General features: G+C 63.9%; 196 protein-coding genes and 3 pseudogenes (1 of these 199 cut by a window edge). 138 read left to right on the top strand and 61 right to left on the bottom strand.

Annotated elements, in window-relative coordinates; translation table 11 throughout:
- Nucleotides 1–203, bottom strand: partial view of a carotenoid oxygenase family protein gene (locus ACFYOW_RS25175; protein WP_387291780.1) — the 5' portion only. 1,237 nt of this gene lie to the left of the window's left edge; 203 of the gene's 1,440 nt are visible here — the first part of the coding sequence; its start codon is at nucleotides 201–203; the stop codon falls past the left edge of the window.
- Nucleotides 204–420: 217 nt separating this feature from the next.
- Between ACFYOW_RS25175 and ACFYOW_RS25170 the strand changes: the two genes are divergently transcribed.
- From ACFYOW_RS25170 to ACFYOW_RS25135, 8 genes are all read left to right on the top strand, one after another.
- Nucleotides 421–1,656 (top strand): aromatic ring-hydroxylating dioxygenase subunit alpha, encoded by a 1,236-nt coding sequence (locus ACFYOW_RS25170; protein ID WP_387291778.1) that lies wholly within the window; start codon nucleotides 421–423, stop codon nucleotides 1,654–1,656.
- Nucleotides 1,656–1,991: a hypothetical protein gene (locus ACFYOW_RS25165; RefSeq protein ID WP_387291776.1), complete on the top strand. Its 336-nt coding sequence runs from the start codon at nucleotides 1,656–1,658 to the stop codon at nucleotides 1,989–1,991. Before ACFYOW_RS25170 ends, ACFYOW_RS25165 begins: the two co-directional genes overlap by 1 nt.
- Nucleotides 1,992–2,032: 41 nt before the next feature.
- Complete coding sequence (locus ACFYOW_RS25160; RefSeq protein WP_387291774.1) at nucleotides 2,033–2,338, top strand: hypothetical protein; 306 nt, start codon at nucleotides 2,033–2,035, stop codon at nucleotides 2,336–2,338.
- A complete protein-coding gene (locus tag ACFYOW_RS25155; protein WP_387291772.1) occupies nucleotides 2,335–3,570 on the top strand; it encodes a M24 family metallopeptidase in 1,236 nt (411 codons plus the stop codon). Before ACFYOW_RS25160 ends, ACFYOW_RS25155 begins: the two co-directional genes overlap by 4 nt.
- 188 nt (nucleotides 3,571–3,758) lie before the next feature.
- A complete protein-coding gene (locus tag ACFYOW_RS25150) occupies nucleotides 3,759–5,180 on the top strand; it encodes an aldehyde dehydrogenase family protein (RefSeq protein WP_387291770.1) in 1,422 nt (473 codons plus the stop codon).
- Between the two features lie 54 nt (nucleotides 5,181–5,234).
- Nucleotides 5,235–5,729 (top strand): VOC family protein, encoded by a 495-nt coding sequence (locus ACFYOW_RS25145; protein ID WP_387291768.1) that lies wholly within the window; start codon nucleotides 5,235–5,237, stop codon nucleotides 5,727–5,729.
- A gap of 24 nt (nucleotides 5,730–5,753) precedes the next feature.
- Nucleotides 5,754–7,445 carry a bifunctional 3-(3-hydroxy-phenyl)propionate/3-hydroxycinnamic acid hydroxylase gene (locus tag ACFYOW_RS25140; protein WP_387291766.1) on the top strand — a complete coding sequence of 564 codons (1,692 nt, stop codon included), beginning with the start codon at nucleotides 5,754–5,756 and terminating at the stop codon, nucleotides 7,443–7,445.
- Nucleotides 7,442–8,302: a fumarylacetoacetate hydrolase family protein gene (locus ACFYOW_RS25135; RefSeq protein ID WP_387291764.1), complete on the top strand. Its 861-nt coding sequence runs from the start codon at nucleotides 7,442–7,444 to the stop codon at nucleotides 8,300–8,302. Before ACFYOW_RS25140 ends, ACFYOW_RS25135 begins: the two co-directional genes overlap by 4 nt.
- A 252-nt stretch (nucleotides 8,303–8,554) precedes the next feature.
- On the opposite strand, the gene ACFYOW_RS25130 is transcribed toward ACFYOW_RS25135, so the two are convergent.
- Together ACFYOW_RS25130 and ACFYOW_RS25125 are read right to left on the bottom strand one after the other, a co-directional pair.
- A complete protein-coding gene (locus ACFYOW_RS25130) occupies nucleotides 8,555–10,018 on the bottom strand; it encodes an aldehyde dehydrogenase family protein (RefSeq protein ID WP_387291762.1) in 1,464 nt (487 codons plus the stop codon).
- 351 nt (nucleotides 10,019–10,369) lie between these two features.
- Complete coding sequence (locus ACFYOW_RS25125; RefSeq protein WP_387291761.1) at nucleotides 10,370–11,158, bottom strand: IclR family transcriptional regulator; 789 nt, start codon at nucleotides 11,156–11,158, stop codon at nucleotides 10,370–10,372.
- Between the two features lie 506 nt (nucleotides 11,159–11,664).
- Between ACFYOW_RS25125 and ACFYOW_RS25120 the strand changes: the two genes are divergently transcribed.
- Together ACFYOW_RS25120 and ACFYOW_RS25115 are read left to right on the top strand one after the other, a co-directional pair.
- Nucleotides 11,665–11,808, top strand: a complete 144-nt coding sequence (locus ACFYOW_RS25120) for a hypothetical protein (protein ID WP_387291759.1) — start codon at nucleotides 11,665–11,667, stop codon at nucleotides 11,806–11,808.
- A gap of 20 nt (nucleotides 11,809–11,828) precedes the next feature.
- Nucleotides 11,829–12,770, top strand: coding sequence for an alpha/beta hydrolase (locus ACFYOW_RS25115; RefSeq protein ID WP_387291757.1), 942 nt, complete (start codon nucleotides 11,829–11,831; stop codon nucleotides 12,768–12,770).
- A gap of 468 nt (nucleotides 12,771–13,238) precedes the next feature.
- Here ACFYOW_RS25115 and ACFYOW_RS25110 read toward each other — a convergent pair whose 3' ends face one another.
- Nucleotides 13,239–13,922, bottom strand: coding sequence for a hypothetical protein (locus tag ACFYOW_RS25110; RefSeq protein ID WP_364477302.1), 684 nt, complete (start codon nucleotides 13,920–13,922; stop codon nucleotides 13,239–13,241).
- 26 nt (nucleotides 13,923–13,948) lie between these two features.
- Nucleotides 13,949–14,485 (bottom strand): hypothetical protein, encoded by a 537-nt coding sequence (locus ACFYOW_RS25105; RefSeq protein ID WP_357474324.1) that lies wholly within the window; start codon nucleotides 14,483–14,485, stop codon nucleotides 13,949–13,951.
- 538 nt (nucleotides 14,486–15,023) lie between these two features.
- Here ACFYOW_RS25105 and ACFYOW_RS25100 point away from each other — a divergent pair.
- Nucleotides 15,024–15,191: a hypothetical protein gene (locus ACFYOW_RS25100; protein WP_387291755.1), complete on the top strand. Its 168-nt coding sequence runs from the start codon at nucleotides 15,024–15,026 to the stop codon at nucleotides 15,189–15,191.
- A 163-nt stretch (nucleotides 15,192–15,354) separates the two neighbouring features.
- Here ACFYOW_RS25100 and ACFYOW_RS25095 read toward each other — a convergent pair whose 3' ends face one another.
- The 3 genes from ACFYOW_RS25095 to ACFYOW_RS25085 form a co-directional block, all read right to left on the bottom strand.
- Nucleotides 15,355–16,611 carry a cytochrome P450 gene (locus ACFYOW_RS25095; RefSeq protein ID WP_387291753.1) on the bottom strand — a complete coding sequence of 419 codons (1,257 nt, stop codon included), beginning with the start codon at nucleotides 16,609–16,611 and terminating at the stop codon, nucleotides 15,355–15,357.
- 22 nt (nucleotides 16,612–16,633) lie between these two features.
- The gene (locus ACFYOW_RS25090) at nucleotides 16,634–17,617 is read right to left on the bottom strand and encodes a PDR/VanB family oxidoreductase (RefSeq protein WP_387291751.1); all 984 of its coding nucleotides are present in this window, start codon (nucleotides 17,615–17,617) and stop codon (nucleotides 16,634–16,636) included.
- A gap of 152 nt (nucleotides 17,618–17,769) precedes the next feature.
- Complete coding sequence (locus tag ACFYOW_RS25085) at nucleotides 17,770–18,537, bottom strand: IclR family transcriptional regulator (RefSeq protein WP_387291749.1); 768 nt, start codon at nucleotides 18,535–18,537, stop codon at nucleotides 17,770–17,772.
- A 2,281-nt stretch (nucleotides 18,538–20,818) separates the two neighbouring features.
- Here ACFYOW_RS25085 and ACFYOW_RS25080 point away from each other — a divergent pair.
- The 13 genes from ACFYOW_RS25080 to ACFYOW_RS25020 all read left to right on the top strand — a co-directional run bounded on the left by ACFYOW_RS25080 (nucleotide 20,819) and on the right by ACFYOW_RS25020 (nucleotide 38,342).
- Entirely contained in the window at nucleotides 20,819–21,352 is a 534-nt protein-coding gene (locus ACFYOW_RS25080) for a hypothetical protein (RefSeq protein WP_387291747.1), read from the top strand.
- 328 nt (nucleotides 21,353–21,680) lie between these two features.
- The gene (locus tag ACFYOW_RS25075) at nucleotides 21,681–22,262 is read left to right on the top strand and encodes a TetR/AcrR family transcriptional regulator (protein WP_387291745.1); all 582 of its coding nucleotides are present in this window, start codon (nucleotides 21,681–21,683) and stop codon (nucleotides 22,260–22,262) included.
- Nucleotides 22,263–22,523: 261 nt separating this feature from the next.
- The gene (locus ACFYOW_RS25070; RefSeq protein ID WP_387291744.1) at nucleotides 22,524–22,667 is read left to right on the top strand and encodes a hypothetical protein; all 144 of its coding nucleotides are present in this window, start codon (nucleotides 22,524–22,526) and stop codon (nucleotides 22,665–22,667) included.
- 514 nt (nucleotides 22,668–23,181) lie between these two features.
- Complete coding sequence (locus ACFYOW_RS25065; protein WP_387291742.1) at nucleotides 23,182–24,231, top strand: AraC family transcriptional regulator ligand-binding domain-containing protein; 1,050 nt, start codon at nucleotides 23,182–23,184, stop codon at nucleotides 24,229–24,231.
- A gap of 668 nt (nucleotides 24,232–24,899) precedes the next feature.
- Nucleotides 24,900–26,102: an MFS transporter gene (locus tag ACFYOW_RS25060; RefSeq protein ID WP_387291740.1), complete on the top strand. Its 1,203-nt coding sequence runs from the start codon at nucleotides 24,900–24,902 to the stop codon at nucleotides 26,100–26,102.
- Between the two features lie 70 nt (nucleotides 26,103–26,172).
- Nucleotides 26,173–27,537, top strand: coding sequence for an L-serine ammonia-lyase (locus tag ACFYOW_RS25055; RefSeq protein WP_387291739.1), 1,365 nt, complete (start codon nucleotides 26,173–26,175; stop codon nucleotides 27,535–27,537).
- A 422-nt stretch (nucleotides 27,538–27,959) separates the two neighbouring features.
- On the top strand, nucleotides 27,960–28,994 hold the full coding sequence (locus ACFYOW_RS25050; protein ID WP_387291738.1) for an AraC family transcriptional regulator: 1,035 nt from the start codon (nucleotides 27,960–27,962) through the stop codon (nucleotides 28,992–28,994).
- A gap of 124 nt (nucleotides 28,995–29,118) precedes the next feature.
- The gene (locus ACFYOW_RS25045) at nucleotides 29,119–30,444 is read left to right on the top strand and encodes a flavin-containing monooxygenase (protein ID WP_387291736.1); all 1,326 of its coding nucleotides are present in this window, start codon (nucleotides 29,119–29,121) and stop codon (nucleotides 30,442–30,444) included.
- Nucleotides 30,441–31,325 carry an SDR family NAD(P)-dependent oxidoreductase gene (locus tag ACFYOW_RS25040; RefSeq protein ID WP_387291734.1) on the top strand — a complete coding sequence of 295 codons (885 nt, stop codon included), beginning with the start codon at nucleotides 30,441–30,443 and terminating at the stop codon, nucleotides 31,323–31,325. The genes ACFYOW_RS25045 and ACFYOW_RS25040 overlap by 4 nt, the downstream gene beginning before the upstream one ends.
- Nucleotides 31,326–31,330: 5 nt before the next feature.
- Nucleotides 31,331–32,728: an aldehyde dehydrogenase family protein gene (locus ACFYOW_RS25035; RefSeq protein WP_387292399.1), complete on the top strand. Its 1,398-nt coding sequence runs from the start codon at nucleotides 31,331–31,333 to the stop codon at nucleotides 32,726–32,728.
- 341 nt (nucleotides 32,729–33,069) lie between these two features.
- Nucleotides 33,070–33,225, top strand: coding sequence for a hypothetical protein (locus tag ACFYOW_RS25030; protein ID WP_387291732.1), 156 nt, complete (start codon nucleotides 33,070–33,072; stop codon nucleotides 33,223–33,225).
- 687 nt (nucleotides 33,226–33,912) lie between these two features.
- Entirely contained in the window at nucleotides 33,913–34,353 is a 441-nt protein-coding gene (locus ACFYOW_RS25025) for an SDR family NAD(P)-dependent oxidoreductase (RefSeq protein WP_387291730.1), read from the top strand.
- Between the two features lie 668 nt (nucleotides 34,354–35,021).
- Nucleotides 35,022–38,342, top strand: a complete 3,321-nt coding sequence (locus ACFYOW_RS25020) for a protein kinase (protein WP_387291728.1) — start codon at nucleotides 35,022–35,024, stop codon at nucleotides 38,340–38,342.
- 744 nt (nucleotides 38,343–39,086) lie between these two features.
- Here ACFYOW_RS25020 and ACFYOW_RS25015 read toward each other — a convergent pair.
- From ACFYOW_RS25015 to ACFYOW_RS24980, 8 genes are read right to left on the bottom strand one after another with little or no spacing between them, the layout of a single operon-like run.
- Complete coding sequence (locus tag ACFYOW_RS25015) at nucleotides 39,087–39,914, bottom strand: SDR family NAD(P)-dependent oxidoreductase (protein ID WP_387291726.1); 828 nt, start codon at nucleotides 39,912–39,914, stop codon at nucleotides 39,087–39,089.
- On the bottom strand, nucleotides 39,857–40,084 hold the full coding sequence (locus ACFYOW_RS25010; RefSeq protein WP_387291724.1) for a hypothetical protein: 228 nt from the start codon (nucleotides 40,082–40,084) through the stop codon (nucleotides 39,857–39,859). Before ACFYOW_RS25010 ends, ACFYOW_RS25015 begins: the two co-directional genes overlap by 58 nt.
- The gene (locus ACFYOW_RS25005) at nucleotides 40,081–41,058 is read right to left on the bottom strand and encodes a cyclase family protein (RefSeq protein ID WP_387291722.1); all 978 of its coding nucleotides are present in this window, start codon (nucleotides 41,056–41,058) and stop codon (nucleotides 40,081–40,083) included. The genes ACFYOW_RS25010 and ACFYOW_RS25005 overlap by 4 nt, the downstream gene beginning before the upstream one ends.
- A complete protein-coding gene (locus ACFYOW_RS25000) occupies nucleotides 41,055–42,224 on the bottom strand; it encodes an alpha/beta hydrolase family protein (RefSeq protein ID WP_387291720.1) in 1,170 nt (389 codons plus the stop codon). The genes ACFYOW_RS25005 and ACFYOW_RS25000 overlap by 4 nt, the downstream gene beginning before the upstream one ends.
- 12 nt (nucleotides 42,225–42,236) lie before the next feature.
- On the bottom strand, nucleotides 42,237–42,986 hold the full coding sequence (locus tag ACFYOW_RS24995) for an SDR family NAD(P)-dependent oxidoreductase (protein WP_387291718.1): 750 nt from the start codon (nucleotides 42,984–42,986) through the stop codon (nucleotides 42,237–42,239).
- Nucleotides 42,983–43,966, bottom strand: coding sequence for a fumarylacetoacetate hydrolase family protein (locus ACFYOW_RS24990; RefSeq protein WP_387291716.1), 984 nt, complete (start codon nucleotides 43,964–43,966; stop codon nucleotides 42,983–42,985). Before ACFYOW_RS24990 ends, ACFYOW_RS24995 begins: the two co-directional genes overlap by 4 nt.
- Nucleotides 43,966–44,904 carry a VOC family protein gene (locus tag ACFYOW_RS24985; protein WP_387291714.1) on the bottom strand — a complete coding sequence of 313 codons (939 nt, stop codon included), beginning with the start codon at nucleotides 44,902–44,904 and terminating at the stop codon, nucleotides 43,966–43,968. The genes ACFYOW_RS24990 and ACFYOW_RS24985 overlap by 1 nt, the downstream gene beginning before the upstream one ends.
- A 46-nt stretch (nucleotides 44,905–44,950) precedes the next feature.
- The gene (locus ACFYOW_RS24980) at nucleotides 44,951–46,081 is read right to left on the bottom strand and encodes an FAD-dependent monooxygenase (RefSeq protein WP_387291712.1); all 1,131 of its coding nucleotides are present in this window, start codon (nucleotides 46,079–46,081) and stop codon (nucleotides 44,951–44,953) included.
- A gap of 134 nt (nucleotides 46,082–46,215) precedes the next feature.
- Here ACFYOW_RS24980 and ACFYOW_RS24975 point away from each other — a divergent pair, with 134 nt between their 5' ends.
- Both ACFYOW_RS24975 and ACFYOW_RS24970 read left to right on the top strand, forming a co-directional pair.
- Entirely contained in the window at nucleotides 46,216–47,136 is a 921-nt protein-coding gene (locus ACFYOW_RS24975; RefSeq protein ID WP_387291710.1) for a LysR family transcriptional regulator, read from the top strand.
- A 465-nt stretch (nucleotides 47,137–47,601) separates the two neighbouring features.
- Nucleotides 47,602–47,808, top strand: a complete 207-nt coding sequence (locus ACFYOW_RS24970) for a hypothetical protein (RefSeq protein ID WP_387291708.1) — start codon at nucleotides 47,602–47,604, stop codon at nucleotides 47,806–47,808.
- A 286-nt stretch (nucleotides 47,809–48,094) separates the two neighbouring features.
- Here ACFYOW_RS24970 and ACFYOW_RS24965 read toward each other — a convergent pair whose 3' ends face one another.
- Together ACFYOW_RS24965 and ACFYOW_RS24960 are read right to left on the bottom strand one after the other, a co-directional pair.
- Nucleotides 48,095–49,357 carry a cytochrome P450 gene (locus ACFYOW_RS24965; RefSeq protein WP_387292397.1) on the bottom strand — a complete coding sequence of 421 codons (1,263 nt, stop codon included), beginning with the start codon at nucleotides 49,355–49,357 and terminating at the stop codon, nucleotides 48,095–48,097.
- 332 nt (nucleotides 49,358–49,689) lie between these two features.
- Nucleotides 49,690–51,204: a cytochrome P450 gene (locus ACFYOW_RS24960; RefSeq protein ID WP_387291706.1), complete on the bottom strand. Its 1,515-nt coding sequence runs from the start codon at nucleotides 51,202–51,204 to the stop codon at nucleotides 49,690–49,692.
- A gap of 1,841 nt (nucleotides 51,205–53,045) precedes the next feature.
- Here ACFYOW_RS24960 and ACFYOW_RS24955 point away from each other — a divergent pair.
- Together ACFYOW_RS24955 and ACFYOW_RS24950 are read left to right on the top strand one after the other, a co-directional pair.
- On the top strand, nucleotides 53,046–54,308 hold the full coding sequence (locus tag ACFYOW_RS24955) for a cytochrome P450 (RefSeq protein ID WP_387291704.1): 1,263 nt from the start codon (nucleotides 53,046–53,048) through the stop codon (nucleotides 54,306–54,308).
- 136 nt (nucleotides 54,309–54,444) lie between these two features.
- Nucleotides 54,445–55,413 (top strand): helix-turn-helix domain-containing protein, encoded by a 969-nt coding sequence (locus ACFYOW_RS24950; RefSeq protein ID WP_387291702.1) that lies wholly within the window; start codon nucleotides 54,445–54,447, stop codon nucleotides 55,411–55,413.
- Between the two features lie 1,624 nt (nucleotides 55,414–57,037).
- On the opposite strand, the gene ACFYOW_RS24945 is transcribed toward ACFYOW_RS24950, so the two are convergent.
- Nucleotides 57,038–57,580, bottom strand: coding sequence for a hypothetical protein (locus ACFYOW_RS24945; protein ID WP_387291700.1), 543 nt, complete (start codon nucleotides 57,578–57,580; stop codon nucleotides 57,038–57,040).
- Between the two features lie 1,219 nt (nucleotides 57,581–58,799).
- Nucleotides 58,800–61,472 carry an ATP-binding protein gene (locus tag ACFYOW_RS24940; protein WP_387291698.1) on the bottom strand — a complete coding sequence of 891 codons (2,673 nt, stop codon included), beginning with the start codon at nucleotides 61,470–61,472 and terminating at the stop codon, nucleotides 58,800–58,802.
- Between the two features lie 560 nt (nucleotides 61,473–62,032).
- Here ACFYOW_RS24940 and ACFYOW_RS24935 point away from each other — a divergent pair.
- The 4 genes from ACFYOW_RS24935 to ACFYOW_RS24920 all read left to right on the top strand — a co-directional run bounded on the left by ACFYOW_RS24935 (nucleotide 62,033) and on the right by ACFYOW_RS24920 (nucleotide 66,854).
- Nucleotides 62,033–64,372: a hypothetical protein gene (locus ACFYOW_RS24935; RefSeq protein WP_387291696.1), complete on the top strand. Its 2,340-nt coding sequence runs from the start codon at nucleotides 62,033–62,035 to the stop codon at nucleotides 64,370–64,372.
- Nucleotides 64,369–65,247, top strand: a complete 879-nt coding sequence (locus ACFYOW_RS24930) for a MurR/RpiR family transcriptional regulator (RefSeq protein WP_387291694.1) — start codon at nucleotides 64,369–64,371, stop codon at nucleotides 65,245–65,247. The genes ACFYOW_RS24935 and ACFYOW_RS24930 overlap by 4 nt, the downstream gene beginning before the upstream one ends.
- Nucleotides 65,248–65,603: 356 nt before the next feature.
- A complete protein-coding gene (locus tag ACFYOW_RS24925) occupies nucleotides 65,604–66,245 on the top strand; it encodes a hypothetical protein (protein WP_387291693.1) in 642 nt (213 codons plus the stop codon).
- 99 nt (nucleotides 66,246–66,344) lie between these two features.
- Entirely contained in the window at nucleotides 66,345–66,854 is a 510-nt protein-coding gene (locus ACFYOW_RS24920) for a hypothetical protein (protein ID WP_387291691.1), read from the top strand.
- A gap of 252 nt (nucleotides 66,855–67,106) precedes the next feature.
- Here the strand turns inward: ACFYOW_RS24920 and ACFYOW_RS24915 are convergent.
- Nucleotides 67,107–67,376 (bottom strand): annotated as a pseudogene (locus tag ACFYOW_RS24915) (helix-turn-helix domain-containing protein); the annotation flags it as partial.
- A gap of 78 nt (nucleotides 67,377–67,454) precedes the next feature.
- Complete coding sequence (locus tag ACFYOW_RS24910; RefSeq protein WP_387291689.1) at nucleotides 67,455–68,114, bottom strand: NADPH-dependent F420 reductase; 660 nt, start codon at nucleotides 68,112–68,114, stop codon at nucleotides 67,455–67,457.
- A 91-nt stretch (nucleotides 68,115–68,205) separates the two neighbouring features.
- Between ACFYOW_RS24910 and ACFYOW_RS24905 the strand changes: the two genes are divergently transcribed.
- Complete coding sequence (locus ACFYOW_RS24905) at nucleotides 68,206–68,565, top strand: winged helix-turn-helix transcriptional regulator (RefSeq protein WP_387291688.1); 360 nt, start codon at nucleotides 68,206–68,208, stop codon at nucleotides 68,563–68,565.
- Nucleotides 68,566–68,756: 191 nt separating this feature from the next.
- On the opposite strand, the gene ACFYOW_RS24900 is transcribed toward ACFYOW_RS24905, so the two are convergent.
- Together ACFYOW_RS24900 and ACFYOW_RS24895 are read right to left on the bottom strand one after the other, a co-directional pair.
- Complete coding sequence (locus tag ACFYOW_RS24900) at nucleotides 68,757–70,664, bottom strand: hypothetical protein (RefSeq protein WP_387291686.1); 1,908 nt, start codon at nucleotides 70,662–70,664, stop codon at nucleotides 68,757–68,759.
- Nucleotides 70,665–71,286: 622 nt separating this feature from the next.
- A complete protein-coding gene (locus ACFYOW_RS24895; RefSeq protein WP_387291684.1) occupies nucleotides 71,287–72,060 on the bottom strand; it encodes a polysaccharide lyase family 7 protein in 774 nt (257 codons plus the stop codon).
- Nucleotides 72,061–73,130: 1,070 nt separating this feature from the next.
- Here ACFYOW_RS24895 and ACFYOW_RS24890 point away from each other — a divergent pair.
- Nucleotides 73,131–73,610, top strand: a complete 480-nt coding sequence (locus tag ACFYOW_RS24890; protein ID WP_387291682.1) for a transposase — start codon at nucleotides 73,131–73,133, stop codon at nucleotides 73,608–73,610.
- Between the two features lie 1,211 nt (nucleotides 73,611–74,821).
- Nucleotides 74,822–76,387, top strand: a complete 1,566-nt coding sequence (locus ACFYOW_RS24885) for a hypothetical protein (protein WP_387291680.1) — start codon at nucleotides 74,822–74,824, stop codon at nucleotides 76,385–76,387.
- Nucleotides 76,388–76,679: 292 nt separating this feature from the next.
- Here ACFYOW_RS24885 and ACFYOW_RS24880 read toward each other — a convergent pair whose 3' ends face one another.
- The gene (locus tag ACFYOW_RS24880; protein WP_387291678.1) at nucleotides 76,680–76,835 is read right to left on the bottom strand and encodes a hypothetical protein; all 156 of its coding nucleotides are present in this window, start codon (nucleotides 76,833–76,835) and stop codon (nucleotides 76,680–76,682) included.
- Nucleotides 76,836–77,600: 765 nt separating this feature from the next.
- A complete protein-coding gene (locus ACFYOW_RS24875) occupies nucleotides 77,601–78,572 on the bottom strand; it encodes a helix-turn-helix domain-containing protein (protein ID WP_387291676.1) in 972 nt (323 codons plus the stop codon).
- A 1,095-nt stretch (nucleotides 78,573–79,667) separates the two neighbouring features.
- Between ACFYOW_RS24875 and ACFYOW_RS24870 the strand changes: the two genes are divergently transcribed.
- Nucleotides 79,668–82,277 carry a LuxR C-terminal-related transcriptional regulator gene (locus ACFYOW_RS24870; protein ID WP_387291674.1) on the top strand — a complete coding sequence of 870 codons (2,610 nt, stop codon included), beginning with the start codon at nucleotides 79,668–79,670 and terminating at the stop codon, nucleotides 82,275–82,277.
- Between the two features lie 297 nt (nucleotides 82,278–82,574).
- Here ACFYOW_RS24870 and ACFYOW_RS24865 read toward each other — a convergent pair whose 3' ends face one another.
- Both ACFYOW_RS24865 and ACFYOW_RS24860 read right to left on the bottom strand, forming a co-directional pair.
- Nucleotides 82,575–83,696: a phosphotransferase gene (locus tag ACFYOW_RS24865; protein ID WP_387291672.1), complete on the bottom strand. Its 1,122-nt coding sequence runs from the start codon at nucleotides 83,694–83,696 to the stop codon at nucleotides 82,575–82,577.
- A 352-nt stretch (nucleotides 83,697–84,048) separates the two neighbouring features.
- Nucleotides 84,049–84,744, bottom strand: coding sequence for a hypothetical protein (locus ACFYOW_RS24860; RefSeq protein WP_387291670.1), 696 nt, complete (start codon nucleotides 84,742–84,744; stop codon nucleotides 84,049–84,051).
- A gap of 333 nt (nucleotides 84,745–85,077) precedes the next feature.
- On the opposite strand from ACFYOW_RS24860, the gene ACFYOW_RS24855 reads away from it, so the two are divergent.
- The 3 genes and pseudogenes from ACFYOW_RS24855 to ACFYOW_RS24845 form a co-directional block, all read left to right on the top strand.
- Nucleotides 85,078–85,248 (top strand): hypothetical protein, encoded by a 171-nt coding sequence (locus ACFYOW_RS24855; protein WP_387291668.1) that lies wholly within the window; start codon nucleotides 85,078–85,080, stop codon nucleotides 85,246–85,248.
- 2 nt (nucleotides 85,249–85,250) lie between these two features.
- Entirely contained in the window at nucleotides 85,251–85,559 is a 309-nt protein-coding gene (locus ACFYOW_RS24850; protein WP_387291666.1) for a hypothetical protein, read from the top strand.
- 612 nt (nucleotides 85,560–86,171) lie between these two features.
- Nucleotides 86,172–86,363: pseudogene (locus ACFYOW_RS24845) on the top strand (DUF1206 domain-containing protein); the annotation flags it as partial.
- Between the two features lie 54 nt (nucleotides 86,364–86,417).
- Here the strand turns inward: ACFYOW_RS24845 and ACFYOW_RS24840 are convergent.
- The 4 genes from ACFYOW_RS24840 to ACFYOW_RS24825 all read right to left on the bottom strand — a co-directional run bounded on the left by ACFYOW_RS24840 (nucleotide 86,418) and on the right by ACFYOW_RS24825 (nucleotide 93,056).
- Complete coding sequence (locus ACFYOW_RS24840) at nucleotides 86,418–88,937, bottom strand: family 16 glycoside hydrolase (protein WP_387291664.1); 2,520 nt, start codon at nucleotides 88,935–88,937, stop codon at nucleotides 86,418–86,420.
- 56 nt (nucleotides 88,938–88,993) lie between these two features.
- Nucleotides 88,994–90,715, bottom strand: coding sequence for a heme peroxidase family protein (locus ACFYOW_RS24835; protein ID WP_387291662.1), 1,722 nt, complete (start codon nucleotides 90,713–90,715; stop codon nucleotides 88,994–88,996).
- 1,040 nt (nucleotides 90,716–91,755) lie between these two features.
- The gene (locus ACFYOW_RS24830) at nucleotides 91,756–92,787 is read right to left on the bottom strand and encodes a tyrosine-type recombinase/integrase (protein WP_387291660.1); all 1,032 of its coding nucleotides are present in this window, start codon (nucleotides 92,785–92,787) and stop codon (nucleotides 91,756–91,758) included.
- Entirely contained in the window at nucleotides 92,784–93,056 is a 273-nt protein-coding gene (locus tag ACFYOW_RS24825) for an AbrB/MazE/SpoVT family DNA-binding domain-containing protein (RefSeq protein WP_387291658.1), read from the bottom strand. The genes ACFYOW_RS24830 and ACFYOW_RS24825 overlap by 4 nt, the downstream gene beginning before the upstream one ends.
- A 623-nt stretch (nucleotides 93,057–93,679) precedes the next feature.
- On the opposite strand from ACFYOW_RS24825, the gene ACFYOW_RS24820 reads away from it, so the two are divergent.
- The 3 genes from ACFYOW_RS24820 (at nucleotide 93,680) to ACFYOW_RS24810 (ending at nucleotide 97,786) form a co-directional block, all read left to right on the top strand.
- Complete coding sequence (locus tag ACFYOW_RS24820; protein ID WP_364346698.1) at nucleotides 93,680–94,936, top strand: tyrosine-type recombinase/integrase; 1,257 nt, start codon at nucleotides 93,680–93,682, stop codon at nucleotides 94,934–94,936.
- A 282-nt stretch (nucleotides 94,937–95,218) separates the two neighbouring features.
- Nucleotides 95,219–95,992 carry a hypothetical protein gene (locus ACFYOW_RS24815; RefSeq protein WP_387291656.1) on the top strand — a complete coding sequence of 258 codons (774 nt, stop codon included), beginning with the start codon at nucleotides 95,219–95,221 and terminating at the stop codon, nucleotides 95,990–95,992.
- A 567-nt stretch (nucleotides 95,993–96,559) separates the two neighbouring features.
- On the top strand, nucleotides 96,560–97,786 hold the full coding sequence (locus ACFYOW_RS24810) for a hypothetical protein (RefSeq protein ID WP_387291654.1): 1,227 nt from the start codon (nucleotides 96,560–96,562) through the stop codon (nucleotides 97,784–97,786).
- A 251-nt stretch (nucleotides 97,787–98,037) separates the two neighbouring features.
- On the opposite strand, the gene ACFYOW_RS24805 is transcribed toward ACFYOW_RS24810, so the two are convergent.
- A complete protein-coding gene (locus tag ACFYOW_RS24805; RefSeq protein WP_387291652.1) occupies nucleotides 98,038–98,673 on the bottom strand; it encodes a hypothetical protein in 636 nt (211 codons plus the stop codon).
- Between ACFYOW_RS24805 and ACFYOW_RS24800 the strand changes: the two genes are divergently transcribed.
- Entirely contained in the window at nucleotides 98,668–100,215 is a 1,548-nt protein-coding gene (locus ACFYOW_RS24800) for an ISL3 family transposase (RefSeq protein WP_387291651.1), read from the top strand. The two genes, ACFYOW_RS24805 and ACFYOW_RS24800, sit on opposite strands and share 6 nt — an antisense overlap.
- Here ACFYOW_RS24800 and ACFYOW_RS24795 read toward each other — a convergent pair.
- The 3 genes from ACFYOW_RS24795 to ACFYOW_RS24785 all read right to left on the bottom strand — a co-directional run bounded on the left by ACFYOW_RS24795 (nucleotide 100,184) and on the right by ACFYOW_RS24785 (nucleotide 103,747).
- Nucleotides 100,184–100,819, bottom strand: coding sequence for an NYN domain-containing protein (locus tag ACFYOW_RS24795; RefSeq protein ID WP_387291649.1), 636 nt, complete (start codon nucleotides 100,817–100,819; stop codon nucleotides 100,184–100,186). The genes ACFYOW_RS24800 and ACFYOW_RS24795 overlap by 32 nt on opposite strands.
- Complete coding sequence (locus tag ACFYOW_RS24790; protein ID WP_387291647.1) at nucleotides 100,816–101,469, bottom strand: hypothetical protein; 654 nt, start codon at nucleotides 101,467–101,469, stop codon at nucleotides 100,816–100,818. The genes ACFYOW_RS24795 and ACFYOW_RS24790 overlap by 4 nt, the downstream gene beginning before the upstream one ends.
- A gap of 1,468 nt (nucleotides 101,470–102,937) precedes the next feature.
- A complete protein-coding gene (locus ACFYOW_RS24785) occupies nucleotides 102,938–103,747 on the bottom strand; it encodes a helix-turn-helix domain-containing protein (protein ID WP_387291645.1) in 810 nt (269 codons plus the stop codon).
- 626 nt (nucleotides 103,748–104,373) lie between these two features.
- Here ACFYOW_RS24785 and ACFYOW_RS24780 point away from each other — a divergent pair.
- From ACFYOW_RS24780 to ACFYOW_RS24635, 30 genes are all read left to right on the top strand, one after another.
- Nucleotides 104,374–105,294 (top strand): hypothetical protein, encoded by a 921-nt coding sequence (locus tag ACFYOW_RS24780; protein ID WP_387291643.1) that lies wholly within the window; start codon nucleotides 104,374–104,376, stop codon nucleotides 105,292–105,294.
- Nucleotides 105,291–106,544 carry a cutinase family protein gene (locus ACFYOW_RS24775; protein ID WP_387291641.1) on the top strand — a complete coding sequence of 418 codons (1,254 nt, stop codon included), beginning with the start codon at nucleotides 105,291–105,293 and terminating at the stop codon, nucleotides 106,542–106,544. The genes ACFYOW_RS24780 and ACFYOW_RS24775 overlap by 4 nt, the downstream gene beginning before the upstream one ends.
- Nucleotide 106,545: 1 nt before the next feature.
- Nucleotides 106,546–107,685, top strand: coding sequence for a lipase family protein (locus ACFYOW_RS24770; protein ID WP_387291639.1), 1,140 nt, complete (start codon nucleotides 106,546–106,548; stop codon nucleotides 107,683–107,685).
- A 77-nt stretch (nucleotides 107,686–107,762) separates the two neighbouring features.
- Nucleotides 107,763–109,259 carry a cutinase family protein gene (locus ACFYOW_RS24765; RefSeq protein WP_387291637.1) on the top strand — a complete coding sequence of 499 codons (1,497 nt, stop codon included), beginning with the start codon at nucleotides 107,763–107,765 and terminating at the stop codon, nucleotides 109,257–109,259.
- A gap of 374 nt (nucleotides 109,260–109,633) precedes the next feature.
- Complete coding sequence (locus tag ACFYOW_RS24760; RefSeq protein WP_387291636.1) at nucleotides 109,634–110,086, top strand: hypothetical protein; 453 nt, start codon at nucleotides 109,634–109,636, stop codon at nucleotides 110,084–110,086.
- A gap of 3 nt (nucleotides 110,087–110,089) precedes the next feature.
- Nucleotides 110,090–110,743, top strand: coding sequence for a hypothetical protein (locus ACFYOW_RS24755; protein ID WP_387291635.1), 654 nt, complete (start codon nucleotides 110,090–110,092; stop codon nucleotides 110,741–110,743).
- Nucleotides 110,740–111,036, top strand: coding sequence for a hypothetical protein (locus tag ACFYOW_RS24750; RefSeq protein ID WP_387291633.1), 297 nt, complete (start codon nucleotides 110,740–110,742; stop codon nucleotides 111,034–111,036). Before ACFYOW_RS24755 ends, ACFYOW_RS24750 begins: the two co-directional genes overlap by 4 nt.
- Nucleotides 111,037–111,198: 162 nt before the next feature.
- A complete protein-coding gene (locus ACFYOW_RS24745; RefSeq protein WP_387291632.1) occupies nucleotides 111,199–112,041 on the top strand; it encodes an alpha/beta fold hydrolase in 843 nt (280 codons plus the stop codon).
- Nucleotides 112,038–112,271: a hypothetical protein gene (locus tag ACFYOW_RS24740; protein ID WP_387291630.1), complete on the top strand. Its 234-nt coding sequence runs from the start codon at nucleotides 112,038–112,040 to the stop codon at nucleotides 112,269–112,271. The genes ACFYOW_RS24745 and ACFYOW_RS24740 overlap by 4 nt, the downstream gene beginning before the upstream one ends.
- Before the next feature lie 22 nt (nucleotides 112,272–112,293).
- The gene (locus ACFYOW_RS24735) at nucleotides 112,294–112,932 is read left to right on the top strand and encodes a hypothetical protein (protein WP_387291628.1); all 639 of its coding nucleotides are present in this window, start codon (nucleotides 112,294–112,296) and stop codon (nucleotides 112,930–112,932) included.
- A 15-nt stretch (nucleotides 112,933–112,947) separates the two neighbouring features.
- A complete protein-coding gene (locus tag ACFYOW_RS24730) occupies nucleotides 112,948–113,748 on the top strand; it encodes a hypothetical protein (RefSeq protein WP_387291626.1) in 801 nt (266 codons plus the stop codon).
- Nucleotides 113,745–115,196, top strand: a complete 1,452-nt coding sequence (locus tag ACFYOW_RS24725; RefSeq protein WP_387291624.1) for a hypothetical protein — start codon at nucleotides 113,745–113,747, stop codon at nucleotides 115,194–115,196. Before ACFYOW_RS24730 ends, ACFYOW_RS24725 begins: the two co-directional genes overlap by 4 nt.
- A complete protein-coding gene (locus ACFYOW_RS24720; RefSeq protein WP_387291622.1) occupies nucleotides 115,193–116,665 on the top strand; it encodes an SCO6880 family protein in 1,473 nt (490 codons plus the stop codon). The genes ACFYOW_RS24725 and ACFYOW_RS24720 overlap by 4 nt, the downstream gene beginning before the upstream one ends.
- Nucleotides 116,662–118,371, top strand: a complete 1,710-nt coding sequence (locus ACFYOW_RS24715) for a hypothetical protein (RefSeq protein WP_387291620.1) — start codon at nucleotides 116,662–116,664, stop codon at nucleotides 118,369–118,371. Before ACFYOW_RS24720 ends, ACFYOW_RS24715 begins: the two co-directional genes overlap by 4 nt.
- A 399-nt stretch (nucleotides 118,372–118,770) precedes the next feature.
- Complete coding sequence (locus ACFYOW_RS24710; RefSeq protein WP_387291619.1) at nucleotides 118,771–120,663, top strand: acyl-CoA dehydrogenase family protein; 1,893 nt, start codon at nucleotides 118,771–118,773, stop codon at nucleotides 120,661–120,663.
- 48 nt (nucleotides 120,664–120,711) lie between these two features.
- On the top strand, nucleotides 120,712–121,866 hold the full coding sequence (locus ACFYOW_RS24705) for a C40 family peptidase (protein WP_387291617.1): 1,155 nt from the start codon (nucleotides 120,712–120,714) through the stop codon (nucleotides 121,864–121,866).
- Nucleotides 121,863–122,534, top strand: coding sequence for a hypothetical protein (locus ACFYOW_RS24700; RefSeq protein ID WP_387291615.1), 672 nt, complete (start codon nucleotides 121,863–121,865; stop codon nucleotides 122,532–122,534). Before ACFYOW_RS24705 ends, ACFYOW_RS24700 begins: the two co-directional genes overlap by 4 nt.
- A 128-nt stretch (nucleotides 122,535–122,662) precedes the next feature.
- On the top strand, nucleotides 122,663–123,064 hold the full coding sequence (locus ACFYOW_RS24695; RefSeq protein WP_387291613.1) for a hypothetical protein: 402 nt from the start codon (nucleotides 122,663–122,665) through the stop codon (nucleotides 123,062–123,064).
- The gene (locus ACFYOW_RS24690) at nucleotides 123,061–124,140 is read left to right on the top strand and encodes a hypothetical protein (protein WP_387291611.1); all 1,080 of its coding nucleotides are present in this window, start codon (nucleotides 123,061–123,063) and stop codon (nucleotides 124,138–124,140) included. Before ACFYOW_RS24695 ends, ACFYOW_RS24690 begins: the two co-directional genes overlap by 4 nt.
- A 54-nt stretch (nucleotides 124,141–124,194) precedes the next feature.
- The gene (locus ACFYOW_RS24685; RefSeq protein ID WP_387291609.1) at nucleotides 124,195–125,103 is read left to right on the top strand and encodes a hypothetical protein; all 909 of its coding nucleotides are present in this window, start codon (nucleotides 124,195–124,197) and stop codon (nucleotides 125,101–125,103) included.
- 83 nt (nucleotides 125,104–125,186) lie between these two features.
- Entirely contained in the window at nucleotides 125,187–126,128 is a 942-nt protein-coding gene (locus ACFYOW_RS24680; RefSeq protein WP_387291607.1) for a hypothetical protein, read from the top strand.
- Nucleotides 126,129–126,141: 13 nt separating this feature from the next.
- A complete protein-coding gene (locus ACFYOW_RS24675) occupies nucleotides 126,142–127,107 on the top strand; it encodes a hypothetical protein (RefSeq protein WP_387291605.1) in 966 nt (321 codons plus the stop codon).
- 281 nt (nucleotides 127,108–127,388) lie between these two features.
- Nucleotides 127,389–128,477: a hypothetical protein gene (locus ACFYOW_RS24670; RefSeq protein ID WP_387291603.1), complete on the top strand. Its 1,089-nt coding sequence runs from the start codon at nucleotides 127,389–127,391 to the stop codon at nucleotides 128,475–128,477.
- A gap of 47 nt (nucleotides 128,478–128,524) precedes the next feature.
- Nucleotides 128,525–130,384 (top strand): type IV secretory system conjugative DNA transfer family protein, encoded by a 1,860-nt coding sequence (locus tag ACFYOW_RS24665; RefSeq protein WP_387291601.1) that lies wholly within the window; start codon nucleotides 128,525–128,527, stop codon nucleotides 130,382–130,384.
- A complete protein-coding gene (locus ACFYOW_RS24660) occupies nucleotides 130,381–131,262 on the top strand; it encodes a DUF4913 domain-containing protein (protein ID WP_387291599.1) in 882 nt (293 codons plus the stop codon). Before ACFYOW_RS24665 ends, ACFYOW_RS24660 begins: the two co-directional genes overlap by 4 nt.
- Complete coding sequence (locus ACFYOW_RS24655) at nucleotides 131,259–132,197, top strand: hypothetical protein (protein ID WP_387291597.1); 939 nt, start codon at nucleotides 131,259–131,261, stop codon at nucleotides 132,195–132,197. Before ACFYOW_RS24660 ends, ACFYOW_RS24655 begins: the two co-directional genes overlap by 4 nt.
- The gene (locus tag ACFYOW_RS24650) at nucleotides 132,194–133,129 is read left to right on the top strand and encodes a hypothetical protein (protein ID WP_387291595.1); all 936 of its coding nucleotides are present in this window, start codon (nucleotides 132,194–132,196) and stop codon (nucleotides 133,127–133,129) included. Before ACFYOW_RS24655 ends, ACFYOW_RS24650 begins: the two co-directional genes overlap by 4 nt.
- Before the next feature lie 267 nt (nucleotides 133,130–133,396).
- Entirely contained in the window at nucleotides 133,397–134,260 is an 864-nt protein-coding gene (locus ACFYOW_RS24645) for an MBL fold metallo-hydrolase (RefSeq protein ID WP_364346774.1), read from the top strand.
- 82 nt (nucleotides 134,261–134,342) lie between these two features.
- The gene (locus tag ACFYOW_RS24640; RefSeq protein WP_387291593.1) at nucleotides 134,343–134,999 is read left to right on the top strand and encodes a GNAT family N-acetyltransferase; all 657 of its coding nucleotides are present in this window, start codon (nucleotides 134,343–134,345) and stop codon (nucleotides 134,997–134,999) included.
- 80 nt (nucleotides 135,000–135,079) lie between these two features.
- On the top strand, nucleotides 135,080–136,552 hold the full coding sequence (locus ACFYOW_RS24635; protein WP_387291591.1) for a flavin-containing monooxygenase: 1,473 nt from the start codon (nucleotides 135,080–135,082) through the stop codon (nucleotides 136,550–136,552).
- Here the strand turns inward: ACFYOW_RS24635 and ACFYOW_RS24630 are convergent, their stop codons facing one another.
- Nucleotides 136,553–137,908 (bottom strand): cytochrome P450, encoded by a 1,356-nt coding sequence (locus ACFYOW_RS24630; protein WP_387291589.1) that lies wholly within the window; start codon nucleotides 137,906–137,908, stop codon nucleotides 136,553–136,555. It lies immediately after the preceding gene.
- Between the two features lie 198 nt (nucleotides 137,909–138,106).
- On the bottom strand, nucleotides 138,107–139,243 hold the full coding sequence (locus ACFYOW_RS24625; RefSeq protein WP_387291587.1) for a helix-turn-helix domain-containing protein: 1,137 nt from the start codon (nucleotides 139,241–139,243) through the stop codon (nucleotides 138,107–138,109).
- Nucleotides 139,244–140,163: 920 nt separating this feature from the next.
- Here ACFYOW_RS24625 and ACFYOW_RS24620 point away from each other — a divergent pair.
- From ACFYOW_RS24620 to ACFYOW_RS24590, 7 genes are all read left to right on the top strand, one after another.
- Nucleotides 140,164–140,742, top strand: coding sequence for a TetR/AcrR family transcriptional regulator (locus tag ACFYOW_RS24620; protein WP_387291585.1), 579 nt, complete (start codon nucleotides 140,164–140,166; stop codon nucleotides 140,740–140,742).
- A 209-nt stretch (nucleotides 140,743–140,951) separates the two neighbouring features.
- Nucleotides 140,952–141,257 carry a hypothetical protein gene (locus ACFYOW_RS24615; RefSeq protein WP_387291583.1) on the top strand — a complete coding sequence of 102 codons (306 nt, stop codon included), beginning with the start codon at nucleotides 140,952–140,954 and terminating at the stop codon, nucleotides 141,255–141,257.
- Nucleotides 141,258–141,997: 740 nt separating this feature from the next.
- A complete protein-coding gene (locus ACFYOW_RS24610) occupies nucleotides 141,998–142,867 on the top strand; it encodes a hypothetical protein (protein WP_387291581.1) in 870 nt (289 codons plus the stop codon).
- 210 nt (nucleotides 142,868–143,077) lie between these two features.
- On the top strand, nucleotides 143,078–143,227 hold the full coding sequence (locus tag ACFYOW_RS24605) for a DUF6959 family protein (protein WP_387291579.1): 150 nt from the start codon (nucleotides 143,078–143,080) through the stop codon (nucleotides 143,225–143,227).
- 84 nt (nucleotides 143,228–143,311) lie between these two features.
- On the top strand, nucleotides 143,312–143,758 hold the full coding sequence (locus tag ACFYOW_RS24600; RefSeq protein WP_387291577.1) for an ankyrin repeat domain-containing protein: 447 nt from the start codon (nucleotides 143,312–143,314) through the stop codon (nucleotides 143,756–143,758).
- 6 nt (nucleotides 143,759–143,764) lie between these two features.
- Nucleotides 143,765–144,046: a DUF6881 domain-containing protein gene (locus ACFYOW_RS24595; protein WP_387291575.1), complete on the top strand. Its 282-nt coding sequence runs from the start codon at nucleotides 143,765–143,767 to the stop codon at nucleotides 144,044–144,046.
- Between the two features lie 426 nt (nucleotides 144,047–144,472).
- Entirely contained in the window at nucleotides 144,473–144,940 is a 468-nt protein-coding gene (locus ACFYOW_RS24590; RefSeq protein WP_387291573.1) for an NUDIX hydrolase, read from the top strand.
- Here ACFYOW_RS24590 and ACFYOW_RS24585 read toward each other — a convergent pair.
- Nucleotides 144,928–145,443 (bottom strand): HD domain-containing protein, encoded by a 516-nt coding sequence (locus tag ACFYOW_RS24585; protein WP_387292395.1) that lies wholly within the window; start codon nucleotides 145,441–145,443, stop codon nucleotides 144,928–144,930. The genes ACFYOW_RS24590 and ACFYOW_RS24585 overlap by 13 nt on opposite strands.
- Nucleotides 145,444–145,808: 365 nt before the next feature.
- Between ACFYOW_RS24585 and ACFYOW_RS24580 the strand changes: the two genes are divergently transcribed.
- Together ACFYOW_RS24580 and ACFYOW_RS24575 are read left to right on the top strand one after the other, a co-directional pair.
- Nucleotides 145,809–146,855: an asparaginase gene (locus ACFYOW_RS24580; RefSeq protein WP_387291571.1), complete on the top strand. Its 1,047-nt coding sequence runs from the start codon at nucleotides 145,809–145,811 to the stop codon at nucleotides 146,853–146,855.
- 2 nt (nucleotides 146,856–146,857) lie between these two features.
- The gene (locus ACFYOW_RS24575; RefSeq protein WP_387291569.1) at nucleotides 146,858–147,352 is read left to right on the top strand and encodes a PPC domain-containing DNA-binding protein; all 495 of its coding nucleotides are present in this window, start codon (nucleotides 146,858–146,860) and stop codon (nucleotides 147,350–147,352) included.
- Nucleotides 147,353–147,445: 93 nt separating this feature from the next.
- Here ACFYOW_RS24575 and ACFYOW_RS24570 read toward each other — a convergent pair whose 3' ends face one another.
- From ACFYOW_RS24570 to ACFYOW_RS24555, 4 genes are all read right to left on the bottom strand, one after another.
- Complete coding sequence (locus ACFYOW_RS24570) at nucleotides 147,446–147,880, bottom strand: NUDIX domain-containing protein (RefSeq protein ID WP_387291567.1); 435 nt, start codon at nucleotides 147,878–147,880, stop codon at nucleotides 147,446–147,448.
- Between the two features lie 244 nt (nucleotides 147,881–148,124).
- Nucleotides 148,125–148,664 (bottom strand): GNAT family N-acetyltransferase, encoded by a 540-nt coding sequence (locus ACFYOW_RS24565; protein ID WP_387291565.1) that lies wholly within the window; start codon nucleotides 148,662–148,664, stop codon nucleotides 148,125–148,127.
- 58 nt (nucleotides 148,665–148,722) lie between these two features.
- Complete coding sequence (locus ACFYOW_RS24560; protein WP_387291563.1) at nucleotides 148,723–149,664, bottom strand: phosphotransferase; 942 nt, start codon at nucleotides 149,662–149,664, stop codon at nucleotides 148,723–148,725.
- A gap of 91 nt (nucleotides 149,665–149,755) precedes the next feature.
- A complete protein-coding gene (locus ACFYOW_RS24555; protein WP_387291561.1) occupies nucleotides 149,756–149,902 on the bottom strand; it encodes a hypothetical protein in 147 nt (48 codons plus the stop codon).
- Between ACFYOW_RS24555 and ACFYOW_RS24550 the strand changes: the two genes are divergently transcribed.
- From ACFYOW_RS24550 to dpdD, 17 genes are all read left to right on the top strand, one after another.
- Nucleotides 149,885–150,019 (top strand): hypothetical protein, encoded by a 135-nt coding sequence (locus ACFYOW_RS24550; protein WP_387292433.1) that lies wholly within the window; start codon nucleotides 149,885–149,887, stop codon nucleotides 150,017–150,019. The two genes, ACFYOW_RS24555 and ACFYOW_RS24550, sit on opposite strands and share 18 nt — an antisense overlap.
- Nucleotides 150,020–150,786: 767 nt before the next feature.
- Nucleotides 150,787–151,497, top strand: a complete 711-nt coding sequence (queC, locus tag ACFYOW_RS24545; protein ID WP_387291560.1) for a 7-cyano-7-deazaguanine synthase QueC — start codon at nucleotides 150,787–150,789, stop codon at nucleotides 151,495–151,497.
- Nucleotides 151,497–152,138, top strand: coding sequence for a 7-carboxy-7-deazaguanine synthase (gene queE / locus ACFYOW_RS24540; protein WP_387291558.1), 642 nt, complete (start codon nucleotides 151,497–151,499; stop codon nucleotides 152,136–152,138). Before queC ends, queE begins: the two co-directional genes overlap by 1 nt.
- The gene (gene queD / locus ACFYOW_RS24535; protein ID WP_387291556.1) at nucleotides 152,138–152,509 is read left to right on the top strand and encodes a 6-carboxytetrahydropterin synthase QueD; all 372 of its coding nucleotides are present in this window, start codon (nucleotides 152,138–152,140) and stop codon (nucleotides 152,507–152,509) included. Before queE ends, queD begins: the two co-directional genes overlap by 1 nt.
- Entirely contained in the window at nucleotides 152,490–153,314 is an 825-nt protein-coding gene (gene folE2 / locus ACFYOW_RS24530) for a GTP cyclohydrolase FolE2 (RefSeq protein WP_387291554.1), read from the top strand. Before queD ends, folE2 begins: the two co-directional genes overlap by 20 nt.
- A gap of 25 nt (nucleotides 153,315–153,339) precedes the next feature.
- The gene (locus ACFYOW_RS24525; RefSeq protein WP_387291552.1) at nucleotides 153,340–154,257 is read left to right on the top strand and encodes a hypothetical protein; all 918 of its coding nucleotides are present in this window, start codon (nucleotides 153,340–153,342) and stop codon (nucleotides 154,255–154,257) included.
- Complete coding sequence (gene dbpB, locus ACFYOW_RS24520) at nucleotides 154,257–155,399, top strand: DGQHR domain-containing protein DpdB (protein ID WP_387291550.1); 1,143 nt, start codon at nucleotides 154,257–154,259, stop codon at nucleotides 155,397–155,399. Before ACFYOW_RS24525 ends, dbpB (ACFYOW_RS24520) begins: the two co-directional genes overlap by 1 nt.
- Complete coding sequence (dpdA, locus tag ACFYOW_RS24515; protein WP_387291548.1) at nucleotides 155,396–156,625, top strand: tRNA-guanine transglycosylase DpdA; 1,230 nt, start codon at nucleotides 155,396–155,398, stop codon at nucleotides 156,623–156,625. Before dbpB (ACFYOW_RS24520) ends, dpdA begins: the two co-directional genes overlap by 4 nt.
- Before the next feature lie 13 nt (nucleotides 156,626–156,638).
- Entirely contained in the window at nucleotides 156,639–157,745 is a 1,107-nt protein-coding gene (dbpB, locus tag ACFYOW_RS24510; protein WP_387291546.1) for a DGQHR domain-containing protein DpdB, read from the top strand.
- 35 nt (nucleotides 157,746–157,780) lie between these two features.
- Nucleotides 157,781–161,095: a protein DpdE gene (dpdE, locus tag ACFYOW_RS24505; protein ID WP_387291544.1), complete on the top strand. Its 3,315-nt coding sequence runs from the start codon at nucleotides 157,781–157,783 to the stop codon at nucleotides 161,093–161,095.
- A complete protein-coding gene (gene dpdF, locus ACFYOW_RS24500) occupies nucleotides 161,092–163,656 on the top strand; it encodes a protein DpdF (protein ID WP_387291542.1) in 2,565 nt (854 codons plus the stop codon). Before dpdE ends, dpdF begins: the two co-directional genes overlap by 4 nt.
- Entirely contained in the window at nucleotides 163,657–164,556 is a 900-nt protein-coding gene (dpdG, locus tag ACFYOW_RS24495) for a protein DpdG (RefSeq protein WP_387291540.1), read from the top strand.
- Nucleotides 164,553–167,615, top strand: coding sequence for a protein DpdH (gene dpdH / locus ACFYOW_RS24490; protein ID WP_387291538.1), 3,063 nt, complete (start codon nucleotides 164,553–164,555; stop codon nucleotides 167,613–167,615). The genes dpdG and dpdH overlap by 4 nt, the downstream gene beginning before the upstream one ends.
- Complete coding sequence (locus ACFYOW_RS24485; protein ID WP_387291537.1) at nucleotides 167,612–168,298, top strand: hypothetical protein; 687 nt, start codon at nucleotides 167,612–167,614, stop codon at nucleotides 168,296–168,298. Before dpdH ends, ACFYOW_RS24485 begins: the two co-directional genes overlap by 4 nt.
- A complete protein-coding gene (gene dpdJ / locus ACFYOW_RS24480) occupies nucleotides 168,295–172,692 on the top strand; it encodes a protein DpdJ (RefSeq protein WP_387291535.1) in 4,398 nt (1,465 codons plus the stop codon). The genes ACFYOW_RS24485 and dpdJ overlap by 4 nt, the downstream gene beginning before the upstream one ends.
- The gene (gene dpdK / locus ACFYOW_RS24475; RefSeq protein WP_387291533.1) at nucleotides 172,689–173,207 is read left to right on the top strand and encodes a phospholipase D-like domain-containing protein DpdK; all 519 of its coding nucleotides are present in this window, start codon (nucleotides 172,689–172,691) and stop codon (nucleotides 173,205–173,207) included. The genes dpdJ and dpdK overlap by 4 nt, the downstream gene beginning before the upstream one ends.
- On the top strand, nucleotides 173,201–175,270 hold the full coding sequence (dpdD, locus tag ACFYOW_RS24470) for a protein DpdD (RefSeq protein ID WP_387291531.1): 2,070 nt from the start codon (nucleotides 173,201–173,203) through the stop codon (nucleotides 175,268–175,270). The genes dpdK and dpdD overlap by 7 nt, the downstream gene beginning before the upstream one ends.
- A 103-nt stretch (nucleotides 175,271–175,373) precedes the next feature.
- On the opposite strand, the gene ACFYOW_RS24465 is transcribed toward dpdD, so the two are convergent.
- Both ACFYOW_RS24465 and ACFYOW_RS24460 read right to left on the bottom strand, forming a co-directional pair.
- Nucleotides 175,374–176,489 (bottom strand): XRE family transcriptional regulator, encoded by a 1,116-nt coding sequence (locus tag ACFYOW_RS24465; protein ID WP_387291529.1) that lies wholly within the window; start codon nucleotides 176,487–176,489, stop codon nucleotides 175,374–175,376.
- Nucleotides 176,486–176,977, bottom strand: coding sequence for a hypothetical protein (locus ACFYOW_RS24460; protein ID WP_387291527.1), 492 nt, complete (start codon nucleotides 176,975–176,977; stop codon nucleotides 176,486–176,488). Before ACFYOW_RS24460 ends, ACFYOW_RS24465 begins: the two co-directional genes overlap by 4 nt.
- 451 nt (nucleotides 176,978–177,428) lie before the next feature.
- Between ACFYOW_RS24460 and ACFYOW_RS24455 the strand changes: the two genes are divergently transcribed.
- From ACFYOW_RS24455 to ACFYOW_RS24440, 4 genes are read left to right on the top strand one after another with little or no spacing between them, the layout of a single operon-like run.
- Entirely contained in the window at nucleotides 177,429–177,824 is a 396-nt protein-coding gene (locus ACFYOW_RS24455) for a hypothetical protein (protein ID WP_387291525.1), read from the top strand.
- On the top strand, nucleotides 177,824–178,417 hold the full coding sequence (locus ACFYOW_RS24450) for a hypothetical protein (protein WP_387291523.1): 594 nt from the start codon (nucleotides 177,824–177,826) through the stop codon (nucleotides 178,415–178,417). The genes ACFYOW_RS24455 and ACFYOW_RS24450 overlap by 1 nt, the downstream gene beginning before the upstream one ends.
- Nucleotides 178,418–178,419: 2 nt before the next feature.
- The gene (locus tag ACFYOW_RS24445) at nucleotides 178,420–183,726 is read left to right on the top strand and encodes a putative T7SS-secreted protein (RefSeq protein ID WP_387291521.1); all 5,307 of its coding nucleotides are present in this window, start codon (nucleotides 178,420–178,422) and stop codon (nucleotides 183,724–183,726) included.
- Nucleotides 183,723–184,121: a hypothetical protein gene (locus ACFYOW_RS24440; protein WP_364346834.1), complete on the top strand. Its 399-nt coding sequence runs from the start codon at nucleotides 183,723–183,725 to the stop codon at nucleotides 184,119–184,121. Before ACFYOW_RS24445 ends, ACFYOW_RS24440 begins: the two co-directional genes overlap by 4 nt.
- A 438-nt stretch (nucleotides 184,122–184,559) precedes the next feature.
- Here the strand turns inward: ACFYOW_RS24440 and ACFYOW_RS24435 are convergent, their stop codons facing one another.
- Nucleotides 184,560–185,483 carry an SUMF1/EgtB/PvdO family nonheme iron enzyme gene (locus ACFYOW_RS24435; RefSeq protein ID WP_364346836.1) on the bottom strand — a complete coding sequence of 308 codons (924 nt, stop codon included), beginning with the start codon at nucleotides 185,481–185,483 and terminating at the stop codon, nucleotides 184,560–184,562.
- A gap of 65 nt (nucleotides 185,484–185,548) precedes the next feature.
- The gene (locus ACFYOW_RS24430) at nucleotides 185,549–186,328 is read right to left on the bottom strand and encodes an aminotransferase class IV family protein (protein ID WP_387291519.1); all 780 of its coding nucleotides are present in this window, start codon (nucleotides 186,326–186,328) and stop codon (nucleotides 185,549–185,551) included.
- Nucleotides 186,329–186,526: 198 nt separating this feature from the next.
- Here ACFYOW_RS24430 and ACFYOW_RS24425 point away from each other — a divergent pair, with 198 nt between their 5' ends.
- From ACFYOW_RS24425 to ACFYOW_RS24360, 14 genes are all read left to right on the top strand, one after another.
- The gene (locus ACFYOW_RS24425) at nucleotides 186,527–186,865 is read left to right on the top strand and encodes a hypothetical protein (RefSeq protein WP_387291517.1); all 339 of its coding nucleotides are present in this window, start codon (nucleotides 186,527–186,529) and stop codon (nucleotides 186,863–186,865) included.
- On the top strand, nucleotides 186,865–187,086 hold the full coding sequence (locus ACFYOW_RS24420; RefSeq protein ID WP_387291515.1) for a hypothetical protein: 222 nt from the start codon (nucleotides 186,865–186,867) through the stop codon (nucleotides 187,084–187,086). Before ACFYOW_RS24425 ends, ACFYOW_RS24420 begins: the two co-directional genes overlap by 1 nt.
- A gap of 508 nt (nucleotides 187,087–187,594) precedes the next feature.
- Nucleotides 187,595–188,716, top strand: a complete 1,122-nt coding sequence (locus tag ACFYOW_RS24415; RefSeq protein WP_387291513.1) for a Gfo/Idh/MocA family protein — start codon at nucleotides 187,595–187,597, stop codon at nucleotides 188,714–188,716.
- Nucleotides 188,700–189,935 (top strand): methionine adenosyltransferase, encoded by a 1,236-nt coding sequence (locus ACFYOW_RS24410; RefSeq protein ID WP_387291511.1) that lies wholly within the window; start codon nucleotides 188,700–188,702, stop codon nucleotides 189,933–189,935. The genes ACFYOW_RS24415 and ACFYOW_RS24410 overlap by 17 nt, the downstream gene beginning before the upstream one ends.
- A complete protein-coding gene (locus ACFYOW_RS24405; protein ID WP_387291509.1) occupies nucleotides 189,929–190,888 on the top strand; it encodes a sugar phosphate isomerase/epimerase family protein in 960 nt (319 codons plus the stop codon). Before ACFYOW_RS24410 ends, ACFYOW_RS24405 begins: the two co-directional genes overlap by 7 nt.
- The gene (locus ACFYOW_RS24400; RefSeq protein WP_387291507.1) at nucleotides 190,885–191,880 is read left to right on the top strand and encodes a Gfo/Idh/MocA family protein; all 996 of its coding nucleotides are present in this window, start codon (nucleotides 190,885–190,887) and stop codon (nucleotides 191,878–191,880) included. The genes ACFYOW_RS24405 and ACFYOW_RS24400 overlap by 4 nt, the downstream gene beginning before the upstream one ends.
- A complete protein-coding gene (locus ACFYOW_RS24395; protein WP_387291505.1) occupies nucleotides 191,877–192,980 on the top strand; it encodes a Gfo/Idh/MocA family protein in 1,104 nt (367 codons plus the stop codon). The genes ACFYOW_RS24400 and ACFYOW_RS24395 overlap by 4 nt, the downstream gene beginning before the upstream one ends.
- Nucleotides 192,977–193,855, top strand: a complete 879-nt coding sequence (locus ACFYOW_RS24390) for an AAA family ATPase (RefSeq protein ID WP_364346856.1) — start codon at nucleotides 192,977–192,979, stop codon at nucleotides 193,853–193,855. The genes ACFYOW_RS24395 and ACFYOW_RS24390 overlap by 4 nt, the downstream gene beginning before the upstream one ends.
- Complete coding sequence (locus ACFYOW_RS24385; RefSeq protein ID WP_364346858.1) at nucleotides 193,852–194,937, top strand: Gfo/Idh/MocA family oxidoreductase; 1,086 nt, start codon at nucleotides 193,852–193,854, stop codon at nucleotides 194,935–194,937. Before ACFYOW_RS24390 ends, ACFYOW_RS24385 begins: the two co-directional genes overlap by 4 nt.
- A gap of 3 nt (nucleotides 194,938–194,940) precedes the next feature.
- On the top strand, nucleotides 194,941–195,969 hold the full coding sequence (add, locus tag ACFYOW_RS24380) for an adenosine deaminase (protein ID WP_387291502.1): 1,029 nt from the start codon (nucleotides 194,941–194,943) through the stop codon (nucleotides 195,967–195,969).
- Nucleotides 195,962–196,408 (top strand): NUDIX hydrolase, encoded by a 447-nt coding sequence (locus ACFYOW_RS24375; protein WP_364346862.1) that lies wholly within the window; start codon nucleotides 195,962–195,964, stop codon nucleotides 196,406–196,408. Before add ends, ACFYOW_RS24375 begins: the two co-directional genes overlap by 8 nt.
- Nucleotides 196,405–197,118, top strand: a complete 714-nt coding sequence (locus ACFYOW_RS24370; protein ID WP_387291500.1) for a hypothetical protein — start codon at nucleotides 196,405–196,407, stop codon at nucleotides 197,116–197,118. The genes ACFYOW_RS24375 and ACFYOW_RS24370 overlap by 4 nt, the downstream gene beginning before the upstream one ends.
- A 226-nt stretch (nucleotides 197,119–197,344) precedes the next feature.
- Nucleotides 197,345–197,533, top strand: coding sequence for a hypothetical protein (locus tag ACFYOW_RS24365; protein ID WP_387291498.1), 189 nt, complete (start codon nucleotides 197,345–197,347; stop codon nucleotides 197,531–197,533).
- A gap of 120 nt (nucleotides 197,534–197,653) precedes the next feature.
- Nucleotides 197,654–198,082 (top strand): hypothetical protein, encoded by a 429-nt coding sequence (locus tag ACFYOW_RS24360; protein ID WP_387291496.1) that lies wholly within the window; start codon nucleotides 197,654–197,656, stop codon nucleotides 198,080–198,082.
- Between the two features lie 221 nt (nucleotides 198,083–198,303).
- Here ACFYOW_RS24360 and ACFYOW_RS24355 read toward each other — a convergent pair whose 3' ends face one another.
- From ACFYOW_RS24355 to ACFYOW_RS24300, 12 genes are all read right to left on the bottom strand, one after another.
- Nucleotides 198,304–198,849, bottom strand: a complete 546-nt coding sequence (locus tag ACFYOW_RS24355) for an NUDIX hydrolase (RefSeq protein WP_364346868.1) — start codon at nucleotides 198,847–198,849, stop codon at nucleotides 198,304–198,306.
- Nucleotides 198,846–200,087, bottom strand: coding sequence for a phosphoribosylamine--glycine ligase (gene purD, locus ACFYOW_RS24350; protein ID WP_387291494.1), 1,242 nt, complete (start codon nucleotides 200,085–200,087; stop codon nucleotides 198,846–198,848). The genes ACFYOW_RS24355 and purD overlap by 4 nt, the downstream gene beginning before the upstream one ends.
- 44 nt (nucleotides 200,088–200,131) lie before the next feature.
- A complete protein-coding gene (locus tag ACFYOW_RS24345; protein ID WP_387291492.1) occupies nucleotides 200,132–201,403 on the bottom strand; it encodes an aspartate aminotransferase family protein in 1,272 nt (423 codons plus the stop codon).
- Nucleotides 201,400–202,605: a hypothetical protein gene (locus ACFYOW_RS24340; protein WP_387291490.1), complete on the bottom strand. Its 1,206-nt coding sequence runs from the start codon at nucleotides 202,603–202,605 to the stop codon at nucleotides 201,400–201,402. Before ACFYOW_RS24340 ends, ACFYOW_RS24345 begins: the two co-directional genes overlap by 4 nt.
- On the bottom strand, nucleotides 202,602–203,093 hold the full coding sequence (locus ACFYOW_RS24335; protein ID WP_387291488.1) for an adenylyl-sulfate kinase: 492 nt from the start codon (nucleotides 203,091–203,093) through the stop codon (nucleotides 202,602–202,604). Before ACFYOW_RS24335 ends, ACFYOW_RS24340 begins: the two co-directional genes overlap by 4 nt.
- A 17-nt stretch (nucleotides 203,094–203,110) precedes the next feature.
- Nucleotides 203,111–203,869: a phosphocholine cytidylyltransferase family protein gene (locus ACFYOW_RS24330; RefSeq protein ID WP_387291486.1), complete on the bottom strand. Its 759-nt coding sequence runs from the start codon at nucleotides 203,867–203,869 to the stop codon at nucleotides 203,111–203,113.
- A complete protein-coding gene (locus tag ACFYOW_RS24325) occupies nucleotides 203,857–204,471 on the bottom strand; it encodes a gamma-glutamyl-gamma-aminobutyrate hydrolase family protein (protein ID WP_387291484.1) in 615 nt (204 codons plus the stop codon). Before ACFYOW_RS24325 ends, ACFYOW_RS24330 begins: the two co-directional genes overlap by 13 nt.
- Nucleotides 204,468–206,834, bottom strand: a complete 2,367-nt coding sequence (locus ACFYOW_RS24320; protein ID WP_387291482.1) for a PEP-utilizing enzyme — start codon at nucleotides 206,832–206,834, stop codon at nucleotides 204,468–204,470. Before ACFYOW_RS24320 ends, ACFYOW_RS24325 begins: the two co-directional genes overlap by 4 nt.
- Nucleotides 206,834–207,631 carry a class I SAM-dependent methyltransferase gene (locus ACFYOW_RS24315; RefSeq protein WP_364346884.1) on the bottom strand — a complete coding sequence of 266 codons (798 nt, stop codon included), beginning with the start codon at nucleotides 207,629–207,631 and terminating at the stop codon, nucleotides 206,834–206,836. Before ACFYOW_RS24315 ends, ACFYOW_RS24320 begins: the two co-directional genes overlap by 1 nt.
- 36 nt (nucleotides 207,632–207,667) lie before the next feature.
- Nucleotides 207,668–208,669, bottom strand: a complete 1,002-nt coding sequence (locus ACFYOW_RS24310; RefSeq protein ID WP_364346886.1) for a TauD/TfdA family dioxygenase — start codon at nucleotides 208,667–208,669, stop codon at nucleotides 207,668–207,670.
- 182 nt (nucleotides 208,670–208,851) lie between these two features.
- Nucleotides 208,852–209,892: a hypothetical protein gene (locus tag ACFYOW_RS24305; RefSeq protein WP_387291480.1), complete on the bottom strand. Its 1,041-nt coding sequence runs from the start codon at nucleotides 209,890–209,892 to the stop codon at nucleotides 208,852–208,854.
- A 23-nt stretch (nucleotides 209,893–209,915) separates the two neighbouring features.
- Nucleotides 209,916–210,431, bottom strand: a complete 516-nt coding sequence (locus tag ACFYOW_RS24300) for an HAD family acid phosphatase (RefSeq protein ID WP_387292393.1) — start codon at nucleotides 210,429–210,431, stop codon at nucleotides 209,916–209,918.
- A gap of 140 nt (nucleotides 210,432–210,571) precedes the next feature.
- On the opposite strand from ACFYOW_RS24300, the gene ACFYOW_RS24295 reads away from it, so the two are divergent.
- The 5 genes from ACFYOW_RS24295 to fxsT all read left to right on the top strand — a co-directional run bounded on the left by ACFYOW_RS24295 (nucleotide 210,572) and on the right by fxsT (nucleotide 217,789).
- Nucleotides 210,572–211,603 carry a hypothetical protein gene (locus tag ACFYOW_RS24295; protein WP_387291478.1) on the top strand — a complete coding sequence of 344 codons (1,032 nt, stop codon included), beginning with the start codon at nucleotides 210,572–210,574 and terminating at the stop codon, nucleotides 211,601–211,603.
- A 13-nt stretch (nucleotides 211,604–211,616) separates the two neighbouring features.
- Nucleotides 211,617–212,747 carry a hypothetical protein gene (locus ACFYOW_RS24290; RefSeq protein ID WP_387291476.1) on the top strand — a complete coding sequence of 377 codons (1,131 nt, stop codon included), beginning with the start codon at nucleotides 211,617–211,619 and terminating at the stop codon, nucleotides 212,745–212,747.
- Entirely contained in the window at nucleotides 212,744–213,682 is a 939-nt protein-coding gene (locus ACFYOW_RS24285; RefSeq protein ID WP_387292391.1) for an alcohol dehydrogenase catalytic domain-containing protein, read from the top strand. Before ACFYOW_RS24290 ends, ACFYOW_RS24285 begins: the two co-directional genes overlap by 4 nt.
- Nucleotides 213,679–215,106, top strand: a complete 1,428-nt coding sequence (tyrS, locus tag ACFYOW_RS24280) for a tyrosine--tRNA ligase (RefSeq protein WP_387291474.1) — start codon at nucleotides 213,679–213,681, stop codon at nucleotides 215,104–215,106. The genes ACFYOW_RS24285 and tyrS overlap by 4 nt, the downstream gene beginning before the upstream one ends.
- 127 nt (nucleotides 215,107–215,233) lie before the next feature.
- Nucleotides 215,234–217,789: an FxSxx-COOH system tetratricopeptide repeat protein gene (fxsT, locus tag ACFYOW_RS24275; protein ID WP_387291472.1), complete on the top strand. Its 2,556-nt coding sequence runs from the start codon at nucleotides 215,234–215,236 to the stop codon at nucleotides 217,787–217,789.
- Between the two features lie 6 nt (nucleotides 217,790–217,795).
- Here fxsT and ACFYOW_RS24270 read toward each other — a convergent pair whose 3' ends face one another.
- Nucleotides 217,796–218,701 (bottom strand): 2-hydroxyacid dehydrogenase, encoded by a 906-nt coding sequence (locus ACFYOW_RS24270; protein ID WP_364346902.1) that lies wholly within the window; start codon nucleotides 218,699–218,701, stop codon nucleotides 217,796–217,798.
- 162 nt (nucleotides 218,702–218,863) lie between these two features.
- Here ACFYOW_RS24270 and ACFYOW_RS24265 point away from each other — a divergent pair, with 162 nt between their 5' ends.
- The 3 genes from ACFYOW_RS24265 to ACFYOW_RS24255 all read left to right on the top strand — a co-directional run bounded on the left by ACFYOW_RS24265 (nucleotide 218,864) and on the right by ACFYOW_RS24255 (nucleotide 220,653).
- Nucleotides 218,864–219,043, top strand: coding sequence for a hypothetical protein (locus ACFYOW_RS24265; RefSeq protein ID WP_364346974.1), 180 nt, complete (start codon nucleotides 218,864–218,866; stop codon nucleotides 219,041–219,043).
- 202 nt (nucleotides 219,044–219,245) lie between these two features.
- Nucleotides 219,246–219,392, top strand: a complete 147-nt coding sequence (locus tag ACFYOW_RS24260; RefSeq protein ID WP_387291470.1) for a hypothetical protein — start codon at nucleotides 219,246–219,248, stop codon at nucleotides 219,390–219,392.
- A 76-nt stretch (nucleotides 219,393–219,468) separates the two neighbouring features.
- Nucleotides 219,469–220,653 carry a helix-turn-helix domain-containing protein gene (locus ACFYOW_RS24255; RefSeq protein ID WP_387291468.1) on the top strand — a complete coding sequence of 395 codons (1,185 nt, stop codon included), beginning with the start codon at nucleotides 219,469–219,471 and terminating at the stop codon, nucleotides 220,651–220,653.
- On the opposite strand, the gene ACFYOW_RS24250 is transcribed toward ACFYOW_RS24255, so the two are convergent.
- Nucleotides 220,634–221,938, bottom strand: coding sequence for a serine hydrolase domain-containing protein (locus tag ACFYOW_RS24250; RefSeq protein ID WP_387291466.1), 1,305 nt, complete (start codon nucleotides 221,936–221,938; stop codon nucleotides 220,634–220,636). The two genes, ACFYOW_RS24255 and ACFYOW_RS24250, sit on opposite strands and share 20 nt — an antisense overlap.
- 495 nt (nucleotides 221,939–222,433) lie before the next feature.
- Here ACFYOW_RS24250 and ACFYOW_RS24245 point away from each other — a divergent pair, with 495 nt between their 5' ends.
- The 13 genes and pseudogenes from ACFYOW_RS24245 to ACFYOW_RS24185 form a co-directional block, all read left to right on the top strand.
- Entirely contained in the window at nucleotides 222,434–222,757 is a 324-nt protein-coding gene (locus ACFYOW_RS24245; protein WP_387291464.1) for a hypothetical protein, read from the top strand.
- Nucleotides 222,754–223,464, top strand: a complete 711-nt coding sequence (locus ACFYOW_RS24240; protein WP_387291462.1) for a hypothetical protein — start codon at nucleotides 222,754–222,756, stop codon at nucleotides 223,462–223,464. The genes ACFYOW_RS24245 and ACFYOW_RS24240 overlap by 4 nt, the downstream gene beginning before the upstream one ends.
- A 7-nt stretch (nucleotides 223,465–223,471) precedes the next feature.
- Nucleotides 223,472–223,858: a hypothetical protein gene (locus ACFYOW_RS24235; RefSeq protein ID WP_364346910.1), complete on the top strand. Its 387-nt coding sequence runs from the start codon at nucleotides 223,472–223,474 to the stop codon at nucleotides 223,856–223,858.
- 63 nt (nucleotides 223,859–223,921) lie between these two features.
- Nucleotides 223,922–224,266, top strand: a complete 345-nt coding sequence (locus ACFYOW_RS24230; RefSeq protein WP_387291460.1) for a hypothetical protein — start codon at nucleotides 223,922–223,924, stop codon at nucleotides 224,264–224,266.
- The gene (locus tag ACFYOW_RS24225) at nucleotides 224,266–224,547 is read left to right on the top strand and encodes a hypothetical protein (RefSeq protein WP_387291459.1); all 282 of its coding nucleotides are present in this window, start codon (nucleotides 224,266–224,268) and stop codon (nucleotides 224,545–224,547) included. The genes ACFYOW_RS24230 and ACFYOW_RS24225 overlap by 1 nt, the downstream gene beginning before the upstream one ends.
- Before the next feature lie 31 nt (nucleotides 224,548–224,578).
- Nucleotides 224,579–225,067: a hypothetical protein gene (locus ACFYOW_RS24220; RefSeq protein ID WP_387291457.1), complete on the top strand. Its 489-nt coding sequence runs from the start codon at nucleotides 224,579–224,581 to the stop codon at nucleotides 225,065–225,067.
- Entirely contained in the window at nucleotides 225,064–225,546 is a 483-nt protein-coding gene (locus ACFYOW_RS24215; RefSeq protein ID WP_387291455.1) for a hypothetical protein, read from the top strand. The genes ACFYOW_RS24220 and ACFYOW_RS24215 overlap by 4 nt, the downstream gene beginning before the upstream one ends.
- A gap of 82 nt (nucleotides 225,547–225,628) precedes the next feature.
- Nucleotides 225,629–225,976 carry a cold shock domain-containing protein gene (locus ACFYOW_RS24210; protein WP_364346920.1) on the top strand — a complete coding sequence of 116 codons (348 nt, stop codon included), beginning with the start codon at nucleotides 225,629–225,631 and terminating at the stop codon, nucleotides 225,974–225,976.
- A complete protein-coding gene (locus tag ACFYOW_RS24205; protein ID WP_387291453.1) occupies nucleotides 225,973–226,710 on the top strand; it encodes a TetR/AcrR family transcriptional regulator in 738 nt (245 codons plus the stop codon). Before ACFYOW_RS24210 ends, ACFYOW_RS24205 begins: the two co-directional genes overlap by 4 nt.
- 94 nt (nucleotides 226,711–226,804) lie before the next feature.
- Nucleotides 226,805–227,920, top strand: a complete 1,116-nt coding sequence (locus ACFYOW_RS24200) for an NAD(P)-dependent oxidoreductase (RefSeq protein ID WP_364346924.1) — start codon at nucleotides 226,805–226,807, stop codon at nucleotides 227,918–227,920.
- Nucleotides 227,908–228,567: a hypothetical protein gene (locus ACFYOW_RS24195; RefSeq protein ID WP_387291452.1), complete on the top strand. Its 660-nt coding sequence runs from the start codon at nucleotides 227,908–227,910 to the stop codon at nucleotides 228,565–228,567. The genes ACFYOW_RS24200 and ACFYOW_RS24195 overlap by 13 nt, the downstream gene beginning before the upstream one ends.
- Before the next feature lie 378 nt (nucleotides 228,568–228,945).
- Nucleotides 228,946–230,361 carry a helix-turn-helix domain-containing protein gene (locus tag ACFYOW_RS24190; RefSeq protein WP_387291450.1) on the top strand — a complete coding sequence of 472 codons (1,416 nt, stop codon included), beginning with the start codon at nucleotides 228,946–228,948 and terminating at the stop codon, nucleotides 230,359–230,361.
- Nucleotides 230,358–230,686 (top strand): annotated as a pseudogene (locus tag ACFYOW_RS24185) (hypothetical protein); the annotation flags it as partial. The gene ACFYOW_RS24190 and the pseudogene ACFYOW_RS24185, both read left to right, overlap by 4 nt.

The raw sequence follows: 230,686 nt of genomic DNA, 5'->3' as shown, positions 1-230,686 counted from the left end.
ACAGCGTGGACCATGCCGTCACCGTCGAACCAGTGATACCGGCTCGGATCACTGGGGCGGTACGCCTGACTGGTGCCGACCCGGTAGAGGGCACCGCTCAGCTCGGGTGGCAGCTCCCCCTCGATTTCCAGGTCGAACGCTTCACCTTCCTCATGCCAAGGCGTGTACGGCCCATTGAGAAACAAGTTCGTGGGGTCCCACATGGACACCCTCCTCACTGCCTGCTGTCCTGAAATTCAGGACTTATATTTGTTATTCGGGACTCTATGGCGACGATATAACCACATCTCAAAGAGGTCAACTATCCCTGTCGCGGGCCGTCGATCGCGAAACCTCTCGTCCGCGCACTATTGCCAGGCGCTCGGTTTGGGATTAGTGTCCCTCATGACAGGACATTCATCCTGATATTTGGAGAACCATATGTCTGAAGCTGTTGTCCGTTCTGTATCCCCGCCCAACGGCGAGAGCCCGGCAGCCCCGCCGAATCCGTTCGCCGGCCTGCAGGACGTCGTGTCTGTCAGGGACAAGTTGACGCAGGAGTATCACGACGCAGTCCTCGAGAAGGTCTTCCGTCCGTCGTGGTTCCTCGTCGGAAACGTCAACGACGTGCCGGAGTCGGGTAGCTACTTTGTCCTGGACGTGCCCACGTTCAATACCTCGGTCCTGGTACAGCGAGGTCGAGACGGGGAGGTACGCGCGTTCCACAACGTGTGTCGCCATCGGGGCAAGAAAGTGATCCCCACGGCCTGTGGTTTCGCTGAAGGGGCGTCGCCCGCGCACACCTGCTGGTTCCACGGCTGGTCGTACACCAGCGAGGGAACTCTGCGCTCGGTGCCCGACGAGGAGCAGTTCCGCTCCGTCGACAAGTCCCGCCTCGGGCTGGTACCGATCCACGTCGAGGTCCGGTCCGGATTGATCTATGCCCACTTCGGTGACAACCCCGAGCCGCTGGCCGAATGGCTGGGGGAAGTCGCCGAGGGCTTCGACGGCTACTACAGCGAGATGGAGAAGATCAGCTGCTTCTCCATCGACGTCCGGGCCAACTGGAACATCGCCATGGACTCCTTCTCAGAGGGTTACCACACCGTCTTCCTACATCGGCGAACCCAGCCGAAGCTGGCAGGCAAGAGCAATCCGATGCGGCACAAGCCCGTGATCGACATGTACAGCCGCCACATCCGCACCAGTAATCCGGCCAACCCCGACTACGTCAGCCCACCCGTCGAGGGCGCGCTGTACGGCCTCGGGCGCAAGCTCGCACCGGCGGTCGAGACCGACTTCTCCATGCTGCCGCCGGGGGTGAACCGCACCCACCACAGTCCGTGGTTCTTCGACATCGTGTGGCAATTCCCCAATGTGGCCATCCTCAACGGCTCGCACTGGTACACCGTCGTCACGGTCTGGCCGATCGACCCCAGCCACACCCGCATCGTCTTCGACGGCTACGCCCGAAAGGCCCGGCACGCCGGCGATCGCCTGGCCCAGGCGTACACGCGGGCCGTGAATTACACGGTCTCCAGGGAGGACCTGGCCGCCATGGAGGACGTGCAGCGCGGCCTCGAGTCGGGTGCCATCGACGATGTCTATCTCTCTATGCAGGAGTTCGCGCTGCAGCACCGCTACGGACTCGTCAACGAGCTGATCGGAGATCGGTAATGGAACTCCCCGCTGAATTCGCCGACTTGGAGCCCTTGCTGGGCCGGTGGCGCCTGCGCAACTCACCGGAGCGGATGGCGGCGATGGCCGCCGCCGACATGGCGGAGCTGAGCGAGCTGTGCGACGTCGTGCTCCCTCGCATCGAGGCGGTCGTGCGCCATCTGAACGCCTTCCCCCTCGACGACATGCCGCCGCAGGAGCAGGCCCTCTACGAGCTGGCCATGACCTTCGCCGAGGTCAGCCACCCGGTCGACCTCGGCTGGGCCACACCAGAGGTCAGCGACCTGTTCCCGGGCGACCGGATGAATCTGATCGGTCCCTCCAGTGCGTGGTGAGCACGCGAACCACCCGATCCCGCACAGAGATGGATGCTTCAATGACTGACACCTTCGCCGAACTGACGCAGGTCGGCGCCGACAGTCCGACCGGAGAGTTCTTTCGCCGGGCCAGGCGGCCGATCGCCAGGTCCGAGGAGTTCTACGCCGCGATCGGGGAGCTTCCGGCTACCGTGGACGACCCCCGGGTCAGCCGCCGCCTCATGGCGGGTGGCGGCTACGTCTGCTCGGGCACCGATCGGGTGCGGTACAACCGGGACGTGGCCGAAGCGGTGGGCGCCGATCGCGGCATCCTGGAGCGCGCCGAGGCCGCCGACAGCGAGTCTGCCGACGGGGACCTGGCATGACCGCGAAGAGTTACCCGATGCTGTCCTTGGCCGCCCGGGACCTGCGCTGGCAGCGCACTCGTGTCTTCATGCAGGAGAAGGACATCGAATGCCTGCTCGTCTTCGGCCTCAAGGGCCGTGAACGGTACGAGGGTTACCTTGCCAACGAGGTCCTCGACGGCGTGGTCGTGTTCTTCGCCGACCGCGACCCCGTCCACCTCACCTGGACCCACCACCGGTACACCCGCCGCCTGGCCGCGAACATGCGGGACGTGCACTTCTGGATCGACGACGTTCGCATCGGCCCGTTCGGCCGCGGGGTCGTCGACGCGATCACCGAATCGGGACTGACGTCGAGCCGTATCGGCGTGGTCAGCCTGACCGGGAGCTCGGCAGGGGAAATGGAGGGGCTGATCACCTACATGATGTGGGACTACGTCCTGAAGAACCTGCCCGCCGCCGAATTCGAGGACGTGTCCCTCGCCTTCGCCCAGACGATGCTGCCGAAGACCCAGCAGGAATTGGAACTGGTCCGCTTCTCCGCCCAAGCGGCCGAGGAAGCGTGCCAGACCATGCTGGAGATCACCCGGCCCGGCGTGCGCGAGGCCGAGATCTACGCGGCCATCGTGGAGGTCCTGCACCGCAACTCGTGCGTCACCACCTACCCACACGTCATCATGAGCGTCGGTGCCGACGACCCGGGCTGGGCGCCACCCCACTGGACCTACGCCGGCGGCCCCTCCCGGATAGTTCAGCCCGGTGACCTGGTCCAAGCCGAGATCATGTCCTGCTACGGCGGATTCGAGACGCAGGTTCAGATGTCGGTCGCCGTCGAGCCGGTGCCGCAAGTGCTGCACATGCTTCACGACGTCGCCCTCGACTGCTACGACGCCGGACTCGCGGCCTTGCGTCCAGGAACCGCTTTCCTCGATGCGGCCAGGGCCATGAGTGAACCGCTCCTGAAGGCCGACCTCTACAACATGACGCCCCTCGTGCATAGTCTCGCCCCGGCGGCCTTCGTGGGACATATTGCCCTGAACGCCGTACAGATCCCAGGTCAGGACGCCAACCGGGTGTTCAACACCATCGAGCCGACGCAGGATCTCGAACTCGTCCCCGGTATGACGTTCGCCTTCGAACCCAATGCGTGCACCGGACAACATCGCGTCAACATCGGAGGCACCGTCGTCGTCGGTGAGAGCGAACCGGAGGAGTTCAACACCCTCCCATGTCGCATGAGCATCGTGTCCTGACGGGCGCTCGCCGCCCTTCGCCGTGGCCAGATCGCGTTGATCTAGCTCGTTCTGCTGCGGCATTCCGTCGTTGCCTACGCCCGTCGGGGGTTCGGGACCGGTCGCCGTGTCTGGTTGTACGCCGGGCCGGAACCACCGTCGGGGCAGCCAGGCCGGAATCGCTGTCATCGCACCAACCAGGAGGCACCGTGACCCAGCACAACTATTCGATGACCGTGAACGGAAAGGATGTCCATACCAGTGACACCTTCGGGGTGGAGAACCCCGCCACCGGCCGAGTCTTCGCCCAGGCGCCCGACTGCTCACCGGCCCAACTGGACGATGCGCTGCAGGCGGCCACCGACGCTTTCCCGCGCTGGCGCGAGGACATCGCCACTCGGCGCACCGCGCTGCTCGCCGCGGCCGCGCGCATAGAAGAGGTCGCCGAGGAAATCGCGTCCCTGCTGACCCTCGAGCAGGGCAAGCCGCTGCCCGATGCCCGGTTCGAGCTCCAAGTGGTCGCGCTGAGCCTGCGCAGCACGGCCGCCCTCGACGTGCCACAGCAGGTGATTTCGGACGACGACGCGCAGCGGATCGAGTTGCTGGCCCAGCCGATGGGGGTGGTTGCGTTGATCACTCCCTGGAACTTCCCGTTGGGCCTCGCCGCGCTCAAACTCGCGCCCGCCCTGCTGGCCGGAAACACGGTGGTACTCAAACCTTCTCCCTACACACCCTTGTCGTCCCTCGCGCTCGGAGTCGCCCTCCGCGATGTGTTGCCGCCGGGCGTGTTCAATGTCATCACCGGTCGTGACCCGCTGGGCGCCCGGCTCGTCGTACACCCCGTCCCCCGCAAGGTGTCGTTCACGGGTTCCATCGCCACCGGTAAGCGTGTCGCGATGGCGGCTGTGTCCGACCTCAAGCGCCTCACCCTGGAGCTGGGCGGCAACGATGCGGCCATCCTCCTCGACGACATCGACCTCGACCTGTACGCCGATCACATCTTCTGGGCTGCGTTCGCCAACAACGGGCAGCTATGTGTGGCGATAAAGCGGCTCTACGTCCCACGTGTCCGGTACGCCGAGGTCGTCGACGCCATGGCGGACCGGGCGCGGTCGGTCAAAGTCGCCGACGGGATGTCGCCTGGTGCGCAGCTGGGGCCGCTCGCGACCGCGCCGCAGTTCGCCCGTGTTCAAGAGTTGGTGGCAGAGGCGCTGGCCAATGGGGCCACTGCGGCAGCCGGTGGGCGGCCTCTGGACGGTGACGGCTACTTCTTCGCGCCGACCATTCTGAGGGACCTCGACGCCGGGGTACGGGTCGTCGACGAGGAGCAGTTCGGGCCCGTCCTGCCGGTGATGCCGTACGACGACGTCGAGGACGCGCTGGCCCGGGCCAACGCAACCTGCTACGGGCTGAACGGCTCGGTGTGGAGCGCGGATCCGGAACGGGCCGCGGCGCTCGCCACACGACTGGAATGCGGTACGTCCTGGGTCAACACGCATGGCGCACTGAGGCCCGACGTGCCCATGGGCGGGCACAAGTTGAGCGGGCTGGGCGTGGAGGGCGGACTACCCGGCTTGTTGTCGTTCACTCAGGCCAAGGTGCTCCACATCATGCGCCCTTCGATGACCTGAACACACCCCAAACGTCTATACCCCCAACCACCGACAGCAGCTACGGAGAAAACCATGGCGATCACCGGACTCGGCCACACCGGCTTCTGGGTCGAAGACCTCGAGAAGATGCGCGACTTCTACACACGTGTACTCGGTCTCACCGTGACCGACGAGGATGAGGAACTCGGCATCGTCTTCCTCTCCGCGCGACCCGAGGAGGAGCACCACGAATTGGTGCTGCAGCGCGGCCGGACCGCGCCTGCGGGAGCCAAACTCACCCACCAGGTCTCCTGGCGGGTCGACTCACTCGAGACCGTCATCGAGTTCCACCACCGTTTCCGCGACGAGGGCATTCCTGTCCAGCAGGAAGTGACCCACGGCAACGCCATCGGGATCTACTTCTTCGACCCCGAAGGCAACCGCAACGAGGTCTACCTCCGCGTGGACCGCGACGTGCGCCAGCCCTTCCGTAAGACGCTCAACCTCGATCAGGAGCCCGAGGCTGTCTTCGCCGACGTGGAGCGACTGCTCACCGAGGGGGGTCCTGCATATCAGCCTGTCCAGTAACCCCGTGCCATCGGAGGCCATTTCATGAGCAACGCATCCGGCCCCCCGGCCAGCATGCTCCCCCAGGTGCTGATCGTGGGGGCCGGCCCGACTGGTCTCACCGCGGCCAACCTACTCGGCGCGTACGGAGTGCGCGTCCTGCTCATCGAGCGCAACCCCGGAACCAGCGACGCCGCCAAAGCCATCAGCATCGACGACGAGTCGTTGCGCACGCTGCAGATCGCCGGGCTCGACGGCCCGCTGTCCGAGATCATCGTCCCCGGCACCGGGACCAAGTACTTCGGCGCTGACGGACGCCCGCTCGTCCATGCCCGGGGCCCTGGTGATCTGCGCCACGGCCACCCCTTCAAGAATCCTTTCGCCCAACCCGACCTGGAGCGCCTGCTGCGCACCGCGCTGGGCCGCTACCCCCACGTGCAGACCAGGTTCAGTACCTCGCTGACCGGCCTGTCGCAGGACGCCGACGGAGTGCGCGCCATCCTCACGCCCGCAGCGGGCAGTGACGAACAGGTCATCGTCGCGTACTTGCTCGGCTGCGACGGCGGGCGCAGCACGGTGCGCGAACTGCTCGGTGTCCCGATGGACGGACGCAGCTTTCCGGAGGACGTCTGGCTGGTCGTCGACACTCTCGGCGACCCGCACGATGAACGCTATGGCATGCACCTGGGCGACCCGGCCCGGCCCACCGTGATCGTCCCCGGCCGCGATGGCAGATGCCGTTACGAATTCCGGCTGAGACCGGGGGAGTGCGCGGCAGGCGCGCCGCCGGGCTTCGACCTCGTCCAGCGGCTGCTGTCGCCGCACCGGGAGGTCGACTCCGACCAGGTGGAGCGTGCGGTGGTGTACACCTTTCACGCATTACTCGCCGAGCGGCTGCGTGAGGGGCGGTGCTTCTTGCTCGGCGACGCCGCGCACATGATGCCTCCGTTCGCTGGGCAGGGCCTCAACTCCGGCCTGCGCGACGCCGTCAACCTCTGCTGGAAGATCGCTCACGCACTGGACGGGCGAGCGGGCGAGGCACTGCTCGACACCTACGAGTGTGAGCGCCGCCCACACGCCCGAGCCTCGATCGAGCTCTCGGTGCGGCTCGGCAGGATCGTCATGACCACCGACGTTCGCCGCGCCCGGCTGCGCGACCTGCTCGTCCGGGCGGCTATGCGCACCAAGTCGGGTCGCCGCTATCTCACCGAGATGCGCTACCGCCCGTCTGCTCGGGTGAGCTCGGGCGCCGTCATCCGTTTTGACGGCCGCGCCCACCTGCTGGTTGGTACTCCACTGCCGCAGCCGCGGGTCCTGCACGGGCCGCACACCAAGATGACCCGGCTGGATGATGTCCTCGGCCCGGGCTGGAGCCTGCTCGGGGTCGGGGTGACCGACGCCGACTGGCGCCGCGCCGACCGCGCCGCGCTGCCCGAAGGCATCCGGGTCGAAGTGGTGCTCGGCGACCGCGTTCCGCGTCCCGGCTCTGGCCGTACCGCTGTCGCCGACTACGACGGCCGCCTCGATGCCCTCTTCGGCGAGCTGGCCGGGAGCTTCGTGCTGGTCCGTCCCGATCGCCTGGTGGCGGCCGTCTTCGCCCCTGCCGAGGCCGAACGCGTCAGTGACCGGCTCGGGCGCTTCGTCGTCCCCGTACCCGCCCCAACGTCCGGCGGGGCGGCTGACACGCCGTTCACTGACTATCTTCCTGCCCTCGACCGCAAAGGAATCCGCCCATGAGGCTCAGTACTATTCGCACCGCAAACAACGGCACCGCAGCTGCCCGCCAGCATGGTAGCGAATTCGTTGTGCTGCCCTATGCCGACGTTCGCGCCTTGCTGGCCTCCGGCGAGGACTGGGCGGAACGGGCCACGGCAGTTGACGGGACACGGATTCCGCTGGCGGCCGCATCCCTCGCCCCCTTGGTCCCGCATCCCAACAAGATTATTTGCCTTGGTCTGAACTATGCGAGCCACATCAAGGAGATGGGCCGCCCTACGCCGCAATACCCGACGCTGTTCGCGAAGTACGACGGGTCGCTCATCGGCGCCCACGACGACATCCACATGCCGACGGTCAGTGACGATGTCGACTGGGAGGCCGAACTAGGCGTTGTGATCGGCCGCCCAGCCCGCAACGTACCCGAATCCGATGCGCTGGCTCACGTCGCCGGTTACACGGTCATCAACGACGTCACCGTCCGCGACTGGCAGCACCGCACCCGGGAGTTCCTCTCCGGCAAGACCTTCGAGGCCACCACCCCCGTTGGTCCCGTCCTGGTCACCCCGGACGAACTCCCGCGCGGTGCCGCGGGGCTGAACATCGAATGCAGTGTCGACGGGTCCACCATGCAGAAGTCCAACACGACCGACCTGCTCTTCGGCGTGGCACGCATCATCGCCTACATCAGCACCATCATCACGCTGCTGCCGGGCGACCTGATCGCCACCGGAACCCCCGGCGGTGTCGGAGCGGGCCGCGACCCCAAGGTCTTCCTGCGGCCGGGTCAGCAACTCGTCACCGTCGTCGAGGGTATCGGCGAGCTACGCAATGGCGTGGTCAAGGATCCCGCCGTGACGACGCAGACCATCGGTTAGTTGCCGGTGTAAGTGCGGCGCGGATCGGGGGCGTCGTGGCTGAGAAGCTCGGTTGGTCCTTGTGAGGCGCCACCACGGGCTCGGCAGGTAGCTGTCGTCCTCCGAGGTGGCACTCTCTCGCGGGCCGCGAAGACGTGTTCGCCGAGGCCGGTGCGAGTCCCGGGACCCTCGACGACGACGTAGCGTCGTGCAGGTGCGTGCTCGGCGAAGTCGTGCACAGCCCGCCCGTGCCGCCCCGAAGGGCGGCTACGTTCAGAACGGATAGCCGGGGATCTCGCTCCGGACCGTGACCCACTGCTGCTCGGTGAACGCCTCGAGATTGGCGGAGGTACCTCCGTGGCGGGAGCCGTTGCCCGAGTCGCCGACTCCGCCGAACGGGACGGTCGCTTCGTCGTTCACGGTCTGGTCGTTGATGTGCACCAGCCCGCTCGGGATACGGTCGGCCAGCGCCAACCCCTTGGCCACGTCGCGGGTCAGGATGCCGAGGGAGAGTCCGTACTCGGTGTCCGAGGCCAGCCGGGCGGCCTCGTCGAGATCGTGGAACGCCACTACAGGCGCGACCGGGCCGAAGATTTCTTCCGCGTAGGCGCGGGCGGTGAGCGGCACGTCGGCTAGGACTGTGGGCCGGTAGAACAGTCCCTCGTAGGTACCACCCGCAGCGAGTCGTGCCCCGGCGGCCAGGCCGTCGGAGACGACGGCATGGGTGGCCTGCAGCTGACGCTGGTCGATCATGGGGCCCATGGCGACCTCGCCTGTCATCGGATCGCCCACGGCCGCCGCGTCGGCACGCTCGGCGAGGCGGGCGGTGTACTCCTCGGCGATCGAGGCGTGCACGAGATGGCGGCTGGCGGCCATGCAGATCTGCCCGGAGTGGTGGAAGGAGCCGAAGGCGCCGGCGGACACGGCCTTGTCCAGATCGGAGTCGTCCAGGACGATCAATGCCGAGTTGCCGCCCAGCTCCAGGTGTACTCGCTTCAGCCGTTGCGCGGCTGCCGTTGCGATCGCCTTTCCCGCCCGGGTCGACCCGGTGAAGGCGATGACGGGGACACGCGGGTCGTCCACCAGCGTCGCACCTACGTCGGCGCCCCCGGACAGGACGTGCAGGAGGTTATCGGGAAGCCCTGCCTCCTCGAAGACACGTGCGATGGTGACTCCGCCGCAGATCGAGGTGCGCGGATCGGGCTTGAGGACCACGGCGTTACCGAGGGCCAGTGCCGGGGCGACCGCCCGCATGGCCAGCATCATCGGCGCATTGAAGGGGGAGATGACCCCCACCACACCCACCGGGCGTCGGCGCGAGAACGAGAGGCGGTCCTCGATCGACCGGAGTACTTCACCGTAGGGAGCCGCGGCGAGCGCTGCGGCCTCGTAGCATTCTTCCGCCGCACCGATCGAGGTCTGGACGTCCGCGAATGGCCGCAGGGCGCCCGACTCGCGCACGATCCATTCCGCTATTTCCGCGTGATGCTTCTCGAACAAGGCGGCTGCGCGCCGCAGGATCTGGGCCCGATCGACGTAGCGGAGCGACGCCCATCCACGCTGGGCCTGTGCTGCTTGCGCGACGGCCCGGTCCACATCGGCAGGCGTGGCTGCGCCGACGCGGCCCAGCGTCTTACCGGTCGCCGGCTCGGTGGAGTCGTGCGGCTCACCTGCGCCCTTGACCCACCCGCCCGAGAAAATCCGCCCTTGCCAGTCGGCTCCGTCCAGAAGAGTCATGAGGTTCCGTTCTTCTATGTGGTTCGAATGGGAGAAGTCAGCGGTGGCTCGGCGCTTACGAGTTGACTGGTGTGTTTGTGCGCAGCGTATTTCCGAGCGGCCCGGCGCCGACACCGCCCCAAGTCGCTCGAGACGGCGGCCACGACGATGCTCGGCGCAGCTGTCCTGGCATATGGGACTTGAGACTTATATTACGGGACGTCGTCAGGGGCGATGTGGCAGTGTCGACACCGATGTGATCGCAGTAGGGAAAGAATCGCCAGCCGATCCACGGCACGGTCGGAGCTGACCGTGAAGGAGGGGGACGGGCGGTCGGGACGTGCTATGGCAGCCGGTGTCTCCGGTCGCCGATCAGTCCGTGACGGAGCTCAACCTGTCGCCTATTTCCTGTGCCGTCTTCAGGAGCTTTTGGGCGATCTCCGTCTCGGCTTCGGAAAACACCCGCGACGATAAGGAGGTGAAGCTCACTGCGGCGACCACCTGTTGTTGGTCGTTGCGGATGGGGGCGGCGATGCCGATGACGTCGGGATCGAGTTCGCCACGGGTGACCGAGTAGCCGGAGCGCCGGATGTGGGCGAGCCGCCTTATGAGGGTGTCGACATCGGTGAGCGTGGCGGGAGTGAAGCGTCGGAGGTCTGCTGTTTCCAGGAGCCGTCGAGCCTCCTCTTCGGGGATCCAGGCGAGCAGGACGAGCGCGGACGCGCCCGCATTGAGGGGGAGTGTGCTGCCGCGCTCATAGGTGATGCGTACGGCGCCCGACGTGGATTCCGCCCGGTCGACGCATACCACGAGCCCTTCGGTGCGCCGGGTCAGCAGAATGGTCCCGCCGATGTCGTCGGCGAGCGCGGTCATCGCCGGCAGCGCCACTTCCGACAGGCCGTAGCTGCGCCGTGCCAGCCTGGCGATCTCCAGGACGCGCAGGCCGAGACGGAAGCCGCCGCCCGGCGCCTCTTCCAGGAACCGGCTGTTCACCAGACTTTGCAGGTAGCGGTACGCGGTGGAGCGGGCCACGCCGAGCCGCTCGGCCACGGCGTTGCCGGAGACGACGAGCTGGGCATCGGTGAACATGAGAAGGATGTCCAACGCCCGGTCGGCCGTGGAGTTGCGCTCACGGTAATTGGGGGACACTGATCCTGACATGCGGACACTCTAATCGGTCGGAGAGCCGCCACGCGCCCACGGGCACGGACTCATGACGGCCAGAATGGTGCGGCCCTCTGGCGAAGACCAGGCTGAATCGTTGAAGGCAGGGCATGGAGTCGGACTCCGTTACGTGTGTCGGGCAGCCAGGTGAGGCGTTCAAGGGGGAATGTCAGCCCGGATCTCCTTGCGCGCTTACACAGACCCAAAGCGGGACGCTGATCGCCACGCTCACCTTGCGGGGGTCACGGGCATCGGTGCTTGACACGGTCGAACGGCTGCGCTTCAATCTGTCCTATATTACAGTATATTGATCCGGAATATCAGGATTTGACGAGAGTTGATAGCGAGGTCGTTTCCAGATGACGCGAGCAATCCGTCGCAGTCGGATCGAGAAGGGGGCCTGAACCCGACCTCCAGCGCCTCGCGGCCGATATTCAGCCGCCCCGCGCCGAGCCGTCGCCGAATTGCTGGACTGAATTATGACTTTCCTGGAAGGAATCGAGATGCACGTGGGAATGGCCACCGGAACTCAGCATTATGGCCCGGATGGCGAGTACGTCGAGCGGGCGAACTGGACGGCGGCCAGCAGGGTCGACGGGGATGTAATGGATGCCACGGCGGTCGCCACCGGTGCGAGGCCGCGATGACAACTTTCGGATCGAATAGTGTGAGCGGCCTTGATGGGACATGGTTCCGGCCGGAAGCGATCGCGCCCGAAACAGTCGAGTTCAACCGGCAGTTTCGCGAGCTGGTGAAGGGCCGGGCTGGTCTCGGCGCGGGCGGCGGCCTTCCGGTGCCTCCCACGCTGCCTTCGGAGCGCGCGTACACGATCCGGATAACGGGACAGGGCGGCCACGAACTGGCCTTGCGGGTCATCGCTCCGGACCACCCCACGGGCGTCTACCTGCACTTCCACGGCGGTGGGTTCGTTCATGGCAGAGAAGGGCAGTCGGATCCGGTGCTGGAGCGGATCGCGCGGAATGCAAATCTCGCCTGCATTGGCGTGGACTACAGGCTCGCGCCGATGCACCCGCACCCGGCGGCATGGGACGATGCCGAATCCGCAGCGATGTGGCTGATCGAGAATGCCGAGTCACTGTTCGGAACCGATGCGCTCGCGATCGGCGGCGAGTCGGCGGGCGCGAACCTCGCGGCAGCCGTTCTGGTCCGGCTGCGCGAGCGGTGTGGATCCACCGGGTTCCAGGCGGCGAACCTCGTCTTCGGAACTTTCGACCTCTCGATGACCCCGAGTCAGACGCTGATCGGCGCCGACGCGATACCGGTTCCGACGGAGGCCATCCGAACCTGTACCGATGCGGTTGCGCCCCGAAGCGAACAACGACAGGACCCGGATCTGTCGCCCCTATACGCGAATCTGCGGGATCTCCCGTCCGCGTTGTTCACGGTGGGCACCCTGGATCCGTTCCTGGACGACTCGTTGTTCATGCACATCCGCTGGGTCGCGGCTGGCAGCCCGGCTGCGTTGGCTGTCTATCCCGGCGGCGTGCATGGCTTCACCTCATACCCCTTCCCCCTCGCGGATCAGGCAAACGATCGCATCGATGCCTTTCTCCAACGGGTTGGGCGGGGCCGGCCGAGCCCCCGATGACGATTGTGAATTCCCACTAATCACAGCTCTTCGAACGATCCCGCTCTCGCCGGATTCGAAATAGGTTGCGCTGCAGCCAAATTCGAAGCCGAAACAGCGCGACGCGCACGCAGAGCGCTGTCGGCATCGCCTGCCGTAGCCGGTAGAGCGTGCTGGTAGGCCGGTGCTCGGCTGTCTTGCCGTGTTGTGACGCGGTGCTATGCGTCTGTTTTCGGCGTCTTTGGGGCGCCCTGGTCCGAGTTTTCTCCAAGGGTGACGCAGATCGGCGGTCAGTCCGCGGGCCAAGCGCAGGCAGCCCGTGCCGTCGCTGGTTCACCCCTGTCGACAGACTCGGTTGCGGTTCCAGGTCGAGCGTGCCCCTTATACCCAACGGCCTGTGCCCGGCCAGTGCGGTCGAGGCCGCCGCCGATCTCGGTTGGAAGCGGAAGCCTCTCCTCGTGTCGCGAGGAGAGGTTTCCGCCAGTACGGTCAGGGCCGCGGTGCCGCCGGAGCGTGGCCACTTTGGATCTCGTTGAACTTCTGCGCGGTCACGGCCAAGCCGACTGGCAGGCCGACGGCGACGGTGCCGATCATGCTGCCGAATGCGGCGGTGGTCGCCGCACCCGCGAGGCAGCCCCCGACCATCCCCGGCACCGTCAGCACTGCCGCGGACATCACGGTTGCCAGGCTGCCGAGAGTGACCGCGCCGAGCGGGCAGCCGACCGCCGCACCGATCAATGCGCCCGCCGTGGCGCCGACGCTCGTGGCCAGCCCGGTGTATGGGCCCGCCGCGCGCCATGCCAGATTCAGATCGCCGACAACGTCCCCGGAGCCGCCGACCGGCACGGGCGCCGCTGCCGTTTCCGCCACCTGGACATTGCCTGCGACCGACTCGATCGGGGTACCGAGCACGTGGCGCTGGTCGGCGTCGCGCACATCGACCTGCCCGGCACGGGTGGTGACAGACCCGGCCGAGGTGACCAGGACCGAAGAACCGTCCACCGTCGACCCGGTGAATGTCACGCCGGGCGCGACCGGAACGGACACCTCGTCGGTGCTGGAAGGCGGCGCCGCGTCTTGGACATTCGAATCGGCGTGCGCTGCGCCGCCGGCGATCGCAAGGGCGACGGCGGTCAGCGCCGTGACCGCAAGGGCCTGAGTGGTGTGCTTCATTGCAGAACTCTTTCGCGGTGGATCGGTTAGCGGTTGTCGGTGTTCAGCGGCGCGGCGATCAGGCCCTGTGCGTGCAGCCGGTTGTATTGCCGGCCTGCGGCGTCGGCGAGAGCCGGGAAGCCGGTGATCGCCCCAGCGAAGATGCCGCCCAGGCCGCCGAGGGTCGTCCCGCCGAGGATGCAGCCGCCGACGACGCCCACCGGAGTCAACATGCCGGCGGAAACCAAGGCCGTCAGAGTGCCGCCGGTGAGCGCGCCCAGTGGGCAGCCGATGACGACGCCGATGGCGGTACCGACCAAGCTGCCGTCGTGGTTGGCGTTGGAGAACGCGCCTGCCATCGCGCCTATCGCCTGGTCGTACTCGGCTTGCGGATCGACCTGCGCCGGAACCGGATTCGGGTCCGCGGCACTGATGTCGGGAACGGCGCGGCCGGGATCGCCGATGGCCGACTGCGTCACCGACGCCGGAGCCTCGACGGGCGCGGCCGAGGCGATACTTACCGCACTTGCAGTGGTGAGCACGGCCAAGGTGGCGATCGCCGTGATTCGGGAGATGCTGTGCATAACTCCTCATCTCTTTCTTTCTGATCCCGGTCCGATACGACCGGGAAGATTCTCGAGTCCCCCCGAATGAGCTGCTGCCGACGGGTTTTCGCCGAAGCGCCGCAGCCTCAGCGGATCAAGCGCCTATGAGGAGCGGGACGTCCAGCCGCTCGCGAAGGTCCTCGACCGAACTCCCGAAGGTCTGGAGAACGCGGAGCCCATGGGGCGTGATGTCGAACAGCGCATGCTTGCGGCGTAGTTGACCACCGAGGCCCGCGACGATCAGCAGTGCGCCTACTTGCGGCGGACGCGTGCGGCCGACCGACCATGCCGGTGGCCGGCTCGAGGACGACCATGGGGATCGCGAAGTCGGCCGTGGTCCAGGCCAGTTGGACGCTGGTGGATCGGAACTCCTGCTGGAGGGTGCCATTCAGCGCGACGAGCAGCTAGTACTCCGGCTCGCGAGAGGAGAACGGCGCAGCAGTTGGCGACCATCGTGGCGAGGTAGCCGTGCTTGTGTTCAGCCGTCTGCGTCATTGCGGACTTTCTTACTTTGTCGATGGGCCGGGCGATTCGGTTCGACCGCTTCGACGCCGTTCTGGACCTGTTTGTGTCGATGAGCTACGCGACAACGACGGTCGACGCCATCGCGTCGGCAGCGGCGGCGACCCGGCAGTTCCGGGGTGTCGTCGCGATGGCCGAGCTGGGTCACGTGTCACGGAACTGACAACCCGGGCTTGGGTGTCGAACGCGACGAGATGCTGGAAGTCCTCGCCGAGAGTTGGTTCGCACGATCGGGCACCACTGAACGCGCCTACATCGACCCGCTCCCTCGGACTCCCCGGGTGACGCGCGGTCAAAGCCTCGCTGCGCCGAGGTCGGTGCCCTTGTCATCGGAGTGCCCGCGCCGGCGGGTCTGTGGTCGTGGGAGCCTCGCTCCTTCGGACCGTTCGTACCCGCACCGGGATGCTCTCCCACGCACGGAGGGTGTTGTTATGGTGCCGTTTCGTCGGACCGGTGAGTTCGATGGTCTGCGCTCGCTCGGCCAAGGCGGTGAGTAGAGCTTCGGCTTCGAGCCGCGCCACATGCTGGCCGACGCACTGATGGAGACCCATCCCGAAGCCGACATGGCCCGAAGGGTCGCGGGTCAGGTCGAAGGAGTCGGGACTGGCCCAGCGCCGGGGGTCGCGGTTGGCGGCGCCGAGGAACATCAGTATCTTGTGCCCGTCCGGGACGATGTGGTCGCCGACCCGGATATCGGTTGTTGCGGTGCGGAAAAAGGTTTGAACAGGCGATTCCCATCGAACCGCCTCGTCGAAGGCGGCGCGGATCGAAGCTGGTTCGCGCCGCAACCGCAGCCACTGGTCGGGGTGGGTGGCGAGGGCGTACAGGACGGCGGAGAGGCCGTGCACTGTGGTGTCGACACCCGCCGACAACAGTGAGCGTACGACGAGGGGCGCTTGCTCGTGGGTGATGTCTCCGCGGTCGGCGGCGGCCCAGATATGTGCACCGAATCCGTTGTCGGTGAGGGCATCACGGGCGCACTGGCCGCTGACCCAGGCAGAGAGTTCACCTACATGTGGGCTCCCTTCCGCGACCAGATCATTCTGGGGGCCGAATGCGTTGAACAGATGGTCTCCGTATGGGAGCAGGTTTTCGCGACCCGTCTCGGGGATACCGACCGCATCGGGGAAGACGCGGAGTGGAAAGGCGGCGGCCAGGGATGGGACAGCGTCGAATTCGTCTCCGTCCATGAGTAGGTGATCGACGAGCTCCTCGGCGTCGGTCAGCCACTGTCTCCGCAGCTTGTGCAGGGATCTCGGGCCGAGCACCTTGCTCAGCACCCGCCGGGGCGCGTCATGCCTGGGTGGGTCGGCTTCCAGGAGCAGACTTGGTGGCCGCCAAGGCTTTTCGAAGCGGAAGTTGGACAGGCCGACACCGGCAGCGGACTGGAATCCTTGCCAATCGACGAGCGCGGCATGTACCTGCTCGTACCTGGCAAAGGCGTAGATGTCGTACTTCGGGAGATATACAACCGGACCGGCGTCCCGGAGTGCGGTGTGCAGCGGCTGGGGGTTTTCCAATACGTCGTGGCTGAAAGGGTCGGTGTCGTTGGTGGGTGTTGTGGACCCGAGAGTCGTTGACATGTTCGGAGCCTTCGTGGGGGTATCAGAGATCGAGGACGAGATAGTCACTGCGCGAACGTGATACGCAGATGAACATGCAGTCGCCAGCTGCACGCTCGTAGTCCTCCAGTACCGCGTCCCGATGGTCCGGGTGTCCGGACAGGACTGTCGTTTCGCAGGTCCCGCAGGTGCCTTGTCGGCAGGAGGACAGTACGTCGACACCGACGGTGCGGACGGCGTCCAGAATCGTTTGGTCGGGCGTGACGCGGACGGTGCGGCCGGTGCGGGCGAGTTCGACCCGAAACGCGGTCTTCGGCGCGGGTTCGCTGGTCTGTCCGATGAAGCGTTCGACTCGTAGCGTGAATGGCGGCCAAGCGGTGCAGGTTTCCGCTATGGCGGCCAGCAGCGGTGCAGGACCGCATGAGTAGATCCGGACGCCGGGACGTGGTGCTCCGAGGAATCCGGTCAGGTCGAGCAATCCGCATTCATCTTGTGGAACCACCTGAATGCGATCGCCGAAGCGAGCCAACCCGTCTAGGAATGCCATGGAAGCGCGGCTGCGGCCGCCGTAGAGCAGTCGCCAGTCGGCGCCCAGCATTTCGGCCTGTTCGATCATCGGGAGGATGGGGGTGATCCCGATTCCGCCTGCGACGAACAGATATTGGTCCGACGGCACCATGGCGAAGTTGTTGCGCGGACCGCCCACGCCGACGACATCCCCGACTTCGAGTTCTTCATGAATGAACGCAGATCCGCCGCGACCGTCCTGTTCGCGCAGTACGCCGATGCGATAGGTGTAGGGATCCCACCGGTCCCCGCATAGCGAGTATTGACGGGTCATGCCGTTCGGAAGAGCAAGATCGATGTGCGAGCCAGGTGTCCAGTCCGGCAATCTTTTTCGATGCGCCGCTGCCAGCTCCAGTGCGATGACGTTGGTCGCCACAAGACGTTTATCGGTGACACAGACCTCAGCGACCTCGCTCGGCGCCGAAATGTGCTGAATATCGGCTGGTGTCGGCGTGTTCATCGGATGGACCTCCTCGTCAAAGGAAGCGTGACGTGATGACACCCCGGCGGTGAAGTGTTCTCTCAATGGATGAGAGCCCGGCCTATCTCCATACGGTCATATTGTTTTTTCGGCGTAGCAGCTGGTGGATTGCGAAAGCCGGGGATGCAGGCTCACCGGCTGAAGTCCATATCGGACGTGCTGAGCATCCGGGAGATCCCGCGTGCCGCCGCCTGCATCGCCGGAATGACTGTCCGGGCTTCGTCGTCATTGGGCACTACTACCGACAAAGCCGCCACGACCTGCCCGCCGCCGGTGCACAGCGGCACCGCCAAACCGGTTGCGCGCTCGTCTAAGAACCCGGGGCAACACGCGACCCGGGTGCGGCGGATCTCGCTCAGCAGCACCCGCAATGCTCGGGGGTCGGTGATCGTTTTCGTGGTGCATCGACGCAGCGGTCCGGTGAGCACTGCCTCCTGTACCTGTGCTGGTGCGTGCGCCAGCAATACCAGTCCGCTCGACGAAACGTGAAGCGGTAATCGACCGGCGATGCGACTGATGTTGTACACCGCGCCCGGCGTGGACAACCGCTCGAGTACCAGGACTTCGCGATCGTGCAGCACTGACAGCTGGACGTGTTGACCTGTGATTGCGTGCAGATCCTCCATGAAGGGCATCGCCGCCTGCCTCAGGCCGACTGCCGGCGCGGCGCGAGACGCCAATTCCCACAACCGCATTCCGATGTGGAGCCGTCGCTGTTCATCACGGTGCAGTAGCCCCTGGGCGATCATTTCGTTGGCCAGCCGCGACACCGTCGGCAACGGCAGACCGCTGGCCCGGGCCAGGTCCGACACAGTTATCGTCGGTGTGTCGGGATCGAACTGCTCCAGAATCCGCAGCACGCGCGACAGCACAGACTCGCCGTTGGAAACACGTGCCATCTACGGCTCCTTCCTCATCGGAGGAGCATCAACGTACACCCATGTGACCAGGCAGTCATGGAGTCTGCATTCTCGGACAGCCTGGATGGCGACAACGTCTCGAACCGGCAGTGTTCCTCGGTTTCGACAAGTTTCTTGGTCGGTCCCAAACCCGGTGCGGTGCAATCAGTCCGCGAAGAACGATTCCCATGCGTGGTGCGATCCGATGCTTTGCCGAAGTGGTCCGACGAGGTGTTTTACAGTGGCTAAGGGGTCGTTGATCAAGTCGACTAGTCGACGCTTCAGTGGCTCGTTCATAGGCAGGTTCGGAGTACGGCGTGGTGTTGCTGGCGAAGATGTCGTTACTGAGCTTGAACGATTTAGCGTCGCGCAGTCCTATGAGCAGCAGGCCGAACCGCCATGAACCGGTAAAGCCGAACGACTGGGAGACGGCGGCGGTGAGGCGCACCAGAAGTTTTGTGTGCCCGAGGATCAACGTCTCGAACACGACCTCGGCCGACGGAGGTGCCGGGACGACGAGGCAAGTCCATGAACAGACGCTACGTTCCGAGGCAAGGAACAGCCTGCCGTTCTCCTTGAACTCGATCTGGCTGTCCGGTGCTCGCCGTCCCAACCTCGGCCGTCGTACGTGCCAGCGGTGACCGCGACACCGTGCGCGCGGCGGCCGAAACCAGGGCTTTAGACCAGCCTTGTGGTCCGGCAACGCAACAGACTGGACCAGATCGAGAACGATGGCTTGCCAACGGCGTCGACGAGTACAGCCCCAGCAGGGCGCTGGTACCGGTGACGATCAAGCCATCCTGCACGAACCGGCCGCACGAACCGGCCGCGGTTCGGCGGCTCGGTGTCGATCCAGCTGGAGGAATTCGGAGGAATCTACGGCCGGAACGCCCGTCTTCGTCGCCCGTGACCATGCTCGTCACCGGATGGCATTCGGGAACAGGAGATGAGCGAATTCAGCTCCGGTCAGCCGTATTCGACCGCTGCGGTGGTGGCGCGGAGTTGGCGGACACGTTCCGTGCGCAGGGCAAACCAGGATGCTGATGCGAGTGACTGGCGACACGGCCATGCCGGAACCGCCCGTGTGGCCGAGGGAGTGCGAGGGATCTCTCAGTTGTGCCGTTCCCTTGTGTTAGAGGGGCGAGCGAACTTCTACTCGCGCACACGGAGGTGTCATCGGTGACGGAAATGTGTGCTGCGAGCGGCTTCGGTGTTCCGCCTGGCCACATCTGACCGCCCGAGCGCGGGGCAACGTGCGCGAGGAGGTGGTCGAACACCGATTTGCGTCATATCTGACGCAAATCGGTGCTCGAGTAATGCGCGAGAGGGGACTTGATCACACGGAGGCAACAATATTGGTGCAGATGTGTGCACGAGTACTTCTATTGTGCGTCGCCAGACTGTAGCACAGGCGGGTTGATCATGTCGCGTGGTCTCAATTCTATTGATTTGCAATAGTTTTCAGTAGTTCGGTGAAAGTAGCTGAATGGGAGAGGTTGGCGTCGGGATCTGTCGTTGGTTCGGCTGCGGGGTTGTCTGCTTCAAACGTGTTGTGGGGTGGGCGAAATTGCTGGTTGAAGGGTGGTCTAACTCTGACCGCTGACCAATGACCCGGCCAACTGGGCGGAAGGCCATCTGCAGTCCTCCACGGCAGAGCGCACTTGTCCGGTCAGCTCCTCCGGCGACGAATTCGGCTGACGCGGAATGGAGGCGAGGACGTGAGATCGCGAGGGAGACCTGGCGTTGGATCTCAGATTCGTGGAGCGGTGCTGCGCTCAGCGCGGCGCAGGCGACATCGTCGCCGATACCGACGCCAGGCAGAATCACCCAGCCGTGTCCGTTGCGCACTAATTCACAGCGAAACATCTTGCTGCACAGATGACTTCGCACATGCCCCGTGCCGGCACGCTGGGCTCGAACCGATCACCACCGGCTCGACCTGCGCTGGTCACGCGCACCGCCTCGGCGCTGGAGCTACCACAGTCGAGCACGGCGCGCGAGCACGGCGGGGTGTGCCTGCGGCGTCTGATCTGCCCACCATGTTGGCGGAGAATCCCCTTCTCCCGTGCGCGTGAGGGCTGCTTTGATGCGCGGAACAGAAAAGAACGATGACCGGCGCCGGAATTGGACCGCACTTTCGGAGAAAGGCCGCACCGGTGAGGAACGGCACCGGAATCGCCTCTGAACCTGTCATTCGATGACCCGCCATCAATATCACCGGAAATCCATGTGAGGGAGAAATTCAATGCGACACACAAGCCGGGCCCGGATCGCTGTTCTCGTGGCAGCAGCAGTAATCACCACCTTGGCGGCCGAAAGCGCAACAGCGAGCGCGGCACCGGCCCCGGGGTCTGTGACACAGGTCCTCGACCCCGCTGCGTCCGCGGCACCGGCCGCCCCCGTGGCGGCGTTGGTCCCGAACCAGGCACCCGAGACATTCGACGTCTCGGCGGCGGCGTTGCCCGAGGCCGTCATCCCCGACGCGTCGCCGGTCGCGGCGCGCAGCATCGACGCTGACGCCGATATTCAGAACGCCCTCAACCAGGCCGGTAACGAGTTCATGCTGGGGGTCACCGCGGGCAGCATGATCGGTGGTGTCGTCGGCCTGATCGGTGGCTGCGTCGTCGGTGCGGTCGTTCTTCTGATCGGTGGTTGCATTCCCGGTCTTGGACTGGGCGCCGCTCTCGGACCGATCATTGGCGGTGTCGTCGTCGGCGTTCCGGCCGGGATCGCCGGGTTGATCCAGGCCTACAACACCCTGCACGCTGCCGGAGAAATCAGCGCACCGACCCCTATCGCCCCGGCGGCCTCCTGACCGTCCGCCTCCCGCGACCAGCCTGATATCCCGGCCGAGCATCAGTGACAGCGATGCTCGGCCGGACGGTGTGCATCAGTTACTCGTGCACGTCCCGCGGACTGCCGGAGCATCGACGAAGTTGCTCCGGACATACGATCGCGAACCCACGATCTCCCTTCGCCGACACTGGTCGGCAGAGGGAGATTGTCGTGAATTCCCCCGTTTTGTCCGGGAAAGCCCTGGGCTGCAATTCCTTGAACTGATGCACTGACAGGCGTCCCGTGGCGGCGGTGATTCCCGGTGCCGTCGCCCGTTCTTTTTCCGCTTGGCGCGCTGGAGGGGATTCATGAGAAGAGCGTTCCCGGAGGTTGGTCGAGCGAAGTTCATCGCCGCCGGTATGCGAGTGGTTGCGCGCGAAGGAATCGACTCGACCACGGCCCGGAAGATCGCACAAGAGGCGGGCACCTCGCTGGGCATGGTGCACCACTTCTTCGCCTCGATGGAGAAGCTCCTGATTTCGATCTTCGAGCACGCGGCTCGGGAACGTATACGAAACGCGTTGCTCGACTACGATTTCTCCGAATCCACACCCACGGCCGGGCAGGTGCTGAAACGGATCGTTCACGCGTATCGCCTCGATCCGTTGCCCTGGGATGTCTACGACGAGCTGGTGAACCGTGTCTCGCGGCTCGACCCGAATCTGGCGCGCAAGTGCACCGACGAGCAGGTCGAACACCTCGCCGAGGTCCTCAACCACGGCACCGATTCCGAGGCGCTCGCTGATGTCTCGACCCGTACTGCGGTGCTGATCCTCGCGATATCGGATTGCATGGTCGAGTACCGTCGAATTTCCCTCGACGAACACACGATTTTCGAGATGATCGATGTGATGGCCAAGCACTTCGACAATACCGAGTCGAAATTCTGACTGCGCGCGTCATTCGGCGTGAAACGCCCAGAAGACAACGGTCCAGGAATGGCACACCTGATCGTCTCGACTATTCCCACGGGGTGGCAGTCCGGACAGCAAAGGGGGCAAGTACCGTCAAGTGAGGAATTCCCACTGCATTCGGTTGGGGACCACCCCACCAGTGTTTCGTCCCTTCAAGGACATCTCCCCGATGACCTTCGCGCGACGAGCCATCATCCGCTGCGACATCACCCTCTACGACCAGAGTTTTGGGTCTCGGTGACACTGCTCGTGCTCGCCATCATCGGCGCGGTCGCCGCCGCCGTGTTCGCGGAACATCTGCGTGCGCGGGCGAATCCGGAACCAGCGTCGGCCACCCATCCCCAGACAAACGGCGAGGTCGGCGTTCCAGCACCGGCGTGATCCCACCCCGATTCCACACGGCCAGTCGACTCGCGAGTGTCATGTCTGTGCGGAAGTACGGGCTGGACTCGTGCGGCGGGCATGCGTGCGGCCCATCCATGGTCGCCACCGGGGCGCTGGCAACGGCGCGCCTCGGTGGCCTGCCCCGTCGGATAATCGATGCCGGCCGCACCAACGGTCGCTGCCGGCGATGATGTTCCTGGGTGTGGCTGTCGTTCGTGATCGAGAGCAGCGCCACACCGCCGACGCCGCAGAGGCGGGGGACGGCGCTGACTGCCGCTCGTGTCGGTGCACCAGTACGCATCGAGCTCTCCGGATCGGCACGTTTGATTGACTGACACCTCCACTTTGCCGCCGCTGGGGCGTGGGAGGTATACGGGGCTGGGGGGTCGGGTGAAGGCGGCGACCGCAAAAATATGGCAACTGCTGGAACAGGGTGCGTCTGCGGGTATACACTCAACTGGTCATTCGACCAGTAGGCGAGGTTTTCGCCGTTGGGAAGCCGATTTATCTCATGAATGATGTGAATAATCTGATCACATACGACTGTGATCTGCAGGATGCGAAGATACCGCCGGTCGCGATCGTAGGTCTGCTCGAGGTCGCCGAGAAATGGCGTCTGAACACCGATTCGTGGTTCGCGGGTACGGCGGTGTCGCCCGGGCACCTGCAACTCCCGGAGACCCGGCTGTCCTACCGGCAGATCGCGACGATCCTCAAGCGTGCGCTGCGGTCCTTGCCCCCGGGGCCGGTCGGGATCCATGTCGGCAGCCGTGACGTGCTCACGAACTGGGGGCTGCTGGGATTCGCGATGCTGGCCAGCGCGACCGTCGCAGACGCCGTGCTGGTGGCAATGAGCTGGCATCAAGCCTCGGGCAGCATCATGGATTACGAGATCGAGTACGGGCGAGACGAGTTCGCGATTCGGCTAGGTGAGCGCAGCCCGGACCTGGAGCTGCGGGCATTTTTGTGCGAAGAGGGATGCAGTGCCATCGTCACCTTGCTGCGGTCGGCGTTCGGTGCCGATGTGGTGCCCGTGCGGTTGGAATTCGCCTACGAGCGTCCGGCTTACGCCGATGCCTACTACCGGTTCTTTCGATGCCCGGTGTATTTCAACGCCGAGGTGAGCCGGGTGTACCTCGATGCCGGGTTGCTCGAACGGCCGCTACCATCGCCCAACCCCGCGCAGTTGGAGTTGGCCGTCGAGGCCGTGAAGCATCTTGCCCAGCCCCTGGAGCACCGTCCCGACATCGTCGCCGCGGTCGAGGGCGTCCTGCGCGAGCACCTTCGCCGACCGGTCACGATGGGGCTGGTCGCCGACCGGCTGGCAATCAGCGAGAGAACGCTGCACCGGAGACTGGCGCAGGCCGGTGTGCGGTTCGGCGATATCCGCGACCGGGTGCGCCTGCAACGGGCCACCACACTACTGCGCGACACGACTCTGCCGATCGGATCGATTGCTGGTGAGGTCGGGTTCAGTGACAGCCGCGAGTTCCGCCGCGCGTACCTGCGCTGGACCGGGACGACGCCGAGCGCCCAGCGAGCCGCGGCGACGCCGGCATAGCGGAGACACCGGTCACCGTCGGCTCGGTGGCCCCGCGGCCACCGCCTTGCCGGTGGCCGCGGGGCGCTGCCGGGGCCGGAGCTGAATACGACCGAGGCGACCCTGGTGTGGTGACCTGTGAGAAGGGGTGAGCGATGCGCACCGTTTCACCATCCCCGGTATGCGACGGCGGGCCGGGTATTTCGATGAAAGACACGATCGTCGACTGTCGCAAGACGCTTTGTGCAGGATGGTCATCCGGGAACGTGATTGAATGTCGTCTTTGCCCCCCTAATTGTCTGTATGCCCCCTGTGTGGGGCGGTCGGACATCTGATTAGCTCTGCGGCGGAAAGCGTAATCGGTCGCGTGATCGATCTGCATCGAATTCTCCAGATGTCGTCCAGTAACGGGTCTTTCCTGTTCGCGGTCAGGGTTATGAAGAGGAATGGCGTTATGTTCGACATGATCAGTGTGTTGTCGGTACGGCCTGGATCGACGGGCAGGCGTTGCGAGTCAGGGCGACATCAGAATGTGTCGGGCATGAGCCTGTTGCGTTGATTCAGTGACCATTTCAGGCTGAGAGAACCCGTTGATGAAGAATTTCGATACCCATCCCTCGCCACTTGCTGATGGCGTTCTGGAGGTGGCTGCTGGCACAGAATCGGTGAAAGGGGATTCGACGCGACCGGTGCCTGTTCGCTGGATCGGCCTGTTCGGTCTGGCATGGCTGGGAATGTGGTTGGCCCAGCTGACGGTATTTCAGCTGGTGTTGCCGCAGCAGGTGAACGACAGCATCGGGATCGGTGATGCGCTGCGGGGGGACAACTGGCGATCCAGTGTCACCGATTTCGGTGTGATATCCGGGATATCGGCAGTCTGTTCGGCCGTTGCCTTTCCCGCGGCCGGTGCGCTCAGTGACCGCACCACCAGCAGATTCGGTCGTCGACGGCCGTGGATCGTGGGCGGGTGTCTGCTGTTGGCGGGGTCGCTGGCCGGGTTGAGCACGCAGACGAGCATCGCAGGCGTCACCGTCTGCTGGTCTCTGGCGATGATCGGGTTCAGTGCGGCGTCTTCCGCGCTGACGGCGCTGATCGGGGACCAGGTGCCGCGCAGCCAACGGGGGGTGGTGTCGAGCTGGATCTCGACTCCCCAGGGGCTGGCTCCGGTCCTGGGGGTGTCGCTCGTGGCGTTCTTCGCGCTGAATGTGGCGCAGTCCTACTGGCTGATCGTGTGCCTGCTGCTGGCGCTGGTGGTGCCGTTCGTGTTGACGACCCCCGACCCTGCGGTGTCGGCTGTGGCGCGGGCCCGCTGGTCGGCGATGCATCTGCTCGGCGATCACGACTTCCGCTGGACGCTGATCGGGCGGGTGCTGGTCAACCTCGGCAATGCCCTGGGCACCGCGCTGACCTTCTACTACCTGCAATTCGGATTGAAGGTCGCCGATGCCGAAGAGTCGATGGTTGTGCTGTCGGTCGGTTACATGGGTGCCGCGATCGCCGCGTCGATATTCAGTGGCTGGTGCTCGGACCGTCTGCAACGACGCAAGCCGTTCGTCCTGGTCGCCGCGATCATGCAAGCGATCTCTGCTGCGGTGATTTTGTGCCTGGGCAATCTGTGGGGCGCCACGATCGCCGCCGCTGTCCTCGGCGCGGGATACGGCTCGTTCATGGCCATCGATCAGGCGCTGGCCGCCGACGTGCTCCCCGACGCCGAACACAACGGGCAAGAACTGGGAATCATGAACATCGCGATGGCCATCCCGCAGGCCCTGGGGCCGCTGGTGGGAGCCGGATTGATCGCAGTCGGCGGTTTCCCGCTGCTGTGGATCGGGGCCGCCGCAGTGACAGTGCTCGGCGGCATTTCGGTCATGGCGGTCGCGCGGGTGAGGTGAAACACGCTGCCGCGCAACAGATTCTGTGCCTGCAAAGAGGCACCACGAGTATCTCTGACAGAGGAAGGAAATGTCGGCATACATTTCTGTGTCTGAACTGTTCACGATCGGAATCGGTCCCTCCAGCTCGCACACCGTTGGCCCGATGCGCGCCGCGCGCGCGTTCACCCAAGACTTGCTCGACCGTGGTGTGCTGAGTCAGGTCACGAAGGTGGCATGTACGTTGTACGGGTCGCTGGCGGCCACCGGCGTCGGTCACGGCACACCGGACGCGGTCGTCGCGGGCCTCAGCGGTCTCACCCCCGAAGACTGTGATCCCGACCGAGTGCGAGGGCGGTGGTCGTCGCTGCGTGTGGACTCACGCTGCCTGCTCGCGGGGGTGCACGAGATCACCTTCACACCTGGCGACATCGTGTTCCAGGCTCGTACCCGCCTGCCCGCACATCCCAATGCCCTCGCCCTCACCGCGTGGGCCGGCGACGGGGGCCGCCCGCTCGCTGCGGAAACCTACTATTCGATCGGTGGCGGATTCATCCGCCGGGAAGGCGAGCAGGTGTCGACCGGCGGCGTGGATCAGCCTTTGCCGTTCGACACCGCCGAGCAGTTGCTCGACATCTGCGCCACCGAAGGCTGCTCCATCAGCGAGGTGGCCCGCCGCAACGAGGCGGCCATCCACGGTGAGGCCGGGATGCGTGAGTCGTTGCAACGCATCTGGGCTGCGATGGTGGCGTGCGTGTCGGCAGGGCTGTCGGCCGAGGGGACGTTGCCGGGCGGCCTGGGTACTGTCCGGCGGGCAGGCGAGCTGAAAAGAGCGCTCGACAGCGCGTCGGACGATCACGACGACTGCCGCGGAGACTGGCTGCTGGCGTTCGCGTTGGCGGTGAACGAGGAGAACGCGGCGGGCGGACGTGTGGTCACCGCACCGACCAATGGCGCGGCAGGCATCGTGCCTGCCGTCGCCCACTACTACCTGCGATTCATTCCTGGCGCCGACGTCGATGGCGTCGAGGACTACCTGCTGACGGCCACCGCTATCGGTGCGCTGGTCAAAGCCAATGCTTCGATCTCCGGTGCAGAGGGCGGCTGTCAGGCCGAGGTCGGTGCCGCGTGCGCGATGGCCGCGGCCGGGCTGTGTGCGGTGCTGGGCGGCTCACCGCCGCAGGTCGAAAACGCTGCGGAGATCGCGATCGAGCACCATCTCGGGCTGACCTGCGACCCGGTCGGCGGGCTGGTGCAGATTCCCTGCATCGAACGCAACGCGGTCGCGTCGTCTACCGCGGTCACCGCGGCGCGTCTGGCCCTTCGCGGCACCGGAGCACATCGCGTCTCCCTCGACACCGCGATCGAGACGATGCGCCAGACCGGCCTGGACATGTCGCACAAATACAAGGAGACCAGCCTCGCCGGACTTGCGGTCAACGTCGTCGAATGCTGAATGTCCCGTCTCGGGTCGGCCGGGGAAAGGTAATGCGACGATCGCCAACCCATCACATAGGACCGGACGCTCAGGTGTCATGAATGTGCCTGTACGGCAACCTATTTAGAAAAACATCAGATGCGGGAGTCAATGGTTGGGCCGCGTGCGACCCGGCGCGGTGTAATCGGTTGTCCTGGGCTTTCGCGAGACGATTTCAACGACGGCGGGACCTGCTGGAGCGTTGCTGTAACGGGTGCGAAGCAACGCGAATTGCCGTGCGCGGCACAGTCTGTCCAGAGGTGGTGCCGGTGCGGTGACCGCGCGAACGCGGGCGCAGGTCACTCACTCACCGTCGCGAACAATCGGGGGCGGCGGGTGTGCACCGATACCCGCGACAGCAGCTCGTGAAAGTACGGGTCGGGCGTGCTTACAGTGGAGCCGTGCAGGGATCTTCGGTACGGCTGGTGTCGTCGGCGACGATCGCGCCGAACATCATCCGGTATCTGCTGCGGGTCGCCGACGAGCACGGGGTGTCGTTGGATCGCGCGATCCACGACGCCGGGTTGTCGCGGGAGACCCTCGACGCACCGGGGCTTCGGGTGTCGTATCGGCAGGGCCGGGTGATCATCGAAGCGGCGCTGGACAGACTCCCTAGGCCGGCGTTGGGGTTGGAAGTGGGTGCCCGCCAGCCGATCACCGCGTCCGGGGTCCTGGGGCTGGCGATGATGTCGAGCCCGACGCTCGCCGACGCGATCGACATCGGAGTGCGCTACCAGAACCTGGCCGGGTCGATGATGCGCTGGTCGACGGTGAGAGAAGGGGATCTGCTTGCGGTGGTCACCATCGTGCTCGACGACGCGGCACCGGTCGACCGGTTCCTGGTCGAGGAGGGGTTCGCCAACATCACGCGGATGGTTCGCGAGTCTGCTGATGCCTCGATCCGTCCGGTGCGGGTCGAGTTCGCCCGGCCCGAGCCAGCTGACCCGGCACCGTTCCAAGCGTGCTTCGACGCACCAGTCGTGTTCGGCGGCCCCCGCAATGCGTGGTTGCTGTGCTCGCAGCAGTGGCGGCGAGCGCTGGACACCTGGGATCCGTGGACTCTGGCCGATGCTACGGCGCTCCTCGCCGTGGCGGCGGAACAGACCGTCGACCGGCAAGAACTCGTGGCCGCGTTGTCGGCGCAGGTCGAGGCCGCGCTGCCGGACGTGCGGCCGCTGGGTGCGCATGCGCGGATGCTCGCGATGAGTGAGCGGACACTTCGGCGGCGGCTGGCCGATGTCGATGCCTCCTATTCCGATGTGCTCGACGAGGTGCGCCGCCGGTTGACCGCGCGGCTTATCACCCGCGCGGATCTGTCGTTCGCCGATATCGCGGCAGAGATCGGATACACCGACGACCGGTCGCTGCGGCGGGCGGTGAAGCGCTGGTTCGGGATCGCTCCCGGGGATCTGCGCCAACGCGCCATAGGCGAGTAAACACCGACCCCAGATCGGCCAGTTGGGTTGGCCGTTGAGGTCCGGACAGATGGCTGTTCATGTCCGCCGACATACCCGCTGGGCTGCCTAACATCGGTGAACTCGTCTTTCAAGGAGCTCTCCCATGACTGTTTCTATCTGCATCATCGGTGCCGGACCAGCAGGTTTGGCAGTCGCTCGCGCACTACGCGAGCGAAACATCGACTACACCCACCTCGAACGCCACACCGATGTCGGCGGGTTGTGGGACATCGAGAATCCGGGCGGCCCCATGTACGAAACGGCCCATTTCATCTCGAGCAAGACCGTGTCGGGATTCAGCGGATACCCGATGCCCGAGGCCTATCCCGACTACCCGGGCCACCGGCAGATCCTGGCGTATCTGCAGTCCTTCGCCGACGCCTACGGACTGAGCGAGCGCATCGAGTTCGGGGTCGAGGTCGCCGATGTGCACCGCGACGGCGACAATTGGGTCGTCGTCCGCGCCGACGGCAGCAGCACCCGTCATGACGCGGTGATCGTGTGCACCGGGTCGCAATGGTTCCCCAACCTCCCGGAGTTGCCGGGTTCGTTCACCGGGGAGGTGCGCCACAGCAGCAGCTACCGCAGCCCGAGTGAGTTCGTGGGCAAACGGGTCCTGGTCGTCGGTGGCGGCAACTCCGGTTGCGATATCGCCTGCGACGCCGCCCGCAACGCCGACTACACCGCGATCAGCCTGCGCCGCGGCTACTGGTTCATACCCAAGCACGTCTTCGGTGTGCCGTCGGACGTGTTCGGCGGGAAAGGCTCGTTCCTGCCCAAACGGCTCGAGCGGGCGATCCTGCAGCCGATACTGCGCCTGTTCAACGGCGACCCCACCCGCATCGGGCTGCAGAAGCCTGACCACAAACTGTTCGAAACCCACCCGGTGATCAACTCGATGCTGCTGCACCACCTGCAGCACGGCGACCTCGTCGCCCGTCCCGGCATCGAGAGCACCGATGGTCGGACAGTGCGGTTCACCGACGGCGGCAGCGACGAGTTCGACCTGGTGCTTTTCGCTACCGGCTACCGGCACCGGATTCCGGTGGCGCAGCAGTACTTCGGCAACGAGCAGCACCCCGACCTATATCTGAACTGTTTCTCCCGGGAACACCCCGGCCTGTTCGGGGTGGGGTTCATCGAAACCAACTCCGGCGCTTACCAACTGTTCGACCAGCAGGCGCACATGATCGCCGGATTCCTCGACGACAGGGGTCACAACCCGGCGCGTGCCGAGGCGTTCGCGCAGCGCATCAGCACCGACCGTCCCGACCTCTCCAACGGGCTGCGTTTCGATGCCTCCCCGCGCCACACCGGCTACGTCGACGCCGACGCCTACGTCCGCTTCATCCGCAAACTCGCCCGCACCTGCGGATGGTCGCTGACCTCCCCGGCGCCGACCCAGACCCCGGTGCAGGTGTCGGCATGAGTTTCGACTACCGCGGCAAGGTCATCGCCATCACCGGCGGAGCCGGTGGCATCGCCGCTGCGTTCATCCGGCCCGCCGCGCGGCTGGGGGCGTCGATCGCCGTCATCGACATCCGCGGTGACCGCGCAGACGCCGTCGCTGCCGCGCTGCCCGGGTCCGGGCATCGCGGATACGCCTGCGACCTCACCGACGAAGCCCAGGTCGCCGCGCTGCTGGACCGCATCGAGGTCGACTACGGACGAATCGACGTGCTGATCAACAACGTGGGAATGACCAGCGCCGAACGGTTCGACGAGCGCAGCGTCGACAGCATCCGCCTCGAACTGAACGTCAATCTGCTCTCCCCACTGATACTCACCCGTTTGGCGCTTCCCCTGCTACGCAACTCCGCTGATCCGCGCGTGGTGACAACGGTATCGCTCGGCGGGATCTTCCCGCTCGGCGAGACCCCGCTCTACACCGCGTCGAAGTTCGGTTTGCGCGGCGCGATGCTCGCGATCGGCCTGGATCTGGCGGCGAAGGGCATCACCGTCGGGTCAGTGCTGCCCTCGGCCACCGACACCCGCATGCTGCGCCAAGAGGCGATCGACGGCGGCAACTCGCTGCAATTCCAGGACTCGCCCCAGCCACCGGAAGCGGTCGCGCACGCCATGATGCGGCTGCTGGACCGTCCCCGCCTCGAGATCTATCCCCGCGTCTCCGAATCGCTGCTCGTCCGGGTGGCAATGCTGGTCCCCAACCTGCTGCCCCGGTTGATGACACTGTTCCGCCGCCGCGGGGAAAAAGGCGTGGCCCGCTACCTCGCTCGACTCGAACACGACGGGCTGGTCATGCGCCGCGACGGGCGGCTGGAACTAGTCGAGGAACCGGTGAGCTCGTGACGACCATGACGTTGACCAACCCTGCAGATGGCTCCGTTCTCGGCGCAGTCGAACAGACAACGCCCGCCGAGGTTTTCGAGCACACGACTGCAGCACGCGACACATACCGCAGTGGTGTCTGGTCGGCACTGCCGCCGCGAGAACGGGCCGCAGCCCTGCTTCGACTTGCTACGTTGATGGAGCGAGACGCGCACTTGCTCGCGACACTCGACAGTGAAGACGCCGGGAAACCGATCACCGAATGCATCACCGGGGATGTCCCCAGCGCCATCGAATCCATCCGTTGGTTCGCCGAAGCACTCGATAAACGCTATGGACGAACCTCTACCACCGGTAGAGACGTGCTCGCCTTCACCGAACGCGAACCTTACGGAGTGACTGCGGCGATCCTGCCCTGGAACTATCCTCTCGCGATGGCCGCATGGAAGATCGGGCCAGCCCTCGCAGTGGGCAACGCACTGATCTTGAAACCCGCCGACGCCACCCCCCGCTCCGCTCAGCACGTCTCCGCTCTGGCCACAGAAGCAGGAATCCCCGACGGTATCCTTCGCGTCCTTCCTGGTACCGGCCCTGTGACCGGCGCAGCGTTGGCCTCGGACCCGCATGTAGGAGCACTTTCGTTCACAGGATCCACGGCCACCGGCCGCAATATCCTCACCGCCGCTGCCCAATCCAACCTGAAACGGGTCAGTCTCGAACTCGGCGGCAAAAGCCCGCAGATCCTGCTCGACGACGCACTCGACTTCGGCACCGCCCTCCTCGAGGGCATGATCGAGGCTGCATTCCTGACCGCAGGCCAGAATTGCACTGCTGGTTCTCGTATCCTGGTGCACGAGCGAATTCACGATGAGGTCGTCGCCTCCCTCACCGCCGCTGCCGACGCGCTGCAGGTCGGGCACCCCGCCGACCCCACGACGAAGATCGGTCCAGTGATCAATGACGTCGCGGCCGACCGGATTCTCGCGACGATCATCCAGGCCACCGCCGACGGTGCCACCATCGCCGTCGGTGGTCGGGAAATCCCCGTCGTCGCAGGTGGTCGCTACATCGCACCCACGGTGCTGACCGATGTACCCGCCGGGACCGCGATCACCCGCACCGAAGTATTCGGACCCGTCGTTACTGTGCAACGATTTCGTACCCACGACGAAGCCATCATGCTGGCCAACGACGTTGACTACGGGCTCGCCGCGTCGGTATGGACCCGCCGCCTCGACGATGCGCTTGTCCTCGCGCGCGGCATCGAAGCTGGACTCGTCTCCGTTGGTTCTTATAGTGAGGGGGACCTCACCGTGCCGTTCGGGGGATGGAAACAGTCCGGATACGGCGGTGCCGAGAAATCGTTGCGCGCGTTCGACCAATGGTCGCGGGAGAAAACTATATGGATACAGCAGCACCCGTGAATAGACATTGATCGGAGGTGTATGCGACTCCGAGGAGTACCGCCGTAGCCTGGAAATAGACGACGAGTGGGCCGTTGGCTGCGACCGGCGATCTTGTTCTCTTGCATCAAGCAGTTGCTGTGACGGTCCCGGTTTCGTGAGGCCGGAGCAACTCGCCGAGGTCGCGGCTACGGCGGTGCAGCTCGACAGCGTGCAGCCGTGATGACCACCGAGGCTTCCGTCGAAAAAGACCGCAGCGCACGATATTTAGCCTGACGCGTGGGTGCCGTTGAACCAGTCGTACCAGCTCTGCCGCTATAGGCGTAGCACGAAAGGTCCCACGATCTGACAACGCTCGGGTTATGGACGATGTCATCCACATACCGGCAAAACGACCGAGATGGTTTCGACAGTGCCGGGCGACGCTCACCGACGAAGTGCCGACACAGGAAGACCACGTCCAAGTTGGCGTCGCGCCGAGCCTTGTTCTGCTCAACTTGATCGGCGAACTGCAGTAGGACCTCCCGCCGGATGGTTGTGGCCAACGCGGAGGTGGAGATTGATGTTGGCTGGCGACGCTTTGGGTGAGTACTTCGGCGAGGTCGTCACGGAGTCCAGCGCGGTGGCACAGACAATGGGTATTTGGTGTCTCGTTGGAAGGCAGGTTTCAGGACGTGTTTTATTCGCCTTTTCGCCGCTACGCTTGGAGAAAGGGGCCCGGTTGCATGGCTCGACCTTGCCGACAGTTCGCAGCGAGGCATCGTGTACCGAGTGGGCGACACAGCCAAGGCCGGGGGCAAATCGGACGAAATCCTGTTCGAGGATGACTGACATCTGCGCCAGAGATAGTCTCTAATCTACTGAATGCACAAATAGCTGTTGACCAACAAATCACGCGCTGCCGTCGGGAATTGCATTCCGTCACTATGCCGATGAAGAAATCGGGTAGCAACAGTGCATAGTTCGGAAACGTTCAAGACCTCTTGTATGCTCGAGGAGGCGATTCGCCTTGACTACCGAAGGACGACCCCTGGGCGAGGGTGACGTGCACCTGCGGATCTGGCTGGCCGATGTGGTATTGGACTACGTTGCCACTACCACGGCGGTGGGTAATTTGATACGCGATTGGCGACGAAACCCGTGGTGGACGATAGAATTAAAATGGGATTTCTTTGAAGACTGTAGATTGAATCCACGTCTCCCCTGTGAGCGACTGTTCCTCGGACCGTGACGGGGTGGCGGCCAAGTTATCGAACGGAGAGAGTTGCATTGAGATCAGGGGAAAGGTGGTCTTGGTAGTAGGCGCTTCATCGGGTATCGGCAGAGCGGTTGCCATAAGACTCGCTGGCAGAGGTGCTTTGATTGCGGCGACGGCGCGGCGCGCAGACCGACTTGCACTGCTTGCGAGCCAGATCGCGAACACCGACGGGCAGTGTCATGTGTTTCCGGCAGATGCCACGGACGCAGGTGAGCGAGCCTTGCACTGGCGACTTGCGAACTCGGGTTATGAATTTGGAGAAATTCGAGACCGGGTACGGATGGAACATGTCACTATGTTTTTGCGTGAATCGAATATTCCGATAGGATCGGTCGCTGCGAGGGTCGGATTCAGTGGCTCGCGAGTTCTGACCAGTCAGGTCGAGTAACGCCTCCGTGCGCATGGCGCTCGAACCGGTCGCTGGAAACCCCATGGGACCAACTATCAGTGAGCCAGTCTCCATTGCGAAGTATGTAACTATAAGTGCGTACTTGTCCGGTTCGTGGAGCATCACGGCGGGCTAGCGCCTCGAGCTCGATGCGGCGCAGCCTCGTCGACGTCGCCTCGAGCCATCGCTGAACTGCGGTCTGCCACGCCGTGATTCGCACAGACTGCCGTTCGCCGAGCGCACTTCGGTCACGCATGATCGGTTGACGCATGCTGGCGGCGATGCCAGCTATCGGCCGTCTCGGGTTGTGCCCGTGGTGATTTGGCCTGAGGGCGCCGGATGCCCGGCACCCTCAGGCACCCTGGCCCGCTGCTTGGCAATGTCGTCGTAGGTGCCCGGGCGGCGGTGTACAAATTGTGATCATCGGTTCGCTCCGGTGTAGTGAAATCGCAGCTGGCGGGGCACAGACAGCGATAGGGACCTGCCACTGGTCTGGGGGGTACTACGGCAGCCCAGCAGCGTCACCACGAGTGTTTTCAGCCGCCAATCGTGGCGAAAGCGGCGCCCTTCGCCGGCGTGGCTGTCATGTAGGAAGCCATCACCACAGGGGAAAACCGCCGCAGCCGACCGGCGGTATCCTGAAGAACATCACGGAGCAGGACCGGCGCATGGGCGACATCGAGCCATTCAAGACCCAGCGCGCCGTGATCCCGGCGGTCACGGCGGAACTGGCAGAAGCAGGATTCACCGACGCCGAGGAGATCGGGCGCGGCGGGTTCGGGGTGGTGTATCGGTGCACCCAAGCGGCGCTGGACCGGACGGTGGCGATCAAGGTGCTCACCGCAGCCCTGGAGGAGGGGAACCGGCAGCGGTTCGTTCGGGAGCAGCGGGCGATGGGCCGGCTGACGGGACACCCGAACATCGTGGGGGTGTTGCAGGTCGGCACCTCCGCGTCCGGACTGCCATATCTGGTGATGCCCTACTATCCGCAGGACTCCCTCGACGCCCGGATCCGCCGGCACGGTCCACTGTCGGTGCAGGAGACGGCGCGCCTGGGTGTGAAGCTCGCGGGGGCCCTCGAGGCCGCGCACCGGCTCGGCATCCTGCACCGCGACGTCAAACCCACTAACATCCTGATCAGCGACTACGGTGAACCCGCACTAACCGACTTCGGGATCGCCCGTATCCCCGATGGATTCCACACCGCCACCGGCACGGTTACAGGTTCACCGGCATTCACCGCGCCGGAGGTACTGGCCGGAGAGGCACCCACCCCCGCAGCCGACGTCTACGGGCTCGGCGCGACGTTGTTCGCCGCGTTGACCGGGCACGCGGCGTTCGAGCGGCGAAGCGGCGAACAAGTCGTAGCCCAGTTTCTGCGGATCACCACACAGCCGGTCCCTCATCTACGCGAGCAAGGCATCGACGAGGACCTTTCGACGGTGATCGAACATGCCATGGCCCGCCCTAGCGAGCAGCGGCCCTCCGCGGCGGCATTGGGCGAGCAGCTGCGGCATCTACAGGCCGGGCGCGGGTGGCCGGTTGACGAGATGGCGGTACGGGCCGCAGCGGGTGCCGAGCGGCAAGAAAGCACCCCGGTTCCTTTGATTCCGCGGGCGACCGGCCCCCCGCCGGTGCGCGAGCCCTTGCCGTGCGGTTCGTCGGTTAGCGCAAGCGGACCGTTTCCCCTCGAGCTGACAAGTTTTATCGGCCGCCGTACCGAATTGGCCGAGGCCAAGAACCTGCTGGCGAACTCCCGGCTGGTGACGTTGACCGGGATCGGCGGGGTGGGCAAGACCCGACTGGCGTTACGAGTGGCGACCGGCCCGCAACGAGAATTCGCCGACGGGGTTTGCTTGGTCGAACTTGGGCAGCTGCACGACGGCGCGCTGCTACCCGGCGTGATCGCCGCCTCTCTAGGGTTGCGCCCACAAGGGCAGCCGGTGCTCGACGTCCTGATCGAATACCTGGCGTCGCGGGAGCTGCTGCTGGTGCTCGACAATTGCGAACAAATCGTGGATACGGCTGCGAAGGTGGCCGAGTCACTGCTGCGGGCGTGCCCGAAGTTGCGGATCCTGGCCACAAGCCGCGAACCTCTCGTTGTCGGCGGGGAATCTGTGCTGCGGGTGCGGCCGCTGACCGTTCCTGACCCGGATCGGCAGCCCTCGCTGCGAAGTGCGGCCCGCTATGACGCGGTCACCTTGTTCGTCGAACGGGCCGCCGCCGCGGTGCCGGGCTTTGTGCTCACCGAGGACAATGTCGCCGCGGTGACCGAGATCTGCCGCCACCTCGACGGGCTGCCGTTGGCGATCGAGCTGGCGGCGGCCCGGCTGCGGGCACTGTCACCAGAACAGATCCTGGCGCGGCTCACCGACCGATACGCACTGCTGACCCGCGGCAGCCGCAGCGCGCCGAGTCGCCAGCAAACCCTGCGGTTGTGCATCGACTGGAGTTACTCGCTGTGCACCCCGGCCGAACAACAGGTGTGGGCACAGTTGTCGGTGTTCGCCGGCAGCTTCGAACTCGACGCCGCCGAACAGGTGTGCCGCAACGATCTCGCAGCGGAGGACCTGCTCGATGTACTCACCGCCCTGGTCGACAAGTCCATCCTGATCCGCGAGCAGTCGGGCCCGGTGGTGCGGTTCCGGCTGCTCGAGACGGTGCGTGACTACGGCCTCGACAAACTCGATGAAGCGGGCCAGTACACGAACCTGCGGCGCCGACATTTGGACTGGTACCGGCAGCTCGCCTTGGACGCCGACGCCGACTGGATCAGCCCCCGCCAACTCGACTGGATCGCCCGCCTCGACCGCGAACAACCCAACCTGCGCCAAGCACTGGACTTCTGCCTGACCGGCACCGAAGCGGAATCCGACGCCGCGTTGTCGATGGCGTCAGCGTTGCAACCGTTCTGGTTCTCCCGAGGCCAGGTCGGCGAGGCGCGGCACTGGCTCGACCTCGCCCTCGCCCTCGCCAGGCGGCCCGCTACCGCTACCGCCGTCCACGCCAAGGGGTTGTGGCGTGCCGTCCTGGTGGCCGAAGCCCAGGACGACCGCACCGCGGCGTCCGCACTGGTCGCACAGGTGCAGGCGCTGGCCGCACGAACCGACCGCCCGATCGTGCACGCATACGCAAATCTTGGTCTTGGCCTCCATGCGCTCCGCAGCGGCGACCCGCCGCAAGCACGCGCACCCCTCGAAGCCGCGTTCGAGTCGTTCACTGCGCAGGACGACGTCTACGGGCAGGTCTTTGCCCTGCTCGGGCTTGGATGGACACACGAATCGCAGGGAGACAGCGCAGCAGCTCTCTCGTACCACGAGAAGGCCCTCGCGATCACCGAATCATATGGCGATTCCGCATATCGGTCATATGCCTTGTGGGGCACGACGGTTGCCGCGTGGCACCACGGTGATCGCGACGGTGCGCTGCGCCTGCTGCGGCAGTGGCTGCCACTGATCAGGCAGCAGAAAGACCTACTCATGGCCACGAACGCCCTGGAAACATTGGCGTGGATTGTGGGAGCCCAGGCCGGCAGCGCGCGGCTCGCCGCCGTGTTGCTGGGCGCCACGAACGCAATGAGGCAGCTGGCAGGCACTTCCGCGGTCTTCTTCCCGAGCTTGGTGGTCCATGGCGAAGACTGCGAACGAGCGGCCCGCCGCACGCTCGGACGGCGATCCTTCGAAGCCGCCTATCACGAAGGCGCCGCAATGGATCTCGACGCCGCGATCGGCTATGCCCTGGGCGAGCAACCGCAGGCTGCGGCTCGCGGTCCGGCTCCGTCCGATCTGACGACTCGGGAGCGGGAGGTGGCCGACCTCGTCGCAGACGGCCTGACCAACAAAGCCATCGCCGCCCGCCTGCACATCTCCCAGCGCACCGCCGACGGACACGTCGAACACATCCTTGCCAAACTCGGATTCACCAGACGCGCCCAGATCGCCGCCTGGGTCGCCGAACCGAGCCGATCGGCACACACTCGAGGGCGCTGACCTCGGCCATTCACGCCAGATGAGCCAGCAGTGGCTCTGAAATGGCGAAAGGTGCTCTGAACTGCGATATGAATCCGCCCGGTGAGTCCGGGGACTCATCTTCTGTGGAGGGTGCAGTCGTGTCGTCGAGGAAGAGGTCCCCGGTCGAGCTGCGTGGCACACGGTCGATCAGTTCGAATTGGCCACCACCGAATGGGTGGACTGGTCGCCACCGCCGACTGGTTCACCGCACTCGCCCGCGACCTCGCCACCATCGGAACTCCTCCGACGACGGCTTGATCGTCGGTCAGCCCGTTGATCCCTTTGAGAAACCACTGAAACCACATGCATAGGCAGCCATGTCGGCGCCATCCATCGTCACGGGTCGCGGTAGAGGGGTTGTCGGAGCAGTGGAAATTCGGGCTACAGCCTGCGTCGCCACTGAGGGCGCCTGCTGCGGAACGGAGGCGAAGGACAAGGCCATGGCCTCCGGCGAGCCCTACGTGGTCAGGGAGCCGTGAATGAGTTCCTGCAGCGGTGACTGGGGCGGGATGACGGGCGTGATCACCGTCGATCACCCCCGCCAGCAAACATTCCCGAGGGTGCCGCAGAGCCGATTTCCGGCAGATGCGCCACATATCGGCGCAGGTCAGAGCATGGAATCACTGGTCAACCTCCGTGTGTGCGAGTGCACTCGCACACACGGCACCGATACCCAACAAAAATGTTGCAGATCCGTGCGCGAGAGGGGACTTGATCACAGATCTACGTCATCAATGACGCCGATTCGTGTTCAAGTGGAGGCTTTTTGGGTTCGCCGCAGCATAGCACAGGGTTATTCCTGGCCTTTCGATATCTGTATTCTGTTGAGCTATAGCAGTTTTCGGTACGTCGTTGGTAGTAGCTGAGTGGGACATCTTCGTCGCGTCCCGTGGTTTGGTTCGATGTCGGTCTGTCGTCTGCTTCAAGTGGGTTGTGGCACCGCGGAATCATTGATCGGAAGCTGGCCGATGCCAACAGTGCGCGCCGCCTGCTGGACCCGACCAACGTGGTCGACCTGCTGCGCCTGGTCAGAGCGCACCGGGCAACATCCTGCGGTGTGCCGATCCGGCCCAGTGGGATGGTGCCGGCGATACCGCGCATCGGGTGGTCGGCGGCGAGCAGGTTCTCTTCCGAGGCGGGTGTGCGGATCATCCCGGGGCTGAGGCAGTTCGCGCGGATGCCGCGGGCCGCGCTCTCGGCTGCCAACTGTTCGGTCATCGCGACGACGCCACCTTTGGTGGTCGTATGCGCGATGCGGGTGTTTGTGAGCGACCCGGTGAGTCCGGCGGTGGAGCCGACCAGCAGCACCGATCCGCCGCCGCGGTCGATCAGGTGTGGCCACGCGGACCTGGTCACCAAGAAGACGGTGTCCAGTTCGTTGCGGACGACGAAAGACCAGTCCTCGTAACTTGTTTCGGTGATCGGCGCGAAGCGGGTGGCGCCCGCGTTGTTGTAGACGATATCTAGTCCGCCGTGGCGTTCGGCGATATCGTTCACCCAGGCGCGGACACCCGCTTCGTCGGCCAGGTCGAGCGGATGGGCGCTGTCCATGACGCCACCTGACGCTCGCACCATTTCCGCTGTGTCGGCAGCGCCTTGGGCGTGATATCGGTGCCGGCCACGATCGCGCCCTCGGCCGCGAACAACAACGCCGCGGCGCACCCCTGCCCGCCTGCGGTTCCGGTGATAAGCGCGATCTTTCCCGCGAGCCGGCCGCTCATCGGACGGCGACCGGGTTCACCGGTGCGCCCACCGCGCCAGTGATCTTGATGGGGGCGGCGGTGAGGAAGAAATCGTAGTTGCCGTCTTCCCGGCAGGCCTGCGCGAGCGCATCGAGATCCCACATCTCCCCGATAAAGAGCCCGATCTGCGGGATCGCTACTTGGTGCAGCGGCTGGAACGCCGTATCGAATTCATTGGGACGGACCTCGAAACCCCACGTGTCCGTGGCGATTGCCGCGATCTCGGTGGTGTGCAGCCAGTCGGCGGTGGTGAAGGACAGTCCAGGCGCGGGCCCGCCCGCGTACTCACCCCATCCGTCACGTCGCGCGCGAGCCAGTTGCCCCGTGCGCACGACGACGATATCGCCGCGGCATATCTGCGAGGTGCTGCCCTGTGCGGCGATGGTCTGCTCGAGATGTGCCTGGGTGATCGCGAAACCGTCCGGCAGTTCACCATTTTCATCGATCGTGTATCCGACATCGAGCAGGACGCCGCGGCCGCAGATCACGTCGGCGACGGTTTCGATACCGGTGACCTGGTCGCCGAGGCTGGTGACGACCCGGTCGGCCGGTCGGCCGTTCCAGGCGTGTCCGTGGTCGAAGATATGGCCGAGGCCGTCCCATTGGGTCGAGCACTGCAGGGGCATGGCGATGACATCGTCGGCGCCGCCGAGTCCGTGCGGGAAGCCCTGGTTTCCGGCGACGGCGTCGGTTCCGGTGTCGAGCATGGTGTGCACGGGGTTGGTGCGGCGCCGCCATCCCTTCTGCGGGCCGCCCATATCGAAGGACTGGGACAGTGAGAAGGACCGGCCGGTGCGGATCGAACCGGCCGCGGCGCGGCGGGTGGCGTCGTCGAGGTGGTTCATGGTGCCCAGGACGTCGTCAGGACCCCAGCGGCCCCAGTTGGATACTCGTCCGGCTGCGGCGGCGATGGCGCCCTCGGGATCGGTGCGGTCCAGTTCTTCGGGGGTCATGACAGCGCGCCTCCGTCGAGTTCGGTGAAGGTATCGCTCACCCAGTCGGCGATGAAGGTGGTGACATGCGGCAGGTGGTCGAGGCCGATATGTTCGGTCGCGCCTTCTTCCGGGGTGAAGAGGCGCAGTTCCCGTTTGGGGCTGTTGACCGCCTGGTCATAGGAGCGGTGCGCGTATTCGAGCCGGATCTGCCGGTCCTTCTCCCCGTGTGCGATCAGGAACGGCACGGTGATCTTCTCGACGATGCCGTCGAGGTGGATATCCTCGGCGAATTCGATGAAGGTCGGGATATCGGGCTGCCCCCACACCCACAGCACATGATCCCAGTAGTGCGGGACCGGGTTCTCGCCCTCGCGGTCGAGCCGCCGTTTCTGCACCGCGCCCCAATTGTGGTTGGCGCCCCAGGCCACGCACAGGGCGAGACGCTTTTCGAAGGCCGCAGCCCGCGGGACGTAGTAGCCGCCGAGTGACCAGCCGGCCAGCCCGATTCGGTCGTTGCGGATATCGGGGCGGGCCTCGAGCCAGTCGACGCAGGCGGCGGCCCACACCTCGGTGTCGATCCGCGCGGTGAGCCCCTGCAACCGCAGCGCCTCACCGCTGCCGGGGCAGTCGACCATGAGGGTGGAGATACCGCGGGCGGCGAGTTCGTGGTGGATACCGGCGCCGACCATCATCTCCTTGGTGGAATCCAGGCCGTTCCACATGATGATCACCGGGGTCGGGGAGCCGTCGGCCGTGGCATTGTGGAAGTACGCCGGAAGAGTGGTGCCCTCGTAGGGGATCGCGACCTTGGTGGTGGCGGGGTCGATCAGCGCGCACGATTTCAGCAGCAGGTCCACACTGCGCTGGTATTCGGCATTGCGGCTCGAATCCTTGGCGCTTTGCATCCGCTCCGCCTGCGCGACATACACCGACGCGCGGAAATACGCGTGCCCGGCAGTGCGCATATGGCCGGCCTTCTCCGCCTCCACGGCCTGCTGTTCGAGCCGGTCGGCCACGGCCCGCCAGGCGGCCATGAATTCGGCGGTGCCGACATCGGAGCCCTGGGCGGCGAGTTCACGGATGGGGCGGCAGGCGCGGTCGACCTCGTCGATCAGACCACCGCTGTTGAGTGTCGCGACGACGCCGAGGTTCCAGATGTAATTGCCCGGAAAGTATTCGAACATGATTTCCTCTGCTCAATGGGTGGTTTGTGGGGGCTGGTAGAGCGGGCGCAGGGCATCCGAGACGGGTTTCGCGCCCGCGTGTGAGGCGACACCGCCGTCGACGGGGATTTCGGCTCCGGTCACATACGAGGCACCGTCGCCGAGCAGGAACACCACGACGGACGCCACCTCCTCCGGACTGCCAGCGCGGCCCAGCGGCGCGGCCGCGATCGAGGCATCCCGGAATTCCGCGGGCGCAGAAGCGGTCATCGGGGTCTCGATGAAACCGGGATGCACGGTATTGACCCGGATTCCGCGTTCACCTAGTTCCATGGCCGCCGTGCGGGTGAGCCCGCGGACCGCCCATTTGCTGGTCGTATAGGCCAGCGGATAGTGACCCTGGTAGCCGGCGAGCGAGCCGATGAGAACAATCGAACCGCCGGCCGGCATCAGCGGTGACAGTGCCTGGATCGCCTGCAACGGACCGCCGATATTCACCGCGTGCGTGTCGGCGAGGGCGTCCGGGGTGACGTCCCCGAGCCGCGCCCGCCAGGTGACGCCCGCACAGTTGACCAGGCCGTGGACCGGTGCTCCGGCGAGGTAGGTGGCCAGCGCCGACCAGTCCCGCGGGTCGCGCACGTCGAGGCGGCGGATACCGGTCCCCGCGACCCGGTCGACCGCGACCGCGCGACCGCCGGCGGCGGTGACCGCGGCCGTTACCGCGGCACCGATCCCCGACCCGGCCCCGGTGACGACCACGGTGCGTCCGGCGAGCGCGCTCATACCGGATCTCGGCGGAACGCCGGATAGTCGCGTTGCCGCACGGGACTCAGCGGTGGTGCGGGGTCGGCAACTCCGACGCGGCCGCTCAGCGCGCCGATGCCCTCGACGGTCAGCGTCACGATATCGCCTGGTTGCAGCGGCGACGGAACTTGCTTGCCGCGCCGGCCCCATAGTTCGCCGAGGCAACCGCCGTTGCCGACGGTGCCCGAGCCGATCACATCACCGGGTACGACCCCGCAGTCGCGGGAGGCGTAGGCGATCATCGATTCGAAGGTCCAGCCCGCGTTGCTCAGCACATCGCGGCCGATTTCGGTCTCGTTCACCGTGACCACGCAGGCGAGATCGAGGAACCCGTCGGCGTCGCGGTACGGGTCGAGTTCGTCGGCGGTGACGATCCACGGACCCAGGCTGGTCGCGAAATCCTTACCTTTGGCGGGCCCCAGCGATACCTGCATCTCCCGGCTCTGCAGGTCCCGCGCCGACCAGTCGTTCATGATCGTGTAGCCGAAGACCGCCTGTCGCGCCTGCTCCTCGGTGAGCGACCGGCCGGCCCGGCCCACCACCACGGCGACCTCGAGCTCGAAATCGCGCACCGCGCAACTCGCCGGGAACAGCGCTTCCTCGTCGGGGCCGAGGACGGCGTGCGGGTTGGTGAAATAGAACGTCGGTGCGTCGTACCAGGCTTCGGGCACCCCCGATTTGCCGTCCACGCTGCGGCGCACGCCTTCGACGTGTTCCTCGAACGCCACGCTGTCGCGGATGGACGCCGGCCGTAGCGGGGCCAGTAGCCGCACCTCGTCCAGCCCTCGCCCGGCCTCCCGGGCGCGGGCGTGGCCGGCCAGCCGGTGCGCTTCGGGCAGGCCGGCGTCGACCACGTCCCGCATGCTCAGTCCCGGGGCGAACGGGTACACCGTGCCACCGTCGGCCACCCCGACGCGGGGTTCTGCGAGGCCGGGCGCGGTGAAGGTCGCGAGCCGCATCAGACCGGAGGTGCGACGAAGCAGCCGCGGTCGGGATCGTTGAACGATTTCTTCGCCACGAATTCCTCCATCGGATTCGCGGTGCCCCACTGGTCGCTCACCGTGGGATCGGAGAAGTCGTAGAGGTGCGGATGCCAGGTGTCCTCGTCGAGTTCCTCCAGTTCGGTGGTGTATTCGACGGTGTTGCCGTGCGGGTCCAGGAAGTAGCTGAAGGTGTTGTTACCCGCCATATGCCGACCCGGTCCCCACACCTTCTCGACCCCGCCGCGCAGCAGCCGGCCGGTGCCGCGCATGTATTCGTCGATCCCGCGCATCTCGAACGAGGCGTGATGCAGCGAGACATGCGGGCAGCGCGCGACGGCGATGCTGTGGTGGAACCGGTTGGTGCGCAGGAACCACATCATCTTGCCCATATGCGGGTGCATGAGAGTGTCGGACAGCGCGAAGGACAGGTGCTTTTGGTAAAAGGCCACGGTCGCTTCGGGATTCGGCGAATTGATCACGACATGCGACAGCTTGACCGGCACCGATTCCCCCTCCTCGACCTTGCGGTGCTGCCGCACGGCCACGTCCGAGGACACCTCGAGCGTGCGGCCGTCATTGTCGAAGAACCGGAAACCGTAACCGCCACCGGGGGTTTGCAGTTCACCGGGTTGGCTGACCAGTTTCACCCCGTCGGCGGCCAGCTGTTCCGCCATGGTGTCCACGTCGGCGGGGGTCGCCGCGCCGAACGCGATGAGGTCGAGCCGCTTCTCCTCGGCCTTGCGTAACCGCACCGAATACTGTTCCGGCGAGCCGGCCGCGGTCAGGAAGGCGATGCCGTTCTCGGTCGTCTCTGGTTCCAGCCCCCACATATTCGTGTAGAACTCGAACTGCTTGTCGTAGTCGGGGACGGCCAGATCGACATGGCGTAAATGGGTGATCAATCGCTCGTTCATGTTCTTGCCCTTCGTTTCGAGTGCCCGAATTGCCGGAGAACGCTGCTCAGACGGGCTCGGCAACCATGTGGGCGATACGGGTCATGAGGCCGACGACATCGCCCTGTACACCGTCGAGCAGCCACTGCCCGAGCTGGACCGAGGATTCGACGACATCCTTCGCCCTGGGCAGCCGGCGGCCCGTGAACTCCCGCCACAGGTCTTCGGATACCGCGTCGTGCGCGATCAGCAGTTCGGCCAGCACTGCGGCGTCTTCCAGCGCCTGCGCGCACCCCTGCGCGAGGGTCGGCGGGCAGCTGTGGGCGGCATCGCCGATCAGCACCACCCGGTCGCGGTTCCACGGCCCGTCGATCACATGGCTTTCGAATTTCGCGTAGTTGATCCGGCCCGGGTCGGTCATCGAGGCACGCACCTCGTCCCACGGACCGTGGTAGGCCGCCGCCAGCTCCAGCATCGCGGCCAGGCCTTGCTCCGGGGTCGGCAGGGCGTCGTCGCGGGCACCTTCCACCAGGTAGGCGTAGAGGGTGTCCGGGCCGGTCGGGCAGTAACCGGCGATATAGGCCGGGCCGCCGTAGTACAGGTCGGTGCGGGTGATCGAGGCCGGGCGCGGAGCGAACAGCCGCCAGATACCCATTCCGGTCGGTCGCGGCTCGATATCGATACCGAGCGTGCGCCTCGTCCACGAATGGATACCGTCCGCGCCGACGACGAGGTCGTAGCGGCCGGTGGATCCGTCGGAGAATTCGATGTCCACGCCCTGCTCGTCGGCCGCCAGGCCGGTGGGTGCGATACCGAAGCGGATCTTCGCGCCCGCCGCCACAGCCCGGTCCACGAGGATGCGGGCCAGATCCGGTCGGAACATTCCCATGTTGGCCGGCAGGTCCGGGCCGCCGGAGCGCAACTCGTCGAGTTCGACCAGCAGGGTGCCCGCGGCGTCCGGTGCGCGCAGGCCCAGGGTGTCGTAGGGGTAGCCCTTCGCACGCACCCGGTCCCAGACCCCTAACTGGCGCAGAATACGTAATGCATTGCCCTGCAGAGTGATACCTGATCCCAGGGCGGCGATATCGGGTTTGGACTCGACGAGATCGACCGATACCCCGGCCTTGGCGAGCAGGATCGCGGCGGCGGTACCGGCGGAACCGGCGCCGATCACCAACACATTCCGGACAGCAGACACAACAGACTCCAGGCTCTCGTGACCTCGCCGAGCCCTCCACGACGAGGTGGTAGAGGCCACTCTGCGACCCAGATCACCATCACGGAAGAGCGGATCGCTTATGTTCACCATCCACGGTGTTTATGGTTCGAGGTATGACCGCCAGCTCGTTGCGAAATCTGGATCTGAATCTCTTGACGACGCTCGATGCGCTGCTCACCGAATGCAATGTGACCCGGGCCGCGGAGAACCTGGGCCTGAGCCAGCCCGCGGTATCGGCCGCACTGCGCCGGCTGCGCCGCCATTTCCACGACGAACTACTGCATCGCAGCGGAAACCGCTACGAACTCACCCCCTTGGCCGAGCAGCTCCGGGAACCGGCCGCCGCAGCGCTCGTCGGAATCCAGCGGGTCTTCGACGCGGTCCCCGTTTTCGACCCCGCCACGTCCAGCCGGGAGTTCACCGTGCTGGTCTCCGACTATGCGGCGACGGTGTTCTGCGACCAGCTCGCGACCGTTCTCGCCGAACAGGCCCCGGGCGTGCGGCTACGCCTGGATCAGCAGACCGGCGCCCATATAGACCAGGCGCCCGAATCGCTGCGCACCGCCGACGGCACCTTCCTGCCGCACGGCTTCCTGTCCGATATGCCGTCCCTCGATGTGTTCACCGACAGCTGGGTGCTCATCGTGTCGGCGGACAACACCGAGGTCGGGGACACGGTCACGCTCGAACAGCTCGCCGAGTTGCCCTGGGTGGTCACCTATCACGCACCGACCGCCTTCACCCCCGCCGCCCGGCAGCTACGAATGATCGGTATCGAACCCGATATCCGGGTGGTGGTGCAGAGTTTCCTCGCGGTGCCGTTCATGGTCACCGGCACCCGCTGCGTCGCACTACTGCAGCGCCGCCTCGCCGACCGGCTGGCCACCGCCGCGAACGTCCGGGTTCTCCCCTGCCCCTGGGAGGTCGTGCCGCTGGTGGAAGCGTTCTGGTGGCATCCCACCCATCGCGCCGACCCCGCCCACCAGTGGTTGCGTTCGGTGCTGACCGAGGTGAGCGCGGAGGTGTCGCGCTGACGGATGTCGGGAACAGCACTGCGCTCCACCGCCCGTGCTGTACGAGCGGTGGAGCGCGGCTGTTCAGTGCGGGAGCATTCGGCCAGGCCTATCGGGCCGACCTGCTCCCGGATCTCACCGGGGCCGGTGGTATTGCAGTATCCGTGGTGTGACGATGCGGTGGATGGTGGAGCGACCGACGCTGTATTCCTCGGCGAGGTCGGCCAGGCTCGGTTGCCGTCGGGGTCGTGGTAGCGGCGGTGGATCGTTTTCCGTGCTGCAAGAGGCAGTCTCGGCTGTTTGCCTTTGAGCCGGCCTCATCTGTTCGATCAATCGGGCCATCAGGGTGGGGGATACCGGCTGCCAGTGCAGGGTTCCGCCCTTGCCGAACAGTCGGGGATCAGGCATTGCTCGGGGTCGAGGTCTTCTTTACGGAGGCTAAGGGCACTTCCGGTGCGGCAGGCGGTTTCGAGGTGCAGTCGCAGTATGAGGGTGTCTAGTTCCGTGGTGCCGGTCGCCTGTTCGCGGCACCTCGAATCCAACACGCTGTCGCCGATATTGCGCCGACTGCAGGCGCTGGGATTGGTGCAGCGAGAACGCGCGGACGCCGACGAACGCGTGACGCGGGTCCACGTCACCGAAGCCTGGCTGGACCTTGGAGCGCATGGTCGAACCAGTCCGGCGCGCCGTTGAGGGATCAACGGGCCTGGCGCCCGACGAGTTTGCCGAACTCCTGCATCAGCTTGCCGCCCGAGTTCGCCGCTGACGCGCATAAGCGATGGACACCGGAAGACGCTGAGCAAAGCCGTACGCGTTCTCGCCGTTCAGGATTGGTCGGTCCGTACTTTTCCCTGCAAGGCCCGTTAGGACTGCGGCTCGTCGGCGCCGATCGCGGCGCAATGACCGTCCTGGCAAGGCCCTTAATGTGGCGAGACACCTGCTCTGTGGCCGGGCAGAGTTCCCGAATACAGTTGCAGTATCAATAACCAGGCAGGGGAGGGGATTTCGGGAACACGACGGGCAGTGACACCAGGGCGCGGTGGAAGGGGCCTGGTCGCCAGACCAAGTTCTGGGCCGCGGTCGCGAGCCGCATCTCGGGCAGGGCATCTAGCAACTGGTCGATGGCGTCCTGGGCGATCAGATATGCGACCGACCTGGCCGGACAGGCGTGCGGTCCGGTACCCCATGCGAGATGAGCTCGGTTGTCGGTGTATTCACCGATGTTGATCTCGGGGTCGTTGTTGCAGCCGGTCATGCTGATCACGACCGGCTGGTGCGCCGGTAGCCACACCCCGTCGATGAGGATGGGTTGCTTTGGGTAGCTGATGCAGTAGTTGGCTCCCGGTGGGTCGTTGAACAGCATTTCGTCGAGGGCGTCGCGTGTCGACAGGCTGCCGCCAAGGATGCCGCCCGCGAATCGGTCGTCGGTGAGCATCAACCGCAGGGTATTGGCGATCAAGTTCTGCGGCGGCTCGATTCCCGCGCCGTACAACGTAACCAGTTGATGGATCATCTCCACGTCGTCGAGGCCAGAGGGGTGCTGCAACAGCCGCGAGGTGATGTCGTCGCCTGGTTCCTTCCTCTTCATCTGCACCAGATGGAACAGCGCGTCGGCGACCATCGCATTGCCCTTCTCCGCGTTGACGCCCTCGAAGATGGCGGCCATGCCTGTCGCGACTTGCTGCCCGATATCCGGCGGGCAGCCGAGCATCGCGTTGAGCACCGCGAAGGTGAGCGGAAACGTGTACTGGCTGATCAGATCCGCCGCGCCGTCACGGCAGAAGGCATTGATCAACAAGATGGCGATCTGCTCGATGGTGGCGTGCAGGGCATGCAGATCGACCTCGGCGATCCCAGCGACGGTAGCCTGCCGGTAGCGCAGGTGTTCCAGTCCTGCGCTGCGCAGCGCGTTGGGTCGCCATTCGAGCATCGGCAGGATCGGGCAGTCGCCGCGAATGCCCTTCTGCCAGGTGCGCGGATCGGCGGGAAAGTGCTCGGGGTCGTGAAGGATGCGCACGGCGGTGTAGTAGCCGATCACCAAAGTGGCGGGCACGTCCGGCGCCAACTCCACCGGAACGAGGGAACCGTACTTGCGGCGCATCTCACGGTAGGCGTGGTGCGGATCCGCCGCGAACGCCTCCGAATACAGTGCGACCCGGGGACCGTCGGTGTCGATCGGCGAACCGTGCTGGGCTGGGTAGCCCTTCGAGGGCGCCGAGGTAGAGGACTGGAAGTGTGGCATGGTCAAAGACGTGACTCCAGAAGGAGAAGTATTCGAGGAAATGATCGATAGGGGCCGTCGTGCGGCTTGGGCACGCGCGCAAAGGTTGTGTGAATGTTGGGTCGGGTAACGGCGGCGCATTGCTCCGCCGCCGCCTTCTGAGAACCGTGTGTGCCACTGGTCGCGGCATATGGCTCGAGCAAGCTTTCAGGGGCGTTGACAGACAGGAGTCCTGCGCCACTGCCGATTTCGATGCTGATGCGTCGCTGTCAGTCTCCGCGTGGAGACGGACACGGGCTTCGGCCAGGCGCGGGTCTGTGGGCTCGCCCGGCGGTGCAGGATGCGGCTCGTAGCTACGGCTGGATGAGGTGCATTCGTACCGGAGACTTGGTTTGGAGCGTTACGGCCGGCGCGGGCTTGATGGTGTCCTCCGTCGCGAGGACGAGTCGGTATCGTTGCAAGGTCATGGCGACAATGAGCGGCATCTCCAGCATCGCCAGCGGTTTTCCTATACAGACGTGACCGCCCTCGCCGAAGGGAATGTAGGAGCCACGGTGGCGCCGTTCGTTGTTGATCGGTAGGAAGCGTTCCGGTCGAAAAAGTTCGGGCTCGGTCCAGAACGACGGATGCCGATGCAGGTGGTAGATGCTGTAGAACACCGTTGTCCCGGCGGGTATCCGGTAGCCGTCGATGACGTCCTCCACGCGTGCGCTTCGATATCCCTGCCAGCCAGGCGGATACAGCCGCAGTGTCTCGTCGATGACCGCGCGGATATATGTGAGCTTGGTGAGGTCTTCCATCTCCGGCAGTCGGTCGCCGAGGAAATTTTGTACCTCGTCGCGCGTCTTCTCCTGAATATCGGGGTGTTTCGCGAGCAGATACCAGATCCAGGTCAGGGTTGTCGCACTCGTCTCGTGTCCGGCGAACATCATGCCGAATACCTCGTCGCGCAACTCCTGCCGGCTCATACGCTCGCCCGTGTCCTGGTCTTCGGCGTCGATCATCATCGTCAGCAGATCAGCCCTGTCGTCGTCCGCACTGACGTACCGGTCGACAATGCTGAAAACGATTTCGTCGATCCGTCGCAGACTGTCCCGGAGGCGACGATGACTAACGGTCGGTACCGCTAGAGGAATGAACGGTGATCGGACGTAGGCGGCGAGTTCGCGATTCGCCTCGCCCACCGCGCCAGTGAATCGAGCGATCGTATCCGGGTCGAGGGCAAGGGAGAACAGCGATCGCATCGTCACGTCGAGGGTCAGGGCGGTCATTTCTGCTCCCATATCCATCGGCCCGGAACCCGCGGTGTGGTGCTCCCACTCGGCGATCCGGGTTGACACAATATTGCGGATGGTGTCGTAGAGCTGAGCGATCTGCTTACGATGAAAGGCGGGCTGCAGCATACGCCGTCGTCTGAGCCAACTCTGGCCACCGATAAGCGCGAACAGTGCGTCACCGAATGTTGATCTGACCAGTCGATGTGGTAGCGAGTCGCGTTCGTAGGTTCCCGCTTCCCCAAGAAGAACACGATGAACGTAATTCGGGTGGTTCAACATCACCACCGGTGAAGAGCCCAGCCGGAACTGGGCGATGTCTCCGTATTGGGAAATCAGTCTGTCGACGAACCGCAGCGGGTCGCGTTGAAACCGCACCGTACTTGTCAGGAAGTTGCTTGGGCCGGGCGGACTCTGAGGCGACGCTTGATACAACGGCCCGGTCGATGAGGAGTTCAAAATGCCATACCTCTCGGAAAGTTCGGGCACGCGGAGGGCACTGCACGACGTTGCCCGATCGGTCCGAGGTGACCACACTCCGCGCTGCTTCGGGCCAACAACGAAACTCTCGCCAGCCAGGCCCTGGTTGTGCATCGGTAGACAGTAGGTAGGGGACCCGTAGCGCGCCCCTCGCTGCGCACAGCCCACGGCCGCCTCGCCATCGAAATCGAATACCCACTGGTTGCTCGGCACCGCTGGCCTCGTGGATGCTGACGACGATTCCACTCTGAACGCTGCCGATGATGCTCACCAAGCCGAGATCGCCGCGGCCGGAACCCCTTTGTGGACGGCGAGCAGGATATCCATTCCAGTACGAATGCGGTTCACGACTACGTCAATCAGGCAGTCGCCTGTCTCGAGAAGTCGCCATGTGACGACTATGGAGACATACATCGCAGAAGACCCTCAGCAGCTGGTACCGACTCGTCCATTTTTTCGGTACCGGCAATACCGGGGGTGGTTCGGCCGTCGAGCAAAACGTCAACGTCTGGCGGTCACCGGTGCTCGATGATCCAGGACGTGCGCTCCCGAGTATGTACGCAGCCGGGCCATCGAGGATGACTCCGACACCAGACCCGATCGAGCCCTTTGCTCCGTTCCATGGGGAAGCACTGCCAGTTAGGTAGCCGCCGTAGGTATGTCTGCCGGTGACTTGCTGATGTGTCGTGCTGCCCGTGAGTCGAGGGTTGTTGATCGTCAGGGGTTTGGGTTTCGTCGCCGGAAGGGGTCGAAAAGGTGCAACGCGTACAAGTCAGGGCGGGAGGTCGTGCCTCAGCGTGACGGTTGCGTGGTGATGGCTGTCTTGGTGCCGCGCCAACCGGGGCTGATCGGAGAACCGCGAATCGCGCCGCCAGTCCCGCTACCCGAAGTGTCGGCATTTCAGGACCGGACGCCTGCGGATATGCCCTACCGGCGCAGGCAATTCCGGTGACCTCTGCTGCGAATCCCGATACAACCTCCGGTGTAGCGTCCGCGATCGCCTCACCGTCACCGTTGTGAATGCACCCAATTCGATGGCGGATATGCAACTGCTGGACGGTTCGACACAGAAGGTGTCGTCGACGTGGCGAAAGCAGGCGGGTGAACAAGGAGTTGAACAATTCGAACGGCAGCGACGCAGGGGCCGCGTAGGAGGGCGCACCTGGGCAGACGCGGCGTGTCAACGGCAGGCGAATCGAGTTGGATCCCGCATAGATCGAAAGGATGAGCAGCATGTTATCGCGGTCGATTCCGCCATTGCCGTCAATGGATGATCGTCCGAGGACTCGCCGAGGGCGGGTGCGAACGACGCCTCCGCCATGCTCCGGAAAGCCGCATAATTGGGATTTAGACGTCGGCTCACCCGCTATGTGGCAGCAATCAGTACAGATCTGCCAACAGTGCCCTCTGCGCGCCCGGTGCGAGCGGTTGGCTGAACACATGGAGAGTGCGGGAGAACCTCCGCGTGCCATGATCTGGGCCGGTGTCGGCTATGACCAGGACGGTCGTCGTATTCCGGACCTCGCCTGTTATCGGCCTCCGGCAGAAAGAATGCGGGTTTTGCGGATTACGCGTATCCAGCAGCTGTACGAGCCGCCTGAGTCGGCATGTGCCGGAGCGGGTACGGCACTGGCTGTGATTCGTGGATGCTCCACGGTGTTCCAAAGCCCGCCTTGAGTTGCCGTCCACCGGCCCAACCTGACGGCCCAACCTGACAGGCCCGGAGTCGTACCCACGGACGCTTTACCTATCGACTACCGATGCCCTGCAGGAAGTCTCGGACAATCGTTGGACCGACCCATTTCGCGGTTGGGGTGTGGTGTTGCGGTCGAAGCCGAAAGACGGAACCTGTCGAAGCTGGAGCGCTTGATGGTTCGCGATAACGGGCCGAGCACACGTCATCCTGCCCCTGATCACCCGTGCCGCATTCCGCTTCGTCCGTTGGAGTCAACTACATGACCACGCCACGGGGCTCCATCCAGCCCGCGACCTGCCCCGTCGCTCACCACACCACGCCTGTCGACATCGGCGACGAGCGAGTTTCGCTGTACCTCCCAGAATTCGCCGAAGATCCGCACCGCGCCTACCGGCAGATGCGCGAGCGATACGGTTCCCTGGTACCGGTGGATCTGGCACCAGGCGTCCCAGCGACGCTGGTCATCGGATACCGCACCGGTGTGCGGATCCTCAACGATCCAGAGCATTTCCCCGCCGATCCCCGCACCTGGCAGAAGGATATCCCCGCTGACTGCCCTGTGCTGCCGATTCTGGAGTGGCGACCCAGCGCGCTGCGCACCAGCGGAATCGAGCACGTTCGCTACCGACAGGCCACAACCGCAAGCATCAAAGAGGTCGACTTGCACGCCCTGCATGCCACGGTCGAGCAGATCGCGATCCCGCTGATCAATGGTTTCTGCGAGGTCGGTACGGCCGAGTTGATCAGCCAGTATGCCTTCCCACTCGTCTTCGGCGTCATGAACGTCCTGATGGGGTGTCCCCCGGCGTTGGGACAACAGATCGCAACCACCGTGGCGGCGCTACTCGACGGCATCGACACCGAACGCAACAACAAGGTACTCGCCGAGACATTGATGGCACTGGTCGCGCTCAAGCGGGCTGAACCGGGTGATGACATCGCCACGCGACTGCTCCAGCACCCCAGCAGGTTCGATGACATCGAGATGCTCCACCAACTCGCGATCATGTACGGCGCCGGCATCGAGCCGATGCGGAATCTGATCGGCAACACCCTGGGGTTGATGTTGACCGACGACCGGTTCGCCGGCGACATTCTCGGCGGATCCCTGTTGACCCGGGACGCTCTCGACGAGGTCTTGTTCACCGACCCACCAATCGCGAACCTCTGCGCCAGCTATCCCCGCCATCCGATCTTGATCGACAATGTATGGCTGCCTGCCCATCAGCCGGTTCTCATCAGTACGACCGGTTGCAACACCGACCCGTCCCTGGAAAACAGCGACCGCACCGGCAATCGGTCGCATCTGGCCTGGAGCGCCGGACCGCACGCCTGCCCGGCCAGAATCCCGGCATACCTGATCGTCCAGGACGCCATCGATCAACTCCTCGACGCGCTCCCCGAGATGCGACTGGCAGTCCTTCCCAGCAAGCTGAGTTGGCGGCCAGGTCCGTTCCATCGGGCCCTCACCGACCTGCCCGTCGTCTTCCCCCCAGGCGTTGCGATGGTTGTCAAGGAGTGATGATGGATTCCCCTTATCCCGTTTCACCGCGTCTGAGCATCGTTGCGATGTTCGACGAGGAAGCCTAGCCTCGCTTCAAGGCTAGGCTCACTGATCAATGAGGCCGCAAGTGTTGCATGCTCTGAACACCGAACAGATGCCTGAGAGAGAACGATTTGCCATCTGGCAGGAGGTCGTCTCCCAGACATTTATGCCCCATTACGTCCGGGTAGACCACGATTCCGACTTTCGTGCCGAACTCGGCGCGATCGCACTCGATGATCTCAACATCGTCCGGATGGCTCAGCCCTCCCTGCAGGTGTGGCGCACCGCCAAGCAAATCCGGCAATGCGATCCGGAAATCTACACGTTGTGGTTCGACTTCCAGGGAACCGCTGAGATGACCCAAGGCCGCCAGAGTAGGGTGGCGGGTCCCGGTGAATTGATGCTGACCGACAGTTCGCACCCGCTGCATGTCGCCGTCGATGCCGGTACCGGCACTCACCGGGGTATCACGTTCGTTTTTCCCCGCTCCGTGCTCCCGTTGCCTGAGCAGCAGGTCCGCAAGTTGATGGTGAGACCGCTGTCGATGCGGTCGGGGGTGGGCTCGATCCTGACTGCCTACATGCGGGAACTGTTCGACAACGCCGGAGCTCTGCGGCCGGCGGACATCCCCCGGTTGAGCTCGATCAGCATGGACCTCGTGTCCGCGACCTTCGCTCATCACCTCGACATCGACACCGCGCTGCCGAGTGAGACTCGCCAGCTGGCTCTGCTGGCCAGCATGCGCACCTTCATCCGACACAACCTCGCCGACCCAGAACTGGGGCCCGAGCAGATCGCCCGTGCTCATGCGGTCTCGACCAGGCATTTGCATCGCATCTTCCGGGCGCAGGGGACAAGCGTGTCAGAGTTGATCCGTGCCCAGCGCTTGGAGAATTGCCGCCGCGACTTGACCGACCCGCAGCTCATCCACCGACCGGTCTACGCTATCGGCGCCCGTTGGGGCTTCGGCAACGCACCCCACTTCAACCGCACCTTCCGGCAAGCATACGGAACCAGCCCCGAGGCCTACCGCCGACAACACCTTGTCGTCCCGACATCAGATACGGCCCCCGAACATTAACCTAGATCGTTCACGGGTCTGAGGATGTGGTTGGAGTGAAGATGCTGGAAATGCCTGCCTGGCGCTGGACTTCTCTGGACTTGCGAGGGCTCCAGGTCTCTGGGCTGTCCGTCGGCGCAGCGCACTTCCTGTGGTCGGAATGCAACAGGCGGTGGGCGAGGATGCATTGTCCGTGATGCCCATTCCGCCGATTGCGGCTCACTAGGTCCAGCACCGGGAGAGGCGACGCCAGCAGTCCCTGACGGTGGGCTGCGAACGCTCGCTACGCGGCTAATGTTTTACGCTCGGATTGCCACTGCACTACCTGTTCGGCCGCAGCTTCCGTGCGTCCACCGACGTGATAGATGAATCTAGGGGACCCAGTCGGATGTATCGATATTTCCACCTCGATGTCGGGCATGTGCTGCAGACGAAACAGGAGGCATGAAAGAGCCTCTTCTATGGTCCGGACCGGGTAAGTAGCCGCTTTGATAATGTCGCGTTCTACATTTTCGGCACCGGGAGGGATGGCTATATGCGCGATGAACCCGGGGTTGCGACCTTGAAGACGGTACCATCTGTGGGCATGCGGCCCGTTCGCCCAATAATCTTCCATATGATTAGCCAGGTTGATTAGGCATGCCATTTCGTATTCATTGGCGGCATGTGCAATTTTCGCGCGGAGCTTACACCAATTCACGAAATCCGACTGCATTGATCTCCGGTGTTTGTGCCCCATTTCTGTTCACTCCTTTGAAACAGCAAGGTGTTTGTTGGTAGGCGAAGGCTGCGATGCTTGGATTGTCGATACGAGTGTCCAGGGCAGACACGAGCAGGGCTTGACGGACCGGGGTGCGCTTGCAACGTGCGCTGGGTACTGTTTTCGGCGCAGCATCGACCTGTTCCCGCTCTCGACCACCTCCTGTGTGGTGGCGATGAGCGAGCCGCCACCACAAACCTCTAACGAACACCCAGCATGCGCGGACGGGTAGCTCTAACGCATCGGTAAGCAGTAGGTAAATGGGAACCCGACTATGCGGCTTCGTGGCAATCCGGATAGCTTCTGCAGTATTCGATCCGAGACAGTGGATGTGCATGCGCCTACGCTGATCCTTTTTCGACCGAAAAACTTTCCCGCACCCTGCACAATGAGTCCTCAGCGTATTCATAGACTACTACGCTCCTGATTTCGCTGCCGGAGCAATTATCTCCGGGTCTGTCACGCTCACGGGTAAACTTGCGCTATCATCGGCCACCACCTCTGAGCATTCGTCCGTCGTGAATCCATTAGTCCTTCTATTCGATTAGCTGGCTTGCAGTGCACGCAGTTTCGTAGTCGTCCGCGGATATCGCTGCGGAACTCATGATTGCGGTTTATCGACCGCAGAGTATTGCGTGCAGGAATATTCCGCCAGCCAGTGAAGAGGAGAAACGGCTCTGCGCCTCTGAAGTATGGTCTCTGCCATAGAACACGGTCATTGACTATCGGTGACTAATGCTTGACGGTCCGGGACCTACGCGCCCGAATGCGTGCGACGTAAGGTCTCGGCTATTGTTTCGAGCAATTCACGCCTCGGGCGAGGACTCGAAGTGCGACTGCGATGATCAACTTGTGGCATAGATGAAGGTCAATAGAATCGCTCGGTTACAGCTTGCCTTCCTGGAGGACAGTGCGGTGTCCCAGCCGTCTGCCGAGCTCGGCGATGAACTCGGGTCGCAGCGGGGGCCAGTTCCAGAACCGGAAACCCAGGTGCCCCCATACGAAGTAGCTCTCGGGCCAGACCCATTCGTCGTAATCGATCAGGTCACTGCAACCAGGGCAAGTCCTTGCCTCCACCCCGGCGTACACCCACACGACCTCGTCTTCGGCGACTGGATCCAACCGGATCTCGGCGGCGCAGCTCGGACACGTAATGGTTTCTGGAAAGGCTCCCTCGCCAGCGTCGAACCCGTGACGGCCCGTAAGGGCCGACATGCCGTTCGTCCGCAGATCGGGTACCGGTGATTCCGCCGCACGCAGGCAGTTCGGGCCGGGTCCATAGCCGGGTTCGGCGTCGAGAACGCAGTCGGTCCGTTCCGAGACGATGATTCCCTCGACGACTAGCCATGCCACGATCTGCTCACTCAGCTCGGCCGCATCGGCGTCGGTCGCCTCGACGTCCACGATGTTCTGGAACCAATCACCCATAGGCTGAAAGGCTACTCCGAGAATTGGAACGCCCAGAGGTGAGAATTATCCTTATCATCTATTCGCGCCTGGGCTGCCCGCTCCGTCGATTACCTATCGGTTACCGATGCATACGCTACCCATCCTAACCATGATGACCAACACAAAAATTCTCACCGTAGTGGAACGAGCAATGCATTGGGTCCAGCTCTACCGATAATGAAACACGCTCCGGGAGGGCCGCCAGTGCCGTACATAAACGCGCCGCCCAACAAACAGAAGATGACATCACTCGGGCAGAAAAATTAGGCAGGGAGTGCAGTCGAAATATTCCGAAGATGCGTTATGTGAGCTGGGCTTGCCGACCTGCGAGGTTCCAGCCATGCCCGTGGATCCCACTGGTATGAGCATCGTCGACGTCGTCGTGACAAAGGTGTGGAGCGGTGTATTCGGCAAACGCGGTGATGTGTTCAGGGAGCGATGATGACCCATCTGGTATTTCTGCTACTGCGACTCGGGAACGGTACATTGTTCGGCGCATTGGCTCTGGCTCAGGTGTTGACCTACCGAAGCTCAGGTGCGTTGAACTTCGGAGTCGGCGCCGTCACATTGCACGCGGCATATGTGTATGGCTTTCTGAGACAAGGCCGGTTGTTGCTCCTGATCCCGGGCCTGCCGACCTCGGTGCCAGTAGGTGGGCCGACGGTGCCGGTGCTGACGGCGGTAGTCTCGAGACCGGCACGATCTAGCCGCCACAGACCCGGTCTTTGTCCACACAGTGCACCGTCGGCATGGTGGACCCCGAACGGCGATGGCAGCATCCGCCACGCGCAGCGGCTGGTCAGCACGCATACACCACTCGCGGTCGTTGGCGCGGTCTCACCCTCTACTGGCGAGGAGTGAACTTCGGCAGCAGCGGCTCCGCCAACTCCCACAACTCGTCGGGAACCAACTACCGTGACGACTCGTCGACCACGACCGAACATCATGCGGCACAACCGATTACGACACGGTGAAACGACATCTACACCGATGCGGAGGTCAGAGCTGCGGCCAGTAGCATCCTTTGGCAAGTCGCGCCAGGCGGCAACACCGCCGCGTGATGCGCATGGTTGAATCCGGGGAGTTCAGGCAAGGGGGCGTAGAGAGCTAGATCGGCCTTCCAGGACCAGCTGGATCACCGTGCTGCGTACTGCTGATCGGAGTGCTGAAGATTATGGATGGTTCGCGGTATGTAGTTCTATAGGACTACCTTTTGGAGCCTGGCCACCTCTGCTCGAATCTGGGAGATCGCACCTTCCGGGACGAATCCGACGATATCTTTGCGCGAATTGATCATCATCTTCTGGAAGATCGACGCCACCTGCGCATCGACGGTTCTGGTGGAATTTCCGCGGCGGGCGGCGATCGCCGTGTTGGTCCATCCGGCCGCAGCCAGGATCGCAACCTCGCGCTCCGCCGTCGTCAGATAGTTCCAGCGTGTCCGATCGTTCGTGTCGGCCCGCCCGAGCGCCGACAATCTGGCTGAGGGCAGTGTACCCAAGGCGAGGCGTTGCACCTCGCCCAGTTCGGGACGCAGCTTGGTGCCTTGGGTTTGTGCTGCTGTGAACGCCTCCGGCCCAAGTACTGTGCGTATAACGCCGATGGCCTTGTCGGTTTCGGTCGCGAATGGTCCGAGCTTGGCGAGGTCGATATCGATCTTCACCTGCATAGAAGCAACTCCCCCCATGAGTTGTGCGGCTTCGGTAGCCAGCGCGACGAGTGTGTCGTGATCGGTGTGTTCGTCAGCGGTCAGGTCGGTGATGATCTGCGCCAAGGTCCATATACGGATCTGCACCGCCCATTGCTGACCCCACTGGTCGTCTATCGCCTGCAGAGACGCCAGTGCGGTCCGTTCGAGGTCCAATGCTTCGGTGGTGTTGCCGTGCTTGGTCATAGCGATCGCCGCGGCCAGTTGCGCCCAGGCTATCGCGCGGGCGCCCCCAGAGGCAGTTGCATGGTCGAGGCAGCGTTGGACGTGTGCGTGAGCTTGCTGTGGCGTGCCGAGCAGTCCCGCTGTCGCGACCGCGAGCAGGTCGGCCAATCCCGCACCGCCGTGGTCGCCGATGGCCTCGAACTTCTCTCGGGCTCGTGTCAGGACGGTGATGGCGGCAGGGTCCTGGTGAACGATCAGTAGTTCCATCCCCCAGCCGAACTCGACGTGGGCGGGGAGACCGTAGTCGGTCGTTGCAGTTTCTCGCCAGTTGTTGGTGTTTTGCAGGGCGGGAAGGCAAGCTGCCACGCAGTCGTCGAGCAACTGCGCCGTGCCATTGTCTTCACCCAGGATCTGGCTGATCGCCGCGATCTGTGCGGTGGTCCTTGTCCGGAGCTCGGTAGGCGGCGGTGTGAGGGAGAGGGTGGCGCGCAGGGCCCGTTCGGTGCATCGTTGTATCTGCCGGAATTTCTTTCCCGAGTAGGCCAATCCCAGGTCGAGTAGTCCAGCGCAGAGTTCTAGACCCACGACAGATGTATCGGGAGTGGCGAGGCTGCTGTCGATCGCGATCAGGATGTTGTCCCACGCACCCCACACCGACTCCAGCAGGTCTTGTTCGCCGGCGCTGAACCAGTTGGCCGCAGGGGCAGTGGCAACGATGTGGTCGCGGTAGTACTGGCGGTGTCGCGCGGCGAGGCGGGCCGGTTCGTCCGATGTTGGCGTGGAGCGTTCGTGCAGACGCTGCTGGGCGAAGACTCGCAGGCTCTCCAGCAGAAAGTAACGCACCGTGGTCGGTGTGATGTGTATGGATACCAACGATCGGTCGACCAGTCGATCGAGCAGGCCCTCGATCTCCTCGACGGTCAACGTCACACCGGGGTGGTGGTCGTTGCTGACGCGGCGCGGGCCCGTGTCGTCGGAGCACACGATTCGGATCGCTTTCAGCTCGGCTCCGCGGGCCGTGTCGTCGGGCGGGTCGTCGGGATTGGTGTCGTACCCTGCGGCGAACACCGACAAGCGTTCGAACAACAGGCGCTCTTTGTCGCTGCACAGGTCATAAGACCAAGCGATGACGTCGCTTACCCCGCTATGACGTGGCTCGGCGCCCAGCCGAGGCCCCTGCGACCACCACATCCGTTTGTCGTCTTCGCCTTCGCCGCTCAACTCCCGCAGAATCACTGCCAAAGGTTGGCGGATCAGTCGAGCCGCAGCCAGCTGGATGTACAGCGGATGGTGATGCAGACGACGACATATGGCATGGGCGGTTGCGATCTGATCGGCGCCGGTCACCGGGTGACCTGTGAGTTCGGATCGCCGCTGAAACAAAGTCAATGCTTGCGCCTGCGAAAGCGGGGGAACCGGGACTCGTTGCTCGTCGACCCAACCGATCGCCTCCCTGCTGGTAGCCACAATGCTGAGTTCCGCCACCTGATCGAGCAACCTGTCGATCACCTGGCCCGCGCCATCCAGAACATGCTCGCAGTTGTCCAGCACCAGCACGACGGGCCGCTGATTGCGGCCCTGCGCAACGGGATCCCCGAGTGCCTCCACCAGCGCCTCCCAGATCGGTCGTCCGCAGGATTCGCCGTCGACGACCGATCTAGCGATCTCTTCCTCGATCGCAGCGATGTCGCAGCCTCTGACCAGCTGTGCCAGTCGCACCCAATACACGTGGGCGCGGGTCGCCTTCTGATAGCGGCGCACCGCCTCGGCGGCGAGGCGGGTCTTCCCGATCCCACCTGAGCCGGTCAACGTGATCAACCGTGCCGCACTCAGCAGCAGCCGAATGATCGTGTCCATCTCCTGGGTGCGGCCGATGAACAGATTCGCCGCCGATGAGGGATCGACTCGCGGCTGTGGTTTACCGACGCCGAGCGTGCCGCGCGAAACACGCGGCTCGTCGGCCGGAGGAAGGAACAGCTCCACACCTCGAAGGTCCATCGTGGCCTCCTACACTTCTGCATGCGATACCTCGTCCGTGCCGAAGTATGTTCCGGGCGCCAGAGCAAGGTCATTGTCTGGCAGTGACCGATGCTTGACGGTCCGGGACACGGGCGTCGTGAACAGCGGCAGGTGCTGTGTCGTCTGTCGTCAGAAGCAGGATGGTGTGGGCGGTGGGGCTCGTCTGCTTCCGTAAGCCGCGGGTCTCATGGGGGCGTTCCGGGCACTGAAAGTCACATTTCAGCGCGGACCACACTTCCTGCCCGCCCAGGTTGATTTCACCCGCTGAGACGCCCTTGCGCCGACAGGTTTGCAGGAGGTGGTCGAGCCCTATGCCGACTTGGTTACCTACGGATCACTGATTCGTGCGCTGAATGCCTCGGCGACAGTGGCTCTCATCGAAGAACCAGAGCGCTGGTGGCCAGGGTGATCCTGGGCCAGGTCCTGCCGAGGCGAACAGACAGGAAGGGCAGCCGATTGTGTGCCGGACATGGGGCAACGAGGCTGCGGAAGAAGTTGCCCAATGCCGGTCACGCGCTCATGCAGGCCGGACAGCGTCATTGGGCATTGCTCAGTATTGCGGTTACCGAGCGTTGCGTCGGATAAACCCGAAGAGTGGTTTCCTGCTCGGCCCAGGGACGGCGCTGTCCCAGGTAATTCGTTGGCGGCGGCGCATCGGCTGGGTGCTGGCCGTCATCTTCGTCCTATTCGTCTTTCCCGGGCTCGTCGGCGCGGTGGCGAGTGCGCAGTCTCTGGCAGCGGCGACCGGCAGCGGTGTCTCCGAAATCGACGGCCTCAGTTGGATGCATATCCGCGATTCGTACGGGGTTCCGCTGGCGAACTATGCCTTCGCGACCGACCACGGCGGGGTGCTGGATCCGGGTTCGACGATCCTGTGGGCGATCCTCGGCTTCGAATTCATCGGCTATATCGCCATCGTGACGACCGCGATCTGGTTGATCGGCAATGCGCTGAGCTTCCAGTGGCTCAATATGTTCGGCTCGGCCTTGACCGGCGTCGCGGACCGGCTGACCGGTCAGATCGCGACGCCGATGCTGCTGATCACCGCCGCTACGATCGGCGCGTTCTGCGTTGCCTGGTTCTGGTTGCGTGGCTATCACGCCAAGGCGATGGTGCAGATCGTCACGATGCTCGGTGTCGCGGTGCTCGGGCCGGTATTCCTGGCCGAGCCGCTCGGCGATGTGCTGTCCTCGGACGGATTGCTCGCCAAGGGAAGGGATTTGGGGATTTCAGTAGCTGCCGGACTGAACGGCAACAACAACCCGAATCCGAACCAACTCGTGACGACCATGCAGCGCGATCTGGCGGACAACTTCGCCCGCCGTCCGGTGCAGGTGTGGAATTTCGGGCATGTGGTCGACGAGCAACCGGCCTGCCGGGCGGCCTGGTCCGCCGGGATGACCGCCGGTGATGACGAACGGGTCCGCAAGGGCATGCAGAGCTGCGGTGATTCCGCCGCGTACGCCAAGGCCCAGAATCCGTCCATGGGGCAGGTCGGTACCGGGCTGATGCTGTTGATCTGCGGCGGCATCCTGTTGGTCTTCGCGGTGGTGCTCGGCGTCAGGGTCATCAAGGCCGCCCTGGACTCGATCTACCACGGCTTCATGTCGATATTCGGTTTCGCCGCAGGCGGATTCGTCTACGGGCCGACGCAGACGTTTCTGGTCCGCAATCTCGTCGACGGCATTGTCGCGGCGGGTCGGATGACCGCCTACACCATCTTCCTCGGCATCTACGTGCTGTTCATGGGCAATCTGTTCGCGCAGGCGAAGGGGCAGACCATGGCGGTGATCGTCATCGCGGGCACCGTCGAGATCGTCGCCATCTCCCAGCTCAAACGCCTGAACCGCAGCCTCAGCCGGGGCAATGACTGGATCGCCAACCGGTTCGCGCTCGCCGTGCAGGGGCGTTCGGCCACCGCGGGCAGTGGTGGCACCGCGTTGGGAATGGGGACCGCGCGTGCCGGGGGGAGTATGGCATCCGGGCTCATCACCGGCTTGGCCGCGATCAATACGGCCAATACCTCGCCGGTGCTGGCCTGGCTTGCGATGAAGACACCCAAACCGCTGGATCCCAATGCGAGACTGCGCAAGGAGGCCGAACTGGTCAATATGCAGATCGCGGCCTCGCGCATGACACTCCACCAGAACGAAGAGGCGCGGGCGGCGCGCGATGTGCTCGACGCCAAGGCCACATCGCGCGCGGCGGACTACGACGGCATCGACCATCACGTGGGTGCCGCCCACGCGTGGGACGGACTCGGCGATATGGATGCCAGTTACCAGGGCAAGATGGGTTCGCTGACCCGGCTCGGTCTCAACGAGCGCAAGATCGGCAATATCGCCGCTGTGCATTCCATTCAGAAGGCGAGTACGCCGCCGAATCCCTTCGAGTTCGCGCCGCGGGCGAAGGCGCAAGCCGCCTTGCAGGCGGCAGTGAACCGTCCCGGTTCGGCCATCGCCCCCGAACTGGCCGGACAGGCGCATGTCGCGGCCTACAACTTCCGCAACAACGCTCCGATGCCCGCGCCCAACGCCGCCATCGACCATGAGCTGGTGAACGATGTCAGGGCGGCCATCCAGAATAACCAGGCGCTCGACGCAGCCATCGATCCGGATCGTTGGAGCACCGCGGACAAGGCGACGTTGCAACACATCGGGAGGAATCTCGCAAACGACTATTTCGATGCCGTGCACACGTGGGCATACGACTCGACGGATCAAAATCTCGCCGTCGCCATGGCCAGACTCGAACATGCGCACATGTTCGATGGCATCACCGACGGCCTGGTCAATGATCCGTGGGGAGGTCTGAGGATGCGGAATCTGAGCATCCAACCGGATGATCCATTCGCGCAGGCGAGCTGGCGAAGTCTGTGACAACCCTGATCGCGAGGCTTACCGTGCGGGACAGCGCTCCCACCACCTATCAGGAACTACGCGCTGTCCTGCAGCAGCGCCTGCCCGAACTGGCCGACGGCCAACAGCGCATCGCCAGGCTGGTATTGGACGATCCGGAAGGAACCGCATTCCGCAGCATCGGCCAGAGCGCCGAACTCGCGGGTGTGCACCGTTCCTCCCTGGTTCGTTTCGCCACCATGCTCGGCCTGCCCGGCTATCCGGGCCTGGTCGAACTGTGCCGCAGGCAACTCGCCGCCGAGGCGTATCTGGTGCGTAGACCCGCCGACGCGCCGCCGCCGAGCTCGAACGACGAGTTCTTCACCGCGATAACCGAATACGACGCGAACAATATGTCCCGTACCTTCGCGCGGATCGATCGCGCCGATTGGGACCGGACGGTCGAGACGCTGGCGCATGCCTCGACCGTGCACGTCATCGGGCTGCGCCGCTGCCTGGCGATCGCCTATGCCGCCACCTACCAGTTGCAGTTGGTCCGCCATCGGGTCCGCCAGCTCGGGGCGACCGCCCGGGTGCTGACCGACGAGCTGCGCGATATCGAACCCGGCGACGCTCTCGTCGCGGTGTCGATCCGGCGCTACAGCAGTGACACCGTGCGCGCGGTCGAGGCGGCGCGCCGCCGTGGCGCCACCACCATCGCCCTCACCGATGACGCGTCCTCCCCGCTGGCTCGCATCGCCGATGTGACCTTCTACGTCGGCACCGGCTCGCTCACCGTGCTTCGCTCGCTCACCGCCTTCACCGGACTGGTCCACGCCCTGGTCACGGCCGTCGCGCTGCGCCTGGAATCCGTGGGTACCGACACCGACATCCTCGACGATCAATTGCTCGACTAGTCGCGCCGTTTGCCGGTGCCGTCCTCGGGTATTCACGCGGAACAAAAACTTGTCGGCGGATTCGGAAGTTCCGGATGGTGCAATGGCTCCACCGATGTGTGTGAGTATGCGCCAGTGCTCGACGACGAAACCCCTCAGCAGGCGCCTGAGGGACCAGGCATCCGGCCCCCTCATGCCAAATCGCAACGGGCACAATCCGAAACCGCCGATAGCTGGCACCACCGCCAACATCAGTTCAACCGATCACCCCCGGCCGACTCCGCAACACCGCAGCCCGCCGGAGGCCCGTTCGACACCAGACACCTAGTCCGCGTAGCGACGCGGTATTGGAGGACTTCTTCCCGAGGAGAAGAGATTTGGTTACGCGGAAGATTGTGCGTCAGCTCTCGCTGAGTTCACGGCGCTGGCATCACTTCCACCAAGACGACAACTATTTCATACCGTGGTTTCCCGAGCTCGCCGGTCAGGTCGTCGAGCTCGTGCCCGGTGGGCTCGTCCTGGAATTCAACGGGTCCACTGACACTGGGTATTGGGACCTGTCGCTGGGTCTGCGACACGCGGATGATGGTGGGGCACCGGACGTGCTGGCGGTGTTCGAACCTGAGCTCCAAGGCACGCCAAGAACGCTGCGACACACCGAGCTCGACCTGCTCGGCCACTTGGTCGCCCTCGCCGATCCTGAGTGGCCGCACCCCGGACTCCTGGTCGCGCTGCTCGCGCCGTTCGTTGTCATCGGACACGGTGACGACGTTGAAGGCGCGAAAACGATGCTGCGCCAAGCCTATACCAACGTCGCTGGTCGGAATCCAGATGACTTGGACGACATTGTCGAACTGTCCGACCAGCGCGCCGACGGCGTTCTATGGCGGGAAGATCCCGAAGCCGGCTGGTATCCCACCCGAGCTGACGAACCGTGGTCGGAACGTGACCCGTCCAACCCATACTTCCCGTTCGCGGAATGGAACGCGTTTCTCAGGCAAGCCAGAAGCGAACCCTGAAAAAAGGACTCATCAGATTTTAGTGAGCGTCCGGAAACTTCCCTCTGCCAGAGCATTCCCGACCAGCTAGCCCGTGAGGGCCTGGTATGAAGAAGAGCTGTGGTAACAGAGCTGACTGTCTTCTCCGACTACCGGCAGATCCACCTCCTTGATAGCGACTCGTCCGCCGAATTGGCAGACCAATGGACGAATTCCGCGCTGCTCGACTACCTGGCATTGGCGGATGACGCGATTGGCATCTGCACAGGGGGCAACGGCGACGTCATCGTCACAATTGACGTGACTGACGCTCCGCCCGCCGATGACAAGGATGCCTTCGACACGGTGACAGAGTGCAGTCTTCGAGCGAACTCCGGCGCGTTGAGGCTTACTTGTCCTACCTACGGCGAGGGCGACGGTGATGTGGTGGCGGTACCGAAGGGGTGGCTACGGTTGCGTGTGTGCCTGACGCGGTCGCGCGATGACGGGGAGTGCGACCAGGACTCGGATGATCCTGCCGAGTGGCAACACATCCGAATTCAGTGTTGGCTCGCTGACCCTGCCAACGCCGTCTTGGTCAAGGGATGGAATCCCGAGACCGGCTCATTCCACCCGGTACCGACGCACTGAGCTCTGTCGCGGCGCTTCGGCGTGTGGCGATATGACGTTTGTGACCACCGACTTTCCCGTACTGAGCCGCCAGCGCCCCGCGTCGTTCGTCTGGGAAAGACCACTGCAAAGTTCCTGCGCCCCCTCGCACGATATCGGCACCGATTCCAGCTGCGGACCCTCAGGTGTCTAGTCGTAGGCGGTCATCACGTTGGTGACGCCAGTGCTGATTAGTGCTGCTGATAACAGTGCCATGGTTGTTGAGTTCGAACGCATCCGCGCCGCGGACCATTTGTGGGTGCGGCGTAGTTCCCCGATGCGGGCTACTGTCTCGACGGGTGTCGCGGTGGGCTAGTGGTGTGGTGTGGGCAACTGGTCGAGCAGGCCGAGCTCGCCGTGAAGGCGGTAACAGTTGGCCCATTTCGATTCGCATGCGCGGGAGATCCCCATCTCCGCGGCAACGTGGGCGATCGGCCGGTTCCTGCATCGCTGAGCGAGGCGACGGCGTCCTTCGAGGGTGAGCGGCGAATTGCGATGAGACATAAGTCTTCCCGAGGTGAGCAGGCGAGGACCCCGGCCATGATGTCGGGACCCTCACCTGCGTTGGCGCTGGTCGGTGGGTCAGTTGGCGGACGCTGGGTTGAGCACTGCAGGGTCCACGTCGGGCACCGCGAGTCTCGGGTTGTACCCGGCCGCGACGACCTTCATGACAAATCCGGCGGCCTCTTCCAGTTGGCGAGCGTGGGCCAGCCCCGCGATCACCGCAGTCTTGGCTCCCAGATCGGCGATGAGGGTTGTGGCCGGATCGAGCCCGTCGGGCTCGTCTCCGCATACAGCCACGACCGGCGCGGCCTCCGGCAATCCGGTGTAAGGCCAGGAGGCTCCGGCGAAAAGGTGCAGTGCCTTCACCACCCGCGCTCCGGGAGCCGTGCGAGCCACCAACTCCGCCGCCGACCCGGACGCCGGCTTCAACGCACCGGTTGCGTAGTCCACCGGATTGGTGCAGTCGATCACCGTCTTGCCGACGAAGGATTCGTCCGGACCGCCGACAAGCGTGATAGCGGCCTCGAGCCCTTCGTAGGACACCGCGACTACGATGACATCCGCGCTCGTCGCGAAGTCGTCCGGGACGATGGCCGTGGCCGCGGGCCCGATCTGTTCGGCCGCCGCACTTGCATGCACCTGATTGCGCCCGGTCACCAGAATCGAGTGACCGGCACCGGCCCAGGCCCGGCCGAGCGTCACGGCGAGGTTGCCGGTGCCCAGGATGCCGATATTCATAGCGTTCTCCTTCGTCGGGAAATGATGGCGTCAAGAACGCTACGAACTCGGCTCCTACCGATCGGTAGGAGCATTGTGGGAGACTGATCCCATGATCGAGGGATCCTGCCAAGTCTTCGTCTCCGACTGTCACGTACGCGCGGCAACCGAGCTCATTAATCACACTTGGGATCCTGTGGTGCTCTCGGCGCTCCGCCTGGGACCAACACGCCGCAATGAGCTACTGGCCCGCATCACCGGCGCCAGCGACAAGGTACTCACCCAATCGCTACAACGCCTCCAATCTCGCGGACTCATCGCCAAACCGGTCACCACCCAGCCCGCGAACAACAGTGCGATCTACCAACTCACCCCACTCGGCGAATCCTTCGCCCACGGACCACTGGCCCATCTCGCTCAATGGGCAGCCGACAACCACACCGAACTCACCGGGCCGCACACAACGTCATGACCCGCAATCCATTGCTTGCGTGGCCATCTGATCGGCGGTGCGGTGGAGTGGGGCACTGTGAGCGATGTGCGTCTCAGCCGGTCCAGTCACGCCGCGGGTACTGTGCGGCCGTCACCGCGCCCAATATTCCGGAAACACGAAGAGGCCAACCACTAGCACCACGTCCCCTACGCCCCGCAGCTAGTCCCGACTCACCCACCACCGTATGGGGACAGGCTCGTCGTGGTGACCGCGGAGGGTGCTGGCGATGTGGAAGTGAGGGCCTTCCGCGGTTCGAGGGCAACCGGCCGGCCGGAGCTGTCGAGATCGGCGCCGCCGGGGTGGAAGAATCCCTGAAATTGACCAAAATCACCGTGGCCGTCGTCGGGCAGATTCCTCAGATCTAGCGGATGGAGCTGACCGTTTATGATGACGTCGAGTTGCCCCCCACTGCCGACGACCAGCAAGCCCGAGCGATGGGTCCACTGGACCACATCACCGGTCTGCAAATGTTCATAGTTGTTGTCGAGGGCGTTCCACGGCGCCTGCCCCGGTGTGCCGGCGTACGCGGCCCGTGCATCGCAACCGTTCGGATTGTTCAATTCCTTGTTCACCGCCTCTGCCACGGTCGACGACACCCTCTGGACCGAACCGTCGGGCAGCTTCATATCCACCATCGAACCGGGCGCATAGACCGGTGGCGGGGAAGCAGTCGCGGCCGCTGTGGCGGAGGGCGTATCGGGGCTCGCCGGTGCGGTTGCCGGAATCGTGTGCTCGGCTAGCTGCGAATCCGAGCGCGTTGGCTGGTGGGACTGATCTTCGGTGCGATCGTTCTGTTGCTGCCGGTTCGGGTTCAGTAGGTTCGACATCATCGACGACATCATCATCGGGATCATCGATTCCAACGGATTGCTACCCGAACTGGCACCGGAACCCGCGGTATTGGACGATATGGCTCCACTCTTGATGTCATTGATTGCGTCATCGATTTTGGATGCGATGTCGGAACCGTCGCCTTCGGGGGGGACCGAGTTTTCGATACTACTCGGATTTCCGTCGGTGCCGAGCAGATCGCCATTCAGACCGCTGTAATCCTCACTTCCCGCGGTGTCATTGTTAATATTATTATCAGCAGTAGCACCGCCGCTGCCCGTAAAATTCCCGTTTCCGTTGTTTGCGCCAGCTGTCCCCTGCGGGTATCCAGCTGAAGACGCGCCTACTCCTTGTGCAATCTTTTTCATCTCATCGGCGACGCTCCTGACCCTGCCCTGCACCTTTTCTATTGTCGTTTCTACGGCTCCGAGAAGTTTGTTCACCACGGCCGTGGGTATCTTGTTATCGGAGGTGTAGGTATCGGTATACGGCCCGCTTGCGCCAGAGGCGTGGATGTTGACGGAGGCGGCCTTCAGCTTGTCGTTGAGATCGTCGACGGTATTCTTTACATCACCGAGCGCCTTGGCGATGTAGCCAGGAATCGTACTTGTATCGGCAGTGACAGTCTGATCGTGGTTTTCCAGCGTGGCTCTGGCGGCGACGATGTCGTTCAGATGCTGCGTGTAGGTATCGGTCAGCACTGAGTGGTCTTTGGAATCGAAAAGGCCTGCGGTCACCAGTATCTTCATGACGTCCGGAGCCTTCTCCGGATGCCCTCCGCGCATCGGGTCGACCATCGCATCGATCGCTGCCTCACCCGTATCGATGACGTCCTTCAAGCCTTCCGTTTCACCGCGCGGGTGATACAGCGGGAATTCGATCGGACCATTGGCTTTTGGTAAATAGATACCTATCGTGCGCCCGTCGGTTGTCACCGCGACGGTGCCATCGCTTTGCAGCGAAAGTCCGGTATCTGTATTGCACACATCCGGGAAGGGATCGGTGAGAGTTCCGATCTGCTGTCCATCCTTGACGAGGTACAACTCGCCGGCGGACCCGACACGCAATTGCGCGCCGTCGGCCGTGATACATGAGTTCAGTTTCGGTTCCCAGGTCTGCAGAACGCCACCGGTCGTGCTGGACAGCACCAACTCGCCGTCGGGATAGTAGGTCAACGTGTAGTCGCCGTTCTGCAGCGACTGCCCGGGGGAGAGGGACTCCCCGGGGCCTAGCGTGGAACCACTCATCGGGTCATCTCTGACAAGGCGCGGCCGGGTGTCAGCAAGGCCCGGCACTTTCTCCGGGTGAGCAGTGCGCTGCGCAACATGTCGCTGGTACTCCCTGTCCGTTCACCGTCGGCAGTGGCGGGCCTTGCCGGTCGCTCGGGCCACTGCGCATCATTGGGGGCGAAGACCAGCATGGGAAACGGGAAAGCGTTGAGCCATCAGCAGTCGATAGGTAGTCGAGGGATGGCTGTGTGGTGACGAATTGCCGGGCCGCTCAGGCCTCAGTAGCGAGTGATAGCCGCTGATCGACCTCGATCATCGTGATCACTATCCGGTCAGTCGGAGGAATCGATTAAGCGTTCCGAGACGTGGAACGGCGTCCCATTCCTGAACAGCACTACCCCTTCGGGTGGAGTGCCCCCAGCGCTGACAGCGTGGTAGCGCACGTCGGATTTCAGATGATGCAGGTTGAGATGCGCTGGGCGACAGTCGAATCCGAGTGTATCGATGGGATTCGTCTGTTGCTCTTCTGGAACGGGAAGCGCTGTGCTTCTCTGGAGCGGACCTCACCGCGTTCATATCGCTAAGCTGGGCGCCCAGCCACTCAGCGGCGGGGCCCGCCAGACCGGGTCCCGCGCGCGGGTCACGGCGGGGTGGTGAGCTCGCTGATCTGGTAGAAGATGACCCGGCCGCCATCCACGGCGTCACGGGCTTGGTCGGCTTGCTGGTAGTCGCCGACCTGGAACCGGACCGTCTCGTCGTGAAAGTCCGTTGGGACCTGGATGGTGGCTTGCCTTGTGTCGGTGCCGTAATTCGCGGTGAACACCATGGTGCCGTCGCCCAAGTCGCTGATGGTGAAGTCGAACCGCCGGTTCAGCGGCACCCCGGTGAGCAGCGGGGCGGACTGCGCCTGCGATCCTTGCAGCTTCTGCTTGACTACCACTTTGATGGCCCCAGCCTGGTAGTGCAGCATCACATAGGGGACCGAGCTGATGTCGCCGGCGCCGTGGATCTGGCCGAGAATGATGTCTTGAGTGTCGGTCGGCACTTGAACCACCACCAAGGCGGCCTTCAGGGTGTGTGGCCCTGTGGTCGCGGCGGAAAAGTTGTTGAGGCTGTCCAGCTCAGTGCGCGGGTGCTTGGAGTTCCTCGTCGTGCCACCCCGAGCAGGGGCCCAGAATGTGAGGCTGCCATCGGGGCCCTCGGCGAGCCATGGCTGCTTGGTGGCGGCGGGCTCGATGATGGCGGCGCTGCCGTTGTTGCCCTCCTCGGGGATGGTCAGCTTCCAGCCGTGTAGGTCGATGCGGTTGACAAGCGTGGGCGCCGGTGGTGGCTTGCCGTGCGGTTGCAGTGGTCGGCTTCCCGCGTTACCGGGGAACATCCACCATAGGCCCAGGCCGAGCAGCGCGATGGCCACCAGGATGGCGAGTTGACGATGGGCCGAGGGCCGCAACCACCTGCTCGGATGCCCGAACTCGAGTACCTTCCTCGGTGCTGGGGCGCGCGCGTGTCGCGGGCGGTTCATACCCATAGTCTCCGGCACGGCAAGGGAGGCCAGCTGTCATCGAGCTCGTCATCAACTATTACGACCGCACCGACCTTGTCCGCCGCAGCAGCAAACCGGTCCGCCACAACTCGGTCGTCCTGGTAATCCAACTCCAACAAAGGGCGCATGAACCGCACTCGGATGTGGCACAGTCCCGGCCAGTTCACTCGAGCCCCACTCGAGCCGTCATCGTTGGCCATCAGCCGATCCCTGTCGGTGTGGATTTGGAGCATTTCCGCGGTGACCAGCCGTGGCTGATCGAATCCGGCCAGTGAGCACCTCCCTGATGGAATTGCGGGCCGCAGCCACCTATCCGCGCCAGGGTCGCCAACCCGAACCCAACGGTGCCGCGCAGCAGCGGATGGACGATTCGAGTTCCGATTCTTGCCCGGTTCGGCCGTTCTGCAATCGGTGCCGATACTTCGGGTAGCGGGACCGGCGGCGCGATTCGCGGTTCTCCGATCAGCCCGACCAGCCCAGCGCCGAGACAACCCTCACCACGCGACCGCCACGCTGAGGCACGACCTCCCGCCCTGACTTGTACGCGTTGCACCTTTTCGACCCCTTCCGGCGACGAAACCCCGAAACCTGACAGTCAACGACCCTCGGCCCAGGGGCAGCACGACACATCAGCAAGTCACCAGCAGACCTACCTACGGCGGCTACCTAACTGGCAGTGCTCCACTGGGGAATGGGAGCACTGCTCGGTGTGATCGGGTGATATTCGAATGACCTGCTTGGTCAGCGAAGCGGTGCGGCGCTATCAGAAACCACGCGGGCGCTGGCGGTGCCAGTCTGCGAGCATGTCCTGACCGCCGCCGCCAGTCGTCGTCCGCTGGCTCGACAGGTGCAGAGGCCGAGCATTCCGATGGCGAGCCGAGAGACGCAAGGCGACGCCGAGGTCAGGACTGCGATGCGGGCGGCATCTGCCAGGCCATCGTATGCCGTCGGATCCCAAGCCGACGATCCGGAAGCTGGCGGCGCAGTTGGGGATGCATCTCAAGGCGTTGCGGCACTGGATAAGCCAGGCCTGGACTGATGTCGGTGAACGGCACGACCGGCCGACGACCGATATGGTCGAAGAGAACAAACAGTTGAAGGAACGGGTCGCTGCTCTCAGCGGGTCAACGCGGTATTGCGTTCTGCGAGTGCGTATTTCGCCTCGGAGTTCGAACCGAGTCGGAGATGATCGTGCGGTTCGTGAAAGACCATCCGCAGTCCCCGGTCGAGCTCGTATTTCGGTTCTCGGTATTGCGCCCTCGACGTTCTATGAATGGAGGAAGAGGGCGATCACACCGTCGGCGCGGCAGCTCGCTGACGAGGAGTTGCTGGCTGAGATCGTCGATATTCACACTAGTTCCGGCGGCACCTACGGGTCTCCGCGCGTGCATGCGATGCCGGCCGTCGCGACATCGGGGTGAGCCGCAAACGAGTCGAGCGGCTGATGCGTTCGGCGGGGCTGCAGGGCGCGTTCCTGCGGCGCAGATGGCGGATTCCCTCGACGCGGCAGAACCCGCGGGCCGCACCGGCTCCGGATCTGATCGAACGGAATTCCACCGCCGATGCGCCGAACAAGCTATGGCCTCGATCGCTGCCACAGACCTGGCGCTGGGTGCGCTCGAATACAGCGTGTGGTCGCGTGATGTCCGCGATGGCGAACTGGGCCATCACTCAGACAGGGGTTCGACCTACGCGGCAATCCCGTTCGTTAATCGATTGGCCGACAACGGAATTGCACAATCCATGGGCTCGGCCGGATAGTCCTATGACAACGCGTCGATGGAGAATTTCTTCTCGACCTTGAAGACCGAGCTGGTCTACCAACACTCGTGGCGCACCCGCGACGAAGCCGAGAACGCCCAGTTCGCCATTGTCGTCACCTATCGGCTACTGATGAGGGACCAAATCTCATCCGCACATGCTGGTTCTCGAAGAAACCGAAGCCCGCGTGACGACGGAGTCGACGGGGTGACAACGAAGTCACTTCCACAGGCGGCCCCGTCCCAGAACCAGCACCCAAACCTCCGAGAGACGATCCCCGACCAGAACCGAGCGGGCCGATGCCGGGCCAGGGTTCAAATGCGTTGATCGGAATGGTTCCCGGCGCTGGGTGCCGCGGCCGTGGTCTCGAGACTTATCCTGCCGACAGAAAGGTGATTCCCATGACTGGCATATTCGGCCTCTCGGGGAACGAAATCGGGAAAGATGCCACGACCGGTGCGTTCGCGATGATTGGAGGGGCGCTTGGATCGGTCGTCCTCCCTGGTGCTGGAACGATCGTGGGCGCGGGGCTTGCGGCTGGGCTGGCGGGCGGAATCTGGACTGGGTGGAAAACCCATAGCCTGGACGAAGGAGTAGAGGCTGGCGTTATCGATGGTGTGTTCGGCGCTATGGGCGGGGGGGTTGCCGGAGGCGCTGTAAAAGGAATCGTAACAGCTAGCGGCGAAAGTCTACTCAGGCGGGCGGCCTTGGGTGCGGGCCGTTCATTTGTTGAGACGCAGGAGGCGAATATCCTCGGCGCCGGTATCGGGGCTGGAGTGGCGAGTCATTACACCCCGCAGGCGCCAGTGAGTCCGGGAACATTACCAGTCCGTCCGGCTGGACAGAAAAATGACGGGGCTCAGGTAGCCTAATGGCGGATATGCCGCCTCTGCTGGTGCCGGATCCGGAATCTTCGCGTTGGCCAAAAGATATCGCTAGTCTCAAAATTTCGCCTCAGATCGAAAAATGGTACGATGTCGATCTTTTGAATGTAATAACAAAAGACTGGAATGTGTTCGGCAACGGAGAGGTGACTGATATCCCGAGTGCCGGTGCGGTACCTCAGGTCACGCTCATGGCAGCCCGGTCCCAGATGTTCGACGCGTACGTTCAGAAGGTGAACAGTCTCAAGGCCGATTTCGACGCGCTGCAGAGCACCTACAAAGAAGTAGCTCAGGCCGTGGCGAACGCGAAAAAGTACCGCCTTCAGGACCAAGGACAAGTGGGTGACCTGATCGCGAATTTGAGTAATTCAGCGGCCACCCCACCGCCGCAACCCGAAATGACCGAGGACGAGCACATCATGGACTACGTTAGCCAGGGTCTGAAGCAGGCCGAGAACATCATGGGCCAGGCTAGCCAGAAACAGCAGGGCGTCGCTGACGAGATCAATGCGCTGACCAAGGAGGTCCAAGATCGAGATGCGCAGATCAAGACCCTTCAGGACGCGAGCGTCAAGCCGCAGCAGCAATTAAGCGGTGACTCCTATGATCCGACCAATGTGAACCCGCTGCCTACGGACTTTACCGATTCGACTCCGTCAGACCTCGGTGCCGAGACGAATGATTCGTCACTAACCGACGGCTCGCTCTCCGGAGAACCAACCGTTGCGAGGGGTACGACCACCCCCAGTACGGCGACTCCCATCTCGACAAGCCCGGACACTGCGTCCGGGCTCGGGGCTTCCGGGCTCGCTTCCGGATCCGGTTTGAGTGACCTGATGGGTTCGATCTTGCCGATGATAATGGCACAGCAGATGCAGCGCGGCCTTGCTGACCCGGACGTCAATGATCAACGCGATCAACGAGATCCGTACGGTTATGGGTACTCGTCGTATTCGCCCTCGATGCCGCCGTCGGCGGCGACAACGCCACCGGCGCAGACCACTCAGCCCGCAGCGTCGTCGCCCGCCGCACAGCAGAGCACGACCGCTCCGCAGCAGCAGGGACCGGCACTGACGACGCGAACGCCAGACGGCGACGGTTTGGTGGATTACACCTTCCCCGACGGACGCACCCAGAAGGTGTCGCCAGTGGTCGCTCAGGCGCTGGACGCCGCGTTCGGCGACCAGTCACGCACCGACGCCCAGGCCGCGTACTCGAAGACCACCGCGAAGTGGTCGGACAAGAAGCAGATCGATGACCGCGTCGACCCGTACCAGCTGAAGACCGGCGATATCGCCACGTGGGAAAACCGTGCCGCGCTGGTAGTGATGTTCGAGACTTCAGACAACGACAGCGGCAGCGTAGAAGTCATCGTCGACGGGCAGTTGCAGCAGTTTGCTGGGCAGATGTCCGATAAGGCGGGGGATTTCGGTCAGTTCACCGGGTTCGCTCACCCGAAGGGTGTCGACGCGCAGGTAGCTCAAGACGCCGCAGCGGCGGCCGTTCCCGCCAGCACATCGACAGGGGGCGTCTCATTGCTGGGGTGGTCCTGATTAGCGGCACCGCCCGCGACCAAGCGGGCGCCGCGAAGACCGAACGTAGAGCCCGGGACCTCGCTCGGCAGGCGGGTCCTCGGGTAGCCGTTGAGTGTGGTCGAATTGAAGGACATCGCTAAAACTCAGCTGTCCGTTGCCATTTGATCTGACGCTGACGACAGGGCGTGAGCGGCTGTGCGTCAGGTAGGTGGCAGACGATGGTTTGGGAGACGTGCCAGATTGTTGGCGCAAACTGGTGTTGGCTGTGGGCGTTATCGGCCCTCGATGCCCGGCGAGGCGACGAGGGGGTTCAATCTGCCGCGGCGCCTGACGGATAGAACTGAAAGTGTTTGAGGATCCGTGGATCGCCGGTGGGGGCGTTGGTAAGGCACCAGGTGTCGAAGTCCTCGCGGCGGTAGCGAGCATCGGCCGGAACGAGGCGGATTTGGGGCCGCTTCTCGTCCATCCACAGATGAGAAAGTCTGTGGTCGTGCCTTGGGCGGGCCATCGGCTGGCGCCGTCAGGAAGCAACAGAACATCGACGAATCCGGCGACGGGCAGCCCCAGATCGATGAAGATGCCGATCGTGCCCGGCCGTGGGATCAACGCGACGGTTCCGGTCAAGCGTTGTCCGAGAGCGAGATTGGAGCGCAGCCGATCCCAGGTGTCCGGGTCCTCGCGCAGGTGATCCCAGTTGTATTGATCGTGTGGTTGATCCTCGTTGTCCGGTTCGGGCATGTCGGTGAGCCTATCCGTCGCGGATGGGGCTGCTGCTGAAGTGGGTGGCTGTGGTGTGGGCCAGGCAGTAGGAGTCGGTGCCGGCCTTGACAAAAGCCACTCCTGCGAAAGCCGGTTCGACCGGACGCTGCGCCGACGACGACGCCCGAGTGGCCGGTAGGGCTTTACGCCCGTAAGTCATCGCCTGAAACAACCTGCGCGATCGGCGGCGGTGGTCAGCTCGTCCCGACTGGTGCGGAATTCACTGGCGCGGCAAGCAATTCCCGATCGCTCACCCGATCCTCAATGAGCAAAGCATCAAGAAGTCTCAGAACACCAACTTACGCACAGTTGTAGCCAGATATGGGCGTGGCTCGATCGCGACCAACACCCCATCGACCAGATCACGATCCACCACCCGAGTCAGCACACACATCCGATCAGCCCGCCGCCCCGCCGTCACCTGCGCCACGAAACGGCGCCTATACCGCGAAACGAATTGCGCACAGCAACTTCATGCATCGACTAACTGCTCTCGGCGGTAGGTGTCGGGACTGCTTCCATACGCTGCGCGGAAGATGCGACTGAAGTGAGTGGCATCCGTGAACCCCCATCGGGCGCCGATCGCGTACACCGGCCGGTTGAACAGTTGTGGGTTGGCCAGATCGCGGCGGCATTTCTCCAATCGCTGTGCGCGAATCCAGCCCGACACGCTGGTGTGCTGTGTTTGGAAGATGCGGTGCAGGTGCCGGGTCGAAATCGCGTGCGCTCGGGCGATCTGCTCTGGCCCGAGATCAGGGTCGGCGAGGTTGTGCTGAATGAAGGCGTGTACACGCGTCAGCAGCGCCCGCTGGCGGGTCTCGATCGGCAGTGCCGCCTCGGCATCGAGGTGATGAGCGAACGTCGCAGCGATAAGGTCCATACTGATCGACTTCAACCGAGGAATGTCCGCCGGCCGGTAGGTTACGGCGTGCTCGAACAGTTCCCGCACGTAGGACGTCAGGATCAGACCGACCCCGGACATGGCCGGTAGCGGGGTCACCAGCAACTTCCGGACCTGCTGCTCGGGCAGCAGCAGCGCAGAACGGGGGAACAGGAAGTTCACCGATTGGTTGCGGCCGCTACCCGTGTCGACGACTATATGCAGCGGTTGCGAACTGTCGGTCAGCATCATCTTGCCAGTGCCCGCCAAACCGTTGCGGCGTCCTTGAGTCATCCCGACGGTTCCGCCGAAGTTGAACCCGAGGCTGTAGATTTCCGGATCGCTTTGCCCGATTTGCTTCGCGGTGCGCCACGCCTCCAGGGAAGGGTGTGCCAACCGAGCAATGCGCAGGTCGCCGAGCACGACCGCACTGAATTCGGCACGGAAGTCTAATTCCTGGTCACACCGGATGTAAAAGGGCATACACGCCTTGAGAATGTATTCCCGCCAGCGGGCAAATCGTTCTTCTCTCGGTATCCGATCGGTGTTCAGATCAAGCAACATCGATGGCCTCACTCGCCTATCCAATTCGAGGGTGCCTGCCACAAACACGACCTCCGCCCCGAGCGACTCGTTTTGCGGGAACACCTACGTTTGTGTCCGCTCAGATCGCGTCGATCTTCCGGCTGAGGTGGCCGGCCTCGACCGCGCGGGGTGAGTTCAAGGCGCGACTTCCTGCACTGCGGTATCGGCGCGCACCGCGAGGACTGCCAGGAGGACCATCCGGCACACGGACATACCTGACATGTGTCCGTGCAGCGTTATCACGAGGTGCGCTTCCGCTCGCCGGCACTCCTGGACGAGATCGACGAACGCCGCGGGTAGGGCCCCATTCTGCGGGCTCGGCTCTCGGAATACAGTGGCCAACTCGTAGCCGAGTGACCTGGCGGCGGTCCGCAGTCTGTCCTCGCTCGAGTCGTAGTCGCGGTTACGAAGCAGATCGTTGCGCAAGTATCCATATGCAAGGGGTAATGGCGCGGTCATTGGATTACACGCTTTCCGGTCGGCCGGCTACGAAAGAATTAATTCTGTCAGCCGGACGGATCCGTCATCGCAGGGCGGCATACTTGTGTATTGACATCAAGTCGGCGTGAAGCCGAGCTCGGCTGTCGATTAATTGTTTGTCGAGCTTCCGAACACGTATCAAATTTGATCATGTTGAACGGTCGGTTCATGGATGCTTCGACCCACCGAGCATCGTCGCTCGACCTCGGCCACACCGCGTTGTGCGCCGCAGGGTCGTAAGCGCCCTCCCGGGTATCGTCTTGCGGTTGAACGCTCCTTTCGCGGGTGAGATGACAATCTGTCCGCCGACACTTCCGATTCTGATCGGCTACGCATACGGACTCGCATCGAGGATGAGTCCTTTTCTCTGCAACTCCACCTACGTAGCCCCGATTCACCACCCGAGGGCTTCACACCATCCGAGGCCTGCACGTGCACGGCGCCGGGCTGAGCACGGCTCGGCGCAACCGATTCGTTGCGCGCGACAACCTCGATCCCCGGGTGATTACGCAGCCAGACGGCCAGTGCGCAGTCCCGAGTTGCTTGCGGTCCGGTAGCACGCCGTGGGTATGGGGCGGCGACTACTCTCGATCTATGTCGATGAGGCGCCGACAATATCCCCGTGATCTTCCAGCGGATGCGAACGGTTTCGTCGGCCGCGGGCCGGAGTTGGATCGGATCAGGACTCTGCTGCTTGGCCCCGCCCGGTTGATCACCCTCATCGGCATGGGCGGTATCGGGAAAACTCGGCTAGCGGCCGAGGCGGTTGGCCAATTCCGCAAGGCCACGCGTATGCCGGTGTATTGGGTGCGACTGGCAAGGCTAGCCAAGGAATCCGACTTCACTGCGGTGGAAGAAGAGGTTGCCCACGCGGTCCTCGACGCCGACTTCTCGGGACGGTCAGCTTGGGACGCTCTCGTCGACAAGTTCGCCACCAAGGACGGGGCGGGGCGGGACCTGCGCACATTGGTGGTGATGGACAATTGTGAGCATGTGCTCACTGGTGTACGGCCACTCGTCGCGGCACTGTTAGAGGCGGCGCCGGGCGTAATCATCCTGGCCACCAGCCGCGAGCCGGTGGGATGGGTGGACGAACACTTGGTGGACGTTCCTCCATTGTCGAGGCAGCAGGCGCTGACCTTGTTCCGGCAGCGTGCGGAACTCACTGGTCACGGTATTACCGACAAAGATCAGGTCGCTACGGCGACGATGATCTGTCGCCACATGCACAACCACCCGCTCTACATCCGTCTCGCCGCCGCTCGACTGCGCCGTCAATCATTGACGATGATCCTCGGGGAGTTGAGCGGAGGAGCGAGCGACAGAAGGCTGCGATGGTCGCGTGGTCCGCAGGTGGGGGCGGATGCGCGGCATCAGCGGGTCCCCGACGTGATCGCCTGGTCGTATGACCTGTGCACAGACAAGGAACGCTTGCTGCTGGAGCGAATGTCGGTGTTCGCCGCAGGGTACGACACGAACCCGGAAGACGACGATGACTTCGGCCTCGAAGCAGGAGCTGACCTGGAAGCCATCGAGGCCGTCTGCGCTGACAACGGGGAACTCACCCGAGATGGCAAGGTGGGCTTGGCGAAGGACGAGATCGAGGGATTGCTCGAGCGCCTTGTGGATCAATCGCTGGCATCACTACATATCACCAAGACCAGCGTGCGGTACTCACTGCTGGAGACGATTCGGGTGTTCGCTTATCAACGACTGCAGGAAAACTCGACCAGCGAGATCGACGAACCCGCGCGCGTCGCCAAGCGGCACCGGCAGTACTACCGAAACAAAGTCGCACAGGCACAAGCCGAGTGGTTCGGCCCTTCGGAGCTGGAGCTGCTGGAATGGGCCCGAGCGTCCTGGGACAACATACTTGTCGCCATCGAAGGGAGCCTCACGGAGCCGGACGAGTCAGCGCTCGGTTTAGAGATCTCGGTAGGGCTGATCGCGATGCGAGCACCTTTCTTCAACGGGTCGTTGCGTGAAATCCGTCAATGGGCGGAACGCACACTACAAGCAAGCCGCACACTTGCGCCGCAGCCCACGGAACTGCAGATAGTAGCGATGGCCTTGATCGGGTGGCTGGCTATGTGGCAGGGCCAGCATGGGGAGACCGAACGGATGCTCGAAGAGTGCGTTGCCGCCTGCATAAGCGATCCTGCAGTCCGACAGGACTGGCGGCAGACTCCCGAAGTCGATCTCGGCCTGCCCGCTCCGGTCGAATTCGTATGGGGCCAGGAGTTGATGGTCGTGCATCGCGACGCGGCATCCGCTGTTGTGCTGGCGCGCGCAGGTGAGAAATTCCGCAACCTCGGCTTTCGCGCCGGCGAAGCGATGTGCGGACTCCTCGAGGCTATGGCCGCGAGCTTTTTGGGAACAGCGCAACAAGCGTTGGAGGTCGCTCGGCGCAACGTCGACAATTCGAATGCGGCCGGAGCGCAGTGGCTGAAATCCTGGACGGAGCTGATGTTGGCGCTCGCACTGACCAAACGTGGTGATCCGACTGAGGCGTTATCGGTTGGGCGTAAAGCGTTGGCACACCTGGTATCCATTCGCGACCCGTGGGGCGCGGCATGGGCAGTGCATGTTCGATGTTGGGCATTGGCGCAGATCATCACCGACTCGATCACCGCAGCCGACACCGACGAGGACAGACTTGTTGCGTTGGCAACCGAAGCCGCGCGGCTTGCAGGAGGCGCCAGAACGCTGCGAGCGGAGTTGGGAGTCAACATAGAAGAACTGAAGCCCTTTGCGGACGAAACCAACAGGGCCATCAACGTTGTGCGCACCGTGCTGGGACCTGAGGCGTTTGCCGCCGCTGAGAAGGACGGCTCCCTATTGCGTTCCGAGCTGAATGAGGTCCAGCGGCTGGCGTTGGGCCTGCTAACGCCCGATATGGCGCCGATGGATGGTCCCGCCCGCGCGGGCGCGTCTTGGCGCTGGGACGAATTGACGCAGGCGGAGAAAGGGGTTGCGACGCTCGCTGCGGCAGGATGGACGAACAGCGCTATCGCGTTACATCGGGGAACTTCGTTCAGGACCGTCGACACGCAGATGGCTGCGATCTTCCAAAAACTGATGATTACCTCCCGGGATGGAATTATCCGATTTGTTCCCAAAGACCTGATCGGTGAGGTTCGACCGCAGTCGGCACCTCGGCTACGCCATAACGGTGAACGACCTCCCAGGACACCGCATGGGTGACTGGGATTGGTGTGTCGACTGGTGAGATCCTCTGAGCCTGGTGTGACGCGCTGCCGATAGGACCTGTCGTGGTTCCTCGTCGACAGCGCGGCCGAGACGTGAACGCTGCGGCTGTTGGCCAGCGTTGTCGACAAACGATCGACTGTGACCGGTATTCCGCCCTTGCGGTCGGGCGATATCGGTGCAGAGTTTGAGCGGCGTAAGCGATGTCGACGCCGACGGAGGCAGCTTTGCGTGCGTGGGAGGGCTGGATTCCCACGTGCGATGAGGCGGTTGCGGATGCTTTCGGTGTGTTCATCAGAGGCCGAGGGCGCCCAGCGAGTCGTGATCATCGAGTGCGGTGGTGATGCGTCTCAGCAGTGCCGAGCAGGTTTCGACCGGCGGTATTTCGGGTTGGTGTTCGGCTCGGCCGAGGGTGAATGCCCATGCCGCGTAGGCGAAGATCGTCTGCTGTCGATAGGCCAGCCAGGCGTCGTCGAAGGATGGCACTGTGCTGCCGGCGGGTGCGAGCTCATCCAGGTAGACCGTCAGTAGTTCACGGTCCCAGGCTCGCCGGTCTTCGGGTTCGCATCCGGTGTTGACGGCATAGGCGAAGTCTTGCGCCCAGCCGCCCCCCATCACGACCTTCCAGTCGGCCAATCCCATCCGTCCCTCGCCGGTCATATAGGTTTGTCCTGGGTGCGGGTCGCCGTGCAGCACCGTCGGGGCCATACCCGTGGTGGCGAGATCGAGCGCCCGCTCGACGCCGGCCCACAACCGCTCATGCTGATCGTGCAGGCTCGTGGGGACCACTTCTTGGACCCGTTCCAGGCCGACCGCGCAGTATCCCTTGATGTCGATCGAGGAACTCACGGTGTTGAGCATGTTGTTGGGGGTCTTGAGGACAGCGATCGAGGGATGGGCCCAGAATGTGCCGTGCAGCCGGGCGAGATTGCGCACTAGATCCTCGATCTGGTCGTGGGAGAGCGGGGTGGTCGGCTCGAGGAAGACAGCGCCGCGGGTCACGGCGATGTCCTCCATGAGGGCGACCGAGCGCCGCGTCAGCGGATCGACGACGACCCAGTAGCCCAGCGGAGCCTCTATCTCGACCTCGGGACGCAAATTCAGGTAGAAGTGGGATTCGCCGTCGATCGCTTTCGCACCGCCGAAAAACATGCGCTGGCTCGAGGTCGTGGTGGTCTTCGCGACCAGCGCGGTCGGCAATCCCGCTCGTTCGCCGGCCTCGTTGTAGACGACGCGGATCGCGACCGGCATAGACGCCCCGTTGTTGCCGTCGGATGTGTGGAACGCGATCACCTCGGCATCAGGGGTGTCGCGACACAGGACGGCCGTCAGCCACTCGACGGTGATCGCTTCGCCGGAGATGGGGAGGTAGCTGATACTCCGTGCTTTCGGCCGGAGGAGCTTCTCGCGCAGCATATCTCCTCTGAGGGTGGCGAACCGCTCTAGAAACCCAAACTTACCGTTCATTTCCTCTGCCTCGATTCCGGAATGTGACGACAGGCCCCCCGCCGCTGCGCCGTCGAGCGCAGACACCGAAACGCAGCATGCGGTCCGTCAAGATCGCGTCGCACGACAATTCCGCTTTTAGAGATCCACATCAATTCCATTGCAAGACAGAGGATCTCAAGCCGGTGGTGCCGAACCGACACTGCGCTGACGTCCTACGGGCGCGATTGTCCAGCTCTTGTTGATTCGCTAGGGATGATGGCCGTGTTGGCGAATTCGGGGAGGGGTAGGGCAAGGATCTGTTCGAGTCGTTAACCTGCACCTATTTCGGCGAATCAGCCGTAAAGTTGAGCATCGCCCACCTACCTCCGATGTCGCTGGCAGATGGCCCGATATGGCGGCTTGACGATCGGCGATCACCGGGAGGCATTCGATCAACGCGACTTCCGTTCTCATCAGCCGGACGCGGACTGCCCGCTGCGGTGAAACCAACCCCAGGGCAATGGGCGGCTCGGCCGCGTGAGCACGCGGTCCCTTCCCGACCATCGCCGCCGGTATTCACTGGGCAGACCGACAGGTGAATCACGCATTGCGCCTCTTGATTCTCGGGTGTATCGACATGACAACTCGTTTCCCAGCCGAAAGGCATCAGATGAACCCGTTCACCCCGCTCCTCCAATCGTTCAACCAATTCGGTCAGCACATCCAGAGCATCGGCCAGCTCTTTTAGCACGTCGAATCTGTCTGGTGCACAGAAAATCTTGCCCGGCTCAGGTAACGAGACAAAGCCGTTGACGACAATGTGTCGGGCATCGGTCGCGACGACGATGGATCGAACAATCCTGACAGCCAGCTCCGGCAGAGCGCGGTCGCCGTGCTCCACGTTGATGTTCAGCAGCAGGCAATCGAAAAAGTGCCGCCACACCCCAATGACTGGCGCAGCAATCTCGACAGCACACGGACCCTTCGCCGTCACCGCGTATTCGAATGTGGCACAACGGTTACTGACGATTCGCACAACTGCCTCCGCTCGGGCGTGGTCTCACTATGCGGGTGACGTGCAGCACGATGGGCAGATGTTGCGCACTACCGCAGGTAGCGTTCGGCCCGAAAATGGTCGTAATCGACTCTGCTCTTTGTGCGCCTGCAGATCGCCGCTGCGTGACCTTCAAGATAAGTCGCAGAGGAACTCCTTTTACGCTGATGCACCGTGCCTGGTGCGGACCTCCACCGAGTATGGCCCGCGATGCATAGCCAGGTCATTGGCTGTCAGCGACCAGTGCTTGATTATCCGGGACAAGCGTCGCGAAAATATGAAGAGCGATTTGTTTTTTTACCTATGGTGTGGCCCATGCGTATTTCTTCGCTGGTCGAACAACTCCGGGCGCTCGACTCGGGCCATCGGCAGGCCGCCGCCAACGCGCTGGTGGCGGCGGGTGCGCTGGCGGTAGAACCGCTGGTGGCGGTGTTGCGCGACTCCAATAACGGGCATCTGGCCGTCCTCGCGGCCGCTGGGCGGTAGAGATGAAGTGGGACGGGATGCGTGCGATTTGCCGCGTCTCCGACGGGCGTGCGGACCTCTACAGCCGCAACCGCAACATCGTCACCGCGTCCTACCCGGAATTGGCCGCCGCGGTCGAGGAACTCGCCGGTCGCACCGATCTGATCCTCGATGGCGAGATCATCGCACCGGATCCCGTCACCGGGATCCCGTCATTTACTCGACTTCAACGGCGTTGCATTCATTTCGCCCGACGCGCGAACTCGTGGCCGCGGTGCCGGTGCAGCTGTTTTGCTTCGATTTGCTCGAACTCGAAGGCGAGAACACGATGACACAGCCGTATGTCGAGCGCAGAGCCCGCCTGTGCTCGGCATGTGCACGACGCTGTCGGGCCAGACGATCGAGAAGCTGATGGCCAAATCCGACGCCGAAGCCGGGCTCGAGGCGCTGATGCGGCTCGCCCGCGACGGCCGGATCTGATCACATATCGGGTTCGCTGAGATCGCGTGTCTACCACACGAAGTCGTCGGGACCTCGTGGGTGTCGGTGGTGAAGTCGCAGCCGGAGCGGTTGCAGACGTGCACCAGCTCGCCGACGTCCAGTCCACCGCGGACTTGATCATCGATCTGTACGCACCGCATTCGGGGCAGTCGTTGTTCGACTCGTTCTCGGTGGGCACGTAATCGTCGTCATCCGGATCGGCCACTACTTTCACCATGGGTGATCAGGCTATCGAGCCGACAGGCTCTGTCGGTGCGGGTCGGCATGATCTCGGATCATCCCTCGAATGAAGATCGAACCCCTGTCGGTACCACGCCTCAGCGAGGTCATCGACCTCATGAGCACCGGCATCCTCCAGCACACCGACCAACCTCATCGGCAGCCAAGCCGAGCACCGATCACGATGCCCCGCAGCCCGAACCGGAATCCCGATATCACCGCTGGTCACCGCCATCGGATTGCTGGTAATACTCGCCGTCAACCAATCCGAGCCCGACAAAGCCGCCGGCCTCGACGGTGCCTTCAAGACTCTCGGGGCCCAACCCTACGGAGCAGCGCTGCTCATCACGGCCGGCCTGGGCATCATCACCTACGGCCTCTACAGCTTCGCCATGGCCCGATACACCAAGATGTAGGGGTCCCGGAGCAATCTTGCGATATCGATTGCCTAGGACGTTAAGACTGACCGGTCAACGCCGCTGAATACGGATCGACCTGAACTCGACCCTTCCTGTATGGCATTGAAGCGCAAGTGTGCCTTTGGATCGGCGCTCGACCGGTACTTCGCCTTGACTGACGAGTTCGCCATTCAAGAGAACCGTCAATTGTGTCCCCGATGCGGTAATGCGGAACTCGTTCCATTCCGTACCGGGAATTTTTTGGCTCCAGACGCGCGCAGGCGCGATACCGTAAATGGCGCCGGTGCGATGCTTAGGACTCCTGAACGAGTTGCCGTCGTAGCCTGTGTCGTCAATTTGAATTTCAATTGCCTGGCTGTAGAAGTTGCCGTCATTGAGCTTCTCCGTCGGATCAGGGGCACGTAGAAAGATCCCGGAGTTTGCGGTGGGTTCACCATTCTCATCGAGGAAGGTTCGCCATTGCGCATGTAGTTCGAAATTATCGAACAAATTGGGATCGTCGTAAAACAGTACGCCCTCACCGGAGTTACCGCTCACGACCACTGTGCCATCCTCGATAACGGTTTCAATGTTGCCTGCGTTGGTCTTCCATCGGGAAACATGGGACGCATCGAGGAGGTCGGTGAAGCCATCGAGAGGAGGAGTTTCCGTGGTCAGGTGGCGATTTACGATCATTTCGGCGGCCCGGCGTGATAAGCAGAGCCCGGTGAGTACGGGGTTAGCTGATCCGACAGTGGGGAATAGTCCCTGGTCCACGCACACAGCGTTCGAGATGCGATGGAAGTGGCCACTGACATCGGTGACCGAAGTCAACGGATCCTCTCCCATGAAAAGTGTGCCCGACTCATGCCAACTGCTGCCGACGGGTTTCGGCTCTACTTTCTGTATTTCTATTCCTCCCATAGATTGGGCAAGCGCGATAGCAGCCTGTGTCATTTCCTCCCAGATGGGTGCGTGGGTTTGGTCGGCGTAGTGTACCCGAGCGCGGCGGTGGTCGAACTGAACGTCACTATCTGCGGGGTCAGCCAGATTAATCCAGTTCGTGGCGGAGCCGCCGACTGGCGCATCCCGGTTGCCTGCCATTTCCCCGCAGCCCCGGAACATAACGTTGATGTAGTTCTCGTCTTGCTCGGCTGCGAGCCGTTCCGCAATGGTCGAGTCCGGAATCATGTTATAGATCAAGCCATCCGCGCTGCCCCCCACGGTACCGGAGGCGTATACCTGCAAGTGGAAGCGCCCGGAAGGGCAGTGAGCCTGAATATGGAAGCTTGCTACTTGCAACTCGACCCGCAACTGTTTTCCACCATTATCTTGCAACCACTTTGCGAAATCTTCCCGGCTTATCTTGAATTTGAGATCGAACCTGTGGTGCGCCATGAGATTTCGACCCATCAACTCCTCGCCCTTCGGATCCGGCGCCGAGGGGAACGACTCTAGAGCAAGCCGGGTCGATTCTATACATCCCAGGGCGAGGACCACGGTACCGCCGGACTTTATTTTCAGCTTTCGGGGGACGCCCTCGACCCACACCTCGACTTCTGAGACCCGGTAGCCATCCCGCGAAGACCCATCTCTATTGACGGGTGGGACGGATAGCTTCGACACGTGGGCGTTAGGAACGATGAATATTCGGTCATTTGATTTGTTGCGATCATCCCGCCGGGCGTAGGTCAGCAGTGGGAGGCTGCTGTACTTGTCGGGGGAGAAGAGCCCCGAGGTGAAGGATTGCGTTCGCACGGCGATGGGTGGGGGCTCGGGGTTGGATAGGTAGATCCCTGGGGCATCCGTAGCTGGAACCTCCCCGAGAAACGTTCCATTGCGGCGGAATTCATCCAGTGCGTCTTTGATTCGAAGTTCCAGCGCTTTATTCAAGCCCAAGTGGCCGTCGGGCTCGTGTGGACCCAACAACGGGTCGAAGATGAAATCGTCGGCTGGCTTTACTCCGATTTCGAATTCGACGGCTTCGTACACCGACTGCTGCTCGCGCGTGCTCGTTTCGCCGGGTGGTATCACTTTGAGTGAGGACGGGCGGTTCGGCAGGTTGTGAGTTGCCGGTGTGCCGGTGAGGTATTCACGTACCGCATCAGGCCACTGTTCGAGGTCGGCGGGTTGCAGCCGAGGGCACCAGCCGCCCCAAAACAACGACTTGCCGCCGACACAGTACGCCGTATCAGCGAAGTGCGCATCATCATTGCCGCGCCAGCTGTGGCCCCACACCAGATTTCGGGGTACGTCCGGCGCGGACGATGGTCTCTCAGCGTCCGGCGCATACAAGCCCAGATTAGGGATGTTTTGGCTGTGTTCTGGTATCAGAAACGGACCTGCTTCCAGGACGAGCACACGCAGGGGGTGGTGTTTCGCCGCACTTTCGCTGTACACCTTGGCGGCGCAATACGCCCCATACATCCCCGAACCGATAACAACTACATCGAAGTCTTCATTCGCAGTCGCCTCCTCGTAGGTGTTGCATATGAATCGCCCCAGCACATCAAGCGATAGCGATGTCCGTTGCACATCCATATCCTCCGGAGGAATATCCTCGCTCGTGACTCGGATACGTTTCAAGGCCATGTATATCTCCAAGGTGGATGGCGGCGGCCGAGCATCCTCAGGGATTAATCGACCTGTTATTTTTTGCGATTCTTGGGGTCGCCGATCGGGTTGATGTCGCCGACGAAGTGAAGGAGGTCGGCCATGGTGAACTTGCCGTCTTCGGTAGTGGGCATCACGGGCAGCGTCGGTTTCCAGTTCGGCTTGCGTCGCAGGTATGAGTTGGGGTCGGCGCGCATCAGGCCGAAGAAGACCTCACCCACTATGCGGCTGCCGACTTGGCCGAGTCGCCTGCCTTTACCCTGTAACTCGGCTTCCTTGAGGATGTAGTACCACAGCGGCGTCTCGGACAGAAATCCTTGCTGAGCTGCAACTTTTCCGTCCGGGCCCGATCCGAGTTGTTCGGGCGTCAGCGGATCAAAACCCATGAAAGTTGCGACGCTCTGGCCGGGAGGCAGCTTCAGTTTTCGGCCGCGGAGGAGATTTATGACAGCCAGAGAATTCAGCGACGGTCCCTCATCCTCGCGGCCCGGCAACTGGTGTAGTGATGGAGCTAGAAACGGATCCAGTTTTCGACTGAGCCCTGGCACGACTTCATTCTTGCGTACTTCAAAGAATCGACGCCAGTCGATGATCCACTCACTGGGTATGGGTACGGCGGGCGGTTTGCCCGACAGGCCCGAGAATTCGAATAGAAGTTTGAGAGTCCCTAGCCGGCTTTGGATGTCGAATGCAGAGTTGTAGTCGTATACTTCCCGCACCATTGAGTGTCCGAAACGATAGGCTGCTCCGGAGAATTCAAGTGGAATGTATGGGTCCTGCCCCTTCTCGAGTCGATAGAAGTGCTGACCGTTGTCGCGCACGGTCTTGAATTGCTCCCTATCGAGGATTCTTTCGAGAAAGTCATGAACGACGATCCACTGATAGTGCCAGATGACCGTGTCGCGGGCCTCTTCGAAGAGGGTCTTCCGTAATGGCGCCTTTCTATTCCGTTCATCCTTGAGCCAATCGACTACTTTGTTGTGAAATTTCACGAATGTCAGATGCATTTGTGCTACTATGAGGTTTTCGTCGTTGCGTGGGTCACCTATTAATGCGTAGCCGTTGTCCGCACGTTGGAGGTCGAACGGTAGCTTCGGCTTCACATCGTGGTCACGTTTACCGGTTTGCGTGCTGGTTTTCCCGATCAGCAACCGCTCGGGCACGTTCGCGCGTTCGTACAGGTACGGCTGTGCCACTGGTCCAGAGCCGTACACGCAGTCGAGATCCAGCGACGGCGTTCTAAAATTTCGGAGCGCTAGCGGGTCCTCCAGAACCTCTTGAAGTGAGGTCGTGTCAAACGTGATGTCGTGATCTATGAATTGTCCAAGATAGGTGAATCCAGCTGGAACATTGTCGTTGTCGCCGCGTTTATCAAGAGGGTTTTCCTCGGCTGCGAGGTCCTTCATGGCTCGACCCAGTTCGATGAGCTTGTTTTCGTCGGGAATGAACTCCGGCAAATCCGGGAACATCCGCCCAAACTTTCCGGTCGGCACATAACTCCCTACCGGTTGGTTCTCCTCGATACGTGCCCCAAAGCCATGCCCACGGAGTGTATGCGAGGAGCCATCGTGGTCTCCGTCCGGCACACCTTCTCCGGGCGCAGGTGTAGGGACGACACCGTCACGGGCGGCCTTTGCCTTGAACAACCCGGCGCGGCGCTTCTTTGGCATCGCGTCGACGGAGTCATCCGTGCCATCCGGCGCTTGGAGTCCAATCGCCCTACGGCGGATGTAGTCGACGTCAAATAGTTCTCGCACGATTCTTTCCCTTCATTGAAGGACACAACCTCCGCAGAAACGGGGAATACTGTGTCTTCGGGTCTCGGTAGCCGCCGACGGCCGTAGCAGGGCCCAGCCCGTCTGGCGGACAGTTACCAGCGGCCGCGGCCTCGAAATCAGATGACACGGCTAGCTCGGCGACAGGTCCGAGCTGTGAGAAAGCGAATTGCGAAGATTTCGACACTGGGTTCGGCGGACGCGCTGCTCGGATCCCGGCCCGTGACCAACGCGAACTCTCTCCGGCCACTGCAGGCGGACCGTCCTTCACCAGGTGATTCAGAACGTCCCAAGGGTGTCGCTTGAGAGCTTTGTACGTGTCCATGGTGCTCCTTCAGGGGCGGTGATGTCACGGGTTCGCACGTCGAAGCTTGATCTTCAGAGCTAGATGATTAATTCCGAGGGTCGGTACCTCAGGAGGGCGGCCTGTTTGGCCGTCATCTGGTCGACCGAGACGATGTAGTCGAGCACCCGTAGTCAACCGGGCCGCCAGATCACCGGCCACCGTCTCCAGAGCCTGGCCCCGTAGAACCGGACCACGCACACAGGAATGCCCTACCACCCGTCGTTCCTGCTGGAGACGCTGAAAGCACTGGTTGGGTCGACGCTCGTACCGACATGCTCGTACAACACAAGGTCGTGCGGACCCAGACGCCCGCACCACAGCCGTGTCAGCCTTAACTCAGAATGCGTTCGCAGCGCCCCTTCTCACCGTTCCAGCAGCACACCTGGCCGGATACCTCGAAGCCCTCGACGTGTCGGGCATTTTCCTGTCTGTCGAACCGGGGCTTGGGGACCTGGACGCCATTGATCGAGTTCGAGTTCCAGTGCGCGGTCCGCTCCTCACTGTGTGGCCGGGTACGGGGCTGCCCTTACTTCAGGTCGCCCTTGAAGTAGATGCTGCCGATGCCGCCCGGTCCAGAACCCTTCCTCCTGGAACCGACAGATGATGCGGCGTTCGCGTCTTCGGCTACCGAGATGCGCGCTCGGTGACAGGTTTCCGCGATCTTTCGGGATTCGGCTCAGCTTGGCATGTCATCGTCGTATGGAGGCGCGAGGGGGTGGGGCTCGCCGGTGAGTGCGGCGAGGGCGGAGGCGACTTCTTCGATGGATGCTCGAACGTAGGTGAGGGTGGTGCCGTCGTGGCCGCTGGGTGTGGCGTGTGCGGCGTAGGCGCGGGCGATTGCGTATCCGAAGTTGCGTTCGACCCAGGTGAGTGTGGTGTGTCGTAGCCAGTGGGTGGTTATCTGTTGTGTTGCGACCCAGGGCAGGTGGCGGCCGATTCGATCCCAGAGGTGGTCGTAGCGGCGTCGGGTGATCGGGCGACCGTGTCGGTATCGCAGCAGTTGCTGATCTGGATCGGGGTTGCGTTCTCGGTGTTCGATCAATCGGGTCATGAGGGTGGGGGATACCGGCTGCCAGTGCAGGGTTCCGCCTTTGCCGAACAGTCGGATCAGGCATTGTTCGGGGTCGAGGTCTTCTTTACGGAGGTTGAGGGCGCTTCCGGTGCGGCAGGCGGTTTCGAGGTGCAGTCGCAGTATGAGGGTGTCTAGTTCCGGGTCGTCTCCTGTGGTTGCTGCGACGTGGTTGATTTGTGCGAGTTGGCGGGTGGACAGCGCGCGGCGCGTGCTCGGCAGTCGTGTGGGCATGTCCATGTCGGTTGAGGGGTTGGTGGCGGGGGAGATGTAGCCGTCGCGGGTGGCGTTTCGGTACAGGCAGCGCAGTGCGCTGACCATGTGTTCGGCGGCGGAGCGTCCGCCGCGGTTGTTGCGGCGTACGACGGCGGTGCGTCGGGTTTGCTCGATGAGTTCCTGGAGTTCGAGGGCGGTTGGTTCGTCGAGTGCCCGGTCGGGCCAGTTCGCGCTGAGCCGACGCCAGTAGGGCAGGTAGGCTCGTCGGGCGCCGGGAGATACTGCTTGGGCGACTTGCGGCACGTACTCCGCGAATGTGGGGACCTTGCTGCCTGGGGCCGTCGCTCGCAGTAGTTCTTCGGGGTGGATTCCCAGGCGGTCCAGGAACAGTCGAGCTACTTCGTGGTCGTCTGGGGTGTTCATGCGTCGCCTTGGAGGTTGGCCAGTGCGGACGACAGGGCCTGGTGCACGACCCGCGACGGGACGACCGCGACCACGCCGACGCTGGGCAAGCCAATCAGCAGTAATGCATCGCCAAGGGCGATGTCGGTGGCACGGCGCGTCGCCGCAGGCAGTCGTATCTGTCCGAGTCGGCCGATCCTGTGTCGCGCTGCCTCTGGTCGGGCGGTGCGGATCGCGATGAGGTTCCCGGCGACCGAGTAGGTGATGGGGTAGCCTGCGGGCCATCCCATTTCAGCGAAGATACGTCGACCGGACAGGCGTGCGCGATCGTTGATGATTGATACGGCCAACATCGAGCTTGCTGGTCGCCGCTGGCGCGTGGGTGGGGCAAGTCCTCCAGGTAGGGGAAGACCTACTGTGCGCGGCTGAATAGGCATGGACGCTTCTTTCTCATCCAGCCTGCTGATTCTCCCAACCCCATAAAAGCTGATTTTTGGTCGTGGCGCCACATTGATTCCCGTGATGAGGCCGGTGATGGTGACGGAGAACTGGGGCGGTCCAGCGCGTTACTGCACTTGATGATCGCAGCGTCTTACCAATTGGTTCGGTGACAGACCGGCGCTTTGTTCGCTTTGTTCTGTCATCAGAAACTGCAACGTAGCGTCATAAAATGGCGTGAATGGTCCTGAATTGTCGTCAAATGTCGATTGTTGGAGACGGAGGTCGATGTTGAGAGGGCGCTGACCTGTGGTTTTAGGTTGACGAGGGGATCGGGGGTTCGATTCCCCCAGGCGGCTCAAGCAAAACGCCAGGTCATAGATTGTTCCGGTAGTCTGGAACGGACCGCGTGTCATCACCGCGGTCATCAGACGCTTCTCAGGCGACGTGTCTTCCGACAAACCGGAAGGTTCACATGTCCGCCACACCCCGCCCACGACCCCGTCGAGACGGCAGCGTCGCCTGGCAGGTCTACTTCTACTACTACGACACCGACAACAAGCGTCGCCAGTCCTCGGAAACCTTCGACGAGTACGCAGACGCCCAGTGGTGGGCCGAACTCATCGACAAGGTCGGCATCGCTGAAGCGCTGAAGGTCCTTCAAGCCAAACGCGACACCGGATCCGACGCGGTGCTGTTGTCGGCCTGGCTGACCAAGTACGTCGACCGGATGACCGGTGTGCAGGAGGATGGCCGCCGCAAGTACCGCAGGTTCATCTGCAACGACATCGCCCCGTTCTTCGGTGAGCGAGCGCCACTGGACGCGGTTACCCAGGACACCGACGCCGCCTGGATCGTCTACCTCGAACAGGACAAGGGCAACGCGCCCAAGACGATCGCCAACAAGCACGGGTTCCTCAGCGCCGCGCTGCGGGCGGCCGTCGAGCAGCGCCCAACACCGCTGCTGCCTTTCAATCCGTGCGCCGGGACGCGGCTGCCGCGCCACGATCCGGCCGAGATCGACATTTTCGACAACGACGAATGGGAGTTGTTCGAACAGTTGCTGCTCAAGCGGTGGCGCCCGCAAGCCGAATTCGGGCTGGTGTCCATGGCGCGCCCGAGTGAGGTGGGTGCGCTGCTGGTCCGTGACGTCGATCCAGAGACCGGTGCGGTGCGGATCAACAAGGCGTGGAAGGACGACGGCACCCGCCTGCGGCTCGGCAAGCCGAAGTCCAAGCGTGGTATCCGCACCGTCAACGTGCCGCTCGAGACGCTGGACCGGCTGGATCTGGACCGCGCGGGCGATGCGTTGCTCTTCCACACCAGAAACGACACACCGGTCACCGCGTACCACTTCTACAAGAACGCCTGGCAGCCCGCGCTCCGCCGACTGGACGGGTTGTCGCGACGGGACTTCACCCTGTTCACGAAGAAGGCCCTGTGGCGCGGCGCTGACCCCGAGGAACTGCTCGCCCGCTATAGCAAGGCGATCAACAGCCTGCGGGGCAAGCGCCTGAGCCCCTACACGCTGCGCCATACCGGCATCTCCTGGAAGTTGCAGGACGGGGTACCGCTGTTCGTCGTCTCGCGCGACGCCGGACACGAATCGGTCACCACCACCGACCGCCGCTACGGCCACAACGACCGCGCGGCAAGCCAATCCGCCGCCCAGGTCATCGCGGGCCGCCTGCCGCGCGTGCGGGCCAGCCTACTCACCCTGGCCGCCGCCTGACGTTCTCGTTCTCCGACATCCGCACCGAGCGAAATCCATTCCATTTCATTCCATTCCGTACTGGTGGAATGAAATGGAATGGATTGGAACGGAACTCGCATGCTCCAAGCCGTTGCACCGACGACCCCGCCCACATCGGGCCGCTGCCAGTTCCCCGGCTGCGGCACCGTGCTCCCGCCCCGTGCACCCGGTCAACGGGGCGCCCCACGTCGCTACTGTGACGACCCCGCGCACTCCGCCCAGAAGGCCCTCCGGTTGAGCCGGGAGGCTCAGCGAAAAGCCATGACAATTCCCGCACGGTCGTCATTGCGGCCGGTTACCGATGGCATGGTCACCTTGGCGGGGCTACTGGACCGGTACGGAGAACTCCGCGGCGAACTAGCCGCCGTCGCAGGTGACGTCACCGACTTGTTCGCTCGACTGACCGACCCGGTCGCGGTCGATCAGGAGATCGCCGAGATCGAGCACGAGGCCGCGCGCCGTATTGCCGCCGCCGAGCAGGCACGCATCGATGCCGAGCAGGAATCGGAGGCGATGGCAGTGCATCTCGAGCGGGCCGCCGAAGTCGAAGGGCTCGCCCTAGCCGCCGCTGCTGAGGCGCGAGCTAACGCGAAAAGTGCCATTCAGCAACTTCAGCGCGTCGAAACTGAAGCGGCGGGACGCGTTTCGGACGCGGAGCAAGAGCGTGACCATGCCCACGCCGAGGCCGAGACCATGCTGGCAGAACTCACCTCGGCGCGTTTGGCGCAAGCCCGCGCGGAGGGCGAGCGCGATCTCGCCCTCGGTGAGCACCGAGCTCTCATAGAGGGGAACAAGCAATTGCGCCAACTCCTCGACGCCGAGCGGGCCGCGCATCGCGAGCAGATCGAGCATCGTGACGTCGAGTACGCCCGGGCGATCACGGCCGCACACGCGATGTCCAGCCACGCCGCTCGCGAACACCGTCAGCAGCTCAGCGCGGTGATGCGCCGATACAGTGCGGACACGCACGCAGCACCGAGCCGGGCCAACGACGAGAAGGTGCCAGCGGTACAGGCGGAGTCCTCGTCGACCTAAGCTGGGCGGGCGCCGTCGGCCCGCAGTCAGAGCGCACGACTCCACGCTGCGGCCGACGGCGCACCCCTTGCCACCTGTGCAACCGCAACAGCCGCGGTGCCACAACAGCCAGGATTCCCCGGCCATGTACGTCGCTGCGGTTGTCGCGCTCGGTCGGTGCATCGCGTGCAGGCCACCCGGTTTGGCAGTGAGGGCTTTTGCAAAAGAGCGGGCGCCACTGCCAAGCCGAACTCCTCGCTGCGGTAACGCTTGCCGGCGCTTGCATCGCGGTACCTGTTCGCTTAGGCGGAATCGTCTTCATGACACCGGCTTGGCGCGGCTGACGGTTTCGCCGGGTGCGAGCCGAGAGACGAGTGGATGTGCCCCGGGGTCCGCGATCGCAGCGCATTGGTTAAAGTGCGTGCAGGGCCGACCGCGCTGGCCCGCGCCGTGCCGGACACCGACGCCCACGCCGTCCCCGGGTAGTTCACGGTCAAGGTCTGGGATCGTGCGGAGCGTGTTCTGTTGTCGTGCCCTGAACCCAAGAGGCGCGGAGCGTGGAAAGCCGTGCCGCACAAGGAGTTCCGGATGACCCGTGACTACTGGCGCAAGAAGGTCGTGCGTGAGCATGCCGCAGCGACCGGCAGAACCTACCTCGACGCTGCTTCTTCCATGGGCGCCACCCCGCCGGGAGGAGTTGCCCTGGCGAGCGATCTGCGCGACAGCCTGGCCGACGGGCTCGAAGCGGCGGGATGGCCGGTCGTGATCGAGCATCACCCGGAGGCGACCGGACTACGTTTGTATGCCGGGCCCGCGACGATCTCCGTCGAGCGACAGAACGAGCTGTCGAGTTTCACCGGCGATGAGCACCCCGACGACCCCGACACGTTCGACCTGTCCATGCCGCTTCGCGTGATCATGTGGGCACCGCTGGTCGTCGACTTTTCCGAGGAGTTGGGGAGGGTCGGCGGCGTCGATGCCCACGAGATCCCTTCCGGTGGTGGTGTATCCGGGATCATCGCTGAGATCGACCGCGTGGTGGGGCAGGCTCGTCAATGTGATCAGGCCGAGGCAGCCGTGGACACCGGCTGCGGAATTTGCGGGGACTCATACCCCGCACCGGCGCTGTTGGAGCCCACCACGACCAGGGTCGGCGTCTGTCCTGCGTGCGCATTCGACGGCGATTTGCTCGGTGCCCATCCTGCCCAACTCGCCTTCCAGCTCGATCAGGCCGCCACCAGGAACCTGGCACTCGCGGCTGGCTGGGCGGGAGTGCAGGCTCTGTTGTGCTGTCTGGGCAGCGATGAGTTCTACACATGGCTGAAGCGGGAGTGGAAGGCAGCCGGAACCGTTTTCGAACCACTGGAGTGGTGGCACGATCCAGGACAGACGTGGATCTGGCTGCCTCCGGCAGATCGCCGACCGAGCGCGCTCGCCGATTTCGGCTGCGGCGCCTGCCTCACACACATTGCCGCCGCGATCGACCAGGCCCACCCGGATCTGCGCGCTATCAGTCGCGCGAACCGAGCCGACGAGGTGAGCGAGTACCTCGAGGACGGCGAGAGCGATGATCTCGACGACGCGACGCTGGAGCAGATCTGGCCCGCGGCCATCGCCTACGCTGTCGCACTGCTCACCCAGAAATATGAACGCCCGACGCACCGCGCGCCCTGGCACGTAATGGAGTCATTCGAACTGGCCGAGTGGCTCGACGAACTGGAATCCGATCTCGACTACTTTCAGGTGGAATCCGTTCTGGGGATGGCCATTCCAACCATCCTTCATGCCCTCGACCCCGATAGCCAGGAAATCTGAACACATACACGCGGTGACCCTTGCATGACGTGTCAGTACCGGGTGGCATCGTTGTCGACGGGACTCGATCCGAGACGCTGACCCGCATGTATGGATTTCGATGCCCAGCAACAACTTGCGCCAATGGTGGCACATCGACAAGCGAGGCGGCACCCGGCTGAGGTCGTCGCGGAGCTTCGCCGAACTCGTCGCGCGTCTCCAGCAGCTCGATGGCCGCGCGGATTCGCGATCAACAGCCGGGGCCCAAGATCTCAGGAGCTGGATTTGTTGCGGATGTATATCGTTGGGGGTTTGCCATTGCCGGGATCGCGCTTCTGGATGTCGAACAAGCCGGTGGCAGCGATGAACTCACCGAATTTGACCTGCGGCGGGATCATCTCCCGCAAACCGGGAATGCGGGAGGAGGCGAGGTGCCCGACCGTGGCTTGGTTGGTCCAGCCGTCAGGGCCTGCTGCTTGCTGTACCGCCGCAGATAACTGCAGACACTGCTGAATACTCAGCCCGCCGCGGCTGGTCGGCTCCCCGTCGGCAGGCTTGGGTTTCGTCGCTGCATGGACGTCTGATGGAGTATGCGGCCCAGGTGGGGTGAGGTCTTCCAACCGCAGAAACGCTGTGCAGGCAGTGGCAAAGGATGTCGGCTGCCAGGGGGAAGGGTTCTGACGCAGTTGGCGTGATCTTGCTGGTTGGCGTGTCGCCGCGAGATTCTGCATGGGCATGGGTGAAGGTAGTGGGCGTGTGTTGATGTTGTTCGAATGTTGTTGCCGCACTTGAGGGATCTGCTGATTCAGGATGTCCGGACCGAGGCCGACGGGGTGCTCGTGGATGCTGTGGTTGCCACCCCAACGGCCCGGTGTAGCGGATGCGGAACCCTTTCCGGTCGTGTGCATTCCCGTTATCGCCGCCGGCTCGCCGACGCCGCTGTCGCCGGGCGGAAGATGGTCTTGCGGCTGATGGTGCGCCGGTTCTTCTGTGTGAATACCGACTGCCGGGCACATACTTTCGCTGAACAGGTCGACGGGCTCACGGTGAAACGGTCACGGCGCACCGATCAGCTGACCGTGATGCTCACCAGGATCGCGGTGGCGCTGGCAGGACGTGCCGGGGCACGGCTGGCGGCCCAGCTGGGGTTGCCGGGCAGCCGGGATACGCTGCTCAGGTTGGTCCGGGCACTGCCTGACCCGCCAGTCGGTGCGATCACCGTGCTCGGTGTCGACGATTTCGCCGTCAAACGCTCCCGCAAGTACGCCACCATTCTGCTGGACATGGCTACCCACCGACCCATCGACGTCATCGACGGGCGTGAGTCCGACCCGTTGGCGGCATGGCTGTCGCAGCACCCGGAGATCGAGGTGATTACCCGTGACCGGTCCGGCGCCTACAGCGAGGCCGCGCGCCGCGGCGCACCGCAGGCCACCCAATGCGCGGACCGCTGGCACTTGTGGCAGAACCTGTGCCAAGCCGTGGAGAAGACAGTTGTGGCGCACCGTGGTTGTCTCACCGAATCATCAACTGCCAGTGCCGATCCCAGCGACATTGCCCGCCATACTCCTGGAGCGGTCATGGGTGAGGCCACCGCGGGCAAGGCCACCAAAGACACGGCGCTGCTGCCCGAGAGCCATCGCGGTGGCGGATACGCGGGATTGCGTGCGCGCACCGCCGAACGGTACGAGACGGTGCAACGGCTGCGCGCTGAGGGTAAAGGGTTGCGCACCATCGCCAAAGAACTCGATATTGATCGGAAAACCGCTCGCCGATTCGCTATCGCTGCCAGCCCTGAGGACCTCATCGCTGCCGCGACGTCTCGCTCCAAGATGATCGATGAGTTCGTGCCGCATCTGCTCACCCGCTGGAACGCCGGACACACCAATATCGCCGCCCTGATCACCGAACTGCGCGAACTCGGCTATCGCGGCAGCCCCAACAACGTCTACCGCTTCCTGCGGCCCTACCAGGCCAGCAAGCCATCGGCTCGACCAGCAGTCCCAGCACCGAAACCGCGAATCCGGGCGGTGACCGGCTGGATCACCCGTCACCCCGACACCCTGCCCGACGCCGAAACACACCAGCTCACCAGGATTCTGACCCGCTGTCCCGAACTCGCGGCCACCCGCCGTCACGTCGGCGCGTTCGCGGTCCTCATGCGCGACCGGCGCGGCGACCGCCTCCCGGAGTGGATCGCGAACGTCCGTGCCGATGACCTGCCCGCACTGCACTCCTTCGCGATCGGCCTCGAGCACGACTTCGCCGCTGTCACTGCCGGACTCACCCTGCACTGGAGCAATGGCCCAACTGAGGGCACCGTGAACAAGGTCAAGGCCCTCAAGAGGCAGTGCTTTGGTAGATCGAACCTGGACCTGCTCCGGAAGCGAATACTACTCAGCCACAACGAGTTCAGCTCTACCTCGGAAATCCAGCAACCCTCGAAGTGATCACGTTAACTGCGTCAGAACCCATCACCCTGGCAGGCGACACAAAGGATGCCGGTGTCTTCCGTTCTCCGAAGCCATAGACGTCGCAGCCGGATTCGCGAAGGCGCAGTGCTAGGCCGGTGAAGTCGGAGTCGCTGCTGGCGAGCACAAAGACCCTGATGCCGTTGAAGAGAAGTTCCATCGCATCGATGGCCATGGCGAGGTCTGAAGCGTTCTTGCCGGTGGTCCAGCTGAACTGCTGCACCGGTCTGATCGCGTGAGCGAGCAGAGGCGTGTGCCAGCCTGCCAGGTGTGGTCTGCGCCAGTCACCATAAGCACGTCGGATTTGGTGGCCGCCGAATTCCTGCGCGCGTGCCAGTACCGCACCGATGCGTGCGGCCGGTACGTTGTCGGCGTCGATCAGCACGGCGACCCGCGGTTTCCCTGTTCGAGCTGTGTCCCAACCCGAGCCGTCCCAGCGAGGAGCAGCATCGTCCCGACGGTGCTGAACAGCGGGCAGCAGCGGCCGTATCCACCTTTGCGCCGCTGTGACCGAGCGAGCGAAGGCTGCGATCGGCGTGTCGGTTTTGGGTGTAGTTCGGCGGCGCAGCATCGAACGATTCATCGGGCGCTCCCGTAGCGCAAGTGCACCATCTCGGCGGTTGGCGCAGTGACCGCGGCGATGTTCCGCAGTGCAGGCGGGGCCGACTCGTCTTCGGCGACAACCTTGAGCAGGTGGTGTAGATGACGGCCGAGGTGGGCCATGGGTTCGGCAAGCAAGTCCAACTCCAGACCTGCCCACAGCCAGGCGACATGTTCGAACATGTCGGAGTCACGCAACAATGCTCGAGGCGAATACTTGTCTGCCAAGTGCGGTCCGACCGCGGATTCGATCTCGGCCGCAGCTGCGCGGCAGGCACGGTGGACGGTGCTGTAAAAGTCGTCGGATGGCACGACGGCATACCAGTGCAGTCGTTCGCTGACATATCCGGCGGCGACGAAACCGCGGTGGCAATGCGCCAACCAGATCACGGTCGGCGAGGTAGGTGGCAGGTCGTCGATTCGGCCAACAGCGTCGGTCAGCAACTGCCGCAGCCGGTGATGGCCGCAGCGGCCAGTGATCTCGGCCTCTGGCCCGCCGGGCTCAGGCCAGTCTTGCCAGAACTTGGAGGGCGCCTCGAACTCTGCCCGGCGAGCGGCCTCGCCGTAGGTGATGCCGGGGTACATCGTCATCAACGATCGAATCCGCCGTTTGCGGTTGGCGAAACGCACCATGCGAGCTCCTCGCGGCACGGACCCACGCCCCGTGCCCGGATCTGCGCCGGAACGGGAAAGTCGCTGAACATAGTTGGTCTGCGGGATCCGCTGGGGACCTTGGCCGATCGAGGTGGCGTGGGCACTCCCGACCCGGTTGGGGCTCGCAACAGCCGAGGTGAGCTTACCGCCGCGCGGAGTGGTCGCGACACCGCACGAGTGACTGCCGCGCGGACGAGCGCATCCGGGCACGGTGACGCGAGTGACAACGTGGGGTGTCGGCTATCTCGTGTCCGGCGTCGTCGCTGCGGCATCTGGATATCGACGGCGCCGGTGCAGAACCCATGCAACGATCTTGTGCTCGTGAACTCATCGACTGTTGCACACGCCAATTCCCCAAGGCCGCATCGGCTCTGGTGATCGGTCCACAGAGTCATGGCCGCAGTAGAGATAACTGCCGGTGACCGTGAAGCTTTCGCTGACGCCGAGCATCCGGGCCAGATGATCTACAACGCTCACCAGCTCGTCCACTCCGTCGCGACTCTCGAAGTCGACAGCGGCACAGTGGCCCACGGCGACCCTTGTGTAGGTGGCGACGGACAGGCTTCCGGTGCGGCCGCACATCGGGCCGAGGGTCGGTCACCTGCTGTGTTCGATGAGGGCTGCCCGGACCCGCGCTGGTAGTGCGCTGGTTCGGGGGCCTCACGCAGTTGTTGGCCCTGCTCGCCGCGGACCTGTTTACTGTCGCTGACAGATCCAACCGGCGAGTGTGTCAGCGCCGATCAGGTTGGGGTGGGATGGGACGGCGGCGACGGTTGGCGCCCGGACGTGACAGGCGAGGGCGAGGGGATATGTTCGCTGGGTCTGTGTTGGGCCTGGATGACGGCTTGGCGGGGCGCTTGGTGGACTCGATTGCCGCCGCGATGTCGCCAGCGGTGAGGAACCAGGATCGGCCTGCCTTGTGTCCCGGTAGTCGTCCGGTTTTGAGTTGCTGTTCGTACCAGCGGCGCGACTTGTGTAGTGCGCGTGCGCCGACGTCGACGGGGTAGGTCGGCTCATGGGGCGCTTCGGGTTCTGGCTCCTGCGGCGGCATCGGCGGGGGGTTCGCGTCGTCGGTCATCGCGAACCCCCTGGCTCGCAGTGTGTGTCGAATGCCGGATGACAGCGAATGATCGGGCTCATCGGCGACACCTCTTTCACTAATCGAGAGAATTCCCTCTCACCATGGAAGCGCAATTACGATGTTGTGCGCCAGCAAATCTCGTCGTCGTATGCGACAGCAGATGTAGTTGACGCGGAGTAGTCAAAGTAGTCACGCATCGGTCGTCGGTTTCGTGGTGTTGCTCGCATCGATCTCGCCAAGCCTTTACCGGACATGGCCCGGGTGGGGTGGGATATGTAGGGCGATCACCGGTTTGGATGGCCGATACGCGCGGGGGTAATTCACTGCTGGCGTGTCGTTCCGGCGTGTCGTAGTTGAGTTCGATGGCTAGGTGGTTTTGGGTCCGGAGTAGGGCTTGCGGATTGCTGTGAGGAGCAGGATGTTCTGGGTTTGGGTGACGTCGGAGACGCTGAGCCGGTAGGAGGCGGGTTCACCGGTCGCGGGGTCGCGCACGTGCAGCAGGTCGTTGGTGTCGCGGCCGTAGGAGACGTCGGTGCTGGCCGACCACTGGCGTCGGAATTCCTTGACCGGCCGGAGCTGGCGCATGACGTCTTTGGCTTGTTCGGAGTCGCGGTAGCGGCCGAGGACGGCCTTGAGTGTGGCCACACTGTAGGCGGATTCGTGGGGCCAGTGGAGGTAGGCCGTCTGGGGTGCCGGACTGAACATCCATACCGGGATGCAGTTGGAATCCTCCAAGCCCGGTGTCGCTGCTCGAAACGATTCGTTGCAGGCCAACACATTCCAGAGCGGGTCGACGTAGGCCGCGAGTATTTGCCGATCTTCGAGGTCGTCGAGGTGGCTGATCATGTCGACGTTGTCCTGCACGCATCGGCGCAGATCGGCGACGGGCGCGAGTTCCTCAGCGGGGATGCGCAGTTCGCGTAGGTAGCGGGCCTGAATGGAGTTGAGCCCGTAGCCGGTGATGATCTTCTCGAGCGTTTCGAAGGTCGGTGTGTATTCGTCCTTCTCGATGTTGAACAGGTAGGAGGGGCTGATGCCATGGCGCTGCTGTGCGGCGAAACGGGACAGTCCCAGGCCCTCCCTGATCAGTCGTAGCGTGCTGCCCAGAGTCGGGATGCGGGGTAGTGGCCCGCCACTGGTGTTGTCGGATGAACGGTCTGCGGGATTCCGGATCATACGGAGTCCCCCCCTTTCAGTGTCTTCCTCTATGGTGCGAGCGGAGATACGATAAATGGTTGCCCCCAAGCTGATGCTTCTGTTCCTACCAGAACGTGCAACCCTCGGCAAGAAGTCCGCACCTGAGAGATCGCAAAGAGATTGCTGGCTGCTGGGTACATCCCCCGCGTCTCGCTGGCGAAGCTTCCTGTCGCACAGCGGATTCCAAAAAAGTTTTCTTTCACGATCAGACCGTGAAACATGCGGCAAACGCCCTGCGTACCGGCAGAATAGCAATTTGACACTCTCACCCTCACCTAAAATTAGGAGAGTCGAAACCCTAGTATTCCAACAGGTTTCGAGGTTTGGATGGAATAGCAAGTCCAAACCGATTGAGAGGAAACCACATTGGACCCCTTGATGATTCTGGGTTGGGTGAACACCGGTCTTTCGGTGCTGTCCAACGGTCTTTCGGTGGCAGCCCAGGCGCTGGCGCTCATCCTGCCCTTCATCTGACGCGATTCGCCTGAGAAGCGGTCTCCCAGAGGCAGATTCGTCTCTGGGAGGCGCGCGAATCATCGCGCCGTCGTGCGCATTCAATCAGTAATCCCCATTCCGCCCTGATCACCTGAAGGGTCTTTTTCGGCATGCCCAAAACCAGCAAAGCCACCCGATTTCGTATCTCCACTGCAGGCGCGCGTCAGACGCGAAATCACGTCAACGTCACCGTTTTTCGGGGCAGTCGCGCTCTGCTGGCGGGAGCGGTGCCCATCGCGATAGTGCTGGCGACAGCAGCGACGGCGCACGCTGCCGACACTGGCGCTGCCATCGCTGACCAGCCCGGTGTCACCGTTCCCGCCCAGCCGGGAACAACCACACCACCGCCGCCAGTACTGGAGCCCGAACCTGTGCCGGAGCAATCCGCGCCGATACCGCTGGTGTACTACACGCAGCCGCCCGAGGTGCGTAACAACGCGACCTCGCGTCCAGCGCCGTCGCCGGATGAACCGGTGGAACCGGTCCGGATCGAAGACCTGCACCTGCCTGAGCCGGTCGCGCCCGTCGCGCCGATCCAGGCGCCCCCGGACACGATCCGCATCGGGGAATGGCAGGCCCCGCGACCGGAGTGGCTGCCCCCGGAATGCGCCGATGCGATCAACGATGTCGCAGCAGGCGCGGAAGCGCAGGTCGCGACCGCGCTGGACTCGATCGGCATCCCGGCTGGGCGTTCGGACCGGGTCAGCGGCGCCACTCTCGCCGGTGCCGGGATCGGTGGCGCTGCCGGTGCCGCAGTGGTCGGCGGCCCGGTCGCGGCGGTGGGTGCGGTGGTCGGTGGCCTGATCGGCGGCACGATCGGTGGGATCGCGGGCGCCGCACTGGGCACGGTAGTGCCGGTGCCGGTCATCGGCACCGTGACCTCCGGGGTATTCGGGACCGCGGTCGGTGCCGCCGCTGGTGCGGCCGCTGGTGCCGCGATCGCTGGTGTCCCGGCCGCGGTCGTCGGCGGGCTCGCCGCAGGCACGGTCGGCGCGGGATTCGGCGCCGGGGTCGGGGTCGGGCAGCCATGAGTACCGCGACGACCCACCACGCACGCATCCTCGCCGCAGCCGCAGCAGCGGCCACCGCGATCGGCTTCGCCGGGGCCACCACCACTACTGCTGGACCCGCCGCAGCGGTCCCGATCGGCCCTGGATGCCCCGCGCTCTACGTGCTGGGAGTCCAAGGCACCGGCCAATCCTCGCCAACAGCGGACCCACTCGCCGATACCGGTGTCGTCGGCGCGTTCATCGCACCGGTTCTGTCCGCGGCCCCCGGTCTGGTGCAACGCTCCTATATCTCCTACGGCGCGGGGTTCGGTGGCGCGGTCCCCGGCGGTGGCCGCGATCCCTATGTCGTGTCGGTGACCGATGCCCGTAACCAACTCGATGCCGCCGCAGCGCAGATCGCCGAGACCTGCCCAGCAACGATGATCGCCGGAATCGGCTATTCCCAAGGCGCGCAGGCTGTTTCGAGCTTCGCCCGTGACGTCGGCGCAGGTGCGGGTCCGATCGCGCCGGAGCGTGTCGCGGGGATCGCGTTGTATGCCAACCCTGATCGCGCACCGGACGCGCCGATCTTCCCCGGCCGCCCGGGACAGACGGTGCCCGACCCCGCACCGGGTACCAGCGGTGCAGCGGTCGCCGGGGTCCAGATCATCAACCCGCCCGCGAGTGGCGGCGGGATCGCCGATGGCGCGACCACCTACGGGGCGCTCACCGGCCGGGTCGCCGACATCTGCACCGACGGCGATCTGGCCTGCTCGGCACCGGATCGGGCCGCGCTGCTGCGCGTCGGCGCCGAAATCGCCGCCCAAGCCGACCTGCGCGACCCGTTCGCCGCTATCGGTTCACTGGGTGCTCTGTTGTCCGCCGTGTTAGGCGATGCCTGGACCACGGTGGTACTCAACGACTTCCAGGTCGATGGCGGCAACGTCGACTACGCGCCGCAGCTACCGCTGGCGGCACGGTTGATCGCCGCCGCCGACCCCCGCGTTCCGGCCCCGACCCCGTACGACATCGGTGCCGCGGCGGCGCGGTGGAACGAGGTCACCGCCACGGTCGCGGCGAACCCGATCGGGTTGCTGCCCAAACTCGCCGGCCAACTCGCCACGGCATGGGGGCAGCTGGTCGCCGACAACGCCGACCTGCTCAATCCAGCGGTCTGGGTCCGCTTCGTCGACACCGTGTCCCGCCACAACAGCTATGCGATCAACGGCCAGCTCAATTCGGGCATCGCCTGGATGGTCGCCCTCGCCCACGACATCGCCGGAAGCAGATGACATGACCGACCCGACCACCGTTGATGACTTCTACCGCGGCCCCGCACTCGACTTCACCCCGTACCCGGGCGAGATCCTGCGCCGCCGCGCGGTCGCCACCCCAGGCCTCCACGGCGCCAACCGGGCATGGCAGCTGGTGTATGCCAGTCGCACGTCGTTGCGCGCCCCCATTCCGGCGTCGGGGATCGTGATCACCCCCGATATCGCCGAGCTCGCCGGGCCCAGCCCGATCCTGTTGTACTGCCCTACTTTTCATGGACTCGGTGGGCGATGCGCACCCTCGCAACTGCTGGCAGGGGAGGGAACCGAACCGGAAACCAGGTTCATCGCCACCGCACTGGAACGCGGCTGGACGGTCGCGGTGCCCGATGGGTTGGGCCTGGGCATGACCGGGCTTGGGCCACACCATTTCCTGGCCGGGGGCGCCGCCGCGCACGCCGTGCTCGATCTCGCCCGCGCGGCGCGTGCCTTGCCGGAACTCGGTGCTGCGCAGGCTCCGTGTGTGGCGTGGGGTTATGCCGACGGCGGGCGTGCCGCGATCTGGGCTGCCGAACAGCATCCCGTCTATGCCCCGGAGTTGGATTTGCGCGGCGTCGCCGCCGGTGCCGTGGTCGCCGACCCCGCAGCGTTGATCGGTGAGATCGACGGCGGCCCGTGGGCGGGACTGGCGGTGGCCGGCCTGATCGGCCTGAGTCGCGCGTATCCGCATCTGCCGATGCGACATCTGCTCACCGACGAAGGCCACGCCACGATCGAGCGCGCCCAAGAACTCGGCGCGGCCGAACTGCTGCTCGCCTACCGCAACACTGCCTTGGGGCCCTGGTGCGAGCGCCAGGACCCGTGGAACGACCCGATGTGGCGCTACGCCCTGGCGAACGAGACCAGCGGCCGTGTCGCCCCGCAGGTGCCTGTGCACCTCTACCACGGAATCGAAGACGTCCTCGTCCCGGTGGCGATGGGACGGCACCTGTTCGCCGAATACCGCACGCACGGAGTCGATTTGAGCTGGCGCGAATACGCGAGCAGCCATATCGGAGCCGCCACCGATGGCGCCGCCGAAGCCGTCGCCCGCTTGGCCAATTACCTGCTGCGGCGCCCTGCCGCCACCGGACCGACACCACCAGCCCCGCAGACCACCTGAATCGCCTGCCCGCACCTTGCCTCCCTCGCCGGGGTGCGGGCAGGCCCCCGACCAGACAGATCCGAGGTCGAAAGCCCATGCACACCACCAAAACACGAACACCGCAGCGCATCGCCGCGACGGTCCTGACGTTGGTCACCGTGTCAGCGGCCGGTGTCAGCACAGTGCGTGCCGATCCCGGTGTCCCCCTGGGCGCGCGATGCCCGAGCCTGTATGCGCTGGGGGTGCAAGGCAGCGACGAAGCCGCTCCCGACACCGCGATCACCAGCGACTCCGGCGCACTCGGGCAAGTGTTCGGTCCCCTCGCCGCCGCGGCAGGAGATCTTGTGCAGCGCGCCTACGTCCCCTACGGACACGCACCTGACGGGACCGCACTGACCTACGATGCCGCAGTCCCCGCCGCCACAGCGCGGCTGGAGCAGATGGCTGCCGAGGTCGTCGGGCGCTGCCCGGCCACGAAGATCGCCGTCGCCGGTTACGCCCAGGGCGCTCCCGCGGTCGCACAGTTCGCCCAGCGAGTCGGAACAGGCAACGCAGCACTCGGTGCCGATCAAGTGGCCGGGATCGCGTTGCTGGCCAACCCGAACCGCGACACCAACACCCCCGTCCTCCCCGGCCGACCGGACGCCACCACCCCTTCGGCGGCACCCGGGACGACGGGGCACAACGTCGCCGAGATCGCGCTGCTCAACCCGTCGCTGTCAGGAGCCGGTATCAGCGCCGCAGCGCCATCGGGGGGTTACGGGGCATTGACCGGCAGAGTCGCCGACCTGTGCGTAGCGGGGGATGCGACCTGCGATACACCCGCCGCAAGCCCCCTGGCCACCACCGCAGCGAATATCGCCAACCGGTCGGACCTGCGCGACCCCATAACAGCAATATCCACGATCGCCCAAGCCTTGTCGGCGACGGTCTACACCACCGCCGTCAACGTGGTCAACGAAGACCTGGCCGGTACCAGCCTCGATCAACTGTCCTACCAACCCGCCAAACCCCTCGGGCAGCGCTTGGCCGAAGCCTCCGACCCCAACACCACTCCACCCGGGCCGACCGATGCTCTGGCAGCGTTGTTCAAGATCGGCACCATCGGCTTGAACGCCGCGATCTCGGTCGCGCGGAAGGTGTTCACCCCGGCCACGATCACCGAACTCGCCACCGTCGGCATGGGCGACCCCGTCGCGGCGATCGCGGTGCTGGGTACCAAACTCGCCTCCGCGGTCGTCGAGCTCATTCCGCCTCAGACCGCCAGTCGCTGGGTCAACGACACCTTCACCGCGATCACCAGCACCGTCACCGACCACAGCGAGCTGTACACCCTCGCCGGGGCGGCCCAATACAGCGACACCACCGGCCGCCACGGCTCCTACAGCAGCATGCCCGCCACCCCCACCGGACGTTCAGCTTTGGCCGCCACCGCCGACTGGTTCGCCGCGCTCGCCCGCGACCTCGCCGCCACCGGAACTCCCTCGGCCCCACCACAATCCGCCCGCCCGTCGACAACGACCGCACCCGCCACCACATCCACCAGCAGCACAGGCGCGCCGTCGGCCCCGACATCGAGCGCTGGGCCCTGAAGACCCCTTCGGGCGGAGCCCGGACTCCGCAGACGTACCCATACCCGGTCTGCAGATTCTCCCCCTGGCACCCCGCCCGAAGGGCCCTGCACCGTCCACCAACCCCACTGAGGAGGTGAGAACCCGACATGCCCAACACCCACACCGACGCCCGCCTTCAGCACGGCTGGGGATGGCTGCACCGCAGCGAACCCACTGCACTGCAACCAATCTCGGGGGTGACCGACGACCCGGACGCTGGTGGCGATCCATGGCAGTGGATCAACCAACCGGCTCCCCAGCCACCATCACCACGATCGTGGCGCACACGGGTGCCTCGGCGCGTCTGGCTAGGACTTGGCGCCGCACTCGGGGTAGCCGCCGTGGCTGTCGGGATGGGAATCAACTCGGTTGCCAACCACCCGGACACCGTGACCGCGATCCCTACCCTGACCGCGGGGCCTCCTTCGACCGCAACACCATCGGGGGGCGCGTGCACCGGGCTGTCCGGGGCGACCGTCACCGACACCGCGGGCGACACCCACAGCCCGGCCGGAGTGATCGTCGCGTTCGAGCACGCCTACTACTCCCAGCGCAGCGCCGAGGCCGCACTGCGTCTGGTCGCCCCCGAAGCCGGACTCGCGCCGGATGCGTTGGCGGCGGGCATTGCCTCGGTCCCGGTCGGTACGACGCACTGCGTCGCGATCACCCTGATCGCCGACGGTGCTGCCGAGGTCCACGTGGTCGAGTTGCACCCCGACGGGCAGCGCGTGGACTACCTGCAACTGATCAATGTCCGCCCCGACTCCGGCGGTGTCGTGATCACCAATATCCAGAAGCGGGGGTGAACGATGGCCGCGCCGCTACAGCTGCACCACGACGACCGCACCGTCCGGATGCACCGGCTCGAACCGGGCACTATCGCCGCGCCGCAACGGTTGGCACCGGTGCGGGAAACCCCGCTACCGACCACCGCAGCGCACCCACCGCTGTTCGCGGTGCTCGGCGCACATGGCGGCGCCGCTACCTCGACCCTGGCGCGGTGGTGGGCACCGGCCGCCGACACCGGCCTGCAATGGCCCGCCTCCCCGGCCACCACCCAACACGTGATCGTCACCGCGAGGCTGTGCATGCCGGGCCTGACCGCCGCGGCCGAACGCTTGCGCGAATGGCACGCCGGACTGGCACCAGACGGGGTGCAGGTCATCGGGCTGGTACTGAGCGCGGCGCGCCCGGGGCGAGTCCCTGCCCTTGTTCGCCGGTATCGCGGGGTGGTCGCCGAGTTGGTCGAGCACGTGTACGAGATCGGTTGGCACGACGAGCTCATCACCTGCGAACTGAGCGAGCTGGCCCAATACGCCCCCTACGACCCGGCGCCGCCGCGCCGCTCCAGGCTGCGTGAGGCGGTTCCCGCCGACGTGCACCGCGCCGGAACCCAGATCATCACCCACCTCGCAGCCACCCATTCGATTGCTGCACAACCCGATTCGGAGACATCGCCATGACCACCGCTGCCGCGGTCGGCGAGGCGCTGAACGTCCTCGCCCAACAAATCAACATCACCCCCACCAAACCGCCCGGGGCGCCACAGCTGATCAACCTGGTCAACTATCTGTCCTGGATCGTCATGCTCGCCGGGATCGCCGCCCTGATATACGCCGGCGGCAAATTCGGCTGGGAACGCTTCCACGGCGGCGCGGTGGAATCACCCAAGATCATCCTCGGCGCGCTCGTCGGCGGCATCATCGCCACCAGCGCCGGAACCATCATGAACGCCGTCGTCACCGGAAGCGCATAACCCATGCGCCGCTTCCGAATTCATCCCCAACCCTCCACAACCAACCGGCACAGCGCCGTCGACACATCCAGTCGCCAGGCCGACGCGCGCGGATTCACATCCGCACCGACCTCACGGCATGAAACTTTCGCAACCACCCCGACCGACGCCAGCTCGTTCACCGTGGACGCACCGGACGGAATCCGGCTGTCAGCCAAACGTATCGGTCCATTGTCGGCACCGGCGAGCGTGGTCTACGTCCACGGCATGCTCACCAACTCCGCCTACTGGAGGCCGCTGACCGAGCACCTGCACCAACGCCTCGACGGCGGTATCGCCCAGATCACCTTCGACCAACGCGGACACGGTGGCTCCGAGCACACCGGTCGGGGGGCGCGGAGCACGTTGCCGACGCTCGTCAATGATCTCGACGCGATCGTGGCTCAAGCGCGCGGCGCGGTTGTGCTGGTATCGCACTCGGTGGCGTCGCTGTTGGTGCAGGCGTGGGTCGAGCAGTACCCCGAGCGCGCTCGTGCTCTGGCGGGCATCGTGATGTTCAACGGCTGTCCTGAATTCCCTTGGCTCCCAGCCTCCGGCGTTGACGACACCGGGCGGCGCTCGAGGCGCCGGAGCGCTCAGTTGGTCGAGGAACTGATCAGCTATCTGTACGAGCCACCGGCCCGGCACGGTCTGGCGTGCCGACGTGTGTTCGCCAACCGTGGTCGCGGCGCTGACCTCGACGCGACCATGGCAGCGCTGGCCGTCTACGGCAGCATAGCGCTGACCGTTGAGGCGGCCAGCATCCTGCGTAGCGTCCCGACCTGGGTGTTGACCGGCGAACTCGACCCGGTTGTGGTACCGCGCAGATCCCGGGACCTGGCCGAACACATCTGGGGCGACTACGACAGCGTCGCCGGTGCCGGGCATGCGCTCCCGCACACTCACCCGGGCGCAGCGAGCGAGCCGATCCTCGCCGCGCTCGAGGTTGCCTACCGCACCCACCAGCAGGACGGCGGTCCGCTGTGATCGCCAAACCCCTTCCCGCTCAGGTTCTTTCGCCGCTCACCCAGTTGTTGGGTTGGCTGGCGTGGTTCGTGCTGCTGCTGTGCATCGCGCGCGCGGTGTGGGTCGGTGGGCTGCTGGCGATCCGGACCTACCGCGAAGAAGCCGTCGAAGGACTCCTCGGCGCCATGCTCGGCGCGGTGTTGCTCGGCGCAGCCAGCTCCATCGCCATCGCTGTCCTCCCTCCCACCTGACCCACACGAGGAGACCAACCCCGTGAACCCTTCCCGCGCACACCATCTCAGCGTCGTTGCTCTGCTGGCTTTCACCGGCCCCATCGCCGTGGCCGGACTGATCGCCTGCGGCAGCGCGAACCCCAGCGAATCCGATGCGACGCCCTCCACGACAGCGGTCGCTGTACCGACCGGATTGCGTTGGCAGTCCTTTCAAGGTGTCGACCTTCCGGTCGCCGAGCAAGGTCCCCGCCACATCGAGGCAGCCGTAGCCAGCGGATACGACCGCTCACCGGCAGGTGCCGCGCTGGCCGCGATCCAGTCCACGGTCCGTATGTCGATCGCCGCCGACAGCCAATGGCCGACGGTGGGCCAACGCATGCTCGCCCCAGGATCAGGGCGCGACGCCTGGGCCACCGCCCGCGCCCAGATCTCGATCACCGCACCGATCACCAGCGGCGCACCGAAGGTCTTGGGCTACCAGGTCCCTCGCTACACCCTCGACGCCGCCGACGTCGATATCTACACCATCCACCCCGACAACTCTGTCACCTGCAACCACACTCACGTCCTCTGGCAGGGCGAGGACTGGCGTCTGCAGGTTCCCGACACCCCGGCTGCCGCTTTGGTCACGGCCGTTGCTGTGCCCCCGTTCGACATGGTCGCGCTGACGCCACGCTGAGGAGGCCACCAGATCATGAAATCCCATCGCCTGCTGATCATCCTGCTCGCCGGAATCACCGCCGTCGTAATCGCCGCATTCGTGCTGACGATCACCAACGACCGCGGATCCCGCGATATACCAGCAGATCCCGGCCCCACCACAGCTCCGACCGAGCGAACCTTTCCTGACCTGCCGCCGAGCACTTCACCGCCGACCACGGATCTGTTCGGCAATCGCCTCGAGGTTCCGCACGACGAATCCGGTGTCGTCCTTGCGCAAATCCCCTCTGATCGGGCCGACCGCACCCGCCCGTACTACCTGACCACCGCGCCCGCGCGGATGCAGTGGCAACGCGGCTGGGGTGGAGCGGCATTGCCAGTCTCGGGCAGCGACGGACCGGCCCGGATCCAGGATGGGATCGCGACCGGATTCGCCCACACACCCCAAGGCGCGGCGCTGGCCGCGGCCGACGCGCTGGCCCGCGCACTAGCCGCCCCCGAGGCCGTATGGCAGAAGGTTGTGCGCGAACGTTATTTCGGCGGCGGTCAAGCGCTGCTGGATCGCTTCGCTCGTTCGCGCGAGCGCACCCACGACGCCGCCCGATACGTCGTGGTCCCCGACGGCGTCCGAATCCAGCCCGGCTACCGAGACGACCTCGCAATCGTGCAATTCGCCAACCGCGACAACCTCGGCTACACGATCTCGACCTGGCCGATGGCCTGGATCGACGGCGACTGGCGCGTCCGCGTTCCCGACAACATCGAAACCCTCTGGGGACCAGGCACATCCACGACGACCCTGACCGAGTTCGGCTCATGGAAGTCCATGTCATGAGCCGGGCTCTCCTCCTCGCCCCGGCTGACGCTTCGATGCCGTGGCGCTCGCAGCTACCGGTACCCGACGTCTGCGACATGCCATTGGGTCCTCAACAGGCATGCGAACAACTCGGGCAAGCCGCCACCGACGCGGCCAGCTCCGTCCTCGACGACATAACAACCAAATTCGGTTCGGGCTTCGGCGATCTGTTGCGGTTCGTCATGACCTGGTGGACAGCGCTGCCGTCACCGCAACTCACCGACAACCAAGAACAGCCCGGAACGACGTTGTCCGGGATCCGCGAATACACCAGCGGCCTGCAGGTGCTGCTACTCACCTGCGGAATCATCTTCGCCGCCGCACGCCTGGCATTGGCCAAACGCGGTGGCGTCGCGGGCGAAGCACAGGAAAGCTTCCTGATGCTGGCCCGAGCCGTTTTCGCCTCGATGGCCTTCGCCGCCATCATCACCGCCGGAACCCGGGCCGGTGACGCCTTCGCAGAATGGGTGCTCTTCGACGCGTCCCGCGGCGATGCACACAACATCGTCGCCGCACTGGCCCAGTTCGATCTCGAGCACGACTCCGGATTGGGCACCGGGGTCCTGCTGGTGCTGTTCCTGCTCGGGATCATCAGCATGCTCATTCAGCTGGTGATGCTGGTGCTGCGGCAAGCCCTGCTCATCCTGGTCGTCGCCGTCATCCCCCTCGCCGCAGCCGCGTCGGGGACCGGGCCGGGATCCCAGGCATACAAGCGGCTGCTGAGCTGGTCGCTGGCGTTCGTGCTGTGGAAGCCGGTCGGCGCGTTGGTCTACGCGATCGCGTTCACCGTGGCCGGGCGCGACCAAAAGGACCCACAGCTAGTGCTGCTGGGCCTGATCTTGCTGGTGATGACGGTGGTCGTCTTGCCCGCACTGATCCGATTGGTCGCCCCCGCGGTCGCGACACTCGGAAGTGGCGGTGGCGCGGCGGCTGTGTTGGCCGGAGGCGCGGGCGGTGTGGCGATGGCATCGCTAGGTGATCGCTCAGGCGGCCGCAAGGTCAGCGAGGGAGAGAACGCACCCGGCGGCGGAGGGGCATCCAACGGTTCGTCATCACCTGGCGGTGGTCCGGGTGGCGGTGGCGGCGGTGGCCGTCCGATGTCCGGTGGAAGCGGCGACAGCGGTGCCTCAACCTCCGGAGCGGCGAGCCCGGCCGGCGGTTCGAACGGCGGTGCGGGCGGTGGTGCACGGTCCAGCGGGGGCGCAGCCGCGCAGTCATCGAGCACGCCCGGTGCATCCGGCGCGGGCAGCGGTGGCGGGCAGGCGGCTGCTGGCGGTGCCGGGATCGCCGGTGCGGTGGTGATGGGTGCTCAGATGGCCGCGGACATGGCGCAGCGGGGCGTTTCGACGGTCGACAGCCAGACCCGTGATGCGACAGCGGGTGGGTTGGATCCGGATGCGTTGGGGCCGGGGGAGGTCCGGCGATGACTACGCGCATGTATGGCCGCTGGGAACGCCCCCGCTCGGCCGGGTTCTTTGGCCTGACTTGGGGTGTGTCCATGCTGGGCTTGGGCTTGATCATCATGGTGATGCTCGGGTTCATGATCACCCGATCGCTGTCGGTAGCCGCCGGTCTCATCATGGCCGCGGCGCTGGTGTTCACCCCCTTGGCCATCACCCGCAATGGCCGCACCGGCTGGGAAATGGCGTTGTTGCGGGTGCAGTTCGCCGCCGCCCGCGCCCGCGGTGAGCACCTCTACCAGGCAGGTCGCTTCTCGAAGATCCCGGGCATCGCGAAACTGCCGGGGCTGCTGGCTGATTCGCGGCTGTCGGAGTATGAGACCGCGGGCGGGAAACGTTTCGCGATGCTCCATATCCGACGCATCGACCATTACACCGTCGTACTACGGGTCATTCCGCGCGGCAAAGAGTTGGTCGATCAATCCCAGATCGACGCCTGGGTGCAGGGATACGGGCAATTCCTGGCCACCCAAAGCCGCGGTGGGGAAGTGGTCGGGGTGACCTCGGTGCTCGAGAACGTCGTCGAAACCCGTCTGAAACAGGCCCGGGAAGTCGCCCGCTTGGTCCGCCCCGACGCCCCGGCCTATGCCAAAGCGGTGATGCGGGAAGCCGCCGCCGACATCGGCGGGGTCGGGGTCCGGATCGAAGCCCGCATCGCGATCACCTACCGCGCAATCGGCAAAGGCCGCATCCGCCGCGACGAGGCCGAGCAGGCCCGCGAGATCGGGCAACGCCTGCAAGGCGTGCTGTCCCAGCTCGCCCGCGCGGGTCTTCCGGCGACACCGCTGCAGGCGTGGGAACTGCTCGGGTTGGTGCGTACCCGCTACGACTTGGCCGCCCAACGCGACGTCGAAGCCGCGGGCCCGGACATCACCGGCACGCAGTCGTGGGACTCGGTCGGGCCGATCGCGCACCAGGACCGCTGGGATCACTACGTTCACGACGGCGCTCGCTCGATCACCTGGGAGATGGATGCCGCACCGCGCGGCGCGGTCATGGAAACGGTGCTCGAGGAGTTGCTGCGCCCGCGTGCGGACGTGCCACGCAAGCGGGTGGCGATCGTGTACCGGTTGCATTCGGCGGCCGAGGCCACCACCCTGGTCGACTCGGACTTCCGGGACGCGGTCGCGGCCGAGCAGACCGAACGCGGCATCGCCTCGGCGTCTGCGCGTATCCGGGTCGCCAACACCCAAGCCTCCCGTGAGGAGCAAGCACGCGGGGCGGGCTTGACCCGATTCGGGGCGTTGGTGACCGTCACCGATCACCTCGATGGGGACCTGCCCGGCATCGAAGCGTCGGTCAAGGGGATGGCCGCGGCGTCGCGGCTGGGGGTGCGCCGCTGTTACGGCAGCCAGGCCGCCGCGTTCGCCGCGTCGCTGGGAATCGGGTTGATCCTGCCCGAGCACACCTCCATCTCCAAGAGGGTGTCGAATTGAACGGGTTCAGCCGCAAGTCTTCTCGGCTCGTACGCACCGAAACGGTCGCGGGTGTGCGGGTGCTCACGCCGGGGGCACGCGCCGCGACCGAGACGGTCGCCGCCCAGCCCGGTCTGCGCGGTTGGCGGGCACGGTGGGCGATATCGAGCGATGATCATCGCCGCACCACCGCCGCTCGCCGCGCGCAGGAGTTGGTCGGCGAGGGCTTCGACCGATCGCCACTGCCGTTGTCCGACCGCGGATATCGCGGGCGCGGCGGCGGCCGCGCCTCGGTGGTACCCAGCACACCGGAATGGCGCGCGACCACCGTGCAAGTCGCCGGGTTGTGGCCTTTCAGTGTTGGTGCCAGCGCCCCCACTGTCGGCACACCTGTCGGGGCGCACTACATCACCGGCGCCCCGGTGCATTTCGACCCGATGTCGTGGTTCCTCAAAGGGTTCATCACCTCTCCGATCGCGTTCGTGTTGGGCCTCAATGGTTTCGGTAAATCCAGCCTGATCCGGCGGATGGTGACCGGTGCGGTCGCGGCTGGGGAAGTGGTGTTGTGCATGGGCGACACCAAACCCGACTACCGAGACCTGGTGATCGAACTCGGTGGTCAAGTCGTCGATGTCGGCTACGGGCACGGCACCATCAATCCCCTTGATGTCGGTGCGCTCGGCTCGGCCGTCGAGCAGCTCACCGACCCCGACCAGCGCCGCCAAGTCACCGCCCGCGTCGAAGCCGGACAGGTCAACATCGTCGCCGGTCTCATCGAACTGGTGCGCGGATCACGGGTGGCCGACTACGAAGAAGTCCTGCTCGCGGCTGGTCTGCGCGAACTCTACAGCCCCACAGGCGGATTCACCTATGAACACCCGCCGCTGCTGTCGAACCTACTCGACGTCATCTCTGGTGGCGGAGCGAAATTACGCGAGTTCGCCGAAGAAGACGACGCCGCCGCCTACCGGTCCAGCACCAAAACCCTGCGCCGCTCGCTGCGCGCGCTGGTCGAGGGACCCTTCGGTGCGATCTTCAACGGGCACACCACCACCCGCCTGAACCTGGCCAGCCCGGCGGTGTGCGTGGATGTCTCCCGCATCCCTGAAGGCGACACCAAACTGCTCGCGGCGGTGCTAATGGTGTGCTGGAGCGAGGGATTCGGCGCCGTCGCCGCAGCCCACGCGCTCGCCGATGCCGGGTTGGCCCGTAAACGCACCTACGAGGTCGTCATGGACGAAATCTGGCGGGTGCTCGGAGTCGGGGAGTTCATGGTCGACCGAGTCGATGCCCTGACCAGGCTAAACAGGCCCATAGGTGCGGGATTGATCATGTGCAGCCACACGATCAAAGACCTCACTGCATTCGACTCGGTTGCCGCACAAGCCAAAGCGCTCGGCTTCTTCGAACGAGCACGCGCAAAAATCATCGGCCCGGTCGGGCCGGAGGAGACCGACCGAATACGTAATGCGGTCGGTCTCACCGACACCGAGAAACTGCTCGTCACCTCCTGGGCTGCGCCGCGTCCGCCCAGCGACGACGACCTCGATCCCACGCGTCGTGAAACCCCGCCCGGCACTGGCTGTTTCCTGCTGAAGACCGGCGAGGCCAACGAGCCAGGAATTCCGTTCCGTTTGGAATTCACACCGACCGAGCGTGCTGGGGATGTGCACAACACGAACCGGCGCTTCGATGACCTGCCCGGTGCGGGGGAGGCGAGCAGGTAATGGGTGGTGCTGTCGTGTCTGGCCGTCGCCGTGCAGGGGCGGTTGCTATATGCGATTTCCCGATCAGTTTTCACCAGCCATCGGCGCCATTGGACGCAGCGAACGGGAGCACACGACGTCCGGAGACCAACGCGCACCGCGCAGCTCAAGCACGGATCCAAAGCCCCAGTGCCACAGCTACTACCGCTTCACTGACGGACACCTCGCCGGCCTCCGAGCACTCCCACATATCGAACAAGGCGCCCAACCGAGGAGAGGACACCACCCAAAACCGCTGAGAACAGCGATGATCCGCGCCGGTTACGACGCGCGAAGCGCAAACGACCCCCGGAATCTGCAACCAGCGAACCGACCCAGCCCCCTAGCGCCAGCACCGGATGCGCACGAGAAAGGCACATCATGACCATCACCGACCCGCCCAGCCTGGATGTTGACACGTGGGACACCCCACGTCACCAGCAGCTCGACCCCACTACCAGAGCGCTTCGGAGAGCACTGTTCGGCGAGAACCGCGCCCAGCACACGCGGGTGCGCACGGCAATGATCGGACTTGGCGACCACCCGATCCCCGGTTCGACTCATGACGCCGAGGTGTATCGCAGCTACGCCATGTTGCGTCGAATCGTCGATGACCTCGGAGGGTCCTCGCGCAGTATCGCTGCCGACCCGGCCCTGCTCGGCGCGGTATTCGATTGGGCAGCGGTTGCCGCTCCGCGCCTGCTGCCCTTGTTGTCGGGGCACTTCCGCCTCGTCATCGGCGGTATCGAGACCCTGGGCGACGGCACCCTGTATCAGCAGCAGTGCCTGGCCGAGCTCGACCGCGCCGACGCTATCGGCGCGCTCCTGCACACCGAACTCGCGGGCACCAACGGCACCGACATCCAGACTCTGGCGATCCGCCAATCCGACGGAACATTCCTGCTGCGCACACCAGTCGGCGGAGCAGTGAAGTTCATGCCGAACGTCGCCGAGGTTGGTGTCCCGAAAACAGTGATCGTCACCGCACGCCTGCTCGTCGACGGCGTCGACGAAGGGATCTCTCCCTTCCTGCTGCGGCTGCGCACGAGCGCAGGACTTGCCCCGGGTGTCCATGTTGCCCGTCTTCCGGAGAAGGCCTGGGCGCCGATGGACAACGCGATGATCTTCTTCGACGATGTCGTGGTCCCTGGTGATGGCTTCCTGGGCGGGGATTGTGCCCGCTTCGTCGGTGGCCGCCTGGTGTGCGAGCTGTCGCTCGGGCAACGGTTCCACCGCACTATCAGCCCCCTGCAAAACGGTCGCAGCACCCTCGCCAGCGCCGCGGTCGCCGGTGCCCGCGCTGGGATGGCGATCACCTGGCACTACGCCCGCCAGCGCCGTCCCGGCCACGGGCCCTGGATGAGCGAACGCGACGCCGTCCTGAGCGATATGACCTCCGCCGTCGCACAGGTCTATGCCATGACCGTCCTTGCGCGCGACGTGCGCGACCATTTCAGTGATGCCGATGCCACCGGATCAGTGCGGGCCATGCTGGCCAAACCGATCATCTCCAACACCGCGCTGAATGTGCTGTCGGTCTGTCGCCAGCGCTGCGCCGCCCAAGGCGCGCTGCGGGTCAATTACCTCACCGATTGGGCAGGAAACGTCGAAGGCATCATCACGGCCGAAGGCGAGAACCAGGTCCTTCAGGTCACGACCGGCAAACTGGCCCGCCAAGTCGCGGCAGGGCGCGCACCGAGTCACATGGACATCGTCGGACTGCAAGTCTGCGAACCACCAACTCAGCATCCCTGGTGGCGACAGATGCTCCTCGACCGGGAAACCACACTGGCCATCTCCGCTCGCTCCGGTGAAACCCGCCCCGATGCGCTGGGCGCCGATTCCGCCGCAATCGAGCTGTCGACCGCGACAGCGGAACGACTCGCCGCCGACTCGCTACTGTCCGCCGCCGAACACACCCCCGATCGGCGGGCCCGAGCGCTACTGGAAGCCGTCGCTGCCGTCTACGGCTTGGAGCGAGTGCGCGCGAACGGCAACTGGTTCGCCTCCCACCACCTGCTGACCCCCGAACTCGCCAACCGAGTGGACGCCGAACTCACCACACGCCGCCGCGAACTCGTCCCTCGTCTGACTCTGCTGGTGGATGCCTTCGACATCCCGCCACTGCCCGCACCCATCGCCTCCGACAATTACGAGCTGTCCTGGCTGCGATACGCCCACTGGGAACAGCTGGCGCATCAACAAACCCCAGCAGTAACCGGACACCAACAGCGCAAAACCGGTGAGACAAACCATGATTCGCCCACCTCATGACAACCAGAGACGAAACGCGTTGGCGATATCCCGCAGTGATTGACCTGCATGGATACCTCCTCGCGAGCGGTGGCCGCGACCGCGCTCGGGCTTCCAGTGGCGCTGCTGCTGTTGTTGCTGGTGATCATCGGCGCCGACCCGGCGCTGACCTGCACAACCCAGGTATCAGGGGGCGGGGCGGCGGGAGTTGGGGGCGCGACCGGTCAGTCGGTGGCGGGACTGTCGGAGCGGCAGTTGCAGCTGGCGCGCGATGGCGTGGCGATCGGCAAACAACGCGGGATGGGCGAGTCGGTGATCATCGCCGAATTAGCAGCCCAAGCCACCGAGAGCACGTTCCGGAATCTGGCCAACCCGTCGGTGCCGGAGTCGTTGAACTATGCCAACGACGGTCTCGGCTACGACCACGATTCGATCGGCCCACACCAGATGCGCGCCAGCGTCTGGGGATCGGTCGGCATCGGCAAGCTCATGGAGCCGGTGTATCAAATCAACTGGTTCTACGACCACGCTCAACAACTCGGTGCCACCGCCGAGCGGATGTCGCCAGCCGAACTCGCGCAGGCGATCGAACAGTCGGCACCGAACGCCTATGGGGCGCAACTGGAATTGGCGCGGCGACTGTACGGGTTGTTCGCCGATATCGACCTCGCCTCGATGCCCCGCACCGCGGCCGGGTCGCCCGCGGCGGGATGCGGGACGGGCTCGGGTGCACCGTTGCCGGCGCAGGCGAGTGCGTTCGGGCGGGCGGTGATCGAGTACGCCTCGCGCTGGATCGGCACCCCGTACGTGTGGGGCGGCGGCGACACCACCGGCCCGACCAGCGGCGGGTTCGACTGCTCCGGGCTGACCCTCTACGCGATCTACCAAGCTTCCGGTGGCCGGATCCGCCTGCCGCACTACACCCAAGCCCAACAGGACCATCCGAGCGCGCGAGCGGTGCCGTTCGCGGATCGGGCACCGGGGGACCTGATCTTCTTCACCGCTCCGGGAAAGACGGATTCCCATCACGTCGGCATCTACTACGGCCGTGTCTATTCCGGCCCCGACGACAAGACCGGCACCGAGATGCTGCTGCACGCACCCCAGAGCGGGCAAACCGTCACCCTGACCCCGCTCAGTGCCTGGGACGAACACCCGGACGTGCGCCGCTACGACGTTCCCACCACCCCAACCCCCGACACCACCCCGGGAGGCCGAACATGAACAACCCACCAAACCCTCTGAGCCCGCAGCGACCTGGCGTCACGCCGGAGATGGTCGTGCGCGTGCGCGCGGTCGAGCTGCACGGTTACACCAGCACGCGCCAGTTCGATCGCGTCGCTAGCCAACACGGGTTCACCGACCCGGGCGGTTTTGAGCGGTATCTGACCGCGTTGCTGGTCGAAGCCGGGATCGACTACGAAGGACTGCGCCAGATCGAGGCCGCCCGCCGCGTCGCGCATCAACGACTGGTGGTGAGGGCGGCGCGGGGGCCACGGCTGATGTTGTGGTCGGCCGCCACCATGACCACCTTCACGGTCTGCCGCGCCGACGGACGAGTCATCTGGCACGATCTGTTTGCCCGCGACACCGTGCTCGGTGACGGTTCAGCGGCTGCGGAAGCCTCAGCGCGACAAGCGATCTGGATCGCGGAGCAGGCCCGCGCCCAGTGGGGCGCCGAGGCCGCGACCCTGCATCTGATCTTGGCGCGCAGCCGCGGCGTCGATCTGGAAAACCTGCACCGCGATGCCGCGACCGCCGGCCTGGTTCTGGACGTGGTCACCGATCCGGTGCACAACCCAGCCGCCGAACAATGGCAGCGCCGCGAGGTCGTCGACTGGCACACCACAGACCTCGGTGGCCTGATGCACCCACTCAGGGCCTCGGCATGACCCGCACGATATTGCTGACCGTGGTGGTCGCTTTCGCCACCTCGAGTGCAGGGTGCGCTGCGAATGCGCCTACCCCCAGCGTGGAACCGCCCTGCCGTGCAGCGAATTTCGCGGCTCCCTTTTCTGTGGTGGATCCGTGTTCGGCCGAATCGGTTCTGACCGCGGCGGTTTCGGCTGTGTTCGGGTATCGGCCGAGCGAGGACCCCGATCAGCGGATGGCGTTCCGGTCGGCACGCACGTTGATGGATCCGGTGTTCGCGCAGCGCGCCGAGCCCGCGGCCCTGGTGTGGGCGCCGGTGAGCGTTACGCAGTGGCAGCGGTGGCGCGCCGACGCCACCACCATCGCGGTATCGGCGCGTGTGACCAGCGACGACCACCCGGCCGACGCCGCCACCACCGTCAGCCGCGTGCTCGCCGTCGAACTCGAACCCCGCAATGAGGCGCCGATCAGGTGGGCGGTGTACGCGCAGGCAACCCGAGCCACGGCGGGATCGGCGTGGTTGCTGTCGGGAATGGAGGTTGTCTCATGAGTGGAGATCCCGTCGAGGAATCCAGCCAAGGGATGCGGCAGGGTTTCGTTCAAGCCTTGCAGACCGCGCACACCACTGCTGCTCTGATGCGGGGACGTGGTGGGGAATCACGATCGAGGGTGGAGTCCGAGCAGCGGATACGCCTGGCCGACAACAAAGAGTTGCGGTCGGTCATCGAACACCACCAGCGCGTGTTCAACGCCGGACAAGCAGCGGAGTTGGCGCGGGAACTGAACATCGCCAAGGTCGATGAAGTGCGTGCCCGCATCGATCGTGGCGGGGAAATGCACGAGATGGAGCAGTGGATCAAGGAACGGCAAGCCGAACGCGCCGATGCCGACCTCGACCGCCGCGACGCAGCAGGCGACCTCGAACGCGAGCAGAACATCGAAATCCACGAGTGGAAGGTCGACGCCTACGCCAACCGCGAGACCCGCGCCGCCGAGCTGCACGAGCTCGACGTCGAATACAAGAACCTGCTCATCGAGAGCCGCCGCCGCGCAGCCGGTTTCAGCGACACCCTGACCGCGCACGGAGACTCCGGCGAAGCGATGGCCTCGGCCGCGGCGTTCGCCTCGGCCAAGGGTGCCGAGGGGTTGTCCGAGGAGCTCGACGATGAGTTCGACGCTTACGCCGAACGGTTCGTCGAGGACACCGGCAGCGACTACAGCGACATCATCGACGCCGAGATCATCGAAGACTTCGACGACCCCGACGTGACGGCGGCACCGCCGAGCCAGGCATCGGCGCCAGCGATCGAGAACATCGTCGACGCCGACATCATCGACGACTTCGACGTGACGGTGGCACCGTCAAGCCAGGCGTCGACGGTAGCGATGGACGACATCATCGGGCTCACCGAGGAACTGAGTTTCACCACCCACCTCAGCCATGAGTTCGCAGATCTGGCTGGCGACCCGGACACCGACGCGGACGCGGGCTCGGACATCGGCGATGCGGTCGATGCCGCCGGACTCACCGGCGAGGCCCTGGCCGAGGACATGGATTTCGGCCCCGAAGTAGATCCACCCGCGCCGCACGTGTCGCCGATCTCTGATCTAGGGATGCAGCGGTGACCGCGACAACGACAACAACCGTGGTGGCTTCTGCTGCAGGTGGGAGCCGGTGAGATGGATACACCGACCGGCCTGCAGGCGCATCTGCTCAAAGCCGTCCAGAACCTCGCCTACGACAACCACCAGACCCTTCAGCGCGCACGCCACACAGGTCCCACCAGCCCACCGCCAGAGGTGGTGGCGCAGTTGGGCATCAGCGACCGGTCCCGCGAACAGCTCGAAACGGTCGGGTTGGCGGTGGGGGTGCCCAAGGCGTGGATCGACTACGCCCGCGCCGCCGGGGAACGCGGCAGCCAATGGAAGCCGGGGCAGGTGATGCTCGGGTCCGGACAGGTCCAGCGCAGCGAACTCACCACGGCGCTGGGCCGGGAAGTCCGTGACCTACAGGACATGGCCGGTATCGCCGCCGCACACACCCGCCACGCCGAACTCGACAGCGATGCGGTGGCGCGGTTTCGGCGAGTCATGGGAATGACCTGGCAGCGCCTCGGCGCGGTCGCCCACGCACTTGCCTTGAGTGAAGAAGAACGCCACCAGGTGTGGCAACGCGGCCACCAGCATTGGTCAACCGCGGTCGCCGAGCAGGTCCGCGACCACAGCGATCAGCAGCTGACAGCACGGTGGAATGAGGTCGCGGGCTGCGATTTCACCGCGGTCGCGATGCCGGTGATCGTGCTGCAAGCCACCGGAATCACCCACGACGACATCGCCGCACAAATGCCGGTGTCCCCGGACCACATGGTCGAACTCGTCGTCGACGCTCTCACCACCGCCGACCGCGGTCCTGTCGCACCCATAGTGACCGACCCGGACCGCGCACCCGAAGCCGCCGCGATCAACGCCGCCATCGAGGCCGCCGGGTTGACCGGTGAGCTGCCCACAGCCCTCGGGCCCGCCGAGGGAGCGACCGAATCAGCGCCCGCGACCGCAAGCGCCGACCTCGACCACGGGCACGAGCCATGACGTCCGCTCTCACAGCGGTGGTCGCGCTGCACGATCCGAAAACGACTGAACACCAACCCTTTCCAACAGAAAGGCACAAGCACATGAGTGAACCGACACCGGAGGTGGAGTACCTGCCCAGCTGGAAGCTGCGGCTGCTCGAACGCATCCAGGACAGCGCCGCCGACCATGCCTGGCTGCTAAGACAGGGCTACCCCACCTATGAGCCGCACTACGGCAGCGGGGAAATCCCGCTGCAGAACTGGCGCACTCACCTGCGCGCCCTGGAAGCCGACCGCGAAGAGATCGCGACACACGCCCTCGCGGTTGGTATCCCGTCCTCGGCTATCGATCGGGCATACGCAGTAGGTCAGCGCGGACTGAGATGGGCCGACAGCGTGTGGTCCCCTCTCAAGCCCCGCGGCGAGGACGCGGTGCGTGCCCACATGGTCGAAGGAGTTGCCGCCGACATCTGGCAGCTCGAACATATGGCGGCGATCGCTGTCGAAAGGCGATTCGGCCGACCGCCGAGCCGCATTCAGCATTCACCCGACGCCACCGAAGTCGCCCAGTACGGGCGCAACATGGCCGCGTTGTGGAACCGCGCCAACAACGTCGCGCACGCGATCGAGTTGACCGCCCACGAGCGCGCCGAGCTGTGGGGCCGTGACGAGGCGGGCTGGCTCAGGCTGACCGCGGTGACCGTGCGCTGCTACAACGACGCCGCTCTGATGGAGCGGTGGCGCGCCTACGCCTGGCCCGGTATCGAACACGAGGCCCGCCGCAGCATCGACACCCTGCCCGTAGGTCAGGTGGCGGGGGATGAGAAGGGTGCGGCGCCACCGACTCCGTATGTACTCATCGACCGCGCCACCGAAGCCCTCACGGTCACCACACCTGCTGAGGAGGCCGCGCGCGCCGACATTGGTGATGCGGTCGACGCCGCGCTGCCGCCGGATCCCGTTGCGGCATGGGACGACGAAACGGGCATCGAACCCGATGCCCGTCCACCCGAACCCGGCTCGTCGCCCGGTCACGAACTGTGAAGGCGCGCAGACGATGACGACCCCGGAATCGGAATTCTCAGCACCGCAGACAGTGGCGCAGTGGCAATCCCAACTGCTGCTACGCATCCGGCTGCTCTCAGCCGAGCACACCCGCATCCTCGACGCCGGGTGGGAGAACTTCGAGGCTCTCACCACCGACGGCGACCCCCAGCAGGCGTGGCAAACCCATCTCGATGGGCTCGAGGCCCAACGCGAGCAAACCGAACAGACCGCGCTGACCGCCGGAATCGAACCAGCCTGGATCGCGGATGCTCGTGAACTCGGCATCGCCAGCACCCGCCCACGCGTGGATGCCGGGGTGCGGGCGAACCCGTCACGTGACAACGCCGCCCAGGACTTCTACATGGACATGCTGCATCTGGACTTGTGGCATCTCGAGCGGATGGCTGTTCTCTCCGCGGCCCGCGCCGACCGCATCGCCACCGGACGGTGGAGCTTTGGCACCAATCCCCTTGCCGCGGCGCAGTTCGCGCAGAACATGCAGCTCTACCACCAGCGCCTCACTGCTTTGGCGCATGCCGCGGAAATCAGCACCAGCGAAGCCGACCAACTCTGGGGAGCAGATGCCGAAGGGAGCCGACGACGACATGCGGTCCACCTCGAAACCTACGACGAACTAGCCCTGGTCAACGAATGGAACTCCTACGCCACAGTCCGTGGCGACCTCGCGATCCCGCCCTATGTTCCCACCGACCCCGCTACCGGCACCCCCATCGCTGGCGCCGAGGTCAGCCCGCCGACACCACAAGACATGATCGCCGCCGCCGCCGTTTCCCTGCGGGCCGAATTCGTCGGCGCCGCCCTCGGCCGCGAGGGCGAACTCGACCCGGCCGCGATCACCGACGCCGTCGACGCCGCCCTCCCCGAGGGCGAGCACACCTGGGAAGCCGAACTCGACTACAGCGACCACGTCAGCGACCCACCATCACCTACCGACCTGGGGTTCGACCCGTATTAGAAGACCTTCGAGAAAAGGGGCACGCCACCGACGATTGATTTCACCTGACGAGCTCGTTTCACGCGCTGATGTCGACGCACTGGTCACGGGTACTGACCGGGACGTTCGAAACCGCACTGCCAGGGGACATCCGAATACCGCCGCACCGACCGTCGCATGACGGTACGCGGTCCACGCTTCCCTCACCGGAGGTCGACGATGTCTGACACCACACCCGATTCCGTCATTCCGCGAGACGACCGACGACGGCACGGTCGTCACAGTGATCGGCGGGAGCAGCGATGAGCTGGCCCGACCCGCGACACGCAACCACCGATCCCGCCTACTACCACGACGCCGCCAACCGCACCGAAGCCCAAATCCGGGCCGATTTCACCCGCTACTACCAACTGCGCGAGATCGCCCCGCACGGCGAAACACCCGCCCAGCAGCGGGAATTCGCCGCCCAAGCCGATGAGTTGGCCGCACGATGGGGTCGCCACGAATCCGTCGAGCACCGCACCCTGTGGGCACAACTACAAGCCGCGGTCGCCGGGTGGGAAGCGCGCCCGGAATCCACCCGCCGTGCCTACGACCGCATCACCCGATCTGTCGCCGACGGGGACCTCGAGATCGATGCCGTGGTGGGCCGCAATTTGCGCCAGGCCGCCGAAATCACCGGCCACATTGAAACTTTCACCGCAGGCTCCCACCACGACGGCGCCCGCTGGCGACCACCGGACCGCACATTTGGGCGCGAAGCCGAGCGTGGCAGCTTGCTCGACCGAGCTTTGGGTGGGAGCGCACCGGTCCTGACCAGCCTGGCCGAGGTCGACGCGATCATCGCCGAAACCGATCAGCTCCTCGACGCGCAGGAAGCCACCGGAGACCTCGACACCGGCCGTGACGAACGCCTCGCCCGGCAGAGGGCGGCACTGCGGCAACTGCAGGACTCCACTGCCGAACACACCCGCCTGGTGGAGGTCTGGCCCGATTCACCCGAACAGGGCCAGGCCCACATCGCGCGGCTGGAATCCCTGCTCGATGACGCCCGCGCCGCCCGCGTGGACGCCGCCCTGACTGGGGCACCAGTCGCCGACATCGAAGCCGTCATTCACGCCGGACGCGACGGCACCTACTGGCACGACCACCCCGGCAACTTGCGGGTGCTCAGCACACCCACGGGCATGCACCAAGGGCTGAATCCAGTGCCAGCGCTTGGCGACCCGGCCGCACCGGAACCGAGCACGGACCCCGGCGGCGCCGAAATCGAGGAAGCCATCGGCGCCGCCCTGCCCGAGGCCGAGGTCGGCGAGTGGAGCGATACCGAGGTGAGCGAAGAACCCGCTATGGCCCCCGCAGTGGGCGTCGATGCCGACATGTCGCGGTGAAAACCGTTTCCTTCCAATTCTTTTCACTCTCTCCCAAGGAGTTGATCATGATCTCGACCAGAGAGACTCGCCGCCGCACCAAACGCGGACTGGGCGAGGAAACCACACTGCTGCTGGCGTTTCTGGCGTTGGTCGCCTTCGTGCTGTCGTTGTGGGCGGCGTTGAGTCTGGGCAGCTGGTGGGCTGGACTGCCGGTTACCCGCCACCCGGTGACCGCGCTGCTACAGGTTGTCCTAGGCCAGCATCCCTGGCCCTGGCAGGCCAGTGTCCTGGCCGTCGTGTTCATCGCCGCTGCCGCTGCGCTGGTGGTCGTGTGTTGGCGAACGTTGTTCGCGGGCAGCGAGATCGACGCTGCTGCCCGCACCATGCAACGGCCAGCCGACATCGAGATGGCTCGAGCCCGCGACAACGTGATCGCCAACCGGCGGCTGCTGCGCGACGCAGATCCGCAGATCCAAGCGCTCAAAGGGCCACCACTGGGGAAAACGGTGATCGGTGGTGTGGAGCTGTACGTGCCTGCCGAACTCGGGGTGACGATCGCCGCGGGAACACGCACCGGCAAAACCATGGCGTGGGCGATACCGGCGGTGTTGTCGGCGTGGGGACCGTGCCTGGCCACCAGCAACAAGCCAGATCTCTACCGGCACACCGTCTACGGGCGCGAACAGCGCGGCCAGATCTGGTTGTGTGATCTGCAGGCGGTAACCGGCCATGTGGAGTGCGGGTTCTGGGTGGACCTGCTCGCCCAAGTGAAAATCCTGCCCGCTGCCCGTAAGTTGGCGGGGTTCTTCGTCGAGGACGCGACCGGCGACAACGCACGCGTCGATGCCTACTTCGACGGCGGAGCACGCGAGCTACTCGCCTTGTATGTCTTTGCTGCGGCGTGCGCGGGCGGGGACCTGATCCACGCAGCCGAATGGCTCGGTCGCGACCAAGACCAGACCCCCGCACTGATCCTGCGCCACTACAACCACGCGCGCGCCGCCGAGCGGATCCTGGAAGCCCAAAGCCTGTACGCGCGACAGCGTGACGGCTTGTTCGACATGGCGCGCCGATTCTTGAACGTGCTGTCGGACGAGGGCTACGCCCGGCTGGTCACTCCACCGCGACGGCTGTTGCTGGCGGCGCGGGAGGACACGGACAAGAAGACCGGCACACCCCGCATTGTCATCGAGAAGACCGAACAAGCACCGACCCATGATCTGCCGGAGTTCATACCCACTGAGTTCGTCACCTCGACCGACACGCTGTATGCGCTGTCGATGGCCGGGCCGGACGGAGCCACACCACTGACCTCCGCGTTGGTCGGCCAGATCCTGGAAGCCGCCCTCGACGCCGCCCGCGCCCGCCCGGACGGACGGCTGGCCGTGCCGCTGCTCGGTGTGCTCGACGAGGCCGCCAACTGCGCCCGCATCGCCGAACTTCCGTCGTATTACACCTACGCCGGCGGCTGCGGAATCATCCTCATCACCATCCTGCAGGTCCTCGAGCAGGGCGAAGACCTATGGGGCGCCAACGGTCTGAAAACCATGCGCGCCCAATCCATCGAGGTCTACGGCGGCGGCATCGCCGCGACCGACTACCTCGAACACTGGTCAGCCATGGCAGGCCCCCACGATGTGGCTGAGCGCTCCCGCAGCCACGGCGCCCAGGGCATCAACAGATCCCTGTCTTGGCGCGCTGAACCCATCCTTGATGTCGCCTTGTTGGCGGCGTTGCCGAAAGATCGTGCGCTGGTGCGTCTTCCGAACCACGGGCCGGTGGTGGTGCGCAAGATCTGGTGGTCCGACACCGAATACGCGCCCCTGATCCAGGCATCGCTGGCGCGGTTCGATAAAGCCGCCGACCAGATCACGCTGCCCGCCAGCGACATCACCGACGGCGCGGCGGGCGGTGAGCAGCCGTGACCGCGCCAACTGCGGCGAAGAAGCCGCCGATGCCGCCAAGCTACACCCACTTCACCGAATTCGCCGAACGCTGGTTGTTCCCGTTCGTCACGGTTCGGCTGGCCGAAGCCAACCGGGAGAACACCTACACCTGGTGCAGCAAGTGGTGGGCACACCGCCCGGTCGCGGTGCGGATCGCGCACCTGCATGCCGCGTTCGAAGCGCAGCGCCGCGCCGGTACAGGTAATGGGTTCAGCACGTTCGTGGGCTCCCATGTCGATGCCCACGTCAAAACCATGCTCGACGCCGCCAACGGGCCCCTGCACCGCTGCACCCGCACCACCCATGTCGCAACATCGTCCTTGCCGTTCGACCCGGTCCCGGCCGGGTGGTTCAAATCCACCAAGCCAGCCGGCGGGCAAGCCGGGGGCAGCGATGCGAAGGGGGAGAAGAAGGGGCCGCCGCCGCGGTTCGCCCATTACAGCGAGTTCGTGCAGCAGTGGCTGCTGCCGGTGACCGCGGTACGTCTGGCGGGCAACGGCCGTGAGGGCCAATTCACGTGGTGTCGCCAGTGGTGGCGTCACCAAGGCGTGACCGTTCGCTTCGCCGGGCTGCACAAGGTGTTCGAAGCCGCCCGCCACGCCGAGGACAAATCCGCGATGAGCAGCCTTTTCGTCCGCCACATCGACCCACACCTGCGCCACATCCTCGACGCCGCCAACGGACCGCTGTTCCGCTGCACCCCCGACACACACATCGACACCCCCGGCGTGCCTGCGGCACCGATCCCGGCCGCCTGGTTCGGTGCCCCCGGCGCGAAAACACCCATCGAACGCCTCGGGTTCGGCCCCGACTTCCGAGCATTCGGCGACCTCAGCGTTGATGGGGCCAAGTCGTGACGGCACCGACGCGAGCACAGGTGAGGGTACTGAAATCCCTGCAGAACCAGACGGTGGTCCTGAACCAGATGGTCGTTACCGCCACCACGCGTCAGCAGCAGACCGGTCAACCCCCACCGGAGTCGTGGTTCCGGGACTATCAACCCCGCGCGATCGCGCGTGAGGAACTGATCAACGCGGCCTTTGCCGGCGGGGTGCCCCGTGCGTGGATCGACCACGTGCCCGAACGCGGCGACCGCGGAATCGGTTGGCGCGCCGACCTATACCTGCGTGCTCCCGAGGCGACCGATTGGGAGCGCATCCTCGGTGACCTCGATGCGGACGTACAGCGGCAGCGGGAATGGCTCGCGCTCAATGCCGCCTGCAACACGATCAGCCCAGCCACCGACAGCGCTGCCGCTCACGATGTCGACCGCAACCTGCGCGCCCTGCACCACCGGACCAACGGGGTAGCCAACCTGCTCGGCCTCACCACCGAACAAGGCCATCAACTCTGGGGCGACGCCTGCGACTGGGCCCACTCCGCGGTCGAGATGCTCGATGATGTCCCCGCCGAACAGCTGACCCAGCGCTGGCAGCAGCTCGCGCGCACCGACACCCGCGCCTACGCACTGCAAGCCCACGCACTCGCCGCCGCTGGGATACCGACCTTGACTGCGGCAGCGTTGCCCTCCCACGCAGAGTTGGTCCCCGCGATCAGAGCTGGGCTCACACTCCCACAGCCACTGTTTCGGGCGGCCGTCACGACCGGTGAGGACATCGACACCGCGATCGACGCCGCAAACCTCACCGTCGACGGTGAGGTTGATGTCGAAACCGGTAGTGCAGCAGCGATGTTCAGCGATGGACCCACCACCCACGCGTGTGTCTACGAACCCGTGGCAGACATCGGTGCGCCGCAGCTCGTGGCGCCGGGCGAGGGATACGAACCATGACCACGCCCGGATCAGGCACGCGCAGCGGGGATATCCCGCCCGAGCAGGCGGTGCTCCTGGCCCGCATCCACCAGTTGGCCGCCGCCGCCAGCGGACTACGGCACGCCGACCATACCGCTGACCCAGTTAGCACGCCCAGCACACCGGTCCTCGAGCAGCTCGCCGCGATCGACCGCGACCGCGACCTGACCGAGATCACAGCCCGCGCCAACGGTGTGCCCGCGAGTTGGGTCGATCTCGCCCGACGGCTCGGGCACACCGGCCGGGCATGGAGCGATGACCAGTTGCTCCCGACACCGCGGCCGGTGGCCGTGCGCCGAAGCATCCAACGCGTCCTCGACGACACCGGCCAATTGGCCGAGATGGCCGCGATCACCGTTATCCGCGAGCACCTGCTCACCGCCGCCGGGCTCACCGCCGAGCCGGACCCTGTTGCCGCACAGCAACTCCGGCGAAACATGCAAGCGCTGTGGACCCGCGCCACCGCCACGGCCACCTCGATCCGCATGGGCCGCACCGAGCGTGCCCACGCATTCCAGGCCGCAATCGGTGCGGTGGACGCCCATGTCGAACGCTACCGGCACTACAGCCTCGACGAACTGGACGCACAGTGGCGCACCCACACCACGACCGCCATCGCCGATGGCGTGCGGCGCTCACTGAAAAGCCTGCGCCGCACCGACCGCACCACCACCCCCAGCAGCGACGCCGAGATCGAGAAACCGCCGACACCGAACGCCCTGCTCGACCACGCCCACCGCAGCCTCGGCACGACAAACACCGATCACACCCAGGCCGGAGCCGAGATCGACGCCGCGGTCACCGACGCGATGCCCGATGCGGCGACTCACGGCTGGGACACCAGCACCGATGTCCGCGACAGCGCCGCCACCGCCGTCCACGCGCATCCGGAGGCCGGACCCGATCCCTAGCCGATCCGCAAACCGAACGTGTTGCCCACCTTCGATTCTCACCGGAGAGGAGCCCATGCACACACCCGACGACGGTGTCACCGCCGACGCCGCCACACAACACACAGCAACTGCGTCGACCCGTGCGCTCTCGCCATGACCCGCCCGCCCAGCCGTCGAGATTCAACCCGCCCGAACGCCCACCGCCGGGTAGGGCATCGCCGCACTTTCCGCACCTTCCGGCGCCGACCACCAACAACGCCTCCCTCGCGATCAGGAGACCGATCCATGACCCTCAGCCTCGACCACTACACCCGCTCCGCCACCATCCACCGACACCAGCTCGGCGAGCACCGCATCACCTACCTGCCCGACGGTGTCGCGCTGCTCGAACCCCAAGCCTGGCTGCCGGCCTGCGACGACCAGATCTGGGCCGAGCATGCTCATCTGATCAACGCCGACGGCTACCTGGTCGCCAGCGTCGGTGCGCTGCTGGTCGAATACGGCAACCGCGCCCTGCTCATCGACGCCGGATTCGGGCCACTGGCCGTACCGACACCGTTCGGGCTGCTACGCGGCGGACAGCTCCTCGACAGCCTCGCCGCAACAGGCAAGAGCACCGCCGACATCGAAGCCATCGCGCTCACCCACCTGCACCTCGACCACATCGGCTGGCTGTGGCAATCCACGCCCGGAACCACGACCAGTCCGTTCGCCGATATCCCGGTCCTGATCGGGGACAGCGAATGGGAACAGCGTGACCTCTCTTTCGCCGATGGCGCCAGTCCCGAGATGATCGAGGTGTTCGCCGCGCAAGTCCGCACCATCGGCGACGGGCAGGAAATCTTCCCCGGCGTCCACGCCATGGCCACACCCGGTCACAGCCTCGGACACCTCGCCTACACCATCACCTCACCCGGCCACCGGCTGATCGCGTTCGGCGACGCCATGCAAACCCCGCTGCAGATCACTCACCCCGAGCTGACCGCCGCCGTCGATGACGACCCCGCCGCATCCGTGGCCACCTGCCGTCGACTCATCGACGAACTCTCAGCGCCCGGCGTCCTCGGCTTCGGCATGCACTTCGCCGACGTCCAACTCGGCCGAGTCACCGGTCGTCCCGACGGCGCACCAATGTGGCAGCCGAAATAGACACGTGCCCAGCCACATTCGACGGCTCGCGCGCCAACAGACTCCAAAACCTTTCCACACCAACACATCTAGGGAGACAGCTATGCAACCGACCCCCCGATCTGCCGGTATCACCGTTCATGTCCGTCCTGCCGGTAGCCGCGCCGAGCTGCGCGAGTTCACTCGATGGCATCGGCTCGCCGGTGTGCCACAAGCACGCCAGGCCGGACGCAACCTCGTGGATGTGAGCGACGCGGGCATCCTCTCAACCGGGCTGACACGCAGCTATGCACATTCGGTGCACAACGGCAGCACGCCCGGCAGCGTGCCGACGGTGCTGGCCGCGCGCACGATGGCACTGGTCGCCCTCGCCGACGGCCGCCCGATCGGCGGCCTGTCCGCTGGGCCCTCGTTCTTCGTGTGCGCGCAGATCGCTGCCCTCGGTCCTGCGTTGGCCCTGCAAGCCGCGCTGACAACGATCAAGATCCACGCGCTGGCAGTCCAGCCCGGCTACCAGCGCCACGGAATCGGCACCGTGTTGCTACGCCACGCGCTCACCACCGCCCGCAATGCCGGAGCCCGCATCGTGTACGGCCAATTCGACACCAGCTCTTCAGGAGTGGCCGCGTTCTATCGCCATTCCGGCATAAACCTGTCCGAACCCGGCGCACCACTGGACCTGGACGCGCTCATCGATCTGCCCGCCATAATCGCGTCGCTACCAGGGGAGACCCTGTTTCATCAGGTCATGAACCAGTGAGCAGCGCATCAGATTGCTCGGTAGAGGCGAAACAGATTCCAGCCACCACCAGACCGGTGTCCGATCTTGTGGATCTTGAGGTGGCTGTGGTGGGGGCGGGCTTCGGCGGGATCGGCATGGGTGTGGCGCTTCGGCGTACCGGTGTCGAGCGGTTCGCGATCTTCGAGGAGGCCGACGACCTCGGCGGCGTCTGGCGCGATAACACCTACCCCAACTGCAACTGCGACGTTCCCGCCCACTTGTATTCGTTTTCCTTTGCGCCCTACCGCAACCGGCGCATCAGGTATCCAGGACAGCCCGAGATCCTGAACTATCTGCGGCGGGTCGTGCTCGAGCAGCGGCTTGCGCCGCACCTACGGCTGGGCACGGCGATCCGCGACGCCACTTACCGCGAAGACCAGGGACGTTGGGAACTGATCACCGAGTCCGGACAGGCGGTGCTGGCCGATGCCGTGGTCTTCGCGGTCGGGCAATTACACCGCCCCAATATTCCCGACATCCCAGGCCGAGCCGAATTCACGGGAGCGGCATTCCACACCGCCCGCTGGGACCACACCCAACACCTGAGCGGACGCGACGTCGCGGTGGTCGGCACCGGATCCAGCGCCGCCCAGATCCTGCCGAGTCTTGCCGCGACAGCACACCACGTGCGCGTCTTCCAACGCACACCGCACTGGGTACTGCCCAAACCCTCCACCGAGTTCGGCCCCATCACGCGCACAGCGCTGCGACTACCCGGCGCTCACCGCCTTTACCGGCAAGCGCTCCACCGCGGTGGCGATCTCGTGCTCGCACCGATCATGCGCCGCGGATGGTCGGCCCGCCCGGCCGAATGGGCGGCTCGCCGCTATTTGCGGCGACAAATCCCCGACCCGGCACTACGCGCGAAGCTCACCCCCGACTACCCGATCGGGGGAAAACGCATCATCCTCGACAACGACTACTACCCGGTGCTGACCCAACCCAACGTCGAACTGATCACCGCGCCGATCACCCGCCTGACCCGCGATGGTCTCGACACTGCCGACGATGCACACCACCACGCCGACGTTCTGATCTTTGCCGCGGGGTTCAGGGCATCAGAGTTCCTCGCCCCGATCATCGTGCGCGGCCGAGACGGACAGATGCTGCACGAGCGATGGCGTTCGGGTGCCTCAGCGTTCCACGGATTGGCAGTGCCGGGGTTCCCGAACGCCTACCTCCTCGCCGGACCCAACACGTTCAATCCCGCGGGCAGCAACCCGACGATGAAGGAACACCAAATCGACTTCATCATCCAATGCCTGCGCTGGCGCGACGAAATCGGCGCGACCGCAATCGAAGTCGACGACCAAGCGATGCAAACCCACCAACGGTGGATGCACAAAGCCATCGCCGAAACCGTCTGGCCAGACGCGGGTCCGAGTTGGTACAAGGACCCCAGCGGGGCCGTCACCAATCCCTGGCCCGCCACCGCGCGGCGCTTCGACCAGATGCTGCGCCGCCCGCCCGCGGAATCCTTCCACGCGGTGCCGGCCCGTGTCGATATTCAAAGCGGGCACACATGTAGTTGATCAGTCGACGAGTGCGACTTGTCTTGTGGTCACTCGCATTTGCACGTCGTCGGGTACCGGTACCTGCGTCATCGACATCGAGATCGGTCGCTGCGTCGGCGACGACAGTCGCCACCGACCGGTGATTGTCGCCAATGCGAGCGCGGCCTCGATCAACCCGAACTGCTCGCCGATGCATCGGCGAGCACCGAGACCGAAAGGGATGAATGTCTTGCGGTTTTGGTGCGGGTTGGTGTCTATCCAGCGGTCAGGGCGAAACGCACTCGGGTCCTCGTATGTCTGGTCGCTGCGATGAATGACGTACGGGCTCACCGCGATCTTCGTCCCGGCCGGAAGCAACATGTCGCCCAATTTGGTGTCCGCCGTGACCTGTCGAGTCAGCACCCAGGTCGGTGGGTAGAGCCGAAGGGTTTCTGTGATGATTCTGTTGGTAAGTGGCAGCGAGGGAAGGTTCTCGCGCGTCGCTGTGCGCCCACCAAGGACCGAGTCGACCTCCTCGTGTAACTGCTGCTGCACTTCGGGGTGTCGGTCGAGCAGGTACAACGCCCAGGTGAGGCAGCCAGCGGTGGTCTCGGCACCGCCCAAGAAGAACGTGAAGACTTGGTCGATCAGCTCGGCGTCGGTGAACTGTGCTCCGTCCTGTTCATCGCGGGCTTCCAGCAATGCCGACAACAGATCGCCGCGGTCTTTTTGCTCGGCGCGTCGTTCCGCGATGACGGATGCCGCGAGTTGCCGGACGCGGCGGGCGGTGGCGTCGTAGCGCCGATTGCTGGGAGTGGGTAGGCGATTGATGATGGCGGGCAATACTGTCCGCCGGAACAACCCGTGCGCGATCGTGCTCAGATCTGTGGCAAATTGGCGAATTTGTTTGTCGGACAGCGACGTTGAGAATATGGCCTCTGTCGCAACTCGGAAGGTCATGGCCGATAGATCGACGCCTAGGTCGATGATCTGGCCGTCGTGCCATCCCTGCACCGTGGTCTCGATCGACCGAACCATGCTCTCGACATACGACGGGAGTCGATCGGAGCGGAACGCGGGTTGGCAAAGGCGACGCTGCCGACGGTGCTTGGCGTGTGGACAGCTGCCGAGTCCGTCGCCGGCGATCTCTCGGGACCGGTCATAGAAAGGCCCTCCCTTGTCGTAGAGCTTGTCGTCGACGAAGACCTGCGATGTCAGGTCCGGATCGGAGACGAACACGACAGTGTCTGCTGCGAGCTGGATTCGGCACATCGGACCGAGCTCGGGCAGAGAAGAAAGTAGTTCGAGGGGGTTTCGCATCAGCTTCAGACCATGTCCGATCAACGGCAGGCCACCCGGAACGAGAGGGATGCGGTCGAGGTCTGACTTTTCCACGTTCAAAGAGGATCCCCCTTCATCAGCTGACTACTCCCCAGTGAGCGCAGTGCTGCATTCGCCAGCAAGCAGAACAATCACTCGGGATGCTACCAACATTGGGATGTTCAGAACATCCCAAATGATGTCGGCTGCTGGGACGGGGAACGTCGTGGTTGTGTCGGTGCCCGCGTCGCCCGACAGCTCGCCGGGTACTGATCAGGAGAGCGGTGGACCAGCGTATGGCCGTCGGATCGCCTGTTGGAAACGGATATCGCGGGTGTCAGGGAGTTCACCGACCTGAATGGACACCGAGAATGGCTCTCGGGTTACCGGATCTAGCATGTGACACAGATCGTCAGGCTCACGACCGTAGGCGACCTGGATTCCACCCTGCCAGCGATCATTGAACTCGTCGCTCGCGCTCAATCTCTCGAGCAAGTCGACGGCTTGGGGAGAATCGCGGTAGCGACCGAGTCCCGCACGGACCAACGCCACGAGCCCGGTCGCCTCGTAATCCCATTGCAGGGCAACATCTTTGGCAGGCGATCTGGCCGCACCGGGCCGGAAATGCCACAGTGCGACGTTGTGGCCTGCGGCCACGATATCGGGCTCTGCTCGGTAGAAGCTTTCGTTCCCGACGAGGACATTCCACAAGGGGTCGGTGAATACACAAATGATTCCGACCTGATCGAAGAACTTCAGAGCGGCAAGGCGATCCGGAGTGCTCACACGATCGCGCAACTCCTCGATCGGCGCCAGTTCGACGGGCGGCTCGGCCAGTTCCCGAGTGAAGCGGGCCTGCATCTCGTCGAGCCGGTAGCCGACGATGAGCTGGTCCAGCACACCCCGAAGTGGTATGAGCCCTTCATTCTCGATCTGCTTGATGTAGGAATCGCTGATGCCGGTACGTGTCTCGGCGGACTTTCGCGTGTGCCTCCGGTGCTCACGGACCTTGCGTAACCAGTCACCGAGGTTGGGCATCTCGGCCTTGTCAGATGTTTGGGCGCGGCCACGCCGCTGGGTCATGGCTCGTCTTGCAGGAGTCGAGCTCACGTTTGTCGTCCTCCCCGTCTTGTCATCGCTGCCAGAGATATTTCCCTCGCCATCACAGGAAGGCGAGGGGAGGTCACCGCAGACTCCCCCAAGCTGCTTCTGTCCTAGCAGACCTAGATCAATCCGGCAAACGCGTAAAGCCTTGATGCGATTGCGAAAAGGTTGCTTCAGCGGCCGATACTTCGACTCCTCGAGCGTGTCTGCGATCGAGCGGAGTCTCACCGTCGCGCAGTCTGCGGCCACCACGCCCAGGGCGGCCCATTGTGCCGCTTTGTCGTAATCGTGTTCTTCTGAACTCATTTGGTGCCTACGCTGAAATGGTCATCACGAGTGGGCGTCGGCTGAGACCCCGCCAAGCAGCAGCGGCCGAGAATCTCCAGATGGACAAAGCTATTGCCAATTGCCCCGATCCGTGCTGGTCAGGACGGTCCAGCCTATGGACAAGGAAATTGGCTGGCAAAAACGTTGTCCCCTCAAGGGGTAGCGCCGAAACCGTTTTCGAGGTTTTGATGGCGTATGTGCGACTGCCGGCCTCGGCGCTTACCGCGTCGCGTGCGTCGCGATCCGCTCTCGGTGCTCAGGTGAGGAACAACGCAATTGATCCAGATTCTGCGAACATGCCGGACCGTCGGTAGTGGCGAGACGAACGGCATGGGCGACAGCCAGGCTCCTACGACCGGTCTCGTCCTCGTAGCCACGAATACCGTGGGACGGCTGAAACCAATGGCACTGACAAACCCGACACTGGCAGCGACGGCTGTAAGTGGTTGCGGGCGAAACGCTTTGTCAGTGCTGGTATGCGTAGTGCCGCGACCGTCCAACCGCAGTACGGACGAGTGCGGAGATAGCCGATCGAGATGCGCGTACAGATCCTCCGCCGTTCGGGCTGCCAGGGTCACGACTTTCGCCCGCTTCTTCGAAGCGGAACGAAACAAAATCGACGATGAATCGACCGCCACGAGGTATGGCGGGTCGTCGTCGTTTGACGGCAGCGCTTCGGTAGGCGGGCGGTTTCGATGATCGCATCGGCCCGTCAGGGCGATCTGCGCTCGCCTTGCCCGACAGTCGCCGGTGATGCTCGACAACCCACGACCGCCCCATGCCCGATTGTTCGAGAGGAAGTGATGGAAGAAGCGGCCACAAGTGTGCCTCGCGAAATCGGCTCGATATCTGGGTGCGCACGAAGCTCTCCGAGCAGCTCGACCGCGCGAGCCGCCGGGGTGGCACGTAGAGCGGGACAGACCCGCGAGCATTTCTTCCGTGCGGCGACCGAGTTGTTTCTCACGCGCGGCTACACCGAGACATCGCTCAAGGACATCTGCACACGCGCAGGCCATGGCTACAACGCATTCGTCGCCCACTACAACTCCAAGCCGGAACTCGGCAACGAAGTCGCGGAAATGCTGGCCAACCGTGGGGTACAACGAATTCAGCAAGCCGCCCCGCGTGACATCGACCACCTGATCACCATGTTGGTGATGTGGGCGACAACCCTGGTGACGAGGCCCGCGTGGGCGATGCTGGAGCTGGCCCTCGTAGCCATCGATGACCCCAGACGAGCCGAGGCGACGGCGCGGGTCAGACTACTGCGCGACACCCTCACCGAACTGGTTGTCAGCACGGCAGATTCGCCCCGCGAGTCGGCTTCCGTCGACAATACGATGTCGTTCTTGGTGACGGCGGTCATCGGTATGGCCATCCAATACGCCAACGGCTTGGAGATAACTGGCAAGACGATCGACAGACAGGTCCGACTAATTCTGGAAGCTCGTGGACTTGAGAGGTGCGCACAGGAATAGGTCGACAATCACGAGATCGGACGATACGTGGGAACTCGTGGCCCCGGTCCCCAAACTAGTTCGATTAGTGCGGGCAGGGATGCCGGCCAGGCCGCCTCGAAGACTCGGAACCGCGATATCTCGTTTCGTCGAGTTTGATCAGGTCGCCTAAATTAATATCCAAATTGCAGCCCAGATCCGACGTCTGACCGGTTGGTACCGTCAACACCGTGGCCGCGTACCGCGAGTACCCCGACGATCAGCTGATGAGCCCGCAGCAACGTGCCCTACTGCTCAAGGTGATCACCGCGCTTGACGCTGGCGAGACCGACATCTACCGCGCGGTCGCGACTCGAATGACTCCCCCTCCGCTGGGGGAAGATGTCAATACTGTGCTGCGAATCCTCGACATCGAGGCAATCCGATATCGGCCGGGTGAGCCGGGCGAAGTAGTTCTCTCACGCATCCTGGACGCCCTTGAAGCCGCCGCGAACGGCGTCGAGTTCAAGCTCCCACCGGAGGAAGACGCCGACTAGACCAGACCGAGTAGTATTCGAATCTGTGTTCGAGTACTGGACGGGTGAATTCTCGGCGCCGCTGAAGCGCGTCGTGGATCCGCCGCGACATGTACTCATCGACCTGAGCGCAGCGATCCCGACCAACGGTCCATTTCGGGCGGACAGAGTTTCGCTGCGGTCCAAGAACGGAGGCCTCGACGTCACCGCGACCGTGCCCGGCTTACTACTGGCATGGGCCCGCGCGACCGATGGGACCTGGCTCGGCCTGTGCTGTTTCGCTATCCACACTGGCAACCAGCGAGGCCGTGTCGAGACCAGACAGTGGTGCCCGGCACGGGCCATATCTTTGAGGCGTGACTAGCTGCTACCGAAGCGAACCCGACTGACGGACACATCCTTCGCGATAACCGTGCTGGCCGGATTCTGAATTGTTCCGGCTGTTGGGTAACGGAGGGCTTGATGGGTCCTTGCAAATCCTGATCATCCGATGGACCGTGCGTGAATCGACCCCTGTGATACCGCGAAAGTGTCGGAACGGCACGCCTTTTGGTACCCGCTACAAGCGACAAGCGGTGAGCCGTCAGAAGGGATCCGCTGTCGAGGTGACGGATGCGTACGCCACGAAACCGCCGGGCGTAGGCCGAGTCTGCTGGAGAGTTCACACATGGAGTCGCGAAACGCGGCGGCCGGATGCGCGAGCTGCGACCATGGTCAGGGTCACATGCCGGAAGGCGGCCGAGCGATCAATGGGGGTACCGATGCTGGAGACGAGCGCGACTGCGACCGGGACGCAGGCCGATGATGCGGAGCCGGTGGCGTACCGATGGACCACTATCGTGACCGACGCGGCCGGGCATCAACGGCCGACCTTGCGCGGCCAGGGCCGGTTCGACACCGAGGACTCCTACACCGCGCGCGCCCACGACAGCCACACCGACCTGGCCGCAGCGGTGTTCGCCGAGGTGTGCGGCGAAATGGTCGAATACCACCGCGACGCTGTGCTCGACGCCCGCATCGATGGCCAACCCGACCCGGTCCCACCCATCACAGTCACCACTACAGTCCACGATGCCCACGACACTGCCGTGGCAATCCTGACCGGCCTGCTCCATCATCGGCCAGTAACCGAAGACGAGGTCGCCGACGCCGCAGTCACATTGGGGCAGAGTGCAGTCGCCGACGCATGCCAGCGCATTGACCAACTGCGCGACCCCCGCAGCATCAGCCACCACGATTTGGTCCCGCCAGTCCTTGACCTCGATGTCGAGCTGCGCGCTTACACCGACGTCCACGCGGTTGGTGAGGGTGCGGTTGCGGCCGTCGACGACGAGCGGCGACAACGGCTGCGTGCGCTGCGAGCCGCTGCAGCAGAACTGCGGGCCGAGGTATACAACCCCGAGTACTGCCGCCAGCAACTCGCCACCATGGAAGATGCCCTCGCCGCCGCCCACACCACCGAAACCCCACCCTCGACCAAACCACCCGGCGACGAGTATCGATCCGCCGTCGCACTGATCGATTGGCAGGCCCGCGTCGATCGCTGGCAGCGGCTGCTAGAGATCTCCACCGAGGCCTACCTCGACGCCGCCAGACTTGACACCGCCGCCGAACACCTGCGCCGCGGATAGATACATCCGAACTTTCTCGATAGGCGCGAGCCGCCCGGCGGCGATGCCGGCACGCACACGAAGGTCCAGAGCCGATGACGGCAGCGAATGCTGGAAAACGTGTCGTGCTAATCGGCGGCGGGCAGGATACAAGGGGTGCGGGCAAGCAAGTCCGGGAACGGGTAGTCGTCGGGCACGCTGCTCGCTACGACATCGAGCCCGGTCCTATCTTTGTACGCATCGTTCACGGCGGACCGCCTGATTCGCGATTCGACCCGTAAGTTTCCAGGGGTGTTGGTGCGAGGTGACACTCTGAAATCTTTATTGGCGATCGTCGAGGAGGATTGTCCAGGATCGCTTTCTCGTGAAATTCTGGTCTAATGAGTTGATCTCTATGAGTCGATGATGTGGCAAGCTGGCATTGGATTGCCATATCATCTTCGGTCGCGGTGAGGAAGCTTGGCGATGTGGGGAAAGAAGGCGGATAAAATTCCGCCCGTTGAACGCGATCGGGGCGGTCGAATTCCTTTGCACTACGCTGCAGTGGCCAGTGAGAGTGGCAACGACGCCCTTGTCACCTGGCTGCTCGCGCAGGGCCAAGACCCCAACGACCGCGATCACGTCGGGTTCACCCCGCTGCACGGCGCAGCCCAGTATGACCGTGTCGCGGTGGTGCGCGCGCTGCTCGATGCTGGTGGCAGGGTTAACGCGCAGGACGATGAAGGCAACACTGCATTGATGTATGCCGTCCGCAGTCCATGGACCAGTCCGGAAGTTGTTCAGTTGCTGCGGGACCGAGGCGGTGATCCGACGATCCAGAACCAGCAGGGCAGCTCCCCGCTGTCGCGTGTTCGTCGCGTCAGCAACAAACCCCTTATCAAAGCAGTGTTCGCCGACCTCCTCGACGAGTAACCGGTCATGAGATATGTGAAAGTCACCTGGGACCATGATTTCGAGGACGAGCCGGTGGCGTACTTCCATGAGGTCGATGTCGACGACTGGGAAACACGCAGAGTGCAGGTTTATCGCGACGGGCGTATGGAGTGGGCTGATAGGTCCAATGAGACCGCTGCCGCCGGAGTCGCAGAGATACCGATTGCACCGATCGAAGAAATAGCAGCACAACCCGAATTCGCCGCAGAAGAAATATCTCGAGATCAATTCGAGCGCGCGTGGTCGAGGGCCCGCATCGCGCGGTAAGCACCCCAGCTGACGGAACTCAAGAGCCTACTGGCCGCTGACCCTGCGGCCCACTGCCAGGTCACCGAGGGGGTCCGCCGTCCCGAAGCGCCGACGCTGATCGCAGAGATGCTCGCTTTTCTGACGTCCAACTTTCCCACTCGGCGCGACGGTGCCTGGGGCCGACACTGCTTGAAAGCGGTTTCGTTGTTGCGATTTCCAGGCAGTTTCGCGAGGTGCACCTGAGAGCTCTGGACTGCCCAGCAACCGCTCGCGTCCACGTTTCTACAACAGTTGGAGGGCGGCGCGGCCCCGGTCTCTGTCATCGAATCCGGTCTTCCAGCTCAAACGCGTTGGTGAGATCGGATGGTTCGACAACTACACCGAAAGCTTCGACGCCATCTGGGCTGACGCACAGCCCTGGACACCCTGATTGAAAGGCCGATCATGGGCAGGATCGAGTACTACCACGACCCAAAGGCACCCAAGCCCAATTCCCTTGTGGTGGCCTGCAATCTGCTAGTCACCGACGAACATGGGGCAATCCTGCTGCAACGCCGCCGCGACACCGGGCAATGGGCGTTGCCCGGTGGTGCCATGGACTTGGGCGAATCCGCGGGCCAGTGTGCCATTCGCGAATGTGAGGAGGAAACCGGCATCACGGCGGAAATCACGGGATTCCTTGGCGTCTACAGCAATCCGAACCACATCGTCGCCTACACCGACGGCGAGATCCGCCAACAGTACGAGAACTGCTACATCGGCCGCCCGGTTGGGGGTGAGCCGACGATCAACGAGGAAGCCGACGGCGTCACCTGGGTCCATCCACAGGACCTGGACCAATACGACATCCACCCAAGCATGCGCCAACAGATCGGGGACTTCTTGTATGGGAACTACCCCTATCTCGGCTGAGCAGCCAGAGCCTGCTCGACGCGGGTAGCGGTGGCGAGGATTTCAGGCTCTGCCCGCTGGATGAACCTGCCCACCACGGTATCTGGCCCGTAGCGCGCCACGATCTCGGCGATCCGAGCCGGCGCCGTGGTCGGCGTTCCATCGGGGGTCGTGGTTATGTCGCAATAGGTCAAGGCATCCACGAGGAGCTGATCGTCGAGGATCGGGAACTCGGATTCCAGCTGCTCACGCAGGCCACGCTCCTCAGCCTCCAGCAGCGCGAAGGTGTGGTTGGCGACCAGTCGAACCAGCCGGTCGTCGGCCTGATGCTCGTCCCTCAGGAAACGGGCACCGTCCAACGGATGGAAGCCGCTGAGTGCCAGTCGCGGTGCGTAGCCCACGTCGTGCAGGAGGGCAGCACCGACGAGGAGGTCGCTGTCTTCGCCTTTCAGGTATGCCATTTCGGTCGCGGCACGCGCCACTCCTTGGGTGTGTGCCCAGCGGCGGGGTAGTACTTGCGACAGCTCGTTCTGACCTACATGCCACGCCCAGGACTATCCGTGATCGGCCACTGCCTCACGCTACCGAAATTCACTGCCATCGGGAGAGGCTAAGTAAGTCTGTCACTCGGATACCAGCGCATGCCGACAGGCCGCTGATCGAGCTTCAGCCGCGCTCTGGGTCGCAAGCGCAATGACGCAGTAGCGGTTGGGTAACAGAACTAGCCGTTTGCCTTCTCGTATGCGTCGCGCCTCATTCACGAAGCCGAGCTACAGACGGCCGGGACTGATAACCAAAGGGTTAGCCGCCGCACTCGCACAGCCATTGCAGCGCGGTGGGATGCCGATTTCTCGCCGACCTCGACTACCAAGATCGCTAGGCTGCCGGGGTGTCTTCCGCCGAAACCGGCCGCCGTGTGATCATTTTCGCCCTCGGCGGCACCATCGCCATGTCGGCCAGCCCCACCGGGGGTGTCGCGCCCACGCTGACCGCTAAGCAGCTTGTTGCGGCCATCCCGGGACTCGCCGACAACGGCGTCGCCGTCGAGGTCGTCGACTTTCGCCAAATGCCGGGCGCGTCACTGAAGATCTCCGACATCACCGCACTCGCTGACGCCATCGACCAACGACTCGCAGACGCCGACGGTGCTGTTGTCACACAAGGCACCGACACAATCGAGGAAACAGCCTACTTACTGGATCTCCTGCACACCGCGCCGCAATCAGTAGTCGTGACCGGAGCGATGCGCAACCCCACACTCGCCGGAGCCGACGGTCCCGCCAACCTGCTGGCCGCCATCCAAACCGCCGCCCACCAAAAGTTCCGGGGGCAAGGATGCCTCGTCGTTCTCGGCGACGAAATCCACGCCGCGCGCCGGGTCCGCAAAACCCACACCACCAGCCCCGCCACCTTCCAATCACCCAACGGCGGACCACTGGGCTACATCGCCGAGGGTCACCCCCACCTGCTCAACCAACTCCCACACCGCGCCGCCGTCCCGACCTCACCCGGCGACGACATCCGCGTATCGATCATCACCATGGCCCTCGGCGACGACGGCACCACACTGCAAGCAGTCGGCGACCACGTCGACGGCATCGTCATCGCGGGCCTCGGGGCCGGACATGTTCCCGCGCAGACAGTCCCGCTGCTGGAGACCGTCGCCGACAAGGTCCCCGTCGTCCTCGCATCACGCACCGGCGCCGGCTCGACCCTTCAGGCAACCTACGGATTCCCCGGCTCGGAACGCGACCTCATATCCCGCGGCCTGATCCCCGCCGGTTACCTCGATCCGATCAAAGCCCGCATCCTGCTGCTGACACTGATCGCGGCGAACTGCGACCGCGCCGCGATCACCGCCGCGTTCGGCGCGGAGGGCGGATACCGCGATACCGAAACATGGCCCTGGCCAACGAATCTGGACAAGGACACCTGATCGTGCGCAGCCACGAACTCACCGTGGGCCGATCATTCGGAGTCGTATTCGACCACGGCGACGACTTCTACCCAGCGCTCACCGAATTCTGCCGAACCAACAACCTCCGCCAAGGCTTCATCCCCTCGTTCATCGCCGGGTTCAGCGAAATCGACATCGTCGGCACCTGCGACCGGCTCGACAACCCACAAGCACCCGTCTGGTCCCGCGTGCACCTGACCAACGTCGAAGCCTTCGGCGGCGGCACACTCGCCTACGACCCCGAAACGAACCAGATCAAGCCCCACATCCACGTCGCCGTCGGCTTGAAGGAACACTCCGCAACCGGACACACCAGTCACCTGCTCGCCGCCAAAGTTCAGTTCCTCACCGAAATGCTCATCATCGAAGTCGCCCACCCGGACATGCACCGCACCCCCCAACCCAGCCTCTACGACGTTCCAGTGCTCACCTTCGACAGCGCACCCACCAACCATCTCGCCCCGCCCGCCCCATAGCACCGCGAATCCACGAGATCGCTGCAATCCGTCGAGCCGGGATATCGTCGGCACCGGCGCGGGCGCGCGTGAGCTTCCTGGCGTTTGGCCTGTTCAGTCGTAGAGCCGACCGAGTCGCGCGCCTTGTCCGGACTGCAGGACATGGGCGGTTTCCAGTGGTATCCAGAAGCATTCGAACTGCGTCGGCTCGCCGTCGCCGTCGTGGTCTTCCTGGCTGGTCCATCGGTCGGGGGCGTCCTCGTGCAGTGCCAGCTCGAAGAAATGCCGATGCTGGATCTCGAACCGGTATGGGCTGATGTCGTATTCGGCTTCCCCGAGCTTCCGGATGATGGTGAATGCCGACAGTCCCGTCTCCTCTCGGGCTTCGCGTACTGCGGCGTCTTCGGGCGTCTCCCCGGCTCGGATGGTGCCGGCGGGCACTTGTATGCCCACCTGCTCCCAGGAGAAGTCGGTGTGCCGGAACACCAGCAAATTGCCGTCGCGCACGATATAGACCAGCACCTTTTGCGTGATGACCTTCTCGGGCATCGAACGTAATCCTTTCCTAGGCAATGGAAAACATGGTGAAGGTGTCGACTGAATCGGCCACTGAACGCATACCCCTCGGAGCGTGCGCTGCCACCGAGTTTGCGGCGCCTGCCGATCACAGCGGGCTGATCGGCACTGTCAATGCGGTACAGGCCGCGACACGAGCCGCCATCGTAGTTCTGCCCCTCGCTCGGTGCTGGGCTGGTTAACAGCCCCGGCGACAACGTCCGCCACAGGATGGAATTCAGCCGATCCAGTAGCGGCGGATGAGGGTGCCGTCGGCGCATGGTTCGACCGATTCCAGTACGCCGCCGCAGGATTCGATGATCCGTCGTGAACCAAGGTTGTTCTCGTCACAGGTGATGAGTGCGCGGTCGATACCGAGTGCGTCGGCGATTGTGAGACTGTGGCGCAGGATCGCCGTGCCGTAGCCGCGGCGCCGATATGGTGCCAGCACCCCGTAGCCGATGTGACCGCCTCTGCGGCGCAGTGAGTCGTTGAGGGTATGCCGGATCGACGCGCGGCCTACCACCTGCTCGTGTGCGACGGCCACCAGATACGTGGCGGCGACGATACCGTCAGGCAGATTCAGCCCTCGCTGCTGGTCATCGAGGGCGGACAGGTAATGCGACCACGTCATATCTGGGGCCAGTCCCAAGGCGAAAGTGAAGCTGTCCTCCGACATCGCCTGATGCGCCGCGCGAACGACCTGTTCGTCCGAGAGCCGCAATGGGCGCAGGCGGACCGCCTCCAAGGGGTTCGATGTTCGCGAGACAGGTGCCATGAGCTCGAACCGTAGTCACCGATGTTGTTGTCGTCGAAGGATTTTCACGGTTCGGTACCTACGGCCCCGGCATTGTGATTCGCTTGGTCAGCCATTCTCGGGAGACGCGGGCTTTTTCGGCTTGGTGGACTCGCAGATTCGGTGACCGCGCAGGTGCGGATAGTCGACTGTTGCGGGCCCAGTAGCCCGACATCGCGCACACGAACGCAGTGATCGCGGCCGGGTCGGCGTCTGCGGTGACCGGGTGTGTGGCGAGAATGGTGTCCGGGTCGATCCCATCGGCGATAAGCGATGGCATGAGTGAGACGAGGTCGACCCACGCGGCACCGCTGCACGGCCAAGCCCAATCCACGACGACCACGCCGCCATCGTTGCGGTACAGCATGTTGTCGGGGCGAAGGTCGGTGTGCAGCAACGTGTCACCGGCCGCCAGATCGGACCAGGTCGCTTCCAACTTTGCCAGCCGGTCCAGGTTGCGTAGCGACCACCGGTCTAGATCAGCGGGCGGACCCTGTTCGGCGAACTGACGCCACCCGGTCAGCTCGGGACCGTAGGACTGCTCGATCGTGGGCACATCCGGAAGCGGGTTGGGCGTCAGCACCTCCGCCAGTCGCTCGACCACGGCCAAGACGGCGGCCAGTTCACGAGGGCGGTCGAGGCGAGGATGCCGCCCGGGCACCGCTTCGAACACGGTGACCAGCCATCCCGTCGTCTCGATCGAGAACAGCACCGCAGGCGTCGGGACCACAGCAGGCAAGTGCGCAACCGTGTCTGCTTCGGTGCGATACCGCACGGCGAGGGCGTCATCGCTGGGGATCGCCTTCGCGAAAACCGTTCGACCGTCGTCCAATTCCACAAGCGCGGCCATGCCGTGGCTGAATCCGCCGGAAGGGATCGTCACCATCTGAACCCGAGCATGCAGGCGGTGCTCGATCGCCCCGCGCACCGCGGCGGGCAGTTGGTCCCATCCGATCCGATACGCGGCCTGCTCGTCTGTCATCGCACCATCGTGGATCCCGCGCCACCGCGGACTCCACTCATTTTCGGCGAGCGACCGCGATCGGACGTCCCGATGGCGTCGATCGGGGCTGTCACGGATGTGTTCGAGGCTGCCGTAGGTAGAGGCCTGCTTCCTCGAAGTCCCAGCCCTGTTTGTAGAACCCCGCAACGTCGAGGTGCGTTGCCAGCCCGAGGTGGTGGAGTTGGCGTTGGGTCGCCCAGTGGGTGATTCGGTCCATGATGAGCGTGCCGATGCCTCGATGCTGGTGGCACAGGTGTGGGCGTTCACGATCACCTCATCGCCGGGTCCGATACCGCGGGCGGTGGACATCAAAGTGCAGCGCCGCTGTGGCTGAGTTGGTGAGGATGGCGTGGCGGTCACCGAAGTAGTGCTGAAGTGCATATTCCAGTCGGGCAATGATACCCCGAACGATCGTAGATCGAGATGCCCTCATCGAGCTGATCAAGCACAGCAATGCTGGTGGCCGCGGCTAGTGGTGGCCATGAAAAGTGTGACGCTGCTTCGGATATGACGGGCTGGCCGCCGAGCAACGCGAGTGGTGAGGTACAAGAGCGTCGAGCCTGGTGAGGAACCGACTGAAGTGGGGCTGACTCAGGGAGCGTGTGCCAGTCGATGTCCCACCACCCCCGCTGCTGAATTCGGCGGCTCCAACGCGCCTCGCGAGAACGGTCTCCTCGGATGATCGACAACACCGACCCGCTCGATCTGGCCGGGCATTAGACGCAGCTCCAGGGGTGACGGACGTGGCCAACGCCGAAGCAGATAGAAACTGCACTGGTGTGATCAACCCAACCTTGTAGTTATCACCAATCTTGCGGTCCTCGCGCGGGGGCGGAGTGAGCAGATCGTCCGATCATCATGCAGTCACGTTGAAGTTTGTGCGACTTAGCAGGTTGACTGATGTCGATGAGGATGCAGATCAGAGGTACCGCACAGGTGATCTGTAGGCCGGGCGCGTGTGTCCGGTGCTTGCAGTGAATGACATGGTTGTAGTTTGCTGTTAGCAGTCTTGGCAAAACTGTGGATAGCTGGCTTGAAGCCTTGGTGCAGTTTCGGATACAACTGCACTTCGCGTGGTGACGGGTGCGATTTTTGGAGGAGATGATGGACGTGGTCAAGAAGGCCGTGGTGCTGCTGAGCGGAGGGCTCGACTCCTCGACGGTCTTGGCAATCGCCAGGCATGAGGGGTACGAGACCTACGCTCTTAGCTTCCGCTACGGCCAGCGGCACAGTGTTGAGTTGGAGGCTGCAGGTCGTGTCGCGAAGGCACTTGGCGCATCGGGACATGTGGTGGCCGACATAGACTTACGAGTCTTCGGTGGTTCGGCGTTGACTGCTGACATCGACGTTCCTCATCACGATCGTGCCGACGAGATCGACGCCGCCGAGATCCCGATCACGTATGTTCCTGCGCGGAACACGATCTTCCTGTCGTTTGCCCTGGCGTGGGCCGAGACTCTCGGCGCCAGTGATGTTTTCATCGGAGTCAACGCTTTGGACTACAGCGGCTACCCGGACTGCCGACCGGAGTACATCGAAGCGTACGAACGGATGGCGAACCTCGCGACCAAGGCTGGTGTGGAGGGGGTCCAGAAATTGAAGATCCACACACCGCTGATCGAGTTGACCAAGGCGCAAACCATCTCGCGTGGCCTGGATTTGGGTGTGGACTATGGGCTGACTCACAGTTGCTATGACCCGCGCCCGGATGGTGCCGGTTGCAGAACCTGTGACTCGTGCTTGCTGCGTATCCGTGGCTTTGCGGAGCTGGGAATGGCGGACCCGGCGCCATATGCCGCCGGGGTCGCGTGATGGTGTATCAGGTCAAGGAGATCTTCTACACGCTACAGGGAGAAGGCGGCAACGCAGGTCGCCCAGCTGTGTTCTGCCGGTTCGCAGCTTGCAACCTGTGGAATGGCCGGGAGTCCGGGCGTGCTCGCGCGATCTGCAAGTTCTGCGACACGGACTTCGTGGGTACAGACGGGCCGGGGGGTGGCAGTTTCGTGACAGCAGCGGCGTTAGCTGAGGCTGTTTCAGGAACATGGGAAGGGCTCGCTCATCAACGAGCCCGCAGGCTTGTCGTGTGCACCGGCGGAGAGCCGTTGCTCCAACTCGATCAGCCGCTGGTCGAAGCACTCCATGAAGCGGGATTCGAGATTGCTGTCGAAACCAACGGGACCCGGCCTGCGCCAGAAGGCTTGGACTGGATCTGTGTCAGCCCGAAGGCTGGCGCTGATCTCGTCTTGACCGCAGGGGATGAACTGAAACTGGTATTCCCCCAGGAGGAAGCGCCTCCGGAGCTATACGAGTCGCTCGACTTTTCGTCATTGCTTCTGCAACCGATGGATGGACCGATGCTTCAGGAGAACACGAAGGCTGCGATCGAGTACTGCCTGCAGCATCCGCAGTGGAGGTTGAGCGTGCAAACCCACAAGTACATCGGGATCAGGTGATGGAGATCTTCCGGGAATTCACCTTCGAAGCTGCTCACCGCCTACCGAACGTCCCCGAAGGGCACAAATGCGCTCGGCTGCATGGGCATTCGTACAAGGTCGCCATTCATGTCACAGGTGAGGTGGAGGCCGAGTCGGGGTGGGTGATGGACTTCGGCGAGGTCAAGAAGGCTTTTGCGCCACTGGCCAACCAACTCGATCATCACTACCTAAACGAAGTGCCAGGACTGGAAAACCCCACCAGTGAGGTGCTCGCGCGTTGGATATGGCGGCGGCTGGCGGACGTACTGCCCTTGTCTCAGGTTGTCGTTCGAGAAACGTGCACCTCCGGGTGCATCTACAGGGGAGAGGATGAGCCACGTGCTGAGTGATGTTCAAGCGCAACCTGATATGCGCGGCATTGCCCTCGGTGAGGTTGGGATAGATGGACTGCGATATCCGTTGTTGGTCGCAGACGGCCAGGGGGGAAAACGTGAGGTCGCCGCAAGTGTCACGATGTCGGTGAGTCTCGGCGCTGACGTCAAGGGGGCTCACCTGAGCAGGTTTATCGAGGTTCTGCAGGAGTGGCGCGATCAGCTTGGACCGGCCAGCGCACTCAGTATGGTCGATGACCTGCGGCGTCGGATGGGAAGTACCACCGCACGAGTGAAGATAACGTTCCCGTACTTTCTCGAACGGCCGGCACCTGTCACTGGAATCGCGTCATTCATGGATTATGCGTGCGAGCTGGACATCAGGGTGGCTGATGCGGGAGCAGATCTACTGCAGCAAGTTCGCGTGCCGGTCACAAGTGTGTGCCCGTGTAGCAAGGCGATCAGTGACCGCGGAGCACACAATCAGCGGGGGTGGGTCACCATCGGCGTGCGGCCGCGCGACCCTCGCAGTGATCTCTGGTTCGATGACCTCATCACCGTAGCCGAATCGTCCGGCTCGTCGCCCGTCTACACGTTGCTCAAACGACCCGACGAGCGGCACGTCACGATGGCTGCCTACGACAACCCGGTCTTCGTGGAAGACATGGCCCGCAATGTTGTCACAGCTCTGCGCCGCGACAATAGGATCGCCGAATATCGGGTGCGTGTAGTCAACGATGAAAGTATCCACAACCACGCGGCGTACGCCGAGATCCCTTGGACGACAACAGATGAGGTCGGCGAGGGACGCGATGTCGGGTAGGCGGTCTCGGTCGACGGTCCATATCGTGGTCACCTGCACGAACCGCAAAAGGCAAGTCGTTCCCGAAAACCTGAGACTGGGGAACTTGCGCGAGCAACGACAAGGGTTGCGCTTCGCCGAATGGACTCGTCGGCTCACTGCCGAACCGCCGACTGTCCGCGCACACGATCTCTATGGTGGCGAGCACTGGAACATTGCGTGTGGCCTTCCGGCGCTGGTCGGCGCTTCGGCCCGGTTATGGGTCTGCTCGGCTGGCTACGGGCTTGTCGATGTCGACTCTTATCTCCACCCGTACGCAGCGACTTTTTCGATCGGGACCAAGGATTCGGTGGGTCGGGACAAGCTCGAATCCCGGCAATGGTGGCAGCGGTTAACTGATTGGGCTGGCCCGAGCGCCGACAAACCCCGGTCTTTCGCGGACCTGGCTCGTGAGGATCCGAATGCGACGATCGTGGCGGTTCTGTCCAATACCTACCTGCCCGCATGCGCGGATGATCTTCGCGCCGCCGCTGGCCTCTTGCGATCCGCGGACAAGTTTGTTGTCATCGGCCCGAACATGCAAGCACATGGACTGGAAGAGACGATCATTCCGATTCCAGCACGTCTGCGCTCGGTCGTCGGGGGGAGCCTTCACGCCCTACACGCGCGCGCTGCCGCTCACCTGCTGTCGCAAACGGTGGCAAACGGAGGCGATCTCAGCCGCGAGAACCTTCGCGCGGTGGCGCTGCATGCTGTCGACACCGCTCCACCTGACACCAGCCGTCGAGCACCGGGGGTCCGCCTGTCCGACAATGCGGTGCGCGAGTACATCCGCTCCCATCGCGATGCTGAAAAATCAAGTGCAACCAGGCTTCTGCGTCAGCTGCGAGACTCGGGCCAGTCGTGTGAGCAAGGACGATTCAAGCAGCTCTACCACGAGATTGCAGGGGAGGTAGAGGACTAGTGGCGACTAAGGACCAGCACTGCCTACGGCGGCGCGCGCTCTGTCTCGCGCAGACAGAGAAGTACCCACTGTATGTGTTCACACTGAAGGCCGAAGAAATCCTCGAGATCGCCGATATCTCCAGAGTCAGTCGCGATGAGGCCGGCAAGCTGATCGGCTACCAGCGACCGGAAGTTCGTCGACACATCCAAGAGATCATCGACTATCTGGACAGCGACCTCGCGATCTTTCCCAACCCGATCATCATGGCGCTGTCCGCACAAGTGCAGTTCCACGCCATTCGGGGCAACCGTATACCCGGTGACGAGTTGGGGATCACCGGAACAGTCACTATTCCGCTACCATCTGCCGGTCGTCCCAAACCAGCATGGATCGTCGACGGCCAGCAACGCGCTGTGGCCCTCTCGCAGGCTAAGAAAAGGGACTTCCCCGTCGCTGTCACCGCATTCGTGGCCGAATCGGTGCAGTTGCAGCGTGACCAGTTCATTCGCGTGAACAACACGAAGCCGCTTCCGCGTGGGTTGGTCACAGAGTTGTTGCCTGAAGTGGACCGGCAACTTCCACCTCGACTGGCATTACGAAAAGCGCCGTCAGAATTATGTGATGTGCTAAATGTTGATGAGCGGTCACCAATGCGTGGAATGATCAAACGTACATCGACAGCGAAAGGTGCCAGCGGCAAAGCGGTAATTACCGATACTGCAGTCGTTGACATGATCCAAGAAAGTCTCACGTCCTCTTCCGGCTGTCTGTATCCATACAGGGATGTTCGTCAGAATGAGACCGACTTCGACGGAATTATTCACGCCCTAATCACGTACTGGACGGCTGTGCGGGATACATTTCCTGAAGCATGGGGCAAGCCCGCCAGCCGTAGCCGCCTTATGCACGGCGCAGGAATTCGTGCAATGGGGCGATTGATGGACAGAATACTGGGAACAGTGGATGCGCGACGCCCCGACGCCCCCGAAATAATTCGACAGCATCTCGCGCTTGTGGCACCATATTGCCGTTGGACCTCGGGTATCTGGGATGAGAATGGTCTGCGATGGAATGAGGTCCAAAACGTGCACAAGCACATACAAGAACTGTCTAACTATCTGATTCGGGTGTATCTGGACGCGCGGGCGGGTATGCCGTGAAATTCTATTTTCCAGACAGTCAAGACCTGGTCAGTCCAACATACGATTTTATCCATGACGAATACTCGCCGACCCGCGTACGTCAGCGGGATGATCTTTACGCCCATGAGGTGTTGATCGCGCCCGCCTACGATGGGATCCTCGTTTCGAAAGCCATCGTCGATGGTTCGATGCGCGGTGCTGGAAAATACTCGATGCCGCAGCGGCATCGCCTCTACAGGCTGGGAGTCAGGGGGTTCTTCCGCTTATCTGACGATATCGCCACACTGGGCGACTGTGGTGCGTTCAACTACGTTGACGAACGTGAACCACCTTATACGGTCGACGAGGTACTCGACTTCTACGAGGAATGCGGATTTGACGCCGGAGTTAGTATCGACCACATCATACTCGGCTATCAACGGCCGGGTACCGCGGATGCGACGCCGGACGAATGGATAGAACGGCGGCGGATCTCTCTGCGCTATGCTGAGAAATTTCTGTCGGCTGTCATCGACCGGAAAACGCGACTGGAACCGGTTGGCGCTGCCCAGGGGTGGGATCCTGCCAGTTACGCGGACAGTGTGTCCGAGTTGCAGAAAATGGGGTACAGGCGCATAGCTCTGGGCGGCATGGTGCCGTTGAGGACCCCGGATATTCTGGATTGTTTGCGCGCGATCGACCTCGTCCGCGCGGTTGATACCGAACTGCACCTACTTGGGATCACTCGACTGGATGCGATTGGAAAATTCGAGGCGCTGGGAGTAACGAGTTTCGACAGCACATCTGCGTTCCGCCAGTCGTTCATGGATGATCGGGACAACTTCCATACCGAATCGAGCACCTACACCGCTATCAGGGTTCCGCAGGTTGACGGGAATGTCACCCTCAAACGCGCAATACTCGCGGGGCACGTCTCCCAGCGTGACGCGGTCAAGGCCGAGCGCGAGTGTTTGAATGCGCTGCGTGCCTTCGATGCTGGCCGTTGCAGCCTGACCGACGCGCTCGACCGTGTGCTGACCTACGAGAAGATAGTCGGCGTCAAAAAGAGCTACGGTGACGCCTACCGCCGCACCCTCAAGGATGCGGCTTGGCAGTCGTGTCTCTGCGGGCTCTGCGCGAAACACGGCATCGAGATGGTGATCTTCCGAGGTACCGAGCGGAACAAGCGACGCGGGTTTCATAACCTGTCGGTTCTCGCCGAGAAGATGAGAACGTTGCACACCGAACCATTGCCGGAGTCCTAGAAGGAGTTTGCTTATGGCCGACCGATACGAGATCAGGGTGCCGGCACTTGAAGTGCGACAACGAGAGAGGCGCATCTACTGCTTCGCAATCGATGGCAAACGCCTGCACGACTTCACCACGGTGTCGCGCGTACGACGGACTGATCACGGAGATCTCGACGGCTACCAGCGCCCCGAGGTGCTCAGTCATATCCGAGCGATCCAGCGCTACATCGAATCCCCGGAGGCGATGCTGCCGAATGCCGTCGTGCTGGCGTTCGATACCCGCGTCCGGTTCGAACCGAGTCAACGACGCAGTGACATCGACTACTCATCCATAGGCGAGTTGATCATCCCAGTCGATGAGACACTCGACGAAGCCGACAAGCCTGGCCTGCTCGTGGACGGGCAACAACGAATCGCCGCAATCCGAGACGCCGACATCGACGAGTTCCCCGTTGCTGCAGTCGCATTCATTGCCACAGGACAGGACGAGCAGCGCTCACAGTTCATCCTCGTCAACAACACCAAACCACTGCCCAAGGGACTTATTCACGAGTTGCTGCCGGACTCGGCAGGCTACCTGCCACCGAAGTACGCCAGGCGCAAACTGCCCGCGGAGTTGATGACCCGATTGAACATCGACACGGACAGCCCGTTCCAGGGCGCGATCGCCACCCCGACCTCGCCCGATGGTTACATCAAGGACAACAGCGTCCTGAAGATGATCGAGAACAGCCTCTACGACGGCGCGCTCTACCAATACCGCAACCCCGAGGACGGTTCAGGTGATGTGGAGCAGATGGTGCTGCACCTCAAGATCTTCTGGAAATTGGTCGAGAGTACCTGGCCGATCGAGTGGAAGTTGCCGCCACGAAAGTCGCGGCTCACACACGGAGTCGGGATTCAGGCTCTGGGCTACGTCATGGACACGGTGACCGACCGGTACACCGCCGACGAGTTGCCCGATGCCGGAATCGAACACCGCTTGGCGACTCTGCACGATGTCACAGCCTGGACTTCGGGCACGTGGGACCTCGGCCCGGATGATCAGCGGCGTTGGAATTCGTTGCAGAACACCCCAACTGACATCAAGTTGCTCACCAAGGCGCTCGCTGGGGCCTTGCGCGCTCGACGCTAGGACATCGCTCGTCGATTGCCCGTCACCGCCCGTTTGTGTCGGCGACGGGCAGTACTCTGAACGGCGTGTCACTCAAAGGGTGGGGTGAGGTTGCGGTCGGTCAGTTTGTGCTGCACGATTCGATTCCGGGGATCGGCCGTGTCGCAGAACAAGTAGGCAACACGGTGCGCGTCGAGGCATTCGACTCTGCCGCCAACCCTGTGGCGCAGTCGTGGTGGCTGCCGGTAAACGACTGTAGGAGTGTCGAACTCGACGCGCAGACCCGGGTTTTTTGGAAGGATCCGGACACCGGGGTCTGGACTGCTGGTCGTGTCGATGAGGCCGACGGATCTATATGCTGGGTCCGATTCCCCAACGGTGCCGAGGCTCGCGTGCCGTTGGCCCAACTGTGGGTTCGGTGGGACCGCCCGGTCTCGTCGCCGGTTGAGGTGCTTGCGGCTGGTGCTAACGAGTCCGCATACTTCCGGGACGCGCGGTTACCGATGCTCGCAAGTCTGGTGAAGCAGCGGTCGGCGTGTGCCAGTTTTCCGGCAGTCCTTTCATCGGCGGTCGAGGTTTACCCTCATCAGGTTGCGGCCGCGCTGACAGTGCTATCGGATCCCGTCCAGCGCTATCTGCTCGCCGACGAGGTCGGACTCGGGAAGACAATCGAAGCTGGGCTGATCATCCGCCAGCACCTGCTGGATAATCCGACCGCCCGGATTGCTGTCATCGTTCCCGACTTCCTGCGTCGTCAGTGGCTCCAGGAGTTGAAGACCAAGTTCTTTGTGGACGACTTCCCAGCTAGCGTGCTCAAAATTTCAGCTCACGAAACTCCGGAGAAGTGGCGCAACTACCACGGGTTCGACCTCGTAGTAGTTGATGAAGTACATCAGTTGACACGTTCTGGCGATCCTCGCGTCGATTCCTATCCACAACTTGTAGGTTTGGCGCACTCGGTCCCACGCTTGCTGCTGCTGTCAGCGACCCCGGCCATCGCGCGGCCCGACGTTCACCTCGCCCTGTTGCACCTGCTCGATCCGGACCTCTACCGTTGGGACAGCCGTGCCGAGTTCGTTCGTCGGTTCAACGATCGCCGGGCCCTGGCTGAGGCTGTCAGCGGGCTGGACGCCAATTTTGAACTGCTCCTAGAGGATACGATCGGGTCTGTTCGTGACCTGTTGCCGCCTGACCCGCGGTTCAACGAGTTGGCCAGCGGGATCACCAATCTGCTCACTGAGGACGGCGATCTGCGCGACGAGACGTTTCGTCCCGAACTGCACGAGGCCGTGGAGGCCCTCCGAGCGCATATCGGTGAGACGTATCGGCTGCACCGGCGAATCGTGCGATACCGACGAGCAACGGTTATCGGGACAACGAATGATGAACTGCCCGTCTTCGAGGCAACCGGCCGGCGACGCCCCCGCGAGATCGGAATCGGAACAGATCGATCCGAATCTGCGCTGACCCTGCTCTTGGACTGGCAGCAGCGGGTGGCGGAGTGGCTGCTGGATCATCCGACGGAATCGGCCCGCGATACTCGGCAGGCGGCGTACGGACGTGTACTCGCTGTCCTGGTGTCACGGACCGACGAACTCTCGGATGACCTGCTGAATGCACTGCGGTGGCGGATCATCGGTGACGAACGGTCTCGGCAACGAGCCGACCTCGACTCGATCGAGGCTGGCTTCCTGGCAGCGGCACCGGTCCTGCCGTTCGAGTCGGAAATCCTGGCACGTGTAGAGGAGTTGCCCTGCAGCGAGGCCGTGATGGATCGACTCCATGTAGAACTTCGGCGCAGCGACCGTGCCGTGGTGTTCTGCGGTCGAGGCCAGATGGCTATCAAGATTGCGGACATACTGGCTACAACTGACGATGGCCCACGGGTACACGAGCACACCCATCGACTGGATGCGGCGACCATTGACAAACAGTTGTGCGAGTGGCGCAACGACGGTGGAGCACTCGTTGTCGACGGCAGCGGTGAAGAAGGCATCAATCTCCAGGATGCCGACCTCGTGATCAACATGCGGCTGCCATGGTCGCCGAATCGACTCGAACAGCGACTCGGCCGAGTCGATCGGTTCGCAGGCGCACTCGGGGGGACCGGTCAACCTGCACGGCAATTCGCCGACCCGATGGGACGTGCGGAGGAGAGTTTCGCCGCCGCATGGCTCGAACTCCTCGTGTCGGCATTCGGCGCTTTCGATGGATCTCTGTCGGCCTTGCAGGATTGCCTGGACGACTTGCAAGACGATGTGTGGTCGGTGGGTCTGTGCGAGGGCCCTCATGCGATGCTGCGGCGAGCTCAACACATCAGCGACACGCTGGCCAGGCAGCGGCGAGAGATCGACGCTATGGATGCCATCGACGCGGTGCAGGATGCGACCTTCGGTGAGGATATTGCCCAGCGCGTCAACCACATCGAAAGTGAGTGGTCCACCTTTGAGGCGCACATGCGGCGGTTCTTGGGCAACGAGGGTGGTCTGCGATTCACTGAAACGATGCACGAGGACGGCCGAATTATCGAGTTCGGCGTCAACCTGAAGCAAGCCCCATTGGTGTCGCCCATGCTCCTCGCGAGATTCGCCTCTGGTCAGCGTGGAAACACACACTCCGGAGTTCCGCGTGAGAGTAGGTGCGGGGCGTTCAACCGTAACGTAGCTTTGCGGATTCCGGAGACCAGATTGTTCCGGCTGGGCAATCCTTTCGTTGATCACCTGGCCCGAGTCATCGAGGTCGACGATCGCGGTCAGGCCTCGGCGTTCTGGCGGCCAGGCCGCCTCGATGACCCCAACGTGTATTTCGGCTTCCACCTGGTGGCCGAAGCGGATGTCAGCAATGCACTTGAACTGGCTGGATCGGAGCCGGGGGTCGCGCAGGCCCTGCGTCGACAAGCCGACTGGTTTCTGCCGCCGTTCATGGGACAAATCTGGCTGTGCTCGGGGGCCAATGATGAAGTCGCAGATCCCGCATTGCTGCGATGGCTCACCGCGCGTTACAACCCTCAGAGGGGGGATCTGAACCTGAACCCTTCTCGGGCCGGCGCACTGATCGGAGTCTTCGGGAGCGTCAATGAGTATGCGGCAGTTGCTCGGCATGCCGAGCAGGCCGCCGTTCAGCAATTTGCCCGACGCGAAAACGTTCGTTCGCAGGCTGAGCAGGCCTATCAGGCGGCCCGTCGACAGCTGGCCATTCGGCGCGCGCAGGCCATGGCGCGTCGAACTGCAGGTCGGCTGGTTACGGATACCGAAAGCTATTTGGAGGATGTTCGCGTTTCGGATCGAATAGCCGCAGCACTAAGGCAGCCCCGAATCCGAGTCGTCTCGGCGACGTGCATCATCGGCGGAGACAAGATGGAGCTTGGGTGACTACGTCGGCCGACTGGGGCGCTGCCCAACGACTGTGGGATTCGTGGCCGGAAATTGAGCCAGCACAGGAACTCAACGGTACGACTCGCCGCTTGCGCGACGCTTTGGCAGGACGTCGCTTTGGCATGAGCAACCGTCGAGACATTGTTGCGCTTACACGGCAGATCCTTTTGGAGCTTGATGCCCTTCACAACCAAGCCCTGAGCCTGACGGTTCCAGCGACCACCGAGTTGCCGACAGTTGAGCAGTGGCGTGCCGGTGGATGCGAGACGCTGTCGGTCGGCGACGGTCTAAAGATCCATGCGGTCTGGTGGTGGCCTGGTTTCAGCGCTGGTCCTGACGAAGCTGCAGGTGATGACATCCGTCAGGTGTACGGCGGCGCTACCGCGCCACTGGACGACCTTCGTGCCGACCCCTTTTGGTTGAAAGCGCTCGGCCCTGAGTTCGTCGGGTACAAGTCGCGCGGGCAACGGCAGGCTGCCCGAACGCTGGCAACAGCGCCGAGTGGGGCGACTGTGATCGCATGTTTGCCGACGGGACAAGGCAAGACAGAAGTGGTCTGGTCGGCCATTCTGCCAGCGACCCAGTCCCGGGGAGTGGCACTCGTCGTGGTTCCCACGGTTGTCCTGGCCCTCGATATGGAGCGGCGCCTACGGAATCACTTCATCAGCGTCGGAGATACGCCCGGCGCGGTCAAACGGTACGCGTATACCGGTGGCCTCGACCTGGTGTCGAAACAGGCGATCCGCGACGATATTCGGAGCGGACGTCAGCGGGTTGTCGTTGCCTCGCCGGAAGCTGTCGACTCAGGCTTGAGTGCGTCCCTCGAGGAGGCTGCTGGCCTCGGTTATCTGACACATCTGGTCATCGATGAAGCCCATCTCATCGACCAGTGGGGTCACGACTTCCGACCACACTTCCAGGCGATTGCGACGCGACGTCGTCACTGGTTGGCGGTCGCACCGCCTGAACACCGTGTCGTTACCGTCGCGATGAGCGCGACCCTTACCCCCTATCAGGTCACCGCGCTGGAGGCCAGCTTCGGTGATCCTGGCCCTGTGGAAGTGGTGTGGGCCTCGCATACGCGTCGAGAGCCGACGTACTTCGTGGAATCCTTTCGGTCGCATGGCGATCGGGTCAACGCAGTTATGACCGCAGTCGCTCGGCTGCCTCGACCTCTGATCCTGTACACGGTGGCGAAAAGCGACGTCCACCAGTGGCATCAACGCCTCCTCGCCGAGGGCTATTCGCGTGTGGCGACCATGACAGGTGAGTCGACTGAGAGCGAGCGGCGAGAGATCCTTCGAGGCTGGCGCGGTCAAGATGCCGATGGCACAGCGACTCCCACGAGCTACGACCTCATTGTCGCCACATCTGCGTTCGGGGTGGGTGTCGACCTGCCCGACGTACGCTCGGTCGTTCACGCCTGCCTTCCTGAAACTATCGATCGTTACTACCAAGAGGTGGGGCGTGGCGGCCGAGACGGCAGGGCTTCGATCGCATATCTGGCAACCACTCCCCAAGACGCCGGCATGGCAAAGTCGGTCAACCGCAAAATCCTGTTGACCCCTGATCTAGCCTGGAACCGTTGGCGCACAATGCGTCTGACAGCCGACACCCGGCAGGATGGGCGCATCGAAATCGATCTCACCCGCTACAGGCCGGAACTTCCCAGGGAAAGCCAGAGCAACCTCGATTGGAACCTGCGGCTACTCAACTTGATGGAGCGTGCACAGCTCATCACCGTGGAATCGCCTACGACCTTCAATGTCTCCGACGCGCAGGAAGTGCGCCGTGGTGACCCAACTCCGGGAGAAGTGCGGCTCGTTACCGAACACCACGCCAAGGTCAACGACGAGCGACACTTCCAGCGTGTGATGCACGCAGTTCGCGATTCGGTCCAGCGCGAGCAAGAGAGGGCTCTCGCTCAGCTGCACCGTCTAATCAGTGGAAATGATTGTGTTGCAGACTGTCTGGCCGACTACTACGAACTCAAACGAAACGGCGGAATATTGCGGACAGCGGCAAACTGTCGCAGTTGCCCGCGGTGCCGCCGTACACAACCGTTGCGGCAGGACAGCGGTATGCGGCGCTCGGCGACCGATCCATGGCCGGACTGCGCACAATGGCCGGATGCAGTCGACCCACTTGCTTGCTATCGCCAGCCGAGTTCGGTGTTGAGTATCCCGTGGACCGATCAGCACGCCTTCACTGACTATGCCCCGGAACTGATCGCGTGGCTCGCGCGGCAGGGATCGGCGGTTGTTGCCGGTCCGGGCCTGACGCTCGACCTGGTATCAGAGGCGCAGGATCGCGCCGGTCGTCATCCGGTCATCGTCGATGACGACAGTGACTTGGTGGAACACAGCGGCTGCCCCATCCTGTGGTTCGCTTCGGCGACCGATCGGACATTACCGGCAGCCGTGCTGTCCCGCTTGCGCGGTCGTGACCCGACGTATCTCATCCACCCCGCCAGCCTGGCCGATCCGGAGCGACCACATCTTCCGCTGCGGAGTATGCGCAAGTCTATCGATCTCGATCTCCTTGTGAGGAAATTCTGAATGACGGCCTTGATCAACACCGCGGCACCTCAGCCCAGGCCACTGTGGGCGACGACCCGGCACTTGTTGTCGATTCGCGGGAAGCGGCAGAAGATCGACGTGGCACGAGCATTGTTGAGCCCACCATCGCTCTTCGAAGACGGACACGACACCGAAGACGTCTTCGGCAAGGTCGTCAAGATCGGCACCGAACTCGGTGTCTTTCGGACAGAAGGTGAAGAGCTTGTGCTGACCGACGTGGCCCGTTCACTTGATCCTGGCGACCCGCAGGGATTCTTCGATCTCCTGCGCGAACGCACGCTGGGCCGAACAACCAGCGAGGAATTGGTCGGCGACCCTTCGCTGACTAGCGGTAAGGACCTCATTCGGGCCCTCTGCTGGTTTCTCACTCGCCCATGCGACCAACCCGTCGATACGCACACGTTCGAGAAGCAACAGCAGGACGCTCTGCCTGCCGGACTTCGCGGTGTGTTCACCAATCAGTCGCGGTGGAATCTATTCACCTACTGGGCAGTTGCCCTGGGATTCGCGGCGACACCACTGCTGCAGGAAGGGGGTCCGGCAGCATTGGTTCCGGACTGCAGCACCGCGGTCCGGCGGACTATCGGGGCAACCTGGAAGCCAGGAAACGTCGTGCCGGTGCGTGTCGTCATCGACGAACTGATCAAAGCGTTGCCCGTTCTACCTGGGGGTGAGTTCAGCCGGGCCATGCAACTGACCTCCGGCTCAGGCGATGTGTCGCCTGTGCTGTCGTGGGCACTGCTCGATGGGCACGACCGCGGGGCGTTGAAGCTGACAGTTCAGTCGGATGCAAGTAACACAGTGCAACTCGTGGATCCAGCAGGCCGCGGAGGTGTCCGGGGTGTCGCGTTGATCGAGATCGGAGACACGAGCCTGTGACCACAGCATTCGACATACGAAACAATCTGTGCTGGACGGCGCAGACAGCGATCTCGACACTCAACACCGAAGCAGTCAGCCCGTCTGCGGAGGTCTTCTTCGCAACCCATGTACCGTTACGGATCCGGCGCAGGCACCCAGATCTGCGAGAAAATGACACGGTCCAGGAGGTCAGCGAAGAGGAGGTACAACGGGACTTTCTGGAACGTGAGCCCGTGAATGGAGTCTTGCTGATGCCTGTCATCGGTGAGTCCGGCTCCGGCAAGTCTCATCTGGTTCGCTGGATCGCTGAGCAGACCAAGTCTGACTCCCGACGTGCGGTCATTTATGTGCCGAAATCCATGACCAGTCTTCGGGGTCTGATCGATGTCCTGCTCAATCAACCGGATGTCGACAGCCCTGCGCTCGATCGTCTTCGAGAACGCGTGGACGATCTCGCCAGGACACTGGATATCGACACATTGCAACGTCGGCTACTCAATGCCCTCGCTGAGGCAATCGAGCACGCGGAGCCATCCGGTGACCGCTACCGCAGATCGCTCATTGGACCGGGCAAACTCGGTACCTTGCTCCGCGATCCATCTATCCAGGACCATCTGATGGCTGCGGGAAGACTAGTTCCGCGGCTGGCCGCGAGTCTCCTCGACGATCGTGGAGATGGCGAATCCGACCGTCCAACCGAGTTCACGGTCTATGACCTTCCGCAGATCGCCGACGTCGGCATTGTGTCAGTTGGTGCACGCCCACTCCTCGCTCATCTGCAGGGGCGCGCTCCCCTCCAAGAAGCCGCAGCAAATCTGCTCACAGAACAGCTTTCCCAGGCTGTCCAGACCGTATTCGATCTTGGTCATGGCAAGCTCCAGAACGCGATGCTGACCATCCGGAAGGAGTACCTGAGCCAGGGTAAGGAGATCGTTCTTCTCATCGAGGACTTCGCCGTCATCCAAGGTGTTCAACGTGATCTGCTCGATGCGCTCATCGAGGTCGGAGTCCGCGAAGGTCGTACCGTGCTAGCCCCGGTCCGAACCTTGATGGCTGTCACTCCCGGTTACTATCAGCGGCTCGACGAAACTGTCCTGACCCGAGTACGAGCGACCACACCGTATGTTTACGACTTGGACGTCACCCTCGACGATTCAACGAATGGTCGGCAGAGCATCATCGAGTTTGTCGGTGGCTATTTGAATGCCGCACGAGTGGGAGCAAATGCACTGGAGGCGGCAGGGGTCGGTGGGGGAACGGCACCGCCCAACCGATGCCGCGACTGTCAATTCCAGGTGGCCTGCCATTCGGCGTTCGGTGCTTCGTCCAAGGGATATGGCCTTTTCCCCTTCAACTGGTCTTCCTTGCGGCGCGCAATCCGAGCTCGCAAACCACCGATCGGTCCCGACGACGCTTTCAACCCCCGCACCGTGCTCAGTGAGGTTATACGCCCCGTCCTGTCTCGTGACGACGAAATTGTTAACGGAGAATTCCCCGGACCAACCTTTGTCGAGATGTTCCCAAGCTCGGACAAGGAACGGCCGCTAATGCCCGAAGTGGCCGCTGTGATCGGAACACTCGACGACCACACCTCCAATCGGCGGGTCGTTCTGTTGGAGTTCTGGGGCGATGCCCCCACCGAGGTTCAGAACCTCGCTCCTGCCATCCACGAGGCGTTCGGAATCGCTCCGCTTGCAATCGATCAAGAGTCGGCCTCGCAGCTCACTGCACCCGAGCAGGGAGATTCGGTTCAGCCGACGCTCATGCCTGTTCCGTCAGAATCCCGCACAGCCGTCGTGGGCACCGAGTCCTACCGTCGGCAACTTCAAGACATCGACGCGTGGTACAGCGGGAAGCCTCTTGGGCAGAATGCGGCTGCAGGTATCCGATCGATCGTTCGTCAAGCCGTTCTCAATCGCTGCCAATGGAATGAACCGTTGACGGTGGAACCGTTGCAGGGCGTCCGGGACAAGGCATGGCCCGTCACGTCGCTGGTCGTGTCCATTGAGGACGCCGGTGGTGAGAGCGCACCTGGCACCCGTAGTGCTCCGATCACATTCGACAGGACTGCCCCCAACGCCGTTTTCTTCAAGTCCTTGCTCACAGTGAAAGCTGGGATATCGGAACCAGGGAACGCGGCGGCGCTGCGACGACTTGCCCATGTTGCGGATCAGTACCACCGAGCCCTGCAAGAACGGGTTGAGTCTCACCGAAGCAGCAGTGACGCCGAACTCTGTGTGGGGTTGCAAGTCTCATTACTCGGTGCGGCGCTCGCCGGTCGAGCCTGGCCCGGGATGTCCGATCATGAGTTGATGGCGGTGGCGTTCGATGACGGCGCCGACTGGAATCTCGGGGACGCGACCGTGCGACTGCCTCTATGGGTTGACGCGTGGAACAAGCATCGGGCGAAGCGCCCCGAACTCGTTGCGGCCCTGCGTGATGGCGTGGGTATCCGCCGAGGCGACGGGCATGTTCGCATGATCGATGCCGCGCGGGTGCTCCCACTTCTTCGTCAAGCGTCCGCAGAGTGGGATTGGCAGGCGCCAGAAGAGATTCCGAAGTGGTGCACCCAGGCGGTGAAAGCCGCCAGCTTGGGCAGGTTCGGCAAGATGGTCGACGAGCAGTGGGAGACTCTGCGCCGAGTCCATTCTGACCTGGAACAGTGGCTTCCTGCCGGTGTTACTTCCACCGACACCATTCGGGAAATACGGCAAGCCCTGGAGGAAGCGCAGTCCGAAGCGCTTGGCCCCGATGACGGGCCAGGGTTCTGGAGTCATGTCGAGCGTGTGGAGCAGATTGACTGGCAGTGCACCGCCGAACTGACGCGTGATGTGAGGCGCGTGCTGGAAGCCGACGGCGACGAAAAGTGGCGGGCAGCGCGGATCAAGGCGGTCTCCACCGATCGCGGCCGAGAAATCGTCGAGATACTCGAATTCCTGCGACTTGCCGACAAATGGCTCACCACGAAGGTGGCAGAGGCAAAGTTACGGCGCGGTAGAGCCGAGGACACGGCCACAAAGTTGATTACCCATGCCCATTCGAAGTGGAAGGCGATCGCCGAGAAGGGTTCACTGTGAGCGGTCAATCAATACAGGACAAGGCCCGGGAACTCGCCGCATTGGCCCGTGGTATCCGCATATCGGAAAAGGATCAAGACCAGGCCAGGCGGGTCGCGAAGGCAACCGAACTCCTGATAAGCGAGTTGGATAGGCTCGAAGAAGTTGTCGATGCGATGGTAGAACTCCGCAACCACGGGGTGACGGTGTCCCTCGAAGGCCATGGCAACGGACTCGACACCTTTGAGAAGCGCAGTGCCTTCGCGACGGGCCTACCGACTCCGGAGGCGGTTAGAGGATCGCAAAGCACCGTAATCAATGTGACAAAGCGGCTTGCATCCACTTTCCAGGTGCGTTGGGGGGATTGGGCTCAAGAACGGCAGCAGTCTCTGACGCGCGACTTCGATCGCAAACCTGTACTGAATCCAACTGAACGTGCATCGGTTACTAAACAATTCGATGAGGTCAAGAAGTTGGCGAAGGTCAAGGCTCCTTCTAAGGGAGATATTGTGCGATTCGCACATCTTTCCGCAGCATTGTCTACTCGATTTGCTGCCCTTCCTGAGTTAGGTGTTCAAGTGCGAGTTCTTCTTGAGGAATTACGCCAAGGGATAACGCTGGACGATCTCTCTAATGACCAGATTGCGTTACTGAGAGAAAATGGGTTGGGTGGGATCATCGAGGTAAGGCGGAAGGATCAGTGACAGAGGACGAAGCCTTCTTGTCTGAGGTTCTCGACAAACTTGAGAATCTTGAGTTGCCATTGCTGGCTTGGGGTGTCACAACGGGCGCGCTTTCACGTGATGAGGTAATCAACGTCATCGATGAGCGTCTACTACTGCCGAGTGGACCTGCTGTCATGGCCGAGGACGTGTTGAAGCAACTGGTTGCCCGCGCCCTCCTGTTCGAGTTGCCGGCAACCTCTCCACGCAGGTACCGCACCCGCCTCGGCGAGACTGTCCGACTGGCCGCCACACTGCGACAGTTGTTTGTGCCGCCTCAACCGGCTGGTTCACGGTGGTGGCAGCAACGTCCGCCATTGGTTGCCGACTATCGACTGCACGTTGCGCCGCGACGGTACCCACGCCGCGATGTGCCGGTGGCCGAAGTACTGAGGGAACTCGCTGAACTCGACGGCTGGACCGAGCGGCACGCAACTGTCGCCAAAGCTCAACTGCGGCACCCGAATCTAGCTCGTTTTCAAGTCGACGCCACGGCTACCGTACTGAGCCACCTGAACCGGAGGACCGGTCGCGCCGTAATTGTGGGCGCTGGCACGGGTAGCGGCAAAACCTTGGCCTTCTACCTTCCTGCGCTAACTGACATCGCGATAAGCGCGGGCACGCGCCCCGCCGGCGTACACACGATGGCTCTGTATCCGCGCATAGAGTTGCTCAAGGATCAATTGCGGGAAGCCGTTGCAATATCGGCACAGGTCAACAAAGTCCAGGAGGCCAATCGCGCTCGCAGGATACGGATCGGAGTGCTCTATGGTGATACTGCGCACAATAGTCGCAATGTCGGTCGTAATAGAGCATGGACTCCGTCCGGCGGGGGAATGATCTGCCCGTACCTGAAATGCCCACACTGCGACGGTGAACTGGTTTGGCGCGACGAAGATCGCCAACGAGGCAATGAAGTACTGGTCTGTCGATGCAAGAACACCGTGGACAACTTGGTGTTGACCAGAGCCCAACTTGCCGCCAATCCACCAGATCTGCTGTTCACCAGCACCGAAATGCTGAGTCGAAACTCGACAGACCCGACCCTGGCGCCCCTGTTGGGTTGGCGTGGCCCGGCCTCGCCGTCTCTGGTACTGCTCGACGAGGCGCATACCTACACCGGAGTGCACGGCGCCCAAGTCGCACTACTGCTGCGTCGATGGCGAGCGGCGGCTCGGCGTACACCGGTGTTCGTCGGCCTGAGCGCAACCCTGCGTGACGCACCGGAGTTCTTCGCGGAACTGACCGGAACCGATCGCGCTGATGTCGACTATCTGGCACCCAAATCCGACGAATTGGAGGAAGAAGGACGTGAATACTCCATAGCACTCCGAGTCGATCCCGTATCGCGAGTGAGCCCACTGTCCGCAACGATCCAGGCGGCCATGCTATTCGCGAGGACCCTCGACACACGAGGAAGCGAATTTCTGCACGGGTCGCGTGGCTTTGTGTTCACCGACGATTTGGACGTGACCAATCGTCTGTTTCACGATCTCAACGACGCGGAAGGCGCGCGGAGGGGCAGGCGGCCTGGACCAACTCCCGCTCCTCTGGCAACACTGCGCTCTAAGGACGGCTCCTGGCATCGAGAACGTTTCGACGACGGCCAGTCCTGGGATCTCGTCCAGAGCATCGGGCACGAACTCGACCCTGGTGGACGGTCTCCCGGACTGCAGATTTCACTGACTTCGTCACAGGCATCTGGTGTTGACCAAGACTCCGATCTGGTGGTCGCGACCGCTTCACTGGAGGTCGGAGTCGACGACTCACGAGTGGGATTGGTGATTCAGCACAAGGCTCCGCGGGACGCCGCCGCTTTCATCCAGCGGCGTGGCCGTGCAGGCCGCCGTCGTGGCACACGTCCATGGACAGTCGTAACCCTCTCCGACTACGGACGCGATCGGTTTACCTACCAGGCTTACGACACACTGTTCGAGCCGGAACTGCCAGCGCGCCGTCTCCCCGTAGCCAATCGGTTCGTGCTGAAGATCCAGGCCACACAGGCCCTGCTCGACTGGCTCGCGCAACGTGTCGGCACCGATACTCGGCAGGTGCTACGAGCGCCAGCGCGTGGTCAGAGCACCGATTCGGTGGGTGCGGATAAGGTAGTCGAACAACTTAATCGCCTGCTGACCGATCGGAATGCGCAGGCCGAATTGCGGTCACATCTGTGCACTGCTCTTGATATTTCAGTGGATGAGGCCGGAGCTTTGATGTGGGACGCGCCGCGTTCTCTACTGCTGAGCGTGGTGCCGACTGCGCTGCGCCGACTGGAACGGCGGTGGCGTAGCTACGTCGACGATCCAGGGGCTCGACCCGACAGCGTGCTACCGGAATTTGTGACTCGTACTCTCTTTCACGGTCTCAATGTGCCGGAAACCTGGATGACTGCTCCGTTTATGGAAGAGCCGGATCCACGGCCGATCGAGAATGCGCTGCGGGAGGCTGTGCCGGGCAAGGTGAGCCGCAGATACGGCTACCAGCGGGCTCATCACCGAACATGGGTTCCCCTACCCGATCCGGCTGCGCAAGGTGCCATGGACATAACGATGTTTGTGCAGCAGTTCGATGACGAAGGCGTCTGGACCCCGCTGGGGGGTTCCCCTGTACGAGTTTTGCGCCCTCACTCCATTGTGTTGAGCGAACCACCGCGCGAGATATCCGACCAGGCACAAGCCACGCCCCGCTGGCACTCACAGTTCGTCGTGCCCGACGAACTGTATGAAGGGGCTGTGCCGTCACCCTCCACTTGGCACGACCGCGTGCTCTCGGTGGGGTTTGCAACAAGCGCTGCAGGCGACCCGATCGAGGTCCGGCGGATGACGATCGGCGCCTCATGTAACACGGTCTACACCGACGGCCGCACAAGTGTGAACAGTGTCGTCGACTACACATATCAGGACAACCCGGCCGCGCTCGGCTTCTCGCTGACCGTTGATGCAGTTCGATTTGTGGTTGCTCCATTGGATACGGCTGCCGAATCGGTGCGCGCGCATCTGCACTCGCCACAGTGGCGTGGACTGGCTTTCGCTGAAGCCGTCCGCGTCGATCCACTGCTCGACGACCACGCAAATGTATTCCAGCGGCGTTGGCTGTCGCTGGTCTACACGACGGCCTACGCTTTGCATCTGGTGCAATCGCCAGGTGCCACTGGCCCGGATATCCATGCCGCACTCAGTCGGGGAGCCTGGGCGAGCAGAATCGATCAGGTGCTCAACGCCATCTATCGAGGTGACAACAACGCCACGACACCAAGCGGGCTGGTTGCGGACCTGACGGATTTGAGCCGCCAGCCAGCGGTCACAGAGAGCCTAGACCGCAACGGACGCCTATTGTGGTGCGCCGAAGTGGCAGAGTTGACCGCCGAACTCGCCCAGCGCGCATACCGCGACACCATCGCTGCCGCGATTCTGGCTGCAACGCAGCGAACCTGCCAGGACGCGCAGGATCTCGACCTGATTGTCGATGTACTCGAGTCGGAGGTTCCAGGAGGCCCGTCGACAGTGTGGCTGACCGAAACGTCGTCAGGCGGCCTCGGCATCATCACCCAGTTCGTTCAGCAGTATTCGGCCGACCCGCGCAGGTTCTGGGGACTTGTCGAGGCAGTATTGGGACGCAGTGACCACGAATACGTTGGTGATAGCATCACCCGGCTACTCGAACATGCTGTTAATGAACCACTTTCAGCAGCGGCGAATGCTATGACTCGCTTGCGGAATCCCAATTCTGCGACCGAGGCTGACCAGGCACTAGAGGATCTGCGTACTGCGTGGACGAGCCTTGACGGCGCGCCCCGCCGCAATGCCGTCGCAGCTCTGTCGGCACGGGTGCTGCGACCCGGCACTGACGCCAGTACCGACCGCATGGTCGTCGAGTTGATCGCAGCGTGGAATCGACTCGAGCACGACCTCGGATTCGAGGTTGAGGCTGGCATCTTCGCCTACCTGGTAGCGGTTGGAGGGCTCAACGTGCCGGGCCTTGATCGAGCCCGATTCGGCACCGACCAGGTCTACAGCCTGCTGGTGCCTCGCGGTACAGAGGCGCGGTCTCAGCATCTGCAGCACTATCAACCGTTCGCCGAACCGGCGCTTTTGGATCGCTTGCTTGCTGAGGCTGCTCACAGCGAACAACTGATAGTCATCGATGTCACAAACGTCGGGTGGCGCGAGTCCTATATTCGTGAGGTGCGAACCCGCGGTGCCGTCATACTGGCCGCGCCGACTGATTCGTTACGCGAACTGACGGTCGCCATCCGGGTGGTGCCTACCCTCGCGGTCGATCGCGACGTACTGCGCGTATTCGGACATGTGCGCGGAGTCCGGCGTGGCTCCGGTGTTATCCATGCAATTGTCGAGATACGGGAGTTCGCGCAGTGACCGATGAGCGCGAACTGCGCACCAGTCAAACGACGGGCGTAAGGATCGACGCGCTGCTGTCGACGATCCTGGTTTCCGAGCTATTGACCCCGAGCGATGAGTTGTGGTTGATCTCCCCATGGGTCAGTGACGTCGACGCCATCGACAACACCGGCGGGGCATTTGATACCGCATTTTCGGACCCATCCAACAAAATATATTTGTTATCCGAAGTTCTCGGCTTATTGACTCTATCAGGGACACGTCTCGGCGTAGTGACACGGCCCGATTCGCACAACGAAATATTTCTCGCCCGCCTGGAGCGATGTGCGGACTCCGTCAATTTGAAAGTTATACGCGACAGAACAATTCACGAGAAAACATTCTGCGGTATGGATTGGCAACTCACCGGTTCGATGAACTTCACCTACCGGGGCATCAATATTAACGATGAACTGATGAAATATCGGGTTGACGCTCAGGTTGCTGCCGGTACTAGAGTTGAGTTCGCTCACAGATTTGGTGGTGAGTGGTGACGTCAGATGAAACCATTGACCGACTTGTCGATATTCTGATCGGACCTGGAAACTCGGCGTGGAAGGACCAGGATCCCGAGTCGGAGGCTCGATCCTGGCTGCAGAATTGGCTGTTTCTAAAGGATTCAGACGTTCCTTATGTGCTACCCCGCGTGGAGCCTGGCTCAGGGCGACGGATCGTATACGTTATACCCCGGAGCACCCGCCAAACGGGCGTGGTGCGTGAATGGTTGACCGCGTTCGTGGGGCCGAGCTATGCCAAGTTTGTGCAGGAGCCGCATACATTTCGCGACGGCGACCCCATAGACACCGCTGTTCGTGAATTCGCCGGACACAATAATGTCTTTGTTCTCGAATACCCCAGCACGCTTGAGATCCACAAAGGCATTTGGCAAGCGCTCAGGCGTATGCGCGACACCGTCGCTCGTCGGCCCTTGTCGACCTGGTCGGCTCCGACTCCCCTTGGTCGACTTCTGGCCGAGTTCGATCTAGCGATTGCGGCCGGGGACAATGCTTCCTCCGCTGTTTTGCTTGACAGGTTGGCAGCCAGCGGACTGAGCGGTACCAACCACACCCATCTCATGCTGAAAAGGCTCTCCCGGCTCGGTCAGCACGGCGAAATTATGCGGTTACCGCAACTAAATTCTGTCGTTGCCGCTGGTCCCCCCGCGCCAGTCCGAGAGGCGATTCTTGGTGCCATCTACACGACGACCGTGTCGATTGCGGTTGAATCCGCTGATTTCGCTGCCGCGCAATCAGCGCTCAGCGAAAGTGGGGAATTGGTGCCGACGCTTGCGCAGGGAACAATCGACAACTTCAGCACCCCTGCCCTGGTTGTACTGGCCATCTACGCATCGATGGCAGGTGACACCGAACGCCTGTCGTACTTTCAGGGCATCCCAGAATTCAGCGGGCTGATGTCGGGGCTCTTGTTGGCCGCACCGAGGTCTAACGATGAATCCGTTGCCACGACGCGGACGGAAGATCAGACCGCGGGCCCTGCGAACTCTGTCTCCGTGGCGCAGTTGGCAACCCAGTCAGCCACGGCCGTCGCTCCCGACTCCGGGCCTGAAGATGCCGAGATCTGTTCTCCTGGTCACACCACTGTAGGACCAACTCCCGTCATCGAACGGGCGGTGCCAGGGTCGTGGCTCGACCTCGTCACCGTCATCGCAGATGGCACTGAACTCCGTGCTGTCATCGGCGAAGAGCCCTGGCGTGGCTGGCGGCCAGCCTTCGAGGTTGACTCGGAACTAGCCACAGCTCTCGGACAACTGAACGATATCGGAGTTGAACGGGCGTGGAGTATTGTCGGCGGATTCATCGACAGTGATAACTATCGGACGCCGGCTCCCCTTACTGCTCGATTTTTTCTTGATAATGCATTGACGCACAGTCGGTTCCATCCCGGCGACCTCGCCGGGATCGTCGCTTTGGCGGACATTGTGCTCCGGTCGGCACCCGATCCGGTCGACTACCGGAGGATGCTGGACGACTTGCGCGCTGAGGCGACTCGCTGGGTCAGTGTGAATCGGGCATCGATAGCCCTGGACCTTGCAGACTTGGTCGTCCGTGCTGCGTGCCCGGACGTGGAAGCGCGTCTGCGTCTGTGCACTGCCCTGCTTCGTCCGCTCAGCGATCAGCATGTGCGTCTCGAACCAGACCAGGCCCGCATCGCCCGCATCGTCGATGATGAACTCGGTCTCGGCCTGCTTTGGGGTCCGCTCGACGGCGACATCGAATTGAGCGCCGCCGCAACTCGGTCCGTCGGGCATTTGCTCCTCTACTCACTCGACGAAGGCGTACTCGACCGTGTGCGCGTCACCCTGAGTCAGTTAGTGCCCGGCGTTACCGTGACCTGCAGTCATGACCGCGTCGGCAGTCCGCGTCTGAAGCAATGGTCACAACGTGCAGACTTTGTCGCTATGGCCACTCGATGCGCAACTCATGCGGCGACCGGCTTCATCCGATCGAGTACTCGCCCGCGCGCGACGATCAGGGAAGCGGACGGCTCAGGCTCCGCATCGTTGCTTCGCGCGGCGATGACAGCTATTCGGTCGTGATCAGGGTTGATTTTTGAGCGACTCTTGCGATCTCTGGATGGGCGATTCGGTCGTTAGCGTTCGCTAGCGCCGATCGCCGTAGAAGTGGTTCAAGGAGCGACAGTCAGTGGGGAGACGGTACTGCTGCGAGCGCGGGCCGGGCGGGAGAACCGGTGGCCTGCCCTGTGCCGGCGAGTGGCGTCATCGTCAAGCCGAACATGTACTCGGTGAGTCCATCTGGTGGAAGGCCGAACTCTGTGGCGATGTCGCGGATAGTCATACCTTGAGCGCGCAGCGCCGCGATCACCTTCCCTATCACCTGGGAGCGCTCGGGCACGAGCCGGGAGCCTGGTTCGGCGCTGCGGTACCCTCGCTGGCCGAGTTCGACGCACACAGACCGATGCGTCCAGTCGGTTAGTAAGCCGAGGGTGTGGAGGCGGTGGGTCAGTGCTATCGCGGAAACGTGCCAACGAGATTTCGCGCGGATGATCTGGGTTGCGGTTGCATTATGTAGTCCTGCGGCGAACACGCTGTCGCGGGGCATGAGGAAGGCGGCGGCGAATCGATTGGCCTCGGTCTCGGCATCTTTGCCGTGTGGTACGCCGTGTTCGGCATGGAGACACAGGTGCCCGAGTTCGTGTGCGGCATCGAAGCGTAACCGCTCAGCGGTTTTGCTGGTATCGAGAAAAGCGAACGGGGTGCCGCTGCGGTAGAAGCTGAACGCGTCGACGTCTCGGAAGTCGGCGGCGATGCTGAACACGCGGATTCCGTGCAACTCCATCACCGGGAGCAAGTTCTTGATCGGTCCGGTTCCGAGTTCCCAACGGGCCCGCAATGTGTCGGCGGCGAGTTCGGGATCCCATTCGGTGAAGGTGGGAACGTTGTTGGCGGGCAGCGTGAATCGCTGTTCGATCCAGCGCATGATCGCGACGCCCTGTTCGCCGGCGGTGATGGCCCGATCCCGCTCGCGTGCGCTCATTTTCGTCAGTGCCCGGAAGCTGACGGCGCCGACGGGAAGTGGTTCGACCTCGTCGAGAGTGAAGAACTCCGGGCGTACGCGAAGTTCGCGCGCCAGGTCGGCCCACCGCTCACGGGCGGGTTCGTCGGTGCCGGTTTCCCAGCGGTGCACAGTACGTTCGGTGACGTTCAGTGCCGAGGCCAGGTGTGTGCGCGCCATTCCCCTGCGCTTGCGTGCGAAGACGAGGCGGGATGGCACGAATCGTGGTTGGTCAGAAGTCATTTCGGGAAGACAGGAACATTCGGAACATCCGAGCCGTCTTCGTCGTCGGCGTCGATGACGACGTCGGTGACAAGGTGGTACGGCTCGAGGATGATGCGCTCACGCCAACCCCGAGGATAGCCCTGCGAATCGAGGCCGCTCGGCGCGCTGATCTCTAGCCGGATCTCCTCGCCGACTTGCCGGTAGAGCATGTACCACAGTTCCCAAGCGCCTTCGGCCGTGGACGCTGTTGGGAAGCCCGGATCGATCGCGTCGAAGCCTTGTGCCACAAACCGGGTCGCGTTAGCGAAGGCGCACTGGCCCTTCGGCCATTCGGTTGTCAGTTCCGCAGTGGTGCCTGGGAGTCCGGTGCAGGTATTGCCGCGCGCGAACGCTATGGCCAGTCCCTTGTCGATATGGACGGTGCGGGCGACCCCGTCCTTCTGATCGATCTTCCAGCCATGAGGCAGCAGGACAGAGCGGATCGCAGCGACTCCATCGTCGTGCATGCGCCGACCCCGCGATCCTGGTGGCGCGAGCGGGCTGACTGATTGGGCTGCGATGACGGCAGGGTGAATGATGCGATCATGAACGTCGTTCTCCGACAGGTCGAATCGCCGCAGTGGGTTGCGATCCGGCCGTGGAGACGACATCTGGTGCAGGACTGCCACGTGCCGCCTTTCGCTCGGGTGCGTCCGGAAACGTTACCTCATTTGAGGTCGAGAAAGCGGACGCGCCGCGCCGAGGCCCTGAAGCATTGTTCGCGTTGTCAATTGGGTTGACCGAACTTGGCGGAAGACCGGTAACCGAGCTGCATTCAACTGGACAGATCCGATCGGCCTGGCTGCCAAAGTGACTGGGACCGCTTTCCTGGTAACCGTTCTGGTCGGTGGTCGTCGGTATGCTGCGAGGACTGACCTGGTGAGTGGCTGATGGATCGCGAGCGGGGGTTGTTGAGCGATGTCCGACTTCGACGGTGGTGCCGCGTTGCGGTCGGAGATCGCGGCGTTCTATGAGGGTTTCGGGCAGCCTGGGGTACTAAGAGAGGCGTTTGGGAAGGCGCTGCTGGTGGTGCCGTTGATCGATGGGGACAGGGTGTTTACCTCTCGGGTCGGTGGCGTCGACTGGATTTGTGCGTTCACCAGTGTCGAGGAGTATGGCCGCTACATGACCGCTCGCGGGGTCGATCCGGACCAGCAGTACCGCTATCACATGCTGCTCGGCAGCCGCCTCGCCGAGTACGCGGCAAGCCGATCTGAGCCGACCGGAGTTGCTGTCGATATGGTGGGCACAGCGCCAATGGCGTTCCCGCCGAACGTTTCCGAGACCTCCCTCGCTGGTGATGGGAACCGCTGATGGGTGAGCAGCTGAATGTTGATCCGGTGGTGTTGCAGCAGGCCGCGGATGGGATCACCGGTGTCATCAGTGAACTGTCCGATCTCGGTGTCGGCGAGACGGGGGCGATGGGGCGTGGGTTTTCGCTGTTGACGTTGTCGCCGATACAGGCGGGTAAGTCCTCGGTGCAGAACGCATTCGAGACGTTCACCGAGCGGTGGTCGTGGGGTGTGCGGGCGTTGGTGCAGGCAGGCAATGCGATCGCGCAAACGTTGGGGTTGGCGGCGGGCCGCTATCACATCATGGATGAGAAGTTCTCGAACACGTTCAAGGAGATCGCCACCCATCTGATCGGGAACCCGCATCTGTCGAACGAGGAGATCGACAAACGGTCGTGGGGAGAGACTCTGGCCGATAACCAGTACAACCAGATCCGCAACCGCGACTACAGCGCCGAGTCGTTCCAGAACGCGTTCAACCAGATCGGCACCAACATCGAGGTCATCCAGGCGGTGGGCCCGGATGCGCTCGCTGGCGCAGTGCCCGGGGTTCACTGGAATACCGGGGCGGCGGAGCGGGCCGCTGAGATTCGTAACGGGCAAGGGGGACAATAGTTTTGGGGATCGGGGATTTCGTCAACTCGGTCGGTGACGCGATCGAGCATGGCGTCGAATCGGTCACCCAGAAAGCGGGCGAGCTCGCCGATTCCGGGTTGGACGCCGCCGCCACGCTGGCCCGCAATATCGGTGCGGACGGGGTCGCGGAAGGGCTGGACGATCTCGGTGACAAGATCGCCGACCTGGCCGGCGGCGAAATCCACGAGCGTGAACTCGGACAAACCAAGGATCCGAAAGAACTGATCCGCGGTGAGCCCTCAGCGATCCACGATGCCGCCGAAGCATTGCAGAAGATGGGGGATTCGATCGGGCAGACCGGCGATGCCCTGCGCACCGTGAACACCGCGGACTGGACCGGGACCGCAGCCGAGGAGTTCCACACCGAGTTCGCCAAACAGCCCAAGCTGTGGTGGGAAGGCTCGGACGCAATGCACAAGGCGTCCGGCGTCCTCAACAGTTGGTATTACGAGGTCACCGCCGCCCAAACCAAAGCCGCCGACGCGATCGCACGATGGGATGCCGCCGAGGTCGAGGAAACCAACAAGAAAACCCAGTGGAACGCGCTCACCGATGAGCAGAAACGCAAAACCCCCCTGGTCGACACATGGACGTCGATACGCAACGAAGCCCGCGAGATCCTGCGCGGCGCCCGCGCCCAACGCGACAACGCCGCGACCTCAGCCGCGGCAGCACTTGCGGCGGCAACCGAGTCCGCGCCGACCGAGCCGCCGTTCACCGAACGCTGGACCGACAACGTCTCGGACCTATCGGGGGCCCTCGATCAAGCGAAACTGAACTTCACCTCCGGGCTTTTGACCAGCTTCTCCGGGATCGTGCAGTTCGTTCGCCAGGTCAGCCCACTCGACGCCTACAACCTCACCCACCCGGCCGAATACTTCTCCAGCATGTCGGATCTGGGCACCGGACTAGTGGTCGCCGCCGCCGATCCCGGGGCGACGACATCGGCGATCCTGTCCGGTGCACGCAAGAACCCCTCAGAATTCTTGGGCTCGCTCACCGGAGACCTGATCACCACCGTCGGCACCGGCGGTGCGGGCGCGGCCAAACCCGCCCTGTCGGCGTTGGACAAGGTCGGCGACGTCTCCAAAGTCACCAAAGCCACCCACACCGTGGCCAGCGCGGCAGAACACGCTCCACACCCCACGCTCAGCACACACACGCCGAGCGCTCCCACGTCTCACGCTCCTTCGTCGACACCACATGAGCCGGGCACACCGACGGGCACCCACCCGAGTATGACCGAGCCGGGCACCCACCCCAACACGGCGACCGAATCCCCAACTCAACCGGGAACCACCGACCCCCATCCAGGCGACACCACGTCCCAAACCCCCTCGCACACTACAGAACCCGCCGCACCTCGACCGGACAACTCGGATCCCAACCACACACAGCCGGAGTCACCATCGGCGGCACCGCATCCAGACACGAATCCGGCTCCTCACAACACTGATTCGCCCACCACAACCGAGCACGGCGGTGACCCTCCACAGCAGACCCATGACCCGAACCCGACCCACACGGACGGGCATGGAGGGGACGGCGCGACCCCCGGCGGTCACGACGGCCCGAGCCCGGATCATCAACAGTCTCACCACGACCAGTCTGTGGACAACACTCCGCAGGGCCGCGCCGAGGCCGACCAGGGTGCTGGTGACGCGGCGCGCGAAAACGGCGCGGACAGCAACCAAACCCCGAACGAGAAAACCTGCGACCGAGATCCCGTCGATGTCGCCAGTGGCGAATTCCTCCTTCCGGAAACCGATCTCGACCTGCCCGGAGTCCTGTCGCTGGTGTTGGAGCGCACTCACCGCTCGAGCTACCGGTATGGCCGCTGGTTCGGTCCTTCCTGGTCGGCGACCTTCGACATCCGTTTAGTCGTCGAGCACGAAGGTGTGACCTTCCTTGGGCAGGACGGGATCATGCTGGTCTATCCGCACGCCGCGGCTGGTGTGGCGGTGGAGCCGATCACCGGTGGGCAGCGGTGGACGTTGACTCGCACCGACACCGGCGGCTATCGGCTCTGGGATCAAGGTCGCGAACTGATCTGGCATTTCGCTCCAGAACCGGTACTCGGCGTCCTCGAATCCCGGCTGGGGAACTACGCGATCTCGGCGATTACCGACCGGCACCGTAACCGAATCCGCTTCCACTACAACACCGACGGCGCGCCGATCGAGGTCTCGCATTCGGGCGGATATCGAGTCCTCATCGACACCGCGGCGGGCCGGGTGACCGGACTGTCGGTCAGCAGTTCCGGCGACAACAGTGCTGAAACCGCCACGCGGGTGCGGGAATTCGCCTACGAGTTCGGTGAACTCGCGATGATCACCAACGCCGTCGGCGCCATCACCCGTTACAGCTACGACACTGAACACCGGATGACCTCGTGGACCGATTCAAACGGCAATCAGATGGTCAACACCTACGACGAGTCCGGTCGCGTCATCTACCAGCGCGGCACCGCCGGTGTGATGAACTGCGACTTCGACTATCTCGAATTCCCCGACGGCACCGGCAGCCTCACCACCGTCACCGACTCCTTCGGTGCGGTCACCAGCCACGGCTTCGACCGGGACCGTCGCCTCCGCGACCTTGTCGACCCGGCAGGTGTTCGTACCCATATCGACTACAACGCCGACCGCAACCCGCTGAAAGTCGTTGCTCCCGATGGTGGCATCACCCGCTACAAGTACACCGCCGAGGGTGACGTCGCCGAAATCACCCGCCCCGACGGCCACACCGTCGAGATCGAGTACCTGTGGCGCAACCGCCCCACCCGAGTCATCGAGGCAGACGGCAGTGTGCGACAACAGGAATGGGACGACACCGGCAATCTCGCCGCCGTCATCGACCCGGCGGGCACCCGCACCGAATACCGCTACCACCCCAATGGCGCTATCGCCCAGATCACCAACGCCGACGGTGCCCGCACCACTATTGAGGTAGATCCGGCCGGTCTTCCCATCCAGACAACCGACCCGAATGGCGCGATCACCCGCATTGAACGCGACCACTTCGGCAGACCGATCCGAGTCATCGACCCCCTCGGCGGCCACACCTGCTATGCGTGGGCTCCCGATGGAAAACTGCTGCAGCGCACCGATCCCGACGGTCACACCGAATCCTGGACCTACGACGGTGAACGCAACCTGCTGACACACACAGACCGCGCAGCCAACCTCACCCGCTTCACCTACGGTGCCTTCGACCTGCTGACCTCCCGCACCGAGCCCGACGGGTCGACCACCCGCTACACCTGGGATGCTGAACGCCGCCTCACCACGGTCACCAACCCCCTGGGCCACACCTGGACCTACGACCACGACCTCGCGGGCCGTCTGATCGCCGAAACCGACTACACCGGCGCCACCACCCACTACACCCACGACCGCACCGGCCGCGTCGCCACGATCACTCCTGCCACCGGCGTCACCCGCCACCACACCCACGACATCCTCGGTCGCCTCACCGAAATCACAGCCGACACCGGCGAATGGCTGCGCTACACCCACGACCCCGTCGGGCGCATCCTCACAGCTGTCTCCGGCAGCGGAGGGGACTCGATCCACACCCTCGAATTCGGCTACACCCCAACAGGCCACATCGCCACCCAAACGCTCGATCATCAACGCCCGATGCGGCACGACTACGACCAACTCAGCCGCCGCACCCGCCGCATCACCCCCTCCGACGCGACCACCGACTGGCACTACGACTTCACCGGCCGTACCCGCGCAATGACAGTCGACGGCAACAACGTCCAGTTCACCCACGACCCACTCGGTCGTCTAACCTGTTGGCGCATAGGTGAAATCGCGGTCACCCGCGCTTTCACCGCGGTAGGGCGCCTCACTCACCAGGACGTCACTGCCTACCCCGGCAGCTCACTCGACCTCGGCCCGTCTACCCGCCCGAGCCCACACCAGCTCCGGCACGACGAATACACCTACCGCCCAGACGGATACCCCACCAGCCACATCCTCACCCACCCCGACACCGACCCGGTGCTTCGCGAATACACCCTCGATCCCGCAGGCCGCGTTACCACCATCACCCGCAACGGCACCCTCACTGAGCAATACACGTACGACCGTCTCAGCAACATCACCAGCACCCTGCCCGCGCAGGCCTCCGGCGAAGGCGCCGTTGCTCTCACCGCTCCAACAACACCGGCTACCACTCACGGTTCACATCCCACACTGGAGACCCACGATCACCGCGAATACCAGAACAACCTCCTCATCCGAGACGGCCGTACCCGCTACCAGTACGACGAGTCCGGCCGCCTGATCCGCAAAACCACCACACGCCTGTCCCGCAAACCCGATATCTGGCACTACCGCTACAACGCCTTCGACCAACTCACAGACGTCTGGACCCCGGACCACCAGTGGTGGCACTACACCTACGATGCCCTCGGTCGCCGCACCACCAAACAACACCTCGCCGCCGATGGCGCCATCCTCCACCGCACCGACTACACCTGGGACGGCACCCACCTCATCGAACAGACCACCGACGACAGCTCGAAACGGTGGCAGTACCAACCGAACTCCCACATCCCCATCACCCAGACCGCCGACCAAACCCGCGTCGACCGCGAGTTCTTCGCAATCATCACCGACCTCGTCGGCACCCCCACCGAACTCATCGATCCCGCCACCGCGACCAACACCGCCACCGCGTACACCGATCTATGGGGCAACACCACCTGGCCAGAACAAGCCGAAACCCCACTCCGATTTCCTGGTCAGCAGCACGACCCCGAAACCGGTCTGCACTACAACCTGCACCGCGTCTACGACCCGCGCACAGGGCGGTTTCTCACAGCAGATCCTATGGGTCTCGCACCGGGCCCCAACCCCATGGGCTACCCTCGCAATCCGGGGCTGTGGACCGACCCGTTGGGGCTGGTGCCCTGTCGTAATGAGGACGGATCGTTCCAGTTCCGTGAGCCGAATCCGGCTCACCCGCCGAATCCTCAACTCGATGATTTGATGCACAAGAAATATTCGGAAAGCTACGACTGCTCAGAGATCGCGCAGGACATGCTCTCTAGAGCCGATGGGGTTGGGAGCATCATACGTTACGAACCAACAGACGGGAGCCTCCTGCTCACGCCCGAGAACGCCGGGCGTGTAACCCAGGAGTACGTATTCCATGAGGTATATACAGATGGTCGTTATGTTTACGATCCAAGGCTATCGGTAACTCCGATTCCTTTAGGCGACTTTGAGAGAGTGATCAAATGCCTAAACCCGGGAGTGAGGTGGTCGGGATGACCAGCGCAGCCGACCGACCGTCCAAACGTATACTCTCCACGCTTGCGATTCTCGGCGAGGTCGAATGGGCTCGAATTGATATGGGTTTCGATGACTTCTCCCCCCGGAGGACTCCGCCATTCATAGTTTGGCGCTACAAGTCTGAATCCAGCGATACACCCGAGTTAATCCGATCTGGCGTACGATCCTATCGCGGCGAGATCGACTGGAATGTCGATAAACCAGGTCGCAACTGGATCATCCAGCCGATACGAGTCGCCTCGGGCACTCCGGAATTCCCGGGGATGGAGGGGCGCGAACTGTTAGACGCCATCGCGCAGAGCGATCCAGAGTATTGTGAATCTTCGATCCGAGATTTCCAGAATTTATTCGAGTATCTGTCCCGTCTATGGTGAGGTAGTAACCATGAATAAGGATGAGGTGGTTACTGCGACTTCTGGCAAGACTTCTTTTATTACCGTAGCCGATCGTAGACGGCGCTCCTCGCAAAGTTTCGCCCACATTGTCATAAACGCGCCCAACCTCTGAACGGATGGATTGCGAAAGCCCGGACGTCGAACGGATCGGCCGCCTTCTCGCCGAATGGTTCCCAACCCGGAAAGCAATGACAGCCGTGGAAGATTTCGAACGCGCCGATCAAGTGGTTTGTTTCCTCGGCGAATGCATAATCGCGATACGCGCCGACATCCGATCCGCCGTGCCTATTTCTCGAAGCCCATGTAGATGTCCTTGCCGGTACGCCACTGGCTCTTGTGCAGGAATTGCGGGTCGATGTGTTCCTCGGCCTCAATGACTCCGGCCGCGGTCGACGTCAAGTGTGATCTGACGGTCGACTAAACTGGCTCGCTCACGAGATTTCCTGTGACGCAACGGAATCCGGTGTCGTCGTCGAGCATCCCGCGCGTGGCATCGTTGAATGCTGCTGGTTCGCCTCGGTCGAACGGGCTGGTGAATGCCGAGCCTTTGAGCTCGAATCGGTCGGTGGTGGTCTCGGTGGCCGTCCATTCCCAGGTGTTTCCGACGAGATCGTAGATGCCGAATGGACTGACTCCGCTGGCGTAGGTAGATACCGGCGTCGTGGTGCCGGGCCCGGAGCCGCGGACATTGCATTTGGCCGGGGTCGGCTGGTTGCCCCAGGGCCAGGTGTTGCCGCGGGTGCCTCGGGCGGCTTTCTCCCATTGTTGGCTGGTCGGCAGAGCTTTGTGGGCCCATTGGGCATAGGTGTTGGCGTCGTCCCAGCTGACCCAGACCACGGGGTGGTCGGCGATGTCGCGGGGCGGGGTCGGGCCGTCCCAATGCTGGGGCGTGGAATGTTGGTGGGCGGCAACGAATCGCGCGTAGTCGTCGTTGGTGGTCGGGAAGACATCCATCCAGAATCCGGCCACCCACACGGGTTGGTCTTGTGGTCCGGCGAGGAAGATTCCTTCGGGTACCCAGGTCATGAGCTTGCCGTCGGCGGGATGGCGGGTGTTGGTGCGTTGCTCGATGACGTCGGTGTCGCGAGCGTCGCTCAGGGCGGTGGGAGATATCGCTTCGACGAATCGGGCGAGTTCGTCGTCGTTGAGGCGCGACAGGATGGTGTCGAGGGCTGCTTGGTTCACGGGGCGGGGGCGGATGTTCGCGCCGCCGGCTTCCCAGCGGGAGATCACCCGGGGGTTGACGCCGATATGCGCTGCGAATTCGATCAGACTCATCCGTCGTGCGTCTCGCAGTGCGGCTGCTTCGGAGCCTGTCCAGCTCCGGACCACGATGGCCATCGAGTGTGTGCTCCCTTCCCCGAGCGTAGGGTCTGAGCCTAGTCGCAGCGGTGGTGCGGTGCGCGTCAGATGCGTTGCGGGGGAATGGATTCGTATTCCGCGCGGAGCCGGTCGATCAGCTTGTGGTCGACGGGAAGGTCGATGTCGTCGATGCGGGCGATTGGACGCACACCGACCGCGGCGTTGGTGGCGACGGCCGCGTCGACGTGCGGCAGTTCGGCCAGGGTGATGGGTTTGACGACGACTTCCTCATCGAGGGTCTGGCTGAGCAGGCGCATCGTGATGCCGGGCAGCACGTCGGCCTGCGGCCAGATCAGCTGGCCGTCGGAGATGACGCCGATGTTGGACGTCGCGATCTCGGTGATGGTGCCATCAGCGGTGGTGAACAGGACATCGTCGGCGCCGTCGCGTTGGGCGAGGCGGCGCTGGTAGAGGGCGCCGAACAGGCCGACATGCTTGGTTTTGGGTAGGTCGCGGGTGTAGACCGCCGACCGCAGAGTCATCGGGGTTTGCGGGACGGCGGGCGCTTCACGCCAGGTCACCAGGATCTGAGGGTCGGCGTCAGCACCAGGCCTGCCGAGGGCGATATGCGGGTCGAACACGGTGACCCGCACGACGACTGCGGCGTCGGTGTCGGCCACGGCGCGGCGGATGAGGTGGCGCACGCGCTCGGGGTCGAGTTCGGCGTCGAACACCGTGCGGCAGTCGCGGGTGAGCCGGTCCATGTGCTGGCTGAGCCCACGCACAGCGCGATTCTCCACACGCATGGACGTGAAGTGCCCGTACCCGACCAAACCCAGCGCGGCGAGCTCGGACTGACTGATCGGCGACCCGTTGAGTTCCATGCGGCCAGTGTGTCACCGAGGGCGCGTCGCGAAAGCGTGGCCCAACGCCGAACGTCAGTGAAAAGTCAGTGCAACGACATTCAGCGACAGTTCCGGGCAGGCGGTTGTGCGCCGATTCTGAGGTCCATGAAAAACACGGATCGCGGCAGCCGGGGTTTTCAGTCCGATCAACCAACCCTCCGCAGGGACCGAACCATCATGAGATCACCCGCAGCAATGGGCTACATCCGTCGTGACGAATCCGGCACACGCCAACCGTGGGACGAGACCGAAATCCGGCGCGCTGCACAGGATTTGGGCTACAACCTGATCAAGACAGTCGTGTTCGGCGACGACACGGACCATCCGGCGATGCGCCTGCGCAACGTGTCCCGCAACATGACCCGGGTGTGCGGGGTGGAGATCTCGGCCGTGCTGATCCCGAACCTGAGGCATCTTGACGGTGACGTGGGGCCGGTCATCGAGTGGTGTGACGAGGTGATCACCGTGGAGGACGGTGCGAGCTACAGCCGCCTCGGATCACATGTCATCGCCTGATGCTGGGGTGGCAACTGGGCCTGGTCATCGTGGTCACGCTGCTGTTCGCGGGAGCGATTTCCGGTGCCGCGTGGCTGATGTACCAGGACCGGGCCGATGACGAGTTGGACAGTCAGAGCACATCGACATACGACACCGCCGACTACGCCGACCTCGGTGTCAGTGCAGCCGAAATTCTATCCAGGCTCGGACCTGAGTACGACGCCCCAGACGACCAGTGACCAAAGGAGCTACTTCGATGCCAACATCGCACGACGCGCCACCGCAGTGGCGGAAGGTCCTCGATGCCGAGATACGGCCGTGGCTGGAGGAGCACCGCGCCTGTGAAGCCCTCGAAGGCGGCACGACATCGCAGGCGTGCTGCGCGAAATGGTGGCTGCTGCAACAGCATCAAGCACGCGGATTGACGTTTCCCGATGTCGCTTCAGGTGGTTGCGCAGCGTCTCGGCTGGGCACCAAACAGCATGAGGGAGCAGCCATGCGGGCTGAAGGTCACGGCGGTTCGAGGCATTGCAGGCTCCTCCGGTCTACGACGGAGGCGGCACAGCGGCAACGTGCCGAGGTGTATCACGTCCGGAATCCCCTACGGTTGCCCCAATGCCGCGGTGGTTATGTGCCCCGGCATCGGGCGTTTCCACGAGGCTCGACGATGAGTGGTGAACGACGGCTGTCGGCGCTGCTGGACACCGCGTTCACCCCCGCGCGGTCCTGCCCGAACGGAGCGGCGTGATGGGGCGGCTGCGGATCGCGGTGATCGGCTGCGGCGTCGCCGCGCAGACTCGGCACTTGCCCGCGCTGGCTCGTCTCGGGCACCGGTTTCGGGTGGTCGCACTCTGCGACACCGACCCGCGGGCGCTGCAGCAGGCCGCGGTGTGGGCGAGTGAATGTCGCGCCTTCGCCTCGGTGGGAGAGCTGTTCGCCGCGGCCGAACTGTTCGACGCAGTGCTGATCGCCACCAGCGGTGACCATGTCGCAGAGATTCAGGCTGCGGCGGCAGCTGGGAAGCCGGTATTCGTCGAGAAGCCACTGTCGCTGACGCCGGAACAGGCCCGAGGGTTGGTCGAGGCCATCGAGTCCGCCGGCATCGGTTGCGTTGTCGGGTATATGAAGCGCTACAGCGCGGCGGTGACGACCGCGCTAGGGCAGGTCGGGATCGCGTCGGGTCTGCGCACCGCGGCTGCGGATCTGGTTCATCCGCCAGAGGACCGCTATCTGTATTCGGTGCTCGGCCGCGCGCGGCCGCCCGGCGGGTCACTGTCGGAGTTCGTGCACCACCAGGTCACCGATGGAGCCAGCGCTGCGGCCATCCGGCGGACCGTCGGAGTCGATGCTCCCCTCCCCGCGCTGGCCGCCTATTTCCTGTTGGCCACCAGCGTCATTCACGACGTGAATCTGTTGCGGACCGTGCTCGGCGGCCAGGTGCGGGTCGTGAACGCCGCGTTCTGGAACGACGGGCTGAGCGGGCAGGCGACCCTGCGCAGTCCCTCGGGGCGGGTCGGGCTTATGTCCTACACCTTCGTCGCGGCTGGCCGGTACACCGAAACCCTGTCACTGGTCGGCGACATCGCCCGGTGCGCGGTGTCGTTCCCATCGCCGTATCTGCCATACGCGCCGATCGCGCTGGACACCGAGAACGACGGTGCAGCGGTGACGCGGGAGTTGGCCTACGACGACGTTTTCGCCGCCGAGCTGATCGCCTTCCACAACCAGATCGTGTCCGGCCAGGCCGCAGTGACCGGCCCGCGCGAAGCACTGGCCGACCTCGAACTCATTGCCGAAATCGCACGGTCAGCGCAGACCGTCGACCGCGACACCACCACAGAAGGGAACCGTCGTGTTGGTCTCTGTTGATCTGGACAACCGCTTCGTTGACGCCTACGGGTTCGACATCGTCGAACGCAAGGGCATCGGCCACCCCGACTCGCTGGCCGACGGGCTGGCCGAGGAGCTCTCGCGCGCCTATTCACGACTGTGCCTCGAGGAGTTCGGGGCGATCCTGCACCACAACACCGACAAGACCGCCCTGCTCGGCGGCTCTGCCACCGTCGCGTTCGGCGGCGGCAGCATGGACGGGCCTATCACCGCCTTGGTCAACGGCCGGTTCAGCGAGACCTTGGGGGAGCGGAAGCTGCCGGTGGGGGACTTGATCGAGACCGTGTCCCGCGATTTCCTGTGTTCCCGGCTGCCGCTGCTGCGCCGCGACGACATCGAGGTCCGCATGCGCCTGAACCCGGCATCGAGCCCCGGCCATGTCCACAGCGACACCAGCTCCCGCGACGGCGGGCGGCTGCACTGGTTCGCCCCGCGCAGCCTCGACGATCTGAGCGAGCGCCGCCGCCTGCACGCCAACGACACCTCCGCCGGTGTCGGGTACGCGCCGCTGAGCATCGCCGAACGCGCCGCCCTCGACATCGAGGGCTGGCTCAACGGCGCCGAATTCACCACCGCCGCACCGTATTTCGGGTCGGACATCAAGATCATGGTGTGCCGCGACGGAGGCGACCTGCACATCACGTTGTGCGTGCCCCAGATCGATCGGCACACACCGGACCTGGCCACCTACATCGACCGCAAACAAGCCCTGCACGAGTTGGTGCTGCAGCGGGCGCGTGGTCTGGCCCCCTCCGGTGCGGCGACGGTGGCGTTGAACACCCGCGACGACCACGACGCCCAGGAGCTGTATTTGACGGTGACCGGGTCCTCGATCGAGAGCGGCGACGAGGGCGTCGTCGGGCGCGGTAACCGCTGCAACGGTGTCATCTCGCTGATGCGCCCCATGAGTATGGAGGGCGCCAACGGCAAGAACCCCGTCTACCACGTCGGCAAGCTCTACAACGTGCTGGCCCAAGCCGTCGCCGAGCGGCTCTACACCGAAACCGGGCTGCCGATGGCGGTGTGCCTGGTGTCGAGGTCGGGCGGCGAGCTGACCTGCCCGGAGTTCGTTGGGGTCCAGCAGTCCGGCGGCGTCGCCGTGGACAGCGGGTACGTGAGCACGGTCGTCGAGGACGTGATGGGGTCGCTGCCCACGCTGCGCGAGGACCTGATCGCGGGGAGGCGGGCACTGTGCTGACCCAGTTAGCAGCCCGCGACGGCGATCCGGGCTTGCCGGTGTGCATCAACCCGGCCTGTTTCCGGTGGGGCACCTCGGTCAGCGAGTTCCTCACAGCCACCAGGAATGCAGGATTCGAGCGAGTGGAGGTGTCCATCCAGCAGATCCTGGCTCTCGCCGAGGCCCTCGGCGGCTTGGACGCCGTCGCCACCCGAATCGCGGATCTTGGGGTGCGGGTCGAGGCGTTCAGCGGTCTGATCCCGGCCGGGCCGGTGCTGCCCGCGCCGCTGCTGGTCGAGCAGGCCGCGTGGAGCACCGCCGAGGCCAGCATGGATGAACGGCTCACCGCCGCAGCCGCGTTGGGCTGCACACGGGCGGCGATCGTGTGCAATCCACGCACCGATCTGTCGCCCGCCGACGCCGTCTTGACGGCGGTGGAGCGGCTCGGTCTGCTGGCCGACCGCGCCGAAACCTACGGTGTGCGCTTGGCGGTCGAGTTCATCGGCCTGCACGCGGGGTTGCCCGCGACGTTGGATGGAACTCACCCGTTCGTGCGGGATCTCGCGGGTCTGGTGGGTCTGCTCGACCAGTTGCGCCACCCCAACGTCGGGCTGCTGCTGGACACCTGTCATCTGTTCGCCGCCGCCGTGCCCGAGGCCGAGATCCGGGTTCTGCCGCCAGGGTCGGTCGAGTTCGTGCAGGTCAGCGACGTCCCTGATGGCATCGACCCGGCGGCGATGCGCGATGAGTTGCGCTGCCCGCCAGGGGAAGGCGTCCTCGACCTGCCTGGACTGCTCGCGGTCATCGCCGACACCGGATACAGCGGACCCGCCTCGATCGAGCTGTTCTCGCCCGCGGTCTGGAGCCTCGATCCGGCCGAGGCCGCGCACCACCTGTTCGCCGCCGGACGGCATGGCCTGGCTTCCACGCGGGCGTACTCGGCCGGGCACACCCCGATGGGAGGACGGTCATGACGCTGGGTGTCGGGTTGATCGGCTGCGGCCGAATCGGCACCGAGGGACACCTGCCCGCCTACGCTCTCGGCGGGGTGACTGTGAGCGCGGTCTGCGACCTCGACCTCTCCCGTGCTCGACGTGCGGCCGAATCCTGCGGTGCCGCTGTCGAATCCGATGCCATTGCCTTGGCGCGCCGCGGCGATGTCGATGTCGTCGATGTCGCGACCCGTCCCGGCGACCGCGCCGCGCTGATCCGCACGCTGCTCGATGTCGGTAAGCCGCTGCTGGTGCAGAAGCCGGTCCTCTACGACCTAGCCGAGGCGCGTGAGTTGGCGCGGGAGGTGCGCCAGGCGGGGCTGGCGGTGGCGGTCAACCACAACGCCCGGTGGGCACCTACGCACGCGCGGGTGCGCGGCTGGATCGAGGCCGGACGCCTCGGGCAGGTGTATGCGGTGCATCATGCGAACAGGTTCAACGAGGATCTGGCCGCCTGGTACACCGATCACCCGGACTACCTGTTCCTCGACCACGGCCTGCACTACCTCGACCTGGTCCGCTACCTCACCGGCCGCACCCCGACGACGGTGTCCGCGCGGGCATGGTCCAAACCCGGCCAGCACGCGTCGTGCCCGCTCGCGTACGCGATCACGCTGGGCTTCGACGACACAGCACCGTTGACCGCGAGCCTGTCGTTCAACAACGCCGTACCCGCGCCCGGCGGATTCCACTACCGCCTCGACATCGACGGCGTCCTCGGCAGCGCCGGGGCCGACCTGGAACATGCCTGGCTCGTCTCCGGCGACGGCGTACCTGTCGAGAACGAGAAGTGTGGCGGGGCGTGGGTGCCCGACGGCATCCTCGGAGCCTATCGCGCGTTCGAGTACGCCGTGGAAACCGGTGCGGCGCCCCCGCATTCGCTCGACGACCATCTGCGCAGCCTGGCCGTAGCCACCGCGGCCGCGGACTCGGCCCGCGCCGACGGCGCCTGGACTCGCGTGGAGCAGCCATGAACAGCGTGCCCCGCGAGGTCGGTGTCGCGGTGATCGGCGCGGGCACGCGATGGCGCACGCTCTACGGTCCGCTGCTGGGGATGCTTCCCGGTGTCCGGCCCGCAGGGATCTGCGGCCGCGACCGCCACCGCAGCGCCGAGGCGGCGACCGCGTTGGGCACCGTCGCGTATCCGGACCTCGACGCGCTGCTTGGCGGTCCGGGTGTGGACGCGGTGATAGCGTGCGTGACCTGGTCGCAGAACCCCGAGCTGTATCGGCGGCTCGCGGCCTGGGACGGCCCGGTCCTGCTGGAAACACCGCTGTCGGCGGACCCGACCGAAGCAGCGGAGGTCGCGGCGGCGCTGGCCGCCCGGGACAGTTACACCGATGTCGCCGAGCAGTACCACCGCCGCCCGATCGAGACCGTCAAACGCGACCTGATCAAACGCGGCGTGTTCGGCGAGGTCCGGACCGCCTACAGCGACGGCGTCGGCCACGAATACCACGGTGTTAGCCTGCTGCGCTCCTACCTCGCAGCACCCGCCGCCCCGAGGCGGGTGCTGGCGGTGCAGCGGGATCTGCCGATCACCGACCACATAACCCACCGAGGCGTGTTCTTCCCCGGAGAACGCGTCCAGCACGCGGTGATCGAGTTCGACAACGACACCCTCGCGACCTACCACTGGTCGTGGCTCAACTACGAGTCCCCGATACGCGCCCGCCGCCACGCCGGTTTCACCGGCACCCACGGCGCGGCCTGGGGCGAGGAGATGGTCGCCCTCGCAGACCCGGACAACCCCCACGCCCAGCATTACCGCGTGCAGCGGCGCACCCGCGTCGTGCACGGCGTCGAAGTCCTCGCCGAGATCGCCGTCCTGGCGGACGAGACATGTATCACCAAGTGGCACAACCCATTCCCGCTGCTGCCGCTGGACGAGGAACGCATCACCGCCGCCGCTTTCCTCACCAACCTCGCCGCGGCCGTCACCGACCCCACCGTCGCGCCGCTGTACCCGCTCGCCGAAGCCGCCGCCGACCACGCCACCGTCGCCGCGATGTACCAGGCGATGGCCGATGAGTCCGGCAGTTGGACTACCCCATTACCGGGAGGCGTTTCATGACGATCAGCGTGTACCTGGAAGGTCTACCCGGCGCGGGTAAGACCTCCATCATGGTCACCCTCGCCGCCGCGCTCAGCGAGGACTGCCTCGCCGTGCCCGAAACCAACCCCACCACCGCCGACCGGGAAGCCATGCACGACAGGTCCTCCCAGGAGGTCACCCTGTGGTATCTGCGGCGGGAGTTGCGCCGTGACCGGCTGGCGTCGCGCCTCGCTGACGCACGCCACCCTGTGGTGGCGGTGTTCGACCGCAGTTACCTCAGCGTGCTGGCCTACTGCTGGGCCACCGCCGCGGTCACCGGCGACCGCGACGGGTATCGGCACGCCCGCGCCGTGTTCGACCGCGATATCCGGCCGCACCTGACCCCGACGGCGGCGATCGTGCTGCTCACCACCCCGGTCGCCACGTCGCTGCACCGCCGACGCGACAAGGCCGACCGCGAATTCGAACACCAGTGGTATCGCGGCGACTTCCTCGACGCGCTCGCCGAGTTCTACCGCGTCGAAGCCCCCACACTGGCCGTCGGTCCACTACACAACCTGGACACCACCGGCAGGCCCGCCGACCAGATCCACACGGCGCTGCTGCCCGTCCTCGACCCGACCGGACGCCGCACCGGCATCCCGGTCGAGCGCTTGGCGGCGCCCCTGGTACCACGGGGGCACGGCCGACACCTGTGCCGACCCGCCCTTCGCCGCTACTACGAAACACACGGCGGCGTCCGGGTTCTCGGTCAACCTCTGGGCGAGCCGATCAAACACCACGCTGGTGTCTGCCAGTTCTTCGAGCGGCACGCGGTGCTGCTCGACGAGACCGGCAACATCCTCCCCCTCGATCCCGCCATGACAGTCGACGACCTGATGGAGACACCGTGACCACGCCGCTGCGATTAGGAGTGCTCGGCTGCGGCATGATCGGCAGCGCGTACCTGCGCCAAGCCCACACTGTGGCCGGGGTTCTCGTCACCGCCATCTGCAGCCCATCGGCCTCCTCTCGGGATTCGGCATTGCGGTTGTGGCCGACCGCCCATGCCTACCGCGACCGCGGCGGCCTACTGGGCGACCCAGAGGTGGACGCGATCGTGGTCTGCACCCCACACGCTCACCACTGCGCCGACGCGGTGGCCGCGCTCGAGGCCGGCAAGCACGCGCTGATCGAGAAACCGATCGCGACATCGCTTCGCGAGCTGGACGAACTCGATCTCGCCGCCGCTCGCCACGATCGAGTCGTGGTCGCACTGCCACTCGTGGACCGCCCAGCGCTCACTGCGGTGGCCGACCTGGTTGGGTCGGGAATCATCGGCCCACCAATGGAATTCACCTCCATGCTCGACGTCCCTGGGCCACCACGATCCAACTGGTACTACAGCCACGACGCCGTGGCAGGCCCGGCTCTAGACACATTGCCGTATGCGCTGTCGCGGCTGCTGGCCCTCACCGGCACACCCAGCGCGGCCACCGCCTCGGTGACCCAGGCCATTCATCATCGGCGATGCCTCGACGGCGGAACACTCACCCAGCAGGTCGAGGACCACATGAGCATGCAGCTGATATTCCCGACAGGACAGCAAGCCATGGTCAAGTCGTCGTGGTGCCTGCACCGGCCCGAGGACTACCTCATCGTGCGCGGCCGATCCGGCGACATTCGACTCGACTGCTGGCGCAACCGCATCCTCGTCCGATCCAACACCCCACCCGAGCAGCCGCACTACACCGCCACCTGGGACGACACCCCGGCCTTCGGAATCGACATGCCCACTGTCGATCCCGAACATGTCAAGCTCACCGCGCTGGTCGCCGCAGTGGCGAGCAACAGTCACATCCTGGCCGAATCGTCGTTCGCGATGAGGTTGATCCTGACCGGGTTGGCGACACAGACAGGGGCCGTTGAGGTCTCGGCCGCCACCGGCGGGCCGCAGCCGCTTGTCGAGCTGCGGATCGGACAGGAGTACCTGTAGGCGATGACCGTCACTGTGGAGCGCTCGACGCGGCTGGCGACGCTGCCGAAGGCGCACCTGCACGTGCACCTGGAAGGTGCCGCCCGCGCCACCACCATCGCCGAGTTCGCGAATCGGCACCGCCTGCCGACGCCTGGCGTCGCGGATTTCAACGACCTTCCGGAGTTCCTCGACTGCTTCCGGCAAGTCACCGACGTCATCGCCACACCCGAGGACCTGCAGCGGGTCATCTGCGAGTTCGTCGCCGACGAAGCGGCCGAAGGCGTGCGATACAGCGAACCCATGGTCGGGCCGTGGCTCTACGCCGACCGATTCGGCTGGTCGGTGCCCGACACCCTCGCGTTCATCGACGGCACCTTCCAGCAGGCGGCGCGACGCCACGACATCGAAGTGCGCTACCTGCTCGGGGTGAACTGGGCACGCCCACCGGACTGGATCGAGCAAGCCGCCCGCTTCGCCGTGAAGCACGCCCGCAATGTGGCCGGGCTCGGCCTGGCAGGTGTGGAGCCCGCCGACGGATTCGAGCGCTACTCCCGGGCCGCAGCGATCATCCGCGCACACGGCCTGCTCGTCGTGCCACACCTCGGGGAAACCCAAGGACCACAGTCGATCCGCGCCGCCATCACCGCCCTGCGACCGCATCGGATCGCGCACGGCGTGCGCGCAGCCGCCGATCCGCGCCTGCTCGACGAACTCGCCGAGCACCGCATCGTCTGTGACGTATGCCCGACATCCAACGTGCGCCTCGCCGTCACCAGCGACCTCGCCAGCCACCCACTGCCGAGGATGCTGCGACACGGCGTCGCCGTCACGCTCAACGCCGATGACCCCACGCTGCTGGACACCACCCTCACCAGCGAGTACCAGCACGTCGGTAATGCCTTGGGATTCACCGATCATCAGCTGGCCGACCTCGCCGCCGAGGCAGCGTCCACGGCTGGTATGACCGAGGCCACACGCACGGCACTGCTGTCGAGTATCCGGCGATGGCTCGCCGACGATCAACCCGCCAAGGAAGGACACCGTGGATAGCGACGCCACCAACCAGTTCCAGATCCAGGTCACCGCACGCGCCCTGGTCACCAGGGGCGAGGATCTGCTGCTGGTCTCCAACGACGGCCGGATCTGGTACACACCCGGCGGTCGCCTGCAACCCGGCGAATCGCTGCACGACTGCATCCGCCGCGAAGTCCACGAAGAAACCGGACTCGATGTCGCCGCAGGCGAATTGGTGCACGTCTTCGAATACTGGGAGGCCAAACACCACCGCCACAAAGTGGAGTGTTTTTTCCTTGCTCGCCTGGAATCCGGTGCACTCGACCGGAATTGGGCCGACCTCGACGGCCCGGTCGAACACATGCGGTTCTTCACCCCGGCCGAAGTGCAGGCCGAAGAACACATCTACCCGCAATTCCTGAAGAAGGGCCAGTGGCGTACCGGCAAGGACATCTACATGGGGTTCGAGAAATGAGCACGGCGGGTCGGATGCCGCGGCGACGGCGTGTGGTCTTCGTCGACTGGTGGGGTGTGCTTTCCCACGACTTCTATTGGCAGTCCATTTGCGCCGACCCGCACCATCCGATCCGCGAGCAGCTGATGCAGTACATCGGTGAAATACTGACCGACAACAGCATCCGAGGGGACGAATGGATGCGAGGCCTCCGGTCGAGCCAGCAGGTCATCGCCGCGATGAACCTCACGCCCACCGCCGGACTCGATGAAGGGTTCCTGCTCGACACGCTGATCCGGGACTGCGCCGCCATGTCGGTCAACACCGAACTCGCGGCGCTGCTCGCCGAGATACGGGAACAAGCGTTCATCGTGGTCGCCACCGACAACATCGACTGCTTCGCCGACACCTTCCGCCGCGCGCAACGCGCCGCCGCACCGTGGTTCGGTGCAGCGGCGACGCTGACCGACGCCGTCGGCCTGTTCGACGACCTCATTTGCTCCAGTGACGTCGGCGTCTGCAAAAAGGACGACCCGAACCGGTTCTTCGGCGGGTGGCTCGACGCTCACGGCCTGACGATCGCTGAGGCCACGCTCATCGATGACAAGACCACCAACTGCGACGCCTTCGACCTCCACGGCGGCACCGCCGTGCGATGGGATGCTAACCGCGACAGCATCGCCGAGTTGCGCCACACGCTGGAGCAGTGGACGGCACATTCGCTCAAATGACCGCAAGATCGGGCGAAAGGCACCTCCCCGGTGGCGCGGCGGCAACCGACCGTGGATGCGCGCACCGGGGTTCTGGCACGGCCGGTGCGAACGAACGCGCCTGATGGTCTCGGGGTCGGAAACCGCCGCGGCGGGGTCCGCGCGAGGCGGGCGGGAGGAACGAGGGCGCGAACGCGGCATCGAACTACGTGGATGAGTACCAGAACCGAAGTCAGGAGTAGAACGGATGAGTTCCCACACGGCGCAGTCGCGGCGGATACGCGATGACATCGCAGCGCTCACCGAAGAAGTTGCGACACTGGTGGATCCAGGGCATCCGGCAGTCTCAGCACTGATGCAGGCTGCTGATGAGCTGGCAGCAACCGCACTTGCCGCTGCGCCACGGAGCTACGGCGACCGGTCAGAGCAGGGGTGAGCATCGATGTGCACATTGTGTGATGACGAGCACTGCCTGACACGTTTCTATGCGACACCACGTCCGAAAGAGTCGAGAATTCTCGGGACCTGGGATGAGGGCGAATGCGACGCGCCGACGATGTCCGATCATCTCGAGGACGCCAAATCGGCCGCTGTCGAGGCGCGCGAACTCGACGATGCGGCATGGTTCGTGGGTTTCGACAGATTGAAAAGTGATCCGCCGCCACCGATCCGATGGCGTATCGCCGGACCGCTGGAATTTCCCGAATACTGCTTCGGTGATAGCCCCGGAGTCGTAGTGGGACCGATCCGCACGGCATGGGAGCTGGCGGCGTTCGCGGAGCGGTTGATGACCGGCCACGAACACGACGACGGCGGCACCATCGCCGAATGCCTTACCGGTGCAGTGCCGTTGCGGCAGGAACAACACTGCTGGTTCCTGCCGAACCTGCGAGTGATGGGACCATGGCAGGAACGAGTCACCGATGACGGCGCGGTGTATAAGGTTTGTGAGTACCTTCTGGCACCGCCACCGCCCCGACTGTAACTGCCTACCTCTGGCGGTGACGACCACCGGCGGATTGCCCCGTCCGGTCGATCGCCGACGCCACGCTCATCGATGACAAGACCAGCAACTGTGACGCCATCGACCTCAGCGGCGGCACATACGATGGGACGCCAACCGCGGCTGCATAGCCGATCTGCGCCACACGCTGACGCGGTGGATGACATTGGCTCAGCTGCGGGTAGGCCCCCTGGAAGAGGCGCTCAGCAGGTGTTGAGGAGAGCTTCGCAGCGCAGGAGAGACAACGCTGAGCGACCGTCTGTGATGATGCCGGTGCGGGCCATATGGAGGACGCGATCAACGGGCAACAGATGAGGCGTAATGAGTTCGGTCTGGCCTAAAGACGGAGTGTGATCGAGGACGGTGTCGTAGGCCAGGTAGATATCGCAGCGCGAGTTGGAGATAGGCAGGCTGTCGTAGAAGAAGCCGAAATGTTCGATACGGGAGGCCGTTGCGCCCGCCTCGTCGCGAAGCTCCTTCGCCGCGAGATCCTTCGGGTCACCATCGTGATCGAACAGGGCTCCTGCTGGCAGCTCCCAGCCCCATGCGCTCACGGTTTGGCGGTATTGGCGAAGCAGCAAGATCCTGCCGTCGCAGGTGAGGGGGACCACATAGACGGCACCTGCGTTCTCCAGGGTGGTCTGGGTATGCTCGGCGCCGTCGCGACCGAGGATCCGGTCGCGACGGATTCTGCCGAGTTTGTAGGTGAACGGGTAGTCGCTGTCGATCAGCGGCCAACCAACACTCATGTGATGTCCAGTGCGATATCGGTGCGTACGACCCGCCCCCGCAGCTGGATGTGGTTGAGCGCTTCGTAGGCGGTGGAGCGGGCTTGGTTCGGGTCGGCGGCGCGGGCCACCACGTTGATCAGACGTCCGCCCGCAGCGATCAATTCGCCGTCGTCGTTGAGGGCTGTCCCGGCGTGCAGGATGTGCGCGCCGTCGACCGCGGCGGCGGTTTCGAGACCGGTGATGGTGTCGCCAGCGACAGGGTGCGAGGGGTATCCGTCGCTGGCGATGACGATGTTGACGGCGGTGTCGGGGCTCCAGTCCAACTGTGTGTCAGGTTTGAGAGTGGCTGTGGCGCAAGCCATCAGAAGCCCTGCCAGTGGGGTGTCGAGGCGTTCGAGGACCACTTGGGTCTCCGGGTCGCCGAAGCGGGCGTTGTATTCGATGACTTTGACGCCGTCATCGGTGAGGATCAGCCCTGGGAACAGGACACCGGAGAACGGTGTGCCGCGCTTATCCAGTTCTGCCAGCAAGGGATCGACGACTGTCGCGGACAGTGCGTCTTCTACTCCGGCGGGGAGCCAGCTGACGGGGGAGTAGGCACCCATTCCGCCGGTGTTCGGTCCGCAGTCTCCGTCGGCGACGCGTTTGTAGTCGCGGGCCAGCGCCAGCAAGACCGATCGGCTGCCGTCGCAGAGGGCGAACGCCGAGAACTCCGGCCCGGCGAGGTATTCCTCGATCACGACCCGCTCGCATTCGGCGGCGTGAGCGCGTGCGGCGTCGATGTCGTCGGTGACGATGACGCCCTTGCCCGCGGCCAGCCCGTCATCCTTGACGACATACGGTGCACCGAATTCGGTGAGCGCGGCGTCTACTTCGGCGGCGGAGGTGCAGGTGCGTGATTTGGCGGTGGGGATCCCCGCCGCCGCCATCACATCCTTGGCGAAGGCCTTGGAGCCCTCGATGCGCGCTGCCTCCTGGGTCGGGCCGAAGCACGCGATTCCCGCCGCGCGCACCGCGTCGGCGACCCCGGCGATCAGTGGCGCCTCGGGGCCGACCACCACGAGATCGACGTCGAGGTCGACGGCCAAGGTAGCGACGGCGGCGCCGTCGCAGGCATCGACCGGATGACACTGTGCGATCGCCGCGATGCCGGGGTTGCCCGGCGCGGCAAGCAGTTCGGTGACCTCGGGGTCGCGCGAGAGCGCCTTGGCGATGGCGTGCTCACGGCCTCCGGGACCAACGACGAGGATCTTCACAGGTATTCATCCTTTTCTCAGGTGTTGGGCACTCGGGTGGTGGTTTATCGGTGTCGGCGCAGAACTGAGTGCAGCGTATCGAGGCCCCACTCGAGCTCGTCAGCGGTCAGATTGAGTGGTGGGGTAAACCGCAGCACGCGCTCGGCCACGACCGTCAGCAGTAAGCCTTGCTCACGCAGCTGGCCGAGCAGGTGTTGGGGGTCGACAGTGGCGGAGAGTTCCAGGCCTTGGAGTAGGCCTGTGCCGCGGGCTGCGGTGACGGGCAGGGTGTCGTCGGCGGCGAGTTCGCGCAATCTGCTGGCCAAGGTGCGCCCGCTGCGTTCGACGTTTCCTGGGATGTCTTCGGTGTCAATGACTTCCAGGGTTGCTCGCGCGGCAGCGGCGGCGACTGGGTTGCCGCCGAAGGTGCTGGCGTGGCTGCCTGGGGGTAGTGCACCGGCGAGGGTTTCTCGTGCCAGCACCGCTCCCATCGGAAGGCCGGAGGCGATTCCCTTCGCGAGTGAGCAGGCGTCGGGGATCACGGAGCTGTGCTCGCAGGATAAGAAGGGGCCTGTGCGGCAGATGCCGGTTTGTACCTCGTCGAACATCAGCAGCGCACCGTGGTGGTCGCAGAGTTCACGCAGCCCCTGTAGGTAGTGATCGTCAGCGGGGATGACGCCTGCTTCGGCTTGGATCGTTTCCACGATCACGGCGGCGGTGTCGGCGGAGATCGTCGCGGCGGCAGCATCGAGGCTGTTGAAACGGACGTGCGTGACGCCAGCGAGGAGCGGGCCGGTCCCGATCTTGTGCTTGGTGCGGCCGGTCAGGGTCAGTGCGCCGTAGGTGCGCCCGTGAAATCCGGTGTTCGTGGAGATGATCTGGGTTCGGTCTTGGCCTTGTTCGTGGAAGTGGCGCCGCGCCAGTTTGAGAAGGCATTCGTTGGCCTCTGAGCCGCTGTTGCAGAAGAACACGCGATCGAAGGGGGTTCGCTGGCACAGCTGTTCGGCGAGCAGTATTGCTTGGCGGTTGTGAACGAGGTTGGAGGTGTGGACAATTCGCGCGGCTTGCTCGGCGATCGCGGCGGTGATGGCCGGGTGGGCGTAGCCGAGGCAGCTGACGGCGTTGCCTGCGGTGAAGTCCAGATAGCGGTGGCCGTCGACGGTCATGACGTGGCGGCCGCGGCCGTACTCGATGACCAGCGAGGCGGGCTTGCGGGCAGGGAAGGTTGTGCGTTGCGCCGCCGCCAGGAGTCGCGTGGTCTGTTCGTTGGGGTGGCCGATTCCTGTCGTGGGGTCGGCGACGGCGTTGCTGGTGGCGTCGGTGTCGTTGTGGCTCATGGGAACTCCGGTGGTGGGCCGAGGATCGAGAGTCGCTCGGCGATGATGCGTGCGATGAGCTGGTTGGCTCGGTCGCTGGGGTGCGGGCCGAGTTTGCCGTAGGCGTAGAGGCCCGCCGGGGCGGGTTCGGCCCGGAACGTGGGGGTAAGGTCGATGACCGGCAGCACCGCGCCCATCGCGGTAAAGAACGCCTCGTGGGCGGCGGGCACGCGGTCCAGGTCGGCGGGTTGGGGAACGATGACCAGCGCGGCCTGCTTACCAGCGGCAGCGCACGTCTGGGCGAACCTGCGGATCAGCGCTTCGAGCAGCGCAGTCGATGCCTCTTCGCTGTAGAGGCGGGAGGTGAGGGTGTGGTTCTCGCGCACCACGACCGCGAACGCTCGCCGGAATCCGCGGTCGGGCTGTCGACGGAGGCGGCCGACGGTGAGGTGGAACAGGATCGGAAGGTGGCGTCGCGCTCGGGTGAGCAGGTGCACGACGTGGGGGAAGGCGAGCAGGTCTCGTTGGAACTTGCGGCGGTAGAACGGGTCGATCACCTGGATGCGTGGTAGGTGCGGGCGGTAGTCGAGGTAGTCCTCGGGTCGCTCGATCACGCTGGGGTGCAGGACAAGTCGCCCGTCGAGCAGCTGGAAACGGGGCTTGAACGCCAAGGTGTTGCCGTATTCGAAGTAGTGCTTCCATGCGGACTGGATGCGGGCGATGGTTTCGGGTACGACGCCCATGACGACGAGGCCGGCGTCGAGGTAGGGCAGCTCCCGCTCGAGCCGAAGCAGCGCCTGGTCCAGGCCGTAGTTGCCGACGCCGTAGTTGGCGACGTTGGCACCGGTCGGGCGAGAAAGGTGGTGCGGCCAGGTCTGATCGTCATTGACCAGTCGGCAGAAGGTGAACGAGTCACCGAAACACGCGATCGGAGCTGAGGGCTCGTCACCGTAGCCAGGATTGATGCGCCGCCCGGCGCCGTCGACGCTGTAGCTGGTGACACCGTCATCGGTGATCTCGTTCGCTGTCTCGCCGGGCCGTCGACACCAGCCGAGTTCGGGGTCGAAAGAACGGTGGGCGTGGGCATTCACGGTGGCGGGGCTGAGCGCTGGTGCAAGGTCTGCGCGGGTGATCAGCCATGGGAAGGACCGGCGATGCCAACCGATCAACGCCCATGCTGCGAGTTCGGCGACGAGGGCAGCGAGGATTGCCCGCCGCATCATCGCAGCTCCCGTATGCGGTCCAGAATTGCCGCGGCCAGCACGGCTGGGCTACCGGCGGCACCGGAAGTGTCGAGCACAAGGTCAGGGGCGGCCGGGCGGGGGAAGGGGATGTCGACCCCTACAACGTTGCTTTCATTTCCGGCGGCGGCCGCGGCATAGAGGCCCTTGGTGTCACGCGCGCGCAACACATCCATCGGCGCGTCGAGGAAGACCTCGAAATACGACGAGAAGGTGGCCCGATTCCATGCTTGCCAGTCGGGGAAGATCGACAGCACAGCCGCGACGACGTCCAAGCTCTGTTGATCGAGCATGGCGCACAACCTCGAGATCCGGCCCGCGTTGACCTCCCGGCCAGCGATGTCATGCCCGGTCTGCTCACCCCACACCTCGCGCAGCATGTCGCCGTCGAGGTAGACCGTGCCGGGGTGGGTGGTGCGGAGTTCGGCCTCCACGAGACGTCCGATGGTTGTCTTTCCTGCTCCGGACATCCCTATCAACCAGGTGATCATGCGATTCCGGCTTTCGACTCGGAGGTTGATGGGTGCTCGAGTATCGAGGTGTAGAGGGAAATGTCGGCGGGATGATCGACTTCACCCCATGGACCGTGGCGGGGGATGGCGAGGATCTGTTCGCCGGTGGTGATCAGGTTCTGCAACAGTGAGGTCATGTCCAGGGCGTCGCGGGTTGCCGGGGTCAGGGCGGCGAGGTGATCGCGTGCCCGTGTCCAGGCGGGTGGGGTGAAACGCAGCAGCCCCATGTATTGGCCTTGGATTTCTTCGGTGGACGCTGCCCTTCGGCCGATTTCGGCGACCGTCGAGTCACTGCGCAGCCGAAAGGTTTCGGCATCATCGAGGGGGTCGGCGAACCGCTTCGCCCACAGCTCGAGCCAATGCGGGTCGTAAGCGATGGCCAGCTCGGCGGACGCCTGGACGAGGGACCGGACGGTGTCGGCGGTGTAGAAGATATCGCCATAGGCGACCAGGCAAGGGGCCGTGCTGAGCCAGTCGTCGGCGGCGGTAAGCGAGACGACCATATTGGTTTCCTGCCAGCGCGGGGCGTGGAAGTCCCGTGACAGTCGCCCGGTGAGTGTCTCGGCGCAGTAACCGGTCACGATGCCGACCTCCTCGACACCGGCCGCGTCTAGAGCATCGCGGTGGCGGTCGAGCAGGGTTCGGCCGCCGACGTTTACTAGGCATTTGGGGTGCTCGTCGGTGTGTGCGCCCATGCGGCTGCCCCGACCGGCAGCGAGGATCACCGCGCGCATGGCGCGCTCGCGAAAAGGTCACAGAACAGGGCGATATCGTGCGGGTCGGGCACGGTGACACGTTCGGGATGCCACATGATCCCGGCTACCCGCAGCTCGTGCGATCCGACCGACTCCACGACACCGTCGGCGGCGCGGGCCCACACATCCAGTGGTTCGGCGCTGTCGCAGGCGGCCCAGTGGTGGTAGCTGTTGACCCTCCGGGGTGTCCCTTGGACGTCGATGTCGTGGTCGACGCCAGCATGTTGGGATACGCGGGCCAGGCTCACACCGAAGTGGTGTTGAAGCATCTGCATTCCCCGGCATACGCCGAGAACACTGCGGTGCTGCCGCAGCGCCGAGGTGAGCAGTAGTCGTTCGGTGGCGTCGCGTTCGGGTGCGGTCCCGCCGTAGGCGGTGAGATCGTTGCCGCCGGTGAGCAGCACTCCCGCGGTGGGGACGGTGATGAGTAGGTGGCCGGCGGCAGTCGGATTGTTGGGCACCGCGATCGGCACCAGCCCGCAGGCGATGAGGAACTCGGCCCATCGGTGGTCCAGGGTGTCGCGGCGTTCGCCGCGGCGCTCGTCGACGGTGACCATTTGGGTTGTCAGGACTGGGATCATCGCAGGATCTCGATTCGCCGGTTGGTGCAGTCGATGGCGACGACGCGGGCTTCGCGTAGTGCTTGGTAGGTGGTTTCACCGACGCCGAGTACTGCGGGAATACCGAATTGGTGGGCGCGGATGGCCATGTGGGAGTTGACGCCGCCGTAGGCGGTGATGACTCCGGCGATCCGGTGTGAGTAGATCCAGTCGTAGCCAGGGTCGCCGCTGGGCAGCAGCAGGATCTTGCCGTCGATGGGCCCACCGGTATCGAGGGGGATGAGTGGCGCGGTTACCGAGGCTTGGGTGATGAAGCTGGGTTCTGCGTGGGGCTGGTGGAACGCGAATACATCCTGCGGCCGGGTCAGCAGTGGGGGGAGCACGATTTGCCGTGTCAGGGCATAGGTTTCGCGGCCCTGCTCGACGGCGCGGCGCAGCTGCTCGGGCGTCCACCCGGTGCCTTGGTAGAGCTCCTCGACGACGCGGACGTCCAGATAGGAGCACTCCTCTGGTGAGAGCCCACGCTCGGCGCCGAGGCGGCTGATGGCCGACAGCGCCTCCGACAGGTGGCGGGTGAAGGCGAACTTGGAGTTCTCGCGCCCGATGATCCCGTCACCGATGAATGTCAAAAGCTCGGCGCCACCGTGTGCCAGTCCCGCGCTGAAGGCGAGGTCGTCGAGGGCGTGCAGTTGGGATGTGTTGGGCTCGAAGGGTTTTGCCGGTGGGCAGTTGTGTGGTTGGGCGTTGCTGGTGAAGTACAGGTGCGGGGCGTGGTCATAGCGCGGGGAGCAGATGTTGTAGGTGCCAGGGCGCAGATGCCCATAGATGCGCAGGAATTCCTCGGTCGAGAGGGTCGCCTGGTCGACGGTCATCTGGTTGGTGACGGTGTGCAGGCCCGACATGAACTGGTCGGCATCGCGCGGTGACAGAACGCCGGCGCGCACGATCGAGCGCAGCAGTTCGACGGCGATGAACCCGAGGCGCGCATATCCGGAAAAGGCTGGAGTGCCGTAGCGGGCGCAGTCGTGCAGTAGCCAGCGAGCCTCGGCGACCGGGTCGAGGTCGAGGCCTGTGACGAGTGTCCATCGCTGTTGCAGGCTCCGCAGGTTCGCGTCATCCTCGACGCGGGCAGGGTGAGCTGGATCGAGGAGTCGGTTGGTCAGCCGCAAGAGGCTCTCAGCCAGAGCCTGGTGCTCGTCGTCGGTCAAGGCGGTGCCGAACCGTGCTCTTGATTGCTCGCGGGTGTCAAAAGTGAAGCAGGACTGGACAATTTCGAACTCGACTTTGTCATGCAGGGCGGGTTCGGCGGCGAGCCTGTCGAGCTGGAGGTCGACGACCCGTGCCGCGATGGCGTCGTCGAGGTCGGCCGGGAGCAGGGAGTTGAAGCTGGCTCGTACGTCGATGTAGGGAAGGCCGGCCAGGTCGATCATCAGTGGGCAGCCACGGACATCGCGGTAGCCGTAGCGATGTCGCTGTTCGGCCCAGATCTGGTTGGTGATCAGGTGCCGATACAAGCTCAAGGCGAGCGGTCGGGGCCGGATGCCGATGATCTCGGCAGGGTTCCAGTCCGGCATGACACCCAACAGCGTCCGGCGACCGAGCAGGGTGGGATGTTTGCCGTCTCCAGCCAGCTTGGAGGCGGCAGCGTGCAAAGCGGCGTGGTGGGCCTGGGTCCGGATCGGATCCGCCGCGACGGCGAGCAGACGGCGCACCTGAAGCAGATAGAGGTGGTCGCGCTCCCCGAACGCGAATTCCACGTCGAGCAGATCCTCGCCGGTGAGCACCTCGAGTTCACGCGTAAGGGCCAGCAATCTGGCCATGCGGTCATCGCCGGGCGAATCCTGAGCGGGCTTCCAGCAGTAGAAGGTTCGCAAGTTTGTGCCGCGGCCGCCGGTCACGGCGGTGGTGTCGGGGCCGTCGTTGTAGTTCACGACGATGTAGGCAGCGCCGGTGTTCGGGTCGCCGGTGAAAACCACCCCGCTTCGGGTGACCTGCGGCGCCATCGGCTGGACAAGGATTTGGTCCGCGCGATCTATCGGTCGCTGTCCGCCCTCGGTGTAGGAGGACACAACGCGCTCGATCGCTGCGGTGATGGCTTCGCGGCCCACGACCTCGGCTTCCGAGTTGTAGCGGCCTGCTTCCTGGGTGTCGGCGTTGTCTTCGTGCACGGTGCTGCTGCGGACGATCAGCGGCCCATCCGCCCACGGCAGTGTTGCCAGTTCATCGAGCAGTTCGCCGCGGCGCTCGGCCCAGTCCGCGACGGTGAAATACATCAGCGGCAGCACCTCAGCGTGCCGAAGCAGCGGAGCCAGGCTCTGCAAGGTCTGCGCCTTGGTGCCGAGATCGACGAAGGCCCGTGGAAATTCGGTGGTTGGAGTGCTCATCAACGGTCGCCTTCCTTCACGCCGATGAACACCATCACGTTGCAGAACTGAGCGGGCCACCACCGCATCAACAGCCCGTCGATCGTGCGGCCGAGGACGTTGAGTCGGTAGCCGCCTGCGCGGCGCGCGCTTTCCTCGGCGTGGGCGAATTGTCGTTCGCGCAGCAACGGCAGCCGGTAGAGGATCGACATGTTGCGGGCGTAGTGAACCTGCTCAGTGCGCAGCCCGACTCCGGCCAGCACCGCGGTGAATTCCTGTTCACCGACGAGCCATTTATGGAAGTGCAAAGGGCCGGTGCGGTGCCGGTTGCGCCATTGCCAGTACCGTTCGTTGAGGCGCATCTCGATGTTGTCCGGGCGCATCGTGATGCAGAACCGGCCGTTGGGAGACAGGATCCGAGCCGACTCGCCCAGCGCAGGCACGAGGTCGTGCTCGAGATTGTGATACAGCCCGAACGCCAGCAGGACATCGATTGCGTTGTCCGGCAGACTGATTCGGGTTGCATCGCCCACGGTCACATCCAGGCCGGGGTCCTGGTCGAGGATGGCATCGACCGCGATTTTGCTGCGCTCGATGCCGGCGATCTTCCAACCGCGGTGGTGGTAGTGCTTGACGACTCTGCCGAGTCCGCATCCGAGTTCCAATACCCGGTCTGACTGGTCTCCCATGACCATCTCGGCGTATTTGATCGGGTAGATCGACAAATCGGTGAAAGATGCTTCGTCGCTTCCGGCTTCGGCCCAGCGGCGGTCCCAGTAGGACTCGTTGGTTTCGGATCGTCTGATGGCTTTGCGCATGGTGCTGTCCTTCCTCGCTACGACGTGTTTGCGCCTTCAGGACTTGTTCGATGCCCGCTCGGGGACGCTGAGCCACGCTCGTGCCAGAAGTCGTTTGCGGTCGGGTTCGGGGAAGTCGGTGAATTCGGTGCGGTTGTGGGCGACGGTGGCGTTGTTGAAGAAGATGACCTCACTGGCGGCCATGTCGAGTGCCAGGACGTTGTCCTGGTCTTCCAGAACGCTGTCGAGCCGGTCGAATGCGGCCGCGTCTTCCGCGCTGATCGGCAGTTCGGCCTTGGCGTAGCCGGTCTCGATCCAATGCCGCATGTAGCGCAGCGTCGGGCCCGCCGCGAACTCGCCCCAGGTGAACACGGGGTAGGCGTTGTCGAAGATGTTGGTGTCCTCGTCACCCGGGGTCACGGTGTTGCGGTAGTGATCACGAAACAGCGCGGGCAGGTGCTGCGGAGTGGTCTCGGCGATCTGCCGGTAGGCCTGGCATCCGCTTGTCAGCAGGCTCTGGCCGCCGTGCATGGCCGGGCGCAAACACATCAGGCCGAAAACGTTCGGGAACAGCCGCTTTGAGGTGCTGTCGGTGTGGAACGGTGCTCGCACCCGCGTCTTGGAGACCGACACGTCGGTGGAGCGGAAATCGTAGCCGCGGTCGAAGACGTCGTGCAGGCGCCCGTAGGGGGTGAGCATCTCACCCAGATGCAGGCAGGTCAGGACATAGAACAGGCGCAGTTCGGATTCGTTGAATTGGCCGGCGTCCAGGCCGGTGAGGTGGGCGAACCCGAACCGGCCGAAGATCTGTTCACGCAGCCGCTCGGCGAGGGTCACCAGCTGCGGCAACTCGACAGCACCGCGCTCGACGGTGTCGAGCAGGGCCGCCGGATCGGTGACTGTCGCGAGATAGTCGGCGAACTCGTGCAGTACTTCCGGTCCTACAGCGATGCTCCAGGATCGGGTCGCCAAGGCGTCGGTCTTGGTCCAGGCGAGCTCGGCGATCACGCTTTCCTCGGCGGCGAACTTTTGGGCAGCAACAGAAACAAAATCGGACATGAGGGCACTCCAATGACAGGGATCCGGCGGAGTTCTCGGCGGTTCAATGGGGCGGAGTCGCAGCAACCGCTGCCCAAGCCAGCCGAAACGAGCCTGAAGTAGGCGAAAGAGCATATGTACTGTTGACATTCACGCGTTGCCTCTCCGGCTCGGGGTGAAAACGCTGAACGTTCAGTCACGATTCAGTTGAGGTATGTCTGGCGATGCTCGGCTAGAAAGATCGTGTGCTCGTCACGTCGGTAGTCCAAGAACTCCTGGCTCGGGCCGTTTCGCGGTTCGGCGACGAGCTGCCCGCCTGTCGCCTCGAGGGCCGCGACAAATCGCTCACCGTAGAGGAAGTCTCGGCCGTCGCCCCAGTCGAACCAGATCGGCTCGATCACCCGCTTACCGTGTACCAGGGCTTGCTCACGTAGGTGCCCGACCGAGGCACATACCGCCGTCATGTTCAGGTCGAAGGCCAACTCCAGCTGACCGGAATGGCTGCCGTGCGAGTAAGGGAGCAGCAGTGCATCGGATCTGAGCACAGCCTCAACAATGGTGGCGTCGGATGGGTAGGACGCCATGGTCGCCCTGATCCGATCATCTGCCCGGATCACAGATAACAGCGCATCGATGTTGTACCTGCCGAAATCAGCGGGATTGAACGGGCGCAACAGGAGGTTGAGTCGCGCATGTGGGTCGTCGACGGCCATGCTCCAGTTCGTCACCGCTGTCAGATGATCACGATTCGGTCGTAACGCGCCATATATCAGGTAGCTGCTGAGTTCCGGACTCGTCTGCCGACTACGTCTGATCAGATCGTCTGGGGCAACGACGTATCCATGCGGGATAACCCGCACCTGCTGCACCGCGGGAACGAGCTGCCGAAGTTCGGCTACCGACGACTCGGTGAGGCCGATCCAGCTGGCTCCCGACCGAGCGACAAGCTCCAGGCGTGCGCGGAAGTCCTCGGGTGCGGTGAACATCGGCACCAAGTCGTGGGCGGTGCAGACAACCTTCACCGATTCGTTCGCACAGGCGTCAAGCAGATTTTCTAGAACCACGAGATCCTCGAACTCGATGTGGTGGAGGTGAACCACATCGAGCCAGTCCAACGGGCGGTGTCTAAGAAGCCATGCCGCGTCCACTTCCGCTGGCACGATGCCACGTTGGGTTCTGTTGCCGTTGAGCAATTCGATGTCGCCGGACACGATCTTGCGGACGTAGGGCGTTCTGGCCGGCAAGTGGACAACTCGGACAGTGCAGCTCATAGGGTCGCCCACTGTGCGTGATAGACCGGCCATCCGCCGCGCCGGAGCGCAGCGACAACAGAATCGTCGTCGTCGACGACCAGGCGAATGTCAGTGTGTTCCGCGATCTCTGCGATTCGCTCCACTTTGAACTCGGCGACGGGCCGCCGGTCGGTTTGGGAGCGCATGTGTACCGTGTCCGTCGGTAGGCCCTGCCGCGCCAGCCACGACATGGTGACGGTCCGAAACCGTTCTGGTCGACCGGTCAGCCACACAATGTTGGCCCTCGACATCAATGCATTCGCAATCTCAAGTCCTCGTGGCAATGGCAGGTCGACCGCTGACGACGCGAAGAACCTCTCCCACTGCGGCGGCTTCGACTCCAGAAGGTGGAGTCGGCGTCGGCAATCCGACACCGTCCCGTCGATGTCGAATACGACAACCTGCCTCTTGGTCGCAGCGTGAACGAGCTGCGACCTGGATCTAGTAGTGGTTGCAACACCGCCGATTACGCGGTCGTCTGATTCCGTCATCACCCCAGACTCGAACAATGACCTGCTCGCGGCCAGATCACCGTGTCCCTTCACCTTGAAGGTGCAGCTCGGTCTTACTTCCGCGTGCCTGCCAAACGGATCCTGTTGGACAGCAATACGACTGGCACGAAGGGCGCGCAATGAGAACAGCACCAGTGGTTTTCTCGGACACCTACTACCGAAACATCGTGCGGGAGTACGGCTACGGCGAATTCGAGTTCGACAGCTTTGGCTTCGAGCTGGCCGGCATCAGCGCCGAGGAGCTGAATCTCCGCTGGTTGTGCCACCACCGAGCTGAGGAGTTCCTGGCCGCTCCTCGCCCCGCTCGCATCGTGACCACCGGGTTCGGCATGTCCGGAGTCCCGCACATGGGCACAGTGGGGCAGATCCTCGGGATATCGAGGCTCCAGCGAGGTGGCGAGTTCACCCAAATCGTTCTCGGCGATCTCGACGCTCACAACGGTAAGGCCAAGTCGCTTTCCGAAACCCGTGAGTTGGCGGACAGGTTCGCAGCCTTCTGTCGGCGTCTCGGCTACGACGATTCGACCGGTGTACTGCGTAGCCAGTTCGAGGATGTCCACACCGCGCGAAACCTTTACCTGCTCAGTCATTTCGCAGAGGACGCAGATTTCGACGGCGCTGAGGAGGACAACCACGCCTACTACGTGAGCCTCGGAATCGTTGCTGCCGCGATGACTTTCCCCCGCAAGATGTCTCTCGCTCTGATGGCCTCCGATTTCATTACGCTCGGTCAGGATTTCGACGCTGTACTGGTGCTGCTCGGGATCGACGAACACAAGTACGTCCGGTTCGCTGCCGAGATCGCGCGACGCCTCGACTCGAATACGACCCTGCGCGGCGACTTCACATTGGGGTCGATCTACTCGCGCCTCGCCTCTGGATTCGGAGGACATCCGAAGATGTCCAAGAGCATCCCGGATTCCTCGATCAGCGTTACCTCGACCCCGGACCAGATCGTGGACCGAATCACCGGTGATACCGCAGTGCTCGCGGCACAATCACCCAGCTTCCAGCTGATCAACCAGCTGTTCCTGCGCGACTACGGCGACTGCATGGATCTCGTCGGCGAGTGTTCGGCGAACTCCCCGGCCTGGCGATCCGCGAAGGCCGAGCTGGCGGACTATCTGATTTCGATCACCGAACTGTGGTGAAAGGACAGCCAGCGTGTACGCGAACCTGATGGGGCTTGTCGAAGATTCCAAGCCCACCCATTTCGCTTCTTACCTGAGCCGGCTGAACTCCGGGTTGAGCCTGACTTACCGCGAAGCCTCCGACTACATGAGGTCGGTACTCGACATCGATGATCCGCGGATGCGCAGCGCCCAGCTCGGTGTGCTGTTGAACGGGCTGATGGCCAAACATCCGACTGTTGAGGAGGCCAGCGGTGTCATCGACGCGGCCCTAGCCCTCGACGGACTCCGCCTGGGCGCCCGGCCGTCCCACCCCTTTAATGGGGAACGCGTCGTCGGGATCGCCGGGAGTGGAAAGAAGGGGATCAAGACGCCCAACATCTCGACGCCAGCGGCGATCGTCGCTGCGGCCGGGGGCGTCCGGGTTGCGAAGTGCGCATCAGCGGCCACTTCGTCGGTGGCCGGCTCCGCCGACATTTTGAAGCGGCTCGGGGTCAAGCTCACGCGAAGTACAGGTCGCACCTTGGACGTGATGGCCGAATGCGGTCTGGGCATCTTCGAGATCGAGCAGATGGTTCCCCGGTTCGACGCCGCCTATGGCGGACTGTTCTTCGCACCGCATGTGCTGTCGTTGGCCTTTCCGGCCTTGCTGCTGCCGATCAGGACCGACACCTTGTTGTACGGCATCGCACATCCAAACGTCAGCCTGTCGCTCGAGGTACTACGCCGGTACCACGAGGGAGACTTGCTCGTCGTGTCCTCAACTCCGGACAACCTCAGCTGGATTGACGAGGTGGGCATTGTCGGCGATACATCGATCGTCGGTGTCCGAGAAGGGGTTCGGGGTCGAACCCTACGCCTCGGACTGGCAGAGGTCCTCGGCGTCGGACCGTACTCCGTGCACGACCTCGTGCCGGGCTCTGATGTAACCGAGCAGGCACGCATCGTGGTGGACGTTCTCACCGGAACCGCTGCCCCGGCCTTGGGCGACCTGGTGGCAGTGAACGCGGCGACGCTGCTTCTCCTCGACAACATCGGCACCACCGTTCCCGAAGCGTTCGACCTCGCTCGCGAATTGATATCCAGCGGAGCGGCATTGGCGAAACTGCGGGAATTGATCACCGCCAGTGGCGGCGACGACCACACCGTCCGGGGGTGGCTATGACTGAACAGGCCGTGCCGGTCGTTGCAGTCGGCATATGCGGCTCCGACATCCAACGCTTCCGCAGCGGCTTCGCCCTCACCTCCCTGGGCCACGAGCTGGTGGGCCAGCATCCGGACGACGGCGGATTGGTAGCCATCCGGCCCCTGCAGCCCTGTCGACGGTGTCCGATGTGTCTACGGGGATGGACCGAACAATGCGCCGATGACGCCAGCATCGGCCGCCACGACACCGAGCGCGGTGGGTTCAGCGGAGCAGTTCAGGTGACCACCGACCAGCTGTACCGGTTGCCCGCTAACGTCGATATCGCCCTGGCAACGTTGACGGATCCCCTGGCCTGCGTCGTTCACGCTACTCGATCGATAGAGATGGCTGGACTGGAAGTTCTCGTCATTGGCGACGGGCCGATGGCGGCACTGGCCGCAGTGCGTGCCCGCCAGCAAAACGCCAGACGGGTCACGGTGGCGGTCAAGTCCGCCGAGCGAATCGAACGCCTGTCCACTTTCGCGGATCGTGCAGTCACTGTGGGAAGCGTTGGGTCCAACCGCTACGATGTCGTTGTCGAAGCCGTAGGAGGCATCAGCAGTGAACCGATATCGATAGCAGCAGCCGCGGTGGCACCCCTGGGTCAGGTGGTGGCACTAGGGGTCTATCACCCGCAAGCGACTGCTGATCTATCGGTTCGCCGCCTCCTGGAGAAGGAATCAATCCTCCAAGGCAGCAAGGCATACCGCGTCAATGACGTCCAGGACGACTTCGCCGCCGCCCTCGAGATTCTGAGCAATCAACCGGCCGACTTCGCCCCGATCATCGCCACTTGTTGCGCTCTGCCATCCGACATTCCGCAGTTGTTCGCCAACGACCGACCACACACCCTCAAGGTCGTCTACACGTTCCGGAAGCGACCTCACCGACTGCGAACAGGACTGGACATATGATGCACAACAGCACACGTCTCGGTGCGTCCCAAGCCACAATGATGGACCTTCTCGAGTCAGCCCCCGAACTGCGAGAAGGACCGCAACTCAACGCGATCCTAGGCTTGCTCAGCGAACGCCGACGGATGGATCTGACCGACCTGTCCCCCACGGAGCAGGCCCAGATCATTGCCGCCCGCACCCAGGAGCTGCTCCCATCGTCAGACCATCTCGCCGAGCTGCTGGCCGATGCCCGTGACGCCGGTCGACAGCTGATCGTCAAGTTCGGCATCGACCCCACTGCCGCAGACGTACATGTCGGCCATGCGGTGCCGATGATCGTCGCGAGCCGGCTTCAGCGCATGGGACATCGGGTTGTATTCATTGTCGGCGACATCACCGCGAAGATCGGCGACCCGTCTGGCCGGGTTGCAGATCGCCCCCCTTTGACCGACGACGATATTCGCCACAACATGCAGTCCTACCGCGACCAAGTCTCACCGTTTTTCGACTTCCACCGCGCCGACTTCCGGTTCAACAGCGAATGGCTCGCACCGTTCAGCCTCCCCCGGTTCATTGGCGTGCTGGAGAACCTTCCCCTCTCTGTTTCCCTGCAGCGTGAGGACTTCCGCAATCGGCTCAGCGCCGGCAGCGGCCTGACGATGGCGGAACTGGTGTACTCGGTTGTCATGGCATTGGATTCGGTAGAGGTCACCGCGGACATCGAGATCGGTGGACTCGACCAGCTACTGAACATGCAGATGTGCCGCCGAGTCATGGAAAACCACGGGCAGAAGCCGGAGGTCATCGTGGCCACCGGTCTAATCGAGGGGACCGACGGGACCGGTGCCAAGATGAGCAAGAGCAAAGGTAACTACGTCGGTCTCGCCTTCGACCCGAAGGATGTGTTCGGCAAGCTCATGTCCGCTCCTGACCGGCTGCTGCCCGCTTACCTCGAATCGCTGACCGAGCTGTTGAGCCCCGAGATCGCACTGATCCAGAAGATGATGGAGGACAGGAGAATTCACCCGATGGGCGTCAAAACCCTGTTGGCCTCCGACGTCACAGCGGCAATTCACGGACTCGAGGTCGCCGAGTCATGCCGGGCCGGGTTCAAGGCCCAGTTCTCCCAGAGGCGCTACTCCAACACTCCCGACGTGCCCGTTGTGAGCGGCAGCGAACAGGCTGACGCCACCCTCGCCGAACTCTTCGTCAAGGTCACCCGCCAGGTCCCCAGCCTCAACCAGGTGCGCCGCACGGCCAAATCGGGCGGACTGCGCTTGGTTGTCGAATGGCCCGGCAGTGACAAGGAAAGCTTCACACTCGGCACAGAGGAAGCCGACGCTCCTCTCGCTACGTTGATCGCCACGCACGTGGAGTTGCTCGGCACCACCAGCACCCGAAGCTTCCTCAAGTGCGGACGTTCCCTGATCGAATTGCGCTGATGTGTCCCCCAATTGCACCGCTAGACTCGTCTATCGACGGTTCAGACGGTGGATTGGGGGGCACATTCCCGCGCGACAGCCGGTCAACCCTGTCTGGTGGACCAGCGGGCAGTACGAGAGCATCCCGATGCGTCAGCTGCTCGCTGCCCGAGACATCCAGTCGGTCTTCCAATTTCTGCACAGCCGCGGTTGGAGCTGGGCCGCGATTGCACGCGCCACCGACCTCGGCGACCAACGAGTACGCGAGATCGCCAGCGGCAGAAGGAAGATCGAAAGCTACGACGTGTTCGTCCGCATCGCCGAGGGCCTCGACATCCCCAAGCCCTACCTCGGTCTCGGCCTTGACGATCCCGAATCGCCTTCGGCTCCGGCTTTGGGTCACGTCGCAGGCACCGCCGAATTGGAGCCACGAGTTCTGGGGCAGCACGGCGGGCAGGCGCCGCGGCGTCCACGGGAGACAACACCACTTCGTGCCGATATACCGACCGCCAGTGTGGTGACCGGGTGGCACCAACCGGAGGTCGGCCCGCAGATCGAAGTCGGTGTGGATGTGCCATCGGATGCTATCGGGTCAACACGCTCTTCGGTGCCACGCATCTCCAATTTGCCGAGCCTGACATTGAACTTCGTTGGGCGGCAGGATGTGCTTGCTGCTGTCGAACAGAATTTAGATGAACAGTTGACTGCGGCAGTAGTTCAGACAATAGCCATTTCAGGAATGGGTGGCGTCGGTAAAACGCAGCTGGCGCTTGCCTACGCGTATCGAAATCTTGCTCGGTACGAGCTGATTTGGTGGATCCCAGCCGAGCGGTCAGCAGTAGTCGCCGAATCACTGCATAAGCTGGCGATCAGGTTGGGTGTGTATTCCACCGACACCCATAGCGATAGCATGGGGCCGCTCCGAGATTGGCTGCGAGCGCACGACAATTGGCTGATGATTTATGATAATGTCGAGGATCCTCGGGATCTGATGCCATTTCGTCCAGCCGACACGAGAGGGCATATCATCGTGACGTCCAGAAATCCATCGTGGCGGGGATATGCGACGACTATAAAGGTGGATGTCCTGGAAAGATTCGAATCCGTCGAGTTCCTACTCTCGCGAACAGGAACGACGGACCGGGTGGCTGCTGACAAGATCGCCGAGATCCTCGGCGATCTCCCGCTCGCTCTAGAGCAGGCTGGCGCCTATATCGAGGAATCCAACATTTCGTTGATGACATATCTCGAATTAGTTCAATCCCGAGGTGCTGCGATGTCCCGCCAGGGACGGCCGGCGAATCACGAAGACACCGTCGCAACCACATGGTCGATATCGCTTCAGAAGCTATGCAGTATCTCACCAAGTGCCGAATTACTACTGAATCTTCTGTCGCACCTCTCCGCCGAGGGGGTGGACCGGAACATGCTGCTCCGATACGCGGCGACCATGCCGGAAACCTTACGTCCGGCACTCTCGGATCCGTTGCAATTCAACGCCATGCTGAGCGCGGCCAGCAGGTACTCGATTGTGAACGTGTCGGAGACAAGCCTTTCGATGCATCGCCTTGTACAGCTGGTGATCCGGGAGAGCCTCAGTGCCGGGCAAGGCCAGCAATGGTCAGGGGCAGCGGTTCGTCTTCTAGCGGCTGCCTTTCCGGAAGACGTCACGGATATCACAAATTGGGGCGAGTGCGCGAGACTTCTTCCGCATGCCTTGACCGTACTCGATCACAGCGTCAGTCAACGATCAGAGCTCCACCTTGCCAAAATTCTCGTTGGGCATGTCTCGCGCTACTTGGCGATACACAACCAGTACGGACAGGCGCAGCTGCGGCAGGCCCGATGGATTTCCGAACGGACAGTTGATATTGCAACCTCGCTGGGAGAAGAGGATTCTCGTTCCGTAGCGACGAGCCTCAACAGTCTGGGCCTGGTTCAGCGCGACCTCGGCGAACTAGAGAAGGCACGAGTCGCCCACACCCGTGCCCTGGAAATATTCATTCGCCTTGTTGGCGAACGGGATCCGGAGGTGGCTGCCACGCTGAACGCCATTGGTCTTGTCCATCACGCATCCGGGCGGCTCGACGAGGCGGAGGCCGCATATCTCGAGGCCCTCAGCATCACCGAAGAGGCTTACGGCACGGAGCATCCGACCGTAGCGAGGACCCTCAGCAACCTCGGCCGTGTGCACCGTGCCATGCGCCGCCTGGACCAGGCCCTCGCTGAACAGGAACGTGGTCTATCAATTCGCATCGCCTGGTACGGGAACCGGCATGCCGATGTCGGCTGGAGTCTCGATGGCCTAGGGCTGACCAAGGCGGCCCTGGGCATGCTGGACGGTGCCGAAATCGACCACCGTAAGGCCGAAGGCATATTCACCGACGCCTACGGTGATAGTCACCCTTACACAGCCCGCTGCCTCGACGGCCTAGGCCGAGTCCTTTTCCTGCAGGGTCGTCCGGCCGCAGCGCGCGACGTCCACGAACGAGCGTTGCGGATCCTCGACGCCTACTACGACCCACAACATCCGCACATAGCGCGGTGCGTTCGAGGGCTCGCTGAAGCGGAGGTCGGATTGGGCAACAAAGGCAAAGCCGTCGGACTTCTGTCACGTGCATACGAGATCGACAAGCTGGTTTTCGGTGAAGCTCATCCGCTGACGAGGCGCTTGGAGGCGGAGATAAAGACGCTTGCCTCCTGAGTCCGGCTACCCGGCTACCACGTTCAACGGCGCGTCGCCGTTCACGATCCTTACTAGCTGTTCGCGTACGCGCGAATACGAACTCGGCAGGAATGACGGCACGACGGAGGCTACATGTGGCGTGATCAGCACGCCCGGCAGCGTCCAGAGTTCATGCTCGGCCGGCAGCGGCTCCGGGTCTGTGACATCGAGTGCTACGCGAATCCTACCTGTTTTAAGTTCGCCCACAAGGGCATCGGTATCCACGACACTGCCGCGCGCGACATTGATGAGCACACTTCCGTCACGCATGTTCCGCAGAAAATCTTCATCGATCATGCGATACGTTGAGGGGGTCAGCGGAACTGCCACAACAATGGCGTCGGCCCTCGCGATCAGAGTTGGTAAGTCCGCAGGCCCAAAGACACCGGGACGTCGCGCGCTGGCCATCACTGCAACTTCGGCTTCGAAGGCCCGTAATAGGGTAGCGACTTGCTTTCCAACGGCTCCGTATCCGATGACCAGGACGTTGCTTCCGCCCAATTCTCCGGTGCGACGCTGGTCCCATTTCGCGTTCATCTGATCACGAAGGAACTGCGGAAATTCGCGGAGGAGACTGAGAAGCGCCGCAAGAACCCACTCGGCCACGGGACGCGCGTTGACACCCGGCACGTTCGCCAACTTAACTCCGGATGGAAGCGCGGGGGCAATCCAGTCGTAACCGGCGCCGAGAGTTTGAACTAGCTTGAGCTTCGGCATTCGGCGAATTTCGTGAACCGCTCGCGACTTCGCCCACCAGGGAGGAATGAACACCTCGGTACGCTCGAAGTTCTCCGGATAGTCATCAGTACCCGGCCAGAAGTCCAGGTCGACACCGTCCGGCGCGCCTCCCATAAGTTGGGCAGCATCTGCGTGCGGTACAAGGACATGCATGGCTCCGACTCTATCTGTAGCTGTCCTCCGTACCCAGCGACGCGGACCAGCTGAATGAAACGCATGCAGTCCACTTCGGCAGTGGCCGCGAGAAATCCTTCGAATGATCCGGCACATCGGCGTTGCCGCGTCTGAGGGTGATCATGGCGCCGCAGAGCCCAACTGCACACAACCACTCGATCGGCGCAAAAGGAACTCGAAGCCGCAGTGAAGAAACTGAACAACGACGGCTTTCTTGCCAAAGCGCCTGCCGATGTCATTGAAGGTATCCGCACTCGACAGCAGACCGCTCACAACGAAATCGACCGAATCCAACGTCAACTCCAGACGCTGCCGAGTTAGCGACAAACTCACGTGAACGGAGCCTCCCGAATCCGCCACGACCCCGGGAGACACCAGCGTCGACCACGAAGCCGTCACCGCCGCACAAGTCGCCGCTATGCCCGAACCCCTGCGAAAGCTGTTGAACGACACTGTCGCCTAGTTCGAAGCCCAAGCCACCGTCGAGGCGATCTGTGCCCGCGACGCCGACCGTCTCGAGTGCTTGTTCCAGGCACTCGAATATCGCGCCGCGGGCAAGACGCTCATACAGGAATGGATCACCGACTCCCGCGCTCGGCTGAAGACAACCACCGCGATACGTATAGCCGACGCGGCACTGACCACCTCGCCGTTGAAGTGGCGTCAATGACGGCTGGCACTGCACACCGACCGTGTCTGCCGCGAGATCGCTGGTCAACCGGATTGTGTGAGGCAATAATTGCCTCGTGCGACCAGCCCTTCGCCAATCCGATCCGCGGGAAACCGCGGAAACGCTGTTCGGTGCCGAACTGCGCGCCCGACGTAAGGCCGCCGGCCTTTCATTGCGGCAGTTGGCCCCACACGTGCTGGTCAGCCACGATCTGCTGTGGAGGATCGAGACGGCACAGCGTCGGCCGCATCCTGACTTGGTCGACCGGCTCGACCGAGCCCTCGATGCTCGAGGCCAGCTGAATCGGCTCGCCGCCCCGTTCACCGATATTGTCCTTCAGCCTCAAGATATTTCGTTGGAGCCAGACCTCGTCGGGCCGTCGCTTCGTGATCTGATCACGGAGGTCCGCATGGCTGACCACACCATGGCAGCCAAACGCCTACCCGAGGTGGTGGCCCAGGCGAAGATGGCCGAGAAGTTCGTATCGCGGGTCAACGAGTCGCAGAGGGCGCAGTTACTGCGGAATATCGCTGAAGCGCATCAACTCGCCGGTTGGATGCTGTTCGATCGAGGCAGCGTCTCATTAGCCGAGAATGCGTTCGCCAATGCCCGGCGGACGGCAGAACGGATCGGCGCAATGGACCTAATTGCGTTCGTCGGCGGTCCAAATGCCGCCTTCATGAGCACCTGGAGCGGGGATCCAGCCCAGGGTGCCGAGCGAGCCTATGGGGCGATGTCATGGGCCCGGCGCAGTGGAAATCGGCGCTTGGCAGCATTCGTGGCCACCATCGCCGCGCGTGCACACGCGAGAATGGACGAAGCCAACCTCTGCACGAAGATGCTCGTTGAAGCCGAAACGGAGCTGTCCCGGCATCAGCCACAAGAGCCCGACCCGGTCTGGTTGGACGTGTTCGATGACGCTGCCTTGGCTGGGCATCGCGGTTCGTGCTTGTTGGATCTCGGGCAGCCACGGCACGCCGTCGAGTCCTTGCGTGAGCAGGATTCGGCCAGCCCAGTGGCCTTTCTGCGCAATCGCACGATCTGGCAACTAGAACAAGCCGAGGCCCAATTGCGAATGGGTGAGGATGAAGCCGCAGCAGCGGCGGTGAATCATGCGATGGATGCCGTAACAGCCAGTTCCATTACTCCTCGGGTTGCGCGCATGTTCCGTTCAATCCTTCTGAAACTGCGTGCATCCGGTGATCACGCAGTGACACCAACTGCTGACCGGTTAGAGGTCTTCATCGGGGCGTGCGTGTGAGTGGGTAAGTCGCCCAACGCATCTCGATGCCTCCACCGGTGTCCACGGCAATGAGCAGCTCGCCTTGCAACCGGCCTTCCGCTGCTCGGAACCGTCCCGGCCCTTCCGCTTCGAAGCGGGTGTCGCTGGCGAGCGGGTCATCGGCCAGGCTTGCATGCAGGCCGTCGTGCTCCCACCGGAACACCGTTTCGTCGGCTTCCGACCACCAGCTGCCGAGAAGCGGACGGATCTCCGGTGGACACGACACCGGCTGCCACTCGCGTGGCGGTTGTGTAGGCTGGGATGCGATTGCCTCGCAAAGGGTTTCGGCGGCGAGGTCAGCAGGTTTGATCCCCCGGGTGGCGTTGGCCAAAGCAACCACCGTTACTCCGGTAGCACGGTCCAACGTCAGTGCGGACTGGAAGCCCGGCATCGCGCCGGTGTGCCCGGCAAAAACGTGGCCGCCTCTGCGTTCCAGGATCAACCCGAGGCCCCAGCCTTTGGTCCATGCCGCGGTGTCGACCATGACCTGCAGGGTGTGCATGCTGTCGACGACCGGTGTAGGAAGAACATCGGGTTCTCCTCCGGCGAGTGCGTGTCCCCAGCGCAGGAGATCGGCTGGCGTGGACCACATTTGGCCGCCGACACCGATCGAGGCTTGGTCCATTACCGGTTCGCGATGGACCGTGGCGATATACGGATCCAGCCGGTAACCGATCGCCGCATCGGCAGGGCGTGTCCAACTCGTCCGAGAAAGGTCGAGCGGAGCTAGCAGTCTCTGCTCGATCAGCTGTTCGCACGGTTGACCACTGACGTTTTCGATGATCTGGCCGAGCACGGCGTATCCGAGATTCGAGTAATGCCACCGCTGTCCCGGATCGGCGACCAATTCAACATCCTGAAACGCGTCGCGAAGTTCGGCGCCTGTCGGTCCTTGCATGCTTTCCCACATGTCCACCGGGGCTTCGCGTTGCAGCCCACTGCTGTGCGACAACAGCATCCGAAGTGGCAGATGCCCGAACGGTGTGTCGGGTAGATAGCAATCGACGGTGGCGTTCAGGCTCAGATCACTGCGGTGGGCCAGTAACAACGTGACCGCCGCGGTGAACGTTTTCGTGATCGACCCGATGCGATAGATGCTGTCGATCGTGGCTGGCGTTAGGTTCTCGACGTCCGCGTACCCGGATGAGGCTGCCGCAAATGGGACGCCGTCGAGACCCACCGCGACGGTCAAGCTGGGTATCCGTGCGGCGGTCTGCGCCTGTGCAACCCTGGCGGCCAGCGCCGTCTGGAAGTCGGTGTCCATGCGCCCCTTTCCTTCGTGACCAGCATCCCACACCCTCGGCCACGCTCTGTTGACAAAGTTTCTGTCCACAGCAAAGTCCTTCCACACCGGATTTCCGCAGGCCAGGGTGAAATCAGCACCGCGGACGTCGGTCCGTTTCACAGAGGAGTGTCATGAGAACAATCACCACGGCACGGGATGTATGGACACGCCGCCACGCCTATGAGGATTGGTACGGAGTGGCCGTCTCGAAATCGGAGCCGGGCGCCGAACGTCAGCGAAACGTCAGTGCAACGCGATCAAGCGACAGTTCCGCACATGCGGTCGCGCACCGATTCTGAGGTCCATGCAAATCACGCCTGATGACCCGATTTGGCGGGAATGGTTTTCGTAGCTCGGGCCCGTTGCGGTCGATCCCTGAGGCCGCTTTCCTAATCGCTCCGCTATTCAATCTTTGGCGGCCGCTGACAACGGCGGTCCCCGGGGAGCGTTTGTCAAGAAACGGAGGTTGCCGCGGTGGCTACAGCGGTAATGCATGTCTACATCCGAGATGACCTGGCCGAGCCCGGATGGCGCGATGGTGTCGAAAGGTTCATCCGCGCGCAGTCGTTCGCCCTGGGCACCATCATCCACGCCTCGGCAGCTGCGGATTCCGATGACGCTGAGGCGCCCGAATCTGCTGCGAGACGGTTGTTCGAGGAGATGCTGCGCACCGTCAGCTTTCACGCCGTGACCCCATCGCGAGCGCACCTGCAGGACATTCCGGTTGCTCTGCGACAGCGATTCACCCGGGCGGAGATGTGGTTCTGGACTGTCCCTGATGACCGGGGGCAGCGATGACGACGGTGGGACTGGTGCTGGTCGAACGAGTGCCCGCGACCGCGGCTGTCGAGATGGTGCTGCCGACGAAGTCGGAGTTGACGCGGGCTGCTTGGGGCCTGTCGGTCGAGGCTAAGGGCGGACCCGCAGCGGAAGCCATCGTGCGGCTGTCGCACGCGCTGGCGGAACTTCACGCGTCGGATCTGGGGTTCCGTGCTGAGCTCGGAACCCGGCCCGTCGGACAGTTCGATCGAAACTACAAGGCCCTGCTCGACAGGGTTGCTGACGCGTTGATGCGCAATCTGCCTGATCTGCCGGCCAAGGACCTGAGAGCAGTTGCCGATCGGATCGGGCGAATCACTCGCCTCTCGGCACAAGCGAACCGGCGTGGCCGCAGTATCCGGCGACCGGCACGAGCCGATCAATCGCTTCCCGACTGCTACGTGGATCTGTTGGATTATCACCAGATGTGGACGCGGTTGGCCCAATGGATCGACCACTACGACGAGGCCGTGTCGGCGCTGGCCGTGCGGGCACCCTGGCGCGCACCGGCCGCCGACGAGCCTTCTGCCGAGGAGCCCAACGCGCATCCTCCAATCCACGATTCGGTAGTGATCACGTCACCGGTAGATAGCCCGGCATCGCGCCCGACCCCGCCAATGTGGATCGGTTCATCCCACCACCATCCGCACCGCGAATACCCGCGCCGACGCACCCCTGGGGAGTGAATGACTGATGTTGCGGTCCAAATGCAAACCTATCCCCGAGTCAGCGCCGGTGGTGCTCGGCTACATCGACACTGCCCGCATCCCGGTCGGGAAGACAGTGATCAATGTCGGTGCGCCGATGCGTGCCCGCGCCGCCGAGTACGGATACAGCTGGGGCGGAACCTATCTCGACCACCACACCCACGGTGAAACCGTCGCTGCACTCACCCGCGCCGCCGCAGCCGACCCAGCCGTGGTCGCGGTGATTGTCCCCGACCACACCCACCTCCCCGACGGCCAACACGCCATCACTGCCAGCACACGCCGGATCCGCGTCCTGACCACCCACACCCTCAACGACACCCTCGGTCACCGGGCGCGCGCCGCCACCGGGAAGGCCGGGCGCGATGGGTGAGGACGCCGCATACCCCACCTGCGTCGATAATGGTCTGAGCGGGTCGAACGCCGGGGACTGGTCATGACCGGGCCGCGCGTGCGGGCCTACGGGATTGTGAGCTTGGACCGATCCGGGCCGCAGGCCGCGACCGATGTGCAGGCCATCCGCGAGGCTGCTCGCTACGCGCGGCTTGATCTGCGTGCGGTTTCGGTGATGCGTTCGGCGAACCTGAGTGTGCTGCTGGCCAGTTTCGCTGCATCGGGAATCGGTGTGGTGATCGTGCCGAGCGTGTTGCATCTGACCGGTTGGCTCGACGTGGTGCGTCGCGACTGCGAGGTGTGGACGCTGTTGCCGCCTGGCTATTGGCCCCGCGTCCACGCTTCGGGGCGACCGGGTGAGTTCATCGCCAGCTCGGGGTTGCGCTGATGAATCCACTCCAACGCATCCGGGACATCCACATCGATTCAGGTCCGCTCGCATTGGACTTCCAGGGCAGTGCCGACCAAATCCACAGTGTCGCCGCTGAACTGGGCATGACCGCGTACTTGGAGGTCACCGTCGACGACGATGTGCGCCCCCAGCACTCCGGCGCTGCCCTGCGGCGGGCTCTGGGGATACCCCGACCCGCGCGTCAACCCGTCGAGTGGCCCCCGGCCGCCGCACTTGCACACCACGACTGGATGTCGCGCGGACCGCGCGACTGGTGAATGCCCCGGTCGAATTCGAAAGGACAATCCAGTGACGACAGCGACGGTTTCCATCTCTGAGACCACCGATGCCGAAGCCCCGGCCGCCGAACGCGCGATGATCGATGAGCGTCGGCGGGTGTATCGGGATCAGTTCGGGTTCAACACTTTCCGTGATCCGCGCACCGATGCGATCACGATGGTTGCCGGGTCGGTGTCGGCGGTGATAACACCAAGCAGTCTCGGCCCGCGGGTCAGAGCCTTGTTCGGCTCCGGGGCCGTGCCGGTGTTCTCGGTCGGGCATCGTCTGTGGGTGTTTTTGGCCGACGGCCCCACACCGACGGACAATACCGCTCAGCTGACGGCTGATTTGTTCAAATGTGGTGCGGTGCCGTTGGTCTCGGGCGCGCTGATTGTGCTGCCGACCCCGGGTAACGAGAAGCGGTGCTGGATGCACGTGCCCGACGGCGCTGCCCGGCCGCCGTTCGCCGCCCTGGTCGAGGTGGTCCACACCACCGCCACGGAGGCGGGTTCGCAGTGAGCACCGTCGACCCGAGCATTTCGCGGCGGTCGCTGAGTGACCAACTCGCCCCGGTCTGGGTGGAATGGCTCGCGTACAAGACCGATGCCTTGGACCGGTTCGTCACCCATGACGTGCCGCAGCTGCCGCCGGACCGCTACTCCGAGACCGGCATCCGTGTCGCCGAGCAGGCTCTGCTCGCCCGCTTCACCGCTCTGGAAACCGCCGATCCCGACGATTCGCTGCTCACGCGGTTCGGCTGCTACCTCGGTGAGACCTTGACCGAGGCACTCGACGGGTATTGGTTCAACGACCCGTTCCTGGATCCCCGCCTCCCACGGCCGACCGTGCGGTTCCTTTACACCGATGTCCGGCTGTGTGTCCGGGAGCAGGTTGTCCTGGCCCTGCATCACCGATCTGGCACCTACTGGTCGCAGATCTACCGCGCGTTGTCGGGCCTTTGCGTGACGTGGTGGGAATCCGGGCACAGCCGCCGCTGAACCACACCACGCGATACCGCACCGCCCAGGCTTGCGGGCGCGCCCCGAACAGTCACTTACCACCAAGGAGTCGGAGAAGGTCATGGCCGAGGGAGCCATCAAATGGTTCGACAGGAAACGCGGGTTCGGATTCATCGTGCGCCCCGGCGAGGCGTACATGTTCGTGCATTGCTCCGGGCTGGCGAACCCCGACACCTCTCTCCTCACTCACGGAGTGTGGGTCACCTACGACATCGTTGCGGGCCCCAAAGGACCCGAAGCGATCAACGTTCGCCCCGTGCCGAGCAACCGGTATGCAAGGCCCAGGGCCGCGCGCTACCAACCCATCCGGGACCGAGACTCACCAGCTCCGGCCGGGTACGAGCCCGACCCGATGACCACGGATCCAAGCCTCCAACCCCGCCCGCACCAGGAGACACCACGGAGATGACCGACCCCACCACACACACTCCCGAGAGCGCGATCGATCCCGCGCCGCTGCCGACCGGACTTCGCTTGTCTCGCAAGCAAAGCCAGCAGCGGACCCGTCAGCGTGTTCTCGATGCCGCCACCGTTTTGTTCCTCACCGATGGCTACCCAGCGACGTCGATCGAGGCGATCGGCGAACGCACTGGATACACCTACGGGGCGGTGTTAGGTCACTTCCGGACCAAGGACGCACTCGCGGTCGCCGTGCTCGAACAGGTATATCGCCGTGCCCACGCTCGCGTGCACCGGTATCAGGTCCGCGACCACGATCACCTCCTGACCACCGTTACGACCTGGATGCACATCGCGATCACCCATCCCGGCTGGATACGCCTCGAACACGCCCTCGACGCAGCCGGTGAATATCGCGACACGCAAAGACGGTTGTGCAATATCCACAGCACTGCAACGACTTTCATCGCCAATGCTTTCCACGAAACCGGTACGGAGCCCGACGTCCCCCCGGCAACCGCCGCCGCGATGCTGCTGTCGATCGTGATCGGGCACGCCGCCATCGACTTCGACGAGGCCACCACCTCGGCGGGTCTGCGTCTGCTGGTCGACCACGTTCTTGCTCCCGCCGACCCACAGGCCTCGACGAGTGTGGACACCGCACCGGCCACCGCAGTCGGCTGCGACACCGTGACCGAGTTCGCCGTCAGCGACGGGCCGTGCGATCGCCGGGTCCACACGTGACGGGGTGGTTGACCGCCCTCCGGATCCGGTCGGGGGCGAGAGCGGTTGCCAGAGCATCAGGATTCGACACTTGATGAAGGGGAGAACACACCCGATGGACGTGGGAGTTTCGGTGGACGTGCCGGATGTGCTGGTCGTCGACGATGGGCATTTGCGCGCGAATTGGCCGTATCTGCGGGCCCGGTTGCGGGCCGGGCTGGTCAACCACGACCTGACTGTCGTGTTCGCCAGTCTCGGTGCGGGCCAGCGGATCCGGGATCTGTACGGGATCGGGGCAGTGCCCGCGTTGGTCGTGATTGATGTCGAGCCCGACGCCGAGGACATCGCGGCACTGACCAAGCTGGAAGTGGTGGCGGGGGTGACCGGCGGCGGCAAGCTCGCCGTCGCCGACCGACTCGCGGAGCGGGGCATCGTGTTCGTGGATGGATCACGCGGTCGCGCCCGGTCACAGGCGGAAATGGTGATCGGGCTGATGATCAACGCCCTGCGTCAGATCTGTACCTGGCACAACATCATTGCCGCCGCCGGGCCGTGGCCGCGCCCGAGCTGGCAGTTCACCGACCACCCGAGCTTCGTTAACGGCACGGTGTGCGGCAAGCAGGTCGCTGTGATCGGGATAGACCCGGTGGGTCGCGCGGTGATCGGCTTGTGTGTGGGGATGGGGGCACGGGTGTGGGCGGTGGACCCGGGCGTCGAGGAGACAGATTTCCAGGAGGTGGGGGCGCGGCGCATTCAGCTCGATGAGGTTGCCTCGGTCGCCGATATCGTTGTCGTCGCGGGAAATTCGAGCACACCTCCGTTGACTGGCGAGATTGTCGCGCAGTTGGCCAGCAGAACGCTGGTGGTGACAGTGCGCGGCGGCGGGATCGACCTTGTGGCGTTGCGCGCCCGTGTGCTGGCCGATGAACTTTTCTGGGCGACTGATGTCTACGAGTCGGTGCCCGTCGCGGCCGGTGATCCGATCCTGGGTCGTGGCAACGTCATTCACACACCAGGCATCGCCGCCTGCACGCGGGAGGCGAACCTCGCCGTGGCCGACATACTGACCGCCAACATCGACCGTGTCCTGCGTGGAGGTCCACCACTGCGATGGGATTGTGTCCCGGCCGTCACTGTCGAGGACACATCGGGTGAACCCGCTGGAGGTCCTGCGGCAGATGAGCTGATCAACAGTATCGGGGCTGCGGGAGTACATCCATGGTCGAGATGACGAAATCGAATATGTTGCGGCCCGGCAAACCGTTCGGTGATCCGGGAGCGAGGAGGGGCAGCCGCCGGATGGTGGCCTCGATGGCGGTGACCGATATCGGCATCGGTTTGGTGTATGTGCGCTTCGACGCCGATCACCCGCTCGACCTCAACGACGGGCGTGGCTTCGTCTTCGACTACGAGTTGCTGGACTCCTCCGCTTACACCCCCGAGGTCTTCGGGGGGATCATCGACGACCGCCTATTCGAGATCGACGTGCACGTTGAGGTCATCACCGGCCACGACATGCTTTCCGGCCTGGCGAAACTCAGTCACGACATCACCGACCCGGAGGCTCTGTCCAGCATCGATAGCTTGATCCAGATGTGGCCCGAGCGCGAGAACGTCAGCGCCTGCGGTGACCTCGAACACATCATGGTTGACACCGCCTACGATCTCACCGTTTCTCATGTCGATCTTGTCCAGACCTGTCGGCAATTGTGGGTGCACAGCTGGTATCTGGATCCTGATCGCCATACCCAACGGTTCCCGATCACCACGGCTCTGGCATCAGCGGTCCTGGCAGGGCGCGAGATGGGTTGGCGCAGTTGGAACATGCTCGATCTGGATCTGCTGGTGACCGAATCCAATCGACGCCTCGATGCGTGAGGCGGTGTGCATGAGAGCCGCAATCACGTGGGATCGGCACATCGTCGAGGCAGGAAACGACACTGCCGAGGACATAGTCCCGCGGCATCACAGTGACGAAACTTCCGCCGAGCTGGGTGAGGGTCGGTTGCCGAGTGGCGCATGCCCAAGAGTGCAAGCACCGAACCGCGGCTGGTCCACCGGTCGGGCCCGGTGCGCGAGCCGTGTGCAAGTCACTCGCTGATCGCGACATCTGGTGGACGCCAGCAGAATCCGGAAAGCCGCGTAGCGGCCCATGCTGATGGGGGAGAGCTGAGGATGAACAAAAGATGTTGTCGCTCGTGTAGCGGATCGCTGACTGCGGGGCACGTGGGCGATTTGTGCGCGAAGTGTGCATCGGTGGCGGGGTTCAAGCGGTTGATCCCACCGGGATTCTTCGACTCGCCACCTATGCGTAAGGCGTTGGCGCAACAGGATTTCGGGAGTGTTTTCGGCGCGGTCAGGACAGAAACCGGGTTGAGCCAGGGCCAGTTGGCGCAGCTGGTGGGGTTGAGCCAGGGCCGGGTCTCGGAGATCGAGAACAAGGGCCACAAGGTCACTGGGCTTTCTCTCGGTGCCCGGATCTCCATGGCGCTGGGGATCCCTGCGAGCACGATGGGGTTCTGGAGCGAGCCGGGTAGCCTTGTCGATGAGGAGGTGAGTTGGGTGTACCGACGTGACTTCCTCTCTCTGGCGACAGCCACCGCGCTGGGCTCGAATCTGCATCCGGAACTCGATCGGCTCGGCAGCGCGCTTCCCACGCGAGTGAAATCCTCACCGCGCACACTGATCGGCGCCAACGACATCGAAGCGATCGAGGAAGTTGCCGACTTCTTTCGCCGCCAAGGGCTGGCCCGTGGCAGCGGCTTGTATCGCGATGCCGCCCTGGCACAGCTGCATGAGGTTCGCTCCTACGAGCACGTCGAGTGCAGCGCGGTATTGCGACCCTGGTTGTGGGTGGCTACGGCGGAGCTGGCGTGGGTGACCGGTTGGCTGGCTTACGACGTGGAAGATCATGATGCCGCGCGGCGAGTGTGGTCATACGCTCTGTGGGCCGCTGGTCAGGGTGCCGATCATCCGCGTAGTACGGATTTGTCGGTGGCGATCCTGCTGGATTTGGCACACCAGGCGCTGCATCTGTGGCGGCCGTTGTGGACGGCACCAACTCGCGTGGAACGTGACCACCAGCAGCGGATGCTCGACGACGCATTGCGGTGCGCGCAGACCGCGGCCGTGACCGCGAGTAGCCGCCGCTATCCGGTCTCTACGGTCACTGCGGCGTATATCGCGTCGGTGACGGCGTGGTGCTGGGCGGCCCGTGGCGACGCCGCCGCGGCGCATCGGTTGATCCAGCAGTCGCAGGATCTCTACGCGAAGGTGGATCGAAGCAGCCTTGCCCCGTGGGCGGCGTTCATTACGCCCGCCGAAATCTCCGCCCAGCACGGGCATTCGTACTATCTGCTGTCCACGCACGATCGGGATCACGCTCCGCGAGCGGTGCAGCTGCTGCGCGCCGCCGTCAACGGTCACGCCCTCGAACATGCCCGCAGTAAGGCTGTGGCTCTGCCGACCTTGGCTGGGGCGTGCCTGCAGGCCGGTGACCACGACAGCGCCGCTGTCTACTGTGACACTGCGATCGAACAGATCGGTGGCTTGACCTCGCGGCGCTGCTATACCCGGCTGGGCGATTTGAATCGGATTGCGGCCCAATACGATCGCGATTCCCTGGTGACCGATATGCGATCTCACATCACCGACACCCTTGAGGCGAAGTGATCGACAGTGGTCTGCCGGGCCACGACGCTCTGGGGGCGGTGTGCGCGGAATTCGGTGTTGCAGGCGCCGAGGAGGCGGTGATGCTGCATCACCGATCGAACGCGGTGTGGCTGGTCGGTTCTGTCGTAGTGCGGTTGGCGCCCGCGACCGAGCTGCGGCGTCAACGCGCTACCGCGGCCGTCGCGGTGACTCGATGGCTATCGAACGCCGATTATCCGATCGCGCTGACCCCGTTGCCGGGGCCGCAACCGGTCATCGCCGGTGGGGCGGTGGCCACGTTCTGGCCGTATCGGCCTACTCGCGAGTCCGCTGATCCGGCTTCTCT

Origin of the sequence: Nocardia sp. NPDC006982 (assembly GCF_042869435.1) — a bacterium.
Classification (GTDB): domain Bacteria; phylum Actinomycetota; class Actinomycetes; order Mycobacteriales; family Mycobacteriaceae; genus Nocardia.
Note: the sequence above shows the minus strand (reverse complement) of the source record. Positions and strands in the feature narration are given on the sequence as shown.

Excerpts from the sequence above, each read along its gene's own strand:
- ACFYOW_RS25170 (WP_387291778.1), top strand. The coding sequence starts at position 421 with ATGTCTGAAGCTGTTGTCCGTTCTGTATCCCCGCCCAACGGCGAGAGC.
- ACFYOW_RS25165 (WP_387291776.1), top strand. The coding sequence starts at position 1,656 with ATGGAACTCCCCGCTGAATTCGCCGACTTGGAGCCCTTGCTGGGCCGG.
- ACFYOW_RS25160 (WP_387291774.1), top strand. The coding sequence starts at position 2,033 with ATGACTGACACCTTCGCCGAACTGACGCAGGTCGGCGCCGACAGTCCG.
- ACFYOW_RS25155 (WP_387291772.1), top strand. The coding sequence starts at position 2,335 with ATGACCGCGAAGAGTTACCCGATGCTGTCCTTGGCCGCCCGGGACCTG.
- ACFYOW_RS25145 (WP_387291768.1), top strand. The coding sequence starts at position 5,235 with ATGGCGATCACCGGACTCGGCCACACCGGCTTCTGGGTCGAAGACCTC.
- ACFYOW_RS25140 (WP_387291766.1), top strand. The coding sequence starts at position 5,754 with ATGAGCAACGCATCCGGCCCCCCGGCCAGCATGCTCCCCCAGGTGCTG.
- ACFYOW_RS25135 (WP_387291764.1), top strand. The coding sequence starts at position 7,442 with ATGAGGCTCAGTACTATTCGCACCGCAAACAACGGCACCGCAGCTGCC.
- ACFYOW_RS25130 (WP_387291762.1), bottom strand. The coding sequence starts at position 10,018 with ATGACTCTTCTGGACGGAGCCGACTGGCAAGGGCGGATTTTCTCGGGC.
- ACFYOW_RS25125 (WP_387291761.1), bottom strand. The coding sequence starts at position 11,158 with ATGTCAGGATCAGTGTCCCCCAATTACCGTGAGCGCAACTCCACGGCC.
- ACFYOW_RS25120 (WP_387291759.1), top strand. The coding sequence starts at position 11,665 with ATGCACGTGGGAATGGCCACCGGAACTCAGCATTATGGCCCGGATGGC.
- ACFYOW_RS25110 (WP_364477302.1), bottom strand. The coding sequence starts at position 13,922 with ATGAAGCACACCACTCAGGCCCTTGCGGTCACGGCGCTGACCGCCGTC.
- ACFYOW_RS25105 (WP_357474324.1), bottom strand. The coding sequence starts at position 14,485 with ATGCACAGCATCTCCCGAATCACGGCGATCGCCACCTTGGCCGTGCTC.
- ACFYOW_RS25100 (WP_387291755.1), top strand. The coding sequence starts at position 15,024 with ATGGGCCGGGCGATTCGGTTCGACCGCTTCGACGCCGTTCTGGACCTG.
- ACFYOW_RS25095 (WP_387291753.1), bottom strand. The coding sequence starts at position 16,611 with ATGTCAACGACTCTCGGGTCCACAACACCCACCAACGACACCGACCCT.
- ACFYOW_RS25090 (WP_387291751.1), bottom strand. The coding sequence starts at position 17,617 with ATGAACACGCCGACACCAGCCGATATTCAGCACATTTCGGCGCCGAGC.
- ACFYOW_RS25085 (WP_387291749.1), bottom strand. The coding sequence starts at position 18,537 with ATGGCACGTGTTTCCAACGGCGAGTCTGTGCTGTCGCGCGTGCTGCGG.
- ACFYOW_RS25075 (WP_387291745.1), top strand. The coding sequence starts at position 21,681 with ATGAGAAGAGCGTTCCCGGAGGTTGGTCGAGCGAAGTTCATCGCCGCC.
- ACFYOW_RS25065 (WP_387291742.1), top strand. The coding sequence starts at position 23,182 with ATGAATGATGTGAATAATCTGATCACATACGACTGTGATCTGCAGGAT.
- ACFYOW_RS25055 (WP_387291739.1), top strand. The coding sequence starts at position 26,173 with ATGTCGGCATACATTTCTGTGTCTGAACTGTTCACGATCGGAATCGGT.
- ACFYOW_RS25045 (WP_387291736.1), top strand. The coding sequence starts at position 29,119 with ATGACTGTTTCTATCTGCATCATCGGTGCCGGACCAGCAGGTTTGGCA.
- ACFYOW_RS25040 (WP_387291734.1), top strand. The coding sequence starts at position 30,441 with ATGAGTTTCGACTACCGCGGCAAGGTCATCGCCATCACCGGCGGAGCC.
- ACFYOW_RS25035 (WP_387292399.1), top strand. The coding sequence starts at position 31,331 with ATGACGTTGACCAACCCTGCAGATGGCTCCGTTCTCGGCGCAGTCGAA.
- ACFYOW_RS25030 (WP_387291732.1), top strand. The coding sequence starts at position 33,070 with ATGGACGATGTCATCCACATACCGGCAAAACGACCGAGATGGTTTCGA.
- ACFYOW_RS25020 (WP_387291728.1), top strand. The coding sequence starts at position 35,022 with ATGGGCGACATCGAGCCATTCAAGACCCAGCGCGCCGTGATCCCGGCG.
- ACFYOW_RS25015 (WP_387291726.1), bottom strand. The coding sequence starts at position 39,914 with ATGGACAGCGCCCATCCGCTCGACCTGGCCGACGAAGCGGGTGTCCGC.
- ACFYOW_RS25010 (WP_387291724.1), bottom strand. The coding sequence starts at position 40,084 with ATGAGCGGCCGGCTCGCGGGAAAGATCGCGCTTATCACCGGAACCGCA.
- ACFYOW_RS25005 (WP_387291722.1), bottom strand. The coding sequence starts at position 41,058 with ATGACCCCCGAAGAACTGGACCGCACCGATCCCGAGGGCGCCATCGCC.
- ACFYOW_RS25000 (WP_387291720.1), bottom strand. The coding sequence starts at position 42,224 with ATGTTCGAATACTTTCCGGGCAATTACATCTGGAACCTCGGCGTCGTC.
- ACFYOW_RS24995 (WP_387291718.1), bottom strand. The coding sequence starts at position 42,986 with ATGAGCGCGCTCGCCGGACGCACCGTGGTCGTCACCGGGGCCGGGTCG.
- ACFYOW_RS24990 (WP_387291716.1), bottom strand. The coding sequence starts at position 43,966 with ATGCGGCTCGCGACCTTCACCGCGCCCGGCCTCGCAGAACCCCGCGTC.
- ACFYOW_RS24985 (WP_387291714.1), bottom strand. The coding sequence starts at position 44,904 with ATGAACGAGCGATTGATCACCCATTTACGCCATGTCGATCTGGCCGTC.
- ACFYOW_RS24975 (WP_387291710.1), top strand. The coding sequence starts at position 46,216 with ATGACCGCCAGCTCGTTGCGAAATCTGGATCTGAATCTCTTGACGACG.
- ACFYOW_RS24970 (WP_387291708.1), top strand. The coding sequence starts at position 47,602 with ATGAGGGTGTCTAGTTCCGTGGTGCCGGTCGCCTGTTCGCGGCACCTC.
- ACFYOW_RS24965 (WP_387292397.1), bottom strand. The coding sequence starts at position 49,357 with ATGCCACACTTCCAGTCCTCTACCTCGGCGCCCTCGAAGGGCTACCCA.
- ACFYOW_RS24960 (WP_387291706.1), bottom strand. The coding sequence starts at position 51,204 with ATGCACAACCAGGGCCTGGCTGGCGAGAGTTTCGTTGTTGGCCCGAAG.
- ACFYOW_RS24955 (WP_387291704.1), top strand. The coding sequence starts at position 53,046 with ATGACCACGCCACGGGGCTCCATCCAGCCCGCGACCTGCCCCGTCGCT.
- ACFYOW_RS24950 (WP_387291702.1), top strand. The coding sequence starts at position 54,445 with ATGCCTGAGAGAGAACGATTTGCCATCTGGCAGGAGGTCGTCTCCCAG.
- ACFYOW_RS24945 (WP_387291700.1), bottom strand. The coding sequence starts at position 57,580 with ATGGGTGATTGGTTCCAGAACATCGTGGACGTCGAGGCGACCGACGCC.
- ACFYOW_RS24940 (WP_387291698.1), bottom strand. The coding sequence starts at position 61,472 with ATGGACCTTCGAGGTGTGGAGCTGTTCCTTCCTCCGGCCGACGAGCCG.
- ACFYOW_RS24910 (WP_387291689.1), bottom strand. The coding sequence starts at position 68,114 with ATGAATATCGGCATCCTGGGCACCGGCAACCTCGCCGTGACGCTCGGC.
- ACFYOW_RS24905 (WP_387291688.1), top strand. The coding sequence starts at position 68,206 with ATGATCGAGGGATCCTGCCAAGTCTTCGTCTCCGACTGTCACGTACGC.
- ACFYOW_RS24900 (WP_387291686.1), bottom strand. The coding sequence starts at position 70,664 with ATGAGTGGTTCCACGCTAGGCCCCGGGGAGTCCCTCTCCCCCGGGCAG.
- ACFYOW_RS24890 (WP_387291682.1), top strand. The coding sequence starts at position 73,131 with ATGCCGTCGGATCCCAAGCCGACGATCCGGAAGCTGGCGGCGCAGTTG.
- ACFYOW_RS24885 (WP_387291680.1), top strand. The coding sequence starts at position 74,822 with ATGGCGGATATGCCGCCTCTGCTGGTGCCGGATCCGGAATCTTCGCGT.
- ACFYOW_RS24880 (WP_387291678.1), bottom strand. The coding sequence starts at position 76,835 with ATGGACGAGAAGCGGCCCCAAATCCGCCTCGTTCCGGCCGATGCTCGC.
- ACFYOW_RS24875 (WP_387291676.1), bottom strand. The coding sequence starts at position 78,572 with ATGTTGCTTGATCTGAACACCGATCGGATACCGAGAGAAGAACGATTT.
- ACFYOW_RS24870 (WP_387291674.1), top strand. The coding sequence starts at position 79,668 with ATGTCGATGAGGCGCCGACAATATCCCCGTGATCTTCCAGCGGATGCG.
- ACFYOW_RS24865 (WP_387291672.1), bottom strand. The coding sequence starts at position 83,696 with ATGCTGCGCGAGAAGCTCCTCCGGCCGAAAGCACGGAGTATCAGCTAC.
- ACFYOW_RS24855 (WP_387291668.1), top strand. The coding sequence starts at position 85,078 with ATGCGTATTTCTTCGCTGGTCGAACAACTCCGGGCGCTCGACTCGGGC.
- ACFYOW_RS24850 (WP_387291666.1), top strand. The coding sequence starts at position 85,251 with ATGAAGTGGGACGGGATGCGTGCGATTTGCCGCGTCTCCGACGGGCGT.
- ACFYOW_RS24840 (WP_387291664.1), bottom strand. The coding sequence starts at position 88,937 with ATGGCCTTGAAACGTATCCGAGTCACGAGCGAGGATATTCCTCCGGAG.
- ACFYOW_RS24830 (WP_387291660.1), bottom strand. The coding sequence starts at position 92,787 with ATGAACACCCCAGACGACCACGAAGTAGCTCGACTGTTCCTGGACCGC.
- ACFYOW_RS24825 (WP_387291658.1), bottom strand. The coding sequence starts at position 93,056 with ATGGGATGGCCCGCAGGCTACCCCATCACCTACTCGGTCGCCGGGAAC.
- ACFYOW_RS24820 (WP_364346698.1), top strand. The coding sequence starts at position 93,680 with ATGTCCGCCACACCCCGCCCACGACCCCGTCGAGACGGCAGCGTCGCC.
- ACFYOW_RS24815 (WP_387291656.1), top strand. The coding sequence starts at position 95,219 with ATGACAATTCCCGCACGGTCGTCATTGCGGCCGGTTACCGATGGCATG.
- ACFYOW_RS24810 (WP_387291654.1), top strand. The coding sequence starts at position 96,560 with ATGACCCGTGACTACTGGCGCAAGAAGGTCGTGCGTGAGCATGCCGCA.
- ACFYOW_RS24805 (WP_387291652.1), bottom strand. The coding sequence starts at position 98,673 with ATGCACACGACCGGAAAGGGTTCCGCATCCGCTACACCGGGCCGTTGG.
- ACFYOW_RS24795 (WP_387291649.1), bottom strand. The coding sequence starts at position 100,819 with ATGAATCGTTCGATGCTGCGCCGCCGAACTACACCCAAAACCGACACG.
- ACFYOW_RS24790 (WP_387291647.1), bottom strand. The coding sequence starts at position 101,469 with ATGGTGCGTTTCGCCAACCGCAAACGGCGGATTCGATCGTTGATGACG.
- ACFYOW_RS24785 (WP_387291645.1), bottom strand. The coding sequence starts at position 103,747 with ATGATCCGGAATCCCGCAGACCGTTCATCCGACAACACCAGTGGCGGG.
- ACFYOW_RS24780 (WP_387291643.1), top strand. The coding sequence starts at position 104,374 with ATGCCCAAAACCAGCAAAGCCACCCGATTTCGTATCTCCACTGCAGGC.
- ACFYOW_RS24775 (WP_387291641.1), top strand. The coding sequence starts at position 105,291 with ATGAGTACCGCGACGACCCACCACGCACGCATCCTCGCCGCAGCCGCA.
- ACFYOW_RS24770 (WP_387291639.1), top strand. The coding sequence starts at position 106,546 with ATGACCGACCCGACCACCGTTGATGACTTCTACCGCGGCCCCGCACTC.
- ACFYOW_RS24765 (WP_387291637.1), top strand. The coding sequence starts at position 107,763 with ATGCACACCACCAAAACACGAACACCGCAGCGCATCGCCGCGACGGTC.
- ACFYOW_RS24760 (WP_387291636.1), top strand. The coding sequence starts at position 109,634 with ATGGGAATCAACTCGGTTGCCAACCACCCGGACACCGTGACCGCGATC.
- ACFYOW_RS24755 (WP_387291635.1), top strand. The coding sequence starts at position 110,090 with ATGGCCGCGCCGCTACAGCTGCACCACGACGACCGCACCGTCCGGATG.
- ACFYOW_RS24750 (WP_387291633.1), top strand. The coding sequence starts at position 110,740 with ATGACCACCGCTGCCGCGGTCGGCGAGGCGCTGAACGTCCTCGCCCAA.
- ACFYOW_RS24730 (WP_387291626.1), top strand. The coding sequence starts at position 112,948 with ATGAAATCCCATCGCCTGCTGATCATCCTGCTCGCCGGAATCACCGCC.
- ACFYOW_RS24725 (WP_387291624.1), top strand. The coding sequence starts at position 113,745 with ATGAGCCGGGCTCTCCTCCTCGCCCCGGCTGACGCTTCGATGCCGTGG.
- ACFYOW_RS24720 (WP_387291622.1), top strand. The coding sequence starts at position 115,193 with ATGACTACGCGCATGTATGGCCGCTGGGAACGCCCCCGCTCGGCCGGG.
- ACFYOW_RS24710 (WP_387291619.1), top strand. The coding sequence starts at position 118,771 with ATGACCATCACCGACCCGCCCAGCCTGGATGTTGACACGTGGGACACC.
- ACFYOW_RS24705 (WP_387291617.1), top strand. The coding sequence starts at position 120,712 with ATGGATACCTCCTCGCGAGCGGTGGCCGCGACCGCGCTCGGGCTTCCA.
- ACFYOW_RS24700 (WP_387291615.1), top strand. The coding sequence starts at position 121,863 with ATGAACAACCCACCAAACCCTCTGAGCCCGCAGCGACCTGGCGTCACG.
- ACFYOW_RS24690 (WP_387291611.1), top strand. The coding sequence starts at position 123,061 with ATGAGTGGAGATCCCGTCGAGGAATCCAGCCAAGGGATGCGGCAGGGT.
- ACFYOW_RS24685 (WP_387291609.1), top strand. The coding sequence starts at position 124,195 with ATGGATACACCGACCGGCCTGCAGGCGCATCTGCTCAAAGCCGTCCAG.
- ACFYOW_RS24680 (WP_387291607.1), top strand. The coding sequence starts at position 125,187 with ATGAGTGAACCGACACCGGAGGTGGAGTACCTGCCCAGCTGGAAGCTG.
- ACFYOW_RS24675 (WP_387291605.1), top strand. The coding sequence starts at position 126,142 with ATGACGACCCCGGAATCGGAATTCTCAGCACCGCAGACAGTGGCGCAG.
- ACFYOW_RS24670 (WP_387291603.1), top strand. The coding sequence starts at position 127,389 with ATGAGCTGGCCCGACCCGCGACACGCAACCACCGATCCCGCCTACTAC.
- ACFYOW_RS24665 (WP_387291601.1), top strand. The coding sequence starts at position 128,525 with ATGATCTCGACCAGAGAGACTCGCCGCCGCACCAAACGCGGACTGGGC.
- ACFYOW_RS24650 (WP_387291595.1), top strand. The coding sequence starts at position 132,194 with ATGACCACGCCCGGATCAGGCACGCGCAGCGGGGATATCCCGCCCGAG.
- ACFYOW_RS24645 (WP_364346774.1), top strand. The coding sequence starts at position 133,397 with ATGACCCTCAGCCTCGACCACTACACCCGCTCCGCCACCATCCACCGA.
- ACFYOW_RS24640 (WP_387291593.1), top strand. The coding sequence starts at position 134,343 with ATGCAACCGACCCCCCGATCTGCCGGTATCACCGTTCATGTCCGTCCT.
- ACFYOW_RS24625 (WP_387291587.1), bottom strand. The coding sequence starts at position 139,243 with ATGAGTTCAGAAGAACACGATTACGACAAAGCGGCACAATGGGCCGCC.
- ACFYOW_RS24610 (WP_387291581.1), top strand. The coding sequence starts at position 141,998 with ATGCTGGAGACGAGCGCGACTGCGACCGGGACGCAGGCCGATGATGCG.
- ACFYOW_RS24600 (WP_387291577.1), top strand. The coding sequence starts at position 143,312 with ATGTGGGGAAAGAAGGCGGATAAAATTCCGCCCGTTGAACGCGATCGG.
- ACFYOW_RS24595 (WP_387291575.1), top strand. The coding sequence starts at position 143,765 with ATGAGATATGTGAAAGTCACCTGGGACCATGATTTCGAGGACGAGCCG.
- ACFYOW_RS24590 (WP_387291573.1), top strand. The coding sequence starts at position 144,473 with ATGGGCAGGATCGAGTACTACCACGACCCAAAGGCACCCAAGCCCAAT.
- ACFYOW_RS24570 (WP_387291567.1), bottom strand. The coding sequence starts at position 147,880 with ATGCCCGAGAAGGTCATCACGCAAAAGGTGCTGGTCTATATCGTGCGC.
- ACFYOW_RS24565 (WP_387291565.1), bottom strand. The coding sequence starts at position 148,664 with ATGGCACCTGTCTCGCGAACATCGAACCCCTTGGAGGCGGTCCGCCTG.
- ACFYOW_RS24560 (WP_387291563.1), bottom strand. The coding sequence starts at position 149,664 with ATGACAGACGAGCAGGCCGCGTATCGGATCGGATGGGACCAACTGCCC.
- ACFYOW_RS24555 (WP_387291561.1), bottom strand. The coding sequence starts at position 149,902 with ATGGACCGAATCACCCACTGGGCGACCCAACGCCAACTCCACCACCTC.
- queC (WP_387291560.1), top strand. The coding sequence starts at position 150,787 with ATGATGGACGTGGTCAAGAAGGCCGTGGTGCTGCTGAGCGGAGGGCTC.
- queE (WP_387291558.1), top strand. The coding sequence starts at position 151,497 with ATGGTGTATCAGGTCAAGGAGATCTTCTACACGCTACAGGGAGAAGGC.
- queD (WP_387291556.1), top strand. The coding sequence starts at position 152,138 with ATGGAGATCTTCCGGGAATTCACCTTCGAAGCTGCTCACCGCCTACCG.
- folE2 (WP_387291554.1), top strand. The coding sequence starts at position 152,490 with ATGAGCCACGTGCTGAGTGATGTTCAAGCGCAACCTGATATGCGCGGC.
- dbpB (WP_387291546.1), top strand. The coding sequence starts at position 156,639 with ATGGCCGACCGATACGAGATCAGGGTGCCGGCACTTGAAGTGCGACAA.
- dpdG (WP_387291540.1), top strand. The coding sequence starts at position 163,657 with ATGACGGCCTTGATCAACACCGCGGCACCTCAGCCCAGGCCACTGTGG.
- ACFYOW_RS24465 (WP_387291529.1), bottom strand. The coding sequence starts at position 176,489 with ATGACTTCTGACCAACCACGATTCGTGCCATCCCGCCTCGTCTTCGCA.
- ACFYOW_RS24460 (WP_387291527.1), bottom strand. The coding sequence starts at position 176,977 with ATGCACGACGATGGAGTCGCTGCGATCCGCTCTGTCCTGCTGCCTCAT.
- ACFYOW_RS24455 (WP_387291525.1), top strand. The coding sequence starts at position 177,429 with ATGTCCGACTTCGACGGTGGTGCCGCGTTGCGGTCGGAGATCGCGGCG.
- ACFYOW_RS24450 (WP_387291523.1), top strand. The coding sequence starts at position 177,824 with ATGGGTGAGCAGCTGAATGTTGATCCGGTGGTGTTGCAGCAGGCCGCG.
- ACFYOW_RS24440 (WP_364346834.1), top strand. The coding sequence starts at position 183,723 with ATGACCAGCGCAGCCGACCGACCGTCCAAACGTATACTCTCCACGCTT.
- ACFYOW_RS24435 (WP_364346836.1), bottom strand. The coding sequence starts at position 185,483 with ATGGCCATCGTGGTCCGGAGCTGGACAGGCTCCGAAGCAGCCGCACTG.
- ACFYOW_RS24430 (WP_387291519.1), bottom strand. The coding sequence starts at position 186,328 with ATGGAACTCAACGGGTCGCCGATCAGTCAGTCCGAGCTCGCCGCGCTG.
- ACFYOW_RS24425 (WP_387291517.1), top strand. The coding sequence starts at position 186,527 with ATGAGATCACCCGCAGCAATGGGCTACATCCGTCGTGACGAATCCGGC.
- ACFYOW_RS24420 (WP_387291515.1), top strand. The coding sequence starts at position 186,865 with ATGCTGGGGTGGCAACTGGGCCTGGTCATCGTGGTCACGCTGCTGTTC.
- ACFYOW_RS24415 (WP_387291513.1), top strand. The coding sequence starts at position 187,595 with ATGGGGCGGCTGCGGATCGCGGTGATCGGCTGCGGCGTCGCCGCGCAG.
- ACFYOW_RS24400 (WP_387291507.1), top strand. The coding sequence starts at position 190,885 with ATGACGCTGGGTGTCGGGTTGATCGGCTGCGGCCGAATCGGCACCGAG.
- ACFYOW_RS24395 (WP_387291505.1), top strand. The coding sequence starts at position 191,877 with ATGAACAGCGTGCCCCGCGAGGTCGGTGTCGCGGTGATCGGCGCGGGC.
- ACFYOW_RS24390 (WP_364346856.1), top strand. The coding sequence starts at position 192,977 with ATGACGATCAGCGTGTACCTGGAAGGTCTACCCGGCGCGGGTAAGACC.
- add (WP_387291502.1), top strand. The coding sequence starts at position 194,941 with ATGACCGTCACTGTGGAGCGCTCGACGCGGCTGGCGACGCTGCCGAAG.
- ACFYOW_RS24370 (WP_387291500.1), top strand. The coding sequence starts at position 196,405 with ATGAGCACGGCGGGTCGGATGCCGCGGCGACGGCGTGTGGTCTTCGTC.
- ACFYOW_RS24365 (WP_387291498.1), top strand. The coding sequence starts at position 197,345 with ATGAGTTCCCACACGGCGCAGTCGCGGCGGATACGCGATGACATCGCA.
- ACFYOW_RS24360 (WP_387291496.1), top strand. The coding sequence starts at position 197,654 with ATGTCCGATCATCTCGAGGACGCCAAATCGGCCGCTGTCGAGGCGCGC.
- ACFYOW_RS24355 (WP_364346868.1), bottom strand. The coding sequence starts at position 198,849 with ATGAGTGTTGGTTGGCCGCTGATCGACAGCGACTACCCGTTCACCTAC.
- ACFYOW_RS24345 (WP_387291492.1), bottom strand. The coding sequence starts at position 201,403 with ATGAGCCACAACGACACCGACGCCACCAGCAACGCCGTCGCCGACCCC.
- ACFYOW_RS24340 (WP_387291490.1), bottom strand. The coding sequence starts at position 202,605 with ATGATGCGGCGGGCAATCCTCGCTGCCCTCGTCGCCGAACTCGCAGCA.
- ACFYOW_RS24335 (WP_387291488.1), bottom strand. The coding sequence starts at position 203,093 with ATGTCCGGAGCAGGAAAGACAACCATCGGACGTCTCGTGGAGGCCGAA.
- ACFYOW_RS24330 (WP_387291486.1), bottom strand. The coding sequence starts at position 203,869 with ATGCGCGCGGTGATCCTCGCTGCCGGTCGGGGCAGCCGCATGGGCGCA.
- ACFYOW_RS24325 (WP_387291484.1), bottom strand. The coding sequence starts at position 204,471 with ATGATCCCAGTCCTGACAACCCAAATGGTCACCGTCGACGAGCGCCGC.
- ACFYOW_RS24320 (WP_387291482.1), bottom strand. The coding sequence starts at position 206,834 with ATGAGCACTCCAACCACCGAATTTCCACGGGCCTTCGTCGATCTCGGC.
- ACFYOW_RS24315 (WP_364346884.1), bottom strand. The coding sequence starts at position 207,631 with ATGCGCAAAGCCATCAGACGATCCGAAACCAACGAGTCCTACTGGGAC.
- ACFYOW_RS24310 (WP_364346886.1), bottom strand. The coding sequence starts at position 208,669 with ATGTCCGATTTTGTTTCTGTTGCTGCCCAAAAGTTCGCCGCCGAGGAA.
- ACFYOW_RS24300 (WP_387292393.1), bottom strand. The coding sequence starts at position 210,431 with ATGACGGAATCAGACGACCGCGTAATCGGCGGTGTTGCAACCACTACT.
- ACFYOW_RS24295 (WP_387291478.1), top strand. The coding sequence starts at position 210,572 with ATGAGAACAGCACCAGTGGTTTTCTCGGACACCTACTACCGAAACATC.
- ACFYOW_RS24285 (WP_387292391.1), top strand. The coding sequence starts at position 212,744 with ATGACTGAACAGGCCGTGCCGGTCGTTGCAGTCGGCATATGCGGCTCC.
- tyrS (WP_387291474.1), top strand. The coding sequence starts at position 213,679 with ATGATGCACAACAGCACACGTCTCGGTGCGTCCCAAGCCACAATGATG.
- fxsT (WP_387291472.1), top strand. The coding sequence starts at position 215,234 with ATGCGTCAGCTGCTCGCTGCCCGAGACATCCAGTCGGTCTTCCAATTT.
- ACFYOW_RS24270 (WP_364346902.1), bottom strand. The coding sequence starts at position 218,701 with ATGCATGTCCTTGTACCGCACGCAGATGCTGCCCAACTTATGGGAGGC.
- ACFYOW_RS24250 (WP_387291466.1), bottom strand. The coding sequence starts at position 221,938 with ATGGACACCGACTTCCAGACGGCGCTGGCCGCCAGGGTTGCACAGGCG.
- ACFYOW_RS24240 (WP_387291462.1), top strand. The coding sequence starts at position 222,754 with ATGACGACGGTGGGACTGGTGCTGGTCGAACGAGTGCCCGCGACCGCG.
- ACFYOW_RS24235 (WP_364346910.1), top strand. The coding sequence starts at position 223,472 with ATGTTGCGGTCCAAATGCAAACCTATCCCCGAGTCAGCGCCGGTGGTG.
- ACFYOW_RS24230 (WP_387291460.1), top strand. The coding sequence starts at position 223,922 with ATGACCGGGCCGCGCGTGCGGGCCTACGGGATTGTGAGCTTGGACCGA.
- ACFYOW_RS24225 (WP_387291459.1), top strand. The coding sequence starts at position 224,266 with ATGAATCCACTCCAACGCATCCGGGACATCCACATCGATTCAGGTCCG.
- ACFYOW_RS24210 (WP_364346920.1), top strand. The coding sequence starts at position 225,629 with ATGGCCGAGGGAGCCATCAAATGGTTCGACAGGAAACGCGGGTTCGGA.
- ACFYOW_RS24205 (WP_387291453.1), top strand. The coding sequence starts at position 225,973 with ATGACCGACCCCACCACACACACTCCCGAGAGCGCGATCGATCCCGCG.
- ACFYOW_RS24200 (WP_364346924.1), top strand. The coding sequence starts at position 226,805 with ATGGACGTGGGAGTTTCGGTGGACGTGCCGGATGTGCTGGTCGTCGAC.
- ACFYOW_RS24195 (WP_387291452.1), top strand. The coding sequence starts at position 227,908 with ATGGTCGAGATGACGAAATCGAATATGTTGCGGCCCGGCAAACCGTTC.